General features: G+C 67.2%; 214 protein-coding genes (2 of these 214 running past the window's edge). 126 read left to right on the top strand and 88 right to left on the bottom strand.

All coding sequences use genetic code 11. From position 1 onward, the window contains the following. Positions 1-2,684: the 3' portion of a PKD domain-containing protein gene (locus ABY42_RS18240; RefSeq protein ID WP_050460389.1), read on the top strand. 1,474 nt of this gene lie to the left of the window's left edge; the window shows 2,684 of its 4,158 coding nt (coding positions 1,475-4,158); its start codon lies off the left edge, out of view; the stop codon is at positions 2,682-2,684. Between the two features lie 104 nt (positions 2,685-2,788). Here ABY42_RS18240 and ABY42_RS18235 read toward each other — a convergent pair whose 3' ends face one another. The 7 genes from ABY42_RS18235 to acs (ABY42_RS18205) form a co-directional block, all read right to left on the bottom strand. Further along, positions 2,789-3,004: a hypothetical protein gene (locus ABY42_RS18235; protein ID WP_004977969.1), complete on the bottom strand. Its 216-nt coding sequence runs from the start codon at positions 3,002-3,004 to the stop codon at positions 2,789-2,791. A gap of 68 nt (positions 3,005-3,072) precedes the next feature. After that, complete coding sequence (locus ABY42_RS18230) at positions 3,073-3,555, bottom strand: universal stress protein (RefSeq protein WP_004977972.1); 483 nt, start codon at positions 3,553-3,555, stop codon at positions 3,073-3,075. 3 nt (positions 3,556-3,558) lie between these two features. After that, positions 3,559-5,208, bottom strand: a complete 1,650-nt coding sequence (locus ABY42_RS18225; RefSeq protein WP_004977974.1) for a VC_2705 family sodium/solute symporter — start codon at positions 5,206-5,208, stop codon at positions 3,559-3,561. Beyond that, positions 5,205-5,642 (bottom strand): DUF4212 domain-containing protein, encoded by a 438-nt coding sequence (locus tag ABY42_RS18220; protein ID WP_004977976.1) that lies wholly within the window; start codon positions 5,640-5,642, stop codon positions 5,205-5,207. The genes ABY42_RS18225 and ABY42_RS18220 overlap by 4 nt, the downstream gene beginning before the upstream one ends. Before the next feature lie 54 nt (positions 5,643-5,696). Next, entirely contained in the window at positions 5,697-7,691 is a 1,995-nt protein-coding gene (gene acs / locus ABY42_RS18215) for an acetate--CoA ligase (protein WP_050460388.1), read from the bottom strand. Positions 7,692-7,889: 198 nt separating this feature from the next. Continuing rightward, positions 7,890-9,656: a bacterio-opsin activator domain-containing protein gene (locus ABY42_RS18210; protein ID WP_050460387.1), complete on the bottom strand. Its 1,767-nt coding sequence runs from the start codon at positions 9,654-9,656 to the stop codon at positions 7,890-7,892. A gap of 143 nt (positions 9,657-9,799) precedes the next feature. Beyond that, positions 9,800-11,716: an acetate--CoA ligase gene (acs, locus tag ABY42_RS18205; RefSeq protein ID WP_082220730.1), complete on the bottom strand. Its 1,917-nt coding sequence runs from the start codon at positions 11,714-11,716 to the stop codon at positions 9,800-9,802. Between the two features lie 144 nt (positions 11,717-11,860). Between acs (ABY42_RS18205) and ABY42_RS18200 the strand changes: the two genes are divergently transcribed. Then, entirely contained in the window at positions 11,861-13,024 is a 1,164-nt protein-coding gene (locus ABY42_RS18200; RefSeq protein WP_050460385.1) for a pyridoxal phosphate-dependent aminotransferase, read from the top strand. Between the two features lie 37 nt (positions 13,025-13,061). On the opposite strand, the gene ABY42_RS18195 is transcribed toward ABY42_RS18200, so the two are convergent. Beyond that, a complete protein-coding gene (locus ABY42_RS18195; protein WP_050460423.1) occupies positions 13,062-15,074 on the bottom strand; it encodes a sensor histidine kinase in 2,013 nt (670 codons plus the stop codon). 148 nt (positions 15,075-15,222) lie between these two features. Here ABY42_RS18195 and ABY42_RS18190 point away from each other — a divergent pair, with 148 nt between their 5' ends. Both ABY42_RS18190 and ABY42_RS18185 read left to right on the top strand, forming a co-directional pair. Beyond that, positions 15,223-15,813 (top strand): TetR/AcrR family transcriptional regulator, encoded by a 591-nt coding sequence (locus ABY42_RS18190; protein WP_004977987.1) that lies wholly within the window; start codon positions 15,223-15,225, stop codon positions 15,811-15,813. Then, the gene (locus ABY42_RS18185; protein WP_050460384.1) at positions 15,810-17,276 is read left to right on the top strand and encodes an MATE family efflux transporter; all 1,467 of its coding nucleotides are present in this window, start codon (positions 15,810-15,812) and stop codon (positions 17,274-17,276) included. The genes ABY42_RS18190 and ABY42_RS18185 overlap by 4 nt, the downstream gene beginning before the upstream one ends. Positions 17,277-17,304: 28 nt before the next feature. Here the strand turns inward: ABY42_RS18185 and ABY42_RS18180 are convergent, their stop codons facing one another. From ABY42_RS18180 to ABY42_RS18170, 3 genes are read right to left on the bottom strand one after another with little or no spacing between them, the layout of a single operon-like run. Continuing rightward, positions 17,305-18,363, bottom strand: coding sequence for a proline racemase family protein (locus ABY42_RS18180; RefSeq protein ID WP_050460383.1), 1,059 nt, complete (start codon positions 18,361-18,363; stop codon positions 17,305-17,307). Continuing rightward, positions 18,360-18,683 (bottom strand): hypothetical protein, encoded by a 324-nt coding sequence (locus tag ABY42_RS18175; RefSeq protein ID WP_004977992.1) that lies wholly within the window; start codon positions 18,681-18,683, stop codon positions 18,360-18,362. Before ABY42_RS18175 ends, ABY42_RS18180 begins: the two co-directional genes overlap by 4 nt. Before the next feature lies 1 nt (position 18,684). Next, entirely contained in the window at positions 18,685-20,091 is a 1,407-nt protein-coding gene (locus ABY42_RS18170) for a sodium-dependent transporter (RefSeq protein ID WP_050460422.1), read from the bottom strand. A gap of 420 nt (positions 20,092-20,511) precedes the next feature. Between ABY42_RS18170 and ABY42_RS19190 the strand changes: the two genes are divergently transcribed. Continuing rightward, entirely contained in the window at positions 20,512-20,736 is a 225-nt protein-coding gene (locus ABY42_RS19190) for a hypothetical protein (RefSeq protein WP_231608389.1), read from the top strand. Between the two features lie 271 nt (positions 20,737-21,007). On the opposite strand, the gene ABY42_RS18165 is transcribed toward ABY42_RS19190, so the two are convergent. The 3 genes from ABY42_RS18165 to ABY42_RS18155 form a co-directional block, all read right to left on the bottom strand. After that, a complete protein-coding gene (locus tag ABY42_RS18165) occupies positions 21,008-21,748 on the bottom strand; it encodes a helix-turn-helix domain-containing protein (protein WP_004977998.1) in 741 nt (246 codons plus the stop codon). Positions 21,749-22,099: 351 nt separating this feature from the next. Continuing rightward, positions 22,100-22,792 (bottom strand): hypothetical protein, encoded by a 693-nt coding sequence (locus ABY42_RS18160; RefSeq protein WP_050460382.1) that lies wholly within the window; start codon positions 22,790-22,792, stop codon positions 22,100-22,102. A gap of 58 nt (positions 22,793-22,850) precedes the next feature. After that, the gene (locus tag ABY42_RS18155) at positions 22,851-23,462 is read right to left on the bottom strand and encodes a hypothetical protein (RefSeq protein WP_050460381.1); all 612 of its coding nucleotides are present in this window, start codon (positions 23,460-23,462) and stop codon (positions 22,851-22,853) included. A gap of 191 nt (positions 23,463-23,653) precedes the next feature. Between ABY42_RS18155 and ABY42_RS18150 the strand changes: the two genes are divergently transcribed. Then, positions 23,654-23,893 (top strand): DUF7120 family protein, encoded by a 240-nt coding sequence (locus tag ABY42_RS18150; RefSeq protein WP_004978002.1) that lies wholly within the window; start codon positions 23,654-23,656, stop codon positions 23,891-23,893. A gap of 377 nt (positions 23,894-24,270) precedes the next feature. Beyond that, complete coding sequence (locus ABY42_RS18145) at positions 24,271-25,569, top strand: carboxylate--amine ligase (protein WP_050460380.1); 1,299 nt, start codon at positions 24,271-24,273, stop codon at positions 25,567-25,569. 207 nt (positions 25,570-25,776) lie between these two features. On the opposite strand, the gene ABY42_RS18140 is transcribed toward ABY42_RS18145, so the two are convergent. The 3 genes from ABY42_RS18140 to ABY42_RS18130 form a co-directional block, all read right to left on the bottom strand. Next, positions 25,777-26,205 (bottom strand): type II toxin-antitoxin system VapC family toxin, encoded by a 429-nt coding sequence (locus tag ABY42_RS18140; protein ID WP_004978004.1) that lies wholly within the window; start codon positions 26,203-26,205, stop codon positions 25,777-25,779. After that, positions 26,202-26,477, bottom strand: coding sequence for a hypothetical protein (locus tag ABY42_RS18135; protein WP_050460379.1), 276 nt, complete (start codon positions 26,475-26,477; stop codon positions 26,202-26,204). The genes ABY42_RS18140 and ABY42_RS18135 overlap by 4 nt, the downstream gene beginning before the upstream one ends. A 144-nt stretch (positions 26,478-26,621) precedes the next feature. Beyond that, entirely contained in the window at positions 26,622-28,052 is a 1,431-nt protein-coding gene (locus tag ABY42_RS18130; RefSeq protein WP_050460378.1) for a twin-arginine translocation signal domain-containing protein, read from the bottom strand. 393 nt (positions 28,053-28,445) lie between these two features. Here ABY42_RS18130 and ABY42_RS18125 point away from each other — a divergent pair, with 393 nt between their 5' ends. From ABY42_RS18125 to ABY42_RS18115, 3 genes are all read left to right on the top strand, one after another. Continuing rightward, positions 28,446-29,702 (top strand): polysaccharide deacetylase family protein, encoded by a 1,257-nt coding sequence (locus ABY42_RS18125; protein WP_004978008.1) that lies wholly within the window; start codon positions 28,446-28,448, stop codon positions 29,700-29,702. Between the two features lie 322 nt (positions 29,703-30,024). After that, positions 30,025-31,140 carry a glycosyltransferase family 2 protein gene (locus tag ABY42_RS18120; protein ID WP_004978010.1) on the top strand — a complete coding sequence of 372 codons (1,116 nt, stop codon included), beginning with the start codon at positions 30,025-30,027 and terminating at the stop codon, positions 31,138-31,140. A 73-nt stretch (positions 31,141-31,213) separates the two neighbouring features. Then, positions 31,214-32,260 carry a DUF1616 domain-containing protein gene (locus tag ABY42_RS18115; protein ID WP_050460377.1) on the top strand — a complete coding sequence of 349 codons (1,047 nt, stop codon included), beginning with the start codon at positions 31,214-31,216 and terminating at the stop codon, positions 32,258-32,260. Between the two features lie 189 nt (positions 32,261-32,449). Here ABY42_RS18115 and ABY42_RS18110 read toward each other — a convergent pair whose 3' ends face one another. Continuing rightward, on the bottom strand, positions 32,450-35,209 hold the full coding sequence (locus ABY42_RS18110) for a hypothetical protein (RefSeq protein WP_050460376.1): 2,760 nt from the start codon (positions 35,207-35,209) through the stop codon (positions 32,450-32,452). A gap of 456 nt (positions 35,210-35,665) precedes the next feature. Then, positions 35,666-37,186 carry a lipopolysaccharide biosynthesis protein gene (locus ABY42_RS18105; RefSeq protein ID WP_004978016.1) on the bottom strand — a complete coding sequence of 507 codons (1,521 nt, stop codon included), beginning with the start codon at positions 37,184-37,186 and terminating at the stop codon, positions 35,666-35,668. Positions 37,187-37,636: 450 nt separating this feature from the next. Between ABY42_RS18105 and ABY42_RS18100 the strand changes: the two genes are divergently transcribed. Continuing rightward, positions 37,637-37,963 carry a NifU family protein gene (locus ABY42_RS18100; RefSeq protein ID WP_004978017.1) on the top strand — a complete coding sequence of 109 codons (327 nt, stop codon included), beginning with the start codon at positions 37,637-37,639 and terminating at the stop codon, positions 37,961-37,963. Positions 37,964-38,167: 204 nt separating this feature from the next. Here the strand turns inward: ABY42_RS18100 and ABY42_RS18095 are convergent, their stop codons facing one another. Further along, on the bottom strand, positions 38,168-39,970 hold the full coding sequence (locus tag ABY42_RS18095) for a hypothetical protein (protein WP_050460375.1): 1,803 nt from the start codon (positions 39,968-39,970) through the stop codon (positions 38,168-38,170). Positions 39,971-40,272: 302 nt separating this feature from the next. Between ABY42_RS18095 and ABY42_RS18090 the strand changes: the two genes are divergently transcribed. Next, positions 40,273-42,123: an asparagine synthase-related protein gene (locus ABY42_RS18090; protein WP_050460374.1), complete on the top strand. Its 1,851-nt coding sequence runs from the start codon at positions 40,273-40,275 to the stop codon at positions 42,121-42,123. A 127-nt stretch (positions 42,124-42,250) separates the two neighbouring features. On the opposite strand, the gene ABY42_RS18085 is transcribed toward ABY42_RS18090, so the two are convergent. The 3 genes from ABY42_RS18085 to ABY42_RS18075 form a co-directional block, all read right to left on the bottom strand. Then, positions 42,251-43,153, bottom strand: coding sequence for a DUF106 domain-containing protein (locus tag ABY42_RS18085; RefSeq protein WP_050460373.1), 903 nt, complete (start codon positions 43,151-43,153; stop codon positions 42,251-42,253). A gap of 123 nt (positions 43,154-43,276) precedes the next feature. After that, positions 43,277-44,335, bottom strand: coding sequence for a glycosyltransferase family 4 protein (locus ABY42_RS18080; protein ID WP_004978020.1), 1,059 nt, complete (start codon positions 44,333-44,335; stop codon positions 43,277-43,279). Positions 44,336-44,561: 226 nt separating this feature from the next. Beyond that, a complete protein-coding gene (locus ABY42_RS18075; protein ID WP_050460372.1) occupies positions 44,562-45,641 on the bottom strand; it encodes a DUF354 domain-containing protein in 1,080 nt (359 codons plus the stop codon). Positions 45,642-46,006: 365 nt separating this feature from the next. Between ABY42_RS18075 and ABY42_RS18070 the strand changes: the two genes are divergently transcribed. From ABY42_RS18070 to ABY42_RS18025, 10 genes are all read left to right on the top strand, one after another. After that, positions 46,007-46,594 (top strand): metal-dependent hydrolase, encoded by a 588-nt coding sequence (locus tag ABY42_RS18070; protein WP_050460371.1) that lies wholly within the window; start codon positions 46,007-46,009, stop codon positions 46,592-46,594. A gap of 182 nt (positions 46,595-46,776) precedes the next feature. Next, on the top strand, positions 46,777-47,352 hold the full coding sequence (locus ABY42_RS18065) for an N-acetyltransferase (RefSeq protein WP_004978023.1): 576 nt from the start codon (positions 46,777-46,779) through the stop codon (positions 47,350-47,352). Beyond that, positions 47,349-48,452 carry a DegT/DnrJ/EryC1/StrS family aminotransferase gene (locus ABY42_RS18060; RefSeq protein WP_050460370.1) on the top strand — a complete coding sequence of 368 codons (1,104 nt, stop codon included), beginning with the start codon at positions 47,349-47,351 and terminating at the stop codon, positions 48,450-48,452. Before ABY42_RS18065 ends, ABY42_RS18060 begins: the two co-directional genes overlap by 4 nt. Continuing rightward, positions 48,449-49,489: a Gfo/Idh/MocA family protein gene (locus ABY42_RS18055; protein WP_231608387.1), complete on the top strand. Its 1,041-nt coding sequence runs from the start codon at positions 48,449-48,451 to the stop codon at positions 49,487-49,489. Before ABY42_RS18060 ends, ABY42_RS18055 begins: the two co-directional genes overlap by 4 nt. Further along, positions 49,486-50,919, top strand: a complete 1,434-nt coding sequence (locus ABY42_RS18050; RefSeq protein ID WP_050460369.1) for a nucleotide sugar dehydrogenase — start codon at positions 49,486-49,488, stop codon at positions 50,917-50,919. Before ABY42_RS18055 ends, ABY42_RS18050 begins: the two co-directional genes overlap by 4 nt. Further along, entirely contained in the window at positions 50,916-52,001 is a 1,086-nt protein-coding gene (wecB, locus tag ABY42_RS18045; protein ID WP_004978045.1) for a non-hydrolyzing UDP-N-acetylglucosamine 2-epimerase, read from the top strand. The genes ABY42_RS18050 and wecB overlap by 4 nt, the downstream gene beginning before the upstream one ends. Further along, on the top strand, positions 51,994-52,989 hold the full coding sequence (locus ABY42_RS18040; RefSeq protein ID WP_049905299.1) for a polysaccharide deacetylase family protein: 996 nt from the start codon (positions 51,994-51,996) through the stop codon (positions 52,987-52,989). The genes wecB and ABY42_RS18040 overlap by 8 nt, the downstream gene beginning before the upstream one ends. Before the next feature lie 96 nt (positions 52,990-53,085). Then, positions 53,086-54,408 carry a hypothetical protein gene (locus tag ABY42_RS18035; protein ID WP_004978049.1) on the top strand — a complete coding sequence of 441 codons (1,323 nt, stop codon included), beginning with the start codon at positions 53,086-53,088 and terminating at the stop codon, positions 54,406-54,408. A 267-nt stretch (positions 54,409-54,675) separates the two neighbouring features. Beyond that, entirely contained in the window at positions 54,676-55,764 is a 1,089-nt protein-coding gene (locus ABY42_RS18030) for a lipid II:glycine glycyltransferase FemX (RefSeq protein ID WP_004978054.1), read from the top strand. 52 nt (positions 55,765-55,816) lie between these two features. Next, the gene (locus ABY42_RS18025; RefSeq protein WP_004978056.1) at positions 55,817-56,854 is read left to right on the top strand and encodes a lipid II:glycine glycyltransferase FemX; all 1,038 of its coding nucleotides are present in this window, start codon (positions 55,817-55,819) and stop codon (positions 56,852-56,854) included. 57 nt (positions 56,855-56,911) lie between these two features. On the opposite strand, the gene ABY42_RS18020 is transcribed toward ABY42_RS18025, so the two are convergent. Continuing rightward, positions 56,912-57,208, bottom strand: a complete 297-nt coding sequence (locus ABY42_RS18020) for a winged helix-turn-helix domain-containing protein (RefSeq protein ID WP_049905314.1) — start codon at positions 57,206-57,208, stop codon at positions 56,912-56,914. Between the two features lie 469 nt (positions 57,209-57,677). Between ABY42_RS18020 and ABY42_RS18015 the strand changes: the two genes are divergently transcribed. Further along, the gene (locus ABY42_RS18015; protein WP_050460368.1) at positions 57,678-58,610 is read left to right on the top strand and encodes a DUF6544 family protein; all 933 of its coding nucleotides are present in this window, start codon (positions 57,678-57,680) and stop codon (positions 58,608-58,610) included. A gap of 30 nt (positions 58,611-58,640) precedes the next feature. Next, positions 58,641-59,516, top strand: coding sequence for a 5'/3'-nucleotidase SurE (gene surE, locus ABY42_RS18010; RefSeq protein ID WP_008094112.1), 876 nt, complete (start codon positions 58,641-58,643; stop codon positions 59,514-59,516). A 30-nt stretch (positions 59,517-59,546) separates the two neighbouring features. On the opposite strand, the gene ABY42_RS18005 is transcribed toward surE, so the two are convergent. Further along, positions 59,547-59,951, bottom strand: a complete 405-nt coding sequence (locus ABY42_RS18005) for a CBS domain-containing protein (protein WP_042665409.1) — start codon at positions 59,949-59,951, stop codon at positions 59,547-59,549. A 189-nt stretch (positions 59,952-60,140) separates the two neighbouring features. Here ABY42_RS18005 and msrA point away from each other — a divergent pair, with 189 nt between their 5' ends. The 3 genes from msrA (at position 60,141) to ABY42_RS17990 (ending at position 62,837) form a co-directional block, all read left to right on the top strand. Further along, the gene (gene msrA, locus ABY42_RS18000) at positions 60,141-60,674 is read left to right on the top strand and encodes a peptide-methionine (S)-S-oxide reductase MsrA (protein WP_050460367.1); all 534 of its coding nucleotides are present in this window, start codon (positions 60,141-60,143) and stop codon (positions 60,672-60,674) included. Positions 60,675-61,411: 737 nt separating this feature from the next. Then, positions 61,412-62,236 (top strand): ParA family protein, encoded by an 825-nt coding sequence (locus ABY42_RS17995; RefSeq protein WP_050460366.1) that lies wholly within the window; start codon positions 61,412-61,414, stop codon positions 62,234-62,236. Next, on the top strand, positions 62,229-62,837 hold the full coding sequence (locus ABY42_RS17990; protein WP_050460365.1) for a hypothetical protein: 609 nt from the start codon (positions 62,229-62,231) through the stop codon (positions 62,835-62,837). The genes ABY42_RS17995 and ABY42_RS17990 overlap by 8 nt, the downstream gene beginning before the upstream one ends. Positions 62,838-63,369: 532 nt before the next feature. Here the strand turns inward: ABY42_RS17990 and ABY42_RS17985 are convergent. Further along, positions 63,370-64,620: an orc1/cdc6 family replication initiation protein gene (locus ABY42_RS17985; RefSeq protein ID WP_004978076.1), complete on the bottom strand. Its 1,251-nt coding sequence runs from the start codon at positions 64,618-64,620 to the stop codon at positions 63,370-63,372. 1,147 nt (positions 64,621-65,767) lie between these two features. Between ABY42_RS17985 and eif1A the strand changes: the two genes are divergently transcribed. Further along, entirely contained in the window at positions 65,768-66,052 is a 285-nt protein-coding gene (gene eif1A, locus ABY42_RS17980; RefSeq protein ID WP_013035036.1) for a translation initiation factor eIF-1A, read from the top strand. Positions 66,053-66,270: 218 nt separating this feature from the next. Here the strand turns inward: eif1A and ABY42_RS17975 are convergent, their stop codons facing one another. The 6 genes from ABY42_RS17975 to ABY42_RS17950 form a co-directional block, all read right to left on the bottom strand. Then, positions 66,271-66,747 carry a YbaK/EbsC family protein gene (locus ABY42_RS17975; protein WP_004978079.1) on the bottom strand — a complete coding sequence of 159 codons (477 nt, stop codon included), beginning with the start codon at positions 66,745-66,747 and terminating at the stop codon, positions 66,271-66,273. Positions 66,748-66,859: 112 nt separating this feature from the next. After that, positions 66,860-67,975 (bottom strand): aminotransferase class V-fold PLP-dependent enzyme, encoded by a 1,116-nt coding sequence (locus ABY42_RS17970; RefSeq protein ID WP_050460364.1) that lies wholly within the window; start codon positions 67,973-67,975, stop codon positions 66,860-66,862. 16 nt (positions 67,976-67,991) lie between these two features. Then, the gene (locus tag ABY42_RS17965; RefSeq protein WP_050460363.1) at positions 67,992-69,329 is read right to left on the bottom strand and encodes a M20 family metallopeptidase; all 1,338 of its coding nucleotides are present in this window, start codon (positions 69,327-69,329) and stop codon (positions 67,992-67,994) included. Positions 69,330-69,483: 154 nt separating this feature from the next. Then, positions 69,484-69,906 carry a type IV pilin gene (locus ABY42_RS17960; RefSeq protein ID WP_050460362.1) on the bottom strand — a complete coding sequence of 141 codons (423 nt, stop codon included), beginning with the start codon at positions 69,904-69,906 and terminating at the stop codon, positions 69,484-69,486. A gap of 237 nt (positions 69,907-70,143) precedes the next feature. Continuing rightward, positions 70,144-70,581 (bottom strand): type IV pilin, encoded by a 438-nt coding sequence (locus tag ABY42_RS17955; protein WP_004978088.1) that lies wholly within the window; start codon positions 70,579-70,581, stop codon positions 70,144-70,146. Positions 70,582-71,002: 421 nt separating this feature from the next. Further along, positions 71,003-71,371: a hypothetical protein gene (locus tag ABY42_RS17950; RefSeq protein WP_049905315.1), complete on the bottom strand. Its 369-nt coding sequence runs from the start codon at positions 71,369-71,371 to the stop codon at positions 71,003-71,005. Between the two features lie 305 nt (positions 71,372-71,676). Between ABY42_RS17950 and ABY42_RS17945 the strand changes: the two genes are divergently transcribed. Next, a complete protein-coding gene (locus ABY42_RS17945) occupies positions 71,677-72,093 on the top strand; it encodes a VOC family protein (protein ID WP_004978093.1) in 417 nt (138 codons plus the stop codon). A 76-nt stretch (positions 72,094-72,169) separates the two neighbouring features. On the opposite strand, the gene ABY42_RS17940 is transcribed toward ABY42_RS17945, so the two are convergent. Next, positions 72,170-73,825, bottom strand: a complete 1,656-nt coding sequence (locus ABY42_RS17940; protein WP_050460361.1) for a PAS domain-containing protein — start codon at positions 73,823-73,825, stop codon at positions 72,170-72,172. A gap of 198 nt (positions 73,826-74,023) precedes the next feature. Between ABY42_RS17940 and ABY42_RS17935 the strand changes: the two genes are divergently transcribed. The 5 genes from ABY42_RS17935 to ABY42_RS17915 all read left to right on the top strand — a co-directional run bounded on the left by ABY42_RS17935 (position 74,024) and on the right by ABY42_RS17915 (position 80,270). Further along, entirely contained in the window at positions 74,024-75,088 is a 1,065-nt protein-coding gene (locus ABY42_RS17935; protein WP_050460360.1) for a DUF7350 domain-containing protein, read from the top strand. 144 nt (positions 75,089-75,232) lie between these two features. After that, positions 75,233-75,490 carry a hypothetical protein gene (locus tag ABY42_RS17930; protein WP_004978098.1) on the top strand — a complete coding sequence of 86 codons (258 nt, stop codon included), beginning with the start codon at positions 75,233-75,235 and terminating at the stop codon, positions 75,488-75,490. Continuing rightward, positions 75,487-76,896: a hypothetical protein gene (locus ABY42_RS17925; RefSeq protein WP_050460359.1), complete on the top strand. Its 1,410-nt coding sequence runs from the start codon at positions 75,487-75,489 to the stop codon at positions 76,894-76,896. Before ABY42_RS17930 ends, ABY42_RS17925 begins: the two co-directional genes overlap by 4 nt. Positions 76,897-76,991: 95 nt before the next feature. Beyond that, positions 76,992-79,649 (top strand): heavy metal translocating P-type ATPase, encoded by a 2,658-nt coding sequence (locus tag ABY42_RS17920; RefSeq protein WP_050460358.1) that lies wholly within the window; start codon positions 76,992-76,994, stop codon positions 79,647-79,649. A gap of 165 nt (positions 79,650-79,814) precedes the next feature. Continuing rightward, positions 79,815-80,270 (top strand): high-potential iron-sulfur protein, encoded by a 456-nt coding sequence (locus tag ABY42_RS17915; RefSeq protein ID WP_004978103.1) that lies wholly within the window; start codon positions 79,815-79,817, stop codon positions 80,268-80,270. Positions 80,271-80,291: 21 nt separating this feature from the next. Here ABY42_RS17915 and ABY42_RS17910 read toward each other — a convergent pair whose 3' ends face one another. Then, a complete protein-coding gene (locus ABY42_RS17910; RefSeq protein ID WP_004978105.1) occupies positions 80,292-80,750 on the bottom strand; it encodes a hypothetical protein in 459 nt (152 codons plus the stop codon). Between the two features lie 38 nt (positions 80,751-80,788). Further along, complete coding sequence (locus ABY42_RS17905; RefSeq protein ID WP_004978107.1) at positions 80,789-81,361, bottom strand: hypothetical protein; 573 nt, start codon at positions 81,359-81,361, stop codon at positions 80,789-80,791. A gap of 109 nt (positions 81,362-81,470) precedes the next feature. Here ABY42_RS17905 and ABY42_RS17900 point away from each other — a divergent pair, with 109 nt between their 5' ends. From ABY42_RS17900 to ABY42_RS17860, 10 genes are all read left to right on the top strand, one after another. Further along, positions 81,471-82,082 (top strand): hypothetical protein, encoded by a 612-nt coding sequence (locus ABY42_RS17900; protein ID WP_004978110.1) that lies wholly within the window; start codon positions 81,471-81,473, stop codon positions 82,080-82,082. 1 nt (position 82,083) lies between these two features. Further along, the gene (locus tag ABY42_RS17895; protein ID WP_050460357.1) at positions 82,084-83,442 is read left to right on the top strand and encodes a hypothetical protein; all 1,359 of its coding nucleotides are present in this window, start codon (positions 82,084-82,086) and stop codon (positions 83,440-83,442) included. 352 nt (positions 83,443-83,794) lie between these two features. Next, a complete protein-coding gene (locus ABY42_RS17890; protein ID WP_004978112.1) occupies positions 83,795-84,223 on the top strand; it encodes a CopG family ribbon-helix-helix protein in 429 nt (142 codons plus the stop codon). Between the two features lie 253 nt (positions 84,224-84,476). Next, the gene (locus tag ABY42_RS17885; RefSeq protein ID WP_197092948.1) at positions 84,477-85,508 is read left to right on the top strand and encodes an ABC transporter substrate-binding protein; all 1,032 of its coding nucleotides are present in this window, start codon (positions 84,477-84,479) and stop codon (positions 85,506-85,508) included. Then, positions 85,505-86,344, top strand: a complete 840-nt coding sequence (locus ABY42_RS17880; protein WP_050460356.1) for an ABC transporter permease — start codon at positions 85,505-85,507, stop codon at positions 86,342-86,344. The genes ABY42_RS17885 and ABY42_RS17880 overlap by 4 nt, the downstream gene beginning before the upstream one ends. Continuing rightward, a complete protein-coding gene (locus tag ABY42_RS17875; protein ID WP_156224451.1) occupies positions 86,341-87,126 on the top strand; it encodes an ABC transporter ATP-binding protein in 786 nt (261 codons plus the stop codon). Before ABY42_RS17880 ends, ABY42_RS17875 begins: the two co-directional genes overlap by 4 nt. Before the next feature lie 189 nt (positions 87,127-87,315). Beyond that, positions 87,316-87,735 carry a CopG family ribbon-helix-helix protein gene (locus tag ABY42_RS17870; RefSeq protein ID WP_050460354.1) on the top strand — a complete coding sequence of 140 codons (420 nt, stop codon included), beginning with the start codon at positions 87,316-87,318 and terminating at the stop codon, positions 87,733-87,735. A gap of 406 nt (positions 87,736-88,141) precedes the next feature. Then, positions 88,142-88,363, top strand: coding sequence for a DUF7511 domain-containing protein (locus ABY42_RS20180; RefSeq protein ID WP_082220723.1), 222 nt, complete (start codon positions 88,142-88,144; stop codon positions 88,361-88,363). A 37-nt stretch (positions 88,364-88,400) separates the two neighbouring features. Further along, positions 88,401-89,690, top strand: a complete 1,290-nt coding sequence (locus tag ABY42_RS17865; protein ID WP_050460353.1) for an FAD/NAD(P)-binding protein — start codon at positions 88,401-88,403, stop codon at positions 89,688-89,690. Position 89,691: 1 nt separating this feature from the next. Then, positions 89,692-90,099 carry a DUF7124 domain-containing protein gene (locus tag ABY42_RS17860; RefSeq protein ID WP_050460352.1) on the top strand — a complete coding sequence of 136 codons (408 nt, stop codon included), beginning with the start codon at positions 89,692-89,694 and terminating at the stop codon, positions 90,097-90,099. A 25-nt stretch (positions 90,100-90,124) separates the two neighbouring features. Here ABY42_RS17860 and ABY42_RS17855 read toward each other — a convergent pair whose 3' ends face one another. Together ABY42_RS17855 and ABY42_RS17850 are read right to left on the bottom strand one after the other, a co-directional pair. Next, a complete protein-coding gene (locus ABY42_RS17855; protein ID WP_050460351.1) occupies positions 90,125-90,391 on the bottom strand; it encodes a hypothetical protein in 267 nt (88 codons plus the stop codon). 2 nt (positions 90,392-90,393) lie between these two features. After that, a complete protein-coding gene (locus tag ABY42_RS17850) occupies positions 90,394-91,671 on the bottom strand; it encodes a GTP-binding protein (RefSeq protein WP_050460350.1) in 1,278 nt (425 codons plus the stop codon). Positions 91,672-91,732: 61 nt separating this feature from the next. Here ABY42_RS17850 and ABY42_RS17845 point away from each other — a divergent pair, with 61 nt between their 5' ends. The 16 genes from ABY42_RS17845 to ABY42_RS17770 all read left to right on the top strand — a co-directional run bounded on the left by ABY42_RS17845 (position 91,733) and on the right by ABY42_RS17770 (position 106,727). After that, positions 91,733-92,884, top strand: a complete 1,152-nt coding sequence (locus ABY42_RS17845; RefSeq protein ID WP_050460349.1) for an NAD(P)/FAD-dependent oxidoreductase — start codon at positions 91,733-91,735, stop codon at positions 92,882-92,884. 35 nt (positions 92,885-92,919) lie between these two features. Next, on the top strand, positions 92,920-93,072 hold the full coding sequence (locus ABY42_RS17840; RefSeq protein ID WP_394325158.1) for a 30S ribosomal protein S14: 153 nt from the start codon (positions 92,920-92,922) through the stop codon (positions 93,070-93,072). After that, positions 93,065-94,789, top strand: coding sequence for a nucleoside recognition domain-containing protein (locus tag ABY42_RS17835; protein ID WP_050460347.1), 1,725 nt, complete (start codon positions 93,065-93,067; stop codon positions 94,787-94,789). The genes ABY42_RS17840 and ABY42_RS17835 overlap by 8 nt, the downstream gene beginning before the upstream one ends. A gap of 3 nt (positions 94,790-94,792) precedes the next feature. Further along, positions 94,793-95,203 carry a DUF7124 domain-containing protein gene (locus ABY42_RS17830; protein ID WP_050460346.1) on the top strand — a complete coding sequence of 137 codons (411 nt, stop codon included), beginning with the start codon at positions 94,793-94,795 and terminating at the stop codon, positions 95,201-95,203. A gap of 34 nt (positions 95,204-95,237) precedes the next feature. Then, positions 95,238-95,615 (top strand): phosphoribosyl-AMP cyclohydrolase, encoded by a 378-nt coding sequence (gene hisI / locus ABY42_RS17825; protein ID WP_050460345.1) that lies wholly within the window; start codon positions 95,238-95,240, stop codon positions 95,613-95,615. 433 nt (positions 95,616-96,048) lie between these two features. Next, positions 96,049-97,476 carry an FAD-dependent oxidoreductase gene (locus ABY42_RS17820; RefSeq protein ID WP_050460344.1) on the top strand — a complete coding sequence of 476 codons (1,428 nt, stop codon included), beginning with the start codon at positions 96,049-96,051 and terminating at the stop codon, positions 97,474-97,476. Positions 97,477-97,653: 177 nt separating this feature from the next. Continuing rightward, positions 97,654-98,571: a DMT family transporter gene (locus tag ABY42_RS17815; RefSeq protein ID WP_050460419.1), complete on the top strand. Its 918-nt coding sequence runs from the start codon at positions 97,654-97,656 to the stop codon at positions 98,569-98,571. 73 nt (positions 98,572-98,644) lie between these two features. Next, the gene (locus tag ABY42_RS17810; RefSeq protein WP_004978118.1) at positions 98,645-99,238 is read left to right on the top strand and encodes a TetR/AcrR family transcriptional regulator; all 594 of its coding nucleotides are present in this window, start codon (positions 98,645-98,647) and stop codon (positions 99,236-99,238) included. 149 nt (positions 99,239-99,387) lie between these two features. Further along, positions 99,388-99,594, top strand: a complete 207-nt coding sequence (locus tag ABY42_RS17805; protein ID WP_004978121.1) for a cold-shock protein — start codon at positions 99,388-99,390, stop codon at positions 99,592-99,594. A gap of 258 nt (positions 99,595-99,852) precedes the next feature. Further along, a complete protein-coding gene (locus ABY42_RS17800; protein ID WP_050460343.1) occupies positions 99,853-100,527 on the top strand; it encodes a DUF2306 domain-containing protein in 675 nt (224 codons plus the stop codon). Positions 100,528-100,693: 166 nt separating this feature from the next. Beyond that, a complete protein-coding gene (locus ABY42_RS17795) occupies positions 100,694-101,800 on the top strand; it encodes a metal ABC transporter substrate-binding protein (protein ID WP_050460342.1) in 1,107 nt (368 codons plus the stop codon). Next, a complete protein-coding gene (locus ABY42_RS17790; protein WP_004978126.1) occupies positions 101,797-102,615 on the top strand; it encodes a metal ABC transporter ATP-binding protein in 819 nt (272 codons plus the stop codon). Before ABY42_RS17795 ends, ABY42_RS17790 begins: the two co-directional genes overlap by 4 nt. Next, the gene (locus tag ABY42_RS17785; RefSeq protein WP_004978128.1) at positions 102,612-103,598 is read left to right on the top strand and encodes a metal ABC transporter permease; all 987 of its coding nucleotides are present in this window, start codon (positions 102,612-102,614) and stop codon (positions 103,596-103,598) included. The genes ABY42_RS17790 and ABY42_RS17785 overlap by 4 nt, the downstream gene beginning before the upstream one ends. Positions 103,599-103,865: 267 nt before the next feature. After that, positions 103,866-104,930: a methyl-accepting chemotaxis protein gene (locus ABY42_RS17780; protein WP_050460341.1), complete on the top strand. Its 1,065-nt coding sequence runs from the start codon at positions 103,866-103,868 to the stop codon at positions 104,928-104,930. After that, positions 104,931-105,368, top strand: a complete 438-nt coding sequence (locus tag ABY42_RS17775; RefSeq protein ID WP_004978132.1) for a chemotaxis protein CheW — start codon at positions 104,931-104,933, stop codon at positions 105,366-105,368. It abuts the gene before it with no gap. Between the two features lie 48 nt (positions 105,369-105,416). Continuing rightward, positions 105,417-106,727, top strand: coding sequence for an MFS transporter (locus tag ABY42_RS17770; RefSeq protein WP_050460340.1), 1,311 nt, complete (start codon positions 105,417-105,419; stop codon positions 106,725-106,727). Between the two features lie 3 nt (positions 106,728-106,730). On the opposite strand, the gene ABY42_RS17765 is transcribed toward ABY42_RS17770, so the two are convergent. After that, entirely contained in the window at positions 106,731-107,336 is a 606-nt protein-coding gene (locus ABY42_RS17765; RefSeq protein ID WP_050460339.1) for a hypothetical protein, read from the bottom strand. Between the two features lie 184 nt (positions 107,337-107,520). On the opposite strand from ABY42_RS17765, the gene ABY42_RS17760 reads away from it, so the two are divergent. From ABY42_RS17760 to ABY42_RS17745, 4 genes are all read left to right on the top strand, one after another. Continuing rightward, entirely contained in the window at positions 107,521-108,162 is a 642-nt protein-coding gene (locus tag ABY42_RS17760; RefSeq protein ID WP_050460338.1) for an NADPH-dependent F420 reductase, read from the top strand. A gap of 176 nt (positions 108,163-108,338) precedes the next feature. Beyond that, positions 108,339-108,653, top strand: coding sequence for a HalOD1 output domain-containing protein (locus tag ABY42_RS17755; RefSeq protein ID WP_004978141.1), 315 nt, complete (start codon positions 108,339-108,341; stop codon positions 108,651-108,653). Between the two features lie 223 nt (positions 108,654-108,876). Continuing rightward, on the top strand, positions 108,877-110,160 hold the full coding sequence (gene glmM, locus ABY42_RS17750) for a phosphoglucosamine mutase (RefSeq protein ID WP_004978144.1): 1,284 nt from the start codon (positions 108,877-108,879) through the stop codon (positions 110,158-110,160). 116 nt (positions 110,161-110,276) lie between these two features. Next, the gene (locus ABY42_RS17745) at positions 110,277-110,888 is read left to right on the top strand and encodes a nitrous oxide reductase accessory protein NosL (protein ID WP_050460337.1); all 612 of its coding nucleotides are present in this window, start codon (positions 110,277-110,279) and stop codon (positions 110,886-110,888) included. Positions 110,889-110,935: 47 nt separating this feature from the next. Here the strand turns inward: ABY42_RS17745 and ABY42_RS17740 are convergent, their stop codons facing one another. Together ABY42_RS17740 and ABY42_RS17735 are read right to left on the bottom strand one after the other, a co-directional pair. Continuing rightward, on the bottom strand, positions 110,936-111,358 hold the full coding sequence (locus tag ABY42_RS17740) for a hypothetical protein (protein WP_004978146.1): 423 nt from the start codon (positions 111,356-111,358) through the stop codon (positions 110,936-110,938). 593 nt (positions 111,359-111,951) lie between these two features. Continuing rightward, positions 111,952-112,230, bottom strand: coding sequence for a PadR family transcriptional regulator (locus tag ABY42_RS17735; protein WP_004978148.1), 279 nt, complete (start codon positions 112,228-112,230; stop codon positions 111,952-111,954). A 349-nt stretch (positions 112,231-112,579) separates the two neighbouring features. Here ABY42_RS17735 and ABY42_RS17730 point away from each other — a divergent pair, with 349 nt between their 5' ends. From ABY42_RS17730 to ABY42_RS17710, 5 genes are all read left to right on the top strand, one after another. Then, entirely contained in the window at positions 112,580-113,113 is a 534-nt protein-coding gene (locus tag ABY42_RS17730; RefSeq protein ID WP_050460336.1) for a DUF7344 domain-containing protein, read from the top strand. A 472-nt stretch (positions 113,114-113,585) separates the two neighbouring features. Further along, on the top strand, positions 113,586-114,236 hold the full coding sequence (locus ABY42_RS17725; protein WP_050460335.1) for a DUF7344 domain-containing protein: 651 nt from the start codon (positions 113,586-113,588) through the stop codon (positions 114,234-114,236). A gap of 464 nt (positions 114,237-114,700) precedes the next feature. After that, positions 114,701-115,870, top strand: coding sequence for a sugar phosphate nucleotidyltransferase (locus tag ABY42_RS17720; RefSeq protein ID WP_050460334.1), 1,170 nt, complete (start codon positions 114,701-114,703; stop codon positions 115,868-115,870). Continuing rightward, entirely contained in the window at positions 115,870-117,687 is a 1,818-nt protein-coding gene (glmS, locus tag ABY42_RS17715; RefSeq protein WP_050460333.1) for a glutamine--fructose-6-phosphate transaminase (isomerizing), read from the top strand. The genes ABY42_RS17720 and glmS overlap by 1 nt, the downstream gene beginning before the upstream one ends. Positions 117,688-117,881: 194 nt before the next feature. Beyond that, positions 117,882-118,442 (top strand): helix-turn-helix domain-containing protein, encoded by a 561-nt coding sequence (locus ABY42_RS17710; protein WP_050460332.1) that lies wholly within the window; start codon positions 117,882-117,884, stop codon positions 118,440-118,442. 60 nt (positions 118,443-118,502) lie between these two features. Here the strand turns inward: ABY42_RS17710 and ABY42_RS17705 are convergent, their stop codons facing one another. Next, positions 118,503-118,736 (bottom strand): hypothetical protein, encoded by a 234-nt coding sequence (locus ABY42_RS17705; RefSeq protein ID WP_004978156.1) that lies wholly within the window; start codon positions 118,734-118,736, stop codon positions 118,503-118,505. A 161-nt stretch (positions 118,737-118,897) separates the two neighbouring features. On the opposite strand from ABY42_RS17705, the gene ABY42_RS17700 reads away from it, so the two are divergent. From ABY42_RS17700 to ABY42_RS17690, 3 genes are all read left to right on the top strand, one after another. Next, a complete protein-coding gene (locus ABY42_RS17700; RefSeq protein WP_050460331.1) occupies positions 118,898-119,674 on the top strand; it encodes a DICT sensory domain-containing protein in 777 nt (258 codons plus the stop codon). Between the two features lie 89 nt (positions 119,675-119,763). Further along, positions 119,764-120,120 carry a hypothetical protein gene (locus ABY42_RS17695; RefSeq protein WP_004978160.1) on the top strand — a complete coding sequence of 119 codons (357 nt, stop codon included), beginning with the start codon at positions 119,764-119,766 and terminating at the stop codon, positions 120,118-120,120. Between the two features lie 129 nt (positions 120,121-120,249). Continuing rightward, complete coding sequence (locus ABY42_RS17690; protein ID WP_008094018.1) at positions 120,250-120,618, top strand: winged helix-turn-helix transcriptional regulator; 369 nt, start codon at positions 120,250-120,252, stop codon at positions 120,616-120,618. Positions 120,619-120,629: 11 nt separating this feature from the next. Here ABY42_RS17690 and ABY42_RS17685 read toward each other — a convergent pair whose 3' ends face one another. The 3 genes from ABY42_RS17685 to glmU form a co-directional block, all read right to left on the bottom strand. After that, a complete protein-coding gene (locus ABY42_RS17685) occupies positions 120,630-121,073 on the bottom strand; it encodes an Rrf2 family transcriptional regulator (protein ID WP_004978164.1) in 444 nt (147 codons plus the stop codon). Positions 121,074-121,288: 215 nt separating this feature from the next. After that, positions 121,289-122,686, bottom strand: a complete 1,398-nt coding sequence (locus tag ABY42_RS17680) for a response regulator (RefSeq protein ID WP_004978166.1) — start codon at positions 122,684-122,686, stop codon at positions 121,289-121,291. A gap of 104 nt (positions 122,687-122,790) precedes the next feature. Next, positions 122,791-124,047 carry a bifunctional sugar-1-phosphate nucleotidylyltransferase/acetyltransferase gene (gene glmU, locus ABY42_RS17675; protein ID WP_004978167.1) on the bottom strand — a complete coding sequence of 419 codons (1,257 nt, stop codon included), beginning with the start codon at positions 124,045-124,047 and terminating at the stop codon, positions 122,791-122,793. Positions 124,048-124,464: 417 nt separating this feature from the next. Between glmU and ABY42_RS17670 the strand changes: the two genes are divergently transcribed. Beyond that, a complete protein-coding gene (locus ABY42_RS17670; RefSeq protein ID WP_082220722.1) occupies positions 124,465-125,553 on the top strand; it encodes a guanosine monophosphate reductase in 1,089 nt (362 codons plus the stop codon). Positions 125,554-126,235: 682 nt separating this feature from the next. On the opposite strand, the gene ABY42_RS17665 is transcribed toward ABY42_RS17670, so the two are convergent. The 9 genes from ABY42_RS17665 to ABY42_RS17625 form a co-directional block, all read right to left on the bottom strand. Further along, positions 126,236-127,006 (bottom strand): IclR family transcriptional regulator, encoded by a 771-nt coding sequence (locus tag ABY42_RS17665; RefSeq protein WP_004978172.1) that lies wholly within the window; start codon positions 127,004-127,006, stop codon positions 126,236-126,238. A gap of 69 nt (positions 127,007-127,075) precedes the next feature. Continuing rightward, positions 127,076-128,449: an MmgE/PrpD family protein gene (locus ABY42_RS17660; RefSeq protein ID WP_050460330.1), complete on the bottom strand. Its 1,374-nt coding sequence runs from the start codon at positions 128,447-128,449 to the stop codon at positions 127,076-127,078. A gap of 27 nt (positions 128,450-128,476) precedes the next feature. Then, entirely contained in the window at positions 128,477-129,805 is a 1,329-nt protein-coding gene (locus tag ABY42_RS17655; RefSeq protein ID WP_050460329.1) for an MmgE/PrpD family protein, read from the bottom strand. A gap of 1 nt (position 129,806) precedes the next feature. Then, entirely contained in the window at positions 129,807-130,511 is a 705-nt protein-coding gene (locus ABY42_RS17650) for an ABC transporter ATP-binding protein (protein ID WP_004978179.1), read from the bottom strand. Beyond that, positions 130,504-131,295 (bottom strand): ABC transporter ATP-binding protein, encoded by a 792-nt coding sequence (locus tag ABY42_RS17645; protein WP_004978182.1) that lies wholly within the window; start codon positions 131,293-131,295, stop codon positions 130,504-130,506. Before ABY42_RS17645 ends, ABY42_RS17650 begins: the two co-directional genes overlap by 8 nt. Continuing rightward, on the bottom strand, positions 131,295-132,371 hold the full coding sequence (locus ABY42_RS17640) for a branched-chain amino acid ABC transporter permease (RefSeq protein ID WP_050460328.1): 1,077 nt from the start codon (positions 132,369-132,371) through the stop codon (positions 131,295-131,297). Before ABY42_RS17640 ends, ABY42_RS17645 begins: the two co-directional genes overlap by 1 nt. Beyond that, complete coding sequence (locus tag ABY42_RS17635; RefSeq protein ID WP_004978186.1) at positions 132,368-133,333, bottom strand: branched-chain amino acid ABC transporter permease; 966 nt, start codon at positions 133,331-133,333, stop codon at positions 132,368-132,370. The genes ABY42_RS17640 and ABY42_RS17635 overlap by 4 nt, the downstream gene beginning before the upstream one ends. 93 nt (positions 133,334-133,426) lie before the next feature. Further along, positions 133,427-134,749 carry an ABC transporter substrate-binding protein gene (locus tag ABY42_RS17630; RefSeq protein WP_049905301.1) on the bottom strand — a complete coding sequence of 441 codons (1,323 nt, stop codon included), beginning with the start codon at positions 134,747-134,749 and terminating at the stop codon, positions 133,427-133,429. A gap of 120 nt (positions 134,750-134,869) precedes the next feature. Next, entirely contained in the window at positions 134,870-136,303 is a 1,434-nt protein-coding gene (locus tag ABY42_RS17625; protein ID WP_004978189.1) for an FAD-dependent oxidoreductase, read from the bottom strand. A 234-nt stretch (positions 136,304-136,537) separates the two neighbouring features. Between ABY42_RS17625 and ABY42_RS17620 the strand changes: the two genes are divergently transcribed. The 8 genes from ABY42_RS17620 to ABY42_RS17585 all read left to right on the top strand — a co-directional run bounded on the left by ABY42_RS17620 (position 136,538) and on the right by ABY42_RS17585 (position 144,213). Continuing rightward, entirely contained in the window at positions 136,538-136,939 is a 402-nt protein-coding gene (locus ABY42_RS17620; RefSeq protein ID WP_050460327.1) for a nuclear transport factor 2 family protein, read from the top strand. After that, positions 136,936-137,913 carry an LLM class flavin-dependent oxidoreductase gene (locus tag ABY42_RS17615; protein ID WP_004978194.1) on the top strand — a complete coding sequence of 326 codons (978 nt, stop codon included), beginning with the start codon at positions 136,936-136,938 and terminating at the stop codon, positions 137,911-137,913. Before ABY42_RS17620 ends, ABY42_RS17615 begins: the two co-directional genes overlap by 4 nt. 66 nt (positions 137,914-137,979) lie before the next feature. Further along, positions 137,980-138,639 (top strand): isochorismatase family protein, encoded by a 660-nt coding sequence (locus ABY42_RS17610; protein WP_050460326.1) that lies wholly within the window; start codon positions 137,980-137,982, stop codon positions 138,637-138,639. Next, positions 138,636-140,036, top strand: coding sequence for a dihydroorotase (locus ABY42_RS17605; RefSeq protein ID WP_050460325.1), 1,401 nt, complete (start codon positions 138,636-138,638; stop codon positions 140,034-140,036). The genes ABY42_RS17610 and ABY42_RS17605 overlap by 4 nt, the downstream gene beginning before the upstream one ends. A 173-nt stretch (positions 140,037-140,209) precedes the next feature. Next, entirely contained in the window at positions 140,210-141,415 is a 1,206-nt protein-coding gene (locus ABY42_RS17600; protein WP_050460324.1) for a CaiB/BaiF CoA transferase family protein, read from the top strand. Then, positions 141,412-142,371 (top strand): hydroxymethylglutaryl-CoA lyase, encoded by a 960-nt coding sequence (locus ABY42_RS17595; protein WP_050460323.1) that lies wholly within the window; start codon positions 141,412-141,414, stop codon positions 142,369-142,371. The genes ABY42_RS17600 and ABY42_RS17595 overlap by 4 nt, the downstream gene beginning before the upstream one ends. A 1-nt stretch (position 142,372) precedes the next feature. Continuing rightward, positions 142,373-143,686, top strand: a complete 1,314-nt coding sequence (locus ABY42_RS17590; RefSeq protein WP_050460322.1) for a 3-isopropylmalate dehydratase large subunit — start codon at positions 142,373-142,375, stop codon at positions 143,684-143,686. After that, complete coding sequence (locus ABY42_RS17585) at positions 143,683-144,213, top strand: 3-isopropylmalate dehydratase small subunit (protein WP_004978212.1); 531 nt, start codon at positions 143,683-143,685, stop codon at positions 144,211-144,213. Before ABY42_RS17590 ends, ABY42_RS17585 begins: the two co-directional genes overlap by 4 nt. Positions 144,214-144,312: 99 nt before the next feature. Here ABY42_RS17585 and ABY42_RS17580 read toward each other — a convergent pair whose 3' ends face one another. Beyond that, positions 144,313-145,446, bottom strand: a complete 1,134-nt coding sequence (locus tag ABY42_RS17580; RefSeq protein WP_050460321.1) for an MFS transporter — start codon at positions 145,444-145,446, stop codon at positions 144,313-144,315. A 370-nt stretch (positions 145,447-145,816) separates the two neighbouring features. On the opposite strand from ABY42_RS17580, the gene ABY42_RS17575 reads away from it, so the two are divergent. Beyond that, positions 145,817-146,218: a VOC family protein gene (locus tag ABY42_RS17575; RefSeq protein WP_050460320.1), complete on the top strand. Its 402-nt coding sequence runs from the start codon at positions 145,817-145,819 to the stop codon at positions 146,216-146,218. A gap of 7 nt (positions 146,219-146,225) precedes the next feature. Here ABY42_RS17575 and ABY42_RS17570 read toward each other — a convergent pair whose 3' ends face one another. Continuing rightward, positions 146,226-146,876: a helix-turn-helix domain-containing protein gene (locus ABY42_RS17570; protein ID WP_004978217.1), complete on the bottom strand. Its 651-nt coding sequence runs from the start codon at positions 146,874-146,876 to the stop codon at positions 146,226-146,228. Between the two features lie 87 nt (positions 146,877-146,963). On the opposite strand from ABY42_RS17570, the gene hutU reads away from it, so the two are divergent. The 4 genes from hutU to hutH are packed head-to-tail and all read left to right on the top strand — an operon-like array spanning position 146,964 to position 152,529. Beyond that, positions 146,964-148,772 (top strand): urocanate hydratase, encoded by a 1,809-nt coding sequence (gene hutU / locus ABY42_RS17565; RefSeq protein ID WP_050460319.1) that lies wholly within the window; start codon positions 146,964-146,966, stop codon positions 148,770-148,772. Next, a complete protein-coding gene (hutG, locus tag ABY42_RS17560; RefSeq protein ID WP_050460318.1) occupies positions 148,769-149,719 on the top strand; it encodes a formimidoylglutamase in 951 nt (316 codons plus the stop codon). The genes hutU and hutG overlap by 4 nt, the downstream gene beginning before the upstream one ends. Beyond that, a complete protein-coding gene (gene hutI / locus ABY42_RS17555; RefSeq protein ID WP_050460317.1) occupies positions 149,712-150,950 on the top strand; it encodes an imidazolonepropionase in 1,239 nt (412 codons plus the stop codon). Before hutG ends, hutI begins: the two co-directional genes overlap by 8 nt. Further along, complete coding sequence (hutH, locus tag ABY42_RS17550) at positions 150,943-152,529, top strand: histidine ammonia-lyase (protein ID WP_004978227.1); 1,587 nt, start codon at positions 150,943-150,945, stop codon at positions 152,527-152,529. Before hutI ends, hutH begins: the two co-directional genes overlap by 8 nt. Positions 152,530-152,637: 108 nt before the next feature. Here hutH and ABY42_RS17545 read toward each other — a convergent pair whose 3' ends face one another. Next, positions 152,638-153,867, bottom strand: coding sequence for an ABC transporter substrate-binding protein (locus tag ABY42_RS17545; RefSeq protein WP_082220721.1), 1,230 nt, complete (start codon positions 153,865-153,867; stop codon positions 152,638-152,640). Between the two features lie 94 nt (positions 153,868-153,961). Here ABY42_RS17545 and ABY42_RS17540 point away from each other — a divergent pair, with 94 nt between their 5' ends. Next, entirely contained in the window at positions 153,962-155,218 is a 1,257-nt protein-coding gene (locus tag ABY42_RS17540; protein ID WP_050460316.1) for an ABC transporter substrate-binding protein, read from the top strand. A gap of 99 nt (positions 155,219-155,317) precedes the next feature. On the opposite strand, the gene ABY42_RS19925 is transcribed toward ABY42_RS17540, so the two are convergent. The 3 genes from ABY42_RS19925 to ABY42_RS17530 form a co-directional block, all read right to left on the bottom strand. After that, a complete protein-coding gene (locus tag ABY42_RS19925; protein WP_007276288.1) occupies positions 155,318-155,461 on the bottom strand; it encodes an HVO_A0556 family zinc finger protein in 144 nt (47 codons plus the stop codon). A gap of 259 nt (positions 155,462-155,720) precedes the next feature. Continuing rightward, complete coding sequence (locus ABY42_RS17535; protein ID WP_004978235.1) at positions 155,721-156,377, bottom strand: lactate utilization protein; 657 nt, start codon at positions 156,375-156,377, stop codon at positions 155,721-155,723. A 145-nt stretch (positions 156,378-156,522) separates the two neighbouring features. Then, positions 156,523-158,088 (bottom strand): cobyric acid synthase, encoded by a 1,566-nt coding sequence (locus tag ABY42_RS17530; protein WP_050460315.1) that lies wholly within the window; start codon positions 158,086-158,088, stop codon positions 156,523-156,525. Between the two features lie 192 nt (positions 158,089-158,280). On the opposite strand from ABY42_RS17530, the gene ABY42_RS17525 reads away from it, so the two are divergent. From ABY42_RS17525 to ABY42_RS17500, 6 genes are all read left to right on the top strand, one after another. Further along, positions 158,281-159,897 (top strand): long-chain-fatty-acid--CoA ligase, encoded by a 1,617-nt coding sequence (locus ABY42_RS17525; protein ID WP_004978241.1) that lies wholly within the window; start codon positions 158,281-158,283, stop codon positions 159,895-159,897. A 129-nt stretch (positions 159,898-160,026) separates the two neighbouring features. Next, positions 160,027-162,639 carry a PAS domain-containing protein gene (locus tag ABY42_RS17520; protein ID WP_050460314.1) on the top strand — a complete coding sequence of 871 codons (2,613 nt, stop codon included), beginning with the start codon at positions 160,027-160,029 and terminating at the stop codon, positions 162,637-162,639. 298 nt (positions 162,640-162,937) lie between these two features. Then, positions 162,938-163,420, top strand: coding sequence for a DoxX family protein (locus ABY42_RS17515; RefSeq protein WP_050460313.1), 483 nt, complete (start codon positions 162,938-162,940; stop codon positions 163,418-163,420). A 525-nt stretch (positions 163,421-163,945) separates the two neighbouring features. After that, entirely contained in the window at positions 163,946-164,932 is a 987-nt protein-coding gene (locus tag ABY42_RS17510) for a hypothetical protein (RefSeq protein ID WP_231608416.1), read from the top strand. A gap of 196 nt (positions 164,933-165,128) precedes the next feature. After that, positions 165,129-165,470 (top strand): helix-turn-helix domain-containing protein, encoded by a 342-nt coding sequence (locus tag ABY42_RS17505; protein WP_156224449.1) that lies wholly within the window; start codon positions 165,129-165,131, stop codon positions 165,468-165,470. Next, positions 165,470-165,793 carry a DUF7521 family protein gene (locus tag ABY42_RS17500; RefSeq protein ID WP_050460310.1) on the top strand — a complete coding sequence of 108 codons (324 nt, stop codon included), beginning with the start codon at positions 165,470-165,472 and terminating at the stop codon, positions 165,791-165,793. Before ABY42_RS17505 ends, ABY42_RS17500 begins: the two co-directional genes overlap by 1 nt. A gap of 13 nt (positions 165,794-165,806) precedes the next feature. On the opposite strand, the gene ABY42_RS17495 is transcribed toward ABY42_RS17500, so the two are convergent. The 6 genes from ABY42_RS17495 to ABY42_RS17470 all read right to left on the bottom strand — a co-directional run bounded on the left by ABY42_RS17495 (position 165,807) and on the right by ABY42_RS17470 (position 171,204). Beyond that, a complete protein-coding gene (locus ABY42_RS17495; protein WP_050460309.1) occupies positions 165,807-166,790 on the bottom strand; it encodes a DUF1028 domain-containing protein in 984 nt (327 codons plus the stop codon). 119 nt (positions 166,791-166,909) lie between these two features. Continuing rightward, the gene (locus ABY42_RS17490; protein WP_050460308.1) at positions 166,910-167,509 is read right to left on the bottom strand and encodes a TetR/AcrR family transcriptional regulator; all 600 of its coding nucleotides are present in this window, start codon (positions 167,507-167,509) and stop codon (positions 166,910-166,912) included. A 71-nt stretch (positions 167,510-167,580) separates the two neighbouring features. Then, positions 167,581-168,006 carry a DUF7519 family protein gene (locus ABY42_RS17485; protein WP_049905317.1) on the bottom strand — a complete coding sequence of 142 codons (426 nt, stop codon included), beginning with the start codon at positions 168,004-168,006 and terminating at the stop codon, positions 167,581-167,583. Between the two features lie 58 nt (positions 168,007-168,064). Further along, positions 168,065-170,059 carry a DUF58 domain-containing protein gene (locus ABY42_RS17480; RefSeq protein WP_082220728.1) on the bottom strand — a complete coding sequence of 665 codons (1,995 nt, stop codon included), beginning with the start codon at positions 170,057-170,059 and terminating at the stop codon, positions 168,065-168,067. Between the two features lie 20 nt (positions 170,060-170,079). Further along, positions 170,080-170,778, bottom strand: coding sequence for a DUF4129 domain-containing protein (locus ABY42_RS17475; protein ID WP_004978258.1), 699 nt, complete (start codon positions 170,776-170,778; stop codon positions 170,080-170,082). Positions 170,779-170,802: 24 nt separating this feature from the next. Next, on the bottom strand, positions 170,803-171,204 hold the full coding sequence (locus tag ABY42_RS17470; RefSeq protein ID WP_004978261.1) for a hypothetical protein: 402 nt from the start codon (positions 171,202-171,204) through the stop codon (positions 170,803-170,805). 113 nt (positions 171,205-171,317) lie between these two features. Between ABY42_RS17470 and ABY42_RS17465 the strand changes: the two genes are divergently transcribed. From ABY42_RS17465 to ABY42_RS17435, 7 genes are all read left to right on the top strand, one after another. Beyond that, positions 171,318-172,601 carry an ABC transporter substrate-binding protein gene (locus ABY42_RS17465; RefSeq protein ID WP_050460305.1) on the top strand — a complete coding sequence of 428 codons (1,284 nt, stop codon included), beginning with the start codon at positions 171,318-171,320 and terminating at the stop codon, positions 172,599-172,601. 155 nt (positions 172,602-172,756) lie between these two features. Next, on the top strand, positions 172,757-174,955 hold the full coding sequence (locus ABY42_RS17460; RefSeq protein ID WP_004978264.1) for a PAS domain S-box protein: 2,199 nt from the start codon (positions 172,757-172,759) through the stop codon (positions 174,953-174,955). A 146-nt stretch (positions 174,956-175,101) separates the two neighbouring features. Next, entirely contained in the window at positions 175,102-175,647 is a 546-nt protein-coding gene (locus ABY42_RS17455) for a ribbon-helix-helix protein, CopG family (protein WP_004978266.1), read from the top strand. A 131-nt stretch (positions 175,648-175,778) separates the two neighbouring features. After that, positions 175,779-176,996: an Nramp family divalent metal transporter gene (locus ABY42_RS17450; protein WP_004978267.1), complete on the top strand. Its 1,218-nt coding sequence runs from the start codon at positions 175,779-175,781 to the stop codon at positions 176,994-176,996. Beyond that, the gene (locus ABY42_RS17445) at positions 176,996-179,011 is read left to right on the top strand and encodes a hydantoinase/oxoprolinase family protein (protein WP_050460304.1); all 2,016 of its coding nucleotides are present in this window, start codon (positions 176,996-176,998) and stop codon (positions 179,009-179,011) included. Before ABY42_RS17450 ends, ABY42_RS17445 begins: the two co-directional genes overlap by 1 nt. Beyond that, positions 179,008-180,615: a hydantoinase B/oxoprolinase family protein gene (locus tag ABY42_RS17440; protein WP_050460303.1), complete on the top strand. Its 1,608-nt coding sequence runs from the start codon at positions 179,008-179,010 to the stop codon at positions 180,613-180,615. Before ABY42_RS17445 ends, ABY42_RS17440 begins: the two co-directional genes overlap by 4 nt. A 187-nt stretch (positions 180,616-180,802) precedes the next feature. Next, a complete protein-coding gene (locus ABY42_RS17435) occupies positions 180,803-181,012 on the top strand; it encodes a hypothetical protein (RefSeq protein WP_050460302.1) in 210 nt (69 codons plus the stop codon). Between the two features lie 300 nt (positions 181,013-181,312). On the opposite strand, the gene ABY42_RS17430 is transcribed toward ABY42_RS17435, so the two are convergent. After that, on the bottom strand, positions 181,313-182,563 hold the full coding sequence (locus ABY42_RS17430) for a M24 family metallopeptidase (RefSeq protein ID WP_050460416.1): 1,251 nt from the start codon (positions 182,561-182,563) through the stop codon (positions 181,313-181,315). A gap of 163 nt (positions 182,564-182,726) precedes the next feature. Here ABY42_RS17430 and ABY42_RS17425 point away from each other — a divergent pair, with 163 nt between their 5' ends. The 4 genes from ABY42_RS17425 to ABY42_RS17410 all read left to right on the top strand — a co-directional run bounded on the left by ABY42_RS17425 (position 182,727) and on the right by ABY42_RS17410 (position 184,732). Then, the gene (locus ABY42_RS17425; protein WP_231608418.1) at positions 182,727-183,413 is read left to right on the top strand and encodes an EthD family reductase; all 687 of its coding nucleotides are present in this window, start codon (positions 182,727-182,729) and stop codon (positions 183,411-183,413) included. A gap of 3 nt (positions 183,414-183,416) precedes the next feature. Then, complete coding sequence (locus ABY42_RS17420) at positions 183,417-184,007, top strand: HD domain-containing protein (RefSeq protein WP_050460300.1); 591 nt, start codon at positions 183,417-183,419, stop codon at positions 184,005-184,007. 65 nt (positions 184,008-184,072) lie between these two features. Continuing rightward, positions 184,073-184,444 carry a cupin domain-containing protein gene (locus tag ABY42_RS17415; RefSeq protein ID WP_050460298.1) on the top strand — a complete coding sequence of 124 codons (372 nt, stop codon included), beginning with the start codon at positions 184,073-184,075 and terminating at the stop codon, positions 184,442-184,444. Between the two features lie 78 nt (positions 184,445-184,522). Further along, the gene (locus tag ABY42_RS17410; RefSeq protein ID WP_004040881.1) at positions 184,523-184,732 is read left to right on the top strand and encodes a hypothetical protein; all 210 of its coding nucleotides are present in this window, start codon (positions 184,523-184,525) and stop codon (positions 184,730-184,732) included. A 54-nt stretch (positions 184,733-184,786) separates the two neighbouring features. Here ABY42_RS17410 and ABY42_RS17405 read toward each other — a convergent pair whose 3' ends face one another. From ABY42_RS17405 to ABY42_RS17395, 3 genes are all read right to left on the bottom strand, one after another. Continuing rightward, a complete protein-coding gene (locus ABY42_RS17405; protein ID WP_082220720.1) occupies positions 184,787-185,731 on the bottom strand; it encodes an NAD-dependent epimerase/dehydratase family protein in 945 nt (314 codons plus the stop codon). A gap of 109 nt (positions 185,732-185,840) precedes the next feature. After that, entirely contained in the window at positions 185,841-187,535 is a 1,695-nt protein-coding gene (locus ABY42_RS17400; protein WP_050460296.1) for a thiamine pyrophosphate-binding protein, read from the bottom strand. A 4-nt stretch (positions 187,536-187,539) separates the two neighbouring features. After that, positions 187,540-187,842, bottom strand: a complete 303-nt coding sequence (locus tag ABY42_RS17395) for an EthD family reductase (RefSeq protein ID WP_004978286.1) — start codon at positions 187,840-187,842, stop codon at positions 187,540-187,542. 161 nt (positions 187,843-188,003) lie between these two features. Between ABY42_RS17395 and ABY42_RS17390 the strand changes: the two genes are divergently transcribed. After that, complete coding sequence (locus ABY42_RS17390; protein WP_050460295.1) at positions 188,004-188,771, top strand: IclR family transcriptional regulator; 768 nt, start codon at positions 188,004-188,006, stop codon at positions 188,769-188,771. Positions 188,772-189,384: 613 nt separating this feature from the next. On the opposite strand, the gene ABY42_RS17385 is transcribed toward ABY42_RS17390, so the two are convergent. The 4 genes from ABY42_RS17385 to ABY42_RS17370 all read right to left on the bottom strand — a co-directional run bounded on the left by ABY42_RS17385 (position 189,385) and on the right by ABY42_RS17370 (position 193,983). Next, complete coding sequence (locus ABY42_RS17385; protein WP_050460294.1) at positions 189,385-190,266, bottom strand: enoyl-CoA hydratase/isomerase family protein; 882 nt, start codon at positions 190,264-190,266, stop codon at positions 189,385-189,387. Beyond that, on the bottom strand, positions 190,263-191,147 hold the full coding sequence (locus ABY42_RS17380) for a 3-hydroxyacyl-CoA dehydrogenase family protein (protein ID WP_004978291.1): 885 nt from the start codon (positions 191,145-191,147) through the stop codon (positions 190,263-190,265). The genes ABY42_RS17385 and ABY42_RS17380 overlap by 4 nt, the downstream gene beginning before the upstream one ends. Before the next feature lie 86 nt (positions 191,148-191,233). Continuing rightward, entirely contained in the window at positions 191,234-192,823 is a 1,590-nt protein-coding gene (locus ABY42_RS17375; protein WP_050460293.1) for a zinc ribbon domain-containing protein, read from the bottom strand. Continuing rightward, complete coding sequence (locus tag ABY42_RS17370) at positions 192,820-193,983, bottom strand: thiolase domain-containing protein (protein WP_050460291.1); 1,164 nt, start codon at positions 193,981-193,983, stop codon at positions 192,820-192,822. The genes ABY42_RS17375 and ABY42_RS17370 overlap by 4 nt, the downstream gene beginning before the upstream one ends. A gap of 100 nt (positions 193,984-194,083) precedes the next feature. On the opposite strand from ABY42_RS17370, the gene paaK reads away from it, so the two are divergent. Beyond that, positions 194,084-195,373: a phenylacetate--CoA ligase PaaK gene (gene paaK / locus ABY42_RS17365; protein ID WP_004978300.1), complete on the top strand. Its 1,290-nt coding sequence runs from the start codon at positions 194,084-194,086 to the stop codon at positions 195,371-195,373. Positions 195,374-195,382: 9 nt separating this feature from the next. On the opposite strand, the gene paaI is transcribed toward paaK, so the two are convergent. Continuing rightward, complete coding sequence (paaI, locus tag ABY42_RS17360) at positions 195,383-195,793, bottom strand: hydroxyphenylacetyl-CoA thioesterase PaaI (protein WP_050460290.1); 411 nt, start codon at positions 195,791-195,793, stop codon at positions 195,383-195,385. A 96-nt stretch (positions 195,794-195,889) separates the two neighbouring features. Between paaI and ABY42_RS17355 the strand changes: the two genes are divergently transcribed. Further along, positions 195,890-196,360, top strand: coding sequence for a MaoC/PaaZ C-terminal domain-containing protein (locus ABY42_RS17355; RefSeq protein ID WP_004978303.1), 471 nt, complete (start codon positions 195,890-195,892; stop codon positions 196,358-196,360). A gap of 21 nt (positions 196,361-196,381) precedes the next feature. Here the strand turns inward: ABY42_RS17355 and ABY42_RS17350 are convergent, their stop codons facing one another. Then, positions 196,382-196,900, bottom strand: a complete 519-nt coding sequence (locus tag ABY42_RS17350; protein ID WP_050460289.1) for a VOC family protein — start codon at positions 196,898-196,900, stop codon at positions 196,382-196,384. A 55-nt stretch (positions 196,901-196,955) separates the two neighbouring features. Here ABY42_RS17350 and ABY42_RS17345 point away from each other — a divergent pair, with 55 nt between their 5' ends. The 7 genes from ABY42_RS17345 to ABY42_RS17315 all read left to right on the top strand — a co-directional run bounded on the left by ABY42_RS17345 (position 196,956) and on the right by ABY42_RS17315 (position 204,792). Next, the gene (locus ABY42_RS17345) at positions 196,956-197,960 is read left to right on the top strand and encodes an LLM class flavin-dependent oxidoreductase (RefSeq protein WP_050460288.1); all 1,005 of its coding nucleotides are present in this window, start codon (positions 196,956-196,958) and stop codon (positions 197,958-197,960) included. A gap of 180 nt (positions 197,961-198,140) precedes the next feature. Then, on the top strand, positions 198,141-199,325 hold the full coding sequence (locus ABY42_RS17340) for an ABC transporter substrate-binding protein (RefSeq protein ID WP_004978309.1): 1,185 nt from the start codon (positions 198,141-198,143) through the stop codon (positions 199,323-199,325). 1 nt (position 199,326) lies between these two features. Continuing rightward, positions 199,327-201,327: an ABC transporter permease gene (locus ABY42_RS17335; protein WP_050460287.1), complete on the top strand. Its 2,001-nt coding sequence runs from the start codon at positions 199,327-199,329 to the stop codon at positions 201,325-201,327. After that, positions 201,320-202,084, top strand: a complete 765-nt coding sequence (locus ABY42_RS17330) for an ABC transporter ATP-binding protein (protein WP_004978312.1) — start codon at positions 201,320-201,322, stop codon at positions 202,082-202,084. Before ABY42_RS17335 ends, ABY42_RS17330 begins: the two co-directional genes overlap by 8 nt. Then, a complete protein-coding gene (locus ABY42_RS17325) occupies positions 202,081-202,809 on the top strand; it encodes an ABC transporter ATP-binding protein (protein ID WP_050460286.1) in 729 nt (242 codons plus the stop codon). Before ABY42_RS17330 ends, ABY42_RS17325 begins: the two co-directional genes overlap by 4 nt. 79 nt (positions 202,810-202,888) lie before the next feature. Then, positions 202,889-203,272, top strand: coding sequence for a PaaI family thioesterase (locus tag ABY42_RS17320; RefSeq protein ID WP_050460285.1), 384 nt, complete (start codon positions 202,889-202,891; stop codon positions 203,270-203,272). 68 nt (positions 203,273-203,340) lie between these two features. Beyond that, positions 203,341-204,792 carry an aldehyde dehydrogenase family protein gene (locus ABY42_RS17315; protein WP_050460284.1) on the top strand — a complete coding sequence of 484 codons (1,452 nt, stop codon included), beginning with the start codon at positions 203,341-203,343 and terminating at the stop codon, positions 204,790-204,792. 162 nt (positions 204,793-204,954) lie between these two features. Here the strand turns inward: ABY42_RS17315 and paaE are convergent, their stop codons facing one another. Genes paaE through paaA form a run of 5 tightly spaced genes read right to left on the bottom strand, consistent with a single transcriptional unit; the run spans position 204,955 to position 207,653 of the window. Continuing rightward, positions 204,955-205,122, bottom strand: coding sequence for a 1,2-phenylacetyl-CoA epoxidase subunit PaaE (paaE, locus tag ABY42_RS19920; protein WP_004978321.1), 168 nt, complete (start codon positions 205,120-205,122; stop codon positions 204,955-204,957). Between the two features lie 3 nt (positions 205,123-205,125). Next, on the bottom strand, positions 205,126-205,569 hold the full coding sequence (gene paaD, locus ABY42_RS17310) for a 1,2-phenylacetyl-CoA epoxidase subunit PaaD (RefSeq protein WP_082220719.1): 444 nt from the start codon (positions 205,567-205,569) through the stop codon (positions 205,126-205,128). Further along, entirely contained in the window at positions 205,562-206,380 is an 819-nt protein-coding gene (gene paaC, locus ABY42_RS17305; protein WP_050460282.1) for a 1,2-phenylacetyl-CoA epoxidase subunit PaaC, read from the bottom strand. The genes paaD and paaC overlap by 8 nt, the downstream gene beginning before the upstream one ends. Positions 206,381-206,382: 2 nt before the next feature. Beyond that, positions 206,383-206,703, bottom strand: a complete 321-nt coding sequence (gene paaB / locus ABY42_RS17300) for a 1,2-phenylacetyl-CoA epoxidase subunit PaaB (RefSeq protein WP_004040859.1) — start codon at positions 206,701-206,703, stop codon at positions 206,383-206,385. Between the two features lie 5 nt (positions 206,704-206,708). Beyond that, entirely contained in the window at positions 206,709-207,653 is a 945-nt protein-coding gene (paaA, locus tag ABY42_RS17295) for a 1,2-phenylacetyl-CoA epoxidase subunit PaaA (RefSeq protein ID WP_050460280.1), read from the bottom strand. Between the two features lie 91 nt (positions 207,654-207,744). Here paaA and ABY42_RS17290 point away from each other — a divergent pair, with 91 nt between their 5' ends. Continuing rightward, on the top strand, positions 207,745-208,383 hold the full coding sequence (locus ABY42_RS17290) for a helix-turn-helix domain-containing protein (RefSeq protein ID WP_049905307.1): 639 nt from the start codon (positions 207,745-207,747) through the stop codon (positions 208,381-208,383). 81 nt (positions 208,384-208,464) lie between these two features. Further along, complete coding sequence (locus tag ABY42_RS17285) at positions 208,465-209,229, top strand: enoyl-CoA hydratase/isomerase family protein (protein WP_004978333.1); 765 nt, start codon at positions 208,465-208,467, stop codon at positions 209,227-209,229. Between the two features lie 55 nt (positions 209,230-209,284). On the opposite strand, the gene ABY42_RS17280 is transcribed toward ABY42_RS17285, so the two are convergent. The 3 genes from ABY42_RS17280 to ABY42_RS17270 all read right to left on the bottom strand — a co-directional run bounded on the left by ABY42_RS17280 (position 209,285) and on the right by ABY42_RS17270 (position 212,884). Beyond that, positions 209,285-210,160 (bottom strand): amidohydrolase family protein, encoded by an 876-nt coding sequence (locus ABY42_RS17280; protein ID WP_004978335.1) that lies wholly within the window; start codon positions 210,158-210,160, stop codon positions 209,285-209,287. A gap of 143 nt (positions 210,161-210,303) precedes the next feature. Further along, entirely contained in the window at positions 210,304-210,831 is a 528-nt protein-coding gene (locus ABY42_RS20000; RefSeq protein ID WP_231608408.1) for a hypothetical protein, read from the bottom strand. A gap of 1,447 nt (positions 210,832-212,278) precedes the next feature. Next, complete coding sequence (locus tag ABY42_RS17270) at positions 212,279-212,884, bottom strand: class I SAM-dependent methyltransferase (protein ID WP_050460278.1); 606 nt, start codon at positions 212,882-212,884, stop codon at positions 212,279-212,281. A 162-nt stretch (positions 212,885-213,046) separates the two neighbouring features. On the opposite strand from ABY42_RS17270, the gene ABY42_RS17265 reads away from it, so the two are divergent. Continuing rightward, complete coding sequence (locus ABY42_RS17265; RefSeq protein ID WP_050460277.1) at positions 213,047-213,415, top strand: rhodanese-like domain-containing protein; 369 nt, start codon at positions 213,047-213,049, stop codon at positions 213,413-213,415. On the opposite strand, the gene ABY42_RS17260 is transcribed toward ABY42_RS17265, so the two are convergent. After that, complete coding sequence (locus tag ABY42_RS17260) at positions 213,396-214,226, bottom strand: alpha/beta fold hydrolase (protein WP_050460276.1); 831 nt, start codon at positions 214,224-214,226, stop codon at positions 213,396-213,398. The two genes, ABY42_RS17265 and ABY42_RS17260, sit on opposite strands and share 20 nt — an antisense overlap. A 110-nt stretch (positions 214,227-214,336) precedes the next feature. Here ABY42_RS17260 and ABY42_RS17255 point away from each other — a divergent pair, with 110 nt between their 5' ends. Then, positions 214,337-214,804, top strand: coding sequence for an FKBP-type peptidyl-prolyl cis-trans isomerase (locus ABY42_RS17255; protein WP_004978347.1), 468 nt, complete (start codon positions 214,337-214,339; stop codon positions 214,802-214,804). Positions 214,805-214,853: 49 nt separating this feature from the next. Here ABY42_RS17255 and ABY42_RS17250 read toward each other — a convergent pair whose 3' ends face one another. The 3 genes from ABY42_RS17250 to ABY42_RS17240 all read right to left on the bottom strand — a co-directional run bounded on the left by ABY42_RS17250 (position 214,854) and on the right by ABY42_RS17240 (position 217,654). After that, entirely contained in the window at positions 214,854-215,630 is a 777-nt protein-coding gene (locus ABY42_RS17250) for a hypothetical protein (protein ID WP_050460275.1), read from the bottom strand. 88 nt (positions 215,631-215,718) lie between these two features. Continuing rightward, positions 215,719-216,858, bottom strand: a complete 1,140-nt coding sequence (locus ABY42_RS17245) for a DUF7118 family protein (protein ID WP_050460274.1) — start codon at positions 216,856-216,858, stop codon at positions 215,719-215,721. A 124-nt stretch (positions 216,859-216,982) separates the two neighbouring features. Further along, positions 216,983-217,654: a hypothetical protein gene (locus ABY42_RS17240; RefSeq protein ID WP_050460273.1), complete on the bottom strand. Its 672-nt coding sequence runs from the start codon at positions 217,652-217,654 to the stop codon at positions 216,983-216,985. A 127-nt stretch (positions 217,655-217,781) separates the two neighbouring features. Between ABY42_RS17240 and ABY42_RS17235 the strand changes: the two genes are divergently transcribed. The 8 genes from ABY42_RS17235 to ABY42_RS17200 all read left to right on the top strand — a co-directional run bounded on the left by ABY42_RS17235 (position 217,782) and on the right by ABY42_RS17200 (position 226,257). Further along, positions 217,782-218,654, top strand: coding sequence for a universal stress protein (locus ABY42_RS17235; RefSeq protein WP_050460272.1), 873 nt, complete (start codon positions 217,782-217,784; stop codon positions 218,652-218,654). 174 nt (positions 218,655-218,828) lie between these two features. Next, positions 218,829-219,467, top strand: a complete 639-nt coding sequence (locus ABY42_RS17230; RefSeq protein WP_004978354.1) for a helix-turn-helix domain-containing protein — start codon at positions 218,829-218,831, stop codon at positions 219,465-219,467. Positions 219,468-219,632: 165 nt separating this feature from the next. Next, the gene (locus tag ABY42_RS17225; RefSeq protein WP_231608406.1) at positions 219,633-220,967 is read left to right on the top strand and encodes an ABC transporter substrate-binding protein; all 1,335 of its coding nucleotides are present in this window, start codon (positions 219,633-219,635) and stop codon (positions 220,965-220,967) included. Continuing rightward, positions 220,964-221,893, top strand: coding sequence for a carbohydrate ABC transporter permease (locus ABY42_RS17220; protein ID WP_050460270.1), 930 nt, complete (start codon positions 220,964-220,966; stop codon positions 221,891-221,893). Before ABY42_RS17225 ends, ABY42_RS17220 begins: the two co-directional genes overlap by 4 nt. Position 221,894: 1 nt before the next feature. Then, positions 221,895-222,761, top strand: a complete 867-nt coding sequence (locus ABY42_RS17215) for a carbohydrate ABC transporter permease (protein WP_004978359.1) — start codon at positions 221,895-221,897, stop codon at positions 222,759-222,761. Beyond that, on the top strand, positions 222,761-223,912 hold the full coding sequence (locus ABY42_RS17210) for an ABC transporter ATP-binding protein (protein WP_004978361.1): 1,152 nt from the start codon (positions 222,761-222,763) through the stop codon (positions 223,910-223,912). The genes ABY42_RS17215 and ABY42_RS17210 overlap by 1 nt, the downstream gene beginning before the upstream one ends. Further along, on the top strand, positions 223,909-225,168 hold the full coding sequence (locus ABY42_RS17205) for a CaiB/BaiF CoA transferase family protein (RefSeq protein WP_004978363.1): 1,260 nt from the start codon (positions 223,909-223,911) through the stop codon (positions 225,166-225,168). The genes ABY42_RS17210 and ABY42_RS17205 overlap by 4 nt, the downstream gene beginning before the upstream one ends. Further along, positions 225,169-226,257: a LeuA family protein gene (locus ABY42_RS17200; RefSeq protein ID WP_050460269.1), complete on the top strand. Its 1,089-nt coding sequence runs from the start codon at positions 225,169-225,171 to the stop codon at positions 226,255-226,257. It abuts the gene before it with no gap. A 62-nt stretch (positions 226,258-226,319) separates the two neighbouring features. On the opposite strand, the gene ABY42_RS17195 is transcribed toward ABY42_RS17200, so the two are convergent. Beyond that, positions 226,320-226,911 carry the 3' portion of a cob(I)yrinic acid a,c-diamide adenosyltransferase gene (locus tag ABY42_RS17195; protein ID WP_050460268.1) on the bottom strand. Its footprint extends 128 nt past the window's final position, so 592 of the gene's 720 nt are visible here — the last part of the coding sequence; its start codon lies beyond the right edge, outside the window — the gene reads right to left on this strand; the stop codon is at positions 226,320-226,322.

The following is a 226,911-nucleotide window of genomic DNA, read 5'->3' as shown; positions in this document are numbered from 1 at the left end:
CGGCGGTCAACGCGACGAATCCCTCGGGACAGAACCTCTCGGTGTCGTTCGACTCGTCGCAGGAGCTGGTGAACATCTCGGTCTCTGTGTCGGGACCGGGTTCGACGACGTTCACCGAGGGCGACTTCGCGGAGTCGGGAACCGGCCCGTACACGTACGCGCTCGCGTCGCCGTACGAGACCGGAACCGACGGCACGTACACCGTCACGGTCCGGACCGCCGAGAACGCCGACGGGAAAGACGGGGCCGGAAACGAGTCCGACAGCGTCACAATCGATACGGCCGCACCCGCCGTCGATGCGGGCGAGGACGCGACCGTCGACGAGGACGTCGCGCTCGACTTCAACGCGACGGCGACCGACGCCGTCGGCGTCACGAGCACGTCGTGGGACTTCGGCGACGGCTCCGCGAACGAGACGGGCGAGAACGCGACCCACACCTTCGCCGACCCCGGAACGTACACGGCGACGTTCACCGCCGCCGACGCCGCGGGGAACGAGGAGACCGACTCGCGGGTCGTCACCGTCAACGACACGACCGCACCCGCCGCCGACGCCGGGGTGAATCGGACGGTCGACGAGGACACCGCCGTCAGTTTCGACGGCTCGGCCTCCACCGACAACGGAGCAATCGCCGCCTACGAGTGGGACTTCGGCGACGGCTCCGCGAACGTCACGGGCGAGGACGTGACCCACGCGTTCGCCGACCCCGGAACGTACACCGTCAGCCTGACCGTGACCGACGGCGGCGACAACGCCGATTCCGACTCGCTCGTCGTGACGGTCAACGACACGACCGCACCCGCCGCCGACGCCGGGGTGAACCAAACGGTCGACGAGGACACCGCAGTCGAGTTCAACGCGAGCGGGTCGGTCGACGCTTCGGCAATCGACTCGTACGAGTGGGAGTTCGGCGACGGCTCCGCGAACGCCACGGGCGAGAACGCGACCCACGCCTTCGCCGACCCCGGGACCTACACCGTCGTCCTGAACGTGACCGACACCGTCGGGAACACCGCGTTCGACACGCTCACCGTGACGGTCGACGACACGACCTCGCCGACGGCCTCCGTCGGAACGAACCAGACGGTCGACGAGGACACCGCCGTCAGTTTCGACGGCTCGGCCTCCACGGATAACGGGGCAATCGCCGCCTACGAGTGGGACTTCGGCGACGGCTCCGCGAACGAGACGGGGGCGACTCCGAACCACACGTTCGCCGACCCCGGAACGTACGACGTGGTGCTGACCGTGACCGACGGCGGCGACAACGCCGATTCCGATTCGCTGGTCGTCACCGTCAACGACACGACCGCACCCGCCGCCGACGCCGGCGACAACAGGTCGGTCACGCGGGGCGACGCGGTCGAGTTCGACGCCAGCGGCTCCGCCGACAACGGAGCAATCGACGCCTACGAGTGGGACTTCGGCGACGGGTCGAGCTCGACGAACGCCTCCGAGACGCACAGCTACGACTCGACCGGGACCTACACCGTCACGCTGACCGTGACCGACGCCGCCGGCAACGTCGGGTCGGACACGGCGACCGTGACCGTGAACGCCGACTCGTCGTCCTCGTCCTCGTCCTCGTCATCGTCGTCGTCTTCGTCCTCGTCATCGTCGTCGACATCGTCCCCCGAGGCGACCGGCGGTGACTCAGAGGTCGTCGTCGACACGAAGGGCGAAGGCACGAGTAAGCGGTCGAACGTGTCGGTCAGAAACGTCGACACGAGCCGCGCCGTCGTCATCGCGCTGGAACCGGTCGCGAACGATACCGAGACCGGGGCGGTCGAGAACGGAACGACCGGGACCGACGCGACCAACGACTCCGCCGAAGCGGCGGACGGGTCGGCCTCGCCCGCCCCGGAGAACATCTCGGTCGCACAGCTCTCGATGAACGTGAACAGCGGCGAGGACTTCACGCTGAACGTCACGACGTACGAGGCGGCCGACGACGAGGCCACGGGCGAGCGCTTCCAGCGCGAGACGGGCGCGACGTCGGCGGGCTACGTCGTGGTCAACCACTCGATACACGACGACGACATCGAGGACGTGACGTTCACCTTCAGCGTGCGAAAGCGCTACTTCGAGACGACGGGCATCAGCCCGGAGTCGGTCGCGCTCTACCGCGACGAGCACACGCAGTGGCGCAAGCTCGACGCAAGCCTCGTCGAGGAGTCCGAGACGCACTACGTCTTCGAGGCGACCTCGCCGGGCCTGTCGCTGTTTACCATCGGCTCGACCGTCCCCGTCTTCGAGACGACCGCCGCCGAAGTCACCGAGACGAGCGTGTCGGTCGGTCAAGCGGTCGAAATCGCGGTCGACGTGTCGAACCTCGGTGGCGCGGGCGGAGTCCACGCGCTCGACTTACTGGCCGACGGCGAGCGCGTCGCCGGCGGGACCGTCGAACTCGGCGCGTTCCAGAACGGGACGGCCACGCTCAGCTACGCCTTCGACGAGCCCGGGACGTACGAACTCGCGGTCGGCGAACAGGTCGTCGGCAGCATCACCGTCGAAGCGCCGCAAGCGGCTCAGACGGCGGCGTCGGTCGACGGGGCGGACCCCGACGCTGACGACAGTTCCGGAGACGGCGACAGCGCAGGGTGGACGATTGCCGTCGTCGTCGCCGTCCTGTTGGCCGCCGGACTGGGCGTCGCCTACCGGCGGCGGGAGCGCGACGAGTAGCCGCAGAGCGGTCCACTCTTTTCGGCGGGTCGTGTACAGAACAATTAGACAATTTACACTATTGGACGTATAGAAAACCACAGCCGTCCCGGTCGAGTCCGTCGTCAGCGCTGCTCGCGGACGGCTTCGACCGAGGCGAAAAAGCCGAAGTACGCGACGACGCCGGCACCCAGACAGAGGTAGAAGGCCCACTGCGGTCCGTCGAGCACGTCGAACAGGACCGAGACGACCGTCACCCACGCCAGGGCGAACAGCAGGTCGGTCAGCATCCCCGAGCGGTGTTCGCGCACGTGGGTTCGAATCGTCTCCGCGAGGCTCATCGGCGGGTCACCCCGTCCGGAGCCGCGGGTGGCGTGGTCGTCCTCGCGTGGGTCGTGTTGTACATGGCTTACGCTTCCGCTTCTGTTTCCGCTTCCTTTTCGTGGACGTCGACGACGAGCACCGGGAGCCGAGTCCGCCGCAGGACGCGTTCGGTCACGCTCCCGAGGACGACACGGGAGAGACCGGAGCGGCCGTGAGAGCCCATCACGACGAGGTCGATGTCGTTGTCCTCGACGAACTTCCTGATGGCTCGCGCCGGTTCGCCCGCAACGACGTGTTCGCGGACGGCCAGACCGTGCTCGGTTGCGGCGTCGGCGACGTACCCCGTCGCCTTGTCGGCCGCCTCCTTCACTTCGGGCATGTCGTCGAGGCGGCCCTGTCGGATGCGGTCGACCTGTTCCGTCCCCAGCGAGTAGCTGGTGGCGTCCACGTCGACGACGTACAGCGCGTGAACCGTCGCCCCGTACTTCGACGCGATGTCGACTGCCTGTTCGACGGCGTACTCCGCCGCGTCGCTTCCGTCAGTCGGAATGAGGATGTGTTCGTACATTGGTTAGTCGTCCGCGGGGGACTGCCCTCCGTCTGCGCTCATGACCACGTCTTCTGCGGACTGTTGCTGACCCATCGGTTCGGGGCTGTGACACTGCCGAACCATCTTCTTGATTCGCTCCGGCGGTTCGTCCGTCGCCATCGAGACGGCGATGGTGATGACGAACACCAGCGGCGTGCCGACGAGCGCCGCGCCGATGGCCGGCACGAACTCGGCGAAGGCGTCGCTGAAGTGGAAGATGAGGTCGTTGACCACCGCGGCGACCCAGAGCGCGAGGCCGACACTCATACCGGCGAGCGCGCCCTGACGGTTGGTGTTCTCCCACCAGAGGCCGAGGAAGAACATCGGAAACAGCACGATGGCCGCGAGCGAGAACGCGAGCGCGACCAGTTCGCCGACGAGCGCGGGCGGGTCGAACGCGGTTATCGTCACGATGATACCGAGCGCGACGATGGTCGCGCGACCGACGAACACCTGCTGGCGCTGGGTCGCGTCGGGGTTGATGATGTTCGTGTAGATGTCGTGGGAGACGGCGGACGAAGCGGTGATGAACAGCCCCGCCGTCGTCGCGATGGCGGCGGCGATGCCGCCGGCCGCCACGAGGCCGACGAACCACGTCGGCAGGTTCGAAAGCTGCGCCGCGAGCACCACGATGAGGTCGCCCTCACCGCCGCTCATGCCGCCGTTGGCCGCGAACGTCGGGCCGTACTGGGAGGCGTCGTAGAGGTCGACGCCGAACGTCGCCAGCGCCGGGGCGCTCCAGTACAAAAGCAGGATGAAAAACAGCCCCCAGACGGTCGACTGACGCGCCGTCTTTTCGTTTTCGACGGTGTAGAACCGAACCAGCACGTGCGGGAGCCCGCAGGTCCCGAAGATGAGCGAGAACGCCGTGGCGATCCAGAGGTAGAACCCCGCGTTGGCGAACGGTTCGGAGAACTCGGCCGATAGCTCGCCGATGAGTCGGCCGTATTCGATTTGCGGGAGGACGGTCGAGTAGCCGCCGGTGAACCCGACGACGTAGACGGCCGTCAGGAACGCCACGATGAGGATGACGTACTGGACGGCCATGTTCTTGGTCGCGCCCATCATGCCGGAGATGGTCAGGTAGCCGACCGTAATCGCCATCATGATGATGACCATCGTGACGTAGTCGGTCCCGAAGACGTACAGTCCGACGAGGCCCATCCCGCGGGCCTGTCCGACCGAGTAGACGAACCCGATGAGAATGGTCGTCAGCGCGCCGATCGCCCGCGCCGTATCGGAGTTGAATCGGTCGCCGACGAAGTCGGGCGCCGTGTACTTCCCGAACCGACGCATCTGCGCGGCCAGGAAGATGAGGAGGACGAAGTACCCGGCCGTCCAGCCGATGATGAACGCGAGCCCGTAGAAGCCCGCGAGGGCGACCAGTCCCGCTAACCCGAGGTACGACGCCGCCGACATCCAGTTCGCGCCGATTGCCATCCCGTTTTCGACGTTTCCAATCGACCGACCGGCGACCCACATCCCTTCCGTGTCGGCGACTTTGAACACATAGCCGATGGCGAGGAACAGAGCCAACATCCCGACGACCATGATGGCCGGCACGAGTTTGAACGAGATGTTGAGCGCCTCGGGGAGCAGGTCGCCCGACTGGAGGAACACGCTCGCAGTCATTCGACGCTCCCTCCGTCGGTGACGGCGGCCTCGCCCTCACTCTTCGAGCGCGACTTCGAAGCCGCGTGGTCGATGCCGTACCGCCTGTCGAGTTGGTCGCGCTTGCGGGAGTATACGAACGCGAGGACGAGCGAACTGGTCGGCGACAACACGGCGACGAGGAAGTAGTGCGCCGGGAAGCCGATGACCGGGAGCTGTGCGGTCATCGTCGCCGGTGCGAAGTAGGTGAGAACCGGCGGTCCGAACGTGAGAAGCGCCCACGCGATGAACCCGGCCCAGATTATTTTCAGGTGGTCTCGCATGAACGGGGTGCTCGGTTTCAGCAGGTTCACCTCCCTCGACAGGTAGTCTACCTCGTCGTGGTCGGGAGCTGTGCTCCGGTCGGTGTTCGCGGCGTGTGAGTCAATTTCTGACTCGGTTGATTCGCGTGACATAGATTGTTGGTCGTCTCGTAGTTACACTCGATACGGGCGGCCGAAGGCGGCCGCTCAGTCGCTCTGCGCGCGGACCTTCGCTTCTATCTCCCCGACGATTTCGGGGTTCCGGAGCGTCGAGGTGTTACCCAGTTCCGCGCCGTTCGCCACGTCTTCGAGCAGGCGACGCATGATTTTGCCCGAGCGCGTCTTCGGCAGTTCCGGCGTGAACACGACCTGTTCGGGTCTGGCGATGGGCCCGATGGCGTCCTCGACGCCCTCGATGATGCGCGCGCGGAGGTCGTCTCCCTCCTCGTACCCGTCTTCGGTGATGACGTAGGCGTAGACCGCCTCGCCTTTCACCTCGTGGTTGCCGCCGACGACGGCGGCCTCGGCGACGCCCTCGACGCCGACGATGGCCGACTCGATTTCCATCGTCCCGAGGCGGTGCCCCGAGACGTTGATAACGTCGTCAACGCGCCCGAGTACGGTGATATAGTCGTCTTCGTCCACTTTCGCGCCGTCCTCCGGGAAGTAGACCCAGTCGTCGGGGTCGTCGCTGTCGGTGTCGGAGTACTCCTCCCAGTATTCGGAGATGTAGCGCTCGTCGTTGTTGTAGAGCGTCCGAAGCATCCCCGGCCACGGCTTGTTCACCGTGAGATAGCCCGCTCGGCCGGGTTTCACTTCGTCGCCGTTGGTGTCGACGATTTGGGCGTCGATGCCCGGCAGCGGCGGGCCGGCCGACCCGGGTTTCATGTTCTTGACGCCCGGGAGGGTCGTTATCATCATGCCGCCGGTCTCGGTCTGCCACCACGTGTCTACCACCGGGCAGTTTTCGTTGCCGATGTGCTCGTAGTACCACTTCCACGCGCGCGGGTTGATAGGTTCGCCGACCGTGCCGAGCAAGCGGAGACTCGACAGGTCCCGCGATGCCGGGTACTTGCTGCCCCACTTCATGAACGCGCGAATCGCCGTCGGCGCGGTGTAGAAGATGTCGACGGCGTACTTCTCGACGATGTCCCACATCCGGTCGCGGTTGGGGAAATCGGGCGTCCCCTCGTACATCACCGTCGTCGAACCGAGCGCGAGCGGCCCGTAGACGATGTAGGAGTGACCCGTAATCCAGCCGATGTCCGCCGAACACCAGTACGTGTCCTCCTGCTCGATGTCGAGGACGGCGTGGGAGGTCCACGTCGCGTAGGAGAGATACCCGCCGGTGGTGTGTTTGACACCCTTCGGCTGGCCGGTGGTCCCCGAGGTGTACATCAGGAACAGCATGTCCTCGGCGTCGCGTTCGACGGGCTCGACGCGCTCGCCGCCCTGTTCGTCGAGGAGGTCGTCCCAGTCGTGCTGGTTGCCCTTCAGGTCGTGGCCGAAGCCGTCGTCGCCGAGGCGGTCGACGACGACCGTGGCGTCCACACCGTGGTCGACACTGTCGAGTCCCTCGTTGGTTTTGTCGAGGTGGTCGAGCGGGTCGCCGCGGCGGTAGTAGCCGTCGCAGGTGACGAGGAACCGGGAGTCCGCGGCGTTCATCCGCGTCGCCAGCGCCTCGGCGGAGAAACCGGCGAAGACGACGTTGTGGGGCGCGCCGATGCGGGCGCAGGCCAGCATGGCGATGGGCAGTTCGGGAACCATCGGCATGTAGAGCGTGACCACGTCGTCTTCCTCGACGCCGAGGTCGCGCAGCGCCGCCGCGAACTCGTTCACCTCGCGGTAGAGGTCCTGATACGTGTACGTTCGCGTCTCGCCGTGTTCGCCCTCCCACTTGATGGCGACCCGGTTCTTGTCCCCGTTTTCGACGTGCCGGTCGACGCAGTTGTAACAGGCGTTCAGTTCGCCGCCGGTGAACCACTCGTAGAACGGCGGGTTCGAGTCGTCCAGCACCTCGTCGTACTCTTCGTCCCAATCGAGCAAGTCGGCGGCCCGCTCCCAGCACTCGGGCCAGTTCTCCTCGAACTCGTCGTAGATGTCGGAGTCCGAGACGTTCGCTTGCGCGACGAACTCCTCGGAGGGTTCGAACTCGTCTTGTTCTTCCAGCCGTGCCTCCAGTTCGGTGTCACCCTGTGCCATATGTCGTGTTAACGAGTCTCCACAAGGGGCATAAGTAGGGTAACTAATTATCGAAAATTAACATCACGATTATGAATAACAGTCTAAACGCGGTTCGATAGGCTCCAGAGAGGGATACAGAAGATATAAACAACTATCGAGATGTATTGATAAAATTTCAGTCAATAATGAACGTTCGTGTGCTAACCGGTCGCACGCCTAAGGGTTTAGGGTCGAAGCGTGTTCGTCGCTGTCATCGTCGAAGAACGCGGTCATGAGTTTCTGCTGTGCGGTTCGGAGGTGCTGGTGGAGCGTCGGCGACGAGATGTCTATCGAATCGGCGAGGTCTTCGGCGGTACTACCGCGGGGCCACTCGAAGTACCCGGCGAGATAGGCCGCTCGCAGGACGGACTGTTGCTTGTCAGTGAGTCGCGCCACGAGCGACTCCCGAAAGTCGGCGGTGTTTCGCGTGGGCCGTTCGACCTCCTGTTTCGCGACGAGTTCGGTGGCGGGATACGCGTCGGTCAGGTCGGACATCACGTCTCGGAGCGGCGCTTCGTTCGAAAATTCGCCGACGAAACGGGCCACGCCGTCCTCCGCGACGAACCGCGAGACGGTTCCGTCGTAGGACGTGAGCGTCGTAATCGTCGACCCCGCGGAGAGCGCGACTTCGAGGAGCGACTCCGTTCCCCGGTCGCGGATCAGGCGGATGTGTTCGACGGCGTCCGTGGCTTGCAACTCGTCGAACACCGCGTCCGTCGTCGCCCCCCGAACGGTGAGAAAGCACAGCAGCGACCGCTCCTCGATAGGAACGACGCCGCGGAGCCGAACCGAACAACCGAGGTCCGCGGAGAGTCCGACGAGCACGTCCTGTTCGTCCGATGATTCGAACTCCAGTTGAACGACCGTGTCGGCGAGGAGTAGCTTCCGACGCTCCGCGGCGGCGATAGCCTGTCCGACGTGGCGGCCCAGCGTCACCAGTACGTCCGTCTCGGCGTCGGAGGCCGCTTCCTCAGCGAGCGCGACGTAGAGCGCGCCGTAGGCGGTTTCGCCGTGTACCAGCGGAACGACAGCGAGGTGGCCGCTCTCGGAGTTCGGCGGCAGGTCGATACGCACGGTCTGCACGGCACCGGTATCGCACGCGCGTCGAGCGAAGTCCGCGTCTCGACCGCCGAGCGAGCGACGAACCGCTTCGAGCGATTCCTCGTCGAGTCCGGCGACGGTGAGTTCCGCTCGCGCATCGGTTTCGTCCGACGCTATCCAAGCGAAACGGTAGTGGCTCGAATCGGCGAGTCCGTCACAGACGGCCTGTTCGACCTCGCCTCGCGTGTTCACCCCCGAGAGTGCCGACCCGACGCTTCGGGCGGTCTCGACGACCTGACGCACTCGGTCGGCATCGCCGCCCGCGGGACGCCCGCCGCTGTCGACGGCGTCCGGCGAGAGCGCATCGAGCACCTCGTCTTCGCTCGGTTCGTCGAGGAGCGGCGCGAGACTCTCGATGCGGTCCCAGCCGCCGATTCGCATGACGACGCTCGGCGGGACGCCGTCACCGAGCATCGTTCGGGCGAAGTGCCGACGCAGGTCGCGGGTCGAAACGTCCGCCAACCCCTCGCGGCCGGTTCGTTCGGCGGCCCGCGTTCCGACCGACGCCACGAGCATCTGCAGACGCCGCGGCGTGACCGGAAGCACCCGTTCAGTCTCGTCGATGTCCGTCGTCGTGACGTACTTGCGAACGTCGTGTTCGACCTCGTTCGGCAGGTACGCCTCCCGGCCGTCGGTCGGAACGGCGAGGAAGTGGAGCTCCGTTCCCCGGTGTCGCCGCTGGGTCACGTGTGCGGGTTCGAACTGACTCATCTCGGCCGGCGTGAGCCCGACTTCCGCGCCGAGTCGAAGCACGAGGTCCTCGCGGTACGTCTCGGTCGACCGTCGCAGTTGCTCGTACCCACCCGCGGACAACGGCGTCGGCTCGGAGTCTCCGCCCGGCATTCGTTTCGGAATAATATCGAAGAGCGAACTAAATCTTCCGGTAAAAGGAGAACGGAGACACAGAGAAGCCAGCGAGCGGGGAAGAACACCGCTCATCAGGGTAGAAACAAAATTTCGTAGAGAGAGTATTATCCGAAACGTTGTCAGCTGTCTCGGACGATGGATTCGAGTTCGCCGACGATTTCCGGGTTCTGAAGCGCGGACGTGTCGCCGAACTCCTCGCCGTTGGTGATATTCTCGAGAAACCGGCGCATGATCTTCCCGGACCGCGTCTTCGGGAGGTCGGGCGTGAAGACGACGGCGTCCGGAGTGGCAATCGGACCGATGCGCTCGCGGACGTGCGAGCCGATTCGCTCGCGGAGGTCGTCGCTCCCGGAGACGCCCGTCTCCAGCGTGACGTACGCGTGGATACCGCCCGTGTCGGCGTCGTCGACGCTGACGACCGCGGCCTCGACGACGCCCTCGACGTCGACGATGGCCGACTCGATTTCCATCGTCCCGAGGCGGTGCCCCGAGACGTTGATGACGTCGTCCACGCGCCCGAGCACGGTGACGTAGCCGTCGTCGTCCACTTTCGCGCCGTCGCCGGTGAAGTAGTGCCAGCCGTCCACGTCGAGCTTCGCCGACTCCTCACCCCACCGCTGGCCGTGTCGCAGCGCGAGCGGCATGCCGGGCCACGGGCGAGTGAGAACGAGATACCCCGCCTCGTTCGCAGGGACTTCCTCGCCGCGGCCGTCGACGACCCGAGCGCCGACGCCCGGCAGCGGCGGCCCGGCGGTGCCGGGCTTCATGTTCTTGACGCCCGGGAGGGTCGTTATCATCATGCCGCCGGTCTCGGTCTGCCACCACGTATCGACGATGGGGCAGTTCTCGTTGCCGATGTGCTCGTAGTACCACTTCCACGCCCGCGGGTTGATTGGCTCGCCGACCGTGCCGAGCAAGCGGAGACTCGACAGGTCCCGCGACCGGGGGAGCGACGCGTCCCACTTCATGAACGACCGAATCGCCGTCGGGGCCGTGTAGAACACGTCGACGGCGTTCTCCTCGATGAGGTCCCAGATGCGGTCCTTCTCCGGGTAGTTCGGCGTTCCCTCGTACATGACCGTCGTCGTTCCGAGCGCCAGCGGCCCGTAGACGACGTACGAGTGGCCGCTAATCCAGCCGATGTTCGCCGTACAGAGATAGGTGTCCTCCGGCTTGAGGTCCAACACCGCCTGCGACGTCCACGCGACGTGGGCGAGGTAGCCGCCGGTGACGTGTTCGACCCGCTTCGGTTCGCCCGTGGTCCCCGACGTGTGGATGAGAAACAGCACGTCGTCGGCCGCCCGCTCGACCGGTTCGACCTCCGCGCCGGCGTGGGCGTCGACCAGTTCGTCGTAGGTGTGCTGTCCCGCTCCGAGGTGTGCGGTCTCGCCGAGGTGCTCGACGACGACCATCTCTTCGAGGTCGTGGGCGGCCTTGAGACGGGCGTCGTCGGCCTTGCTCTTCAGGAAGATGGCGCTCCCTCTCCGGTAGTAGCCGTCGCAGGTGACGAGGAACGCCGAGTCCGCGCTCTCCAGTCGCGTCGCCAACGCGTCCGCCGACAGTCCTGCGAAGACGACGTTGTGAGGCGCGCCGATACGGGCACAGGCCAGCATGGCGATGGGGAGTTCCGGAATCATCGGCATGTAGAGCGTGACCACGTCGTCCTCCTCGACGCCTTGCGCTCGCAGCGCCGCCGCGAACTCGTTCACCTCGCGGTAGAGGTCCTGATACGTGTACGTTCGCGTCTCGCCGAGGTGGCTCTCCCACTTGATGGCGACCCGGTTCTTCGCCCCGGCTTCGACGTGGCGGTCGAGGCAGTTGTAGCAGGCGTTCAGCGTCCCCCCGGCGAACCACTCGAACGGCGGGTCGGCGGCGGGGAGAACCGACTCGTACGGGTCGAACCAGTCGAGCAGGTCGGCCGCGCGCTCCCAGCAGTCGGGCCAGTTCTCCTCGAACTCGCCGTAGACGGAGTCGTCGGTAACGGTGGCCTGTTCGACGAACGACGCCGGAGGCGGTATCTCCTCGTCTTCGGCCATCCTCGTTTCGAAGTCCGGCCCACGACGGTTCGACATACAGGAGGTACGTCGGCCTCATCGCATTAAAACGTTCGTCGGGGTGTGCGACTCGGGCTCCCGATGGCGTCCGCCAAGCTTCTTGTGTCAGCCAGTCCCAGCCCACGTATGCCACATCCGACCGCGTTCTCCCGGCCCATCGGGAGCGAGCGCGTCGCGGGAACCCGCGAGTCCGTCATCCGGGAGATGACCCGCGAGGCGCACGAACACGACGCCATCAACCTCTCGCAGGGCATTCCCGACGAGGACGAGACGCCGGCGAGCGTGAAGGAGGCCGCCAAGGAGGCAATCGACACGTCGAGCCAGTACACCATCACGTGGGGGCTCCCGGAACTCCGCGAGGCGGTCTCGGAGCGCTACGCCGAGTGGAAGGGCGTCCGCTACGACCCCGAAACAGAGGTCACCGTCACCACCGGGACGAGCGAGGCCGTCGTCTCGACGCTCCTCGCGCTCTGCGACCCCGGCGACGGCGTCATCTACTTCGAGCCGACCTACGAGAGCTACATCCCGGCCGTCCAGTTCGCCGGGGGAGAGCCGATGCCGCTCGACATCACAGACGGCCTCGAACTCGACGCCGACGCGCTGTGGGACGCCGCCGAAGAGGCGTCCATGCTGATTCTCAACCACCCGCACAACCCGACGGGAAACGTCTTTTCGCCCGCCGAACTCGAACTCGTCGCGGAGGTCGCCGCCGAGGAGGACCTCGTCGTCGTCACCGACGAGATATACGAGCACATCGTCTACGCCGACGACTACGTCAGCCCGGTCGAAATCGACGGGCTCGCCGAGCGGACCGTCGTCTGCACGGGGCTATCGAAGACGTACTCCGTGACGGGGTGGCGCGTCGGGTTCGCGCTCGCGCCCGAACCGCTGTCGGCCGAACTCCGGAAGGTCCACGACTACACGAGCATCTGCGCGCCGACGCCGTTCCAGCGGGCGGGGGTGGAGGCGCTGTCGCTCCCGGCGGACTACTACGACGACCTCTCGGACTCGTACGAACGCCGCGGCGAACTGCTGTACGACGGGCTCCGGGATGTGGGCCTCGACCCCGTGAAACCGGACGGCGCGTACTACATGCTGACGCGGTATCCGGACGACGCCGGCGACGCCGAGTTCGCGCACCGACTCGTCCGCGAGGCCGGCGTCGCGGTCGTCCCCGGGAGCAGTTTCTACACCGAGGGGTCCGCGGACTGGGTCCGGTTTACCTTCTCCCGCAACGAGGCGACCATCGAGGAGGCGCTGCGACGGCTCGACGAGAACCGCTTCTGGTAGGTCCGGTCGTCCCGGCTCGGCGGTCCGCAGGCGGCGGTTAAGCGTCGTCGGACGACGCCGAGCTCGACGCCTGAACCGGGTCCTCGGCGCGTTCGACGCCCCGAATCACGAACCGAGCGCCGGCGTCCGCGGCGTCCTCGTAGCCGACCGACCAGTCGTGGGCGTCGGCGATAGTGCGGACGATTGCGAGGCCGAAACCGGTGCCGTCGACCGCGGTCGTGAACCCCGACTCGAAGAGCTTCGGGCGGTCTTCCGACGGGACGCCGGTACCGTCGTCTTCGACGTAGAAGCCGTCCCGAGTCGCGCCGACGGTGACGGTCACGCCGTCGCCGGCGTGCTCGACGGAGTTCCGAAACAGGTTCTCGAAAAGCTGGAGGAGCCGAGTCCGGTCCGCCATGAACGACGCGCTTTCGGCCACCTCGAGCGCGGCCGATTTGGTGTCGACGTTCGCCCACGCCTCGGTCGCGACGGCGTCGAGCGAGACCGTCTCGCGCTCGTCGACCGTGCCGCCGCGGGCGAGCGCGAGCACGTCGGTGATGATCTCGCCCATGCGGTCGTGGGCCGCCTCGATTCGCTCGACGTGGTCCGGGTCGGGGCGCTCCGCCTCCTTCACCAGTTCGAGGTAGCCCTCCGCCACGTTCAGCGGGTTGCGCAGGTCGTGCGAGACGACGTTCGCGAACGTTTCGAGCTGCTGTTCGTGCTTGCGCCGGTCGGACACGTCGTGGGCGTTGACGACGACGCCGCCGACGACGGGGTCGTCGAGGAGATTCCGACACCGGACGCTGAAGACGCGCCACCCGCGGGTCGAACTGCGGAACCGGAGTTCGGCGGTGGCGTCCTCGTCGGGGCGCGCCAGCGCCTCCCGGAACGTCTCGACGGCGGCGTCCTCGTCGTCGGGGTGGAGGAACCGCGCCAGCGACCGAACCTCGCTCGGGTCCGCGTCGGCGCCGAGCGTCTGCGCGGCCGAGTCGCTCAGGTAGCTGACCGAGCCGTCGGCGTCGAGGACGAAGATGAGGTCGGAGGCGTTCTCCGTGAGCGCGCGGAACCACCGCTCGCGGACGCGGCGCTCGGTGATGTCGTGGAGGATGTGCAGGTGGCCGCGAACCGCGTCACGGCCGTCGGTCACGGCCGACCTGTCGACCTCGAAGTAGCGCGCCTCGCCGTTGTCGTCGACGACCCGGAGCTCCCCGTCGGTTTCGAGGGCCTCGGCGACCTCCGCGTCGAACACGTCGGCGACGGGCGTCCCCAGCGACGAGGGCTCCACGTCGAAAAGCGCCCTCGCCGACGGGTTGGTGTCGGCCAGCCGGTCCTTTCGGTCGACGACGATGACGGGGTCGGCCATCCGCTCGATGACGAGGTCCCGCGCGATGGGGCTGATGTCGAGGATTCGGTACCGCGAGAGCCCGATGGCGAGCAGCGACGACGTGGCGGCGAACGAGATGGCGATGGGGTTCGCGGGCGAAAACGGCGTCCAGAGATACACCGCGCCGACGATGGGGGGAACGAGAACCGCGACGAACAGGAGGAGCGCTTGCTTTCGGTATATCTGTCGGCTCCGCAGGCAGTGGATGCCGAGGACGACGAGCGCGGCCCCGACCGCGACGTAGCTGTAGACAATATCCACCCAGAACAGCGGTCCGTAGACGACATCGGCCGTCGTGATTCCACCGGTGGTCGAAAACGACAGCGACTCCCACAGCAGCGTGTGGAGTCCGAGCGCGTTCGTTACCGCCCCCACGACGGTCAACGTGGGCCACACGGCGAACAGCGCGGCGGTGCGGCGAGAGACCAACCGCTCGTAGCCCGCGATTTCGAGGGCGAAAAGCAGGGTGAAAAAGACCGCCGCCTCCGCGGGTATCAAGACGAGAACGTACCACAGGAGGCGGGCGGACGCCGAGTCGGCGAGGAGGTAAAACGCCTCGAACAGCGCCCAGCCGCTGGCGCTCAAAGCGAGGGCGATGAACCACCGCCCGGTCGGTTCGTCGCGGTACTGCCAGCCGTAGCTCGCGACCCCGGCGGAAATCGCGGTCGCGAGGAGAAGCGCACCCACGTACGGTGACAGCGAGAGAGGCACTACACTCGGGTACCCGGCTCGGCCACTTAGAAACTCTGGCAGACGGCCGGCCGTGAGTCGCCCTGACGAAGGGGTTCGCGGTCCAAAGTCTCTTAACTGACCGGTCAGTAAGCCGGGACAGAAGATGGACGCAGAGACCAGGGCCGAGATACTCGGGGCGACCAACCGGGCGCTCTGCGAACACGGGTACGCCGGCCTCACGGTACAGCGAATCGCGGACGAGTCGTCGGTGACGAGCGCCGCGATTCACTACCACTTCGACACGAAAGAGGAGCTCCTCAACGCCTTCCTCGACGACCGAATCGAGCGATTCGAGTCGAAGTTGTCGTGCGGCGCGTCCGACCCCGGAAAGCGGCTCGACGCGGTTCTCGACGCGGTGTTCAACCCCGAGGACCCCGACGTCGACGGCTTCCCCGTGGCGCTCATGGAACTGAAGGCGCAAGCGCCCTACCACGAACTGTTCCGCGAGCGCTTCCTCGACCTCGACGACGTGATGCGCGGAACCGTCGCCGACATCGTCCGCGACGGCGTCGAAACGGGAGTGTTCGACGAGACCGACCCGGCGGAAATCGCGCGGCTCGTCACGACCATGAGCAACGGCGCGCACGCCCGCGCCGTCGCGCTCGGCGAACACCCCGCTGAGACCCGGCGGGTCGTCGAAGACGCCCTCGAACTCCACCTCGGCTGGACGCCGGGGTCGGAGGTGGACGAATGAGCCTGTTCAAGGGACAAGAGGAACTCAACCTCACCGAGGGCGGCATCGTCAAGCCGCTTCTCTACCTGTCGCTCCCCATCGTCGTCACGAACCTGCTCCAGACGGCGTACAACCTCGCGGACACGTTCTGGCTCGGCCAGTACTCGACGGAGGCGCTCGCGGCCATCTCGTTCGCCTTCCCCATGGTGTTTCTCCTCATCTCGCTCGGGATGGGGCTGTCCGTCGCCGGGAGCGTCCTCGTCGCCCAGCACACCGGGGCCGAGGAGACGGACAAAGCCGAGTACGCGGCCTCCCAGACCGTCACGTTCGCGTTCCTCGGGTCCGCGATGCTCGGCGCGCTCGGCTACCCGCTCGTCCGCCCGTTCCTCGATTTCCTCGGGGCCTCGCCGGACGTGCTGCCGGGCGCGACGGCCTACATGCAGGTCATCGCGCTCGGTCTGCCGTTCATGTTCGGCTTCTTCGTGTTCATCTCGCTGATGCGCGGGGCGGGCGACACCATCACGCCGATGCTCGTGATGTTCGGGACCGTCGTCCTCAACGTCGTCCTCGACCCGTTTTTCATCAACGGGTGGGCGCTGGGCCCGATTCAGTTCCCCGAACTCGGGATTCAGGGCGCGGCCATCGCCACCGTCATCTCGCGGGTCCTCGCGATGGTCGTCGGCATCGCCATCATGGTATCGGGCACCAGAGGCATCCAGATTCACCTCACGGACATGCGACCGGACTTCCGGTACCTGCGGAAGATTCTCCGCATCGGCATCCCCGCCAGCATCGAGGGGACGGGCCGCGCGCTCTCCATCAACGCGCTTCTCATCGTCGTCGGCCTGTTTTCGACCTCCGTCGTCGCGGCGTTCGGCATCGGGACCCGCGTGTTCTCGGTCATCTTCCTCCCGGCTATCGCCGTCGCCCGCGGCGTCGAGACGATGTCCGGCCAGAACATCGGCGCGGGGAAGTACGACCGCGCGGAGCAGGCGAACTACGTCGCGGCCAAGGGCCTGTTCTTCGTCCTCGGCCTGCTCGGACTCGCCATCTTCCTCGTTCCTGAGCCCATCGTCTCGGTTTTCACCACCGACGCGGCGGTCCTCGACGTGGGGGCGCAGTTCCTGCGGTACGTCTCGCTGTCGTTCGGCTTCATCGGCATCATGCGGGCCTTCACCGGCGGCTTCCGTGGCGCGGGAAAGACGCTCATCGCCGCGGTGATATCGGTCGTCACGCTCGCCGGCATCCGGCTTCCGGTCGCCTTCGTCGCGTCGCAGGGACTCCTGCCGACGGACTTCTGGTTCCTCGGAAGCACCGACGTTCGGGGCATCTGGATCGCGTTCTTCGTCTCGAACGTCGCGGGCGCGTTCATCGCGTGGCTCTGGTTCCGCCGGGGGACGTGGCGCGAGGGCGACGTGCGCGGGACGCCGGCCGGCGGCGAACTGGAGGCCGACGACGTGGAGCTATCGAGCGGGATGGACTGATTCGGAAAAAGGAGGTGGTCCGAACCCGCTACTCCGCCGAGATGCTGAACCCGGAAAGCGAGTCCTTCGCGTCTTTGACGAACGTGTGTTTTCCCGTGATGCGGGCTGACCCGGTGATGCGCGGCGTCGTCAGCGTCACGCCGTCCCGCTCTTCGGCCGCGACGAGTCTGCCTTCGAAGCGCGTGCCGACGATGCTCTCGTGGAGGTACGACTCGCCGATGTCGAGCGCGCCGGCGTCGTGGAGGAGCGCCATCTTCGCGCACGTTCCGGTCCCACAGGGCGAGCGGTCGACCTGTCCCTCGCCGAAGACGACGATGCTCCGGTCCACCTCGTCAGGCGTGCCGTATATCTCGGTAATCGAGACCGAGCCCGCCTCGCCGGTGAGCGGGTGGACGATATCGAGGTGCTCGTTGACGGCGTCGCGGATTTCGAGGCCCCAATCGACGAAGGTCGATGCGTATCGCGGTTCGACGGGCAGGTCGAGCTGGTCGCTGTCGACCAGCGCGAAGAAGTTGCCCGCGTAGACGACGTCGACGCGGAGCGGCGAGTCGAGAAACGAGACCGGGACGGTCGCCTCGTCGTAGACGAACGACCGGACGTTCTCTATCGTGACGCGCTCGACGCCGCCGTCAGGCGCGTATTCGGGCGTCGCCTCGACGAGTCCGGCCGGCGTCTCGACGCGGACGGTCTCGCGTCGGTCGAGTCGCCCCAGTTCGAGGAGCGCGGAGACGACGCCGATGGTCCCGTGGCCGCACATGTCGAGATAGCCCCGACTGTCCATGAAGAAGACGCCCAGGTCCGCGTCGGGACGGGTGGAGGCGACGACGACCGCTCCGAACATGTCGTCGTGGCCGCGGGGCTCCCGCATCAACAGGTCGCGTACCCAGTCGTGGGTCTCGGCGAACGAGTCGCGGCGCTCCCGGACCGAGTCGCCCGCGAGCGCGGCGCGGTCGATGCCGTCGACGACGATGCGGGTCGGTTCGCCCTCGGTGTGCGTGTCGATGGTCGTGAACGACGCGTCCGTGGTGAGGTCGTCGAACTCGAACTCACTCTCGTCCGCGAGTTCGTCGGCGTCGTTTCCGTTCATTCGTCCACCAGTTCGAGCCGGGCGATTTGCTCGTCTGACCAGTCGTAATGCGGCTCGTCAATCGCTCGGAGCGACCGCACGCACTCGTTGTAGCGGCGACGGGCAATCGGCGCGTAGGGGTCGTCGGGGTTCGCGCGAATCCACTCGCGGAGGTCGGATAGCGCCCGCGGCGAGTAGCTATCGACGTCGTCCTGTTCCCGTAAGAGCGCGAGTTTGCGCTCCTCGGTTCGGAGCGACCTGACGAGGACCGCGGCCGCGACGCCGGGCAACAGGAGGAGCGAGACGAGCATCGAGACCCACGTGAGCGTCGAGAGGGCCATCTCAGTCGTCACCCCCCGGGACGGCCGCGGAACCGGACGGCGGCTCGTCGCCGACGACGCTCATCACGACCGTGCTCACGACGACGAGCGCGGCCATGAACGCGACGCCGAGCAGCATCAGCCGCTGGTTCGACGTACCGATGCTGGAGTAGACGCCGTAGCCGAGGATGAACACCATCACGACGGGGATGACGTACTTCACGACCGGATTCCACCACGAGCCGACGTAGATGCCGGCGTTACGGTTGAGGTCGAGAACGCGGGCGCGCTCGGGACCGAACTTCCACGCGACGAGCGCGATGATGGAAAGCGTCGCGAGCGGGAGGCCGAAGCTCCCGAACATGAAGTCCATCCGCCCGAGGAACGCCGACGAGTAGGCGCTCGGGAGGCCGAACAGCCAGATAGCGCCGCAGGACGCGAGCACGGCACCCGTCCGAGAGAGCCGCGTCTCCTCCGAGACGGTGGTGACGGCGACCTCGGTGATGCCGAGGCCGGAGGTGAACGTCGCGAAGAAGAAGGAGACGAAGAACACGATGGCCCACAGACTCCCGCCGGGGAGTTCGGGGAACACCTGCGCCATCGAGATGAAAAGCAGGTTCGACCCGGCGCTCGGTTCGAGTCCGAACGCGAAGACGACGGGGAACGTGGCGAACACCGCGAGCAGGCCGATGCTCGTGTTCCCGATGGCGGTGAACAGGCCGCCGCCGAGCGGCACGTCGTCGTACCGGCTGAGGTAGCTCCCGTAGGTCAGCGCGATACCCCACCCGAGACCCGTCGAGAACAGCGCCTGACTGAGCGCCGCGACCCACGTACTGCCGCGGGTGAGGTAGCCCCAATCTGGCGTGAAGACGAACGCGACGCCCTCCATGCCGCCGGGGAGCGTGATGCCGCGAATCGAGACCGCCACGAGCGCGACGACGAGCAGCGGAATCATCCACTTCACGACGCGCTCGATGCCGCGGCGGATACCGAACACGAGGACGCCGGCCAAACCGGCCATCGTCACCGTGTGCATCCCGACGACGAGCGCCGGGTTGTTGATGAAGCCATCCCAGAACGCCTGCGGCTGGAACCCCGGCTGGGTGAACGTCATGAGCACCGAGTGGCCGGCGTAGTAGAGCGCCCAGCCGATGATGGGCGCGTAGTACGACATCAGCGCCACGTTGACGATGAGGACCACGAGGCCGAGACCCTGCGCCCGCTTGCTCCCGAGGACCTGCTTGAACGCCCCGATGACCCCGTTGTTCGTGTAGCGGCCGATCATCGTCTCAGCCATCAGTCCGGGAACCGCGATGAGGTACAACAGGAGGATGTAGGCCACGAGGAAGGCGCCGCCGCCGTTTTCGCCCGTCGTGAACGGCATGCGCCAGATGTTGCCCGCGCCCACCATCGCGCCGAGCATCGCCATGAGGAAGCCGAACCGGCTTCCCCACTCCTCTCTCGCCGTTCTCGCCTCTGAGTCTGACATGATAATCCTACCCAGAGCCTTGAACAGGAGGTAGTTATACGGATGTGCTACTATGGTCGGGGTCGTCAATGGAAAATATATATGAACGCTGTTGTAATGGGTTTGATAGTCCCACGATATTCCGAAATTAACCCTCTTCAGGAGTTCTCTAAGGGTTTTGAGGATTAGGCACCAAACATCAACAGCTGGGAAGTTTCGACCCGAATCGTCGGCCGGACCGTATCATAGTCGGGGATGGGTATATAACCGCGAAGCGAACACCACCGGTATGGTCACGACCAGCGACGAGCGAGTCGAAGACGACCGGACGCCGAGAGACGAACGCCGGACGAAACGCGACTCGGAAGCGCGTCGGTGTGCGTGAGAGAGCGGGCGGACGAGGTCGAGCGGGCGGTGCTCGCGCTTCTCGACCGCCGCGGACCGACGCCGATAGACGAGATACTCGCCGGAGTGGACGGACATCCGATCGAGATAGAACACGCCTGTAGCCGACTCCAGCGGGCGGGCGAACTCCGAAGCCGGAGTTGCGGCGTGTACGCTCGCCCGACCTCTCACGAGGGCCACCCTCCCATGGACAGACACTAGTATAACTCGCCCTCCGCCGAGGACTCAGCCATGACGAACTCAGTCACGGAGCGACTGTCGGCCCAACGATGCCCGGAGTGCGGTTCGGAGACGCAGACGCGACACGGAATCGAACGCTGTACGGACTGTACGTGGCGCGCGCCACAGGGGGCCGACTGAACGGAAAGACGCTGTCGGTACCGCGGGCGCGACCCGTCGAACCGACACCACCGTGTCCGGAGTAAACCGGGGAGAAAGTTATCGAATCGAATAACGAGCGGGGTCGACGGCGTTACGGAGTTGACTCCGCGTACTGGTTGAGGAGTTTCGCCTCGGCCTTCCGGAGATGTTCGAGCAGCGTGGTCTTCGAGATGTCGAGTTCGTCGGCCAGTTCCCGCGTCGTCGTCGCCCGCGGCCACGTGTAGTAGTCGCGCCGGCAGGCGAGTTCGAACACCTCGCGCTGGCGGTTCGAGAGCTTGTCCAGTTGGTGCGAGACGTGGTTCTTCGCGCCGGCGACGGAGGTGACCTTGGTGACGATGATTTCGGCCTGATTCGCCGCCTCCAGCGAGTCGAGGCGCTCGCGGAGGTCGGCCCGGTCGTCGGTGTCGATGACCGGCCAGTACTCCCATCCGTCGTCGACGCGGACGGGCGCGTCGTGGACGAAGCCGTGCGACAGAAGCGAGTCGGTCATGCTGTTTTCGGGGTCGTACTCGACCATCATCTCCCGCGTCGTGTTACCGACGTTCGACGCGCCGTTGTCGAACTCGTGGCGGGGGCTCAACTCGGAGACGGAGTCGGTCAACCGCGACCGCTCGGTCGCGCGGACGAAATCGTCGATGTCCTCGACCCGGTCGGCGTAGACCGTGAAGTGTCCCTTGACCGTGTCTTCGGGCGTGTTGTACACGGTGTGAGCGGTGACCCCGGCGTCGACGTTCTCCGTCACTTCCAGCGTCCAGCAGTCCGGGTGCCAGACCTTGAGCGTGAGTCTGGTCGGGCCCGTGAGTTCGGAATTCGGTGCGCTAGCGTTCGACATACGACGACGGTTTCGTCCCCGCGTCGTATATATTCAACCGACCATGGGAGGGCGGTATAGCCAACGCTCCCACCCGTGTTCGCCGACGGCTTCGAACCGAAGCCACGCATCAAACCCGAGAACAGACCGCTCGAATAGGGGCGAGTGAATTCCCGCAGACTCCCTAGAGACGGTACTGGACAACCCGGCATGCGGGAGGCGCTCTCGGTCGTCGTGGAACGGTCGAAGGACACGACATCGACCCTTCGGGGTGGTCGGTCGTCTCGGACTCGACCGCCGCAAAGGAAGCCGAGTAGCCCCCGAGTCGACGGCGTTGGCGGCGTCGACGGTCGCGTTCGGTACCCGCGGCCCTCACTCCAGCGTGAGCGAGAAGCCCCACGTCGCCTCCCGTCTGTCGTCGTCAGCGGACCCCGAGAGCCCGCCAGTGGCGAAGTCAGCCTCGAAGCGGAACTCGCCGACCGGGAGACAGCTCGCTTCCTCGTCCTCGGACTGGGCGACACCGTAGAGGTTCAGCAGCTCCGACCGCGACTCGCCGGGTTCGAGCGAGAGAATCCGGTACTCCTCGGTCACGGCGATATGGTCTTCGAGCCGCCAACAGCCCGCCTCGGCGGGATACTCGCCGTCCGCGGGGAGGAAGATGAGGTCGTTCGTCGTGTCCGAGACGTACTGGAAGAAGACCGTTCTCCCCTCGCCGACCTCGACGACCTCGTCGCCGGTGTTCGTCAGCGTGATGCGGACCTGCGGCGGGTGGTCCTCGGTCGCGAGGTCCTCCGTTATCTCGATTTCGTGTTCGACGGGCACGTCGGGGTCGTCGTCGACGCCGACGAGCGAGATGCCGGGACCGCCGGACGGGCGGGTGCCGCCGGTGCCGTCGTCGGTGCCGTTTCCGTCCGGGAGGTCGTCCGTCGTGTCCGTCGGCTCGTCGGTCGTCTCGTCGTCAGTCGTCGCGCCGTCGTCCGACCCGCCGTCGCCGACGCAGCCGGCGAGGAGACCGAACGAGAGGAGGGCGGTCGAACCGAGGAAGGTGCGTCGTGTCAGGGACATACCCGTTAATCGTCGCGGACGGGAATAACCCTACGCGAGAGTCAAATCGCGATTTGAGTCACGGGGCGGCGTCGCGGTGGCTGCGGTAGTGCTCCCACTCCGCGTCGGTGCCGTAGTGGACGAGCAAGTCGGTCGCGGTCTGCTCTGCGACCCCCGACGCGCGCCTGAGCGCGGCGGTGTTCCGTTCGAGCACCGCGGCCGCGACGGCGTCCGCGCCCCCGAAGTGCTCGAAGAGCGCCCGCGAGACGCGGTCGCCGGCGTTGGGAACCGGCGCGCAGGCCGCCCGGATGCGCGCCCGTTCGGCCCGGTCGTCCACGCGGTCGACCCACGTCCGAACCCACGCGGCGACCGCCTCGCGGTCCTCGTCCGACGCCGGCGGCTCGAACTCGCGGACCGAGTCGTCGACGACGCCGCCGAACCGCGCCGAGACGGAGAGGCCACCGGGATGCGGGAGGACGTGGACGCCCAGCGAGTCGCCGGGGTCGATACCGACGAGCACCGCGGGGACGGCCTTCTCGAAGCGGAGCGCGAAGTTCGCCGGCCGCGGCTCGCCGGGGGGATAGATGACCCACTCGTCGCTCGGCAGTTCGACGCGCTCCGGAAGCCAGCCGAGCTCGTCGCTCTCGGCGGGGGCGGCGTCCTCGGTCGCCGGGTCTGTGTCGCGTGTCACGTCGGTCCCTCGCTCGGGGGCGTCGGAAATCGACGCCGTTCGTCGCGTGGACGGACTGACCGGGCGCTGATAAGACACGCGGTTACGACTGCCGGGCGACGCGGACTGTCACGCGGAGCGACCGATTACCACGCTCGGCACGAACTACTCACACCCGGCCGCTCAAGTACATCGAGCACGAACGCGTCTCTATGCCCGTCGTAGAAGTCAATCTCCCGGACGAACTGCTCGTCGAGTTCGAACAGCTCGTCGACGAAGAGTTCATCAGCGAAGAACAGGCCGTCGAGGAGCTCCTCTCGATGGGAATGGACGCCTACGGTGCCCCCGTCGACGACGAGGACGGCGTCCAGTCCGACTTCGTCCAGAGCGCCCAGAACAACCTCTTCGACACCGCCGGCGACCCCGGCGGACTCGACGACGACGTGCTCTGAGGCGGCGACGCTCCGCCTGAACCGTCGGCACCGCGGCACCGCGCCGAACCGAACCGTTCTCGGACGAGAGCGTCTGCCTCCCCGACTCGGCAGGTCCGCTGACCGTGGAGACCATCTCTCTCGCCCCGGTATGCTGTGGATAACCGAGGCGAAACCGTCGGTTTTCTCGACTCTCACGAATCGAATCCGGTCGGGCGCGTTCGAATCCGCAGTTCGGTCGGCGACGCGACGAACCCCCGACGGCGCAGTCTGACCCCGTCGCGGACGGCCGCCCACGCTCTGACCCCCGAGTCGAGCGGTCAGAACCGACTCCCGGCACCGACCCCGAACCCGTTAGCGGACCCATACTAATTCCGTCACCGCGCGACGGTTCAGGCATGTCCAAACGCGCGCACGCCCGGAACTCGGTGCTCGTTCCATCGGGCAACTACACTTGCATCCGGTCGCTCGGCGAGCGGGGAATCCACACGGTGATGGCCTCCGAACACGACGACACGCCGGCGGCCTCGTCCCGATTCTGCGACGAACTCGTCCGCATTCCCGCCCCGAAAGACGACCTCGTTGCCTACAAGGACGCCCTCGTCGGCATCGCCGCCCGACCGGACGTGAAGACCATCATCCCGACGCGGCCGGAAGACGGCTACATCTTCTCGAAGTACCTCGACGAGTTCGAGCAGTACGTCGACCTCGTCGTCCCCGACTTCGAGACGCTCCGCCGGGTCCACGACCGAAAACTCCTCTACGAGGCCGCCGTCGAGGCCGGCGTCCCCATGCCGCGGACCCGCCTGTTCAGCGAGGTCGAGGCGTTCGACGAGCCCTCGATTATCAAGCCGCGGTACAACGTCGTCGCCGGCGAGTACGTCGACAGCTACGACCCCCACGAGTACGACATCGTCAAGAGCGTCCGCCACGTCCGCCCCGGCGACCGCCCGGACCCCGACGAGATATACGCCGAGATGAAACACGACCCCATCGTGCAGGACTACGTCCCGACCGAGGACAAGTACATGTTCGCGGCGCTGTACGACCACGGCGAGCCCCTCGCGACGTTCCAGCACCTCCAGATTCGCGGGAACTCCTACACCGGCGGCGGCGGCGTCTACCGGACTTCGGTGTACGACCCCGAACTCGAATCCGTCGCGCGGAAGCTCCTCGGCCACATCAACTGGCACGGCCTCGCGTGCATCGAGTACCTCAAGGACGCCGAGACGGGCGAGTTCAAACTCATCGAAATCAACCCCCGGATGTGGCAGTCGCTCCCCTCGACCGTCCGCGCGGGCGCCGACTTCCCGTACTACTACTGGCTGCAGGCGACCGGGCAGAAACACCGCATCGAACCGGGGTACGAACTCGGCGTCGGCACCCACTACCTCTGGGGCGAACTCGGCTACGTGATGAGCGTCCGCCGCGACGACTCGCCGCTCGTCGAGCGCCCGTCGCTCGCCAAGACCGTCTGGGAGGTCGCCGCCTCCATCTACCACGAGCCGAGATTCGACCTCGCGCGACTCGACGACCCGGTTCCCTTCGCCCGCTACGTGCACCACGCGCTGTTCAACCGGGGCGGCGACGAGACCGAAGAGGAACCGACCGCCGACCGCGACGGAGACGGAGACGAGTCGGACGAACCGAGGACCGGCATCACGCTGACGCCGGGGCTCAACTTCAGGGGTCGCTGAGCAGACTGGGTGTCGCCGCGTCACCACTCGCCGCGAGGCTGTTTGAATTCCGAGCGCGTGCCGAAGTGGCGTGCTGGGCGGAGAGGATGTCGTCAGACAGTAGTGATTTTATTCCGCGTAGAATTTTATGGAAATCCAGTTGATAGGTATGTCAAAGAGTAGGTGAGCCGCCAACGACTCGGCTCGAACAGGTCGGAGAAGACACCCCTAGTATCTCGGTTCGATGCGGTCGACGAGCCCATCGAAATCCGTGTCGAAACTCAACACGGCGTCGATGCCACGCGACTCGCACAGCGACACGATGGTCGCATCGGTGAAGCTGAGGTCGTGGTCCTCGTATCGACGGAGCGTCTCCAGCGACGCCCGGACGTCGTCCGGTTCGACGTGAATCAGCTCGAACACGTTCGGAAACGGTTCCTCGCCGAGAATGCGACTGGCGACGGTATCCGCAGCCTCGAACGAACCCGTTCGAGCGCGCGTGAGCGTTACCGTCTCGTCGAGGACGTAGTCGTTCGTGTACGGCTGTCCGAACTCCCCGTCGAACAGTTCGTCGAACGCGCTGACGGCTTGGTCGTGCCGGTCGGCATCCGTATCGTGGTGCGCGAAGAACACGCCGGTATCGACGAGGACGCTCATCCGTACAGCACGTCGTCGATGTCCTCTTCCGTCGTCGTGACGCCGGACGAGACCATCCCGTCGTGGAACTGCTCGCGCTCGGACTCCGAAAGCGGGACGCGTTTCTCGCGGAACGAGTCGATGAGGTCCGCCTTGGACTCGACGGCGTTCTCGACGAGTCGCGCCAAGACTTCCTGCTGCGTCACTCGCGTCCCGGTCTGCAGCCGAATCTCGGCCTGTAACCGTTCGAGACGGGATTTCGTGTCGTCGTCCATCTTCACCGACGTGGCCATGTTCGCCGGTAGAACATACTACTGGGTAAGGTTTGCTACTGTTCTGACCGGCGGAACGCGGTCCGGCCCCCATGCCATATTCCGGTCGGTCACGACAGGTTGGCGGCGACTGAGGACGCCGGCAGTGCCTTCGCCGACGCCCGCTCACTCGTCGCGGAACGCGCAGGTCGCGGTGTAGGACACGTCGTCGAGCAGGAGTTCGACGCCGCGGGTCCGGGTCGGCGGGCCGCTGACGTTGATGCTGGTGGACTCGACGGCGCAGTTCGACGCGCGGTTGACGAGCACGCCGCCGACCCGGCCGTTCGGCAGGTGGATACAGCTATCGACGATGCGGGAGCCGTTTCGGTTCTCGTCGACGACGACCGCCGAGCCGTAGGGTTGGCTCTCGCACGCCCCCGAGATGGTGACGTTGTCGAGGACCATCCCCCACGGCTCTCGCGCGATGTCGGTGTCGACCGGTCCCGCGTAGATGGTCTGGACGCCGGTGTCGTTGACGATGCGGCAGTTACGCAGGGTGAAGCCGCCGTGGCTCCCGTACGTCGGGGCGGTGATGATGCCCGGAGAGGAGGGACTCGACCGGAAGATGAAGTCGCAGTCCTCGATGAGAACCCCCGTGTAGCCGTGGCCCGTCGAGTCGATGCGGAGGCCCTCGGGGCTGTCGAGTCTGTCGCCCTCCCGCGCGTGTTCGTTGAGATTGTCGGCGTCGACGATGACCGTCGCGCCCTTGATCCACGAGGTCTTCGTGGGGTGGTCGCCCGCGGAGATGCGCATGTTAGTGTTGTCGTTGTTCTTGAACAGGCCGCCCTCGACGCGGAGGACGCCGCGGGTGTGGGTCGCGCGGAACGACGACGACCCGCGCTGTTCGATGTGGCAGTCTATCATCCTGACCTCGCCGACCGACCGCTCGGTGATGCGAATCCCGGCGACGCCGTTCGGGTAGCCGGGGAGCGCCGCGCCCTCGCGCATGTAGACGCGACGGATGACGTTGACGCCCTCCACCGAAGTGCAGTCGAAGAGGAGCAGTTGGTCGCGCGCGTGGCTGTCCGTGGGGGTTCGACCGAGCCACTCGACGTCCTCGATGAGCGCGCCGTCGTCGTTGGCGAGCCAGATGTCGGCGCTCGTGGTGTCGTCGTCGGTCTGCTGGACGGAGAAGTTCTTCAGGACGTGGTGGTCCCCGCTCGTGATTCGGAGCATCCGGAACCGCTCGCCGGGGTCCGCCGGCGGGAAGACGAACTGCACGTCCTTGTGGGAGTCGCCGAGGCCGACGAGTCGGAAGTTCGAGACGCCGCGGTCCCAGTCGTGCTCGCGGGTGATGAGGTAGTCGCCCGGCGGGAACTCGACGGCCGTGTCGTCGCCGTACACCCCGTCGAGGATGTCGTCGACCGGCTCTTGGCCCGTCGGGTCCATCCCGAGGTCGTCGACCGCGTCGAAGACGGTGAGGTCCGGTTCGGGCGTCGGCGTCTCCTCGGTCGTCGGCGTCTCGGTCGGCGTCTCCTCGTCCGGCGTGTTACAGCCGGCGAGCGCGGCACCGATGCCGACCGCGCCGAGCGTCTTCAGGTAGGTTCTGCGATTCACCGGCGACCACCCGCGTGCTCGGGGCGTTCCCGGTGACTGTCGGGCGTCCGTCGAGCGTCGGGGCCGGGTCGCCTCGAAGGGCGAGACGAGAGTTGGAGAGAGAGGGACCGACGTCGGTTACACATGTTTCCCGTCAGTTGGACCGGGGAGGTGATTGGTAAACGGTGTGTAACCGCGGGTGGCGGGGAGAAAGCCCCTGAATTCGGGCGGGTCGACGGCGGCGAAACGGGCGAGAGACTGTGCGAAAGGACGGGTCAAAATCGGCGACAGTCGCGGTTTCCGACGCCGTCAGTCCGTGGCTACGGAAATTACGAGTGGCATTACTATCGACTCGTGACGACAGTTATCCGTATGAAACTATCACGGCGTTCGTATCTTGGACTGAGCGCCGCCGTGCTCAGCGGCTGCGTCGCGAGGGGCGGTGAATCGGCCGGTACTCCCGAGGCGACCGCGACGAGCGAGCCACCGGTCCCGACGCCGCGGTTCAGCTACGACGACCCGAGCGTCGACGCGGCGGGAGACCCGCTGGCGGTCGCGTTCAACAGCCGAGAGCGGTTCAGAGACGTTGGATGGCTCGTCGACGACTTCGAAGACGAACGGCTCTGGGGGACGTTCGCGGGGCGGTACGCCGTCGAAGAGGACGTCGTCTACTGCGGGACGCAGTCGCTCCGGCTCGAAGCGACGCCGGACGACGAGCGGGTGTGGATTTACCGGACGTTCGAGGACGGTATCGACCTCTCGGAGGCCGACCTCTCGCTGGCCGTCAACCTCGAAACGCCCGACACCGAGGGCATCACGGTTCGCCTCGCCGCGCCCGACTACGACAACACGCTGCTTCTCGGTCGGCACATCTGGAAGGCAGGCTGGCAGCGCCTCGACCTCGGTCCGCAGCGCGTCACCGGGTCGCCGGACCTGACGAACGTCACCGAGATAAGCATCCAGCTGTACACCGGCGGCGGCACCGCGGCGCGGTTCTACGTCGACTCGCTCCGGGCCAAACCGCGGGCCGGCGCGGGGTCGGTGATGATAACGTTCGACGACAACACCCTGAGTCAGTACGACACGGCGTATCCGATACTGGAGTCCCACGGCTTCCCCGGCGTGGTCGGCGTCATCCCGTGGACCGTCGGGTCGAGCCACCGCATCCCGCGGTCGGGGATGGACGAGATGGTCGAGTCGGGGTGGGACATGGTGAGCCACCCCCAGCAGTCGGACTCGTTCCGCGTCCTCTCGCCGGCCGACCAGCGCGCGAGCATCAGGGAGTCGAAGGCGTGGCTCGTGGAAAACGGGTTCGAACGCGGGGCCGACTTCATCATCTGGCCGTACGGCCGGTACAACGAGTCGGCGCTCGACGTCGCGAGCGACTACCACTACCTCGGGTTCGTGACCGTCGGGGGGCCGACCGGCGCGATATCCGACCCGCAAATCGTCGGCCGGACCGACGGCGACGACGTGCAGAAGGCGAAGAAGGCCCTCGACTTCGCCGCCCAGTACAACCAGCTCGCAGTGCTCATGTACCACGACGTGACCGGAGAGGGACGCTCCGTCAGCCCGGCGGCGTTCGCCGAGACGATGGACTACATCGACGAACTCGGGCTGGACGTGGTCACCGCGTCGAGCTACTGGGACTCGATCCGAGACACCATCTGACGCCGCGGTTCGCCCGGTACGCCGGCCCGAGTACGGCGACATGCTGCTTTTCAAGACAGTCTCGACGGACGTGATACGGATTCGATTAGTCGCGGTTTCGTGAACGTTAGACAGCCGTTCTAACCGTCCTAAACGCCTGAAATTCGGCTTTACATACGTGTTGCTGACGACTAACAAAGACCCGAACGGCCCAATCACCGGATCGAAGTATCGATGTTCCTACGCACTCTCCAACTCGATTCGCGGCCGCGGGACGACACGCCCGGCGGCGGCGGACCGGTCGACACGCCGCGTTCAACACAGGGGTCGCACGCGAGGGGCGATGTACCGCGGTAACGCCGTCGGCGTCGTCGTGCCCGCGTACAACGAGGCGCGGTTCGTCGGCGGCGTCGTCGACACGCTCCCCGCGTTCGTCGACCGCGCGTACGTCGTCGACGACCGCTCGACCGACGGGACGTGGGAGGAGATTCGGCGGCACGCGGCGCGCGCGAACGAGCGAGCGGCCGAACCGGTCGTCGCCGCGGCCGACGGCGGCGCGTCGCTCGACGGGCGCGTCGTCCCGATTCGACACCCGGTCAACCGCGGGCGCGGCGCGGCCGTCAAGACCGGCTACGAGCGCGCTCTCGCCGACGGGATGGACATCGTCGTCGTGATGGACGGCGACGGACAGATGGACCCGGATATCATGCCCGCCATCATCGACCCCGTCGTCGACGGAGACGCCGACTACGCCGTCGGCGACCGACTCGCCGCGCGGGACACCCGCCGGGGAATGCCGCCGTGGCGACTGTTCGGCAACCTCCTGTTGTCCGGGCTGACGCGCATCGCCAGCGGCTACTGGCACATCCGCGACCCGCAGAACGGCTACACGGCCATCTCGGCGGAGGCGCTCTCGGAGCTGGATTTCGACCGGCTGTACGACCAGTACGGCTTCCTGAACGACCTGCTCGTGAACCTGAACGTCGCCGAAAAGCGCGTCGCCACCGTGCCGATGCGCGCGCGCTACGGGGACGAAGAAAGCGGTATCAGGTACTCGACGTTCGTTCCCGGGCTGTCGTTCCTCCTGCTCAGGGACTTCCTCTGGCGGCTCCGCGTTCGATACCTCGACGGCGGCGTTCACCCGGTGGCCGTCCTCTACGCGCTCGGCGTCGTGAGCGTCCTCGCCGGCGCGCTCCGACTGGTCGGCGGGGTCGCGTCGAAGGACCGACCGGGTCGGCAGTCTCTCACCGGACTCCTCGTCGGCCTCGGGTCACTCGGCGGCGCGATGGTCCTCGACAGCCGCGAGAACGAACGGTTGCGAGTCGCGGCGGAGCCGTCCGCGTCGTTCGAGCGGAGCGCGTCGAACGGGGCACAGCCGTCGTCCCGCGTCGACGGTGCCGACGAGACCGACGAGAGAACTGAGAAGGGGCCAGACGGCCGCGAGATAGTCGGGAGTTAGTCACCTCGTACCGCCGAAATCAGGGGTGTGAGGCGCTCAATAACAACAGCCTAGTCGCGTCATCTAGCCGGTAATGGGGTCTACATCACACAGCAAAGGACGGTTGAACCAGGCACTCGACGAACTCTCGTTGGACGTGCCCACTGCGCTCCTCGTCGTCGTCTCGAGTAGCCTCGTCGCGGTTCTCGACGTCGTTCCGACCGTCCAAGCCCTCGTCGGACTCCCCGTGCTGCTGTTTCTTCCCGGTTACGCGCTGTTGCTCGCGCTGTTTCCCGCCGGGTCGTCGGGCAATTCGGGCGAGGGACCGTCGTTCGGCCGGTTCGAGTGGCAGCCGGACCTCGGCCTCACGGAGCGATTTGCGCTCGCTTTCGGGATGAGCGTCGCGCTCTTGCCGGTGGTCGGGCTGGCGCTCCTCTGGGCTGGCGTCGGACTGAACGCCGCGCCCGTCCTGCTCGCGCTGTCGGCGATCATCGTCGGCGGCCTCGCCGTCGGCGAGGTGCGGCGGCGACGACTCCCCGAGGGAGAGCGCTTCCACGTCCCGATTCGGCGCTGGTACGCCGACGTGGTCCGGTCGTTCGACCAGTCCTCGCGGGTCGATTCGCTCCTGAACGTCGCGCTCGCGTTCGCCGTCCTCCTGGCCGTCGCGAGCCTGAGCTACGCGCTCGTCGCACCGGGGACGGGCGAGTCGTATTCGAGCCTGTCGCTTCTCACGCAGGACGCCGGCGGCGAGTTCGTCGCCGCCGACTACCCCGAGGAGCTGACGGTAGGCGAGCAGACCGAACTGTTCGTCTCCGTCGCGAACGCCGAGGGGGAGGCGACGAGCTACACGCTCGTGGCCGAACTCCAGCGCGTCGAGCGGACGAACGGCGAGACGACGGTCGTCGAGCGACAGGTGCTCGGGTCGCGGACGGAGACCGTCGCGGACGGCGAGACGTGGCGGACCCGCCACACGTTCGCCCCGGCGCTGACCGGCGAAGACCTCCGGCTCACCTACTTCCTGTACGAGGGCGACGCGCCGGCGGAACCGAGCACCGACACGGCGTACCGCTCGGCGTACGTCTGGCTCACCGTGACCGAGGAACCGACCGAAGACGCGGCCGCCGGCGACGACGCGGCATAACCGCGTCGTACTGGCGTCCGAACTCGGTCCTCGACGTACTGCGTCGCCGAACGCGGCGGTCGCTCGGACGCGCGGGGAGAACGGAGAAAACCGCGTCGAAGCGCGAAAATTGGGTGCCTCTGTCGCCTGCGGCGTCACCGCGCGAGCGACGCGCCGTCTACTGTTCTGCTATTCTGCCGTGCTGTCGTCTCAGCCGTCGTTGTCTTCGAAGGTCAGCGCCGCGTCGCCGGTCAGGTTCATCTTCCTGATATCACCCGAGAACCGGAAGGCGTCGACGCCGTCCGTGACAGAGCCCTTCACCTTGCCGCTGGTGACGCTGTCGTCGCTCTCGATCGCCCCGACGAGCGGGTCGTTCAGGATGTCGCCGGAGACCATGAAGTCGTACGTCGTCTCCGTGCCGTCGCCCTCGACCACGAGGGTGTTCGGCAGCGAGAACACGCTGGGGTCGACCCGCGTGCCGTTGACGTAGACCTCGGCCTCGCCCTGGAGGAACGACAGCGACGTAATCGTGCCCGTGAAGGTGTACGTGTCGTCGACGCCCTCGGTGGTCACCCACCCCGTCGCGGAGCTTTCGGACACGTCGTCCCACTCCTCGATGGTGTCGCCCGAGGCTTCGAGCGTGCCGCTGACACTGACTTCGTACTGCGTCTCGACGCCGGTGCCGACGAGGCGCAGTTCGTTCTGGCTGTCGGTGGAGTCGTCGGTCGAATCCGTCGAGTCGTCCGTGCTCGAATCCGTCGAGCCATCGGTCGAGGAATCGGTCGTGGCGTCGGTGACCGTGCTCTCGGTCACCTGCTCGCCGTCGACGTAAATCTCGGCCTCGCCTTCGACGAAGCCGAAGGAGGTGACGCTTCCCGCGAAGTTGAACGTGTCCTCGACGCCCTCGGTCGTAATCCAGCCGCTGGCGGAGGTGCCGTCGATGGTGTCCCACGTCTCGACGGTGTCGCCCGAGGCTTCGAGCGCGTCGCTGACGGTGAACTCGTAGTTGGTCTGCGTGCCCGTGCCGACGAGTCGAAGCTCGTGCGAGAGGTCGGTCGTCGAGTCCGTCGTCGAATCGTCCGTCGAATCCGTCGAGCCGTCCGTGCTCGAATCGGTCGAGGAATCGGTCGTGGCGTCGGTGACCGTGCTCTCGGTTACCTGCTCGCCGTTGACGTAAATCTCGGACTCGCCTTCGAGGAAGGAGAACGAGTCGACGTCGCCGGAGAACGTGTAGGCGTCCTCGACGCCCTCGGTCGTAATCCAGCCGGTCGCGGTGCCGCTGGAGATGTCGTCCCACTCCTCGATGGTGTCGCCCGACGCCTGCAGCGAGTCCGTCACGGTGAACTCGTACTGGGTCGTCGTGCCCGTGCCGACGAGGCGAATCTCGTTCGGGAGGGGTTCGGTCGTCGAGTCGTCCGTCGAGTCCGTCGTCGAATCGTCGGTCGTCGAATCCGTCGAGTCGTCCGTGCTCGACGAGTCGCCGCCCGTGCTGTCGTCGGCGCTCGGGAGCGGACAGGAGTCGCTGCTCGTGATGTTGCTCGTGTCGACGTCGGAGCCGCTGAACACCGTCGCCTGCCCGGAGACGTTGATGTTCGAGTCCAGAATCTCGCAGTTCGTGGCGTCGTTGACGAGGACGCCGTCCACGTCGCCGTTCGGGAAGTGGATACAGCTGTTCTGGACGGTCGAGCCGTTTCGGTCGTTGTCGATGCAGACCGCCGCGCCGGCGGGCTGGGACCGCGTACTCCCCGTGATGGAGACGTTCTCGAGGTTCACGCCCCACGGCTTGTCCGCGGTGTCGGTGTCGACGGAGTCGGCGTGAATCGTCTGGACCGACGTGTCGTTCTGGATGCGGCAGTTACGCAGGGTGAAGCCGCCGTGGCCGGCCCACGTCGGCGACGAGACGATACCGCGCGAGGTGGGACAGGACTTGAAGATGAAGTCACAGTCCTCGATGAGGACGCCGGCGTAGCCGTTGCCGGTGGAGTCGATGCGGAGGCCCTCGGGGCTGTCGAGGCTGTCGCCGTCGCGGGCGTGCTCGTTGAGGTTGTCCGCGTCCATGATGACCGTCGCGCCCTTGATCCACGAGGTCTTCTCGGGGTGGTCGCCCGCGGAGATGCGCATGTTGGTGTTGTCGTTGTTCTTGAACAGGCCGCCCTCGACGCGGAGGACGCCGCGGGTGTGGGTCGCGCGGAACGACGACGACCCGCGCTGTTCGATGTGGCAGTCGACGAGGCGAATCTCGCCGACGGAACCGCCCTGCACGCGGATACCCGCGACGCCGTCGGGGTAACCGGGGAGTTCGGCACCCTCGCGCATGTAGACGCGGCGGGCGACGTTGACGCCGTCGACGGAGGAACAGTCGTACGCGAGGAGCTGGCGGCGAGCGTCGTTGTCGGTGGGGGTGCGGCCGAGCCACTCGACGTCCTCGATGAGGCCGCCGTCGTCGTTTATCATCCAGATGTCAGCCGTGGTGGTGTCGTCGTCGGTCTGCTGGATGGAGAAGTTCTTCAGGACGTGGTGGTCCCCGCTCGTGATTTCGAGGAACCGGTACTTCTCGCCGTTGTTGCCCGACGGGAAGACGAACTGCACGTCCTTGTGGGAACTGCCGGTGCCGACCATCCCGAAGCGGGAGACGTCGTCGTTCCAGTACTGCGTCTCGGTGGCGAGATACTCACCCGGAGGGAATTCGATGAGCGTCCCGCTCCCGTACGCGGCGTCGAGTTGGTCGTCTATCGGTTCGTTTCCGTTGGGGTCCATTCCAAGGTCGTCCACCGCGTTGACGACGCGGTCCCATTGGATACCGAAGCGCTCCTCTGGTCCAGACGCAGCCGACGCGACGCCGGCAGAGAGGGCAGTCGATGCGGCCATCGCACCGAGTTTGAGGTAGTTCCGCCTGTTGAGTTGCGATTCGAGGATGGAGTCTGAATCCGCCGCAGATTCGTCGTCATCTCCATCGGTTAGTCGTACCATACCCGAGGAAAGCCCTCGTTAAGGTGATAATCATTATTGCGAGGTATAATCGGGTTGGCTACGATTACTTGCGAGATTGATTCGGATGGAGGCCAGTTAGTTACCAGTTGCATTCCAAAGACACACCTTATATTCTTGCGAAAAAACATCAACTAGATATGTATATTCGACCAAATCGGCAGTCAAAAACGACCACTTAATCGGTACTATACGGGTCAAATCGGCATCCGGTGTCGAATCAGAATCGGACCGTGAAACGTCTCTCCTCGTCAGATAATCAATCTATGAACTGGTAATTACGCTCCCACCGAATCTTGCGAGGGCGTTCGTTTCACCGCACCCACATATTCTGACGGGGTTCTGATAGTTTTGATTCACGGTCGAGGTTCAGCTAGCAATGAGAGTCAGTCGAGTCGACCACTCGCCGGGTTCCGGTGGGGCGGCCGAACGCCCGCCTCACTTCGACATCACCGAGACGAGTTCGCGGAGGTTCTGTTTGACCCGCCAGTCGAAGAGCGTCATGAGCGACGCCGCGCTGACGGCGTAGGCGACGACGCCGATGGCGACGAGGAGCGCGAACTCGACGAGGGGCGACCCGACGCGGTTCTGCGCCGCGAGGACCGCCAGCGCCATCGCGCCGCTGGCAGCGACGGGGTACGAGAGTTCCCGGAGGAACCGTCGATACGTCGTGCCGAGCGTTCGTTTCATCTCGCGCGCGTAGAGCGGGACCATCGGGAACGCGAGGATGCCCGTGACCGCGAGGGCGGTCCCTTCGATGCCGTAGGCGCTCGTCGCGGGGACGATGGCTATCGCGAGCAGGGCGACGCGGAGGAAGCCGAGTTTGGTCTGGACGTCGGGGCGGCCGACGGCGCGCCAGACGGGGTTGAACGTCGCGAAGAGCGTCCGAAAGAGCCCGTAGGCGACGAGAATCTGCATGGCGAGCACCATCGGGAGCCAGTCCTCGCCGAGGAACGCCCCGACGAAGGCGGGCGCGACGAGGTAGATGCCGACCGACATCGGCAGCGCGACGAAGGCGGTGAGCCGGAAGGTGCTGAAGAACGCCTCGCGGAGGGCGCGTTGGTCCTCCTGAAGCTTCGAGTAGGTCGAGAACATCACGCTGGAGACGACGACGGCGATTTCGGTCGCCGGCGCGTTGGAGATGCGGTAGGCGAGCTGGTAGTAGCCGAGCGAGGTCGCCGTCAGGAGCCAGCCGACGACCGCGTCGTCGCCCTGTCCGTAGAGGAACTCGACGATGGACGACCCCGTGACCCACTTCCCGTAGCCGATGAGTTCGGCGGCGTACGCGCGGTTCAGCGCGGGGCGCGGGCGGTACGGGTGCAGGAAGTAGGTCGCGACCGACCGGACGCTGGCGTCGGCGAGGTAGCCGAAGATGAGCGCCCAGACCGTCGGGCTGACCGCGGCGTAGCCGAGCGCGACAACGACGTAGGCCGTCGTGCCGCTGACCCGGTAGGCGAACTCCTTGTGGAACGCGAGGTCCTTCTTGAAGTAGACCATCGCGGGGTTCCGCAGCGCGAGGAAAATCGGGACCAGGGCGATGGCGCGGATGAGGTCCCGCGCGGCGGGCTCGCCGAACAGCGAGGCGAGCGACGGGGCGGCGAGGTAGAGAATCGAACTCATCAGCAGGCCGCGGAGGAGTTCGAGCGTGAACGTCGTGTTCAGGTACTCGTCCACGTCGTCGTCGACGCGCTGGATGAGCGCGGCGTCGATGCCGAGGTTCGTCAGACTCAGAAGCGCCGAGATGGTGAGAAGCGCGATTCCCATCAGCCCGATCGCCTCCGGGCCGAGCAGTCGCGCGAGGACGATGAACATGACGACCTTCAGCACCCGGTCGAGGACGTTCATCGCCGAGACCCACATCCCGCTTTTCACCGTCCGCTCCGTGAGGTCGCTGTCGTCGTCGCCGGGGACGAACCGGCGGCGAATCGTCCGGACGACCGAGCGAATCTTATCTCTCATCGAACGCACCTCGCGGGTCGCCGCTTCGGCGAGGACCCGGCGTATTCACGAACGGTAACACTCGGCTACACATCGGCTCAGGAGCCGATTAATTATTGACTCGCTACTGGATTCCGGCGGGGTCGCGGTTCCCGCGGCCGCGAGAATTAGGCGCCGTTTGACGGGGGAGGAAACGAGCGGTCGGGCGGTGGGGGGCGACGAGCGGCGAGACCGAGTCGGCGGCTCGAAGCCGTGCGGTGACATTCAGCACACACCGATGAGCGCGAGGAATATGCGTGCCGGCTCGGAAGTTGAAAATCGCGGTGTTTTAGGGTGCTCGAAAAGTGATAAGAATCCGAGTTCAGAAAGTTCGCGTGGCCTAAAACTACCACACAAGCCCTGAATCCCTCGTATTTAGGCACCCCTAATAGCCCAGATTTATTACAAATGGGGCCGTATCGACGAACGCCTATGAGCGCGCAATCACTCGAACGGCAGACACGGAACTACCTGAGCAACAACGTCCCGCAGATTCAGGAACACGGCGGGCACTTCGAAATCGAGGACGTGAACGACGAGACCGGGGAGGTCACCATCGCCATCGGCGGCGCGTGCTCCGGATGCGGCATCGCGCCGATGACGATGAAGGCCATCAAGAGACGCATCGCCGACGAGGTCGACGACGTGTCCTCGGTGACCGTGCGGCGGGCGGGCGGCCCGCGGGCCGCCGTGATGCCGTCGAAGACGGACGAGATGGACCAGATGGAAGAGTACGAGGACTACAGCCCGCCGTTCTGAGCCGGTGGGCCGTCGACTTCCCTCACCGTTTTTCTGACCCGCCGCTCGGCGGTGGCCGCGACGCGACCGCGACGCACTCGAATCCGAGAGATGCGTCTCCGGTTCGAAGCGGAGGAACCGAGGGAGAGAAATAGCGGCAGCACCGGCAAATCGACGGTCTCGGCACCGGTGTCGGCGTGAAACGAAAAATCGGACTCCGTGCCGCTACCCGGACACGTAGTAGAGGTCGGCCGAGCCGTTCGACATGACGCGGTTCACGTTGGGCTGATTCTGAACGGCTGTGAGATTCGCCGCGGAGTACCGGAGTTCGCGGTACGCGACCACCTCGCGGTCGTAGTCGGTCTTCGAGACCATCAGATACCGCGGGCCGTCGTAGTAGCTCGGCAGGTCGGTGAGCGCCTCGTCCGGCGTCGTGAAGCCGAGCGCCGGCGTGGTTCGCTCGGGAAGCGCCTCGGCGAAGCGGTCGGGGTTCCCGCGGATGCCCACGTACCGGATGTCCTCGTCGGACATCTCGAAGGCGGTGTCGTACGCCCCCATCTGCTGGGCGGGGACGTGGTTCGAGGGGAGGTAGATGTACGGCGACGGGAACATCACCATGAGCGTGAGCCCGATGACGAGCGCCGTCGCGACGGGCGCACCCGCCTTGATCGCCGTCCCGTACTTCGACCAGTAGCTCGTCCGTGCGAGCCACTCGAACCCGTAGAACAGCCCGACGCTCCCGACGATGGTCGCGAGAATCATCGCGAAGCCGACGTGGCGGAAGAAGAAATTCGTCTCCGAGATGACGCCGAGGAGGTGCGCGAAGAAGTACGGCACCAACACGACGAGGCTGAACGTCAGCGTCCGCAGGACCGACCGGCCCTGACCCGACAGCTTCGGGAGCCGCCCGAACAGGACGCCGAGGAAGACGCCGAAGGTAATCAGGGCGTACACCGCGTTCACGAGGAACAGCTTCACGAACACGTCGAAGATGCCGCCGCCGACGGCGGTCACAGAGCCGGTGCGCTGGGAGATTGCCGTTCCGGCCTCGGAGCTTCCCGAGAGAATCCCGAGCACGCCCTCGACGAACAGGCCGCCCGTCGAGAAGCCGACCGTGTACTGGGTCAGCCAGTAGACGAACGCCGCGGCGAAGACGAGCGTCAGACCGTAGACCGGTCGCTGCTCGGCCACGGCGTCCGGGGTCCGCCAGCGCTGGACGAGTTGGATGGCCGCGGCGACGGCGAACAACACGAGGTAGTTGACGGCGACCTGCAGGTGGTACGACACCAGCGCGACCGTCCCGATGGCGAACAGGACGGAGACGGGCGTGACGTGGCCGCGCCACCGGCCCTCGACGGCGTCGGTGCCGGAGAACTGGTGTTTGAAGAAGAGGTACAGAAGCACCAGTCCGAGGAACGACGCCAGCGAGTAGGGGAAGAACATGAGCTTGAACCCGTTGAGGTTCACCGGCAGGAACAACAGCGCCGAGAACACCGCGATGAGGACCGCCCGGCGGTCGGGGACGACGAGCGAGACGATGAGCGGGACGAACACGAGGTAGACGACCGAGACGAAAAACACCACGAGCATCATCGCGGTGGTGATTTCGACGCCGAGGGCGGCGCTGAACATCCCAGCGGAGACGTGACCGCTCGGGTAGACGATTTCGAGCGGCGTCAGCGTCTCCGAGACGAGCGACTTCGCCCAGCCGAGGTGCGTCAACGAGTCGTTGAACCCGTAGAAGTAGTACTCCCGGACGAGCGGAAGCGCTGAGACCGCGGCTATCGCGAGGGCCGCCAGCCCCACCCCACCGACCGCGAACCGACTGTTCGGGGCGCGAACGACCACGACCAACGCGGTCAGCACCGCCACCGCCACGCCGACCCAGAAGACCACCGGAGTCGACTGATAAATCGAGACCTCGTACGCGCGCGCCGGCGACGCGCGAGCGACGAGGATACCGACGGCTATCGCGAGAAATCCGACGAGGAGGAGTGTTCTCGTGAGCCGCGAATCACGTTGCTTCATCCCGTGAGAGAAGGCGAGTAGCGTAGTTTGTTATTGAGAATGTAATCGGTGTCTGCGGACGGTATGGGCGTTCTTCCCCGCGTCTCGCGCGGTCAGCAACCGAAGCGTCGGGCGTCGAGGGGGCCGTCCGAGACAGAGACCCGTTCGAGCCTCGGTTCCGGTCGGTTCGACGCCGCTCGACGCCGCCGCACGACGTATAGGCGCGTGATAACAAAACCCGACGCACGCGGATATCGGGCAACGATGTCACTCACAGTAGTCACGCCACAGACCGCCGAGCGAACCGGACGCGAGGGTCTTCGATGACCGGCTTCGTCGGCGGCGCGCTCGACGCGGCGACGCTCGACGCCTGCGCGGCCGAACTCCACCACGAAGACTGGTACGAGTCGGCGACGCGGTCGACCGGCCGCTTCGGCGTCTCGGTCCTCCACCACGGCGCGAGAGACCCCAAGGGCTGTACCGTCTGGGAGGACGGCTCGCGTGTGGGAGCCATATACGGCGCGGTGACGAACCTCGACGAACTCGCCCTCGACGCCGACGGGCTGTTCGACCGACTGTTCGAGGACCCGCACGCGCTCCTCCCCGAGCTCGACGGCTCGTTCCTCGTCGTCGGCGTCGACGGCGACGACGAGCGCGTCGTGCTCGCCAGCGACAAACTCGGGACGCGACAGTGCTTCTACGTCGCGGGCGAGCCGTTCGCCTTCGGGACGGAAGTCGGGGCGCTGACGACCCTCTTGGACGACCCGCAGGTCGACGAGCGCGCCATCAGCGACCTCCTCATGATCGGGCACGTCTGGGGCGACAAGACGCTCGTGCAGGGCGTGAAGTTCCTCCCGTCGGGGTCCGTCCTCGACTACCGGGCCGACACGGGCCCCGAAATCGAGTCGTACTGGCACCACACGTTCGAACAGAGCCCCGACGACTCCTACCTCGACGACCTCACCGCGGCCTATCAGGACGTCATCGCCGACATGGCCGACACGATAGACGGCGACATCGGCCTGTGGCTCTCCGGCGGCCTCGACAGCCGCTCGATGGCGGGCGAACTCAGCCGCTACCACGAACTCACGACCTACACCTACGACTCGAACCCCGCGAACGGGAGCAACCTCGAACTCGCCGCGAAGGTCTCCGAGGTGCTCGGCCTCGAAAACAGGCGCGTGCCCGTCGAGTCGAACGCGCTCGTCGACTCGCTCGACAAGTCGGTCCAGCTGACGAGCGGGATGGTCGGCCTCTCGACGTTCGTCAACCTCGCGAACGTGTTCAACATCGAGGACATGCCCGACGTGCTCATCGAGGGCTGCGGACAGGGCGGGATGATGGGCGACGGCATCGGCCGGGCCGCCGTCGAGGGAAGCAAATCCCCCGAGGCGGCGCTCTACCGCGCGAAACACCGCATCGACGTGGACGACGCCCGCCGACTCCTGCGGACCGAGTTCGACCCGATGACGACCTACCGAGAAGAGGTGCGCAAGAGCGACCAGCCGGACCTCTACAGCACCGCGATGGACTGCTACTACCGCAACTACTTCCCGCGGTGCGACTTCGCCAGCAACCCCATCGCCGAGAGCCAGGCCGGCACGCGGGTCCCGTTCAGCGACACCGAGTTCCTCCGCGCCGTGACGCGGATGCCCCTCTCGCACCGCGTCGGCTCGATTCCGTTCACCAACGGGAAGATCCCCGCCGGGACGGCCTACCCGAAGGTCGAACTGGTCCGCCGCCTCGACAGTCGACTCGCGGACATTCCCTACGAGCGGACGAAGGTCCCGCCGGCGCGCCCGATGTGGCAACACGCCGCCGGCTTCGTCGTCGGCACCTCCGTCGACCGCATCCGTGAGCGCCTCGTCGGCGACGTGCACACCTACGGCGGCCGTTCGACCATCGGCGACTGGTACCGGACGAACCGCGCGCTCCGCGAGCGCATCGACGACCTGCTCGACTCCGCCTGCGAGCGCCCGTACTTCGACGCCGACGAGATTCGACGCCTCCAGCGCGAGGAACTCACGGGCGAGGCCGAACACATGAGCGCCATCTCCGGCATCATCACCGGCGAACTCTGGGTTCGCAAGTACATCGACCGCGAGGGCCGCGGCGTCGGAGAAGGTGCCGCGAGCGCGACGGAAGCCGAAGACGCGCCGCAGCCGGCCGACTGAGGTCGGGAGAGACACTCAAAACGCTTTGCACGCTTTCTTTTTTCGGTCGGACTATCGGTTACACGGAGCGCGTCAGAACGCTAGGAGACGGACGACGGCGCGTCCCGGGGACCACCGACTGCGTTCCTCAGGCGGGGGTCTGGTCGAACAGCCGGCTAGCTGTTCGCTTGACGAACAGGTTGGAGGCGAGTGAGCTCACGAAGTACCACACCATCCAAACTTGCATCGGTCCGACTAACCGCGCGCTCCAGATGATGCGGTCGGCTATCGGAATCACCGGCGCGGCCGTGACGATGGCACCAGCGGGGTTCATCACGAACCACGACAGCCAGAGGAAGACGGGCACCGTGATGAGCATCGACCACACGATCGGCCGGAGGTTGTTTTTCATCGTCCCGAGTTGGTCTCGCATCAGCTCCTGCTGGCGCTCGGTGAGGCGCTCCACGGCGGCATCGTCCCCGCGCTGTTTCGCGGTGCTGAGTTTCTCTCGAATCCGTTGCATCTGCTCTCTCTGGGCGTCCATTCCGTCCTCGTCGAGGAACCGGCGACGGAAGCCCGTCGAGACGAGTGCGACCGCCGTCGCGAGAACGACGACGAGCAGCGGGAACGGGAGCACCCCAGCGAGCGGTCCGAGGACGACGTCCATCGGACCGACAATCGCCGCTTTGATGGCCGGGACCTGATAGCCGGCGACGAGGGTGAGTGCGCCCGCTCCGGCGAGTTTATCCACCGGTCTCCACGCCGATTCGTCGGTCGTCGGAGCGGGCTGAGCGGTCGCGGTGCCGACCTCGATACCCGCGTCGGCGAGTGCGTCCCGAACGGCCGGCGGGTCGTCAACGACGAACACGTCGTCGGCGGGCACGAGCACGCCGGTTCTGAGCAGCCGACCCCACGTCTCAGCGTCGACAGCGTCGCTCACAGCGTCGTACGTGACAGTCCCATCGCCGCGCTCCGCGTGCGCGAGGACGCTCGCGAGCGCCCGACCACCGATGTCGTCCCGCACCAGCGATTCGAGTGCAGTGTCGTCCATCCAGTAATTGTAGACTAGTTAACATTAAAAAGCTGACTCCATTGACGACCTCCGAAACGAATATCGAGAAGAGCACCGTCTCCGCGGGGGTTTCGGGGAGTAAAAGAGAAACAGACCCCGACGCTACGCCGCCTCGGCGTACATCGCCACCAACTCGTCCGCGTTCGACTGCCACGAGTAGCGCTCTTCGATGACCGCCCGATTCGTCCGGCCCATTCGGACGGCCTCCTCGGGGTTGGAGACGAGTCGCGCGAGCGCCCGCGCCAGCTCTTCGGCGTCGCCGGGTGCGACGAGAATCCCGCGGTCGTCGGTGATGACCTCGGGGATGCTACCGACGGGCGTGGTCACGATGGCGTTGCCGCCGGCCATCCCTTCGAGCATGGCGATGGGGAGCCCCTCCGCGTAGGTCGGGAGGACGAACACCGTCCCGCGGCTGATGAGGTCGCGCTTGTCTTCCTCGGAGAGGAAGCCGAGGTACGAGACGTTGTCGTGGGCGGCGGCGACCGCCTCGGCGCGGTCGGCGTGGGGGCCGCGACCGCCGATGCTCACCTCGAAGTCGAGGCCGGGCGTCGATTCGAGTATCTCGATGGCGTCGAGGAACTCGCGGATACCCTTGCGCTCGATGAGGTTCGAGACGAAGACGAGGTGGACGGGGTCGGTCGGGTAGGTCGGGTCGTACTCCGCGGGCTCGACCGCGTTGGCCATGACGTGGACTTTCTCCTCGCCGGCGAGCCGGGAGACGAGGCCGCGCCAGTACTCCGAGAGGACGACCACGTCGTCGACGGCGTCGAAGACGAGCGATTGGAGTCGGCGGACGGCCCGCGAATCGGTCGCGAGGAAGTCGTCGAACGACGAGCCGTGGATGTGGAGGACGACCGGAACCCGCCAGACGTACTTCGAAAACAGCGTGAAGAACGCCGCGCGGTAGAACGAGTAGGTGTGCGACGAGTGGACGTGGACGATGTCCGGGCGTCGCTGGAAGGGAAAGAGAACGACGGCGATGAGCGACGAGAGGAGCATCCGTGCCGCGAGTTCGAGTCCCTCGCCCTTCGGCGCGGTGTAGCGCGTGTAGACGCGAACGTCCATCCGGTCTTCGAGGTAGCGACGCTGTTCGGTGATGTATCGGTCGATGCCGCCGGTTCCTTTCGGGCCGACGATGAGGAGTGTTTGCTTGGGCTTCATGGATTGGTTCTGGTTGGTTCCGCGGGTCGTGGTCGGGGTATCCCGAGTCCGAGTCACGAGACGCGTCGAGGCGGGCACGGGCGCGCGCCGGCCGATGCGCGAAAATTGGGCGGTTCGGCGGTTAGTTATGGGTCGATTGACCGCCTCCGAGGGCGCAGGGGAGTCAGAGGCGGCTTCGATTACGCCGGACGCCGGCGGCGTGAAGTCGGCGATGGCGCGACGGCGACTACGCCGGGACGGTGTGTCGCGTCAGCGAGTCGACCGTCTCGACGGAGCCGTAGTTCAGCGCCACCTGGACGATGACGTCGGTGAGGTTGACCTTGTCCGCGAGGAACGCGTCGCGCTTTTCGGCCCAGCGGGCCTTCGCGCCGTCGTCGTCGAGGAGTGCTTCGGCGCGGGCCATCACGTCGTCGAACGACTTGAGGTTGGAGATGAGCCCCTGTCGTTCGAGTTCGACGAAGTTGCCCATGTCGTCGTCGCCGACGAAGGAGTTCGACCGGATGGCGGGCGTCCCGAGCAGCGCCGCCTCGGTGACCATGGTCTGAGTGTCGGCGACGAGCAAGTTCGCCTCGGCGAGCACGTCGTGGACGAGCGCGGGGTGGAAGTCGAACGGCCGGGTGTCGAGGTCGCCGTCGCGGCGCTCCTCGCTCTCGTCGAGGACGAAGACGGTCGCGCGCTCCCCCAGCATCTCGATGAGTTCGCGGCGGCGCTCGGGGGTAAAGCCGCCGTGGCCCACGTCGTGGTGCGAGCCGAACGCGTTGAACCGGACGACGACGAACTTCTCGTCGGGGTCGAGACCGAGTTCGGCGCGGATGTCCACCGAGGGCTCGTACACGTCGGGGTGGAGGTAGGCCGTCTCTTTGAACCCGCGGAACTGGTAGTGGTTGTCCGCGAGGTCCTTCCCGAAGGTGTGGGGCGTCAGAATCGCCTTGGCGAACGGCCGGGAGACGACGTGGTCCAGCGAGGTCGGCTCGGAGTCGAGGACGAGGACCACGGGCGTCCGCGAGACGGCCCCGGCGTGGGCCGCGTAGCCGCCCATCCCGAAGATGAGGTCGGGCTTGAACCGCCGCACGGCGCGGAAGATGTTGACGTAGTGGAACGGGAGCGACTTGAAAAGCGAGTACTTCGTCGTCCCGCAGGAGCCGTACATCTCGTGCGGGAGGTCGTAGTACTCGAGCAAGTCCTTGGTACAGCCGTAGTCGCGGCCGAGGACGAGCACGTCGTGACCCATCGCCTGAAGCTCTCTGACGGCGTACTTGTAGAGGTGAACGTGCGCGGGCGTGTTGGTGAAGAACAGGTATCGCATACTCTCTGGAGATGCCACGCGCCCCGCGGGAGTAGTTATACGGCGTCTACCCGCCGCCGCCGCTCGAATCGACGCCGACTTCCGGCGGCGAAAACCGCCCCGAGGCGGTTACAGTCGCCATAACAAAACCCGGACGAGCACACGGGTTCCCTGACCGGGCGCTCGCGCGCCGTTTCGCCCAACACCGCGTCCGACGCGGACGGAAACCACGTCCTCCACAGCCGACCCGACGCGCCCGACACACACCAGATGTTTCAGACACGTACCCCCACTATCACCCCGCGACGACGAACCGCCGACAGAGAACCGCCGACGCGGACGCAATCGACCGAGACCACGGGCCAACCGACCGGGAGCGACCGCTGATGTTCCCGTGGGAGCACGCCGCCGTCGGCTACATCCTCGTCTCGCTGTGGGCTCGGGGGACCGGCCGAAAGCTCGACGGCTGGGCCGCGCTGGCGGTGCTCGTCGGGACGCAGTTCCCCGACCTCGTCGACAAGCCGCTGGCGTGGTCGTTCGGCATCCTGCCGAGCGGTATCTCGGTGGCGCACTCGATTCTCGTCTCGGTGCCGGTCTCGATACTCGTCGTGGCCGTCGCGCGGCGCTACGGGGCGGCCACGGTCGGCGTCGCTTTCGCCCTCGGCTACCTCTCGCACATCCCCGCGGACCTGCTGTACAACGGCTTTTTCTTCGGGAACTACGACGTGATTCGGGCGTTCCTGTGGCCGCTGTCCCACGGGAGCGAGTCGTCGATGGGCGGCTTCTTCGCCCAGACGTGGTTCTACCTGCGCCGCTTCGTCGTCTTCCTCGGCCGACCCGAGGCGTGGGTGCTGGTCGCGTTCGAGCTCGCGTTGCTCGGGAGCGCCGTCTGGCTCTGGCTCGGCGACGGCGCGCCCGGCGTGGAGCTTCTCAAGCGCTCCGTGACCGGAATCCGCCGCGGCGTTACGAAGTGACTGCGACCGGATTTCGGGCGGCAATCACTCCATAACAAAGCCCTCACCGAGACTGAATTTCGCTAAGGCAGGCAGACTCCCCGCCGACATGATATGAAATTCCAGATTTTCCAGTCGATTCGGCCGTTCGCCGAGTCGACACAGACAGTCGATGGAGCGCGACCGACGCGAGGTGGACGACGATGAGCGCCGAGATGGGCGTCGAATCCCACGTCGACGACGGCGTCACCATCGGCTACGGCGACGGCGACGACCCGGTCATCGGCGACCGGGCGCGAATCCGCGCCGGCACCATCGTCTACCACGACGTGAGCATCGGCGACGACTTCGTCACCGGCCACAACGTCCTCGTCCGCGAGCACACGACCATCGGCGACCAGGTGCTTCTCGGGACCGAGACGGTCGTCGACGGCACCACGACCATCGGGTCGCGCGTGAGCATCCAGACGAACGTCTACATCCCCACCAACACCCGCATCGGCGACGACGTGTTCGTCGGCCCGGGCGTGGTGATGACGAACGACCCCTACCCGGTCCGCGCCGACGCGGAACTGGTCGGCCCGACAATCGAGAACCACGCCTCTATCGGCGCGAACGCGACGCTCCTCCCCGGCGTGACCGTCGGCGAGGGCGCGTTCGTCGCCGCCGGCGCGCTCGTCGTGAACGACGTGCCGCCGCGAACCCTCGCCGTGGGCGTCCCCGCCGTCCACCGCGAACTGCCGGAGCAACTGCGGGGAGAAAACAGGATACGACGATGAGTTCAGACCACATTGCCATCGCCGCGCCCCAGCTCGGCGCGGCGGAACGGGACCGAATCGCGGCCGTCCTCGAAAGCGGCATGATAGCCGACGGCCCCGAGGTTCGGGGCTTCGAGCGGGAGTTCGCCGACTACTGCGGCGCCGACCACGGCGTCGCCACCTCGAACGGGACGACGGCGCTCCACGCCGCGCTCCACGCGCTCGGCGTCGGCCCCGGCGACCGCGTCCTGACGACGCCCTTCACGTTCATCGCGACGGCCAACGCCGTCGCGTTCACGGGGGCCGAGGTGGGTTTCGTCGACATCGACCCGCGGACGTACAACATCGACCCCGACGCGCTCGAAGCGCGGCTCAGGGCCGGCGAACAGGTGGACGCGGTCATCGCGGTCCACCTCTACGGTCTCCCGGCGGACATGACGCGCCTCACGGAACTCGCCGAGGAGTACGACTTCCTGCTCGTCGAGGACGCCGCGCAGGCCCACGGCGCGGAAGTCGAGGGACGGCGCGTCGGCTCCTTCGGCGACGCCGCGTGCTTCTCGTTCTACCCGACGAAGAACATGACCACGAGCGAGGGCGGGATGATCACCACCAACCACGCGGACGTCGCCGAGCGCGCCGCCCGGTTCGTGGACCACGGCCGCGTCTCCGGCTACGAACACGCCGAGGTCGGCCACAACTTCCGCATGACGAGTATCGCCGCGGCCATCGGCCGGGTCCAGCTCGAACGGCTCCCCGAGTTCACCCGCGCGCGACAGGCCAACGCCGCCGCGCTCACGGAGTACCTCGAGGACTCGCCGGTCACGACGCCACACACGCCGTCGGACCGAACCCACGTCTTCCACCAGTACACCGTCGCCTGCGACGGCATCGAGCGCGACGCCCTCAAGTCGTACCTCGACGCGAAGGGCATCGCCACGGGCGTCTACTACCCGAAACCCGTCCACAAGCAACCCGCGTACGAGCACCTCTCGGTGTCGGCCCCCGTCGCGGAGGAAGCCGCGGAACGGGTCCTCTCGCTGCCGGTCCACCCCGGACTCAGCGAGGCCGACGTGGAGCGCGTCGGGACTGCGGTCGCAAACTACGCGGAGGTGGCGAGGTGAGCCGAGAAACCACCGGATTGCGAACAGACGGCGGCCGGGAACGCCCGGTCCGCGCGGGCGTCGTCGGCGTCGGGTCGATGGGAACCAACCACGCGCGGGTCTACGCGGAGCTTCGCGGCGTCGAACTGGTCGGCGTCGCCGACGCGGACGCGGACCGCGCCGCCGAGGTCGCCGCCGACTTCGGCACCGACGCGTACGGAATCGAGGAACTCCTCGACCGCGTCGACGTGGTGACGGTCGCGGTGCCGACGCCCTACCACGAGTCGGTCGCCCGGCAGTGCATCGACGCCGGCGTCCACGCGCTCGTCGAGAAACCCTTCGTCGACGACCTCGACGCAGGCGCGGAGTTAGCCGCGCTCGCCGAGGAACGCGGCGTCGTGCTACAGGTCGGCCACATCGAGCGGTTCAACCCGGCCGTCCGCGCCCTCCCCGACCTCCTCGACGGCGTCGAACCCATCGCCATCACCGCGAACCGGCTCGGCCCGCCGCTGAACCGCGAGATGGGCGACGGCGTCGTCATGGACCTCATGATTCACGACATCGACGTGGTGCTCTCGCTCGTCGACGCCGCGGTCGACCGCGTGGCCGCGACCGCCACGCCCGACGAGCAGTACGCGACGGCGCAGGTGACCTTCGAGAACGGCGTCATCGCCTCGCTCACCGCGAGTCGTCTCACCCAGCAGAAGACGCGGACCCTCGACATCACCGCGCGCGACCGGCTCATCCGGGTCGACTACCTGAACCAGTCGGTCCAGATATTCCGCCAGTCGCGGCCGGACTACCTCCGTGACAACGGGGGCGTGCGCTACCGCCACGAGGTGGTCATGGAACAGCCGATGATTAACACCGGCGAGCCGCTGAAACGCGAGCTACAGGCGTTCGTGGACGCCGCGACCGACGGCGGCCCGGTCCTCGTCACCCCGGCCGACGGCCTGCGCGCAATCGAACTCGCCCGGCGCATCGAGGCCGACGCCGAGTCGGCGATTCGGAGCGTCGAGACCGCGGAGACCACGGAAACCCCGGAGGGCCGGCAATGAGCCGCGAACGACCCGGACTGTACGGCTCCGACCGCTCGCCCGAAGAACAGACGCGGGCCCTGCGCGCCGGCGAGGTCCCCGTCGCGGTGTACGGCCTCGGGAAGATGGGCCTCCCGCTGGCGGCCGTCTACGCCCGCGCGACGGGCAACGTCACCGGCGTCGACATCAGCGAGGACGTGGTCCGCGGCGTCAACGACGGCGAGTGCCACGTAGCGAAGGAGCCGGGACTCCCCGAGTTAGTCGCCGAGCAGGCCGAACGCGGCGCGCTTCGGGCGACCACCGACGGCGTCGCCGCGGCCGAGGGAGCCGCGATTCACGTCATCATCGTCCCGACCCCGCTGACCGACGACCGCGAACCCGACCTCGCGGCGTTCGAGGCCGTCCTCGACAGCATCGCGCGGGGCCTCGCGCCCGGCGACCTCGTCGTCGTCGAGTGCACCGTCCCGCCGGGGACGAGCAAGGACCTCGTCGTGCCGTACCTCGCGGAGCGAAGCGGCCTCTCGGCCGGCGAGTTCGGCGTGGCGTTCTGCCCCGAGCGGACCTCGTCGGGCCGGGCGCTCCGCGACATCACCGAGTCGCACCCGAAAATCGTCGGCGGCGTCGACGCCGAGAGCACCCGCGTCGCGGCGCTCGTCTACGGCGAACTGACCTCGAACGAGGTGATTCCCGTGCGCGACGCGACGACCGCGGAGGCCGTGAAGCTGTTCGAGGGCGTCTACCGCGACGTGAACATCGCGCTCGCGAACGAACTCGCGCGGCTCCGCGACGACCTCGGCATCGACGTGACCGAGGCCATCGACGCGGCCAACACCCAGCCGTACTGCGACATCCACGCGCCCGGCCCTGGCGTCGGCGGCCACTGCATCCCGTGGTACCCGTACTTCATCACGAGCCGAGTCGAGGCCGAGACGCCGCTGCTCCTGACCGCCCGCGAGGTCAACGACAGCATGCCGGCGTTCACCGCCGACAAGCTCCGCGACGAGTTGGCCGCGACGGGACGCGACGTCGAAGGCGCGACCGTCGCCGTCCTCGGCGTCACCTACCGCCCCGGCGTCGCCGAGACCCGCGCGACGCCCGCCGCGGGCGTCATCGACCGACTGAACGAACTCGGCGCGACCGTCCTCGCGGTCGACCCGATGCTCTCCGACGAGGTCGTCGCGTCCTTCGGCGCGACCCCCGTCTCGCTCGCCGACCTACCGGCTCGCGCGCTCGACGCGGCCGTGGTCGTCACGCCGCACGAGGAGTTCGACGAAATCGACTGGGCCGCCTTCGACGACCTCGTCGTCGTCGACGGCCGCGGCACCCTCGGCGACATCGGCCACCGCGTGTACGAAATCGGCGGCGGACCGCGAGGCGAGTCGTCCGAGGCCGACGCCGACACCGACCCCGAGATTGCGGCCGACGCGCCGCACGGAGGACCGGGCCGATGAGCCGTCTCAAGGTGCTCTCGGTCGTCGGCGCGCGCCCGCAGTTCATCAAGGCGTTCCCCGTCTCCGACGCGCTCAGACGCGACCACGACGAGGTGCTCGTTCACACCGGCCAGCACTACGACGAGTCGATGTCGGGCGTGTTCTTCGACGAACTCGACATCCCGGAACCCGACTACAACCTCGGCGTCGGCTCGGGCGGCCACGCCGCCCAGACCGCCGAGATGATGACCCGGCTCGACGCCGTCGTCGCCGACGAGGAGCCCGACGTGGTGCTCGTCTACGGCGACACCAACTCCACGCTCGCGGCGGCGCTCGTGGCTTCGAAGCGCGAGCCCGCGCTGGCGCACGTCGAGGCCGGCCTGCGGAGCCACAACTGGGAGATGCCCGAGGAGGTCAACCGCGTGCTCACCGACCACTGTTCGGACCTGCTGTTCGCGCCCTCCGAGTCGGCCGCCGAGACGCTGGCGGCCGAGGGCATCCGCGACGGCGTCTCCGTGACCGGCGACGTGCAGTACGACGCGGTCCTCCGGGTCCGCGAGGCCGCCCGCGAGCGGTCGTCGATACTCGCCGACCTCGACCTCCGAGACGGCGAGTACGTCCTCGCGACGGTCCACCGCGCCGCCAACACCGACGACTACGACCGCCTCGAAGGTATCGTGGAGGGGCTCGCGTCGTCGGAACTCCCGGTCGTGTTCCCCGTCCACCCGCGGACCGAGGGGGCGCTCGAAGCCAGCGGCCTCTGGTCGCGGCTCGCCGACGCCGAGAACGTCGTCCTCGTGGAACCGGTAGGCTACCTCGACTTCGTCCGCCTGCTCGACGGCGCGGAGCGCGTCGCCACCGACTCCGGCGGCGTCCAGAAGGAGGCGTTCTACCTCGACACCCGGTGTCTCACGCTCCGCGACGAGACCGAGTGGACCGAAACCGTCGACGCCGGCTGGAACGCCCTCGTCGGCGCGGACGCGACCGCGATTCGGGCGGCGCTGGCCGACGACGACCCGCTTCCGGAAAAGCCCTCGCTGTACGGCGACGGGAGCGCCGCCGAGCGAATCGTCGCCGCGCTCTCGGAGTACGAGTATGCGTGAGACGAAGGGAGATTCAGATGCGCGAGCTGACCACCGCGTGACCGCCACGGAACCGAGCGAACCGGGGTTCGCCGTCTGTCTGACCCACGACGTGGACCGCCCGTACAAGACGTATCAGGGGCTGTACTACGCGGCGAAGTCGAACCCCGGCTACCACCTCCGGACGCTCCTCCGGCGGGAGAACCCCTACTGGCAGTTCGAGGAGGTCATGGCGCTCGAACGCGACCTCGGCGTCCGCTCGTCGTTCTACTTCCTCAACGAGCCGAGCCTCCTCGAGACGGGGTCGCTTTCGGACTGGCTCGAGCCGAAGAACTGGGTCGAACACCTCGGCCGGTACGACCTCGACTCGGCGTCGGTCGCCGCCGCCGTCCGCGCCCTCGACGACGGCGGCTGGGAGGTCGGCATCCACGGCTCGTTCCGGTCGTGCGACGACTTCGACCGCCTCCGGACCGAAAAGCGCGAACTCGAAGCGGTCCTCGGCCACGAAATCGTCGGCGGCCGCCAGCACCACCTCAAACTCGGGCCGAACACGTGGCGCTACCACCGCGAACTCGGCTTGAAGTACGACGCCAGCCCCGGGTCGAGTTCGGAAAACGGCTTCCAGCACGGCTACCAGCCGTTCCGCCCCTTCGACGACGACTTCGTCGTCTTCCCGCTGACGCTGATGGAGGTGTCGCTTCCCGACCCCGGGTCGGCGTTCGACGAGGCGTGGGCCGAGTGCGAGCGCCTCCTCGACGAGGCCGAGGCGAACGACGCCGTGATGACGGTGCTGTGGCACCCGCGGTACTTCAACGAGGACGAGTTCCCCGGCTACCGCCGGCTCTACCGCCGCATCATCGAACGGGCGCTCGACCGCGGCGCGTGGGTCGGCCCCCTCGGCGACTACTATCGCGAGTTCCTCGCCGAGCGCGATTCCGGCGACGATTCGGAACAGCGGGCGACCGACAGCGCGACCACCGCCGGCGCGAATCACTCGTTCTCCCGGTAGAATACGGCGGCGTCGGCCGGTATCGGCCCCATAACAAAGCCGCCAGCGGGCTACCTCTCGGACAGCCAATACCCCTCAGAGAGGCTATTCTATATCATGAATCCACCATCGAAGACACAGTATCGCCGCGACGGCGACACCGACGCCGACACGGAGCGACTCCAGCGGTACGTCGACGTGCTCGACGACGTGCTCGACTACGCCCGCGAACGCGACTACAAGGGCTGGGACTACGGCGACGGCATGAGCAGCAGGCTCCTGCTGTCGGTCCCCATCGACAACCGCTGGTTCAACCTCGCGGTCCAGGAGTTCATCAAGCGCTCGCCCGTCAACGTCCGCCCGCTGTTCCTCGTCGAACAGCGACGGAACTTCAAGGGCATCACGCTGTTCGCCATGGCGAACCGGACCCGCGCCCAGTTGGCCGAGTGGTTCGACGGCGACCGCCCGGCGGAGACGTACCGCGACGACGCGGAATCGCTGACCGAGTGGCTCGTCGAAAACCAGGCCAAGGGCTACAGCGGTTTCGCCGGCAGCCACCGCCACGTCATCCAGCACATCTCCGGTCGCAACGGCCCGCGGTCGGGGATTCCCCACTCGCCGAACATCGTCTCCACGTCCTACGGCGTCAAGGCGCTCCTCGCGGGACGGGAGTTCGACCCGGACTACCCGGACATCGCTAAGACCGCCGTCGACGTGATGCTCGACGACCTCAACTACCGGCCGAAGGACGACGGTGCGGTCATGGACTACTACCTCTCGCACCCGAAGGACAGCTACACCCTCAACGCGCTTGCCATCGGGGCGCGGCTGTTCGTCGAGCTGTACGACCACTTCGGCGACGAGGAACTGCTCGAACGCGCCGAGAAGGTGTACGACTTCGTCGCGTCGAAGCAGACCGACCGCGGCGGGTGGTACTACCGCGAGCCCGCGAGCGCCTCGCACCTCTCGATGGACAACCACCACAACGGCTTCATCGTCGAGTGCTTCCAGCGCTACGAGCAGCTCGTCGGCAGCGGCCGGTACGACGAGACGCTCGAACGCGGCCTCGACTTCTACGCCCGCGAGCTGTTCGACGAGGACGGCGCGCCCAACTTCGACGAGGAGCACCCCTACCCGCGGGACATCCACGCGACGGCGCAGGGCATCCTCGTGTTCACCTACGCCGGGCAGTACGACCGCGCCGAGCGCGCCATCGACTGGGCGCTCGCGAACATGTACGTCCCGTCGGAAGGTCGGTTCTACTTCCGCAAACACCGCTTTTACACCAAGCGCATGACGCTCATGCGGTGGTGCCAAGCGTGGATGGCCTACGCCATCGCCGAGTACGTCGCCACCAGAATCACCGGCGAACCGACGCACGGCTACGGCATCGACGCCGACGGTATCGAGCGCCTACGAGCGGCGGCAGAGCGCCCCTGACGGGGAGCAGGCCGGCGCGAACGCCGGCTAGTCGCTTCATAACAAATCCCCATCCTCCCGTCACAGTAGTTCGAGAATGTCTTTTCGAATGATACACGCCGACGCGGCCCGACCGAATCGCGGGTCGATTTACGGGGCTGCCGCGTCGGCCGGCGATTCGGCTGATTTCGGTCGGTACGGTCGGGCCGAGCGGACCGGATGCGTCGACCGCAGCCGGCGTTGTCGGTGGCAACGGGCGCAGTACGAACTCCCTTCACCCCTCAGCCCATGACCATCGAGATTACCGAGTTCGACCACCGCGACCGCGACGAGTGGGACACGTACGTCGAGCGGTCGAGTCAAGCGAGCCTCTTTCACCAGTACGAGGCGCTGCGGCTCCAGGCGAAGTACTCGAACTCGAAGCTCCACCTGCTCGTCGGCTTCAAAACCGAGGAGCCGGTCGGCCTGTTCCCCGTCTTCGAGATTCGGAAGGGACTGGTCAAGACGGCGTTCTCGCCGCCGCCGCACATCGGCGTCCCCTATCTCGGGCCCGTGATGCTCGACGCCGGCAACATCAAGAGCCGGAAGTTCGAGCGCCGCCGCAACCAGTTCATCGACGGCTGCACCGAGTGGATAGGTGAACACATCGGCCCGAACTACACGCACGTCCGCGTCGGCGACTACTACACCGACATGCGGACGTTCCTGTGGGGCGGCTGCGACGTGTCGCCGAAGTACACCTACAACGTCGACCTGACCCGGGGCGAAGAGGACCTCCTCATGTCGTTCAGCCGGAGCGCCCGACGGAACATCCGCGACGGTCGAAAGCTCGTCTCGGGTATCGAGGAGGGCGACCGCGACGACATCTGTTCGATTCTCAGGCTGGTCAAAGACCGCTACGAGGAACAGGACCTGTCGTTCGACGTGCCGCCGCAGTTCGTCATGGACCTGTACGACTCGCTCCCGGCGGGGCAGGTCCGGCCCTACGTCTTCCGGTACGACGGGACGTTCGTGAGCGGGATTCTCGTCCTCCAGTACGGGGACACGCTCTACCGCTGGCTCGGCGGCGTCCGGCCCCAGCGGGACTTCGGCATCGACGTGAACGACCTGCTGGACTGGCGCATCATGCGCGACGGCATGGCCGCCGGGATGCGCCGATACGACCTCGTCGGCGCGAACAACCGCCGGCTCAACCGCTACAAGAGCAAGTACAACCCCGAGCTCGTCACGTTCTACCAAATCGAGCACGGCGCGCTCCCGGTCAGAACCATCGCGCACCTGTACAAGAGCCGCCTCGGACCCGGCATCGAGATGCTGTCCCGGGGAAACGGGACGAGCCTCCCGTCGCGACTCGTCTCGGGGTTCCTCCACCGGTGACGACCCGCCCGACGTACCGCCCGACGACCATCCAATCACACGACCACGACACATGTCACAACTCCGTATCGAAACCCTGAGCCTCGACGAGTGGGGCGACGCGCTCCCCTCGTCCGGCACCGAAGTCTTCCACACCCCCGCGGTGCTCGCCGCCATCGACGAGCACTTCGACGGCGAAATGCACCTGTTCGGCGTCTTCAAGGGCCAAGAACCGGTCGCGCTGTTCCCGACGTTCGTCCGCCGAAACCCCCTCGGACGGGTCGTCGTCTCGCCGCCGCCGTCGATGGCGATTCCCTACATCGGCCCGGTGATGATGCCGAACAGCCCGAAACAGAGCGCCTACGAGTCGGTGAACCGCGAGTTCGCCGACCTCGTGGTCGAGGAGCTCGGCATCCGCTCGAACCGGACGTTCGTCCGCCTGCTCTGCTCGCCGGCGTACCTCGACCCCCGCCCGTTCGAATGGACCGGCTTCGCGGTCAAGCCCTCCTTTACCTACCGGCTCGACCTCGGCGGGCGCTCGCTCGACGAGATACAGGCCCAGTTCAGCAGCAGCCTCCGCCGGGAGATTCGGCAGGCGCGCGAACTCGACATCACCATCGCGGACGAGGGGCTCGACGGCGCTCGCGTCGTCTACGACGACGTGGTCTCTCGGTACGACGAACAGGACGAACCGTTCGGAATGCCGTGGGAGTTCGTCGAGTCGCTGGTCGAGAACCTCGGCGACCGGTGTCGCGTGTACGTCGCCCGCGGCCCCGACGGCGAGTACCTCAGCGGGATGATCGTCCCCTTCTCGGACGAGGTGGGCTACTTCTGGCTCGGCGGCGCGCGCGGCGAGTACGACGGCGTCAGCATCAACAGCCTGCTCCACTGGACCATCATCGAGGACATCGTCGAGGACGAGGCGCTCGCGTCGGTCACGAAGTACGACCTCGTCGGCGCGAACACGGAGCGGCTCTGCAACTACAAATCGAAGTTCGGCGGCGAACTCGTCCCGTACTACGTCGTCGAGTCGACCGGCGTCGGGATGAACCTCGCCAAGCGGACCTACCAGCTCCTGAACAAGGGGACGGAGCGAATCGCGACGAAGTAGTTACCGGGTCGCACGACGCGCCGCACCGTCCGTGAGAAAACCGCGAGACGGCCGCGCTCACGTCATCTGCTGTGTCTGGATGACGTCCCAGATGTTCTCGGCGTCGTCGGTGATGCCGTACACACGCCCTTTTCGACGCTGTTCCGGGACGAGCAGTTCCACGAGCGAGCGGTCTCTGAGTTCCTGCAGCGCCCGCGAGACGTGAGCGACCGCGCTCTCGGAGTCGGTGGCGATTTGCGTCGGCGTCGCCGGCCCCTCGGAGAGCCGATCGAGGACCGAGACCCGGTAGCGAGAGCTGATGACGAAGCCCACGTCGTCCCACGGCACGTCGTCGGTCTCACCGACGTGGCTCACGCAACGCCCACCTCGCTTGGGGAGACGGGTCGGTCGGCGTGACAGTCGGGGCGCGCTCTCGAGGACGTACGACGGCGAGTAGAGAAGGCGGACCGGCGGAGGCGACAACCCGAATCGCTCGCGGCCGTCGTGGCGGTCGAAGACCGAGGAGCCGTCGACCACGACGGAGTCGAATCTGCCGAAAACAGACGAATTAACGGGAGATTAACCGCGATGTCGGCGGGTGCCCGGCGTGCCGGCCGCATCGGTTCGGTGCGCATTCGTTCGTTAGTACGAACTTAATTACATAAAGTCATCGTTTGAATTATATTCACGCGTTCGTGAGTATCTCGATTTTGTGGACGAACCGTTGACAGAAGTCCGGTGGGAGGCGCCGTTAGCGACGGTTCGCCCGCGGCCCGAAGGTGGTCAGTGTCAGTCCGTGAGAGTCACGACGAGACTCATATCCGTCTCTCGCGTATCGTCCGGTATGTCACGGACGCGACCCCTCGGACAACTCGGCATCGCGCTTGTCGTCGGTGTTCTTGCCGTCGGCGCTCTCCTCGCCGCGGTTCGGGCGCGAGCCGACGATACGGCCGCGCGACTGCTCGACGTACTCCAGCGAGAACACGCCGAAACGACCACGGACGACAGCGGGAACGGCGAGGCGCTCGACGAGGCCGACCTCAGCGACCTGCCCGCCCCAGTTCGCCGGTATCTCGAACGCGTGCTATCGGACGAGTCCCGCCGGGTTCAGTCGGTCCGGATCCGCCAGACGGGGGCGTTCAGGCTCGGCGACGCGGACTCGCCGTGGAAATCGATGACCGCGACCCAACACTACACGGTCGACCCGCCGGGGTTCGTCTGGGACGCCCGAATCGACCTCGCGCCGTTCCTTCCGATTCGAGTCGTCGACGCCTTCGTCAGCGGTTCGGGGTCGCTGGAGGCGAAACTACTTTCGGTGGTCACCGTCGCGGACGCCCCGCGGTCGCCGGAGTTGGACGAGGGCGAACTCGCCCGCTACCTCTCCGAGATGGTCTGGTTCCCGACCGCGTTCCTCCCCGGCCACGGCGTCAGGTGGGAGCCGAGAAACGACCGCTCGGCTCGGGCGACGCTCGCCCACCGCGGCTCGACCACGACCGTCGTGTTCCACTTCGACGAGAACGACGAAGTAGCGCGCGTCACCGCGGACCGGTGGCGCGACACGGGAGACGGCGAGTACGAACGGTGCCCGTGGACGGGACAGTTCAGCGACTACCGCGAAGTGAACGGGGTTCGCGTGCCCGCGGCGGCCGAGGTTGCGTGGAACCTCCCGTGGGTCGACCTGCCGTACTGGCGGGTGACTATCGACGACGTGGAGTACGACCCGCTGCCGACGGCGACGCGGCGGTCGAATACGCCTCCGGGTCCGAATCCGGAATAGCTACGGCGACCGACAGAAATTCCCGAGTAGATGACCGATTCCTCGTCTCCGCTCCGAATCCTCCTCACCAACGACGACGGCATCGACGCGCCCGGCATCGCCGCCATGCGCGAGGAACTCACCGCCGTCGGCGACGTGACCGTCGTCGCGCCCGCCGAGAATCAAAGCGGCGTCGGCCGCGCCCGCAACGAACACGCGGTCCGCCGCGACCACCCGTGGGGGTACGCCCTCGAAGGGACCCCCGCGGACTGCGTCGCCTACGGGCTCCGCGGCCTCGACGCCGACTTCGATATCGTCGTCTCCGGTATCAACGACGGTCCGAACGCGGGCAACTACGTCGTCGGCCGGTCGGGGACCGTCGGCGCGGGCGTCGAGGCCGCGTTCCTCGGGACGCCCGCCATCGCCGTCTCCAGCTACCACGCGCGGGACTTCTTCTGCCACCCGCCCGAGGAGTACGACTTCTCCCGCCCCGCCCGGGTCGCCCGCGCGCTGACCGAGCGCGTCTTCGGAACCGACGTGTTCGACGAGGTCGACCTCCTGAACGTCAACGCTCCCGCCGACGTGCCGAGTCCACGGATGCGCGTGACCCGCCCCTTCGCGGACTACGACCAGCAGGTCGACCACCACGCCGACGCCGGCGCGCTCCCGGACGGCGACCGCGAAGGCGGCCTCGACGACGACGAGGTCTACGTCCGGCTCCAAGACGTTTCGTGGCCCGACGCCGTCGGCTTCGAGAACCCGTTCCCGCTCGGCGACGAACACCGCGACCGCTATCCGGTCGGGAGCGACCGCCGCGCGATGGTCGACGGCGAGGTGAGCGTCTCGCCCCTGGCGGTCCACCACGGCCACGCGACGGACCCGCGGCTGGCGAGTGTCGTCGAGAGCCTCTCCGAACAGGTGGAGTAACGCGGAGTTACCGGCAGGGAAAAGACCGCGTTACGACCGCGCCAGCTGTCCGGTCTGCGAGAGGTAGGCCGCGAGGTCCGAGGTGGTAATCATCCCGATGACGCCCTCCTCGTCGTCGACGACGGGCATGTGGTGAAAGCCGTGTTCGGTCATCGACTCCGCGACGGTGACGATGGAGTCCTGCGCTCCCGCGGTAATCACGTCGGTGGTCATGTAGCGCTCGACGGTCGTCTGCGCTTTCGGCTGGCTCTTCGCGACGATGTCGACGAAGTCGGTCGTCGTCAGGATGCCTTCGAGTCGGTTGTCCTCGTCGACGACGATGACCGAGCTGATGTTGTTGTCCAGTATCAACTGCGCCGCGTCTTCGACGAGCGTGTCTGGGGTGACCGTGTGGAGGGTCGTGGACATGAGCCTCGCGACGAATACATCTTCCATAGTAATTGCTGACAGACGGGGCGGTTAAATGTTGGCTTCGGGTACACTCCGGCCGGGAAAACCAACGGACGCGTCCGGGGCTCGCTCGCCGGAGCGCCGGCGTGGGTCGGCGGTCGTCGGCGAGCGCCAGCCCTCGGCCGCGACTGCCCCCGCCGCGGGGCTTAATTCCTCGGCGACGTAACCGGGCCTATGGGAAGCACACAGACTGCGACGTTCGGCGGCGGCTGTTTCTGGTGCGTCGAAGCCGCGTTCAAGGAACTCGACGGAATCAGCGAAGTCACGTCGGGTTACGCCGGCGGGAAGACGGAGAATCCGAGCTACGAGCAGGTCTGTTCGGGGAACACCGGCCACGCCGAGGTCGTGCAGGTGGAGTACGACCCCGCGGCCGTCGGCTACGACGAACTGCTCGAGGTGTTCTTCGCGGTCCACGACCCGACACAGCTCAACCGACAGGGCCCCGACGTGGGAACGCAGTACCGCTCTATCGTCCTCTATCACGACGACGAACAGGAGCGACAGGCGTCGGCCTACGTCGAAGCCCTCGACGAGGAGTACGACGACAAGGTCGTCACGGAGCTAGTCCCGCTGGAGACGTTCTACGAGGCCGAGGAGTACCACCAGGACTACTTCGAAAAGAACCCCAACGACGCGTACTGCCAGTTCCACGCGAGCCCGAAAATCGAGAAGGTCCGCGAGAAGTTCGCCGACAAACTCGCCAACTGAACCGAGACGGCGGACAACACCACTGTGTCCGCAGTATCTGCGGACGAGAGACGCTGAATATCGCTTTCTTCGGTTCGGTTCGAATCGCGCGACGGTCGGAACGGAGTTCGCACAGTCGACACCGGGTGGACTGCGAGGAGGGTGTAAACCGCGGTGACAGTGCGGACTGCGAGGAGAGCGTGAACTTCGAGCGCAGTGGAGACAGCGAAGAGAGTGCGAACTTCCGAAGCAGTCCAAACGGTTCGAACGGCGGACGAATCTGAAACCGTCTGGGAAGTCTGCACCGCTTACGAGTCTCGAACCGTGCAGAAATTGTACAAATTGTGAAATTTGTACGGATTGTAACGGTTGTAGAGTGTTGAGGGAGTCTACACCGCGAAAGATTCGCACAGTGAGAAAGCTTCGCAGAACGCGAGCGATGTTCGGAAATCGAACGCCTCGGACGAAGTTGAAACCGTTCACAAACCGAGAGCGCGGACGAATCACCGGTCACCGACAGGCGACAGTTCACAATTTTTAAAATTTGTAGACATTGTGGAAATTATAGAATGTAGAAGCAGTCCCAACGGTTCAAAAGTCGTGGATAAAATTATGTGGTACGCCGCGGAAGGTCCGGTCAAGTCCCTCAAATGTCCGCACAGTCCACAGTTCAAACGGAGTTTGCACCGCTCAAACAGCAGACACAGCGTAGACTGTGTACAATTTGTGAACATCGCGCTCCGCAGGAGGTCCGATAGATGTCGCGAGCCGTGAGCGTCTCCCTCCAGAAAGGCGGCGTCGGAAAAACGACGATTGCCATCAACCTCGCCGACGCGCTCGCCGCGCGGGGGAACGACGTGCTCTTAGTCGACCTCGACCAGCAGGGGAACGCGACCGAGGGCGTCGGGATGAAAGACGCCTACGAGTCGTCGGAGCCGAACGTCGGCGACGTGCTGACCGACGACGAGCCCGTGGACGTGCGCGAAGTGATACGCGGCCGCGAGGGCTTCGACGTGCTTCCCGCCCACGTCGACCTCGACGACATCGAAGACCGAGTCCGGAACTCGACGTTCGGCGTGCTCTGGGTCCGCCGCCGAATCGTCGACCCGCTTTTAGACGACGACTACGACTACATCGTCATCGACTCGCCGCCGAGCCTCGGCCCGCTGTCCGACGCGGCGCTCATCGGAACCGGGAACGTCGTCGTTCCGCTCCTCATGAGCGAGCCGAGCGTGAGCGGCTTCGAGCGGATGTTCGAACAACAGATCGGGCCGATTCGCCGCGAGGTCGACCTCGACATTCTCGCTATCGTCCCCAACGACCTCACCGGAAACAACGAGGAAAAGCGCATCATCCGCGACCTCGAAGACTCCCCCTTCGAGCAGTTCATCCCCCCGTTCGCCCGCTCGGCCCTGTTCGACGACCCCGACTCCAAGGGGCCGGGAATCAGACACCGAATCGCGTTCAGTCGCGCCTGGCGCGACGGGAAAACCCTCCGGGAGTACGACCCGTCGAACGACATGCTCGACCGACTCGACCAACTCGCGGAAATCGTCGAGCGCGGAGGGACCGACGATGCCTAAGGAAAACCGGTTCGCCGGCCTCGGCGAAGCGATGGAATCGGAATCAGACGCAGAACCCGACGACGAGCAGCTCCCGGACGAAGACGCTCCCGACGGGTCCGGGAAGTCGGAATCCGAACCGCCGGTCGAATCCGAGACCGCGGACGAGTCCGGGTCGGGAGACGCGAGCGAGAAATCGGACGGCGACGACGAGAAGCAGAGAGGTGACGGCGAAAGTAACGAAGGCGAGGAACCAGACGAGAGCGACGAACTAGACGAGAGCGACGAACTAGACGAGAGCGACGAACCCGACGAGGCCGAGGAAGCGGCCGAGTCGGCCGCGGAAGAAGACGGCGCGGAAAGCACCGACGAGACGGAGCAGACAGAGACAGCGGGCGGTCCGGCGTTCGAGTTCGAGGCGACGACCGCGAAAAGCATCTACGTCCGAACCGCGACGCTCGACCGACTGGACGACGCCGAGTTCGAAGTCGAATCGCACCTCCGCCGAGAATACGACGTGCGCGACCTGACCGGCCGCGAGTTCCACGACGCTCTCGTCCGCGTCGCCGCCGAGTACCCCGAGGAAATCGCCGACGCCGTCCTCGAAATTCGCGAGGAGTGAGAAGCCGAAGAGTCGAACAAAACCGGTTCGAACGTCCGGAGAACAGCGGACAGTGTGGTGTTCGAGACCGACAGTCCGCGGCCCGGTTATCGAAACGCACGGTGACAATCGACAGCGAGCGGAGAAAACGACGGCTGAGCACCGCGGCGTCCGCTGTTGTCGCAGACGCGGAGTGAACGTCGCGTTCGAACGTGGAAAGACGCGACACCGAACACCGGTATGTCCGCTGTTGTACCGCTGGCGAGCCACGGAGATGGCCGCTACCTGGTGAATAGCCGGTCGCGTAAGTTGGGAACACCACACTGTCCGCTGTTCGAACAAGCGGCGAAAATAGCCGATTTACTGCGGACATCGTGGTGTTCCGAACGGCCGGAAACCGGTAACGAAATCGGTCGGCGAATCCGAACGAACGCATGCTTTTGAGGAACGAGTCGAAGTCACAACCGCCTCCAAAACACGGCAGAGAGCCGTTCTGACGGGGGTTAGTTCGAAACTAACACCATCATGTCCGCAGTAATTTCAGTCGGGTCACCTACTGCTGGATGAAATCGTCGAGCGTGCTCGTCTTCTCGCCGTCGAGGAAGGGTTCGACCGTCTCGTGGACGCCCACGAGTTCGATGGTGTCGCGCATGGCCGAGACGATGAGCCCGACGTCCATATCGAGGGCGTACTCGCGGTACGTCCCGCCGCGTCGACCCTCGTTTCGCTCGGTGACGGAGACGATTCCGAGCATCGCGAGCTCGCTGAGGTGGTCGCGCATCCGTCGCGGGACGAGCGGGTCGCGGTTGGCGAGTTCGGTAAAGCGGGTGTAGCGGGGGCGGACGTCCCGGGAGCGAATCGGCGTCTCGTCTTCCAGTTCGAGCGTCAGAAGCGAGTAGAGGACGAGGTGACCGTGTTCGGTCAGCCCGTTGATTCCCTCTTTGATGCGGCCGCGCTCGAGGGCGCGCCGACCGCGTTTCACGTGCTCTTCCTCGATGCGGTCGGTGTCGTCGTCGCGGGCTAAGTCGCCGGCTTTCATCAACAGGTCGATCGACTGGCGGGCGTCGCCGGCGTCTTTCGCGCCGTAGGCGGCACAGAGCGGAATCACCTCGTCGGCGAGGACGCCCTCGCGGAACGCAACCTTGGCGCGCTGTTCGAGGATGGCGCGGAGGTTCTTCGCGTTGTACGCGGGGAAGTGAATCTCCTGTTCGCACAGGGAGCTTTTGACCTTCGGCGAGAGGTCGTCGCGGAACGAGAAGTCGTTGGAGATGCCGATGAGCCCGACTTTGGCCGCGTCGAGGTTCCCGTTGGCCCGCGCTCGCGGGAGTTGATAGAGGATGCTGTCGTCGTTGACGTGGTCGATCTCGTCGAGAACGATGATTATCGTCCCACCGCAGTCGTCGAGCTCCTGCCAGAGCATCTCGTAGACGGACCCGAGCGGGTAGCCCGTCGTGCTAATCTGGTTCGACTCCGACCGGAACTCGTTGACGAGTCGGGTCGCGATCTGATACGAACTCGTGAGTCCGTCGCAGTTCAGGAAGACGACCCTGAGGTCGATGTCGTCGTAGTGGCTCGCGTCCTCGCGGAGGTGCCCGAGTAAGTACCGCGACGCGGCGGTCTTGCCGACGCCGGTCTTCCCGTAGAGGAAGATATTGTTGGGCTGTTCGCCGTTGATAACCGGTTGCAGCGCAGCCTGAAAGGTACGGAGTTCCTCGTCGCGCCCCACGAGTTCCTCGGGTTGGTAATCCTCGCGGAGGGCGTCCCGGTCCCGATAAATCTCGGTGTCCCGCTCGAATAGGGGCATACTACCACGGTTCGACCACTTCGTTGATAAAACCACCGCGTCCGGAGTGTCCGCTGTTCTCGTGTTTTATATACTCGGGCGGGGACACACCCCCTCCACTTTGTCCGCTGTTCTGGGAAACGAAGGTAACCGGTGGAACAACTGGACGGAGCCGCGTGTTCTGATATAGAGAAAGATTTAATATACAATAGTTTAAACTAAGTCCGTAATACAGTCAATTATAATGGTTGAATGAGTGCTGTATGAGTACTAGATGAATGCTGTACGAGGACACCTATTTTATTCGTCCTCCTACACTACTAAACTAAATCGGTCGGCACGGAACCGACAGTAAAGGACCGGTTCACGACGACGGGGGGTTCCGTCTCACACCGAGAACAGCGGACAAAGTGGTGTGAGTGTTCCCCGTTTCGCACCGCCTCGTCCCTACCGTTCACACGCACCGAGAACAGCGGACAAAGTGGTGTCCGTGTCAACCACTAACCATCGAACGTCAATCCAATTCCGATCAACCACTCCCAGGTAATACCCACGGAACGCGTACTGAAGCGATTACCACACGCGTCGTCGGTTCTCACACGACCGGGTCGACCCGACTGCTTCGCTCGCCTGCTCACTCGAACACCCGTACTCTCGACTCTCGTTTCCCGCTCCGCTTGACTATGAACGCTCTGAGAGAGGACACGTGACCGAGAAGGACGTGGGCAACCGCGGCGGTGATAGCAGTGATACTGTGGCGGTGACTCAGTCTCCCGACACCTCGTCTCCCAACGCCTCGTCCCCCGACGATATCTGTCCTCCGTGGCTCGGTGGAACCTCACGACTCGAAGAAAGCGTCTTTGCAGGGGCTGAGGCGGCGAACAACTGCGGACATAGTGGTGTTCCCGGGGAATCCTCGAACCCTCGCGACGCGTCCGGCCGCTTCAGCGACGACTCGGTGATGACCGACTGCGACCGGTATCCAAGAATGAAGCCTCGGGCGAATCTATGTGGCGTGTGACCGTGAACCAATCCATAATGGCGGTCAGTCTGTCAAAAACAGCGGACAACGTGGTGTTCGAACCCGTCGCCACCGCGATTTCAACGTCATGACATTTGGTATCACGAGTATCCGATAAGTTATCCGTCTCCGTCCCCGAGCAAGAATGTGAGTGAAAATCAAGGGCGTCGAAACCTTCGAATGCCCAACGACAACGAGCTGTTCGCAGTCGTCACAGAGCACAACGGTGGCAATCACGTCCGAATCCGCTGTGAAGACGGAAAGAACCGCATGGGCCGCATCCCCGGCCGCATGAAGTACCGCACGTGGATCAACGAGGGCGACGTCGTGCTCGTCGAACCGTGGGACTGGCAGGACGAGAAAGCCAACATCGAATGGCGATACACCGGCGAGGACGCGGACCAGCTCCGGCGCGAAGGCCACATCCAGTAATCATTTTCTCCGAAAGGAGAGTTTATCTCGCCTGACGAACCAGCCGCGGCTCTCCGATAGCCCCGCGTTTTCTCTCCAGCGATTCCCGGTTAGTACCGACGGAACGGAACAGAACAGAACAGCGGACATAGTGGTGTTGCTCTCGTCGCGCCCGGCAAAATAGAACGAGGGCGCGAGCGCGAACCGCCTCCCGGAGGTCCGCTCGTTTCGCCCCCGTCTCACTCGAACACGTCGACGAATCGCGGCGCCGACAGTGTCTGCAGGTCCTCCGGCGTGAGTCGGAACACCGCCTCGGGCGTTCCCGCGGCGGCCCAAATCCGGTCGAACGACTCGAACGTCGGGTCCGCGAGGACGGGACAGTCGGTCGCGTGGCAGGTCGGCGGCACGCCGCCGATGCTCCAGCCGGTCGCCTCCTTCACCTCGCCGGGGTTGGCGCTTCGAACCGAGCCTCGCTCGACGTCGAACTCGGAGGCGAGCGTGGCTTCGTCGACGCGGTTCGCGCCGCTCGTGAGGACGACAACCGTCTCGTCGCCGACGCGCATCACGATGCTCTTGACGATTTGGGCGACGTCGCAGCCGACGGCCGCGGCCGCGTCGTCGGCCGTCTTGGTTCCCTCCGGAAACTCCTCGATAGTCACTTCGAACCCGTGAGAATCGCGTACTTGGTCGGCGAAGTTGCGTGCCGTGGGATGCATACTCAGGGGTACCCCCTCGCCGGATATGAACGTTCGCTGACGAGGCAGATTCTGCGAGGGAGTCAACGACCGCACGCGAATCGCGTTCTCGACACCCCCGCGAGCTACGGAGCTACCACTCCCCGTCGAGTCCGTCGCGAAGCGCCGCCACGTCCGACTCGTCGTTGAAGTTGTGGAACGACGCGCGGACCGCTTTCGGCTCGGGGAGCGTCCGGACGACGACGCCCGCCGACTTGAGACGCTCGACCGTCCCCTCCGGGTCGGAGACTTCGAACGAGACGAGTCCCGATTCCGGGTCGTGGGGGCTCAACAGCCGCCCCTCTGGGACGGTCTCGATGAACCGGCTCGCGAGATTGCGAATATGCGCTTCGGTCCGGTCGAGGCCGACGCGCTCGGCGATGTCGATAGCCTCTCGGAGCGCGACGTGCGGGGCGGGATTGGTCGTTCCGACCTCGAAGCGCTTGGCTCCCGGCGCGAAGTCGAGCCCGTCGGCGTTCGGCTCCGTGACGCCGCGGTAGCCGGCGGCGTGTGGCTCGATTTCCTCCGCGATTTCGCGCCGGACGTAGAGGAACCCCGCGCCCCACGGCCCGAGCAGCCACTTGTGGCCCGCGCCGGCGACGATATCTGCTCCCCAGTCTTCCACGTCGACGGGATACTGGCCGAACGACTGGACCGCGTCGACGACCGACAGCGCGCCGGCGTCGCGGGCGATATCGGCGAGTTCGCGCACGGGGAGCCGCGTCCCGTAGTTCCACGTCAGGGCGCTGAAACAGACGAGGTCGGCGTCGCGGACGGCTTCGGCGTACTGGTCCATATCGAGTCGCCCCGCGTCGCTCTCGACGACGCGGACCTCGACGCCCTCGCGTTCGAGCCGCCGCCACGGGAGGATGCCCGCCGGGTGCTCGAGATCGGTTCGGACGACCACGTCGCCCGGTTCCCAGTCGAGTGCGGTGGCGATTCGGTTGATACCGTCGGTGGTGCTCTGGGTCAGCGCCACCTCCTCGGTCTCGGCACCGATAAACGCGGCCACGTCCTCGCGGACGGCCTCGTAGGCGTCGAACGCAGTCGGATAGGGGCCGTCGTCGCCCGGCGAGTCGTACTCGTAGTATTCGAGGAACTCGGTCGCCCGCTCCACGATGGGTCGCGGGCTCGGGCCGTGCGCGCCGGTGTTGAGATACGTGACGTCGTCGAGGGCCGGAATCGTCGTTCGGAGTTCGTCTGGTGTCATAGTTCGTTATCGGGTGTCATCGTGAGTTGTTCTCTCGCCGTCCGCGTCGCGAAGGAGTCGTGCCTGCTGGTGACACGTCCGTCGAATCAAACGTTCTGGTACCACTATCGAATTGCCGCAACAGCTCGTCGGGGAGTCGGGCGTACACCTCGGCGTTGCCGGCGAGCGCCCCGACTGTAGTGAACTCGTCGGCCGCGTGAGCGGTCTCGGTCCCCAGACCGAACTCGACGGTCGGGACGCCCGCGTTCCGCATCCGTTTCGCGTCGCCGCCGCCGGTCGCGCTCCGGCGGTACACGCGCCCGCCGGTGACGCCCTCGGCGACCGAGCCCACGGCGTCCGCCAGCGGGCCGTCGGGGTCCTCGAACGTCCCGACCGACCAGTCCGCGTCGACAATCTCGACCCCTTCGTGACCGGCGACCACCTCCCGAACACCGTCGAGTATCGTTTCCGTGTCGACGCCAGCGGTCACGCGAATATCGAGTTTCGCCCGCGCCGCGGCGGGGACGACGTTCACTCGGTCGCCGCCCGACAGGACGCCCAGATTGACCGACGGCCGCTCGAACAGCTCTCGCGCCGCGTCCTCGCCGAACCGCGGCGCGTAGTACTCCGTGGACTCCTCGACGAGCGCCCGGACCGCGGGGTCGAACTCGAACCGGCAGTCGTCGAGCGTCGATTCGATGTCCTCGACGGCGCGGTAGAGGCGGTGAATCGCGTTTTCGCCCAGCATCGGCCGGGATCCGTGGGCGGCGGTCCCTGTCGCTTCGAGTTCCAGCCAGATGCTCCCGCGGTCGGCGACGGTCACCGAGTGCCGGTGGCCCTCGCAGGTCGTCTCGCCGATGACGCAGGCGTCGGCCGAGAGCCCGCGCCGGTCGAGAAGCGTCGGCAACCCCGCCTCGCCGGCGACTTCCTCGTCGCTGACGAACGCGAACACGAGGTTCGTCGCCGGCACCGTCCCGGTTTCGACGTACGCCTTCGCCACCGCGAGCATCGCGGCGATTTCCCCCTTCATGTCGGTCGCGCCGCGCCCGTAGAGCCGGTTTCCCTCCCGCTCGCCGAGCGGGTCGCGCGTCCACTCGCCGGGCTCGAACGGGACCGTATCGAGGTGCCCCAACAGGACGAGCGTCCGGTCTGTCGCACCCGGGAGCGTCGCCACGATGTTCGGCTTCGTCGGGTTCGAGGCGACGCGCTCGGTATCGATACCGAGTTCGGAAAAGAACGATTCGACCCACGACGCGAGCTCCCGCGTGTTTCCCGGCGGGTTCTGCGTGTCGTGGCCGACGAGCGCCGCCGCGAGGTCGACGATATCCTCGCGGTGCTCGCGGAGGTAGACGACGGCGGGCGGGTCGCTGGGCATGGGGTCTCTGTCCGAGCGTACGCTCCGCGGACGGATAAGTTTGTGCTAAAAGTACAATACTATAGGTGCGAGGTGGATGTCTCTCCGTGGGATGGTTCCGAAAGAAATCGTTATTCCGAATCAGAGGAGGTGGGGCCCGTTGCCAATCCGACCATCAGGCGTTGTAGGTCCACTTCTGGAGGGTCGCGGAGTTGGAGCCGGATTCCGAGGTCCAGACGATACGGTAGGTTTCTCCACCAGTAAGGGGCGAGCCCGTAAGGTCAATGACTAAGTCATCACCCGCTTGGATCTTGTCGTCAGCTTCGTCCCAGCTCGTATCCGTCGTCCCGTCAGTTACGACGATACGCGCTTCGTCAATTGCAGCTCCACTTTCGTGCGTAACGGTAAGGTCATCAGTCGACGTATCGTAACTGAAGCTGAAACTCGCCTGCGGGGCGGTATCGCCGACCTGGTCGCCGAGGCCGAGAACGAACGTCCCGATGACGGCCGCGAGGATGACGGTAATCGCGACCATGAGGATGACGCCGATGACCGGCGAGACTGCGCGGGACTCTGTGAAGATTCTCTTGATTTGCATAGTTGTTTCTCCTAGGTGTGCCGGACGAGAGGCGACCGTTGAGAAAAATTCGAATCGGTCCTCGAACGCTTGCCTGCTAACCTAACAGATAGTCTGACGTTCTCCGAGGATATAAACTAGTACTGAGAAGACGTTTCACGTATCATGCGTGTTCCGTACCAGAACCGGAGCGCACCGTCGCTCTCGGGGTAACATCCGAAAAAATTGAGGTTCGTTGGCTGTGACGCTGCGGACCGTTCAGGCGTTGTAGGTGTACTTCTGCAGGGTCGCAGAGTTGGAGCCCGATTCGGAGGTCCAGACGAGGCGCACTTCGTCGCCGCCACTGAGATCAGCGTCGAACTCGATGACGATAGTGTCTCCAGCGTTCATGTTACCGTCACTGTTGGCATCGCCGAGTGTTTCATCGCTCACGCCAGCAGCTGAAGTTTCGGACACGCTCAGGTCATCGAAGCTGATTGCGTCACCGCTTTCGTGCGTGATGGTCAGTTCGTCTGCAGAGTCATCGTATTCGAAGCTGAAGCTCGCCTGCGGGGCGGTGTCGCCGACCTGGTCGCCGAGACCGAGGACGAACGTCCCGATGACGGCCGCGAGGATGACTGTAATCGCGACCATGAGGATGACGCCGATGACCGGCGAGACTGCGCGTGATTCGCTAAGGAATTTCTTGATATCCATTGTTCTACCCAGGACCGGCCTCAGACCCACCTCGTGCCCACCTGCACGGGACCTCGAGCGGCCACATGTTCCGGTTCCTGTTGGCCTTTCGTATGTTCCGGATATATTTAATTTCGCAGCGACTTACCGGTCTATTCGAGGCGTTAGGGCGCTCCTAACGTCCGAATTCGGGATTTAAGCCGTTCAATCCCACCTGCATACCACCGGCGGGTATCTCCGGTGGTAAACCGCCGCGCTGACGCTCTACCCCTCGGATTCGCTCCGCGACCCGCACGGCGCGTCCGTCCCAACCGTGTCGCACCCGAATTTCTGCGGACACGGTGGTGTGGGTTCGGCCGGGTCGTCGCCGCGGCGCGCGCGTTCGCACGCGCCGCTGACGGTCGTGAGAGCGCTGAAACGCAGAAAAACGTCGCTGAACGACCTACTGCGGGGCGTTCCAGAATCGCGGCGTCGACTCGAAGTCTATCTCAGCGTCGGAAGGCGCGCGCTCGTAGAGCGCGTCGTGGACGGCCTCGTAAGCCGCGCGCGGGCCCTCCTGTGCGAGTTTCGGGTGGTCGCGAGTGTCGAAGACGACGCGCCACGTCCCGTTCGTGAGGTGAAGCCCGAGGATGTACTTTCCGCGGACGTTCACGACCAGTTGGTAGGCGTGCTGAATCGTCTCGCCGTCGCGTTCGAGGTTGTAGCCGCGGACGGCGACGGCCTGCTGAATCGCCTCTTTCGTCTCGAGTTCGGCGACGAACGACTTGGGGACGGCCCGTCCGGGGAGCGATTCGACGAACGGTTCGCTCACGGCCGCACCACCTCGCATCGCGTGCCTGTCGGTTCCATCGTACCCTATCTGGGCGGCCCAGCGGGTATATGCGACACGGTCTCTGCTGGGCGACGGGGCCCCGCCCGCGTCGCGCCTCGCGGGCGCGCACGAGAAGCACTAACCCAGCGAACCGAGAGGGAGGCTCATCCAACGAACCGAGAGGGAGCGCACCCAGCGAACCGAGACGGAGGCGCGGCGAACGCGGGTCGGAATCGGTCGGCCGCCGTCTGCCGACCCGCGTTTCGAACGAAGCACCTTTGACGCTCTGCGCGCGCAGACGAACCGTGAACACCAACGCGCACCACGTCGGTATCACCGTTCGCGACCTCGATTCGACGCTCGAATTCTATCGCGATGCGCTCGACCTTCCGGTCGTCTCCCGTTTCGAAGTCGCGGGCGACGAGTTCGCCACCGCCGTCTCCGTCGACGGCGCCTCGGCGCGGTTCGCCCACCTCGACGGCGGCGACGTACGCATCGAACTCGTCGAGTACGACCCGGTCGGAGCCGACACCGACGAACCGACGCTCAACCGCCCCGGCGCGACCCACCTCGGACTCTCTGTCGACGACGTCGACGCCGCGGTGGCGGAACTCCCGCGCGATACCGAGACGCTCAGCGAGCCGCAGACGACCGAAAGCGGTACGCGAATCGCGTTCGTCCGCGACCCGGAGGGGAACCTCGTCGAACTCCTCGAGGCCTGAATCGGACGCTCGACTCGACAGGCGTCACCTCTCGGCTGGTCGGACTTGTGGTGTGTGAACAATCACGGGTGCGCGGTCACTCCCCGCTCGGGAACCACGTTCGCGGTCGCTCCGCTCCGACCGGGAGTTTCAGCGTCACGGCCGTCCCCCCGAGGGGAGACGGTTCCAACTCCATGCTTCCGCCCGCCTTCTTGACGACCCAGTGGACCAGCCACAGCCCCATCCCGGTCCCGTGTTCGAGCGGCGTCTCCTCGCCGCGCTTGATGACTCGCCACTCCTCGTCGGGGATGCCGGGCCCGTCGTCGGCGACCCGGACGACGAGCTTCGAGTCGTCGTCTTCCGTTCGGTACACGTCGACGTGGACCGTCTCGCCGCCGTGTTTGAGCGCGTTCGCGATCAACTCGTCGAGCGCCGCGCCGACGCGGCTGTCGACCCGTGCGAAGACCCCCGTCTCGATGTCCGTTCGTATCGTCGCCTCGGGATACGTCGATTCGGCTCGCGACACGGCGGACTCGACGAGCGCCGAGACGCGCCGCGGGGTCGCCTCGGATTCGAGGGCGTCCGAGACGGTCTGGGCCTTCTCCGAGAGCGCCACGAGTTCGCTCGCCGCTTCGACGATGGTCTCGGCGGCGTCGGTGAGGTCCTCGTCGGCGACGCCGGCCGCGCCGGTCGCGTCCTGGCGAATCATCTCCGCGTAGCCCTCGATGACGTTCATCCGGTTTCGGAGGTTGTGCCTGAACATCCGGTTGAGGACGCCGAGACGCTGTCTGGTCAGCTCCGACTCGGTGATGTCCGACTGGATGGCGACGTAGCCGTGGATGTCGCCGTCGCTCGCGATGGGTGCGATAGTCTGTATCGCGGTGTAGAGCTCGCCGCCCTTCCGCCGGTCGATGATTCGCTCCTGCCACGTCTCGCCGGACTGGACGGCCCGCCACAGTCGCTCGTAGTACGCCTCCGGCATCTCGCCGGAACTGAGCAGCGCGGCCGACTCACCGACCGCCTCCGCGGCGTCGTAGCCGGTAATCTCTTCGAACGCCGGATTGACGTACGTGATCTCACCCTCCGGCGTAGTGAGGTAAATTGCGTGCCCCGCCTGTTCGACGGCCAGTTCGAACTCGCGGAGGCGACGCTCCCGGCGCTGTTGTTCGGTCACGTCGACGAACACGCCGACGATTTCGGCGGGTTCGTCGTCGGCGTCGCGGACGACCGCTGTCGAAAGTCGGAACTCACGGAGGTCGCCGTCCGCCCGTCGTCGCTCGACCGAAACGTCCGAGAGGCCGTCTTCGTCGATGGTCCGCCGGATAATCTCCTCGCTGTTTTCGCTGTTCTCGCCCGCGCTGTAGGGGAGCGGCTCGCCGAGCACCTCGTCGCGCTTCCAGCCGAACGCCTCCGTGGCGGCGTCGTTCCACCTCGTTACGCGCCCCTCGGGCGTGACCGCGATAATCGGAACCGGGGAGGCGGCGACCACGGTTCGAAGTTGGTCCAGCGACGACCGAATCGACGTCTGTTGGCGCTCGATTCGCCGGTCTTTCCGGGAGGCGAGCGCCCAGACGAACGCGGTAGAGACGGCGACGAAGGAGAACCCCTTGATAAGCTCGGCCTCCGGGGCCGGGGGCGCACCCAGCGCGGCCGACAGGAGCAACTCGCCGCCGAGGATGCCTGCGGTCCCGAAGCCGAGGTACGCCAGCGCCATCGTGCGGGCGTCGAGACCGTCGAGCGGCGAGTCGTTCATCGTCCGAACGGAGCGCGAGCGGAGATATAAACGTGGTGCGGGAAACCGGCAGTTGATAACGAAATCACCACCCCTCGAAACCCGACGCGGAAGCGCAACCGACATTGGCACCGGGCCGCTAGCTGCGGTAACTCGACCGCTTCGCGGAGATGCGCGGCGGTCTCTCACCATGAGCCGACGAGACGCTATCGAGACACCATGAAACGACGCGACGCCATCAAGACGCTCGGAATCGGTGCTATCGCCGCCACCGCGGGGTGTCTCGGCGGGTTCGAACGGCAGTCGGCGTGGCGCGACCCGCCGCTCGTCGAGGACCGTCCGGCCGCGGTCTACCTGCCCGCCATCACCGAGGGGATGAAGATGTACGGGAAGACGACGGCCGGCCCGTACGGCGTCGCGCTCACCTACTCGTACCCCCACCGATTCTGGACCGCCGCCGGTTCGGAACTCGGGAAGACCGTCGTCGAGGCCGACGACTCGATTCACCTCATGGCGTCGCTGTGGGACGCCGAGACGGGGACCGTCCTCCCGCTGGACGCCGGCGTCTCCATCGAAATTCTCCGCGACGGCGACCTCGTGAGCGAGGAGGTCGCCTACCCGATGCTCTCCCAGCAGATGGGGATGCACTACGGCTCGAACTACGTCCTCGACGGCGAGGGCGACTACGAGGCCCGCGTGCACGTCGGCGGCACCTCGCTTTCCCGAACCGGCTCGTTCGCCGGGCGGTTCGACGCGGCCGAGACGGCGACGTTCGAGTTCGCCTTCGAGACGGACGACCTCTACGACGTGGAACTGCGTCGGCTCGGCGACGAGGCCGGGTCGCGCGGCGCGGTCCCCGCGATGGAGATGATGGGCGTCCCGACCGGGAAAGCGCCCGCCGTCGACGACCTCCCCGGTCGCCACCTCGGCCGACGGACGAGCGCCGACGCCCTGTTCGACGCCCTCGTCGTCGACGACGGTTCCCGGTTCGGCGTCGACGGCTCGTACCTCTGCGTCTCGGCGCGGACCCCGTACAACGAGTTCGTCCTGCCGATGATGGGCGTCAGAGCCACGCTCGAACGCGGCGGAACCGCGGTGCTCGACGGGGCGCGACTCGACCGGACGCTCGACCCCGACCTCAGTTACCACTACGGCGCGGGCGTCGAGGGCGTCGAATCCGGCGACGCGCTGACGCTCTCGGTGGACGTGCCGCCGCAGGTCGCTCGCCACGACGGCTACGAGACGGCGTTCATGGAGTTCGAATCGATGCGGTTCGACGTCTGAGGCGTCGCCCCGCCGCCGTCGTGCGTCTCGCGCCTCGCACTCGCGACCCGCCGCCGGCTCCGCCCCCGTTCGATGCCAACGGCGCGAACACCCGCGATAGAAACGTTCAGAAGCCACCCTCCCCGAACTTCGAGTGACTATCGGATGACCACGGACACCGACGCGACGCGCGACCGCCACACCTGCACAGCGTGCGGCGAGGCGTATCCGACCGAGCGACTGCTGGTCCTCCACCGGGGCGCGAGACACCCCGACGACCTCGACGCCGAGGAGGTCGAGGCGTACCGCGAGGCGTACTACGAGGAGGAAGACGAACTCAAGTCGTTCCGCATCCGCGCGCTCGGCGTCCTCGTCCTGCTGTACTTCGGCTTCCTCATGCTGTTTATCGTCTTCGCATCATGACCCGACTCCGACACCTCTCCCTCAGACGATTCGGTCTCGGTCTCCTACTGGCGAGCCTCCTGTCGCTTCTCTCCGACCCGGCGGTCGCGAGCAACGCCGCGGTCGGCCTCGCGGGCGCGTCGGAGGACAACCTCGCGGTCCCGCAGTGGCTCTATCTCGCCACCGGCGGCGCGACCGTCGGGGCCTCCGCGCTCCTCGCCAGCTTCGTCACCGACCGCCGGTTCATCGAGCGCGTCCACCTGTGGCAGACCGGGTCCGAAGCGGGCGTCTCAGACAGCGTCCTGCGCGCCCTCCGGGTCGCGGGTGGCGTCCTCGGCCTCGCGCTCCTCGCGCTCGTGGTCTATCTCGGCTACACCGGCCCGCAGGTTCCGACCGTCAGCTTCGCCGTTATCGTCGTCTTCGCGGGGCTCCGGGCCGGATACACGATGTTCTCGTACCTCGTGACAGACACGTGGCGCGCGCTGAACCCGTGGCGAACCGTCGTCTCGGCGGTTCCGAACGGGTTCGTCTCGTATCCCGAGCGACTCGGTCGCTGGCCGGCGGTGGCTGGGATTCTCGCGCTCGTCTGGGTCGAGACCGCGACCGACGTCACGACCCGTCCGTCGGTTCTCGCGACCGCGCTCGTCGCCTACTCGGTCGTCACGCTCGCCGGCGCGGTCGCCGTCGGCGCGGACGCGTGGTTCGACAAGGTCGACCCCGTCTCCGTCTTCCTGCACTTCTACGGCCGCGTCGCACCGATTCGCCTCGACGACGACGGACTCTCTTTCCGCCTCCCGGGGATGCGACTCGTCACCGACGACGACCTGACGGACCTCGGCGACGTGGCCGTCGCGGTCGTCCTCGTCTGGGAACTCACGTTCAGCGGCTTCGTCACGACCGAGCAGGGCGCGGCGGCCGTTCGGGCGCTCGCGGGCGTCGGGCTTCCGCCGCTTGTCGTCTACGGACTGCTCTACCTCGGCGGCTTCGCGGTCTTCCTCGGCCTTTACGTCCTCGCGGCGCGGGTGACCGCCCGCCGCATCGACACCTTCGAGACGCCGCTCGACCTCGCGGTCAAATTCGCGCCCTCGCTGCTCGCTATCGCCGCCGGCTATCACCTCGCGCACTACGTCGGCTTCTTCGTCTCGCTGTCGCCGATGTTGGTGGCGGCGTTGTCGTCGCCGCTGTCGTCGCCGGCGAACCCGGTCGTCCTCACGCTCCCCGCGTGGTTCGGCGGGCTGAACGTCGCGTTCGTCCTCGTCGGCCACCTGCTCGCGGTGTGGGTGGCGCACTCGCAGGCCTACCGGACGTTTCCCAGCCGACTGCAGGCCGTCCGGAGCCAGTTTCCCTTCGTCGCCGTGATGATTCTCTACACGGTTCTCAGCCTGTGGCTCATCTCGCTGCCGACCGCGAGCCCGCCGTTCCTCTAATTATTAACTCAAATCGATTGAGTTATGAAATCACAACAGTAGAACCCCGATTTCTAACAGGTGAATTATTAACCTGTCCCTGACTACTGCCGAGTATGAGCGAACACGACGGACGCGAGCCCGCCCCCGACGAGGCGGACGCGTCCACTACCCCGCCAGACGGCGACGGATGCGGGTGCGACGACGCCTGCGGGGTCGAGGGTGCGTCGGAGTCGAGCGCGGCCGGCGAGACCGGGGGCGGCGACTCCGCCGGTGGGCCCGCCGATTCGACCCGTGCGGAGTTCGGCGTCCCGGACATGGACTGCGCCTCCTGTGCGAACAAGGTCGAATCGAGCGTCCGGAAACTCGACGGCGTCGGCGACATCGACCCGCGGGTGACGACCGGCCGACTCGTCGTCGAGTACGACCCCGACCGGACCACGCCCGACGACATCCGGGGCAACATCGAGGGCGCGGGGTACGCCGTCGAGGACGCCCCGTCGACCCGCGAGGTCTCGTTCACCGTTCCGGACATGGACTGCGCCTCCTGCGCCGGAAAGGTCGAAAACGCCCTCCGCGGCGCGCCGGGCGTGCTGTCGTACGAGACGCGCCCGACGACCGGGACCGCCGTCGTCACGCTCGCGGCCGACGCGGACCTCGATTCGGTCGTCTCGGCCATCGAAGCCGCCGGCTACGAGGTCACCGGAACCGACGCCGACGGGGCGGACACCGACGCCGACGCTGACGCCGGCGGGGACCGCGAGAGCGTCTGGCGTAGCACGCGCGCGGTGAAAACGTGGATAAGCGGCGGCTTCCTCGCGGCGGGCATCGCCGCCGAGTACCTGCTCGGGCTGGAACTCGTCGTCGCGAGCGTCCTCGGCGTCTCGTTCACGGTCGCCGAACTGCTCTACATTCTCGGGGCCGCGCTCGGCGGGCAGGCCATTCTCCGCAACGGCTACTACTCGGCGAAGAACCGCAGTCTCGACATCGACTTCCTGATGTCGGCGGCGATTCTCAGCGCCGTGACCGCGAGTCTCATCTCCGGGCCGACGAGCCTCTACTTCGAGGCCGCGACGCTCGCGTTCCTCTTCAGCGTCTCCGAACTGCTCGAACGCTACTCGATGGACCGCACGCGCGACTCCCTCCGAGAGCTGATGGACCTCTCGCCCGACGAGGCGACGGTCCTCCGAGACGGCGTGGAGACGGTCGTTCCCGTCGAAGAACTCGACATCGGCGACGTGGTCGCCGTCAAGCCCGGCGAGAAGATTCCCGTCGACGGGACGGTCGTCGCGGGCGACAGCGCGGTCAATCAGGCTCCCATCACCGGCGAGTCCGTCCCGGTCGACAAGGCCGAGGGCGACGAGGTGTTCGCGGGCACTGTCAACGAGGCGGGCTACCTCGAAGTCCGCGTCGAGTCCGCCGCGGGCGACGACACCCTCTCGCGCATCGTCTCGATGGTCGAGGACGCGCAGGCCAACAAGACCGAACGCGAGCAGTTCGTCGAGCGCTTCTCGTCGTACTACACTCCCGTCATGGTCGTCGTCGCGGTCGCGGTCGCGGCGATACCGCCCCTCGCGTTCGGCCTCGACTGGGTGACGTGGTTCGTCTACGGCATCACGATGCTCGTGCTCGCCTGTCCCTGCGCGTTCGTCATCTCGACGCCCGTCTCGGTCGTCTCGGGCATCACGTCGGCCGCGAAAAACGGCGTGCTCATCAAGGGCGGCACGCACCTCGAAGCGATGGGCTCGGTCGAGGCCATTGCCGTGGACAAGACGGGCACGCTCACGAAGGGCGAACTCACCGTCACCGACGTGGTCCCGCTCGACGGGAACTCCGAAGAGGACGTGCTGCGGTGCGCGCGCGGCCTCGAATCCCGGAGCGAACACCCCATCGGCGAGGCCATCGTCTCCCACGCCGAGGGCACGGGCGTCGCCGCCCGCGAGGTCGACGACTTCGAGAGCGTCACCGGCAAGGGCGTCCGCGCCGACCTCGACGGTGTCCCGCACTTCGCCGGCAAGCCCGGCTTCTTCGAGGAGCTCGGATTCGACCTCGAACACGTCCACGTCACCGGCCCCGGCGAGGAGCTTTCGGCGGAGGTCCGACAGCTCTGTGACCGCCACGGCTGTCTCAACCTCGTCGAGGACACGATTCCGCGACTCCAGTCGGAGGGCAAGACGGTCGTCCTCGTCGGGACCGAAGACGCCCTCGAAGGCGTCGTCGCCGTCGCCGACGAGGTCCGCCCGGACGCCCGCGAGACGGTCGCGAAGCTCCGCGAGGCCGGCCTCTCGGTCGTCATGCTCACCGGCGACAACGAGGGGACCGCCCGCGCCATCGCCGAGCAGGTCGGCGTCGACGACTTCCGCGCGGGTCTCCTCCCCGAGGACAAGGTCGCCGCCGTCGAGGGCCTCCTCGACGAGTACGGCTCGGTCGCCATGGTCGGCGACGGCATCAACGACGCCCCGGCGCTCGCCACGGCCACCGTCGGCGTCGCCATGGGCGCGGCCGGCACCGACACCGCCCTCGAAACGGCCGACATCGCCCTCATGGCCGACGACCTCTCGAAGCTCCCGTACCTCTACGAACTCTCCCACCGCGCGAACGGCGTCATCCGGCAGAACATCTGGGCGTCGCTCGCCATCAAGGCCGTCCTCGCGGTCGGCGTGCCCTTCGGCTACGTCTCGGTCGCGCTCGCGGTCCTCGCGGGCGACGCCGGGATGACCATGGGCGTGACGGGCAACGCGATGCGGCTCGCCCGGATTCGCCCGGACGAGTGAGGTTCACGGGGCTCGTCACCTCTCACTTCCAGATTTTCGCTCTCTCGCGGCCCGATTCGCGTATCCGTGTTACTTAGTGGCGTGACACCATCAACGCGTCCGCAATTCTTGCCGCATGGGAACCGGCTGGCTCGGTTTTACCGACGCCGCGCGTCATAAGTTGGCATGGGAGACGACGAGCGGACGCCACGCCGAGACGCGACCGACCGACCGACGCGGAGTCGGGATACCCGCGACACCGGACGCACACGGAGACGGTTCATCTGGCTCACCGGGACCGCCGCGATGGCCGGATTGGCCGGCTGTTCCGGCGGCGGTGGCGGCGCGACCGAGACGACGACGGCGACCGCGACCACGACGCAGTCGTCGGGGTCGACCGGGGGCGTTCCCGAGGCGTACGCGACCGCCACGTCCCTCGACGGCACCCAGCGCAACCCCGACAGCCTCTCGTCGCAGGAGGCCGTCTCGTACCAAGACGAGCCGAAAGACGGCAAGCAGTGTTCGACCTGCCGGTACTACATCGAGGACAAAAACGGGGACGGCGTGGGCGCGTGCGCCATCGTCGCGGGCGAAGTCGCTCCCGAGGGGTACTGCGTCTCTTACGTCGAATACGAGGGGTAACGCTCCGAACCGCGGTCGCGGTCAGGAGTCGTCGCCCGTCGGCCCGACGGCGCTCTGAATCCGACAGCGGATGGACTCCTCGACGCCGTCGCGCTCGACCGGAATCACCCACTTCTCGCCGCAGCCGAGGACGGTCACCATCTCGCCGTCCTGTCGGTGTTTCACCGAGACGAACACCTCGCCGCGCTCGGGGTCGTAGTCGACGAGTTCGACGAGCACGTCCTCGCCGGCGATGAGGAGGTTCTTCGCGCCGTCCAACTCGGTGACGTAGGACTCGGTGTTCCCGGCCGGGTCGGTGACGAACAGTTCGACGACCGGCACGTCCTCCCCGTCGGGGTAGCTCGCGTCGACTTCGAGCGCCCCGTCTTCGAGCCGGATGCCGTGTATCTCGACGAGCGACGCCGCGACGCCGAAGGTGTCAGCGACCTGCTGACGGAGGTCCCCCAACGGGATTCGAACCGACTCTCGAATCGTTCCCATGCCCGCCCCTACGAACGGGGGGTGTATGAGCGTGTCCGCTAGTCGTCGCCCCAGAGGGCGTCCGCGAGGCGCGACCCCGACGGAACGGCCTCGCGGAAGGGGACCGAGTCGAACGCGAGCGGCCCGTTGAGCGAGAGAAAGCCGAGTTCGCCCTCGGACGCGCGGTCGAGGTTGGTCAGGAAGGCCACCTTTCGGACCGCCTCGACGCCCTCGACGGTCGCGTCGGGGTCGACCGACTCGTACAGGGCGGCGTGTTCCCGGACGTGTTCGACGCAGCGTCTCGTCGGCGCGAACAGCAACAGCGCGTGGACGCCCGGCCCCTCGCGGCCGAGTTTCGTCCGGATGGCGTGCTCGTCGTCCTTGTAGAAGTAGCGCTCCATGCGGCGGTACTGGCGGAGTATCTCGTTCGCGCCGGTGGCGTGGCGGACGGCGGCGTCGGCCTTGAGTTCGATGAGGTAGTCGACCGGTTCGGGCGTCCGAACCCGGACGTACACGTCGGCGACGCCGCGGTTCCCGTAGTGGTCGTACGGCTCTTCGAGGTGAATCTCCACGTCGTCGAAGGCCGCCCGGAAGTGCTCGACCACCCGCGTCGCCAACTCGTCCTCGCGCATCTGTCGGTCGAGACGAGGCGGCCGTCGGGGAAATGTCCCGCGGTTCGCCCGGCGCGACTCGGCACATCGGAAAACACATACTCTCGGCGTTCGGTTGGAGAATCGACATATGTCCCTGCCGACCCGCAGACAGGTCCTCCAGGCTGGCGGCGCGTCCCTTGTCGCCGCGCTCGCCGGGTGTTCCGGCGAGGGGTCCAGTTCCAGTTTAGACGAGCCACGCGGTCCCTCCCCGGACGCGCTCGTCACCGACTACGACGCCCTGACAGTTCGCAACGACGCCGAGACCGGCATCTTCCGGGACGCCGCCCGGGAAGACGAGGACACGGGGTCGTCGTATCTCGACGATTTCCTCGTCACCACCGACGAGGAGCGCGAGAACGTCGCCGTCGCAGCCGAACCCGACGGCATCGACGAGGCCCGCGCGTTCATCGACGAGACGGAGTTCGACGCGCAGACGCTCGTCATCACCCAGCACCGGACGGACGCCTGCCACCGCGTGAAACTGCTGTACGTCACGCACCCCCCGGACAGCGCCGTCCACCTCGACTTCTGTCACCCGCTCCGCCCGGCCTCGGTCGAGTGTTCCGTCGACGACCGTCACGTCGTCGCCTCGCTGGTGCGACTGCCCTACTCGTCGAAGGGCGAGTCGAGTTGGGGACACGGCGGCGGAAGCAGTTGTCGCCTCCCGCCGTCGCTCCGAACCGAGACGGAGGACGCCTGAGATGCCCCGGACGCGACGCGACGTGCTCGCCTCGCTCGCCGGGGTCGGCGTCGCCGGGCTCGCGGGGTGTACCGCGCTCGACGCTGGCGGCTCCGAAACCGAGGACCCGTCTCTCGACGCGGCGACCCTCCGCGAGGTCAGAGAACTCGGGTCGCCGGCGTTCCCGGCCCGCGTTCCGGCCCCGATTGCCGATTCGTTCCTCGAACGGGGCCGCGCTCGCGCCCGCGAACTCCTCGATTCCTGTCCCGAGACGATGTCCCCGGAAGAAGTCCCGAACGAGGCGGTCCGGGAAATCTACGCCGAGGCGTACGCGGACGCCGCCGAGGACCTCGAACGGACGGCGGCTGACGAGTCGCCCTTCGAGGCGCTTCGGGGACTGCGCTACGCCCGCGGGGCCGCGGCGATGGCGAAGGGGACCTACGAGGCCGCAGTCGGCGGCTTCACCGAGTCTGACGTGCGTGACGAGGCCGAGGCGGTCCGCGCCGACATCGAGTCGTTCCGGCTCGGCACGCGCTACCTCGGCGACGAACCCGACCGGGCGCTCGTGGTGTACGAGGCCGTCGAGAACCTCGTCGCGGCCGCGGTCCGGTATCTCGACAACGCCGGCGAGTACGGGCGCTACGCCGACAGCGCCCCGCGGGTCGGCGAACTCTTCGACGCGGTCGAGTCGGCGCGGGCGTCGCTCGACGGCGCGCGCCACGTCCGCGACCGCTATCTCGCGACGATTCCAGACCCGGTGGACTTCACCGGCCCGTTCGAGGCGACGGCCTCCTCGCTCGCCGAGATTATCGCGGACCGCCTGTCCGAGTATCCCGAGGAGGAAGGGCTCGAACCCGTCGTCGAGGCCGAGGGATTCGACACGGAGGAACTCGAATCCATGCCGGCCAAAGACCTGCTGGTGGAGACGTTCGTCGAAGTCGAACGCGGGCTTCAGGACGCCCGTGACGGCCTCCGAAGCGGTCGATTCGCCACCGCGCTCGTGGGCGCACACACCGCCGAGACGCACCGCCGCGCGTTCCAGGACGCAGTCACGGCGGTCAAGCGAGGCCGCTACGAGTCCGTCGAGTCCGCAACCGCGGTCAGAGACGCGAAACTCGGCGCGCTCGAAGCCCTCGAAGCCGCCCGGTCGGACGGGTCGAACCCGCACCTGACGCGGCGCGCGCTGGTCGATATCGCCCACATGGTCGGCCGCGGGGACCGTTCTCTCGGCGACGACTACTATTCGGACGACGACCCTCGGGCCGCGCGAAACGCACTCGCGCAGTACGCGACCACCGAGTTCGCCGCGCGCGAGACGCCTGATGTGAGCGCGTGGGTGCTCGGGACGCTCGCGGCCGAGCGCGGCGGCGTCCGCCGCTGACGGGCCGTTTCCTTCGTTTTGGGCGCGTTCCCGCGAACTGTTTGGACGGTATCTACCGGTCCGACTGCCGCGTCTCTGCATCGACTCTCGGAAACTCTCGAGACGACCGCTTCGATAACTCGCGGGCGGCGAGTCATGGGGGCGCCCACAGGTGGTTCATGCAATCCACGCACCACCATCGCGCTCGACCGAGTCGAACGCTCGATGGACGAACTCCGGGTGAGGTGCTCCTTAGATAGCACCACCTCGCCTCGGTGAAACGCGGGAGATTGGCAACGTTTGGGTGTCCTCCGTCGCAACGCTACCCAACCCGATAATAAGGTTTAATATTTGATGGCGGTTTGATTGTTATATGGCCGTCGTTAGCGTCTCGATGCCGGAGGAACTACTCGAGCGAATCGACCAGTTTTCCGAGGACCACGGATATACTGGTCGGAGCGAAGTGCTCCGAGAGGCGAGTCGGAACCTCCTCGGTGAGTTCGAGGACAAGAAACTCGAAGACCGCGAGCTGATGGGCGTCGTAACTGTCGTCTTCGATTACGAGACGACGAGCGTCGAAGAGAAGATGATGCGACTCCGCCACGAGTACGAGGACATCGTTGCGTCGAACTTCCACAGCCACGTCGGCGGGCACCACTGTATGGAACTGTTCGTTCTCGAGGGGTCGCTCGAAGACATCTCGACGTTCGTCGGAAAAATCAGAGCGACGAAAGACACGCTCACGATCGATTATTCGGTGCTTCCGGTCGACGACTTCGGTCCGCTCGCGGATATGAGCTGAACTCGCTGTCCCACGTTCGGACCCCACGCTGTCGACTCACCCGGACAGATTGGTCGTAGCGCTTGGGTAGTCTGTTATCGGAACTCTCTCTATCAGTGGACCGCTGTAGCGGACGCTGAACGAGTAGATGCTCTGTTCGACCGGCGAGAGGCGTCGTCGCCGGTGTATCGTTCGGCCGTGTCACCCTCACTTAATAATAACTAATATCAAAATCACAGAAGTTATTATATCATGGCTCAGAGTTAGCAACACAATGGTCGAACTCACGCGACGAAGACTGCTACAGGGGGCGGGCGCAAGCGCGGTCGCTGGGACGGGAGTCGCCGGCTGTCTCGGTCGGGGTGGTGGCGACTCACTCGGCTCTCTGACTGTCGCGTACGTCCCGATTTACCCGAACATGCAACACTACGTGATGGAACAGGAGAGCTACTACGATGAAATCCCGGCGGACGTCACCATCGAGCGGTTCAGCTCCGGGCCGAGCGTCGTCAAGGCGTTCGCCAGCGGGGACGTCGACGTTGCGCTCTTCGGAATCACGCCGGCGATGGTCCTCGCCGACAAGGGAACCGACGCCGGGGTTCTCGCCGCGAATTCGCGAAACGGGTTCAAGATCCTCGGAACGTCCGACCTCGTCGACCGCTACGAACGGGAGGGGAACGCCGCGTTCGAGAGCTTCGAACAGGAACGCGGCCGCAAGGTGAGATTCGGGGCTCCGCCGGACGGGAGCGTTCCGGACATCGTGCTTCGGTACTGGATTCAGGAGGACCTCGACCTCGGCGAGATGGACGCCGTCATCAACAAGTCGAAAGTCCCGCCGGCGAAGGCGGTCCAGACCATCCAGTCGGGGGACATCGACGCGACGATTATCCAAGAGCCGTTCGCGACGATTATCGGCCGCGAAGACGGCTTCGGCGAACTTGCCTGGTCCGGAGACATCTTGCAGGACCACCCGGTCACGGTGCTGTTCGCCAGCCAGCGCGTCATCGACGACAGCGACGTCTCGCAGGCGCTGGTCGAACAGCACGTCGCAGCGACCGAGTTCACGGCCGGGTCGCCCGACGCCGCCGCCGTCGATGCCGCGTCGGTCATCGGGTCCGGTGTGAGCGAGGACCTCGCGAAGGCCGCGATGGATTCGCGGGCGTCTGATTTCCTCTCGGACCCGCACGCGGTTACCGAGCAAGCCGCCACGATGGGCGAGTTCGTCGCCGATGTCGGCAACATCGAGGAGCCGGTCGCGACCGATGACCTGTTCGCAGTCGACGCCTACGACGCTATCCAGCAATGAGCACCCGCACGACCGGTACTAAGCTGGTGACCGCCGCTGTTGGCGAGGGTGACCTCAAGCGGTATCTACGTGGCTTCGGCGGGTTGCTCGCGTTTCTCCTCGTCTGGTGGGTCGGCGCGGTAACGACCCAGCCGTCGTATCTCGTCCCGGGGCCGCTCGAATCGGTCCGCGCCTTCGTCACCCTGTTCACGACCTCGACCGCAATCGCGGTTCCCCTGGTCGGCTCGGAGCTGGTGTTACCGACGGGGCTCGCGCACCTCGCCGAGACGCTGTTCCACTACGTTCCCGGCCTGCTTCTCGGTGCCGGCTGCGGAATCGGGCTCGGACTGACGATGGGTTGGAACGGCGCGCTCGACGACTGGCTGCGGCCGCTCGTTCGAGTGCTGCGGCCTATCCCCCCTCTGGCGTGGGTCGTCTTCGCCATCGTCTGGTTCGGCATCCACCACACCGGGGCGGCGTTCATCGTCTTCGTCGGCGCGTTCTGGATTAACTTCTACGGGGCGTACGGTGGCGTCGAGGGCGTTTCGACCGAACTGACCGATGCCGCGTCGACGCTCGGCGTGGAACGGGACCTCTCGATGCTGAAACTCGTTGCACTCCCGAGTGCGGCTCCCCAGGTGTTGACGGGGTTCCGGACGAGCATCGGACGCTGTTGGATGATCGTCGTGGGCGCTGAGTTGTTCGGCGCGCCCGGTGTCGGCTACGAGATTATCAACGCCTCGAACAACCTCGCGATGGCGACCAGCGTCGCCTACATGTTTCTGATCAGTCTGGCGTTCCTCTGTATGGACGTCGGATTTCGCCTCGTCGAACGGAGGGTGCTCGCGTGGCGATGAGCAAGCTCCCAGCCGCCGACCGAGAGCCCGAGGAAAAGATCAGTATCCGGGGCGTTAGCAAGACGTACGAGTCGACGAACGCGCTCGATGACGTCTCGTTCTCGGTATCGGAAGGCGAGTTCTGCTGTGTCGTCGGGCCGTCCGGCTGTGGAAAGACGACCCTGCTGCGGGCTATCGCCGGCCTCGACGACGTGGATCGCGGCTCGATTCTGGTCGACGGTGACCCGGTTACCGACCCGAGTCTCGACCGGGGCATGGTGTTTCAGGAGTACGCCCTGTTCCCGTGGCGAACCGTCCGCGGGAACATCCGATTCGGCCTCGACCGCCCCGCCTGCGAATGCGCGGACTGCGAAGCGCGGGTCCGCGAACTGGTTGATCTCGTCGGCCTCGAGGGCTTCGAGGACGCCTACCCCAAGGAACTGTCCGGCGGGATGAAACAGCGCGTCGGCATCGCTCGTGCCCTCGCTGTCGACCCGGAGATACTGCTGATGGACGAACCGTTCGGGAGCGTCGACGCGCGGACGCGCGACCGCCTACACGCTGAACTGCTCGGTATCTGGGCGCAGACCGAACAGACCGTCGTGTTCGTCACCCACGACATCGACGAGGCGGTGACGCTGGCCGACCGCGTCGTCGTGATGGACGCCGACCCGGGGACCGTCCAATCGACCATCCCTATCGATTTAGAACGCCCGCGTCAACGGACGGCCCACGAGTTCGTCGAGTACGTCGCGGAAATCAGAGACGAACTCGGCAGTCCGGTAGACAGCAGCCACGAATAGCTCGGTGGTTGCTGCTGCGTCGTTAAACGTCGGTGGGTGTCCCGTCGCGTTCCGTCGGCGTGTGCCTCTCGCTATTCGACGACTCTGACAACACCTGAAACGGACACGATATTAAAATACCAGACCAACAACCGCCATGTATATTATTCATAGGGGGTGATTTAATATATGCCAATTGTAAGCACCTCGATGGCCGAGCAACTCCGTGACGAACTCGATGCGTTTGCGGTGGAACACGGCTATAGTGGGCGAAGCGAGGTTATTCGCGAAGCGTGCCAGTCGCTACTCGCGGAGTACCAAGAGACTGACTACGAGGGTCAACAGGTCTTAGCGACGGTGACTGCCGTCTTCGGGTACGATAAACCGAAGACAGAGCGTCGGATGATGGACATCCGCCACGAATTCGAAGCGTCGATTCGGTCGAACTCGCACAACTGCCTCGACGGCAACACGGGCTGTGTTGAGACGTTCGTCGTCGAAGCCGCCTACGACGATGTCTTGCGGTTCATTGGGACTGTCCGGGGGGCGGACGAGCCAGTCTCCGTCGAATACACCGTCGTCCCTGTCGACGTAGTGAGTACCGGGGTTAGTGAGTCTGACACGTTTTGATCCGGGGGGCTCGGTGTCTTCTTCGAACTCGCGTAATCGTGTCGTTCTGACGGAAGCCGACGACGTGGAAGTCGTACAGACATCTTCGTCTGATGGTCGCAGACGTGACTGAGCGTCTTCCGCGAGAGGTTATTAAAACAACAATATCTAATCACAACATTTATTATCTGAAAGAAGGATTTTAACATAACGTGACTCAGCACACGCGACCACGATTCGACGCCGCTGGATCCGACGGCGCTCCGGTCGATTCTCTCGTCAGGTGTCCGTCGGATGATTCCGACTCTCGTACTGGGCGTGTGGACGGTCTGAAGACGTGGACTCCGTCCTCCGTAACCGGGAACGTCGTGAGCGGGGTTGCAGACGAGACTGCAATCGCCGAGTCGCGACAGAAGGCCCCCGAACCATGACTGACCGAAGTTCGAGCGACTCCGAACCCGCGTGGGCCGGGGATGCTGAACCCGGACCGTCTGTGCAGCCCCGTACGGGGTTGATGTCACTCGTCGTCGGTTCAACCGAGCAGCCGGTCTGTACGCTCTATCCTCCAGACGTGGCAGTCCCGTACCGGACGACGACGTGGATAACGGCGTACGGCGATTCGTTCGTCGATCTCGGTGACTTCCGATGATGGCATCGTCCATCGGCGCAGGTGGAGGCAAACGGGAATGAGCGACGGCGAGCCTGACGGTGACTACATCTCTCCCGCCAACCAGTCGTACGAGTACGTAATCGTCGGCGGCGGCGTTCACGGGACCTGCGTGGCGAACTACCTCCTCGACGAGGGCGGGTACGACCACGAGGAACTGTGCCTGGTCGACCCTCACGAGCGGTTACTGGGGTCGTTCGAGACGAAAGCCCGCAAGTGCGGGATGCGGACCCTTCGGTCGACGTTCGTCCACCACATCGACACCGAGCCGTTCTCGCTCGACTCGTTCGCGGAGGGTGCACACCGGGAGCACGAACTCGTCCCGACCGAGGACTACCCGAACCGACCGACGCTCGACCTGTTCCTCGACCACGCCAGGTACGTCATCGACCGGCGTGACATCGACGCTTGTCACCACCAGTCGACGGTAACGGATGTCACGAGGACCCGGCATGGATTGCTTCGTGTGGATACGCCCGTTGGCTCACTTGTCGCTCGCCGTGTGGTTTTGGCTGTTGGCCTCGGCGGTCAGCTGACGGTCCCCTCGTGGGCGACATCGCTCTCCGACAACGCGCGACTCGCGCACGTCTGGGACGACGATTTCGACCCCACGACGGCCGCGGCGTTCGACGGCCGAACGTTCGTCGTCGGGGGCGGTATCACGGCGGCGCAACTCGCCTGTCGGCTGTCGGAAGACGCGGACGTGACGCTCCTCTCGCGTCACGACTTCGAAGTCGAACTGACCGAAGCCGACTCCCGCTGGATCAACTGGCGGCACATCGAACAGGAGATTCACTCGCTTCCGCCGGGGTCCGCGGCCCGCTGCGACCGGATTCGCGCCGCGCGTCACGACGCGACAATCCCGCCGTACATCGAACACCGACTGGTAGACGCCCGCGACTGCGGCGACCTCGACGTTCGACACGGCGAAATCGAGTGCGCACGCGCGTCGGGCGACGGGTTGCACCTCCGGTTCGACGACGGTACGACCGCGACGGACGCGCAGGTCGTGCTCGCGACGGGGCACGACTCCGCCCCGAAACACCCGCTCGTCGGAGCGCTCGCCGAGTCGCTGTCGCTCGAACGCGGTGCGAACGGCTTTCCCGTCCTCGACGACCGGACGCTCGCGTGGCAGCGGAGCGACGGCACCGATTCGGCGCTGTACGTCTCGGGCGCGCTCGCGGAGATGAGCGTCGGCCCGTTCGCCCGAAACGTCGTCGGCGCTCGCCGAGCCGCGGAGCGCCTGCTCGACTCGCGCGACAGTGTGGATTCGAAGGCCGTCGCACCGCCGTCACGGGGGAGGTCCTGAGATGCCGTCGAACGACCTCACGCTCGCGGTTTCGTTGCGGGCGCTCGACGAACTCGCGCGACCGAGCCGCGCGCTCGAAGACGCCGCGCGGTGGACGAGCCACCTCGGTATCGTCTCCTCGGAACCGTCGTTCATCGAACGGCGGCGCGTCCGGGAAGCCGGGTACGAACAGGAGTTTCTGTCGGGGCCGCGCACGATAGAGGAGGCGCTGACGAGCGTGCGAGCGCATTTCGACACGGCGCGGTACGTCTTCGTCGGCACGGACGAAACCAGCGAGGTCGTCACGCGGGTTCCGGACTGGACCTACCAGTCGGTGACGGACGCCGCAGCAGCCGCGGATTGGCGGCTTACGTCGACTATCGACGCCGACGAGGAGTGGCCCTATCGCGAAAAAACCCGCTTCGAGTGAGCTGCGGTCGGCTCCCCTCCCGGACCTAGAGCGCTTCTTGGGCCCGTTCCCGAAGCGGGGGTCCGAGGCTCGTGTCGTTCGCGAGTTCGTCGAGCGCGTCCGTCGCTCGACACCGACTCAGGGCGTTCAGGGCTTGGCGACGGTACCGCCCGTCGAGCCCGCTCGTGACCACGACGAGTCGAAGCTGCGTGGTCGCCCGTTCATCGGCGAGCTCATCGATGGCGTCTTCGCGCGTTCCGCGCGGCGCGTTCTTGTCGACGACCGTTCGAAAGAGCGAGCGTGGCGAAGACATCGTCAATCGGCGAGGCCGACCTCCTCGGCGCTCTCGGCGGACTGTGCGTCCCCGTCCGCAGCCTCTTCGGCGTCTTCGGGACGGTCGAACGTCGGGAAGCGGTCCTCGAAGGCGCTCCAGTCGGCGTCCATCTCTTCGTCGGTCAGCGTGGCCGTCTCGAGGTCCGCGCGGAGGTCGTCGTGGTCGATGTCGGTGCCGATGAGGACGAGTTGGGAGCCTCGGTCGCCGTACTCGGGATGCCAAGTCTCCTCCAGTTCGGGGTACGCCTCGAAGTACTGTGCCTGCTCGTCCGCCGGGAGCGTCGCAAGCCACCTGCCCGCGGGCGTGAGTCGAATCGACTGGCCCGCGACGTCGATACCCAGCGCGATGTCCTCGCGGCCCGCCAGCCAGAAGTGTCCCTTCGAGCGGACCACGCTCGTCGGCAGTTCGTTCAGCAGGTCGGCGAACCGCTCCGGGTGGAACGGCCGACTGGACTCGAAGACGAACGAGGTGACCCCGTGTTCTTCCTCCGCGGAGGCGTGGGGCTCTTCGAGTTCCTGCATCCACCCGGCGGACTGACTCGCCGCCTCGAAGTCGAACCGACCAGTGTCGAGGATTGCGTCCGGGTCGACCGCGCCGTGTTCGGTCCGGACGATTTCGGCGCGGGGCTGCAGCACTTCGAGCATCGCTTCGATCTCGTCGAGCGTCGCCTCGTCGACGAGGTCGCACTTGTTCAACAGCAGGACGTCGCAGAACTCGATCTGTTCGACCAGGAGGCTTCCGAGGTCCTTCTCCGTGTCGCCGTCCATGAGCGACTCCGTCGAGTCGAACGTCGTCCAGAACTGGTGGGCGTCGACGACGGTGACCGTCGTGTCGAGTTCGTAGTAGTCCATCGGCTCGATGCCGGTCTCCTCGTAGAACTCGGTGGGGTCGAGGTCCGACTGGTCGAACCCCATGGTGAGCGTCTGGGCGACGGGGAGCGGTTCGGCGACGCCGGTCGATTCGATGACGAGGTAATCGAACTCGCGAGCCCGCGCGAGCTTCGCGAGCGCGTCGAGCAGGTCGCCCCGGAGCTCACAACAGATACAGCCGTTCGACAGCTCGATTAACTCCTCGTCGTCCTCCGAGATGTCGGAGTGCTCGGCGACGCGGTCGGCGTCGACGTTCACCTCGCCCATATCGTTGACGAGGACCGCGATATCGAGGTCCGTCCGCGTGTTCAGGAGGTTGTTCAGCACGGTCGTTTTCCCCGCGCCGAGGTTGCCGCTCAGCACGGTAACGGGAATCGTCTCTCGACTCATGTGTTATTAACTCTAGACCACATCTTATTTATAATTAGCTAAATAGACTGTTCTATTGTTAATGGAGGCCCCAACTACCCCACGAACTGACGAGTCGCTCGACGCGGTTATCGTCGGCGCAGGAGCCGCTGGCGTCGGTATCGGCGTCGTTCTCGAGGCCCTCGACCTCGACGCCTACGCGATTCTGGAGCGAGACGACGTCGGCGCGTCGTTTCGACAGTGGCCCGAGGAGATGCGGTTCATCACTCCCTCGTTTCCCGGAAACAGCTTCGGCTGTCGGGACCTGAACGCCGTCACGACGGACACGTCGCCCGCGTTCGCGCTCGACTGCGAACACCCGACCGGCGAGCAGTACGCGCAGTACCTCCGCGGAGTCGTCGAATTTCACGACCTCCCCGTCCGGACCGGCGTGGATGTCGAATCCCTCCAACGCCACGACGACGGGTTCGTTCTGGACACGTCCGCCGGCGTCGTCCGGAGCCGGTTCGTCATCTGGGCGGCCGGACAGTTCGACCGACCGAACGACGAGCCGTTCCCCGGCGCGGCTCACTGCGTCCACAACTCCCGAGTCGACTCGTGGCACGCGTTCGCCGACGAGTGCGTGGACGACCCGGTCGCGGTCGTCGGCGGATACGAAAGCGGAATCGACGCGGCGCTCACGCTCACCGAACTGGGCCGCGAGGTAGTCGTCCTCGACGAGGAGGGCCCGTGGCAGTATCGCGGGCCAGACCCGAGCGAAGTCCTGTCCCCGTACACCAGCCAGCGCCTCCGAGAGGCGCTCGAACGGGACCGACCGATCACCCTCAACGACGGTGCCCGCGTCGAACGCGTCGACAGAGACGGTGGCTCGTTCGACGTCGTCTGTACGAACGGCGAGACGCTCGCGACGCGGAACCGGCCCGTGCTCGCGACGGGGTTTCAGTCGGGTCTCGGCCCGGCGGACGACTACTTCGAGTCGGAAGACGGCCACCCCCGACTGACCGACCGAGACGAATCGACGGACACGCCGGGCCTGTTCCTCGTCGGCCCCCAGGTCGCGCACAACGGTCAACAGTTCTGCTTCATCTATAAGTTCAGACAGCGGTTCGCGGTCGTCGCCGACGAAATTGCCGCGAGACTCGGTATCGACCGCGCTCCCCTCGACGAGTACCGCGAGAAGAACATGTTCCTCGAGGACGCGTCCTGCTGCGAACCCGACATGTGCGACTGCTAATCGTGACACGACAATCATCACAGCCCGACAGCGGAATCGAGCGCTCGAACGACGCGCGAGACGACGACCGACACGTGTGTCGGATGACCGGCCGAGAACAGGGCCTCGTCAGTAAGTACGACATCTGGCTCTGTCGGCAGTCGTTCCGTGAACTCGCGCCGAAGATAGGGTTCAAAAAGTATGACTGACACGCAGCCTCGGTCGAACAGTCGCCCCGCGGCGGGGCGCGACGGGACGGGAAGGGACCGGAGAGAAACCGTCGTCGTCGTCGGCAAAGAGAGCGTCGGCAAGTCGGAACTCGTCGCCGGCCTGACCGGAACGACGCCGACGACCGGCAACTTCCGCGGAACGACCGTCGACGTCGAGCGATACGAGTCGGACGAGTTCGTCTTCGTCGACACGCCCGGAATCCTGCTCGGGACCGACACCCAAACGACTCGAACGGCGATCAGCGCGGTCGAAGACACCGAGACGGTGCTCCTCGTCGTTCGCGCGACGAACATCGACGACGACCTCGAGGACCTGCTGCCGCTGGTGCAGGGAAAAGTCGGCGCGATTGCCGTGACGTTCTGGGACAAAGTCGAGAACCAGGCCGAGGCCCGCGACGAACTGGACGCGCTCGCCGACGACCTCGGGGTGCCGCTCGTTCCGGTGGACGCGCGAAACGTCTCCCGCGTCGCGACCGACGGCGGCGGGTCGGCGGTCGACGGACGCGAGCGGACGCACCTCGTCAGCGCGCTCCTCGATGCCGACGAGTTCCCCGGGCAGGTCACCCGGCGGACGGGCATTCATCTCGACCCGCCGGCGACGATTCTCGAACGCCCGCTCGCCGGGCCACTCGTCGGCATCGCGTTGCTCCTGTTGCCGGCCGCGGCCGCGGTCCACTTCGCGAACGCCGTCGCCTCGGAACTCTCCCCTGAGGTACGCTCACTGCTGGCCCCCGCGGTCCGGTGGACGAGCGACCTCCCGGGTCCACTCGCGGCGGTGTTGGGCGGCGACTACGGCCTGCTGTCGATGGGACCGTTCCTGTTCGTCTGGGCCGGCCCGACGATTCTCCTCTTCGCGCTGTTCATGGCGGTCTACAAGAACAGCGGACTCGTCACGCGGATTACCACGTCGCTCCACCCCTCCCTTCGACACGTCGGCCTCACCGGTCGCGACCTCGTTCGCGTGGTCATGGGATTCGGATGCAACGTTCCGGCGGTCACCAGCACCCGAGGGTGTTCAGACTGCACGCGCCGGACGACCGTTTCGGCCATCGGATTCGGGTCGGCCTGTTCCTACCAGTTCCCGGCGACGCTCGCCGTGTTCGCGGCGGTCGACATGCCGTGGCTCGTCCTCCCCTACGTCGGCGTTCTCGCCACTACGACGCTCGTTTACGCTCGTTTGATTGCGCCCGAACGGGCGCGGACGGCGTCTCTCGCCGCCGAAGACCGCACGTTCCTCCAGTGGCCGACTCCGCGTTCGGTGTGGCGAGAGGCCAGCACCGTGGTTCGAAGCTTCTTCCTGAAGGCGCTTCCCGTCTTCGTCGGAATCGTCTTTCTCGCATCGCTCCTCGACTACCTCGGCGTCTTGGACGTGATGGGCACGACTCTCTCGCCGGTGATGGCGCTGTTCAACCTCCCCGGTGAGACGGCACTCGTCGTCGTGCTGGGGTCGATTCGCAAGGACGGTCTGCTGTTGCTGCAGTCGGACGGACTCGGCGCGACGCTCTCCGCGATGACTCCCGTGCAGGTGTTAACGGCCGTCTACCTCGCGGGGGTGTTGCTCCCCTGTCTGGTCACGGCGATTACGGTTGCGAGGGAGCTCTCACCGAGATACGCCGGTCGAATGCTGCTCCGTCAGGCCGCCGCTGCTGCGGGCTTCTCGCTCCTCATCGGGTGGGGTGGTGCGGCCCTCTTCTAGCCGATGGCCGACGAACACATGACGCTCGCGTTCGAACTGGCCGCGCTTCGGCGGACTCGCGACCCGCAGGCGGTGGTCGCCGACGCTCGTCGATGGGCGCAATACGTCGGGCTTCTCTCGACGAATCTCGAGGCCGCTCACGCGTTCAGCGCGACGCACCTCGTCCGCCGAGATTTCCAACTGCGGCCGACCACATCGAGCTTTCGAGAGCTCTCTTCACGGGTCGAAACGGAGAGACACGTGCTGGTCGGCACCGCTTCGAATCGGCCGGCGTACCTCCCTTCCCAGCATTGGGAGTATCTCAGCCTCGAAGCCGCCGCCACTGCCGCTGGCTGGGAGCTTGAGCCCCCGAAGACGACACGACGGGAGCGATGGTCGGCCTGGCTGTCGGGTCTCCTGAGAGTACAAGAATGAAAATTGGTATCTTTCGGCACTCGTACAGTCCGGTATGGCTGACGAATCGGTAGACATCGAACTCGATTTCGGGGACGACGGACTGGTTCCAGCAGTTGCACAGGACGCGGAAACTGACGAGGTTCTGATGCTCGCGTACGCCTCGCCGGATGCGGTGGCTGCGACGCGGGAGACGGGATTGGCCCACTACTACTCTCGGAGTCGAGATGAGCTTTGGAAGAAGGGCGGGACGAGCGGGCACACCCAAGAGGTACGGGAGATTCGGGTCGATTGCGACAGAGATGCGCTCCTCTACCGCGTCGAGCAGGAGGGCGGTGCCTGTCACACTGGCTATCGTTCGTGCTTTTCGCGAACGATTGATGGCGAGGAAGTTGGTGAAAAGGTCTACGACCCCGATGAGGTCTACGACTAGGCGGAATACAGTCGCGTTGGGTTGTCGTAGCACGCGAATACGGACGACTTGAGCCAGTCGCTGTCGCTTCTGCCTTGGCGTTCTGAAGATTGTGTCCCCGTTGTGAACGACGAAACGAGTCCGTTTGCGAAGCCCTCGAGAGCGCACCGCCTCGGGGCTTACCCCCGAGGCACTCGCTTGCTTATCCGGAGAAACGGTGTCTGAACGCGATAACCCAGCGAGACGGAGCTGAAAACCGAAGCCTCACCAACAACTTCGGTGCCGCTTTTCGTTCCACAACCCCCAATTCCGTCTGGCCGAGAATACCGTCGAGACTAGCGTTTTCGGGCAGATGTTCGGAAAATGCTACACTTCTCCGTTCCTCCCTATCTGAACACCGCCGTCTCGTTCGGCCGAGGAAGTTAGGTGTCGGCGGGCGTACCACTCTCACATAATGTCTGACGAACCATTCGTCGTCGTCGGCGGCGACGCCGCCGGACTTTCCGCCGCGAGCAAGTTCGCCCGCGCCGACGCCGACCGCGAGGTCGTCGTCTTCGAGAAGGGCCGCTGGGTCTCCTACGCCCACTGCGGCACGCCCTATTTCGTCAAAGGCGAGGTCGACAAGCTCACCGACATGCTCTCGCTGTCGCCCGAGGCGGCCGCCGACCGCGGCATCGACCTCCGGCGCGAACACGAGGTCGTCGCCGTCGACACCGACGAGCGGGTCGTCACGGTCGACGGCCCCGACGGGGCGTTCGAACAGCCCTACGGCGACCTCCTCGTCGCCACCGGCGCGCGGGCGCTCCGCGACCCGATAGACGGCATCGACCTCGACGGCGCGTTCACGCTCCACGGGCTGGACGACGCGGCGGCGATTCGGTCGTTCCTCACCGACCCGGACGAGGCCTCGGTCGCCGACCTCGGCGGCGGCGGCTTCGTCGACGAGGCGCGAGCGGCCCGTTTCGGCGCGATGGAACCGCCCGAGTCGGTCGCCATCGTCGGCGGCGGGTTCGTCGGCGTCGAGATGGCTGAGGCCTTCACCGCCCACGACCTCGACGTCCACCTGTTCCAGCGCTCCGGGCACGTCCTCAGCTCCTTCGGCGACGCCGTCGGCGAGCGAGTCGAAGAACACCTCGAAGATAACGGCGTCACGCTCCACCTCGGCGCGTCGGTGGAGCGACTCCGCGGCGACGACGCGGGCCGGGTCGAGGCCGTCGTCTGCGAGGGCGACGAACTCGCGGTCGATGCGGCGATGGTCGGTATCGGCCTCCGCCCCAACTCGGACCTCGTCGCCGACGCGGTCGACCTCGGCGAGACGGGCGCTATCGCGGTCGACGACTACGGGCGGACGAGCGCGGAGCGCGTCTACGCCGCGGGCGACTGCGCCGAAATCGACCACGTCGTCACCGGCGAGCCGACGTGGAACACGCTCGGCCTGCCCGCGAACCGCGCCGGGCGAGCCATCGGCCAGACCGTCGCCGGCGACCCCGAACCCATTGGGACCGTCGCGAACACCTCGGTCGTGAAGGCGTTCGACCTCGAGTGCGGCCGCGCCGGCGTGACCGACCTCGACGAGGCGCGCGACGCCGGCTTCGACCCCGTCTCGGAGACCATCACCGCCGGCTCGCGGTCGGGCTACTACCCCGGGTCCGCCGAGACGACCGTCACGCTCGTCGCCGACCGCGACACGGGGCGACTGCTCGGCGGCACCATCGTCGGAGCCGACCGCGCCGCCGTCAGAATCGACACCGTGGCGACCGCGCTCGCCTCCGAGTTGACCGTCGCCGAGGTGGAGCGTCTCGACCTCGGCTACGCGCCGCCCTTTAGCCCCGTCTGGGACCCGATTTTGACCGCGGCGAAGGTGCTCCGCGGCTCGCTGTAAGCCGCGAGCGGTTCGAAATTCGAACCGAACAAAACGACTATTATCGATTGTGTGGTAACGATACGCTCACGTGCTGGATATAACTCCAACAGAGCGCGGGTGTGTCGAAACGAAACCGACGCGGCCGACGAGTCCGGCGGAGTCGCATCGGCGTCCGCCGAGCGGAGCGTGGTGTCGGTGAACGGCCGGGTCGCCGCCGGACTGTTCGTCCTTCTGGGACTCCTCTGGGGGAGTTCGTTCGTCGCCATCGAAGTCGGTCTCGCGTACTTCCCGCCGCTGCACTTCGCGGCGCTTCGGTTCTTCCTCGCGGGGCTCATCGTCCTCGGCTACGCCGCCGTCTCGACCGACTACTGGCGGCCGCACAGCCGGACCGACTGGACGCTCGTCGGCGTCTCCGGCGGCCTCCTCATCGGCGCGCACCACGCGTTTCTCTACCTCGGACAGGAGCACGTCCCCGGCGCGGTGGCGGCCATCGTCATCAGTCTCGGCCCGGTCCTGACCGCGCTGTTCGCGACGGGCATCCTCGGCGACCGCATCTCGCCGCTCGGGGTCATCGGGTTCGGTTTCGGCTTTCTCGGCGTCGGCCTCGTCGCCCAACCGGACCCGAACGCGCTCCTCTCCAGCGACGTGGTCGGCGTCGCCATCGTCTTCGTCGCCTCGGCGTGCTTCGCCCTCGGTGCCGTCCTGACGCGCCCCTTCTCGTCGGACATCCCGGCGCGGACGCTCCAGGCGTGGGCGATGCTGTTCGGGGCCGCGCTCCTGTCCGTCGCGGGCGTCGCCACCGGCGAGTCGCTCGCGGCTATCGAGTGGTCCGGCGTCGCCGTCGGCTCGCTGCTCTATCTCGCCGTCGTCAGCGGTGCGGGCGCGTTCCTCATCTACTTCGAACTGCTCGGCCGGTTCGGCCCGACGCAGATAAACCTCATCGGCTACGTCGAACCGGTCTCCGCGACGCTCCTCAGTTGGGCCTTCCTCGGTCAACTCATCGACTCCGTGACCGCGCTCGGCTTCCTCTCCATCTTCGCCGGCTTCGCGCTCATCAAGCGCCGGGCGCTCGGCGAGTTGGTCGTGGGAGCGCGCGGTCGGTCTGCGGAGTGACCGTCGTCGAGTCCCGCGTTTCGCCCGCGGAGCAACGGACACAAGTAGTCGAGCGAGCGAACACTCACTCACCATGCCCGCCGACTCCGTGCCGCCCGAGCAGAAAGCACAGATTGCGAACGCGGTCCGCGCGGCGCTCGCCACGCACGGCTACGCTCGGCTGACGACGAAGAAGGTGGCCGCGGAGAGCGAAAAGAGCGAGGCGGGGCTGTACTACTACTACGACTCGAAAGACGAGATGATCGTCGCGTTCCTCGAAACGTCGGAGGACTACCTCGCGCGGAGCCTCGACGAGATCGACGCCGAGGGCCCCGAAGAACGGCTTCGGGCGGTCTGCGACATCCTCATCGTCGACGAGGACGACGCGGCCGCCGCTGGCGTCAACATCGCCGTCATGGAACTCCTCTCGCACGCGCCGCACAACGAGACGCTCCGCGAACCGCTGCTCCGGATGGAGCGCCACACCCTCGACGTTATCGCCGACATCGTCCGCGACGGCGTCGAGCGGGGCGTCTTCCGCGAGGTCGACCCCGAGGGAACGGCCGCGTTCGTCCTCTCGGCGACCGACGGCTACACCGGCTTTGCCCTCGCGCTCGGGATGGAGGGCGTCGGCGACGACCTCCGGGAGTCGCTGTCGGCGTACATCGACTCGTTGTTGGTCGAGTGAGGCCCGCCCGTCTGTTTCCGTCGTCCCCGCTCGGTCCGGCACTTATCTACCGAAACGGCCGTAAGCGGGTGGACGAATGTCTTTCGAAGGGTCGTGGTACCTTGACCCTCGGAAGGGTTATCCGTCGCCCGACCTTCGATTTGTTCGTAATGGCACACGGCAAAGTTGATTTCTTCAACGACACTGGCGGCTACGGTTTCATCTCTACTGACGACGGCGACCTCGACGACGACGAAGACGTGTTCTTCCACATGGAAGACGTCGGCGGCGAAGACCTCACGGAAGGTACCGAAGTCGAGTTCGACATCGAGTCCTCGCCCAAGGGCCCCCGCGCGGCGAACGTCGTTCGGCAGTAACACCGAGACGCGACTGCTGTTTGTAGCGGCAGACGACACCTCGACTTTTCAGACGATTACACGGCGAGCCGAGGCTCTCGACGGAACCGAGCCTCTCGGCCGTGGTTCGCTCCTCCCGTTTCTAAGTAAGTACTCACTCAGTAGATTTATATCGCTCCTCGAACGACTCGATTCCATGCCGAGCCTACACAGCGTCCACGCCCCGCCGAATCACGCCGAGCGTCCACGCCTGCCAACCGCCTCAATCGAGGTCTCGCGATGACACTCGTCGAGGACGCGACGCTCGGCGTCCACATCCTCGCCGGGTTCGCGGCGCTGTTCGCCGGCTTCGGCGCGATAGCCACGAAGAAAGGCGGCCGTCGCCACCGTCGGGCGGGCCGGGTCTACGTCGCGGGGATGACCGTCGTCGCGGTCACGTCGCTCGTGCTGTTCGCCCTCGCGCCGACCCGCGGGCGGACGTTCCTCGCGCTCGTCGCGGTGTTCAGCTACTACTTCGTCTTCTCGGGCGACCGCGTCCTCTCGCGGAAGCGCCCGACCGACAGGCCGGAACTCGTCGACTGGGTCGCGGTCGGTCTGCTCGCCACCGCCGGGGTCGGTCTCCTCGCCATGGGCGCGCTCCGGTTCCTCGCCGGCGACAGTTTCGCCACCGTGATGCTCGTCTTCGGCGCTGCCGGCGCCGGCCTCGGCGTCCGCGACCTCGCCGCCTTCCGTCGGGAGCGCGCGGAGTCTCGGGAGTGGTTCTTCGAACACATCGGCCGCATGGGCGGCGGCTACATCGCCACCGTCACCGCCTTCTCGTCTGTCAACTTCGACTTCCTCCCGACCGTCGCCGCGTGGCTCTGGCCCACCGTCGTCGGCACGCCGCTCATCTTCCTCGCCATCCGGAAGTACAAACGCGGGTCGCCCGGCGCGGCCGCCTCGACCGCCGACTGATTAGGAACCGCGGGCGACCGCTCTTTTCCCCACCTTCCGACCGCTATCTCGACGGCCTCTCGCCGCGGAGTGTGACGGCGCTCGACGAATTCCGGGCCGACATTGAATAACAACGGTGAACGATAGAATAACAGCACTTATTATATCGAATGAGTTTTCTAATAACATGCGAACGAAAACCCGACGCAGGTTCCTCGCGACAGTCGCCGGAAGCGCCGCCGTCGGCCTCGCGGGCTGTCTCGGTGACGGCTCGTCCGATTCGACCGACTCGTCAGCCGAATCGGAGACGACGGCCGCGGCCTCGTTCTTCGTCTTCGGCGACGTGGCCCGACGCGTCGCTGGCGACGTCGCGTCCGTCGACACGCTCGTCCCCATCGGTCAGCACGGCCACGGCTGGGAGCCCGGCCCGGACGTGCAGGGCCGGGTACTCGAGTCCGACCTGTTCGTCCACGGAATGCCCGGCTTTCAGCCGTGGGCCGACGACATTCGGTCGTCGCTCGAAGCCGACGGGTCGGATGTCACCGCGGTCGACGCCTCCGCCGACGTGGAACTCCACGAAATCGGACCCGACGGCCACGTCCACGACGACGAGTCCCACGACGAGGCGGAACAGCACGACGAAGAGGCGCACGCGAACGAGACGCACGAGGAGACGCACGCAAACGAGACACACAGCGAAGAGACCGAACACCACGACGACGAGCACGCCGAGGAGTCGGAGAGCCACGACCACGGCGAGCTCGACCCGCACTTCTGGCTGGACCCGACGCGGGTCGCCACCGCGACCGAGACGCTCCGCGACGCCTTCCAGTCGGTCGATTCCGCGAACGCCGACGCCTACGCCGCGAACGCCGAGTCCTACCGCGAGACGCTCTCGGAACTCGACGCGGCGTTCGAGGACGGCCTCGCCGCCCGCGACCGCGACGTGATTCTCGTCGCCGGCCACGACGCCTACGGCTATCTCGCCGACCGCTACGACCTCGAAATCGTCGCGCTCACCGGTATCTCGCCGGACGAGGAGCCGTCGCCGCGGGACATCGAGCGGGCGCAGGCGACCATCGAGGAACACGGCATCCGACACGTCCTCGCCGACCCGCTGGAGTCCGACCGCGCCGCACAGCAACTCGTCTCCGAGACGGACGCCGAGGACGTGCTCCCGCTCACGCCGCTTCCCGGCGTAATGACTGAGTGGGAGGAAAACGACTGGGGGTACGTGGATATCATGCGAGAGGTGAACCTCCCGTCGCTTCGGACGGCGCTCGGCGCGCAATGACGGCCGTCTCGCTCAGCGACGTGTCCTTTTCGTACGGCGACGTCCCGGTCGTCGACGGGGTTTCGCTCGACGTGGCCGAAGGCGAGTTCCTCGGCCTCGTCGGCCCGAACGGCTCGGGCAAGAGCACGCTCCTGACGCTGATGCTCGGGCTCCGCCGTCCGACCCGCGGCGAGGTGCGACTGTTCGACCGCCCCGCCCACGACTTCGCCGACGGCGAGCGCGTCGCCTACGTCGCACAGGACGCGACGGACGCGGCCCGGGACATGCCGGTCACCGTCCGCGAGGTCGTCCGGATGGGTCGTTACCCGCGGAACCTGTTCGGCCGCTTCTCGGCCGACGACCGCGAGGCGGTGGCCTCGGCGCTCGACCGCGTCGGTATCGCGGACCTCGCCGACCGCCGGGTCGGGGCGCTCTCCGGCGGCCAGCGCCAGCGAGTGTTCGTCGCCCGCGCGCTCGCCGCGGAGGCCGACCTGCTCGCCCTCGACGAGCCGACGGTCGCCCTCGACGCCGAGTCCCGCGAGGCGTTCTACGACCTCCTCGGCGAACTGAACCAACAGGGGATGACGGTCGTCCTCGTCGAACACGACATCGGCGTCGTCACGGCCCGCGCGTCCCGAATCGCCTGTCTCAACAAGCGGCTGTACTTCCACGGCGACACCGACGACTTCGCCGAGAGCGACGCGCTCGCCGCGGCCTACGGCGCGAACCAGCGCGTGCTCGACCACGACCACGGCCATCACCACGGCAACTCTCACGACCACCAGCGGGGTCACTCCCACGGCGACGCCCGCGCCGAACCGGAGGACGAGCAGTGAGCGGCCTCGTCGCACTCGCGGCGACCGACCTCCTCGCGGTCGATTTCTTCGCGGCCGACTCCCTCGCGCCGCTCCTCGTGGCCGACGCGTTCACGGGCGTTTTCGACTGGTTCTTGACGGCGGTCGTCGGCGGGGCGTTCTCGTGGCTCGCCGGCGTCACCGGTCTCGACTTCCTCGGCTACCCCTACATGCAGCGGGCGTACCTCTCGGTGCTCTGCATCGGCGTCGTCGGCCCGCTGGTCGGGTCGTTCCTCGTCTACCGCGACCTCTCGATGGTCGGGGACACGCTCGCCCACACCGCCTTCGCGGGGGTCGCGCTCGCGCTCTTCCTCGACGCGACGCTCGGCCTCGCGGTCCCGCCGCTCCTCGGCGCGCTCGTCGTCGCGGTCGTCGCGGCGCTCGTCGTGCAGGCGCTCATCGAGTACACCGACGCCCGGAGCGACGCCGCGCTGGCGATGGTCCTGACCGGCGGCTTCGCCCTCGGGAGCGTGCTCATCTCGCTCACCGGCGGCGGCATCTCGGTCGGTATCAACCAGTACCTGTTCGGCTCGCTTGCGACCGTCTCGCGGGCCGACGTGGGACTTCTCGTCTCGATGGGACTCGTCGTCGTCGGCTCGGTCGCGGTCGCCTACCGGCCGCTCGTGTACGTCACGTTCGACGAGACCGCCGCCCGCGCGTCGCGGCTCCACGTCCGCGCCGTCAACACGCTCCTGTCGATTCTCACCGCGTTCGTCGTCGTCAGCGCGATGCGAATCATGGGCGTCATCCTCGTCGCGGCGCTGCTCGTCATCCCCGTCGTCACCGCCTCGCGACTCGGGCGGAGCTTCAAGCAGTCGCTCCTCTACGGCGTTCTCGCGGGCGAACTCGCGGGCGTCGCCGGCGTCACGGTCGCGTACCTCTACGGGCTCGCCGCCGGCGGCTCCATCGTCCTCGTCGCGCTCGCGGGCTTCGTCGCCGTCGCCGCCGGACACCGACTGTCCTGAGCGGTTCGCGTTTCCGCCCGGCTTCCCCGCTTCGGCCGTAGTGGTTCGGCACCCCCGCGCCTGTCTCCGACCTTGTCCGGACAAGTGATTTTTAAACCGGCCGACGATTTCTGGTTCTATCAGCCGCTGGTAGTGTGGTATCTATCCTGCAATATACTTCCCGAATCTGTTATTTTTGGCAGTTTCGAGCCGGTTAGCGGCAATGTGGGGTTATCCGATTTGATACTGTTCGCGAATACTTATCACATCACTCCCACACGTTTTCGTATGGCAATCGAGCGAAACAAACGCGAACCGGCCGCCGGTGACGGGGCCGCCTCCCGACAGCACGACGCGTATTCCGGTCGCGGTGCCGCCGGCGCGGCGACCGACGAGGTTCTCGACGACGTGGACGACGTGGACGACGCGACCGACGAAATCGGCACAGCCGTCGCCGAACTCTCCCGCGCCTCCGAGAGCGTGGCCGTCAGCGCACAGGAGATAAGCGACCTCGCGGGCGACCAGTCGACCAACATGCACGAGGTCGCCGGCGAGGTGTCGAACCTGAGCGCCAGCGTCGAGCAGATCGCCTCCAGCGCCGACCAGACGAAGGCGATGAGCGACCAGGCGCGCGACCTCGCCGCCGAGGGACGAAGCTCCGCGGACAACGCCGCGGACGCGATGGAAACCGTCGACGACGTGACCACCGACGTGTACGACGAAATCACCGACCTCCGCGCGAAAGTCGACCAGATAGACAGCGTCGTCGAAGTCATCAACGACATCGCCGACCAGACGAACCTGCTCGCGCTCAACGCCTCCATCGAGGCCGCCCGCGCCGGCGAGGCGGGGGCCGGGTTCGCCGTCGTCGCCGACGAGGTCAAGAGCCTCGCGGAGCAGTCCCGCGACAGCGTCTCCGAAATCGAGGCGGTCGTCGGCGACATCCAGGAGACGACCGAGACGACCGTCGGCAACATCGAGGAGGCGAACGAGGAGGTCAACGACGGCATCTCGGAGGTCGACGCGGCCGTCTCCGCGCTCCGGAACATCGACGCCGCGGTCGGCGAGGCCGCCGCCGGCGCGGAGGAGGTCGCCCGCGCGACCGACCAGCAGGCCGCGAGCACCGAGGAGGTGGCGAGCCTCGTCGACCAGACCGCCCGGGGCGCAGAAGAGGTCGCCGGCGAGATAGACCAGGTCGCCGCGGCCACCGAAGAGCAGACGGCGAATATTTCCGAGGTCGCGCTCCTCGTCGGCCACATCGACGACGAGGTGGACGAGCTTGAGGACGAGGTGGACGACCTCGAAGACGAACTCGACGCGGCCGAAGACGGGCTCTCCGCCCGGAGCGCGTAGATGTCGCTCACGGACGCGCCCGACGCGGCGCTCGACGAGCCGACGCAGGTTCTCGAATTCGACATCGGCGCGGAGCGCTACTGCGTGGCCCTCGACGTCGTCACCGAGATTATCGACCGCAAGCCGGCCCGCTCGCTCCCGGACTCGCCGCCGCACGTCGTCGGCGCGATGGACTACCGGGGCGCGACGACGATGCTCGTCGACACGGCCTCGCTCCTCGGCGTGGGTTCGAACCCCGACGCCTCCCGCGTCGTCGTCTTCGACGCCGCCACCGAGGACGCGACCGTGTTCGGCTGGCTGGTCGACGAGGTCGACCGCGTGACGACGGTCGACCCCGAGACCGTCGACGACGCGCCGTTCGGCGACGACCTGACCCGCGGCGTCGTCAGGGGCGACGACGGCCTCGTCGTCTGGGTCGACCCGCCGGTCGACGAATAGGCCGACCGCACCGTACTTTCTTGAACGCTCCCGCGAACCACTCGGACGATGAAAACACGTCGGGACGCCGTCGATAGCTTCGATTCCTTCCGGCAGTTCGTCGGGCTCGAACGCGACGTGTTCGTCCTCTCGGTGGCGATGTTCGCGTTCAGCCTCTCGTTTCAGATGACCGGCCGGTACGTCCCGGAGTACCTCCGGGTGCTCGGGGCCGGCGCGACCGTCGTCGGCCTCTACGGGAGCGTCGGCAACCTCATCGGGGCGCTGTACCCGTATCCGGGCGGCGCGCTCTCCGACCGCCTCGGGTCGCGCCTCTCGCTCACGCTGTTCGGGACCGTCTCGTCGGCGGGCTTTCTCTTCTGGTTCGTCGCCCCGCAGGTCCCCGAAGTGACCCTCGCGGGCGTCTCGCTCGAACCGTGGCTCTGGATTTTCGTCGGGCTCTTTCTCACGCAGGCGTGGAAGTCGTTCGGCCTCGGCGCGACGTTCGCCATCGTCAAACAGAGCGTCCCGCCGGAGCGACTGGCGATGGGCTTCGCCAGCACCGAGATTTTCCGCCGCGTCGGCTTCCTCCTCGGGCCGCTCATCGCGGCCGCGCTGCTGGCGGCGACGGCGACGTTCGTCGAGGGCTTCCGGTACGTCCTCATCGTGGCCGCGGTCTTCGGCGTCGTCGCCACCGTCGCTCAGCACGTTCTCTACGACGCGGGCGAAGACTCGCTGGGCAAGTCGTTCGAGGGGCTCGCACAGCTCCGCGACGACCTCCGGTCGCTCCCGGAGACGCTCCGCCCGCTCCTCGTCGCGGACACGCTCATCCGGTTCGCCAACGGGATGGTGTACGTCTTTTTCGTCATCGTCGTCACGGAGTTCCTCGAAGTCGGCTTCACCGGGTTCGGCGTCTCGCTTCGGCCGGCCGCCTTCTTCGGCGTCCTCCTCGGCGTCGAGATGGTCGTCGCGCTCCTGACGAAACTCCCCGTCTCGAAGCTCGCCGAGCGGACCGGGCTCAAGCCGGTCGTCGGGCTCGGGTTCGCGGTGTACGCCGTCTTTCCGGTCCTCCTCATCTTCGCGCCGGCGGACCAGTGGGTCGTCGTCGCCCTCTTTGCCTTCTCGGGGCTCCGGTTCGCCGGTCTCCCCGCGCACAAGGCGCTCATCGTCGGCCCGGCGGAGCGAAACGCCGGCGGGCGAGTGACGGGCGCGTACTACCTCGTGCGGAACACCATCGTCATCCCGAGCGCGGCGCTCGGCGGCTGGCTCTACGCGCGGGACCCGACGCTCGCGTTCTCGGCCGCGTCGCTCGTCGGCGTGGTCGGCGTGGTTTACTTCGCACTGCGCGGAAAAGAGTTCGAGGCGTACGCCGGCGGGGCCTGACGCTCAGTTCGGGACGACGAGGTCGACCTCGAAGTAGTACATCGCCTCGAGGTCGCCCTCGAAGACGAGGTGGATGAGCGCGTTCTTGTCCGCCGGGACGTTGTTGCTCACGTCGGTGTCCTCGGCCACGAGGTCGCCCTCGGCGTCGTACACCCGACCGACGACGCTCAGTCGCCCGATGCGCGAGGAGGTGTCCACGGAGAGACCGACGCGGTAGGTTCCAGCCTCCTCGTCGGTCTCGGCGTAGTTCTGCCACGCCTTCGCGTACGGGAGGTCCGAGGAGACGACGACGCCCGGCACGGGTCCCTTCGTCAGGAGCGTGCCCACGACGTCCGGGTCGTCGTCCTCGCGCTCGAAGTCGATGCGGTCCTCGGGAGCGTCGGTCGTCGGCTCCGGCGTGGGTTCGGGTGTCGGTTCGGCGGGCTGTTCGGTCGTCGGTTCGGGAGTCGACTCGGGCGAGTCGGTCGCCGGTTTCGCGGGCTGTTCGTCGCCCGCGGGGTCGTCGTTCTGGTCGGCCGCCGGGTCGAGCGCGTTACCCTCCGCACCGAGGCAGCCGGAGAGGAGCACCACGCCCGCTCCGACGCCGCCGAGGAATGTTCGTCTGTTCATGTCGCTTCCAACGACACATATATACTAAATTATGATTGTACTGAATGGCTGAAGATTCCGGGATAGAGAAGGTCTGTGGCGGTTATAGGGGTCATTACGATTAGTGACCCACGAGTGAAAGGGGGGTCCGTCCCACGTCGCCGACCACGCAAAGATTCAACTTTGTTAACATACATCTTTGTTCATGGACATCGGAATACTCGGCGCTGGCCGACTCGGCGGGACGTTGGCCCAGCTCCTCGTGGAGTCGGACCACGAGGTTGCGATAGCCAACGAAAGCGGGGTCGAGTCGCTCGCGGACCTCTCCGAGACGCTCGGCCCGCAACTTCGCGCGGTTGAACCGACGCGGGCGATTCGGTTCGGCGACGTGGTCTTCCTCGCCGTTCCGTTCCGAGAGCGCGAGTCGCTGCCCGACGCGGACCACTTCGCGGAGAAGATAGTCGTCGACGCGATGAACCCCTACACCGAGAACTTCCACGTCATCGACCTCGGCGACGACACCTCCTCGGAACTCGTCGCGGCTCAGCTCCCGGACGCGAAACTAGTCAAGTCGTTCAACACCATCCACTGGGAGACGCTCCGCGACTTCGGGCATCCCGACCTCCCCGAATCGGAACGCCTCGCGGTCTTCCTCGCCGGCGACGACTCGGACGCCAAGGCGCACGTCGCCGACCTCATCCGCGACATCGGCTTCGGCCCGGTCGACGTCGGCGACCTCGTTCCGGGCGGCGAACTACTGGAACCCGGTTCAGCGCTCTACAAGCGCGAAATCACGGTCGAAGAGGCGCGTGAGACCGTCCGAACGCTTCGTGCTCGGCAGGGCTGACCGTCGTACCCGCGGAACTATCACGATTTTTGATTGTGTATGGTGAGCACCAGATTGCGCTCGCGGAGTACCACGGCCGTACCCGTCCGTTTCCGTGACGTTCACGAATTACAACTGTTCACAAATAGCATGGATTTAAGGGCCATCATCTCACACAGACGCCTGTTAAGGCACCCATGATGGCACAGACGAACGACTGGAAGGACTCGCGCGTGACGTACGACGAGGCGACCGGGTCGTACCGCGTCGATCGCGATTCTTCCGAGCTACTAAGTACGAACGTTGTATTGAGTATTGCGGCAATCGAGGGCGTCCGACCGACGCAGCTCCCGCCGCTCGCACAGACTATCGACCCCGACGCCCTCGAAACGGTCTTCGGCCGTTCTGAGGACGCGCTCCTCTCGTTTTCCTACGCGGGCTACCGCGTGACGCTCGACGCGCTCGGTTCTATCGAAGTGGTCCCCATCGGCGACGCCCAGCCCCTCCAGTGAGGCGACTCACCGCCTAATCGCCGACCACTTACCGCTCATCTCCCCCGGCGAGTGGCGACACGGTCCCGCGATTCGTTACGCCGGCCTCGCGGTTCGCCGCGGTCCAGTAGGTGCCGCCTGACCGCCCGCTCGTGACAGTAGGCGAAACATACCAAAACGTCCTGTCACCGTCTCCCACGGTATGTTCGGAACGAGTGGAATCAGAGGTCCGGTTGGCCGAACCGTGACCGCCGAACTCGCCCTTCGAATCGGCCGCGCGGTCGGCTGCGACGCCTGTACCGTCGTCGTCGGGCAGGACGCCCGCCTCAGCGGAGACGTCCTCGCCGACGCCGTGAGCGCAGGCGTCCGCGAGTGCGGCGCGAACGTGGTCCGACTCGGCGTCGCCTCGACCCCGACGGTCGCCCGCGCGGTCGGCTGGGCCGGCGCTGACGCCGGTATCGGTATCACGGCGTCTCACAACCCCGCGTCGGACAACGGGCTGAAGCTCTGGACGCCGAGCGGCCGCGCCTTCGACAAGGCCCAGACGCGCGACATCGTCCACCGACTCAACCGCGACGAGGTGTCGCTCGCCCCGTGGGACGAACTCGGTGAGGAGCGCGAGTGGCCCGACGCCGCGGCCCGCCACGTGAACCACCTCGTCTCGTCGTTCGACGACCTCGACGACGTGTCCGTCGCGTTCGACCTCGGCAACGGTACGGGTCGCGTCTCCGTCGACGCGCTCTACGAACTCGGCGCGACGGTCAACACCATCGACGGCCAGCAGGACGGCCGGTTCCCCGCCCGAAAGAGCGAGCCGAACGCGGAGACGCTCACGGCGCTCCGGCGGACCGTCCCCGCGCTCGACGTGGACGTGGGGCTCGCCCACGACGGCGACGCGGACCGACTCGTAGCGGTCGACGAGACCGGCGCGTACGTCGCCGGCGACGCGCTCCTCGCGCTGTTCGCGCGGGACGCCGTCTCCCCGGGCGACGCTGTCGCCGTCCCCGTGGACACGAGCCTCCTCGTACAGGACGTGGTCGAATCCGCCGGCGGGCGCGTCACCTACACGCCGGTCGGCGACGTCCACGTCGCCGAGGCGGTCGCCGAACCCGGCTACGTCTTCGGCGGCGAGCCCTCCGGCGCGTGGATTTGGCCCGACGAGACGCTCGCGCCCGACGGCCACTACGCGGCGCTCAAACTCGCCGACCTCGTGGCCCGCGGCGAACCGCTGTCCGAACAGGTCGCCGACCTCGGCGGGGCGGCGTACGCCACCCGCCGCGCGAGCCTCTCGTTCGACGACAAACACCAGGCGATGGACCGAATCGCCCGCGACATCCACGCGACGTACGACGAGGTCGACACCATCGACGGCATCCGCGTCGACACCGACGACGGCTGGTTCCTCGTCCGCGCCAGCGGGACCGAACCGCTGGTCCGCATCACCGCCGAGGCCCGCGACGAGGCCGACGCCGACCGCCTGTTCGAGGACGTTCGCTCGCTCGTCGAGGGCGCGCGCGTCGTCGCCTGAAGCACTCCCTTTTGTGACCCGCCCGCCTCCTCCGCCGGGGTAGTTCAGTTCGCGCACGCGAGCGACCGTTCTCACGGTTTATGTACCATGGCGCCCGACCTCCGCACAGAGCGACGATGCACGACGACTCTCCGCCGCGCGACCGCTCGAACGGTTCGCTCACGCGCCGAGCCGCGACGAAAGCCGTTTCACTCGGCGCGCTCGCGGCCCTCGCGGGCTGTCTCGGCGGCGGTTCGAACGCGGAACAGCGGCCCGACCCCGTCGATCTCTCGGGCGGGAAGGAAGACGACCAAGGCGGGATGGTCATCGGCCTCCACGCCGGCCCGAACGGACAGATTTTCTACCGCGAGAACGCGCCGGAGGGCCACGACAACCCGGCGTGGTTCCACACCCTCAGCATGGGGCTGTTCCCGTACTACTTCGAACACCGAGAGCAGGGCTGGGAGGCGACGGCGGTGTACGTCACGGACTACTCGACGGTCGACTACGAGCTCTCGACCGAGGGTGGCGACACGTTCATCTCGACCCACACCGACGCCGAGACCTTCGGCGACGCCACCGAGATGACGTACGTCGTCGAAAGCGACGTGCTCGGAGGCATGGGTAAAGACCTGATTCCCTTTTCGTCGGACTCCGACGCCGACGGGTTCGTCGCCGAACACGGCGGAGAAACCGTATCGTTCGACGACGTGACACCCGAGTGGCTCAGCGGCTACATGCGCTCGTAGCGCCGCCGCTGTCGGTCGCTTCGAAAACAACGGAGTTTCCGACGGCCTCAGAACGAGTCGTTGGGGATGCGGACGCCGTCGACGTAGACCGACACCGCGTCGGTCGACTGGAAGTTGGTGATGTCGCCCGCGAACTGGTAGCGCCGCGAGTCGTCGTCGACGGTTCCCTCGGCGGCGGGACCGACCGTCCCGGTCGTGCTGAGCGCGCCGTTCGATTGGAGCGGTGAGATCGAGCCGCTGACCGTCACTTCGAACGAAGAGACGGGACCGGTGCCCGCGACGACGAGCGTGTGCCCGTCATCGTCGACCGGTTCGTCGGCCTGTTCCGTCGCCGAGCCGAGCCCAGAGAATCCCGCGAGTGCACCGGCGGCCGATACCGACCCGCACAGCGCGAGGTACTTGCGTCTACCGACGTCGTCGTCAGTCGTCGTCGTTTCTGGGTCCTGCCCGGTGGACCGTTCACTTACCATGTCTCAGGGGTTGCGGATTACACCCATAAATGTTGCGATAATTACATTAGTTGGAATACATGAATATCTATCGACGATACTATTGAGATCGTTACTGTTCGAATCGACGACGAGTTCCGACGATTCACTTCGACCGAAAAAACGACCGACAGCGACCACTTATTCTCGAATTAATCCGTTTCTTATGGCTGCATTAATGGCTGATTTGCGGTGTCGATTTGATTGTCTTTTTTGTGATATTTTTGACGGCGACCGAATGTACTAACTTCTGATAAATATCTCAGTGGCGTGCGCAGCGACCGCTCTCTCGGTCGTCCGAGCGTCTATGAACCTCGAAACCGCGGCGGACGAGTCGGGAGTCGCGTCGGGCGTCGCGCTCGGCCTCGTCGAACGCGGTCGGCCCAGCGCCGCTGCGGTCGCTCGACTCGAATCGGCGTCAAAAAGGGGAGAGGACCGGACGAGACCGCGGGGACCGATGCGGCCACCAGCGACGAGCTGTTCTCGTCTTCGTTTCTTCCGGGGCGAGCGTCCCACTCGCGCCCTCGGGTGTTCGAACGGACGGTTCGTCGCTCCGCTGTGGGGACGGCGGCGTGCTATCCGAGGAACCCGACGTGGCGGTCTTCCCAGTCTCGGCGCTCGACGATGGACTCGCGACCTTTCTCGGACATCTCGTAGAAGTTCGTTCGGCGGTCGTGCTGTCCCTTGTTCACGTACCCCTGTTCGACGAGGGCGTCGAGGTTCGGGTAGAGCCGACCGTGGTTCACCTCCCCGACGTCCTTGCTGATCATCTCTTTAATCTCCTGCCCGGACGGGCGCTCTGCGCCGGCAATCACGTACAGCAGGTCTCGCTGGAAGCCAGTCAATTCGAACATTGTAGTCTCGAATCTAAGTATCGCCGCCATCGGGTATTGTTAGCCACCTCTATACTGGACAATTGGGTTCCTTACCGCCGCTGTCGCGAGTTTGCTCCCATTCCGGCGCGAGGACTTTTCTCGAAATCGACGAGATACGTAATCATCTCCGAGACCGAGATAACTCCCTCCCGCTGACGGTCCGTCTCCGAGTAAATATCGCGTGAAGATGAGCTTAATCCCCGTTAGAAACCGGTCCGGTGCCTCCCGGAAACGTCACGATAACAAAGGTCGGTTGTGGTGTACTACGACTCAACCGGGTCGGCTCCCCCTTTCGCATCGCGTGCGAGGACCGCCCCCGAACACGACGATGACAACCCTATCAAAAGACGAGCTCTTTCGCATCCTCAGTAACTCGCGCCGGAGGCAGATTCTCTACTTCCTCCACCGCGCGGGCGAAGCAATCTCGTTGAAGCAACTCGCGGCGATGGTCGCGGCTCGAGAGAACGGCACGGCGGTCGACGACGTGACCGACGAAGAGCGACAGCGCGTGTATATCTCGCTGTACCAGACGCACCTCCCGAAACTCGAGAGCGCCGGGCTGGTCGATTACGACGACGAGGAGCGCTCCGTCGAACTCGTCCCGAACGTCGCCAAGCGGGGGTTCTTCTGGATGCAACCCGACGCACGCGAGTCGTGGAGCCGGTACTACGCGCTTCTCGGCGCGCTCAGTTGGGTGCTCATCCTCGGGGTGTGGGCGGGGCTCCCGGGATTCGCGCTCGTCTCGTGGAGCGCAATCGCGGTGTTCGTCTCCGCGGCGCTCCTCGCGCTGGTGTTCGCGCAGTACCTCTCCGAGCGACGCGAGGGCACCTCGGCCGACGCCTTCGAAGCGCTCGTGGAATAACCGCCCGATAAACCGTCATCTCGCGACCGCCGTGGGCACCCGCTCCGGCGCGCTCGCGTATTCTCAGTCGGTGCTACTGCCGAATCGTCGAATCCGTGAGTTTAACTGCCAGTCGAGTTTGATGTCCCTCTCGATAACGGCTTCCTTAGACGGAAAACCGGGACACCCTGCCACTTCGCGGTAGGACTACGCTACTATCGGATACATTGAAAGTCTGAGTTAGTATAGATTGTTACAACCAGTTTACTCGCAGATTTTGCGTCCCTAACAGTCGGACAAATCAGAGTGTGGGATTCTCAGACAAGTATATATCCTCGTTTAACCTATTAGTTGATTGACCCTCTGAATCTGGGGCGCGCTTGGTGGGGCGCATCCAAAGGTTGTGGTCTGTGCTAAACGTCACGTGGTCTCCCCTCTCGACTGACCACGTCACTCGGTAGCACCCGACTACACAGTGGGGGAGGAAGGAACAATGGTTACCGATTCATTACAAGCTGACACCGATGTTGTTGACCAGACGACGAACGAACAACTCGCGGAGACGACTGGTGGGTCTCACGCGGTTTCCGAACAGCAACAACAACCCGAAATCGAAGCGCTCTCGAAGGACGTCGTCTTCGAGATTCTGAAGAACCAACGCCGGCGCGACGCGCTCCGGTACCTCAAGGAGAACGACGGCGAGGCGAAGCTCGGCGACATGGCCGAGTTCATCGCCGCGAAGGAAAACGGCATCGAGATAAAGGCGCTGTCGTCGAGTCAGCGAAAGCGGGTGTACATCGGTCTGTACCAGTGTCACCTCCCGAAGATGGACTCGGCGGGCATCGTCGACTTCGAGAAGAACCGCGGTGACATCACGCTTCTCGACACCGCGAAGCAGCTCGACCAGTACCTCGACGGCGACGTCGTCAGCACCGAGACCGACGACGAGCAGGCGGCGCCGCTCGCCGCGTCGCCGAAACGGAACCTCGCCATCGCCGCCGGCGTGGCCGCGACCGTCTCCGGCGGCCTGCTCGGCGTCCCCGGTCTCGAACAGATTCCGGCCGCCGGCTGGGCCGTGCTGAGCACCGCGACGCTCATGGCCATCACCGCGATGGAGTCGTACAAGGGCCGCCTCAACCTCTGAGCCGGTCTCGCGCGCCCGCGTCGCGAACGATACAACGGACAACTCGGATCAACGAACAACTCGGATTTTACTTCGACCTGCGTTCGAACAGCGGCGGCCTTGGTCGCCGCTCGCACGTCGACGTCCGTTCTCTCAGACTCTCTCGTTCCCACTCCGCTTCTGGCTCTCGCGCTCCCGTTCTCGACTCGCGGGTGTGATTCGCAGACCGCGCAACCGACGTGGCGGCTTCGGCCGCTCGGCGACACCATCGGATGAATGCCCACCGATTAGGAGCGGCCGAACCCGCCTGCCTCCCGATTTAGGCCGGCTTTCGCCGCTTGCAACAGTCTCACACGCGACCCTAACGCGCGACCGGTTCGGGGAACCCTCTGTATAACAATCCCCGTCGCCGTCCCTGTTCCCTCTATGACTCACTCACCGTCACGGCCACGTTCCGAACGTCCGTCGCTCGCGGGAGGGCGCGAATGAACGACCGCATCACCGAGGCGGTCGTCCTCGCGGCCGGCGAGGGGCGACGGCTCCGCCCGCTCACCACCTTCCAACCGAAGCCGATGCTCCCCGTCGCCAACCGGCCGGTCGTCGAGTACGTCCTCGACGCGCTGTTCGAATCGGGTATCGAGCGCGTCGTCGTCGTCGTCGGCCACCGGGCCGACCGCATCCAGTCGCACCTCTCTGCGACCTACTCCGACGCGGACATCGAGTTCGTCCACCAGGACTCGCGTCTCGGCAGCGGCCACGCGCTCCTCCTCGCCGAGGGGCTCGTCTCCGGCCCCTTCGTCGTCTGCAACGGCGACAACGTCGTCGACGCCGACATCGTCTCGTCGGTGCTCGAACGCTTCTCGACGACCGACTCGGTGGCGACGGTCGCGGTCGCCGAGTCCGACACGCCCGAGGAGTACGGCGTCGTCGTCGAGGACAACGGCCGCATCGCCGACATCGACGAACACGCCGTCGACAGCGAGGGCTACCTCGTCAACGCGGGCGTCTACGTCTTCGACGACGCCGTCTTCGAGGCGCTCCGGCGCATCCCGCCGCACGACGGCGAGACGCGACTCCCCGACGTGATTCACTACCTCGACGGGCACGTCACGTCCGTCCTCGTCAACGGCGGCTGGCTCGACCCCTCGCACCCGTGGGGGCTCCTCTCCGTGACGGAGACGCTCCTCGCGCGCAGACACGACTCCGCAGTCGCCGAGTCGGCGCGGATTCACGAGCGCGCGCTCGTCGGCGACCACGTCGTCGTCGGCGAGGACTGCGACGTGGGGCCGGGCGCGGTCATCAGCGCCGGCTCGTGCCTCCAAGACAACGTCTCGGTCGGCGCGAACAGCGTCATCGAGCGCTCCATCCTCTCGACCGACGCGCGGATCGGCGCGGGCGTCGTCCTCCGCGACTCCGTCGTCGGCCCCGGCGCGACCGTCGGCGACGGCGTCGTCTCGCCCGGCGGCCGGGCGGACGTCATCCTCGAAGGCCGGCTCTACACCGACCGCCGGCTCGGCAGCATCATCGGCGACCGCGCCGAGGTCGGCGCGAACGTGACGCTCACGGCGGGTAGTCGCGTCGGCGCGGAGGCCGTCGTCGGCCCTGGCACGGTCTTACACGGCGACGTTCGCGAGCGCGTGGAGGTGACTCACTGATGTGCGGAATCACCGCCTGCATCGGCGCGGACAACTCCGTGGACTCGCTCGTCGACGGACTCCAGCGGCTGGAGTACCGCGGCTACGACTCGGCCGGCATCGCCGTGAAGAACGGCTCGGGCATCTCGCTGACGAAGCGCGTCGGCGAGGTCTCCGAGCTCGTCGCGGCCGTCGAGCAGAACCCCATCGCCGGCGACTACGGCATCGGCCACACCCGCTGGGCGACCCACGGCGGCGTCACCGACGGTAACGCTCACCCGCACACGGACGAGTCGGGCCGCATCGCCGTCGTCCACAACGGTATCATCTCGAACTTCCAGTCGCTCCGCAGCGACCTCGAGTCCCGCGGCCACGTCTTCAGCAGCGAGACCGACACCGAAGTCGTCCCGCACCTCATCGAGGAGAACCTCCGCGACGGCGCGACCCCCGAGGAGGCGTTCCGCGCCGCGGTCGGCAGCCTCTCGGGGAGCTACGCCATCGCGGCCATCATCGGCGACGAGGAGGCCATCTTCGCGACCCGCTCCGGGTCGCCGCTGGTCCTCGGCGTCGGCGACGGCGAGTACTTCCTCGCCAGCGACGTGCCCGCGTTCATCCAGCACACGGCGCGCGTCGTCTACCTCCACGACGGCGACTTCGTCGTCACCCGTTCGGACGGCTACGAAATCACCGACTCGGCCGGCCGCGCGGTCGACCGCCCCGTCGAACACGTCGAGTGGGACCCCGAGACGGCGACGAAGGGCGGCTACGAGCACTACATGTACAAGGAGATTCACGAGCAGCCCGGCGCGCTCCGGCGGACCACGCAGGGCCGCCTGAACACCCACGCCGGCGGCGTCGAACTCGAGGAGTTCCCGCCGGAGTCGTTCGCCGACGTGAAGCAGGTCCACCTCCTCGCGATGGGCACCTCGCACCACGCCGGAATGTACGCGGCGTCGCTGCTCAACTCCCGGGGCATCCCCGCCTACGCGTTCATGGCGGGCGAGTACTCGGTCATCAAGCCGCCGGTGACGCCCGACACGCTCGTCGTCGCGGTCAGCCAGTCCGGTGAGACCGCCGACACCCTCGACGCCGTGCGCCGCGCCCGCGCCGCCGGCGCGCGGACCCTCGCGGTCACGAACGTCGTCGGCTCGTCGATAACCCGCGAGTGCGACGACGAACTGCTCATCCGCGCGGGTCCCGAAATCGGCGTCGCGGCCACCAAGACGTTCTCGTCGCAGGTGACGGCGCTGACGCTCCTCACGGAGCGCATCGTCGAGGACGTGACCGGTGCGAAGTCGCCCGCCGCGCGCGACCTGATGGAGGCCCTGTCGCGGCTCCCGGGCGACGTGCAGGAGGTGCTCGACACCTCGATGGCCCGCGAGATTGCCATCGAGTACGAGGGCAGCGACGCGTACTTCTTCATCGGCCGCGGGGTCGCCCACCCCGTCGCCCTCGAAGGCGCGCTGAAGTTCAAGGAGATATCCTACGAACACGCCGAGGGGTTCGCCGCCTCGGAACTCAAACACGGGCCGCTGGCGCTCGTCACGCCGCTGTCGCCGGTGTTCGCCATCTTCACCGGCCACGACGACGAGGCGACGCTGAGCAACGTCAAGGAGGTCCAGGCTCGCGGCGCGCCCGTCATCGCCATCACGAGCGACCGCTCGGGCGAGGTGACCGAGTTCGCCGACCACGTGCTCCGGATTCCGGACACGCACCCCGACATCGCCGGCGTCCTCGCCAACGTCCAGCTCCAGCTCGTCGCGTACCACGCGGCGGACCTGCTCGAACGGCCCATCGACAAGCCGCGTAACCTCGCCAAGTGCGTCACCGTCGAGTGAGAAGCGCGGCGACGTGACGCGGCGGGTAACCCCGCCTGCCCTCCGTATTTTGCGCCCATTAATCCGCCGTCGACGCTCGATTCCGGCGTCCGACCCGCCATTTTCAGGTGTTCGCGAACGTTCGGCGATAAGTGAATATTATCTCGACTGTAGGCACCGATTACATATTACCTGCCCGCGTCAGGTAACACGCGATGACCCGACGCGACCTCGTGGACGACGTTCTTTCGGCCGCAGACGACCCTCCGGGCCCGCTGACCGACGAGAGCGACGCTCACCCGGCGACGGACGAGACCGACATTCCTCCCGAGTCGTCGGACGACGACCTCCTCGACGCGCTCGGTGACGAGGTCTCGCGGGACGTGCTGTTGGCGTGCAACCGCGCGCCGATGACCGCGGAGGAGCTCGCGGAGAACTGCGACGTCTCCGAATCGACCATCTACCGCCGCCTCGAGACGCTTTCGAGCCTCGGGCTCGTCGAGCGAACGCAGCGAATCGACGCGCCGAGCAAGACGTGTTACGAGACGGTCGTCGACGGCCTCTCGATTCACCTCGGCGACAGCCTCCGCGTCGAGGCGGGGTCGAGCAACTACGTCGTCGACGCGATGCGCACGCTTCTGGCCGCGATAGACGTCCAACAGCTCGCGTACGACCGCGAGCAGAACAGCGTGGACGTTCGGTTCCGACTGGCGCCGCACCTGCTCGATTCGCTGGTGGAACTGTACGTCAGAGACACGAATTCGCGTGAGGAGTAGTCCGCCGACCGCCGATGTCGGTTCGTTCGCCGCGTCGCTTTCTCGCGGGCTCTCGCCGTCCTACCGCCGCCACGACCCGTCGACTTCGCCGAGGACGAGCGCGAGCGCGTCTCTCGCGCGTCCGACCGCGATGAGTTCGCGGGCGGCCGCGGCGGTGAGCGGTCCGATGGACTGCGAGGATTCGAGCCCGGCGACGATATCGGGCACCTCGGCGGTGAACCACGAACTGGCGTCCGTCCCGGGTTCGTCGTCGACTTCCGCGGACGGGCGGGTGTGAGGGGCGTCGGAAATCATACCGAATATACACCCCGAAACTGGTTAGTTAGGAATCCGCGGGCCCCCGGTAGCGACTCCTTACTCACCGGGGTGCCGGCCGCGTTCGGCTCCGGAATCGCTCCGATTCGCATACCACATTATTGCAAAGAATAATAACCCGGTGTAGCGTTTCCCCGATAATGTCTCTCAGCGAACTCATCTCCGGCGTCGCCGCCTCGGAGCGAACACTGACGGTGTTCAATCCGACCCCCGGCGTCGTCGAGCGACTCGCCGAGCACTTTGCGGATCGAAACGTCTCGGTGGAGTCTGCGAGTTCCGACGAGGGCCCTTCGAACTACGCGGTGCTGGGTACCGGCGACAAGTTCCACACGGCGGTCTCGGTCGACGACCTCCTCACGCGCCCCGAGGACGTCGAACCGGGGTTCGAACGCGACTCGTACGCGCCGATTCTCGACCACCTCGACGAGACGCTGTTTACCTCCTACGACCGTCGGAAGATGCTCAACGCCACCCGCGAAATCGAGGACCGCGCGTGGCGCGTCGGCGCGGGCGAACTCCACTCGGGCTTCCAGTCCGGCGGAAACCTCCGGCCGCAACTCGAAACGTACCGCCGTCTCGGCGACCGCGACGACCTCTCGGTCCACGCGTACATCTACCCGAACGGCGAGGTCCCGCAGGCCGACCAGTTCCAACTCCACCTCGCGCGCTCCGACGAGATTCGGCGCTCCTGGTTCGTCGCCTACGACGGCAACGGCGTCGGCGACTACAAGTGCGCGCTCGTCGCCGAGGAGCCCGAACCGGGGTTCGGCTTCACCGGCTTCTGGACGTACGACCCCTCGACGGTCGACTACATCGTCAACCACCTCGTCTCGTCGTACTCGATTATCGAATCCGATGGCTCGGGCGACGTCGGTCCCCGTCGTCAGATGACCGTTCGACCGAATTTTAGCCACTGACTCGGGTTCGATTCTTTGTACTTGCCCACAGAATCAATTCGGAGAACTGGGCGCGAATACTTACCAACGCCCGCCCGGAACCGGGCGGTATGGTTGACGGAATCCTCCTCGACGCCTCGAACCTGAAAGGCAAGGTCAAAGGCGGCCGCGCCGGGGCCGAAATCGCCGGGATGAGCTACATCGGCTACGAACTCGCGGTCACGGAGCGGAGCATCCACGTCTACGGCGACCACTGTAACGCCGACATCCAAGACGAAGAGTACCGCTACCTCATCGTCCCGCTCGACTCGGTCCGAGGAATCGAACTCAAAGACCTGTCCGACCGAGGTCGGTGCCTGCAGATTCACGCGTTGGACGATGAGGTGATACTCTTCTCGGAGAACCAGTCGAGCCTCTCGAAGAATCTCAAGCGCGTATTTCTCCTTCTCTCGCGGTTGCTCGCCTGAGCGGACCGGTCGGCTAGTCGGCCGGTCGACCGGCCAACTGGTCAACCGGCCCGGTGGCGAATCAGGTAACGTTTCGAAAGCAGGTAAACTAACCGAACCGCTAAAGAGGGTCGGAACCGAGGTGAGTGTATGGCCACGGATATGAACCTCGACGACGCCCCCTGTCCCATCATCGACTCGCTGAAGCAGATCGGGTCGCAGTGGCGTCTCATCGTCCTCCACGACCTCCAAGACGGTGAAAAGCGGTTCAACGAACTGAAGCGCTCGACCGGCGCGAGTTCGCGGACGCTCTCTCGCGTCCTCGACGACCTGCAGGAACACGGCTTCGTCGACCGCCGGATGGAAGAGGACGCGCCGGTCGCGACGTACTACTCGCTGACCGACAAGGGCGTCTCGCTGTGCCCGGTGTTCGACGAGATACAGGAGTGGGCCACCGAGTGGCTCGACGCCGAGCACGAAGAGTCGGCCGAAGCCGAGACGGTCCAGTCGACGGTCTGAGCGGCGCTACACTACACTTCGAGCGGGTCGCCGTCCGCCGTCTCGAAAATCGCCTCGTGGACCTCCGCGACGGTGACCGAGTCGAGTTCGTCGAGCATCGCCTGAATCGCCGGCTCGAGCAGTTCGCCGAGGACCGGCTGGATGTGTTCGCCGACGGTGCACTCGTCGTTCGGTTCGTTCGTGTGGAAACAGAACGGCTCGGCGTCCTCCACCGCCTCGTAGATGTCGCGAAGCGTGATGGCGTCCGGCTCGCGGGCCAGCGTGAAACCGCCGGTCGGACCGCGCTTGGAATCGACGAGGTCCGCCTCCCGGAGCGAACACAGAAGCTGACGGATGACCACCGGGTTCGTGTTGACGCTCCACGCGAGACGGTCGGAAGACAGCCGCTCGTCGCTCCGCACCGCCAAGTTAGTCAGCACGTGCGTCGCGACGACGAATCGGCTGCTGTTCGACATACACGTTCTTTGGAGCTACGGGCATTTTAGATTTCACGGTGATGCGCCGATTTCGCCGGATTCTCCGCGGAATCGACGTTTTTCAACCCCCGAACCGAATCGGGGGTTCGATATTCGAATTCGGTCACGAGAACTGACCGGATGGGGTTCCGAACGGACGAAAAGTAGACCCGGAGTCGGCCGACTCGGGCGGGTCGACCCGTGCGGCGGTCGGTTCACTCTCCGTTTTCGTCAGCGCTCTCGTCTGCGTTCGCCTCCCCCGCCCCGTCCCCCTCGTCGTTCGGCGGGAGCGCGTCGACGTCGGTCGCCCGCATGAGCGCGATGACCACGTTGTCGGCGACCTCCGCGGCGAACCGCAGTTCGTCGGTCCGCCACTGCCGCGGCTCGCCGACGTGTTCGTGACAGACGACGCCGACGACCTCGCCGCCCGACCTGACTGTCGCGTCGAGCATCGACGTGATGCCCTTCGGTTCGAGGTAGCCGTTCCGTAGTTCGGCGGTCGCGGGGTCGGTCTGAACGTCGTCGACGCCGAGCGACCGATTCGCCTCCAGCGCCTCGAAGTACGACGGGTAGTTTGACGCAGTTAGCGTCCCCCCGGCCGTGTGCTCGCCCGACACCTGGTCGTACTGGTCGACACAGCGGAGCGTCTCGGCGTCGTCGAACAGCCAGACGCTCGCCCGCTCGACGCTCAGCACCGTCGCCATCGTCTCGGTGATGCGCGGGAGGGCGTCTTCGAACGACCCCGCGATGACCGTCTCGTCGGTCGCGAGGTCGATGAGCGCCCGCCGTTGGCGCTCTCTTCGTTCCCGCTCGCGGTACGCCTCGGTCACGTCGCGGAACACGACGACGACCCCTTCGACTTCCCCGTCGTCGGTCCTGATGGGCGACATGCTGTCTTCGATGTACCGCTCGTCGCCGTCGCTCGTGACGAGTTTCGTTCCCGCGCCGAGTTCGACCGGCCCGCCCGCCTCGGCGACGCGCTGCATCGGGTCGATGCGTTCGCCGGTCTCCGCGTTGACGAGGTGGAACGCGTCAGAAAGCGGCTTGCCGACGGCGGCGTCGGCGTCGTAGCCGGTTATCTCCTCGGCCGTTCGGTTCAGCTGGGTGACCGTCCCGCCGGCGTCGGTGGCGACGACGCCCTCGGCGATGGAGTCGAGGGTGACGCGGAGATGCGCCTCGCGCTCCCGGAGGCGCTGCTCCGCGCGCCTGTGTTCCGTGATTCTGACGAGCGTCTGCCGGAGGACGCCGTACTGCGCCGTCGGGTCGCCGCCCTTCTGGAGGTAGCTGTCCGCGCCGAGATTCAGCGCCTCGATGGCGACCTCCTCGCGGCTCCGCCCGGTGAAGATGACGAAGGGAATGTCGGAGCCGCGCTCGTCGCGGAGCACCGACAGGAGTTCGAGACCCGACATCTCGGGCATCTGGTAGTCGGAGACGACCGCGTCGAACGACTCCCTTTCGAGGAGCGCCAGCGCCCGCTGCGGCGAGTCGGTCGTCTCGACCTCGATACCGTCGTCCGTCGATTCGAGAAACCGCTTCGTCAGCGCCAACAGCCCCTCGTCGTCGTCGACGTAGAGCACGCGTATCGTCGGTGACTCCCCCTCGGTCCCGTCCATGTACTGTCGTGATTCTTCGCTATTGTGTCTGATAACTGTTTGGTGGATTAAATGTTTTCATAGTGTCACGAACCGGCGAGACGGGCGCTCTCGCGGCGTCTCGGTCAGTCGTCGTCGGCGGTCGGCGAGTCGCCGTCCGTCTCGACGCTCGCGCCGTCGCCGTCGCCGTCGATGCGGTCGTAGAGCACGGACTCACCGGGTTTGACCGTCCCGCCGGTCGGGATTCTGACACCCGCGTTCAGCGAGGCGTTGATGCCGGTTTTCACCCCGTCGCCGAGGACGACGCCGTACTTCCGGCGGCCCGAGGAGACGAGTTCGCCCTTGAGCATCTGTCGGACGGGCTCGCCGTCGTGGCGGAGGTTCGCGACCTTGGTCCCCGCGCCGAAGTTCACGTCGCGGCCGAGGAGGCTGTCGCCGACGTACGAGAGGTGACCGACCGTCGCGCCCTCCATCAGGACGCTGTTTTTCACCTCGACCGCGTGGCCGACCTTGGCGTTCTCGCCGACGAGCGTGTGCCCGCGGACGTAGGCGTTCGGTCCGACGGTGGCCCCGCTGCGGACGAGCACCGGCCCCTCGATGACCACGCCGGAGCGAACCGTCGCGCCCTCCTCGACGACGACCGGCCCGTCGAGCTCGGCGCGCTCGGACACGTCGCCGTCGATTCGCGGCTCGAGTTCGCCGAGCTTCCACTCGTTGGCTTCGAGAAGCTCCCACGGTCGCCCCACGTCGAGCCAGCGGTCGAAGGCGACGCCGCGCACGTCGTAGGCCTCGCAGGTCGCCGCGAGTACGTCGGTCAGTTCGAGTTCGCCGCGGTCGCTCTCGTCCACGTCGAGCCAGCCGTGGGCCTCGGCCGGGAAGACGTACGCGCCGGCGTTAACGAGGTCAGACGGCGGGTGTTCGGGTTTTTCCACGACGCCGGTGACGAAGCCCTCGTCGTCGGTGTCGAGGACGCCGTAGGAACTCGGGTCGTCGACGCGGAACGACCCGACCGCGGGCGTCCCCTCGTACAGCGTCGAAAGCGACGGCACGTCGTACAGCGCGTCGCCGTTGAGGACGACGAACGGTTCGTCGGGGTCGAGATGGGGGGCCGCGGCGCGGACCGCGTCGGCCGTCCCGCGCTGTTCCGACTGCACGGCGAACTCGACCGGGACGCCGGCGCGCTCGTCGCCGAAGTAGTCGCGCACGTCATCGGCCTCGTAACCGACGACGAGCGTGATGTCCGTCGCGCCCGCCTCGACGGCGGCGTCGGCGGTGTGTGCGACGAGCGGCCGGTCGGCCACGGGGAGCATCGGCTTGGGTCGGCGGTCCGTGAGCGGACGCATCCGGGTGCCGCGGCCGGCGGCGAGAATGACAGTCTGCATACCTGCGTAAGGAACTCCCCGGAAGAAATTCCTTCGGTCCGGGAAGTACGAGACAGGGACCAATCGCGACGCTGTGGGTTGCCTCTGGTCCACCTACCGTGACCGACTCGAGGTGGTACGGTCGGTACGGCACGTCTCTGTCAATATCAGTCTAACAAAACGCTTGCGAACCCTGCCCCGGATTCGAGTTCGATACTTCGCTCCCGCGCGACGCCGTCGCTCGCGAACGGTTCGAACCACACGGCCCGCGAACGGCGAACGTCTTGGGGTTACGATGGGTTGGAGATTCGCACGACACGCGGCGCCGTGTGTTAGTTAACAGACGAGCGCCAGCGCGTAATAGTTTCGTTCCGCGGCGACGCGAACCGCGTTCGTGGGCGTTATTACCGTCCCACCCTTCGGCTGTGGAGGGTTACGATGGAGATTCGCACAGGACTCTCTTACGGAGACGTATTGCTGGTCCCACAGCGCTCCCCGGTCGACAGCCGGAGCGACGTGGACCTCTCGACCAACGTGACGCCGGACTTGCGCCTCGACACGCCGCTCGTCAGCGCGGCCATGGACACCGTGACCGAAGCGGACCTCGCGGCGGCGCTCTCCGGCCTCGGCGGCCTCGGCGTCGTCCACCGCTTCCTCGACGTGGACGAGCAGGCCGAACAGGTCCGCCGCGTCGCCGAGGCGGGCGGGACCGTCTCGGGCGCGGTCGGCATCAACGAGGACTACCTCGACCGGACCGAGGCGCTCCTCGACGCCGGCGCCGACGCCGTCGTCATGGACATCGCTCACGGGCACATGGAGCGGTGTCTGGACGCCGTCGAACGGATTCGCGACGAGTTCGACCCCGAAATCGTCGCGGGTAACGTCGTCACGCCGGCGGCCGTCGAAGACCTCTGGGAGGCCGGCGCGGGCTGTGTGAAAGTCGGTGTCGGGCCGGGTTCGCACTGCACGACCCGCGAGGTCGCGGGCGCGGGCTATCCGCAGCTCACGGCCGTCTCGGAGTGCGCCGAGCGGGCGCACGACCTCGGCATCCACGTCATGGCCGACGGGGGGATTCGGACCTCCGGCGACGCCGCGAAGGCGCTCATGGCCGGCGCGGACACCGTCATGATGGGGAGCTTCTTCGCCGGCACCGACGAGGCACCGGGCCGCGTCGTCGAGGTCGACGGCGAGACGTACAAGCGCTCCCGCGGGATGGCCTCGACAGAGGCCGCCGACGACCGCGACGACAAACAGAGCGACGTCGACGCGGGCGAGGGCGTCGAGGCGCTCACGCCCCACAAGGGGCCGGTCGAACCGCTCGTCGAGGAGTTCCTCGGCGGGGTTCGCTCGGGTGTGAGCTACTGCGGCGGTCACACTATCCCGGACGCCCGCGAGAAGGCGTCGTTCGTCCGCGTCGCGGCGAGCGCCAAGGAGCGAGAGGGTGCCCACGGCGTCGTCTTCGCCGAGGGTCCCGTCGAGGTCGACGACGAGGTCGAACGCGAGTTACAGGCCCCGATGGCCGACTGACTCGCTCCGCGGCCGGCGACCGGGACACGCGCGGTCCCCGCCCAGCCGACCGCTTCGAGCGGCGGCGCTCTCGACTGCCGCCGCTCTCGACCGCCGCCGCATCCCCTCTCGGCAGTCGCCGGAGCCGAACCGGACACAACAGCATTTATCCGATATATTTGCACATGTATCGGTTTAGTTATCTGTCTGTCTATCCATGACTGACCGCGTGACGAAGCGAATCGAACGGACGTTCAGCGTCTAATATACGGGGATGAATCAGTGATGCTGTTGTGGGCTCGATGCCACAATAACGCCGTCAGATGGTGATTTGAGGTGATTAGCTCAGGCTGACGAACGTATTCCCTCGGCCGGTCACAGTCGTGTCGCTACGGTTGACTGGCCACCTTTCTCGCGTTTTGATTCCCGTTTCGAAAAGAACTATCAAATTGTAGGCTGTATCTGATTTTCTTATATATTCGTCAGGAGTGAATCGCCTCGAAGCTACCGACTCGCGAGCCAGTCGCCCCGTGTTACGAATGTCGGGGCCGACTCTCTCGGAGATGCGTTACAAGCATAAGTGTGTAATCTGATTCCGCGCTCGGTCGACTCGGTCTCCGGACACCGGATGTCGCGCACGTCAACCGTCAAATATCGCACGAAATACAGCACAGCCGAACGGACGTTCGTCACTGCGAGGCGATTACGAGTACGTCGCGCGGATGCCGATGACGCGGGCGGCCTGCGTCACCATCTCCGGCACTTCCGTGTGGTACCACTCGCCTTTCATCCGGGTGGTGGGACCGGAGACGCTGATAGAGCCGAGAATGGTCCCGTCGTCGGAGAGAATCGGCGCGCCGACCGCCCGCATGCCGGTGATGCGCTCTTCGTCGTTGAAGGCGTAGCCGCGCTCGCGAATCGTCGCCAACTCGGCTTCGAGGGCGTCGCGGTCGTCTATCGTCTTCGTCGTCAGCCGCGTCAGTTCGCCGTCGAGAATCTCGTTTCGGCGCTCCTCGTCGCAGAAGGCCAGGTAGGACTTGCCGACCGACGTGGTGTGGAGGTCGACCGTCGTGCCGATGTGCGAGTCGGTCTGGAGGCCCTGTTCGGACTTCACCTGATAGATGTAGACGCCGCGGCCGTTCTCCTCGACCATCACCTGTCCGCGCTCGCCGACGGCCTCGACGAGGTCGTCCATCTCGCCGATGGAAGCGTGATACAGCGCGTGTCGCGTCCGTGCGTGGTCGCCGAGGTCGAGGAACTTCAGACCCAGCGCGTACTCGTCGCCCTGCCTGACGACGTAGCCGAGCTCCGCGAGCGTCTTGAGGTGGTTGTGGGCCGTGCTCTTCGAGATGCCGAGGTCGTTCGCTATCTCCGACACCCCGCTCGCGTCGTGGTCTCTGATGTGTTCGACGATGCCGAACGACGTTTTCGTAGCGCCGATTGTCCCGGCCGTCTCGCGCCCGTCCGTGTTCATAGTTATCAATGACTGAGTGCGGTAATAATTGTTGGCGTTTCGTTCGGGGAACCCGAACGAGCGTTCGGACTAGTCCCGCGTCAGCGCGGCGACGGTCTCGCGGACCGGACTCGAATCCACCGCCGAGAGCGCGTCGAGCGCCTCGTCTGCGGCGTCGTCGCCGAGACCGAACGCGAGCAGGTCGCGGTTGCGCGAGGCGAGGTCGGCCCCCGAGAGCGGGTCGCGGTAGTCGCCGCGGGGGTACTCGCGCTCGCCGACGTAGCGGCTCCCGTCGCGGGCGGTCACTTCGACGCGCGCGCCCCAGTCGTCGGGGAACGCCCGCTCGAACGCCTCGTCCGCGTGCAGGTGGACGCGCTCCGAGAGCGCCTGTACGGCCTCGTCGCCGAGCGCGTCTTCGAGGAAGTGGTCGAGTTCGACGCGTCCGTCCGCGACCCAGCGGGCGAGAACGTACGGCGTCGAGAACTTCGCCGCGGTGAGCGTCTCGGGTCGCGCGTGGCTCATATCGACGCCGTTGCGGTAGGTGTACACGTCGATTCGGTCCACGTCGGCGGGCGTGAGGTCGTCCGCACCGGCGTCCCGCAGGGCGTCGAGCGGGGCGTGGGTGTAGCGACACGACGGGTACGGCTTCTGGTAGGCCTCGGTAATCCACCAGTCGTCGCCGAGCGAGTCGAAGAGGGCGGCGAACTCGCCGTCACCGAGGAGCGTCTCGAACGGGTCGTAGACGGCCTCCATCGCTGCGGGCGACCCGCGGAGTCCGGCGGCGGTCAGCGTCGCGGCGCTCACGCCGGCCTGCGCGGAGAAGCCGGCGGTGACGTTCCGCGACGGCGCGCCCTCGGCGAAGGGGTCGTGCATGGAGACGACCGCGAGATTCAGCGCGGTGCGGACCGTCTCGCGCACTTCGTCGGGCGACTGCCCCGCGCAGACGGCGGCGGTCAGCGCCGGTCCGAGCGTCGTCCACGTCGAGTGCGGGTCGCGGACGAGCCACGGAATCGCCTCGTTCATCCGGGCCTTCATCGCGAAGATGGCGTACTCGAAGCGCGCGCACAGCTCGTAGGAGCGGACGCAGGCGTCCACGAACGTCTCGCCGTCGACGTCGCGGGCCTCGGCGACGCCCACCGCGCCCGCGACGATGCTCGCGCCCACGTGGCCGCCCCGGTTGTGGCCCTCCTCTATCTCCTGTGTTATCGCCGCCGTCGCGTTCAACAGCGCCGCCTGCGACGGGTCGACGCGGCGGTCGGTCCCGAGGACGGACGCCGGGCCGTCGGCCAGCGCCGCGTCGCGGAAGACGCCCGCGTGCTGCGGGGCGGCCGCCCCCGCGACGGTCGCCGCGAGCACGTCCGCGACGATTCGCGCCCCGTCGGCGCGCACGCCGTCGGGTATCTCGCCGGTCAGAAAGCGGTACACCTGTCGTTCCCAGTCTCGGACTGGCTCCTGTGAAATCATGGTCTGAATGCGTGGTCGAAAGGGTGCTCAGGCCCGTGTGAGGGCGCAGAGCACGCGGGGGGCGGCGGGTTCGGTCGCCGCGGTCCAGAGGTCGTCGACGCCGCCGTCGCCGATGACGGGCGCGACGAGCCGGTCGAACTTCGCTCGGAGTTCCGATTCGGTGAAGGGGTCACGCTCGCCGCCGCGGGCGGCGCGCACCTCGCGGGCGTACCGCTCGCCGTCGCTCGTCTCGACGGTGACGCGCGCGCCGCGCTCGTCGGGGGCGCGGGCCGCGAACTCCTCGGTGGCGACCACGTCGACGCGGCGGGCGAACCCGAGCGCGGCCTTCGTGAGCGCCTCGTCGGTGAACGCCTCCTTGCCGGTCTCGCCGGCCGTCAGCGCCGAGGCGACGGCGAAGGGGAGAGAGAACTTCGCCTGCAACGCGTTCTCGGGCGCGGGGTCCGACAGCGCCGCCGCCGCGGGGTACGTCTCGACGCTGACCGACTCGATGTCGGACGCGTCGACGCCCGTCTCGTCGACGAGGAGCGCCACGGCGTCGAGGGCGGCGTGGGTGTAGCGGCAGGCCGCGTGGACCTTGAAGTAGCCGCGCTCGAGTTCCCAGCGCTCGCCGAGTCCGTCGGCGAGGGCGCTCCGGTCGGGACCGTCCGCGGCCACGGGTTCGAGGTGTCGCGCCACGCCGTCGTCGAGACCGGTGAACCCCGATTCGGCCTGGTCGACCGCGAGGAGGCCCGAGAGGTTGCTCATCCCGACGTAGCCGTTCCTGACTGTCGCGCCCTCCGTGGCCGCCTCGAACCGGGTGTGCTGGGCGTAGTTCGCCGCCATGCGCATCGCGTCGAGCGTCGTCTCGGCGTCGAGGCCGCGGAGCCGGGAGACGGCCGCGGCGGTGCCGACGCCGCCCCAGACGCCGTGGGGGTGCAGGCCGTCGGCGAGCGGGACGACCGTCTCGGCGGCGCGGACCGCCGCCTCGTAGCCGGCGACGAACGCCGTCAGGAACTCGTCGCCGCTGCGGTAGGCCGACTCGCCGTCCGCGAGGAGCGCGGGGAGGACGTGAATCGCGGGGTGGCCGGCCGCGAAGCGGTGGCCCTCGTCGAGTTCGAGGACGCTCCCGGCGGCCGCGTTGACGAACGCGGCGCGGTACGCCGAGGTCCGCTCGCCCGCGGTCCCCATGATGGTCGATTCGCCGCCGTTCTCGTCGGCCCACCGGCGCGCCAGCGCGGCGACCGCGGGGTCCGACGCGCCGCCCAGCACCGCGCCGATGGTGTCGGCGACGACGAGGGACGCGCGGTCGGCGACCGACGCGGGGAGGTCGCCCCGGTCGAGGTCGGACACGAACGACGCGAGCGCTTCGTCGGTCATCTCACACCCCGAGGTACGCCTCGACGACGCCCTCGTCTTCGAGGAGTTCGTCGCCGTCGGCGGTCATGCTGATGCGGCCGTTCTCCATGACGTAGCCCCGGTCGGCCAGCTTGAGCGTCTGCTGGACGTTCTGTTCGACCATGAGGACCGTCATGCCCTGCGCGTGGATGTCCTCGATGACGTCGAACACCTCCTGAACGAGGTGCGGCGCGAGCCCGATGGAGGGCTCGTCGAGGATGAGTAGGTCGGGTTCGCCCATGAGCGCGCGGGCGAGGGTCAGCATCTGCTGTTCCCCGCCGGACATGGTGCCGGCGCGCTGGTTCTTGCGCTCCGCGAGCCGGGGGAACAGCTCCAGCATCTCGTCGAGGTTCTCCCTGCGGTCCGCCTTCGCCTCCTCGGTCTGCGCGCCGAGAAGCAGGTTGTCGATGACGGTCATGTTGGTGAACAGGTCGCGGTTCTCGGGGACCTGCACGATGCCGCGCTCGACGATTTCGTGGGACGCCTTCGAGTGAATCGCCTCGCCGCGGTAGGTTATCTCGCCGCGGCTCGGCGAGAGGATGCCGCAGATGGTGCGCATCGTCGTCGTCTTGCCCGCGCCGTTCGAGCCGATGAGCGCGACGATTTCGCCCTCGTCGACGTGCATGTCGACGCCGTGGAGCACCTCGATGTCGTCGTAGCCGGCGCGGACGCCGCTCAGTTCAAGCATCGACGTCGAACCCCCCGATGTAGGCCTCGATGACGCGGTCGTCTTCGACCACCGTCTCGGGCGCGCCGAAGGCGATGCCCTTCCCTTGGTCCAGCACTTTCACGTAGTCCGAGATGTTCATGATGGCTTTCATGTCGTGTTCGATGATGAGGAGGCTCGTCCCGCGCTCGCGGAGTTGGCGGAACAGGTCGAGCATCTGGTTCGACTCCGACGGGGTGAGCCCCGCCATAATCTCGTCGAGGAGCAGGATTTCCGGCCGCGTCGAGACGGCGCGGGCGAGTTCGAGGCGCTTCTGTGCGCCCACGGTGAGTTCGCCCGCCTCCTCTTCGGCCTTGTCCGCGAGCCCGACGAATTCGAGGGTCTCCATGGCGATTTCGCGCGCCTCGCCCCGGCGGCGGGTGTGGATGTGCGCGCCGACCATCGCGTTCTCGACGACGGTCAGTTCCTCCAGCGGGCGCGTGATTTGGAACGTCCGCGCCAGCCCCGCCCGCGCGATTTTGTGCGCCGGGAGGCCGGAGATGACCTCGCCGTCGAGCCTGACGGTCCCGCTCGTCGGCGGGAACGCCCCGCTGATGCAGTTGAACAGCGTGGTCTTGCCCGCGCCGTTCGGCCCGATGAGGCCGATAATCTCGCCGCGGTTGACGGTCATGTCCACGTCGTCGAGCGCCTGCAGGCCGGAGAAGCGCTTGCCGACGCCCTCGACCGACAGAATCTGCTCGCCGTCGCGGTCGATGTCGGCGTCCGCGTCGTCGACGCTCTGCGCGTTCGTCTCGTCTGCCGACATCACTCGTTCACCTCCTCGTCACCGCGGACGCGCTCCCAGAGCGCGCGCGCCTGGCTCGGCCAACTGACGACGCCGCGCGGCGAGTAGATGACGATGGCCACGAGGAACGCGCCGTAGATGATGCGGTCGAGGCCGTTGATGTCGGAGAACGTCGTCCGCGCGATCTCGCTGACCGGCGTGACGATGAACGAGCCGACGATGGGGCCCAGAAGCGTCCCCGGCCCGCCGACGACGGCGGGGAGGAGCAGTTCGACGTTCTTGAACAGCGCGAACACGGTGTCGGGGCGGATGGTGTTGAAGTACATCGACCAGTAGGCACCGCCGAGGGCGGTGAAGAAGGCGCTGACGGCGACGCCGATGAGCTTGTACCGGAAGCTCGGCACGCCGACGCTGGCGGCGGCCCGCTCGTCCTCGCGGATGGCGAAGAAGTACAGCCCGACCCACGAGTTCTTGATGAGCCACGAGACGAGCGTCACGACGAGCAGGAAGCCGACGATGAGGTAGTAGTACGGCAGGTCGTTCTGGAACTGGAAGGCGACGAGGCCGTACTCCGCGCCGTAGTCCCGCGGGAACGCCTTGAAGTAGCCGTTGGCCCCGCGGAGCTCCGACATGTTGGTGACGACGAAGCGGAGCAGTTCCGCGAACGCGAGCGTCGCCAGCGCGAAGTAGTGGCCCTGCAGTTTGAAGCGGAACGAGAGCGCGCCGATGATGAGCCCGTACCCCCCGGCCAGCACGCCGCCGACGAGCATTCCGATCCAGGGGTTCACCGCGGCGTCGACGACGAGCGCCTGCGTGGCGTACGCGCCGATGCCGAAGAACGCCGCGTGCCCGAAGGAGAACTGCCCGGTGTAGCCGGACATGATGTTCCACGCCTGGGCCGTGTAGGCGTAGATGACCGTGAGGATGAGCACTTTCAGGCTCAACAGCGCCGCGAGTTCCATCCCGGCGACGTCGATTTCGATAATCGTCGGGAGCGCCGCGAGCAGGCCGAACAGCGCGACGCCCTTCACCAGCGGGGCGTACCGCTGGTCGTCGAACGTCCGGTAGCGGTCGCGGACGGACTCGATTGCGCTCACGCCTCAGCACCTCCGAAGAGGCCCTCGGGCTTGACGAGGAGCGTCCCGATGAAAAGCAGGAAGATGAGCACCTGCGCGGTGGTCCCGGGGAGGTAGTAGCCGCCGAACACCTGAATCATCCCGACGATGAGGCCGCCGACGAACGCGCCGGGGAACGAGCCGAGGCCGCCGAGGATGACGATGACGAAGGCGTTGATGAGGTACGTCTCGCCCGTGAAGGGGTCGAACCGCTGGAACAGCGCGATGGAGCCGCCGGCCACGCCGGCCAGCGCCGCGCCGATGCCGAAGGTGAGGTAGTTGATGCGGCGGACGTTGATGCCGACGTAGCGCGCGCCGTCGCGGTTGTCGGCCGTGCCGCGAATCTTCCGGCCGAGGTCGGTCCGGTTCAGGAACGCCCGCACGGCGAGCATCGTCCCGAGCGCGATGACGAGCGCGTAGAACTGCCCGAGCGGGATGAAGACGCCGCCGACCTGTATCGACCCGAGCGAGAGTTCGACCTGCTGGGGGTCGGGCGTGAACACGATTTCGATGGCCGACTGGATGATAAAGAGGACGCCCAGCGTGGCGATGAGCTGGTTCTGCTGGGGGGCCTCGATGATGGGTTCGACCGTGAGTACGTGGACGACCACCCCGAGGACGAACAGCACTGCGGCGGCGATGGGGATGCCGAGGAACGGGCTGATACCCGCCATCTCGGAGACCAACCACACCGAGTACATCCCGACGACGAGGAAGACGCCGTGGGCGAAGTTGATGACGTCCATCACGCCGAATATCATGGTCAGCCCGAGCGCCGTCAGCGCGTAGACGCCCCCGAGCAGGAGGCCGAACGCGAGCAACTGCAGGAGGACGGGCTCCAGGTTGGTGATGTCGGTCAGGAACTGTACGAACGGGTCGATGAATCGGCCGAGGCCACCGCCCTGCAGCGGCAGCGGCGCGACCGATGTGACTAGGTGTCCCATGCGGTTTCTACGCTCGGGAATTGTTGGCAACCCCCATAAAAGGTGGCTATCTTTCGGGACGGTTCGTTGACGTGACGGGCGCGAGGGCCGCGGTCAGACCTGCGGGTCGGCCTCCGCGTACTCCTCGGGGTAGACGACCTTGACCGAGAGGTCCTGAACCTGGTTCACCGGGCCGAGCGCGTTGACGTTCTCGCCCTGGTCGTCGAACTCGATAGCGCCCATCGCGGAGATGTGGTCCTCGTAGCTGAGGCCCTTGAGCGCCTCGTTGATGTCGTCGGGTTCGACGCTGCCGGCCTCCTCGACCGCCTGGATGATGACCTCGGCCGCGGTGTAGGCCATCCCGACCGACGCCGAGAACTCCTGGTCGTAGTTGTCGAGGAACTGCGAGCGGACCTCGGCGGTCTTGTCGACCGTCGGGTTCAGCGCGTAGTTGTTGTCCAGCACGCCGTTTGCGAACTCGCCGATGTCGCTGACGGCGTCGTCGTCGGTGAACGTCGCGGACGCGGACGCGGTCAGGTACGGCGGCCGGTAGTCCTGGTCCTGCAGCGCCTGCGCGAGCAGGACGCCGCCGGCGACGTAGGTCGTTGCGATGATGGTGTCGGGGTCGGCGCTCCGGAGCCGCGACACCTGCGTGTTGGCGTTCGACGCGCCGAACTCGATGGCCGTCTCCTCGACGATTTCGACGTTCTGCTCGGGGAGGAACTCGCGGAGGCTGTCGCGAATCGCCTGTCCGTAGCTGTTGTTGATGTAGAACAGCCCCGCCGTGTCGATGGTGCCGCCGCCGTCGCGGATGACCGACGGCACGAGGTCCGCGTAGTCGCTCGCCAGCCGGCGCGCCGGGGGCTGGGGCCGGTAGACGTAGTTGAAGTCGCGGCCCTGCAGGATGTTGTCCGCCGCCGCGATGGAGATGACGAACGGGACGCCCTGCCGTTCTGCGACCTGCGTCGCCGCCGTCGTCACCGGCGAGGAGTAACAGCCGGTGAGGACGTGCGCGCCCTCGCTGAGCAGTTCCTCGCTGACCTGTCCGCCGAGTTCCTGTGCGCCCTGGTTGTCGCCCTCGATGACGGTCACTTCCGCGCCGTCGAGCGACTCGATGCCGCCCTCCTCGTTTTTCCGCATCGCGGCGAGTTTGATGGCGTTGCTCATCCCGACGCCCGTCGCGGCGAGACTGCCCGAAAGCGGGTGGTTCGAGCCGATGATGACCTCGTCGACGGACTGCTCGGGCGTCCCCGTCGTGGTGCCCGTGTCGCCGCCGGACCCGCCCGAGTCGCCGCCGGAGTCGCCGCCCGAATCGCCGCCGCCGTTTCCGGCGTCGTCGCTCGCACAGCCGGCTAATGTCAATGCCGCGACGCTCGCGCCCGTTGCTTTGAGGAAGCGCCGCCTGTTGCTCGTCGAAGACTTGAGAGTCTTACCCATGGCAATCAATCACGAGGTTGGTGCCAATTGTAATAAATGCTATCGTACTCGTGTTGTCACGTTCCGAAGATATTCCCGCGTCGAGTCGGTTGAGCCGGTCGAGTCGGCCGAGTCCGCGCGTCAGTCGAGCGACTCGCGTGCGTGGATGCCGGCGAGGCGGCCGTAGCCGAGCGCGGTCGTCAGCCCGTTACCGGAGAGGTAGCCGCCCGCGCCGTGGCCGCTGATACCGCAGGCCGTGCCGCCGCCGGCGTAGAGGTTCTCGACGATGCTCCCGTCGGTCCGGAGGACGCGCCCGTCTCCGTCGACGACGAGGCCGCCCTGCGTGTGGAAGAGCGCGCCGGTGACTTTGGTCCCGTAGAAGGGCGCTTCCAGCGGGTTCGCGCCGTCGACGCGGCCCACCTCGTCCGGTTCGCCCGCCGCGGCGGCCTCGTTGTAGTCGGCGACCGTCTCCGCGGCGCGCTCGCCGTCGGCACCGAGCCGCTCGGCGAGGTCGGCGACCGAGTCGTCGCTGTGGTAGGTCCCCTGTTCGATGGCCTCGTCGAAGTCCTCGAACTGCCCGCGGAGTCGTTCGAAGATGCGCTCGTCGAACAGTTGAATCGCCTGCCCGCCGGGCTGTTTGAGCACCGAGATGGCGAACTCGCTGTACCCCGCGGACTCGTCGCCGAACCGCTCGCCGTCCTGATTCACGAGGATGCCCCCGTTCATCGTGACCGCGTAGGTCGAGAGCATGCCCGTCTGGCTCGCCACCGTCGCGTGGCCCTGATAGGCGTCCATGCAGGCGAGTTCGCCGCCGAGTTCCGCGCCGAAGCGGACGCCGTCGCCGGTGTTGCCGTCAGCGCCGAAGTACAGCGCCCGTTCGATGTCCTCCTCGCAGTAGTCGGTGACCATCTCGCGGTTGCCGGCGAAGCCGTCGGTGGCGAGGATGACCTTCTCGGCCTCGATGGCCTCGTCGTGGCCGAGGCCGGCGACGACGCCCCGGACCGCGCCGTCGTCGGCGACGAGTTGCTTCACGGGCGCGTTCGTCAGGAGTTCGATGTTCGGCGTCGACTCGACGCGCTCGACCAGTTCGGCGACGAGGTTCTCGCCGTTTCGACCCTCCGGCGCGTGCATCCGGTACTCGGAGTGCTTGGGATACTTGAAGTCGTCCACGATGTGGAGCGTGACGTCCCAGTCGTCGACGAGCCAGTGGATGAGGTTCGTGCTCTCCTCGCAGAGGTACCGCACGCGCTCCTCGTCGGCCTCGTAGTCGTTTTTCTCCAAGATGTCGCGGGCCATGTCGGCGGGCGTCTCCTCGATGCCGGCCTCGCGCTGGAGTCGCGTCCCCGCCGCGGGAATCATCCCCGTCGAAAGCGAGGTGTTCCCGCCGCATTCGGGCGCTTTCTCCAGCACCGTCACGCGAACGTCGGGGTTCTCGCTGGCCGCGAGCGCGGCGACGAGGCCGGTCCCCCCGCCGCCCGCGACGAGCACGTCCGTGTCGATGTCCCACTCGATGTCGTCGACCGAGACGACTTCGGCGACGCCGTCGCTCGGCGTCCGCCGGGCTAGTTCGTCCATGCACTCTGCTAGGTAGACTCTATCGTAAAACTACCGCCTCCGGCGGTGACGGTTCCCCACGAACCTCTCGATTCCGCCGGTCTCGGCGGTGCGTGCGTGTGTAGACTCGTTCGCTGTTGCATCATCGTTCGCCGTTGCGTCGTCCGCTGTCGCTCCGTCTCGGACGTTCAGGAATAACAGATAGTCAGGAATACCGGAGTGAAAAATTATGTGGGTTGAGAACACGCATAGCGCATGGACTCGCCACGAGACATCGTCGAGGAGTTCTTCGACCGGATGGAAGACGACCGCAGGGACACCGTCGGAGACCTGTTCGCCGAGGACGCCGTCATCTCCCTGCCGGGTGCGACCTTCGAGGGACCGACCGCGGCCTACGACTTCCTCGCGCATCTCGAACCGCGGTACGAGTGGGCGGCCAAGGAGTTCGACCGCTGGATAGAGGCGGGCGACACCGTCGTGAGCACGGGGTCGCTCTACGGCGTCGACAACGACGGCGCGGAGTTTTCGGACGTTCGCTACGTCGATATCTACGTCGTCCGCCGGGGCCTCATCGAGCGCCTCGACATCTGGAACGACCTCGCCGTCGACGGCGTCGTCCCGGTCGAGGACGCGGCCGCAGTCCCGGCGGAGGAATGAGCGACCGAACCGCGGTTCTGTTCGCGCTCCGCGACGACCCCTCGCTCGTCGTCCGCGCCGAGGAACTCGGCTACGAGTCGGCGTGGGCCGCCGAGGGGCAGGGAAAGACCGCCTTCGGAAAGCTCGAACGCTGGGCCGTCCACACCGACGAAATCGGCCTCGCGACGGGCATCGTCAACGTGTTCTCGCGGACGCCGGCGGCGCTCGCGGCGGCCGCGGCGACCCTCGACGACCACTCGGACGGCCGCGCGATTCTCGGCCTCGGCGTCGCCCACCCCGGCGTCGTCGAGACGTTCCACGGCGTCCCCTTCGACCGCCCGCTGTCGCGCCTCCACGAGTACGTCGAACTCGTGCGGCGCTACCTCCGCGGCGACGCCGACTCCTTCGACGGGGAGTTCTTCTCGCCCGAGCGCACGAGTTTCTGGGACGCCTTCGAACCCGTCCGGGAAGAGATACCAATCTATAACGGCGCGCTCGGGCCGGCGAACGTCCGACTCACCGGGCAGGTCGCCGACGGCTGGCTCCCGAACCTCTACCCCCGCCCGCAGTTCGAGGAGGCGCTGGAGTGGCTCGACACCGGGGCCGCCCGAACCGGCCGCGACCGGAGCGACGTGGACGTGGCGATGTACGTCCTCACGGCCGTCCACGACGACCCCGACGAGGCGCGCCGGGCGGCGGCCGAACACGTCGCGTACTACCTGCGGGACGTGCCGGGCTACTACGACCGCGCGGCCGAGCAGGCCGGCTTCGGCGACGAGGTCGAGGCGGTCCGCGCCGCGCCGACGACCGAGGCGGGGGCGCGCGAACTCTCGGCCGACTTCCTCGACCTCGTGGCGCTCGTCGGCACGCCCGACGACGTGCGGGGGCGACTCGCCGAACTCCGCGAGATGGGCGTCGACCTCCCGGTCGTCCGCGCGCCCGCCGGCGTCGACCGCGAGTGGGTGGCGCGGACGCTGGAGGTGTTCGCCCCGTAACATGACCCCGGCGAACCGTGCCGTACTTTTATGCTGGATGCCACCGCATCTCAGGCGAAGCGAGTCATGACAGACCGTATCTGGGAGGACCTGCTATCTGAACAGGATAAACAGGTCATCACGAAGGCTGGTTACGACAAGGAGGGCGCCTCGTCGTGGGAGTCCCGCGGCATGGGCGAGAACCCGATGGTTCTCGTCATCGACATGCAGCGGCTCATCGTCGGCGAGAACGTCCCCATCCTCGACGCTATCGAGGAGTATCGCACCGCGATGGGCGACATCGCGTGGGACGCCATCGAGCACATCGACCCGTTCCTCGATTTCGCGCGTGAGCAGGGGCTTCCGGTGACGTACACCCGGGTCGTCCCGTCGAGCTACGACGACGCCGACCACCCCGACCTCGACATCGTCGACCCGGTCGCGCCCGAGGAGGGCGACACCGTCGTCGACAAGTCCTACGCGTCGGCGTTCTACGGGACCGACCTGCTCTCGCGGCTCGTCCGCGGCGGCCACGACTCGGTCATCATCGTCGGCAACTCCACGAGCGGGTGCGTCCGGGCCACCGCGGTCGACGCCAAGCAGAACGGCCTCAGCGTCGTCCTGCCGCAGGAGTGCATCTTCGACCGCATCGAGGCGTCGCACAAGATCGGCCTCCTCGACCTGTGGATGAAGTACGCCGAGGTGCTCGAGACCGAGGCGGTCGAGGAGTGGGTCGAGACGCTATGACCCACGACCTCGTCATCTCGAACGGCACCGTCGTCACCCCCGAACACGGCACCTTCGAGGCCGACGTCGCGGCCGACGGCGAGACCATCTCCGCCATCGCCGCGCCCGGCACGCTCTCGGGCGAGACGGAAATCGACGCGACGGGCAAGCACGTGCTCCCGGGCGCGATCGACCCGCACACCCACCACGGCATCTACCGCGGGCTGGAGGCGGACGCCGAGTCCGAGTCCAAGTCCGACCTCGTCGGCGGCGTGACCACCATCGGGAACTACTTCCGCCGGGCCGGGGCCTACGAGGACATCATGCCGGGCTACTTCGACGAGGCGGAGCCGAACTACTACCACGATTACTTCTTCTCGCTCGGCCTGCTCTCGATGGAGCACGTCGAGGAGATACCAACCATCATCGAGGAGTTCGGCATCACGACGTTCAAGTGGTACATGAACTACAAGGACGCCGCCCGCGAGAAGTTCGGCGTCGACTGCGACATGCACGACGACTTCGGCGACGCGTTCGTCCAGAAACTCGCCGAACAGGACGTGCCGACGACGCTCGGCTACCACTCCGAGAACGTCGAAATCACGAACGCGCTCGCCGGCGGCAACGTCTACGTCACCTCCGAGTCCGACGACACCGACGCCGACGCCGACGAGGGCTACGAGGTGATGGTCGAGGAGTTCCCCGGCTATGCCGAGACTCAGAGCATGGTCGCCGGGGCCGCGCTCGCCAAGGTCCACGGCTACGACGACCGCTTTTACGCGGTCCACATCTCCGCCGGGGGGACGGCCGACGAACTCGCCGCGCTCCACGACGCGGGCTACCGGGCGTGGGGCGAGACGTGTATCCACTACCTCGCGCTCACCACCGAGGAGTGCGACGAGCGCATGAAAGTCAACCCGCCGGTTCGGTCGAAAGCCGACCAAGAGACGCTCTGGAAGCGCCTCGCCGACGGCACTATCTCCACTATCGGGACCGACCACTGCGCCAACCTCGCGGAGAACAAGTTCGGTGAGGGCATCCGCGACAGCCTGCTCGGCTTCCCCTCGACGCCGGTGATGCTCCCCCTCATCCTCTCGGAGGGCGTCAACGAGGGCCGCATCTCGCTCGAACGCGCCGTCGAGGTCACGAGCACCAACGCGGCGAAGGCGTTCAATCTCTACCCCAAGAAGGGGACGGTCAGAGTCGGCAGCGACGCCGACCTCGCCGTCGTCGACCTCGACGAGACGAAGACGGTCACGCCGGAACTGTTACACAGCGTCAGCGGCTACTCCCCCTACGAGGGTCGAGACGTCACCGGCTGGCCGACCCAGACCGTCGTGAAGGGCGAACTCGCCTACGACGACGGCGAGATTGTCGGCACGAAGGGCCACGGCACGCACATCGACCGGCCGGTGTGAACCGGCCACCCGCCGCGGCGACCGAAAAGGGAGTCGACGACGCTGACTGACCGGCCACGCGGGAGCCCGGGGGCGCGGCCCGACCCGCCGCACAGACGACCGGGCGCGCGGACACGCACACGCACCACCTGACGACCACCACACGCGACACAGAACGAGAAGACACACACGACATGACGAACGACACGAACGGACCACTCGACGGCCTCGTCGTCCTCGAAGCCGGGTCGATGATATCCGGCCCGACCGTCGGCCGCTTCCTGGCCGACTTCGGGGCGACGGTCATCAAAATCGAACACCCGGCGTTCGGCGACCACATCCGCCGGTTCGGTCCACAGAAAGACGGCGTCGGCCTCTGGCACAAGTACCTCTCGCGGAACAAGCAGTCTATCACCCTGAACATCTCCACCGAGGAGGGCGCGGCGGTGTTCGAGGACCTCGTGAGCGAGGCCGACCTCCTCATCGAGAACTTCCGACCCGGCACGCTCGAACGCTGGGGCGTCGGCTGGGAGCGACTCTCAGATGTCAACGACGACCTCGTGATGCTCCGGATGTCCGGCTTCGGCCAGACCGGCCCGTATTCCGAGCGCCCCGGCTTCGGGACGCTCGCGGAGGCCATGTCCGGCTTCGCCTACCTCAACGGCTTCCCCGACTCGCCCCCGCTGCTCCCGCCGACCGGTCTCGCCGACAACATCGCGGCGCTGTTTTCGACGTTCGCGGTGATGTTCGCGCTCTACCACCGCGACGTCCACGGCGGCGGCGGCCAGTACATCGACACGAGCCTCATCGAACCCATCTTCGGCCTGCTCGGCCCGCAACCGCTCCGCTACGACCAACTCGGCGAAATCGAGTCGCGGTCGGGCAACCGCTCGACCTCGTCGGCCCCGCGGAACGTCTACCGGACGGGCGACGACCGCTGGGTCGCCATCTCCGCGAGCGCGCAACCGCTCGCGGAACGGACCTTCGACGCCATCGACCGGCCCGACCTGAAGGACGACCCGCGGTTCGAGACCAACGAGGACCGACTGGAACACGTCGACGAACTCGACGCCATCATCCAAGGCTGGATGGACGACCACAGCCGCGAGGAGGTGCTCGCGGCGTTCGAGGAGGCCGACGCGACGCTCGCGCCGGTGTACAACGTCGAGGACATTCTCAACGACGAGCACTACGCGGCGCGCGAGGCGTTCCTGACGGTCGACGACCCGGACCTCGGCGAGGCGGTCGTGCAGAACGCCTTCCCGAAGTTCTCGGAGACGCCGGGGCGGGTCGACCACCTCGGCCCGTCGCTCGGCGAACACAACGACGCGGTCTACCGCGACCGACTCGGCTACGACGAGTCGGTGCTTTCGGACCTCGAAGCGGAGGACGTGATATGAGCCTCCTCGACTCGCTTCCCGAGCGCGTCCACGTCGTCGAGATGCTGCCCCGCGACGGGTTCCAGCGCCTCGACGAGTTCGTCCCGACCGACGAGAAAGTCGAGATAATCGACGCCCTCTCGGAGACGGGCGTGGACGAAATCGAGATTTCGTCGTTCACCCACCCGAAGGCCGTCCCGACCTTGCGGGACGCCGACGAGGTGGCCAAGAGAATTACCCGCCGCGACGGCGTGACCTACCGGGCGCTCGTCCCCAACCTCCGGGGCATGGAACGCGCCGTCGAGGCCGAGGTTGACAAGGTGAACGCGCTCGTCACGGTGAGCGAGACCTACACGAGGAAAAACCAGAACCGTACCCGCGAGGAGGTGCTCGCGGAGATGGACGACATCGTCGACCTCGCCCACGACCACGGCATCGAGGTCGAAGCCGGGATGGGGACGAGCTTTTATTGCCCCTACGAGGGCGCAATCGACCCGGCGGAGACGCTCGCGGTCGTCGACAGCGTCGTCGACTCCGGCGTCGACGAGGTGACGCTGGCGACGACGATGGGCCTCGCCAACCCGGTCGAAATCACGGAGCGCTTCACCGCCGCGTTCGAGGCGCACCCCGGCCTCGACATGGGCCTGCACCTCCACGACACGAACGGGATGAGCCTCGCCAACACGCTGGCCGCGATGGCCGTCGGCGTCGACCGCTTCGACGCCTCGGTCTGCGGCCTCGGCGGCGGCGTCGTCCTCCCCGGCGACATGTCCGGCGTCGGCAACACGCCGACCGAGGACCTCGTCCAGATGCTCGAACGAATGGGCGTCGGCCACGGCGTCGACTTCGGCCGCATCGAGGCGGCCGCCCACGACGTGTCCGACCGACTGGGCCTCGGTCTGACGAGTCACGTCCTCGCCGGCGGCACGGTCGAGGGCGTCCTCGACACCGTCGCGGCCGACCAGGAGGTGGACTGAGATGTCCGGCAAGACCCTCGCGGAGAAACTGCTCTCGGCGAAGTCCGGCACCGACGCCCGCGCCGGCGACTACGTCGAAGCCGACGTGGACGTGGCGATGGCCCACGACATCACCGGGCCGCTCGCGTTCCGGACGTTCGACGAGGTGACGGGCGACGACGGCGAGCTGTTCGCGCCCGACCGGACCGTCTTCACCATCGACCACCACGCCCCCGCGGACGGGGTGCAGGCCGCGAACAACCACAACGCGGTCCGCGAGTTCGCGGCGAAACACGGCGCGCACCAGTTCGACGTGGGCGACGGCATCTGCCACGCCGTCCTCGTCGAGGAGGGCTTCGTCGGTCCCGGTGACCTCGTCATCGGCGCGGACTCCCACTCGACGACCTACGGCGGCATCGGCGCGTTCGGGACCGGCGTCGGCTCGACCGACCTCGGGACCGCGCTCGCGACGGGCGAACTCTGGTTCCGCGTCCCGAAGACGCTGCGCTTCGAGGTCGAGGGCGACCTCCAAGACGGCGTCTACGCGAAGGACCTCATCCTGCGTTTCATCGGCGACGTGGGCTTCGACGGCTGTACCTACATGGCCGCCGAGTACGCCGGGAGCACCATCGAGTCGCTCCCGATTCACGAGCGCCTCGTCCTGTCGAACATGGCAATCGAGATGGGCGGCAAGACGGGCCTCGTCGCGCCCGACGAGCGGACCGAGTCGTACCTCGAACGCCAGACCGGCAACGAAGTCGACCTCGACGACGCGTTCGTCTCCGACGACGACGCCGACTACCAGGCGGTCCACAGCTACGACGCGGCCGCCCTCGCCCCGCAGGTCTCGAAGCCGTCGAACCCCGAGAACGCGGTCGACGTGACCGAGGTCGCGGGCACCGAAATCGACCAGCTGTTCGTCGGCACCTGCACGAACGGCCGGTACGAGGACATCAAAATCGTCGCGGACATCCTCGCGGGCGAGACCATCGCCCCGAACGTCCGGATGGTCGTCGTCCCCGCCTCGAAGTCCGTCTACCAGCACATGCTCGGGACGGGCGTCTTCCAGACGCTCACCGACGCCGGCGCGGTCATCCAGAGCGCTGGGTGCGGCCCCTGTGCGGGCTACCACCAGGGCGTCCTCGGTGACGGCGACGTCTGTCTCGCCACCGCGAACCGGAACTTCCCCGGCCGCGAGGGGTCGATGGAGTCGTCGGTCTACCTGTCGAGTCCGGCGACCGTCGGCGCGAGCGCGCTGTACGGCGAAATCACGGACCCCCGCGAGGTCGAGACGAAACGCTACGACGACACGGTGTTCGCGGAGGTGCTGCCATGACGGACGCGTTCGCCGGCGACGGCGGCCGCCCGGACCCCGCTGAACCCGGTCGCGCGTGGGTCTTCGGCGACAACATCGACACCGACCAGATAACCCCGTCGCGCTTCATCGTCTCGTCGGACCCCGACGAACTCGCCACCCACGCCTTCGAGGACCTCAGACCCGAGTTCTCCGAGTCGGTCGAACCCGGTGACTTCGTCGTCGCCGGCGAGAACTTCGGCAGCGGGTCGTCGCGGGAGCACTCGCCGCTGTCGCTCGTCGGCGCGGGCGTCTCGGCGGTCGTCGCGCAGTCGTTCGCGCGCATCTTCTTCCGCAACGCCATCAACCTCGGCCTGCCGGTGCTCATCTGCCCCGGCGCGGACGCCATCGAGGACGGCGACGAGATTCACGTCGACCTCGACGCGGGCGTCGTGACGAACCACACGCGAGACGAAACGTACGAGGCGGAGGCGCTCCCCGAGTTCCTCCAGTCGCTCGTCGAACAGGGAGGGCTGAAAGCCTACACGAAGGCGAAACTCGACGGCTGAGCGGGCACTCGGCTCACGTCACACCGCCGCCGCACCGTCCGCCGACCGAACAGAGGCACCCGCGAACGCCGCTCCGATGCGGTTATCGCTTTCTGCGTTTCACCGCTTCCGCGCGTCCCAGTAGAGGAGTCCGGCGGCGACGACGAGACAGACCGCGAGCCCCGCGAACGCGGCGACGTAGCTCGCGTAGGTAGCGACGATGCCGACGTAGGCCGGTCCAATCGCGTTCGCGCCGAGGAACAGCGCCCGCGCGGCCCCGAGGTCGGCCCCGCGGTCGGCGTCGGGCGCGTTGTCCATGATGATGGCGTCCGCGAGGGGGAACTCCGTCTTGTAGCCGGCCGCGAGCGCGACGACGGAGACGTAGATGAGCGGGCGCGCCTCCACGGCCGAGAGGACGGCGAGCGCCCCCGCGGCGACGAGCATCCCGACGACGGCGATTGACTCGCGGCGGAACCGGTCGCTCAGGCCGCCGGCGACGGGCTTGATGGTGATGCCGACGGCGAAGACGATGGCGAACGTCGCGCTCGCCAACTGCTGGTCGAAGCCTTTCGCCTCGATGAGATAGGTCGGAAAGAAGTTGATGAAGCCGCCGACCATGAAGTAAAACAGCCCGAACGCGAGGAGCGTCCGGCGCTGTTCCGCGCTGGCGAAGAGTCGTCGGAGCGTGCCCGAGACGTGGAGTTCGGGCGACCCCACGGCGTACCCGTCTCTGGACCAGAGCGCGTAGAGGAGGGTGAGCCCCGCGAGGGCGACGGCGACCGGGAGGAACGGCGTCCGCCACGTGGCGTAGGTCAGCGCGAGGATGGCGAGCCCCGACGAGACGAGGCCGCCGAGGTCGGTCCCGGCGGCGTAGAGACCGAGCGCCCGGCCGCGGCGTTCGACGAACAGGTCCGACAGGAGCGCCCGCGAGGGGATGGCGAACAGCCCCTTCCCGAGTCCCGTGACGACCGCGGCGGCGACGAAGCCCGCGAGACCGCCGGCGAGGCCGAACGTGGCGAACCCGAGGACGAGGATGCCGAGTCCGGGGACGATGAGCGTCGTCCGGGTCCAGCGGTCCGAGTACTCGCCGCCGGGGTACTGGGTGATGGCGTAGACGCCCTGAAACAGCGCCAGCGCGATGCCGGCGGTCGCCTCCGTTATCTGTAGCTCCTCGATGATAGTCGGCAGCAGCGGCGACAACAGAAACCGACCCGTCTGGAGGACCGCCCACGCCAGCGACACGGTGACTAACATCCGACCCGGGTAGCCCGCAAGCAAGCGCTCGTCGGATGTCGGCTGTTGGTTCACACCCTCCGTACACCGACCTGCTACCAATGGGTTACGATTGCGGAACGCCGGTTCCGCTTGTCGGCGGCGCGGTTCCCCGCGGCGCTGAGCGACTAGTAAACAAATATAAGTTTATATTGACTAGTCTAAAGAAGATACATCGAAAGTAGAAGCACTATATTCGCTTCTCGAACGACACAATTTTTACAAATTCTACAATTTTTAGAAATTGCACAGTTTTAAACTCTACTGAGTTTATCTCTATCCGGTTCAGCGCCCCCCGTCCCCGATGGCCGCCGCACAAATTTTTACCACCCGCGGCCGCGACGGGTCGGGCATGGACGCGACGGCAATCGACCACGTGAATCTCCGCATCCCCGCCGACGGCCTCGACGCCGCGGTCGAGTTCTACCGCGACGCGCTCGGCTTCGAAATCGAGAACCGCGAGTTGTTCGAATCGGGCGAAAAACCCTTCTTCTCCGTGCGACTCACCCCGGAGAGCGTCATCCACCTCCGACCGGCCGAGAACTTCGAACCGCCGACGGAGACCGCCTTCGACCACGTCGCCATCGAGTTCGCCCACGACATCGACGAACTCCGCGGCCACCTCGACGCCGCGGGCGTCGAAATCGACCGGCAACTCGAACCCCTCGGGGCGACGGGCGTCGCGCCCGCGGTGTACGTCACCGACCCGTTCGGCTACACGCTGGAACTGAAAGCCGCGCCCGACGACGACTGAGCCGACTCTACAGCACGTACTGCGCGACCGAGTCCATCACTTTCCGCTCCGCCCGGCGCAGGTGCTCCTCGGCGGTGCGCCGCGAGACGCCCATCTCGTCGGCGATGGTCGCGGTCTCGATGCCGCGCGGGAGGTCGTAGTAGCCGCCGGCGTGGGCCAGTCGCAGCGCCTCGCGCTGGCGGCCGGTGAGCGCGGGCATCGCGTCGGCGGGTGCCAAAAGCGGCCCGCTCCCGCTGGCGAACGACACCGCGCGCTTGGACTCGACGCTCACGTCGAAGCCGCTGTCCACGAGGTCGCGGAAGCACGCCGTCAGGTCGTCGGCCGAGACGGCGAGCAGGCGACAGACCTTCGCGCCGTCGCGGTATCGAAGCGGCGGGACGAGCAGTAGCCCGTGTTTCCGAACGTAGCCCTCGATGTGGTCTATCTCGTGGTCCCGGAGGCAGTCGGCGGTGACGACGACGAGTTCGTCGCCGCGCTCGACCGACGCCGCCACGCCGACGGTGTCGTCGACGCGGTCGAGCACGTCGCTTCCGACCCCGCCGCTCACGTGGAGCATGTCGCAGTGCTCGTTGCACCACAGTTCGACGCTCGCGGCGTTGCCCGCCGTCGCCGCCGCGTAGGCGCTGTCGTCCCTGATTCGGAGGCTCGCCTCGTACATGCGCGGACTGTGGTTCGGCGCGTACATATAAACTACGCACCGCATGGTGGGGGAATCGCTACCCGTCTCGCGCCCGAAGTCTGTGGTATGCACGACCAGCAATCGTCGGCACGGCGGGACCGGCTCGGCGACCCGAGCGACGAGTGGCGCGCGTATCGGGGCGCGCCCACCGGGACGGACATCGAGTGCAAGGGGTGGCGACAGGAGGCGGCGCTCCGGATGCTCAACAACAACCTCGACCCCGAGGTGGCCGAGCGCCCCGAGGACCTCGTCGTCTACGGCGGGACCGGCCGCGCCGCCCGCTCGTGGGACGCCTACGACGCCATCCTCGCCGAACTCCGCGACCTCGACGACGACGAGACGCTCCTCGTCCAGTCGGGCAAGCCGGTCGGACGGTTCCCGACCCACGAGCGCGCCCCGCGCGTCCTCATCGCCAACTCCAACCTCGTCGGCCGCTGGGACGACTGGGAGCACTTCCACGAACTGGAGGCCGAGGGGAAAATCATGTACGGCCAGATGACCGCCGGGTCGTGGGCGTACATCGGCACGCAGGGCATCATCCAGGGCACCTACGAGACGCTGGCCGAGCTCGCCCGCCAGCACTACGACGCCGACCTGCGGGGCAAACTCGTCGTCACCGGCGGTCTCGGCGGCATGAGCGGCGCACAGCCCCTCGCGGTGACGATGAACCACGGGGTCTGCATCGCCGCCGAGGTGCAGGCCGACCGCATCGAGCGCCGGGTCGAGACGGACTACCTGATGGAGTCCGCCGACTCGCTGGACGAGGCGCTCGAAAACGCCAAGGACGCGATTGAGGCGGGCGAGCCCTACAGCGTGGGCGTCGAGATGAACGCCGCCGACATGCTCGAAGAACTGCTCGCGCGCGACGAGATTCCGGACGTGGTCACGGACCAGACGAGCGCCCACGACGAACTCGAAGGCTACTACCCGAGCGGCTACACCGCAGCGGAGGCCGACCGACTCCGCGAGGACGACCCCGAGAAGTACGTCGAAGAGAGCCTCGACACGATGGAGCGCCACGTGCAGGCGATCCTCGATTTACAGGACGCGGGCGCAATCGCCTTCGAGTACGGCAACAACATCCGCGGGCAGGTCCAGAACCACCGCGGGATGGAACACGCGTTCGACTTCCCGGGCTTCGTCCCGGCGTACATCCGCCCGATGTTCTGCCGCGGGCGCGGGCCGTTCCGGTGGGCCGCGCTCTCCGGCGACCCCGCCGACATCCACCGCACCGACGAGGCGATTCGAGAGCTGTTCCCCGAACACGAGTCGCTCATGCGCTGGATAGACCTCGCACAGGAGCAGGTGTCGTTCCAGGGGCTCCCCTCGCGCGTCTGCTGGCTCGGTTACACCACCGACGACGAGGGGCTCACGGAGCGCGCCCGCTTCGCCCTGAAAATCAACGACCTCGTCGCCTCGGGCGAGGTTTCCGCGCCAGTCGTCGTCACCCGAGACCACCTCGACGCCGGGTCGGTCGCCAGCCCGTACCGCGAGACCGAGGCGATGCGCGACGGCACCGACGCGGTCGCCGACTGGCCCATCCTGAACGCGCTTCTCAACACCGCCGCGGGCGCGGACATCGTGAGCGTCCACGACGGCGGCGGCGTCGGCATCGGCAACTCGCTGCACACGAACAACCACGTCGTCCTCGACGGCTCGGACCTCGCGGCGAAGAAGGCCCGCGCCGTCTTCACGACCGACCCCGGCATGGGCGTCATCCGCCACGCCGACGCCGGCTACGAGGACGCGCTGGACGAGGCGACCCGGTCGAACGTCCGAATCCCGATGCGGGACCACGACGCAGCCGACCGCGCGGCCGAAGACGGCGGCCACGTGACCGAGACCGGCGAATCCACCGACCGAGGTGACGAATGAGCCGAACCGACCCACCCGCGTGGGAGGGGACGTCGTCGGACCCGAACGACGAGCAGTTCGGCCACGTCGTCCGTCCGACCGAAATCGAGGACGTGGGCGACTTCCGCGCCGTCCTCGTGGGCGAACCCTACGACGGGGCCGTCATCGGCCGGCGCGGTGCCCGCGAGGGCCCCGCCGCGATTCGGCGCGCCCTCGCCGGCGTCAAGACCCACCACTTCGACGAGGGGCCGGTCGCCGGCGTCGCCGACCTCGGCGACCTCCCGGTCGAGGCGTACAACGACGCGGACGACCCCGAGAACCACGTCGCGGACGTGCAGGCCGTCGTCGCCGACGAGGCCGCGGCCGTCTACGAGCGCGGCGCGCTCCCGGTCTTCCTCGGCGGCGACAACTCCCTGACGGTCGGGAACGTCACGCCGCTTCTCGGCGGCGACGACTCGGTCGGGGTCGTGAGCTTCGACGCCCACCTCGACTGCCGCGACCCCGCCGACGGCCCGACGAGCGGGACGCCCTACCGCCAGCTGTTCGACGCCGGTCTCGACCGCCTCGCCGTGGTCGGCGCGCGCCACTTCGAGACTTCGACCGCCTACGCCGACTTTCTGCGCGACTCGGGCGGCACCATCCTCACCGCCGACGAGGTCGGTCGCGGCCCCGTCGAGACGGCCGACTTCGCCCTCGACGCCGTCGCCGCTTGCGACCGCGTCTTCGTCAGCCTCGACGTGGACGTGCTGGACCAGACGGCCGCGCCGGGCGCGAGCGCGCCGACCCCCGGCGGCGTCACCACCCGCGAACTGTTCTCGATGCTCCGCCGCGTCGCGGCCGACCCCCGCGTCGTCGGCTTCGAGGTCGTGGAGTGCGCGCCGCCGCTGGACGACGAGGACGGTCGAACCGTCGGCGCGGCCGCCCGTGCGGTCGCCCACTTCCTCGCGGGGGTGACGTCGCGTGACTGACGCGGGTTCCACGGCCGGCCTCACGGTCGTCCACGACGCGGCCGAACTGGTCGTCGGCCCCGACGAGGGAACCGGCGTCGTCGTCCTCGAAGACGCCGCGTTCGCCGCGCTCGACGGCGAGGTAGTCGCCGTCGGGGCGACAGACGAAGTGCTCGCGGACTACCCGCTCGCCGACGCCGACACCGCCGTCGACGCGACCGGCAAGACGGTCCTGCCGGGCTTCGTCGACCCCCACACCCACGCGCTGTTCGCCGGCGACCGCTCCGACGAGTTCGTGGCGAAGCTACGCGGCGCGACCTACGAGGAGATTCTCGCCGACGGCGGCGGCATCCTCCGCACCGTCGACGCGGTCCGAGAAGCCTCCGACGAGGAGTTGGCGGCGAACCTCACGGAACACCTCGACGCGATGCTCGCCCACGGGACGACCACGGTCGAGGTCAAGAGCGGCTACGGCCTCGACACCGAGACCGAACTGCGGATGCTTTCGGCTATCGACGCGGCCGGTTCGGACCACCCGGTGGACGTGGTTCCGACGTTCATGGGCGCGCACGCCGTCCAGCGCGGCGTGGACACCGAGGAGTACACCAAGTCGGTCGTCGCCGACCAACTCCCCGCGGTCGCCGAACAGGGCATCGCGGAGTTCTGCGACGTGTTCTGCGAGCGCGGCGTGTTCACCGCCGAGCAGTCCCGTCGGATTCTGGAGGCGGGCCGCGACCACGGCCTCACGCCGAAGATTCACGCCGACGAGTTCGCCGCCATCGGCGGCACCGACGTGGCGGCCGCGGTCGGCGCGGCCAGCGCGGACCACCTGCTTCACACCGACGGCGGGGGCCGCGAGACGCTGGTCGAAGCCGGCGTCGCGCCCGTGATGCTCCCGGGCACGGCGTTCGGCCTCGGTGCCGACTACGCCGACGCCCGCGCCTTCCTCGACGCGGGCCACGAGGTCGCGCTCGCCACCGATTTCAACCCGAACTGCTTCTCTCGAAGCATGGGATTCGTCGCCACGCTCGCCAGCGTCGGAATGCGAATGACTCCACACGAGGCCATCCGCGGCGTCACGAGCGCCGCCGCGGGCGCGCTCGACCGCGACGACGGCACGGGCACGCTCCGCGCCGGGGCTCCCGCCGACGCCGTCGTGCTCGACGTGCCGACCGCGTCGCACCTCTCGTACCGGTTCGACACGAACCCCGTTTCGACCGTGCTGAAATCGGGGGTGGTCGTCCGTGGGTGACCGCACAGGCCTCCCCGATTCGGTCGTCCTCGACGGCGAGTCGCTGACGCCGGAGGACGTGGCCGCCGTTTCACGCCACGACGCACCCGTCGAACTCGCCGCCGAGTCGCGAGAGCGGATGCGCGAGTCGCGCGAGCGCGTCGAGTCCGTCCTCGACTCCGGCGAACCGGTCTACGGCGTCAACACCGGTTTCGGCCACCTCGTGGAGACCCACATCGACCGCGAGGACATCGAGCGCCTCCAGACGAACCTCGTCCGCAGCCACGCCGCCGGCGCGGGCCGCGAACTCTCCCGCGAGGAGGTCCGGTCGATGATGGTCAGCCGGGCCAACACGCTCGCCAAGGGCTTTTCGGGCATCCGACCCTCGGTCGTCGACCTGCTCGTCTCGATGCTCAACGAGGGCGTCCAGCCGGTCGTCCGCTCCCGCGGGAGCCTCGGCGCGAGCGGCGACCTCGCGCCCCTCGCGCACATGGCGCTCGTCCTCATCGGGGAGGGCGAAGCCCGCGTCGACGGCGAGCGACTCCCGGGCGACGAAGCCCTGCAAGCGGTCGGTCTGGAGCCGGTGACGCTCGCCTCGAAGGAGGGCCTCGCGCTCATCAACGGGACGCAACTGACGGTCGGCCTCGCCGCGCTGTTCGTGGTCGACGCCGAGCGAACCGTCGAGGCCGCCGACGCCGCGGGCGCGCTCGCGACCGAGGTGACGATGGGGACGACGGCGAACTGCGACCCCGCCATCCACGACGTTCGTCCCCATCCCGGTCAGCAGGAGAGCGCGGCGGCGATTCGCCGCCTCACCGCCGGTTCGACCGTCCTCGAATCGCACAAGGACTGCGAGCGCGTGCAGGACGCCTACTCGATTCGCTGTCTCCCGCAGGTCCACGGCGCGGTCAGAGACGCCGTCTCGCACCTCCGCGAGGCCGTCGAAGTCGAACTCAACAGCGTCACCGACAACCCGCTCGTCTTCCCGGCGGGCGCGGTGGACGAGCGCGCGCCCGGCACCGACGTGGCCGCCGTCGTCTCCGCCGGCAACTTCCACGGCGAACCGCTGGCGCTCCGCCTCGACTACGCCGCCGGCGCGCTGACGGAACTCGCGGCCATCTCCGAGCGCCGGACCGACCGGATGCTCAACCCGGACGTACAGGAGTCGTACCTCCCGCCGTTCCTGACCGAGCGCAGCGGGCTCCGGTCGGGTTACATGATTGCGCAGTACACCGCCGCGGCGCTGCTCAACGAGTGTCGGTCGCTCGGTCGCCCCTCCATCGACTCGACGCCCGTCAGCGGCGGGCAGGAAGACCACGTGAGCATGAGCGGCCAGAGCGCCCTCAACGCCCGCACGGTCGCCGAGAACGTCGCGACCATCGTCGGCGTCGAACTCCTCTGTGGCTCCCAGGCCGCGGAGTTCCTCGACGAGGGCCTCGAACTCGGGACCGGAACGGGGGCCGTCCGCGACGCGATTCGGTCCGTGGTTCCGCCGCTCGACGAGGACCGCCGACTCGACGGCGAACTGGAGACGGCGGCCGACCTCGTCCGGTTCGGCGCGATTCGCGCGGCCATCGAGGACGCCGGGCTCTCCGGCTGATTCGTCCGAACCCACCATCGGGAGGCGGTGAGTGACCGTCGCCCCCGACTGCAAAAAACAGCCATCGCGTCGCCGGTGACACGCCCGGCGCTCGCCGCGGTTGCCGACTCAGAGGTTCCCGTTGACGATGTCGGCGACGCGCTGCCGGTCGAACAGCTGTTCCTCCTCGGGAATCTCGGGGTACGGCCCCTCGCTGTACTGGGGCCACGCGCCGAACTGGTCGGGGTAGAGCTGTTTCGCGGTCATCTCCAACTGGAACAGATTGAGTATCGGTCCCTGGTAGCGGCCGCCCTGCGCGTAGATGCGGTCGTTCTTCACGGCCGAAATCTCGGCTCCGACGGGGTCGTCCTGGAAGCCCGTCCGGATGTCGGGCATGCTCGTGTTCGGGTGCATCCCGCCGAGCGTGAGAATCACGTCGGGGTCGGCTTCGAGGAGCGTCTCGAAGTCGACGGTCGAGCCGGATTCAACGTCGTCGCCGAACGCGCTGACCGGCCTCAGCGGGCGGGTGTGGGCGGTCAGGAAGCCCGGCGTGCTCAGGTTGTAGGCGTAGATGGACTCCAGGTCGCTCGGGCCGAGGAGCACGGCGGTCGGGCGGTCCTCTTCCGCGGGGAGGTCCGCCGCAATCCCCGCGAGCAGTTCCTCGCGGACCGTAGTGAGCGCCTCGTACTTCGCTTCCTCCTGCAGCACCTGCGCGACCTTGGCGAATATCTCCCAGAGGCCGTAGTACTCGTAGGCGTCGGTCCACTCGGTCGGCGGCGCTTGATGCCGCGCGCTGAAGCTGTTGCCGAACCACGGACTGACGTTCTCCTCGATTTCGTCGAGGTCGTCTTGGCTCCAACTGCCGAGCGCCGAGACGCTGGCGGGGTCCGCGAGGTGCACGTCGCTGTCGAGTTCGTAGAGCCGCTCTTTCGACGGCTCCCACGACGAGTACAGGCCGGTCCAGTCGAGTTCGACGCCGGGGAGCCGCGGCGTGAACTGGTTCCACAGCGCGTCGTAGTAGTCCGGGGCGTGCATCGAGTTGACGGCGTCGCCGTGGCCGAGGGCGAACGCCATCCCCGCGTGGTGGGTCAGCCGCGTGAAGATGCTCTCGGGGACCGATTCGAACGTCACCTCGCCCATCGGGGCCATCGACACCGTGTACGAGTCCGCCTCGGCCGTCGATTCCGCGGTCGACTCGGTCGCCGTCGATTCGGTCGCGGCGGTCTCCGTCGCGGTCGCGCCGGTCGTGGTCGCGTCCGACTCGGACGAACCGGTACAGCCGGCGAGCAGTCCGCCGGCGGCGACCGAACCGCCGTAGGTCAAGAACTTCCTGCGCGTTGGTCCGTCGCTGTCTGCCATCGTACTTTTAGGCCTGCCTAATACATATAGGCGTACCGATTTAGGCCGGCCGAAATTCCGAAACGGATTTATCCGTTTGGGAGTGGCTAAAACCATGGACCAAGACCTCGTCGACCGGGCGGCGCGCACGCGCCGAGCGTACCTCAAGGGCGGCGGCGCGCTTCTCGCGGGCGGCTTGCTGGCCGGCTGTGCCGGGCAGAACGACGCGGAATCAGCGACGGACGCGACCGAGACGGCCGCGGCGACGGAGGCCACGACCGAAGCGTCTCCCGAGGCAGAGACCGAGGCCGAACAGGCCGGGTACACGGTGTCGATGTCGCCGGCGGGCGACGTGACGTTCGAGTCGGTTCCGGCGGACGTGATGGTGTACAACCTCGTTTACGCCGACGCGGCGGTCGCCTTCGGCCACGGCGACGCGGTGAACTCTCTCGGCTTCGACAGCGACGCCGGCGGCCGGACGCTCGACGCCTACTACGAGCGCCTCGACGGCGTCTCGTTCGACCGGAGCGAGCTCGCGCAACTCAACTCCGGGTCCGGGAGCGTCAACATCGACAAGGAACTCGTCTACGAACTGGACTCCGACCTCCACCTCGTCGACCCGGCGCTCGTGGCCAGCTTCGACGGCTGGGACCAGTCGGACGTCGAGGAGATTCGCGAGCAGGTCGGCCCGTGGTTCGGCAACGCCTACAGCCGCACGCACGCCCAACCGCCCGAGCCGTACGCCGCCGACTACCAGTACTACACGCTCTGGGAAATCGTGGAGAACGTCGGGCAGGTGTTCCGAGAGGAAGACCGCTACGCGGCGCTCGAGTCGGTCCACAGCGACCTCCTCGACACGATTCAATCGGACCTCCCGCCCGAGTCGGAGCGCCCGACGGTCGGCGTCGTCATCTACATGGACGAGACGTTCTACCCCTCGAAAATCAACGTTCCCGGCTTCGCCACCTCGCACATCCGTCCGCTCGGCGTCACCGACGCCTTCGCGGCCGGAGACGTGACGTTCGAGACCTCCTACGACTTCGAGACGATGCTGGAAATCGACCCCGACGTGTTGCTCCACAGCTACGGTATCGACTCGTACTACGACGTGGCGTCGACTCGCGAGACTCTCGAAGACCACCCCGTCGGGAGCGAACTCAGCGCGGTCCGGAACGACCGCGTCTTCCCCTCGGGCACGCCGGTACAGGGGCCGATTATGAACTTGTTCCAGTTGGAGATGACCGCGAAACAGCTCTATCCCGACCGCTTCGGCGCGTGGCCGGAGTACACCGGCGGTGCGTACCCCGAGATTCCCGAAGAAGAGCGGCTATTCGACAGGCAGCGCGTCGCCGACATCGTCACCGGTAACTGAGCCGGCCGGTTTTCCCCGGCCGTTTCTCTCGCCACTCGGCGCTGGCGGGTGGCTCGTTCGACCCGCTCGGCCCGCTCGCCTCCACGGTGGCTCGTCCGCCTACCAGAGCTGGACGGCCGGCGTCCCGCAGTCGTCGCAGACGATGGCGTCGTTGTCTTTGTAGCTCCCAGTCACGAGGTCGCCGTCGCAGTAGGTGCAGTCCTCTTCGTCGAACGAATCGAGCAGGTACGCGGATTCGGGCATATCCGACGATTCGGCTCCAGTCGTAAGAACATTTCTCCGGTTCGATATATCGCGGTCCGTGACACTCCCGAGAACTGTTCGGTTCGAACCGTCGTTTTGTCGGCGACAGTCGCGACTCGGGGCGTGGGACCGCAAAACGTGGGTTCCGGGGGAACGGTGGTGGGATGCCCGGTGAGGTGGTGGTGGTGATGGATTGTCCGGGCGCAGGAAGCTCCCCGGAGGAGCGTGGGAACGCGTCGAGGGGGGAGGCGAGTCGGACTTAGTAGCCCAGTTGCTCGCGGATGAGGACGACGGTGGTGCGGCCCTCTTCGACTTCCTGTCGGAAGATGAGCTGCTTCGCAATCATCGACTCGACGCCGTAGGCCTCCTTCGCGCGCTCGTTTTCGAGGGGGTACGCGACGGATTCGAGGCGGTCGAGCGCGTCGTCGAGCGTCGGCACGATTTTGTTGACGCCGCTGACGATGACGACGTTGCTGGCGGCGAAGGGGTACGCGCCGATGCGACTGCCCGAGAGGTCCGCGGCGACGAGTTCGCCCGTCTGGGCGATGGCGTTGATGCCGCCGAGGAAGTAGTCGGCGGTCTGGGAGTCGCGGCGGGCGGCCTGTCGCTCCGCGTCGTCGTCGATGCTCCAAATCTGGTCCGGCAGGCTCTCCCACTCGTGGTCGCCCTCGCTCAGGTAGTCGTCGAACCCGATCTCTTCGAGAGTGGTCGAGTGACCGTTCATCACGGAGACGCCCGCGGGGATGTGCGACTGCAGGGTTTCGAGCGCCTCGTCGGCCGTGTCGACGACGACGACGTCGAACCCGCTCGCTTCGAGGTTCTCGACGGTCGCTTCGACGACCTCGTCGTCGGGGAGCTGGTCGAGTTCGGCGTCGATATCGGCGTCGTCTGCGTAGTCGGATTTCTGCTGAGACATGTGTGAGTGTGGTGGTGGAGCCGGTGGGTACTCCGACGCCCGAGTGTAGCGGCTAACGGGTGTTAAACGCTCGCTGACGGCGGTGTCAGGTGGTTACGGTCGTGTTACCGCCCCCGCCGCGACGGGTCGCGGTTTGGTCACTCCGCTACTCCAGTCCGAGCGCGTCGCAGAGCGCCGCCACGTCCAGGTTGTCGGCGACGAGCGCGGCGGCGCGGTCGTAGGGGTCGCCCGACGCGCCGGCGTCCGCGTCGGCCTCGGGCGTTCCCGCTGTCTCCGCTCGTTTTCCCCCTGTCGCGCCCGCCGCTCGCGTCGCCGGACGGTCGCGCCCGGCGGACTCGTACACGGCGTCCACGAACGCGTTCCGCGGCGAGTCGTTGGCGAACAGGTCGTGAATGTACGTCCCCGCGACCCGTCCGAGCGCCGCGCCGTCGCCCGAAACCGGGGTCGCGTCGCCGACGATTCGGCTGTCGCCCATGTGTATCTCGTAGCCGTCGATAGCTCCCGTCGCGCCGGCCAAGGGTCCCGCGCCGTCGAACTCGACGGAGACGGGTTCGACCCGCTTGTCGCGGGAAAAGCGCGTGACTATCGGCAGCAGGCCGAACCCTTCGACCGTCTCGTCGGCCGCCGCCCCCTCGATGTCGGCGTTCTCGATGGTCTCGCCGAGCAGTTGGTAGCCGCCGCAGATGCCGACGACCGGGCCGTCGAAGGCGGCGAGTTCGTCGCCGAAGCCGGCGTCGCGGAGCGCGAGCAGGTCGTCGACCGTGTTCTTGCTGCCGGGGAGGACTACCCCGTCGATGCCGTCGAGCGTCGCGTCGAGCGGGAGGTAGGCGACCCGGACGCCCGGCGTCTCGGCCAGCGGGCCGAAGTCCGTGGCGTTCGAGATGCGCGGGAGTCGCGGCACGCCGATTGTGACGGCGCGCTCGGCCGCGACGCCGTCGTCGTCGCCGACGGTGGCGCGCTCGCCTTCCGCGGGGAGCGCGAGGCTGTCTTCTTCCGGGAGACCGGGGTCGTCGTAGGGAAGCACGCCGAGGACGGGCACGCCGGTCCGCTCCTCGATTTCGTCGAGCCCCGGTTCGAGGAGGCTCGGGTCGCCGCGGAACTTCGTGATGACCGCGCCGACGACCCGCTCGCGCACGTCTTCGGGCAGGAGTTCGAGCGTCCCCAGCAGGCTGGCGAAGACCCCGCCGCGCTCGATGTCAGCCGCGATGAGGATGTCGGCGTCGGCGAAGCGGGCGGTCTCGATGTTCGCCAAGTCGCGGTCGTGGAGGTTTATCTCGGCGATGGAGCCGGCCCCCTCGGCGACGACCACGTCCGCCTCGGCCGCCAGCCGACGGTGCGATTCGACCGCCGCGTTGCGGGCGTCCTCCCAGTGGGTCGCGTAGTAGTCGCCCGCGGAGTTGAGGCCGACCGCCCGACCGTGGACGACCAGTTGCGACGTGCCGTCGCCGTGGGGCTTGAGCAGGACCGGATTGTGGTCGGTCGTCGGCGCGACCCGCGCGGCGCGGGCCTGCACGTACTGCGAGACGCCGATTTCGCCGAAGTCGTCGCCGTCGGCGGTGGCGACCGCCCGGGCGTTGTTGCTCATGTTCTGCGCCTTGAACGGCGCGACAGAGAGGCCGCGGTCGGCGAACAGGCGACAGAGCCCGGCCGCGACGGTGCTCTTGCCCACGTGGCTCGCGGTCCCCGCGACGAGGAGGGTCGGCGTCGTCATCTGCCGGGAGTCAGGGCCGCGCGGTTCAAAGGTGTTCGTTTCGGGCGCGGGAGGGCGGCCCCATACCGCGACCGACGGCGTCTTCGAACGCCCCGACGACGTTCCCCGCCATACTGTGGTGGTCACGTCGATTCTGTGAAATGTTGCCGGAAGTGGTGCGTTTAGTTCGCTCGCCCGCTCGGTCTATCATGAATGAAGAAACAGTTACTCGTGACGGACTTCCTCGACCGGGCCCGGACGTACTACGGCGATTACGAGGCTGTCGTCGGCGTCGACGGGGAGCGCTTCACCTACGCGGAGTTCGGCGAGCGGGTGGACAGGTTTTCGGCGGCGCTCCAATCCCGCGGCGTCGAGAAGGGCGACCGGGTCGCGGTGCTCGACCCCAACACGCACTGCCACCTCGAAGCGGCCTTCGGCGCGATGCAGTGCGGCGCGCTCCACGTCCCGCTGAACTACCGGCTCACGACCGAGGACTACGAGTACCTGCTTTCGGACTCCGGCGCGAGCGTGGTCTACGCCGACTACCAGTACGCGGGCAAAATCGAGGCCGTCCGCGACGACGTGCCCGCCGAGGTGTTCGTGACGAACGACCCCGCCGCCGTCGACGGCGACTGGCTCGACTTCGAGGCGTTCCTCGACGAGGCCGACGCCGACGACTACGAGCGCCCCGAGATGTCCGAGGACGAACTCATCACCATCAACTACACCTCGGGGACGACCGGCGACCCGAAGGGCGTCTGCCGCACCCACCGCACCGAGTCGCTCCACGCCCAACTGGTGACGATTCACCACCACATCGCCGACGACGACGTCTACCTCTGGACGCTCCCGATGTTCCACGTCAACGGCTGGGGCCACATCTACGCCGTCACCGGCCGCGGCGCGAAACACGTCTGCACCCGCGGGGTCGACGCCGAGCAGGTGTTCGACGCCATCGCCACCGAGGACGTGTCCTTTTTCTGTTGTGCGCCGACGGTGCTGTCGATTCTGCGGGAGTACGCCGAGGAACACGACCCCGCGTACGCCGGCGACAACCCGGTTCGCGTGACCGCCGCCGGCAGCGCCGCGCCGAGCGCGACGATTCGCCACACCGAATCCGAGTTCGGCTGGGAGTTCACCCAGCTCTACGGCGCGACCGAGACCGGCCCGCTCATCGCCACCTCGGACGCGAACCGACTCATCCCCGACGAGGGGGGGCTTCGGTTCTCGCTCAAACAGCGGCAGGGCGTCGCCCCGCTCGGGACCGACCTGCGCGTCGTCGACGAGGACGGCGAACGGGTCCCGCGCGACGACGCCACCATCGGCGAGGTGGTCGTCCGCGGCAATCAGGTGATGGAGAAGTACTGGAACAAGCCCGACGAGACCCACGACGCCTTCAACGACCGCCTCGAAGGCTGGTATCACACCGGCGACCTCGCGGTCGTCAACGAGGACGGCATGATAGCGATTCAGGACCGCAAGAAGGACATCATCATCTCCGGCGGCGAGAACATCTCCTCGGTCGAACTGGAGGACACGCTGTTCGACCACGACGCCGTCGGCGACGTGGCGGTCATCCCCGCGCCGTCCGAGAAGTGGGGTGAGACGCCGAAGGCGTTCGTCGTCCCCGCGAACGGCGACGTGGAGAACCCCGGCGTCACCGCCGAGGAACTGAGCGAGTACACCCGCGACCGCCTCGCCGGCTACAAGGCCATCCGCGAGTTCGAGTTCGTCGAGGAGATTCCCAAGACGGCGACCGGTAAGATTCAGAAGTACGAACTCCGCAAGCGCGAGTGGGACGACGAGGAGCGGATGGTCGGACAGGGGTAGGCGGCGACCCGACCCCCCGGCGACCCCTGACTCAGCGGCTCCCCCGACCCGTTTCGACGCTCGTCTCCCGGTGAGTCGGCCGCTTCGCCCGCAAGATATTATTGGCTCACCGAGTATCTCGTATCTAACATGTTTTCTCCGAGTTCAGGAGGCACCTCCGCCGGCGCGATTCTCTACGTCGCGGCCGACGGCGCTGCCTCCGATGCGGTCGTCTCGGCGCTTCGGGACGCCTTCGAGCGCCCGGTCACGCGCGCCGAGAGCGTCGACGCCGTGCGGTCGGCGCTCGACGACCGCACCGTCTCCTGTCTCGTCGCCGCCGCCGACCTCCCCGACGGACTCGAACTGGACGCGCTCGTCTCCCGCGACGGCTCCCGCGCCGAGTTTCCGGTCGTCGTCTACGCCGCCGCGGGCGACGAGGCGTTCGCCGCTCGCGCCGTCTCGCTCGGCGTCGACGACTACCTGATCCGCGACGACGCCGACGACTCCCACGCGGCACTCGTCGCGTCGGTTCGGTCGCTCGTGGACCCGGACACCGGCGACTCCCGCCCCGTCACTCGGAGTCACCGCGTCATCGTCGAGGCGATGGAAGACGGCGCGTTCGTCCTCGACGACCGAAGTCGCGTCGAGTACGTGAACCCCAGAATCGAGGAGATAACCGGGCGCGCCTCCGAGACGCTCCGCGGCGAGCAGTTCGAGTCGCTCGTCGACGCCGGCCTGTTCCCCGCGGGCGAGTACGAGCGGTACCGCGACGCCGTCTCGCGGGTTCTCTCGGAGGGCGTCACCGAACGCCTCGACGTTCGGTTCGTCGACGCCGAGGGCGACCCGCGGCTGTTCGAACTCCAGCTCTCTCCGGCCGTCGACGGCGAGAAGGCCATCGGCGTCGTCGGCATCCCGCGGGACGTGACCGACCGCGAGGTCGCCACCAACCAGCGCGGCGAACTCCTCGAACGCATGACGGACGCCTTCTTCGCCCTCGACACCGACTGGCGCTTCGTCTACTTCAACGACCGCGCGAAGACCATCTTCAGCGAGGTTCGCGAGCCCGAACTCGGCGAGCGCATCTGGGACCTGTACCCGTCGGTCGTCGACACCGAACTGTTCGACAACTACCACGAGGCGATGCGGACCCAAGAGCCGGTGACGTTCGAGACCTTCTCCGAGGTCTACGACGGCTGGTTCGAGGTCCGGGCGTATCCCTCGCCGTCGGGCCTGTCGGTCTACTTCCGCGACGTGACGACGCGGAAGCGCTACCTCCACGCCCTCGAATCGACCAACCAGCGCCTCGAAACCGTGTTGCAGAACCTGCCGATCATCCTCTCGGCGTTCGACTCAGAGGGCGTGTTCACCATGTCCGAAGGGGCCGGTCTGGAGTCGCTCGGCCGCGACCCCGGCGAGGTGGTCGGCCGGTCCGCCTTCGAACTGTACGACGACACGCCCGCGGCCACCGACGCCATCGCTCGCGGGCTGTCTGGCGAGGCGGTCGACACCCGAGTCGAGTACCACGGCGCGGTCTACGACGTGTGGTACCGCCCTGTCTTCGACGACGACGGCGAGGTGTCGAAGCTCCTCGGCGTCGCCATCGACGTCACCGACCGCGCGCGGTTGGAGGACGGTCTCCGGTCGCTACAGGCGGTCACGAGGGACCTCATTCTCACCGAGAGCGTCGAGGAGGTCGCGGCGCTGGCGGTCGAGGCCGTCCCCGAACTCGTCCCCGGCGCCGAGGCAGCCATCTGGCTCGCCGACGACGGCGGGGGACTGTCGCCGGCCGCCTCGACAGGCGACGGGTTCGAGTCGACGGTTCGAATCGAGACCGTCCCGGGCGGCCCCGAGTCGGACGCGGTCACCCGAGTCGACTCCGCGGCCGTGGATGACCGGCTCCTTCCCCCCGAGTCGGACGCGGCGTCTGTCCTCCGCGTCCCGCTCGGGAGCCACGGTCTCCTCGTCGTCGCGACCGACGCCGACGCGTTCCTCGACGTGGACGTTGACCTGTTCGAGCTCTTCGGCTCGACGGTCGCCACCGCGCTCTCGGGAACCGTCCGCGAACAGGAACTCCGCAACCGCGAGGCGGACCTCGCCGCCGCCAACGAGCGACTCGACGATTTCGTCTCTATCGTCGCCCACGACCTCCGAAACCCGCTCGCGGTCGCCACCGGCTACCTCGACCTCGGGATTGAGTCGGGCGAGCGGGCGCACCTCGAACGCGCCGCCAACGCGGTCGAGCGGATGTCCGAACTGGTCGAGGAGGTGCTCGACCTCGCTCGCCAGCGGACGCCCGTGGTCGACGCCAAATCCGTCGACCTCGCCCGCGTCGTCGACCACGCGTGGCGCTTCGTCGACACCGGCGACGCGACGCTCGTCCGCGGGGAACTGTTCGTCGTCGAGGGCGACGACGGCCGCCTGCTCAGGCTCTTCGAGAACCTGTTTCGGAATTCCGTCGAACACGCCCGTCCCCCCGACGACCCGCTCGCCGTCCGCGTCGGCGCGCTCGACGACCGGTCCGGGTTCTACGTCGCCGACAACGGCGTCGGCATTCCCGAGGAGATACGCGAACGCGTTTTCGACCACGGCTACACCACGACGCCGCGGGGCACCGGCTACGGCCTCGCCATCGTCCGCGACATCGCCGACGCCCACGGCTGGTCCGTCTCGCTCGCCGAGTCGGCCGAGGGTGGTGCGCGGTTCGAGTTCGTGACGCCGTCGGAGCGATCGACGGCGACTGATTCGGGAGCCCTCGACGAATGACGCACACGATTCTCGTCGCCGAGGACGGGAACCACCTCGATGGAGCTCTCGCCGAGAGGACGGCCCCCGTGTCGGCCTCGCGCCCCGCTGTGCTCGACCCGGTCCTCGACTGAGCTTCGACCTCTCACCGAGCGACCGAATCGCACGGTATCGCGTCGTACACCCCGCTTTTCGGTCGTTCTCGATTCCTTAGATTCGGAAATCACGCTCTCTTTATATGCTATGGGGGGTCGTTCGTTCACTTGTTAGGTGAAAGACAATGGCCGCTAACTCACAAATCGAGATGCTGGGGAACAGGATGGACTTCGACTACTCGCAGGGCGTCACGGGCTACGTGCTCGTGCTGACCCGCCTCATCACCGGTTACTGGTTCTTCCACGCCGGTGTGACGAAGCTCGGCGGCTTCAGCGCCGCGGGCTACCTCGCGAACGCCCCCGCCGCCTCGCCGCTGCAGGGCTTCTTCGCGTGGGCCGCCGCGACTCCGTGGCTCCTCGAGTTCACGAACTTCATGATTCCCGTCGGTGAGACGCTCATCGGCCTCGGACTCATCGTGGGTGCACTCGTCCGGCTCGCCGCCTTCTTCGGCGGCGTCCTGATGGTGTTCTTCTACCTCGGGAACGCCGACTGGGCCCACGGCGTGGTCAACGGTGACCTGTTCGGGCTGATGATGTTCGCCATCGTCGGGACCCTCGCGGCGGGCCGCATCCTCGGCCTCGACGCCATCATCGAGAAGACGGAGTTCGTCCAACAGCGCCCCGCGCTCAAGTACCTCCTCGGCTGAGCGGGATATCCTTCCCCCCGCGCGGCCCTGTCGGTGCGCCGCGGTGACCAACCAACGCCACCGCACCCGGCGCGCTTCGGCGAACGAAAGAACACGGTGAACGACGAGACTGATTTTCGTGGCGTTACTGCTTTCCTCTGAGCCGACGGCGCGTACCGGAACGAGCGCCCGAACTCCCACTTATAACTGTCGCCGAGTTGCGCCCGTCCGCACTCGATAGTTCGGTTATATGCTCCCGTCGGGTGACCGCCACGTTGCCGCATGTCCCCTGACGACTCTCGGCCCTCCACAGGCTCGACGCGACGACAGTTCCTCGCCACGGGAACCGCCGCGGCGGCCGCGTCGCTCTCCGCGCTGACTGCCGGTTGCCTCTCGGACCTTCCCCCGCTCGGCGGTGCCCAGCGTTACGGTCGCCTTGAGATCCCCTCGACGCCCGCCCCGGCGTATCGGCGCTGGCTCCCAGCCCCGTCGAGCGTCGAGCGCCCGCCAGACCGGTACTACTTCAGTTCGTCTCGGAAGCCGAGGATGCGGCCCGAAGCTCCGCCACTCTTCGCCGCCCGGCAGGCGTACGACAAGGCGGCGCTGGACTACTTCGGCATCGGCTTCGAGCGATACGACCATTTCGTGGACTCGGTCTTCGGGAGCGTAATCGAGGCGTCGTTCGAGCGCTCGTCCGTCGGTCGGACGCTCACGGAAAGCGGGTACGCTCGGTCCGGCGCGTACCGCGGCTACGACGTGTTCGTCCGCAACGACGGTCCCCGTCGGGTCGCCGTCGGCGACGATGCCATCGTGTTCACGAGCGCGAACCACCACGACGAACCGAATCTGGAAGCGCTCGTCGATACCGGCGCGGGCGAGCGACCCCGGTACCACGAGGTCGACTCCGACTTCGAGCAGTTGACCGCGGCGGCCGGCGGGCCATCTCACGTCGGCGTCAACACGACGATTCACGACCCTACGGGACGGCCGGCGATGCTCGCCGACGGCTTCCGGTTCGACCGCAACAACGCCTATCAGGTCGTCAACTACCAGTACACGACCGACCGCGTTCCCACGAAAGAGGCGATCGAATCGGCGTTCAGGCGAGAGCACTATCGCTTCGCCGACGCCGCCGAGACCTTCGACGTGTACGTCGACGGCCGACTCGCCACGGTCGAGACGCGCGTGCCGCTCCGGCCCGACGGCGAAATCGACCCGCGGTACCGGCTTCCGCAGGTGACGTGGGGGTTGGCCTACGACGAGGCGTCCGACCGCGTTACGGTACGCCACGAGGCAGGCGAGACCGTCCCCGCAGACCGGCTCTTCTACGACCTCTCCCTTCCCGAAGCCCCCGGCCGCGTCGAGAAAAAACCGCTCTGGCCGGGAGCCGAGACGGTCGCGCCCGGCGCGGAGGCGACCATCGACCTCGGCGACTCTCCCGGTGCCGACCGAGCGAGCGTCGTGTACTCGATAGGCGGCACGCACTTCGCCGTCCTCTTCGGCCGCGAACTCGGCGGTGAGACCGATGCGTGACGCTGGCTCGTGCGCCCGAGTCGGCCGCTTTCGACACCGCTGTTCTCCCCCGTGCCAGCCTTCCGTTCCCTCGCACCGGCCTCACCTCCCGCCGCGACCACCGTTCTCACCGGGCGGCAGTACGACTAGCTTCGATTCCCACACGGACGATGAGACACAGCACCTATGGACGAGTCGGATGACCCGTAGAGACGAGATGGCAGACGTCGACCTGGCGACCGTCGTCGCGCTCCTCGACGACGAGCACGTGCGGTCGATTCTGACGGCGACGAGCGAATCGCCGCGGTCGGCGAAGGAGCTCAGCGAGCACTGCGGTCTCTCCACGTCGTCTATCTACCGCCGTCTCGACCGGCTCGTCGACGCGGACCTCGTCGCCGAGCGGACGCGACCTCGGGCCGACGGTCACCACGAGACGGCGTACGTCTCCCGAATCGACCGGTTCGAGGTGACAGTCCGCGACGGCAACCTCTCGTGGGAACTCGACCGCCGGAGCGACGACGTGGCCGACCAACTGACGCGCATGTGGGGGCAGTTCTGATGGCGCTCCCCGGCTTCGGCACTCCTATCGGACTCCTCGCCGGCGGCGCGGCGACGCTCTCCGCGCTCGTCGGCCTCTACATCGGCTATCAGGCCTACCGCGGCCTCCGACGGAACGACGAGCGGTCGATGCGGTGGCTCTCGGTCGGCATGATTCTCCTGTTCGGCGTCACCTACACGCTCGCGGTCGCGGGGCAGGGCCTCGTCGCGTTCCGCCTCGTTCCCATCCACTTCCAAGGGGTCTTCCGGCTGCTCGTCAGACTGACGCAACTCGCCGGATTGGGCTGTATCGCCTACTCGCTCCGTATCGCAACAGGGCGGTAGGCGTCGGTTTCCACTACTTCCTGTCGAGCCTGCTGAGGCCCTGCCAAATCGCCTCGATGAGCCGCGCTTCTCCGTCGAACTCGCCCGCCTCGCCGTCCCCATTCGCAGAACTGTCCTGTTTTGCCGCTTCCGCACCGTCGACGTCGTCCCAGCCGCGGGCGATGGCGTCTTCGAGGACGGAAAGCGAGTGGTTCTCGAAGTTGTTCATGCCCCGGAACGATTCGAGCGCCGCGACGGCCTCGTCGTCGAACTCGCCGCTCGGCGTCCCGTCGTAGAAGCCGAGGTCGGCTAACGTTTCGAGCACCGATTCGGCCGTCTCGCCGGATAGCGACCGGGTCTCCTCGGGCGCTTCGCGCTCCAAGAGCGTGATGTCGTACAGCTTGAACACGCGTTCGAGCTCGTCTATCGGGTGGTCGTGGTCGTCGACGCGAACGTCGACCCAGCGGTCGTTGCCGCCGTCGTAGCCGCCCTCGGGCTTGGCGATGTACATCGCCGCCGACTGTTCGCCGCGCTTGTCGCCGCCGGCGTCGTTGCCGGCGTGGAGCGCCGCGAGCAGGCGCTCGGGGAGGCCGCCGTCGGTCGTCTCGAACGCCTCGGCCATCGCGTCGAGCGTCGCCTCGTTTTCGAGGATGTTCCCCTGGACGGTGTAGTGCTCTCCTTGGATGTCGCCGGCCACGTCGAAGCACTCCTCGCCGGTGAAGGCCGCGATGCTCCCGTCCGCCCCCACGACGCCGACCTGCCTGCTCGGGGCCTCGCCGTCGGCGTCGGTCAGTTCGGCGACGACCTCCTCGGCCGAATGCCCCTCGCGCAGGAGGTCCAATCCGTCGGGACCGTAAGCGACGTTCGCGAAGCTCTGGGTGGCGATTGCGCCGGCGTCCGCGCTGACGAACGGGACGACGGAACCGACGCTCACGAACTTCGACTGGACGGCCACGCCGACGGCGTCCTGTTCCGGGTCGCGGGCGACGATTGAGAAGGTCGACGGTCGCGGTGTCATGGTCGGAACCGACGGACGCCGGGCGAATAAGGGTTCACGTCCCGGCGGAACCGTTGGGGGAGGTCGGGTCGCCCCGCGGCCGGCGCGGCCGGCTCGGTGGCCGCACGCCTCGGCGGCGACTACGCCGAGATGCGGTCGATGTGCGACTCGATAGCCGCCCGGAGCGACTCGATGGACTCGTCGGGCTCGAACACCGTCAGCCGGCGGGCGCGCGTCCCGGTCAGAATCGAGAGAAACAGATCGGCCTCGGCCTCGGGGTCGATTGCCTCGAACTCGCCGGCCTCGATTCCGCGGACGAGGATGTCCCGCAGCAGCTCCGTGAGTTCGTCGTCGATGTGGCGATACTCCTCGCGGTAGTCCTCGTCGTGCCGAGCGTTCATCCGCAGTTCGAACATGGACAGTTGGAGCCGGTAGGCCTCCTCGGAGAGCGTCTCCGGGAGGAGCGTCTCGACTACCGTTTCGAGTTCCTCTCTGGGCGTGCGGTCCCCTCGGGGGAGGCCGTCCAGGAACTCCGCGAGGACGTAGTCGAGGAAGTCGACCAGTAGCTCGTCTTTCCCGTCGTAGTGGTAGTACAGGAGTGCCTTGCTGTTCTCGAACTCGTCGGCGATGTCCTGCATCGTCAGGTTGCCGTAGCCGTGTCTCTGTAGCGCCCTGTACGTCGCCTCCATGATGCGCCGCTTCGCCGGCTCCAACTCCTCGGCACGCCCGTCCCGCGTCATGTTCCGGGAGTTCGCGTTCGACGGACGTGTCGCTTTCGGGTCGTCGCGGGCGGGCGCTTGGGTCCCACATCTCACTTCCGTGCCTGCAACGCGAACAGGAGCGCCACCGACCCGACGAGAAGCGCGAGGAGCGCGACGACCGACCGTCCGCCGGTGACGCCGGCGTATATTCCGTAGCCGAGCGTCGCCCCGGCCGCATACACGAGGGTGCTGCTCAGCCCGTGGACGGCCTCGATTCGGAACGTCGAGGGCTCCCGCCCGACCTCGCGCGCGATGCTGAACCCGTGTTTCCCCACGTCCCACGCGAGGAGTACGAGGAACGCGGCCGCGAGCAGGAACGGCGGTGTCAGACCCAAGACGCCGGCGAGCACGACTGACCCCGCGAGGAGCGCGATGCCCGGCGCGTAGGCCGACTCGACGCCGAACGTGAGTGCACCAGCGAGCGAGAGCACTCCCAGCGCGCCCATCGCGAGCGCGGGGACCGAGACCGCGGTAATGACGGCCGCACCGGTCGCGGCCGCGAGCGCACCGCCGCTGCTCCGGAGCGGCGGGGCGCTATCTGGACGTCGTGGCACGGCTTTGACCACCGCGCGTCACCTCCCGTAGCGGTTCGGTCGGGTCCCAATCGCTCGCGGGGATACCGGCCGCTCGAAGCCGCCGCAGCCGTCGCTCCCTCGCGAGCGACGCGTATCCGGACTCGTAGCCGCGAGCGTGCGTCCGAGCCGTCGGGTCCGGACTGAGAACCGAAACGGGGTGCCCGTGCGCGTCGAACCGCCGCGCGGCGGTCACGCTCGCGTCGTCGGAGAGCGGCGAGACGAAGACGACCCGCGTGTCCGCCCGAACTCGCCGGTGAATCTCGTGAACTGCCGCGGACGCGTCCACCTCGCCGTCCGGAGGCTCCCATCCGAACGCGGGGTTGGCCACCAGCGCCTCCCGAAGCCGGCGGTGGTGGTCGCCTCCGCGGCCGGGCGGGAGCCGACAGGACCGCGGTGAGAGCGCCGCGAGACCGACCGGCACGCCCGCGGAGCGGAAGCGAGAGGCGAGGGCGTCAGCGGCGGCGACGCCCTGCTGGACGACCGGCTCACCGTTGCCGTCGCCGTCGCCGTCGCCATCGCCCCCGCCACCCCATGCGACGTAGGCCTCGGTCCGCGCGTCGACGACGACGAGCACTCGCTGGCGTCGGTGTTCGTGAAACGCCACCGTCGAGAACTCCCCCGTCTTGGCCTTCCGTCTCCAGTCGATTCGCGATGGGGGGTCACCCGGTCGATACTCTCTGACGGAGTGGAACTCGACGCCCGGCCCCGGGGCGTCCGACCGCGACCGACCCGCTCGCGTCGTCGTTCTCGCGGGGGCGCGACCGGAAAGCGGTTTTGCCGGCGGGCGGCACGAAACCGTCGTCTCGGTGTCGACGAGCGTTTCCCGCTTGCGTACCCCGAGGGCGTCGCGCGTGACGACGAGCGCAGGGTCGAACGCGTGGTCGCCGCGGACGGCTTCGACCGTGTACGTGACGCTCGCACGCTTCCCCGGTCGGAGCGCGGTCGCGAACTTCGGCGACCCGTCGACCACGGCGAGCCCCGGCGGAACCCCGTCGACGAGTCGGAGGTCCGCGAGCGTCGCGTCGCCGACGTTCCGAACCGAGAGGGTCACCTCGACCTCGTCGCCGACCGCGGGTTCGGCGTCGCTGACCGCTCTTTCGACCGCCACCGCCTGCGATGGGGTCGGAACCGCGCGGGCGTACCCCGAGACGGTGATTCCGAACAGCGCGAGGAGGAGCAGTCCCGGTCGCAGCGTGACGATTCCGAGCCCGCCGACTGCGAGCGCTGCGGCGGTCACGCCGTGGACCCGGTCAGTCGCCGACTCGCGTTCGAGGCTCTCTTCGCCGTCCGGGAGATATCGGCTCGTCCGCACGGCGGGTTCGTCCCCGAACGCCGCCCGAACGTCGGCCGACGGGGCCGGTGTCACGTCGCCCGCGCCGGACCGCTTCGACAGCGCGGCAGCGGCGCGACGCGCCCGACGAGCGAACGGCGGCTCGCCGCGGACCAGCGCGCGGGCGTATCCCGAGGGCGACAGCGACGGGACGAGGTCGCCGGCGAAGAACGCCGATGCGAGCGGGTCGTCCGTCCAACTCCCGTCGCGGAGCCGCGTTTCGACCTCACTCGGGCTCGGCCCGTCACCCCGAGAGAGCACGCTCGTCGCCGCGCCCCGGAGGTCGTCGCGGAGCTCCCGGCGGTTCGCCGGCTCCGCGTCGCGCCGGTCGGTCCACTCGATTGCGTTCACTCGCCGGGCGAACTCCGCCCCCGACGGGTCGTACTGCGGACGACGCTCCGGCGAGGGGAACGCGTCTGCGGTGGCCGCCTTTCCCCCACTGTCGCTCGCGGCGTCCCCGCTGAGAGCGTTCAACAGCGAGCGGGCGGCGAGGGCGGCGGCGGCGACGCCGACGACGGCGACGGGTGCCGTTCGGGCGGCCCCTGTAAGTGAGACGCCGCGGGCGACGCCCGGAGAAGCGACGAGCAGTACGCCGACGAGGCCCGACGCGAGGCCGACGAGCAACAACCCGCGGCGAGCGCGGCTCACGGTTCGCGCCCGTCCGGCCAGTTCTCGTCTCGCCGCAGCGCGTCGAGCGCGTCTTCGGCCCGTCGCTCGCGCTCGTCGGTCGGCCGTTTCCCGCCGTACCGAACTGCGCGGAACAGCTCGGTGAGTGACTCGACTGTGCCCGCGGGCAAGCCGGCGTCGGCGGCCGTGCGGGCGAGTTCGGCCGGCGTCTGTCGCGGGGTGGCCGCCGCGCCGAGCGCGGACACCATCGCGAACCAAGCGCGGGAGATGCCGTTCGCCGGCGGGCCGCCCCAGTCGGACGGCGCCGGCGCGTTCCGTTCCGACGGTTTGTGGTCCGCGCCTCCCCGCTCCTCCGTCGTCTCGGCCGCCCGCGCGTCGTCGTCGGTGAGTCGGCGGAAGACGAGCACCACCGCACCGACGACGAGTGCGCCCCCGACGGCGAGGCGCGAGCGCAGTCCGCCGGCCGGCGACGACTGCTCCCCGAGACTGCCGAGTACGCCGTCGTCCGGAAGCACCAGCCGACCGACTGAGGGTCGGTCCGGACGGTCGGGTTGCCTGCTCGGCCCCGACTGCTCGCGGGGCGCTACCGACCCATCGGCCGACTCCGCGACGGCCGGTCCGTCCGGTCTCGCGGCGTCGAGCGACCCCGCGGCGAGGCCGAGGGTGATGAGCGCGAACGCGGTGATGGCGAGGGCGGCGACGTGGGTGGTTCGCATGGGTGTGCGGACTGTGTCGGGTCGTCACCGCCTCGCGACGAGGCCGATGAGGGCGACCAGCGCGACCAGCGCGCCCCCGAGCAGTACGCCCGAGAGGTCCGACGACGCGTCCATGCTGAGCCAGAGCCCGCTGACGAGACAGGCCAGCGCACCGGCGGCAGCAGCTGTTTCGAGGGGTCTGACGGCCGCCGGGCCGTCGCCGAGTCGTCCGACCACAGAGCGTCCGAGCACGACGAGCGGGAAGACGCCCGCGACGACGACGCCGAGGTGAATCGCCACGACGCCGGCGATTTCGAGTGGTGGGACGATGCCACTAGTGGCCGCCCCGAGGGCATACGTTCCGAGGAGCCCGGCGAGGAAGGCCGCGAGGAATCGTTCGACGCTGTCCGTCGAGACGCGGGGGAGGGTGTCCGTAACGGGAGCCATGCGCAAACATTTCAATTCATTGCTAAAAATACCCGAGGTTCCCCGACCGCGGGCGAGCGGTTCCGGTCGGCTGCGACCGAAGGTACTTTATGATTTTAGGTTGGCCTAAAAATATGGGAGAAGACGACGCCTCTCGAATCGGGCTGACGCGGCGACGGTGCCTCAAACGTGGCGGTGCGGCCGCCGCGGGCGGATTGCTCGCCGGGTGTACGAGCGACCCGTCGGGGTCGACAGACTCGACGGCGACCGAAACCGCGGACGCGACCGCGACCACGACGACGTCCCCCACCGAGACGGAGACGACGACCGACGGTGAGGGGGACAGCGGTTCGTACTCGGTGTCGATGGCACCGGTCGGCGAGGTCGAGTTCGACGCCGTGCCGACGAGCGCCCTGACCTACTACCCGGTGTCGGCCGACGCGGCGGTCGCCTTCGGCCACGGCGACGCCATCACCGGCATCGGCTACGACAAGGAACTGTTCGGCAACACGGTCGACTACTACTACGACGCGCTCGACGGCGTGGAGTTCGAGTGGGAAGAGCTCGGCCGCGTCACGCCGGCGTCGAACCCGAACGCCCTCGACAGAGAGCTGTTCTACGAACTGGACAGCGACGTTCACTTCCTCGACCCGGCTCTCCTCCGGAGTAGCTCGTTCGATTGGTCCGAAGACGAGGTCGCGTCGATCGCGTCCGACGTGGGTCCGTGGTTCGGCAACTACTACAGCCGGACGAACGCCGAACCGCCGGAGCCCTACCGCGACCGCTACGAGTACTACACGCTGTGGGAGTACCTCGGCCACATCGCGGCGGTGTTCCGGGAAGAAGAGCGCTACCGAGCGTTCAAGTCGCTTCGCGACGAGCTCGTCGCCCGGATACAGGCCGACCTCCCGCCGGCGTCCGAGCGGCCGTCGCTCGCGGTCGTCGCCTACACCGGCGGGACGTTCTGGCCGTACGACTTCACGCAGGACGGCTTCCTCTGGGCGCACCTTCGACCGTTCGGGATGCCGAACGCCTTCGCGGCCACCGACGCCGAGACCGGGTCGGGCGGGTCGTACGACTACGAAGCGATGGTCGAAACCGCGCCCGACGTGGTCTTCCGGTACTGGGGGACCGCGCTCGGCGACTCGTTCAGTTCGAACCGCGAGGCGGTGCTTTCTGACCCCCTCGCGGACGAGGTGCCCGCGTTCCGCGACGGGCGGTACTTCCCGTCCGGAAACGGGATGCAGGGGCCGATTATGAACCTGTTCCAGCTGGAGATGACTGCGAAACAGCTGTTCCCCGACCGGTTCGGGGAGTGGCCCGGCTACGGCGATGGCGAAGCGTACCCCGAGATACCCGAGGACGGGCGGCTGTTCGACCGCGACCGCGTCACCGATATCGTCACCGGCGAGTTCTGACCGTCGGCCGAGCGACGGCCGGGAAATCTCGGTCGGCGACGCCGCACCTCGAACCGCAATTATTAGATTCGAAACCGAGCGCCGTCTCGCTCGGTCCCTAACTATAGAGGTCGAACCTATGTGTCGCCTCGGGAGTTATCATTTGATAACTACCGATGACGACCTCGAAATCTCCGCACATCGTCTACGTTGACGACGATTCGGCGCTCTTGGACCTCGGCGAGACGTACCTCCGAAAGCTCTCTTCGTTCGAGGTGACGACCTGTGCGGACCCCGAAGTCGCGCTCGATATCGTTCGTGATTCTGATATCGACTGCGTGGTCAGCGACTACGACATGCCGGCGATGACCGGCGTCGAACTCCTCGAAACGGTCCGCGAGGAACACGGCTCGCTCCCTTTCATCCTCTTTACCGGCAAGGGGAGCGAGGAGGTCGCGAGCGACGCCATCTCCGCGGGCGTCACCGACTACCTGCAGAAACAGCCCTCCTCCGAGCAGTACGAACTGCTCGTCAACCGCATCGAAAACAGCGTCTCGGAACACCGGGCGACCCGCCGCGCGGAGCGCTACGAGACCGTCCTCGAAGCCCTCGGCTACCCCGTCTACGTCGTCGACGAGCGCGGCCGCTTCACCTACGTCAACGACGCCTTCGCCGACCTCTCGGGCCACGCCGTCGACGAGATTCTCGGGCGCGGCCCGGAACTCGTGAAAGACGACGGAGACGTGCGGAAGGCCGCCGACGAACTCGGGGGGATTCTCTCGTCGCGCGGCCCCGACACGACCCAGTTCGAAATCGAGATACGGACGGCCGACGGCGAGGTAGTCCCGTGCCGCGACCACATGGGGTATCTCCCCTACGAGGGCGAGGCGTTTCGTGGCTCGGTCGGTATCCTCCGGGACATCTCCGGTGAGCGGGCGCGCCGGGACGAACTCGCCCGCGACGAGCACATCATCCGCGCCGCGGGCGACCCGGTTTACTCGCTCGACTCCGACGACCGCTTCGAGTACGTCAACGACGCCTTCGTCGACCTCGTCGGCCACGACCGCGAACGCGTCCTCGGCTCGCACCTCTCGTCGTACCTCCCCGACGCGGACTACGAGACCTACGAGTCGCTCCGGGCGTCGCTCGGCGACGGCGCGGAGACCGACCGGCTCACCTTCGAGACGCAACTCCTCGCGGCCGACGGCGACGGCCGCGACCGCGTGCCCATGGAGTGTCACCTCACGCTCTTACACGACGACGGCTGCGAGGTCGTCGGCACGACGGGCATCCTCCGGGACATCTCCGAGCGACTGGCCCAGGAGGCCGAACTGTCGCTGATGCGCCGCGCCATCGACGAGGCCTCGGTCGGCATCACCATCACGGGCCCGAGCGAGGACGACTGTCCCATCGTCTACGCCAACGGCGCCTTCGAGGACCTCACCGGCTACGACGCCGAGGAGGTTCTCGGCGAGAACCACCGCGTCCTGCAGGGACCGGACACCGCCGAAGAGGACTGCGAGCGGTTCCGCGAGGCCATCGCCGACGAAGAGCCGTGCAGCGTCGAACTCCTCAACTACCGCCGCGACGGGACGCCGTTTTGGAATCAGTCCGAGATAACGCCGGTCCACGGCGACGACGGGAGCGTCACGAACTACATCGGCTTCCAGCGCGAGGTGACAGAGCGCAACGCCCGCCAGCGCCTGCTCGAACGCCAGAACGAGCGCTTCAGCGAGTTCACGCGCGTCGTCTCCCACGACCTCCGGACCCCGCTGACGACCGCGCGGGGGTACTTCGACATCGTCGCCGAGTCGCCCGGCGACGCGGACGCCGAGGACCTTCGAAAGCTCGGACAGAGCCTCGACCGGGTCGAAGAGTTGCTCTCGGACCTGACTGCGCTCGCTGCGCAGGGTGATGCGGTCGCCGAGCCGGAGCCCCTCGACTTCCGGCGCGTGGCCGAACGCGCGTGGGAGACGGTCCCGACCGCCGACGCCGAACTGCGGTTCGACCGGACCGACGGCGGCGCGTCGCGGACGATAGCGGCCGACGAGAGCAGGCTCCGACAGCTCCTCGAAAACCTGTTCGAGAACGCCGTCGTCCACGGCGGCGAGGACGTGGTCGTGACGGCCGGCCGGACCCGAAGCGGGTTCTTCGTCGAGGACGACGGCGAGGGCTTCCCCGACGGCACGCCCCCTCACGAGTGCTTCGAAGCCGGGGTGAGCGAGCGCCGCAGCGGCGGTCTCGGCCTCGCCATCGTCAAGCAAATCGCGGCCGCCCACGACTGGACGCCCGCCGCCGAGTACGGTTCGAACGGGGGCGCGCGGTTCGTCTTCACCGAGTCGACGACGGTCGCGAGACCGCCCGCCCAGCGATAGCGGGGCGACGGCTGACGCCCGCGCCGCCGATTACAATTTCTAAAATTTTCACACTTTTTGGCCGACTAGTCCCGGTTCGTCACTCGTTCGGGGCTCGCGGCGGCCGTCCGCACATCCTTAAGAACCCCTCGGAGAGTTAGACACCCATGGTCACGAATCGCATCACGGTGTCGCTCGACGAGGACGCCCAGTCGGCGCTCGACGGCCTCGCCGGCCGGACCGACAAGGCGCAGAGCGAACTCGTCCGGGAGGCGCTCGTCTTCTACGCGGCCAACTTCGAGGCGGCGACGACCGACGCCGGGCCGAACCTCGAAGCCTACCACCAGATGCTGTCGAGCGGCGAGCACGTCCTCCTCGACGTGGATTTCCTGCACACGTTTCTCGACTACGTCGAGGACGACGACGGCGACCCCGACCCCGCGTTCCTCGACGCCGTCGACCGGGTGGCGTCGTTCCACGCCCACGAGTACCGCGACCGGTTCGAATCGCTGGGCGAACTCCTCGACTGGCTGTCGTTCTGCGGCTTTCTCACGGTCCGCGCCTCCGAGGGCGACACCTTCCACGTCGTCTTCCCCACCGAGTCGGTCAAGTGGTTCATGTCGCGGTTCATCGCGCTCAGCACCGAGCAGTCCCCGTTCGACATCGAGGTCGAAGAGGGCGTCTCGAAGGTGCTTCTCACCGAGGTTCGGTGAGGTCCACACTCGCCGCCGATTTCACACTCGTTCATACTCCTTCATACGCGCTATCTCGGCGGTACACGGCCTTCTCAACGGGGATTTATCAATCAGAGTTTGATACGTCAATCCACCCCACAGGTAGAACCATGAACATCATCGAACGCTTGAAATCTATCGGCCCGGGCGCGATGGTCGCCGCCGCGTTCATCGGTCCCGGCACGGTCACGACCGCGAGCGTGACGGGCGCGCGATTCGGCTACGCGCTCGTCTGGACGATCGCCTTCTCCATCGTCGCCACCATCGTCCTTCAGGAGATGAGCGCCCGACTCGGCCTCGTCTCCCGCGAGGGGCTCGGCGAGGCGCTCCGCAGCCAGTTCGACAACCCCGTGCTGTCCGGGGTGAGTATCGTGCTCGTCGTCAGCGCTATCGGCATCGGCACGGCCGCCTACGAGACCGGGAACATCCTCGGCGGCGCGGCCGGACTGGAGGGCCTGACCGGTATCAGCGCCAATCTCTGGGGGCCCGCGATGGGCCTCGTCGCCGGAGCCCTCCTGTGGTCCGGCAAGTACAAACTCATCGAGAAGGCCCTCGTCGGTCTCGTCTCCATCATGGCCGTCTCCTTCCTCATCGACGCCATTCTCATCGGTCCCGACCTCGGCGCGCTCGCCCGCGGGTTCGTCCCGAGCGTCCCGGAGGGGTCGGCGTTCCTCATCACCGGCCTCATCGGGACGACCGTCGTCGGCTACAACCTCTTTCTCCACGCCGGGAGCGTCCAAGAGCGGTGGGCCGGCCCCGAGGAGCTAAACGAGTCGCGGGCCGACACGATTCTCTCTATCGTCCTCGGCGGCTTCATCACTATCTCGATTCTCGTCACCGCCGCGGCGGCGTTCCCCGTCGGAACGAACATCCAGAACGTCAGCACGATGGCCGAACAGCTCGAACCGCTCGTCGGCACGCAGGCCAAGGTGTTCTTCGGCATCGGGCTGTTCGCCGCGGGCTTCACCAGCGCGACGACCGCCCCGCTGGCCGGTGCCTACGCGACGGCGGGGGCGCTCGGCTGGGACACGGACCTCAAGTCCACGAAGTTCCGCGCCGTCTGGGGCTCCATCCTGCTCGTCGGTATCGTCTTCTCCGCGGTCGGCTACAGCCCCGTGCAGGCTATCGTCTTCGCGCAGGTCGCGAACGGCGTCCTCCTGCCCATCGTCGCCGTCTTCCTCATCTACGTGATGAACGACCGCGACATCCTCGGGTCGTACGCCAACACCACGCTCCAGAACGTCGTCGGCGGGCTGGTGACGCTCGTCGTCGTCTGGCTCGGCCTCCGAACCCTCTATACGGTCGCCGCCGATATGGGGGTGTTCTGATGGACGCAGAAACCCGAATCGGCGTCGACGTCGGCGGCACCTTCACCGACGTGGCGCTTTTGACCCCAGAGGGCCGCCTCGTCACCGCGAAGGTTCCGAGCACGGACGACCAGAGCGTGGGCGTCGTCCGCGGCATCGAGAAGGCCTGCGACGACGCCGGCGTCGACCCGGCCGAGGTCGACGCGTTCACCCACGCGATGACCGTCTCCGTGAACGCGCTCCTCGAAGACGACGGCGCGAAGACCGCGCTCGTCACCACCGAGGGCTTCCGCGACGTGCTCGAAATCGGCCGACAGGCCCGTCCCGACCTCTACGACGTGACCGCCGACAAGCCCGACCCGCTCGTCCCGCGCCGCCGCCGGTTCGAGGTGACGGAGCGCGCGACGGTCGAGGGCGTTCAGACCGAAGTCGACGAGCGCGAGGTCCGCGCGCTGGCCGACGACATTCGCGACTGCGGCGCTGAGAGCGTCGCCGTCTCGCTCTTACACGCCTACCAGCACCCCGAAAACGAGCGCGTCGTCGCCGACGTGCTCCGCGAGGAACTCGACGCGCCGGTCTCCGCGTCCCACGAGGTGCTCGCCGAGTTCCGCGAGTTCGAGCGTACCTCGACCACCGCGGTCGACGCCTACGTGACGCCCGCCATCGACAGCTACCTCGGCCGCCTCGAATCGCGGGCCGCGGACCTCGGCGTCCCGGTTCCCAAAATCATGCAGGCCAACGGCGGCATCGCCCCGGCCTCGACCGTGCGCGAGCACGCCGTGACGACCACGATGTCCGGCCCGGCCGCGGGCGTCGTCGGCGCGGCGGAGACCGCGACCGACTCCGGCGACGACCTCGCGGGGCTCGTCACCTTCGACATGGGCGGCACCTCCAGCGACGTGAGCCTCGTCCGCGACGGTGAAGTCGAGCGGACCACCGACGCCGAAATCAACGGCCGGCCAATCAAGACGCCGATGGTGGACGTGAACACCGTCGGCGCGGGCGGCGGTTCCATCGCGTGGGTCGACTCGGGCAACGCGCTCCGGGTCGGGCCGCGGTCGTCGGGCGCGAACCCCGGCCCGGCCTGCTACGGTCGCGGCGGCACCGAGCCGACCGTGACGGACGCGAACGTCGTCCTCGGCTACATCGGCGGCAGTTCCGCCCTCGGCGGCGAACTCTCCCTGGACGTGGACGCCGCCCGCGACGCGCTCGCGGGACTCGCCGACGAGGCCGGACTGGACGACGCGCTCGCGGCCGCCCGCGGCGTCTACCGCGTCGCCAACGCCAACATGACGCGGGCGATTCGCGCCGTGACGGTCGAGCGCGGCCGCGACCCGCGGCAGTTCGGCCTCGTCGCTTTCGGCGGTGCCGGCCCGATGCACGCCGCCGCCCTCGCCGAGAGCCTCGACATCGAGACCGTGGTGGTCCCGCGGGCCTGCGGCGTCCTCTCGGCGTACGGCCTGCTCGCGGCTGACCAGAAACACGACTCGGTGCGGACGCTCCGCCGACCCCTGTCCGGCCTCGACGCGGAGGCGGTCGACGCCGCCTACGCCGACCTCGAAGCCGACACCCTCGAAGACGTGGCCGACCCCGCCGACGCGGCGGTCCGGCGCGCCGCCGACCTCCGGTACGTCGGCCAGAGCTTCGAACTGACCGTCCCCGTCGGCGAGACGTTCGACGCCGAGGCGGTCGAAGCGCGGTTCCACGAGGCCCACGAGAGCGCCTACGGCTACCGCCTCGACGACCCGGTCGAACTCGTCAACGTCCGGGCGACCGCCGTGGTCGAGCGCGACCCGCTCGACGTGACCTACCGCGGCGGCGGCGACGCCCGCAAGGACACCCGCGAGGCCTTCTTCGACGGCGAGTTCCGCGAGACGCCCGTCTACGACCGCGACGGCCTCGGCGCGGGGACGACCGTCGAGGGGCCGGCCATCCTCGAACAGCACGAGAGCACCGTCGTCGTACCTCCGGCGTGGGGTGGGACGGTCGGGGCCGACGGGACGCTCGTCCTGACGAGCGGGGGTGACGGCGAATGAGCGACCGCGAGGTCGACCCCGTGACGCTCGAAATCATGCGCAACCAGTTCGAGAGCGTCGCCGAGGAGATGGGACAGGTGCTCATCACCTCGTCGTACTCGCCGAACATCAAGGAGCGCCGCGACTGCTCGACGGCGCTGTTCGACGCCGACGGCCGCCTCGTCGCGCAGGCCGAACACATCCCGGTCCACCTCGGCGCGATGCCCGAGGCCGTCGACACGGTCCTCGACTACGACCCGGAACCCGGCGACGTGTTCGTCCTCAACGACCCCTTCGAGGGCGGGACGCACCTCCCCGACGTGACGATGGTGTCGCCGCTTTCGGTCGACGGCGAGGTGCTCGGCTACGCCGTCTCGCGGGCGCACCACGCCGACGTGGGCGGGATGACGCCCGGCAGCATGCCCGCCGGCGCGCGCGAAATCTATCAGGAGGGGCTTCGACTCCCGCCGGTCAGACTCGTCGCCGGCGGCGAGACCAACGACGACGTGCTGTCGCTGCTCCTCGCCAACGTCCGCAACCCCGGCGAGCGCCGCGCCGACATCCGCGCCCAAATCGCGGCGAACGAGCGCGCCGAGGAGCGACTGGCCGACCTCGTCGGGGAACACGGCCGGTCCCGCGTTCTCGCGGCGTTCGACGCCGTGATGGACTACTCCCGGAACCGCGTCACCGCGGAACTGCGCGACCTGCCCGACGGCGAGTACCGCGCCCGCGACGTGCTCGAAGGCGACGGCGTGACCGACGACGACATCCCCATCGAGGTGACCGCGACGGTCGACGGCGACACCGTCGAGTTCGACTTCGCGGGGACGGCCGACCAGGTCGCCGGCAACGTCAACGCCCCGCTGGCGGTCGCGAAAAGCGCGGTGTACTTCGTCGTTCGCTGCGTCACCGACCCGGAGATTCCGCCGAACCAGGGCTGTTACGACCCCATCTCGGTCGAGGTCCCCGACGGCTCGCTCCTCAACCCCGACGCCCCGGCGGCGGTCGTCGGCGGCAACGTCGAGACCAGCCAGCGCGTGACCGACGTGGTCTTCTCGGCGCTCGCCGACGCGGCCCCCGAGCGCGTCCCCGCGCAGGGACAGGGGACGATGAACAACCTGACCATCGGCAGTCGCGCCGGCGGTTCGGACGGCTTCACCTACTACGAGACTATCGGCGGCGGCTTCGGCGGCCGCGCGGGCGGAGACGGCATGGACGGCGTGCAGGTCGGGATGACGAACACGCTCAACACGCCGGTCGAGGCGCTGGAAGCCGAGTACCCGCTTTTCGTCGAGGCGTACGGCCTCCGCGAGGGAAGCGGCGGCCGCGGCGAGTTCCGCGGCGGCCTCGGCATCGTCCGGTCGGTCACCGTCGAGGCCGACGCGACCGTCTCGCTTCTCACCGAGCGCCGGCGGGTCGCGCCTCGGGGTATCGCAGGCGGCGAGGACGGGGCGACGGGACAGAACCTCGTCGACGGCGAGGCGGTCCCGTCGAAGACGACCCGCGACGTGCCCGCCGGCACGACCGTTACAGTTCGGACGCCGGGCGGCGGCGGCTACGGCGACCCCGACGACCGCGATGCCGACGCACGCCGCCGGGACCGCGAGGACGGCAAGGCGGAGTAGCAACCGAAGGTGGCTGTGACGGTCTCTGACCGCCTTTACACGCGGGAATTAGTTATTCTGGCACTGTTGACGCCTGCAGTCGCTGAGTGTTTGTCGAGTTCATGCTGAATAGAGCGCGCAGCATCCAGCGTACGAGATGAAACGTGAAAAGGACAATTTCTAAACACGTCCGCCCCTCTTTTTGAGTATGCCCTCCGAAACGGCCGAAAAACTCCAGTCAATCCGTACCCAGACGGACCTCCAGACGTTGATTCATGCCCTCGCACTGATTGTACTTGCTGATATTGGGTACTTCGTTTCCGATGGTAACGAACACTTCTTCCTGTTTGCCACAGTTGGAATTGTTGGTGGTATCATCGCCGTTAGTGCCGCCATCTCTGTCATACGCCGATTCTGATTTCGCCGGCCGTCGTTTGCAATGCTACGCGGACGCGTCCGTCGGGTTGGATTGACGTCCTTTGGTGATGCTGAACGCGTCCTCTCTGTGTCACCCGTATTCTGTTAGATTCTGGTGTGGTTAACAGAGCCAGATAATATTATAGACAACTGATTGGTCTGGTGTTTAATGTTGTCGAAACGCTGATTTTGGAGTGCTTTTGGGTACTATCTGAATACAGCACGAGAAGATGAGGGCAACTATGAGACGAATTTCACAATTTGTAAAATTTGCAGAAATTTCACGAACTCATATCAGAGTTCAGTACTCGATAACCGTTATCTCCTCGACGGGCCACTGGCTGAGCAGTTCGACGCCGTCGTCGCGGACGACGACCATCTCCTCGACGCGGACGCCCTGTCTCCCCGCCGGCTCTTGGGTCTCGACGGCCATCGTCATTCCCGCCTCGATTTCGATGGGATGGTCCGGCGAGAGGCCGCGCCAGATGAGCGGTACCTCGTACAGTTGAAGGCCGAGGCCGTGGGCCCAGTGATTGGTCGTCAACTGCCAGTGGTCGTCCGCGCCGTACCAGTCGGCGTGTTCGCCCGCCATGTCCGGGAACGCCGCCGCGATTTCGTCGGTGGTCTTCCCCGGCTCGATTTCGTCGAGGACGGCGTAGAGGTTGTCGCGGGCCGTCTCGTAGGCGTCGCGCTGTTCGTCGGTCGGTTCGCCCATCGAGAAGGTCCGGTAGTAACACGACCGGTAGCCGAGGTAGCCGACGTTGTAGAAGTCGGCGTAGACGAGGTCGCCGGGGCGAATCAGTCGGTCCGTGGTGTTCGCCTGATGCTTCGGCCACGTGTTCGGCCCCGACGTGAGGTAGCCGCCCTGCGCCATCGCGCCGTGTCGCCAGAGTTCGCGGACGGCGTCGCCCCACACCTCCGACTCCCGCGCGCCCGGCTTCGCGTTCTCCGCGATGGCCTGAAAGCCCGCCTCGCAGACGGCCGCGACCTGCCGCAGACACTCGATTTCGTCTTCGGTCTTGGTCTTTCGGGCGTCCTCCATCACCGCCGCGCACTCGGCCGGTCGGGCGTCGATGCCCTTCGATTCGAAGGCGTCGAGCAGTCCCGCGTGGCCGGTGTCGATGCCCATCGCCTCGTTCGCGAGGCCGTACTCGTCGAGGGCGTCGACGACGGTCTGGGCCATCTTGTCGAGGAGGAACGACCGGGCCGAGTCGCGGCCGGAGGCCCGCGGGACGTTCCCCAGTCCGGGACAGGCGTAGCGAACGTCGGTCAGCCACGGACAGTTGTATCGCTGGTTGCTCGCGTGGTCGGCGGTGTCCCAGTGGACGACCGTGCCGTCTTCCAGAAGCAGCGAGTAGTGGTCCGCACCCGACCCGCCGGTCATCGCCAACCCGGTCACGTACCGGATGTTCGGGTCGTCGATGAGGAGCATGCTCCCGAGGCCCGCCTCGCGCATCCGCGAGAGGGCGCGGTCCTTCCGCTCCTCGCGCATCCGCTTCACGTCGATGCGCTGTTCCCAGTCGACGGCCATCGTCCCGCGGGTCCCGCTCATGAACCCCCGCTCGTGGAAAGGCATACGCCCACCACTCGTGACTGTCACATTAATTTGTTGTAGACGAGCGTTGCGAACATGCCTCATGATTTATTGTCTCATACGTGAATCGGCAGGTGTACGCATGTACAAGCACGTAGCCCTGCTTGTCCGCAAGGCGGGGATGAGTCACGACGAGTTCGTCACGTACTGGCAGGACAATCACACGCCCATCGCCCGCGACATCGAGGGCGTCGTCCGCTACCAGACGGTGGTTCCGGTCGACCCCGAGGCCTCCGAGTTCGACGGTCTCGCGGAGTTGTACTTCGACGACCTCGGCGCGCTCCACGACGCGCTCGGCGGCGAGGGCTCGCGCGACTACGACCCCGCGAAGGGGACGGCGAAAGCGGCGAGAGCCGACGTGGACAACTTCCTCGACGTCGAGCGACGCCCCCGAATCATCGGCGAGGAGGTCGTCGAGAAAGACGAGACCGGCGGCGACACGACGGGCCTCTACAAGCACTCGGCGTTTCTCGTCCGCAAAGACGGAATGAGCCACGACGAGTTCCTCGACCACTGGGCGAACACCCACGTCCCCCTCGCCCGCGAGATTCCCGGCGTGGTCCGGTACGCCCGCGTCGTCCCGACCGACCCCGAACGCGCCGAGTTCGACGGCGTCGCCGAACTCTACTTCGAGAGCCTCGACGCGCTCCGGGCGGGCCTCGGCCACGAGTCCTCGCGCGACTACGACCCCGACCACCCGAAGGCGAAAGCGCCCCGCGAAGACGTTGATAACTTCCTCTCCATCGGCGACCGCCCGCGGTTCGTCGGCCGCGAGACGGTCCAGAAAGACGTGACCGGAGGCCGCTGAGCGATGTCGCGCGACTACCGCGCGCAGGTCGAGGCCGCCTTCCCCGAACTCGCCGACATCGAGGACGCCGACCTCCGCGAGCGAGTCGTCGAGGCGTGGTGTCTCGGTCTCGCCCGCGGCGGCTGGCGCGACATCGACGACATCCCCTACGCGTGGAACATCCACGAGGTGACGAACGTCGAGCACGTCCGCGGCGTGACGCGAATCGCCGTCCGCGCCGCCGAGGAACAGCGGGATTTCCACGGCGCGGACCCGGAGTTCGACGTGGTCCGCGCGGCCTGCCTCCTCCACGACGTGGGCAAGTGCTACGAGTACGTCGATTTCGTCGACGACGACGTGCTCGACGCCCCCGACCCGGAGTACGCCAGCGGGGAGATTCCGCACTCGCTTTCGGGCTACGCCCTCGCCCACGAGGTCGGCTGCCCGCTCGCGGTCCAGCGCGCCATCCCCCACTTCATCGGCGAGATTCCGACCCGGACGCTCGAAGCCGAACTCGTCAAGAGCGCGAACTCGGCGTCCTCGAACGCCATCACGCAGGCCGCGATGGGAATCAGCCTCCAGGAGTGGGTCGAACGGTACTCCCAGACCCAGTAGTCCGACGCGAACCGCCGCGACACTCGTCAGCATACCTATTACCCCGCGCTTCGTAGCTCGCGCCGATGTACGAGCGCGTCAACCTCGCCGACCTCGAACCGCACGACGTGGAGAACGCCGACGCCCGAGTCAAGGCCGTCGGCTACGAGCTTCGCCCGCGGAAGATGCGCCCGTCGGTCTGGTCGTTCGACGCGGGCGGGTCGGGACCGATGCACTACCAGCGCGAACAGGAGGAACTGTACCACGTGCTCTCCGGCGCGTTCGAACTCGCCTTCGCCGCCGACGACGGCGAGGAGACCGACGCGCTCGACCTCGAACCGGGCGACTTCGTGGTCGTCTCGCCCGACGAGGTTCGGCAACTGCGCTGCGTCGAGGACGGCGAGGTGTTCGTCGTCGGCGCGCCGAACGCGAAGGACGACGGCGTCGTCGTGGAGTGAGCGGGCGGCTCACCCTCCGCACTCGTCGCGTTTCCGACGAGTGCCGGATTATAAGGGCGCTCGCGACGATTCGGTGATATGGTCATCCCCGGTTACGACCCGGACGACCTCGACGACAGACTCGAGGAACTGCTCACAGAACGCGACCTCGCGGACTATCTCACGCCCGACGAGCGCGAGCGCTACGACTCGGGCGAGAGCCTCGTCGACCTGCTGTCGCCCGACGATATCCGCGACCTGCTGGACGGTCCCGAGACCGAGGGTGCCGACGACGCTCGGCGGCCGTGACCGACTCCGCGGCGGCGTTTCGGCCGGTCGGACCTTGGCCCGTCGGGTCTCGGCTCAGACCGGCTCCAGTCCGTGTTCCTTCCGAAGCACGTTGAGGTAGTCGCGGAACCCCGTTTCGAGGTCGTACTCGGGGTCGTAGCCGAGGTCGGCTCGCGCCTTCGTCATGTCGAGTTCCTGGGTCCACGGGAGTTCGCCCTCGTCGGAGACCGTGAGGTCGGCGTCGGGGAGGAGTCGCCGCACCGTCTCCGCGGCCTCGCGAATCGTCGCCAACTCCCCGCGGACGTTGTAGACGCGTTGGGTGAGGTCGTCTTCGGGGGCGAACGTCGCCTTGCGGAACGCCTGCGCGATGTCGCGGACGTGTTGCCAGTCGATAACTTGGTCGCCGTAGTCGACGCTGAAGGGCTCGCCGAGCGCCGGTTTCTCGACGATGTTCGCGAGGAACGCGGACCCGCCGGTCTCACGGTACGGACCGTAGGCGACCGTCGGCCGGAGCGCGACGTGCGAGACGCCGAAGTCCTCGTAATAGACCCGGGCCTGGTGCTCGTTGTACTCCTTGGTCGCCCCGTAGAGCGTGTCGGGGTAGACGAGGTCGGACTCGGTCACGAAGTCGCCGCCGTAGTTCGCGGGCGGGGCGTACACCGCCGCCGACGACGCCCACGCGACGCGCTCGACCTGCTCGGGGAGGGCGCGTGCGGCCTCGAAGACGTTGTTCGTCCCCTGGACGTTCACGTCGAGCGCGGCCCGCGGGTTCTCCCGCGCCGTCGTCGTCAGGAGCGCCGCGAGGTGGACGATGTGCGTCGCGCCGGTCTCTCGAACCGCCCGGAACACGTCGGTCGGGTCGGTCACGTCGCCGCGGCGTATCGTCACGTCGTCGGCGACGCCGAGTCTGTCGAGGATGCGCGGGTCGGTCGAGCGGTCGTAGGCGACCACGTCGTGGCCGGCCGCGACGAGGTCCGACGCGACGTACGAGCCGATGAACCCGGTCCCGCCCGTGACCATCACGGTCGATGATGACATGCTATCGTAGTTCTCCCTGCGTGCGAGAAAAGTGTTTCCCGGGGAGCGGACCACCGGGAGGGCCGGCGACGGCCACTCACCGCGGCCGGCGCTACTCGTGGAGTCCGCCGACCGACGCGTAGAACGACGACTGGAGCGTCGCGGCCATGTCCTGACTACGGTCGATGCGGGCGTCGATGACCGTCGGGAGGCCGTGCGTCTTCGCGTCGGCGAGTGCATCGCCGAGTTCGCCCGGCGTCTCGACGCGGACGCCCGTCGCGCCGAACGCCTCCGCGACCCGCGCGAAGTCCGTGTCGTGGAACTCGACGCCCGCGATGTCGTCGGGCGCGTGCTGCATCTGTCTGACCATCCCGAGGCTGGTGTCGTTGAGGACGACGAACGTCGGCGCGACGCCGTGTTCGACCGCCGTCTCGACGCTCGTCATCGTCATGGCGAAGCCGCCGTCGCCCGCGACGCCGACGACGCGCTTGTCTGTCGCCAGCGCGGCCGACACCGCGGCGGGCGTCGCCCAGCCCATGCCGCCGACGCCGCCGGAGCCGAAGTAGGTCCGAACCGCCGGCGTCTGGAGGTAGTTGAGCAGCCAAAAGCGGTTGTTGCCGGAGTCGGCGGTGACGATGGTGTCCTCGTCGACGACGCGCTCGATTTCCTTGACGGCCCGCTGGGGGAGGATGGGGGCGGCGTCCGACTCGCACTCGGGCGCGTGGAACGACTCGCGGGCCTCCCGAGCTCGGTCCTCGGCCCAGTCGTTTTCGGAGCCGCCGGCGGCCGCGAGTTCGCGCAGCGATTCGGACGCGTCGCCGATGAGCCCCACGTCGGCGGGGTAGACCCACCCGGCGTTCCGCGGGTCGATATCGGCGTGGATAATCGTCTGCTCGTCGGGGCGGATGAAGTCGGGGGCCTGCCAGTTGGTGTCCATCGGGTTCATGCGACAGCCGACGACGAGGAGCGCGTCGGCCTCGCTGACGAGCCGGTTCGCGCCCTCGTGACCGAACGAGCCGATGACGCCGCCGGCGAGGCGGTGCGTCTCGGGGACCGTCGATTTCCCGAGGTAGGAGGTGACGACGGCCGCCTCGTAGGTCTCGGCGACCGCGGCCAACTCCTCGTACGCGCCCGACGCGTGGACGCCGTTGCCCGAGACGATGACCGGTCGCTCGGCCGCTTCGAGCGCTTCGGCGGCGGCCGCGACGTCGCGGGCCGTCGGCGCGGCGGTCCACGTTCTGGTCTGCGTCTCGTCGTCCCAGACCGGCGGCACGGACTCGGCGGGGAACTCCTCGGTGACGGCGTCGCCGTCGAGCACGACCGCCGTCGGACCGGGTCGCCCGGCGACGGCGTGTTTGAACGCGAGTTGGAGGCTCCGAACCGTCTCGGTCGGGGTCCGCGGGAACCAGTGTTCCTTCGTCACGGCGTCGAGAAGCTTCGGGAGTTCGAGGCCGCCGTAGTCGCCGCGGGACTGCTGGTAGGGCGCGAGCGTCGAGTAGTTCCCGCGCTCGGAGGCCTCGGTGATGGCGACCATCGGCGACGAGGCGAGGCGCGCTTCCATCTGTCCGATGAGGCCGAGGCTCCCTATCCACGGCCCCTGTCCGGCGAGGACGCCCGGTTCGCCCGTCAGCCGGCCGTGCATCTCGGCCATGACGCTCGCCTCGCGCTCGTCGCGGGGGCGCACGAGGTCGATGTCCGACTCGGGCAGCAGGTCGAACAGCTCGATGACGCGGCCGCCGGGATAGCCGAAGATTCGCTCGACGCCGAGCCGTTCGAGGCTCTCGACGAGTCGTTCGCTCGTGTTCATGGATTCAGGACCTGTCGAGGTGGACCGTCTCCTCGACGTAGAGCGTCGGCCCCTGCTCCATGTCGCTGAACTCGGCCGCGTCGGCGTTCACGCGCTGGCCGACCTCGGAGTCGAACGCCGCCTTCAGAGCGGCCATGTCCTCGAAGTAGAGTTCGACGATGCCGTCGTACTCGGACCGCTCGGGGTCGGTCGGGACGCTCGTCGCGTACTTCACGAGCCCCGGTAGCTCCGCGGCGAGTTCCGCGTGGCTCCCCCGCCACCGCTCGACGAACTCCTCGTGCGTGTGGTCGTCGTCCCGGACGAGCATATTCACCAATTTAATCATGCACGTCTGCTATCCAATCGGACGCTACTTTGCTCTATCGCCGACTCGCGGTTCGAGCGTCCGCCGCGGTCGTTCGAGCGAGTGGAACCTCCGTTCGAACTGTTCGAACAAGATTTATCACGAACGAACACCGAAGTTAGGTGATGACAGACGACGAACAGCGCCGACCGGTGACGACGGCCGCCACGTCGCTCGGCATCCTCGAACGGCTCAAGTCGGGGGGCCCGATGGGGCCGACGGGACTCGCCTCGGAACTCGGGTTGGCCAAGAGCACGGTCCACCGGCACCTGAAGACGCTCGAACGCGAGGGGTTCGTCGTCCCCGACGACGACGGTTATCGGGTCGGGCTTCGGCTCCTCGACTTCGGTATCTACGCGCGAGACCAGCACCAGCTCTACGAGGTGGCGAAGCCGAAACTAGACGAACTCGCCGAGCAGACCGGCGAGAAGGTGTGGTGCGTCACGGAAGAGCAGGGCCGCGGGTTCCACCTCTACGGCGCGGCCGGCGCGCACTCGGTTCGGACGCCGGCCCGGGAGGGGACGCGCTCGTACCTCCACCAACTCGCCGCCGGCAAGGCCATCCTGTCGGCGTTCCCGGACGAACGCGTCCGCGACATCGTCGACCGACACGGCCTCCCGGCGAAGACGCCGCAGACGATAACCGATCCCGACGCGCTCTTCGAGGAACTGGCGACGATTCGCGAGCGCGGGTTCGCGCTCAACCGCGAGGAAATCGTCCCGAAACTCCACGCCGTCGGCGTCGCGGTCACCGACAACGAGGGCCACCCCGTCGGGGCGATAAGCATCTCGGGGCCCTCGAACCGGCTTCGGGGCGACCGACTGACCGGCGACCTCGCCGACCTCCTCCTCGGCGCGGCCAACGAGGTCGAAATTAACCTCAACTTCTCCTGACCCGGTCGCTCGCCCCGCCGGCGAGCCGAGTATGCGGGCCGTTCGTTCGAATGATTCGAACCCGCTCAGCGGACGTTCTCTCGCACGAAGTCCGGTAGTTCCGCTTTCGAGGGGTCGAGACGACGACTCGACTTCGACAATCGCTGTTCGAATCCCTCGAACAGATTGTGATTATATACTTATTATACTATCGTAGACTGACGCGGCGGGAACGCAAACAATTACAGAATTAAACCTGTCACGGACCGCGGCCAGCGGACGAACCGCCCGTCTGCCGTCCTGTGGACCGGACGCGTCGTCGCTGGGTCTCGTTCGCCCCGAAACCGCCGTATCCCCGTCATTCGAGACTCGGTGTTCGGTTCGCGCGCGAGACGGTCATCGATAGCGACTGCCGATACGGCGGCGTCGCTCGATCACGGACTCGCGTTCGAAAGGACGGAACGCTCGGTCCTCCACCGGCGCGCCCCCGATTCGGCCTCGCTCGCGGGCGGGTCGCTCTCGAAGACGTGTTCGCGTCGTGAAACTAGTGCTCGCACCTGCGCTGTGAGTTCTCGCCGGGCGGCGACGGCGGTTTCGAAGCCGTTCGAGCAGTTCGAACGGTTCGAGCGGGGGTCTATCGTTCGCGCTCGTGCCACTCGGGCTCTCGGTCCTCGAAGAACGCGTCGATACCCTCGTCCTTGTCGGGCGAGCCGAACAGTTGGGCGAACAGTTCCGCCTCGTACTCGATGCCCTGTTCGAGGTCCGTCCGCGAGGCGGCCTTGACGGCCTTCTTGGCGAACTCCAGGGCCACGGGGCTCTTCGTCGCCATCATCTCGGCGAGTTCGTACACCCGGTCGTCGAAGGTTTCGTCGCCGTGGACCTCCTCTACGAGGCCGATGTCCGCGGCCTCCTCGGCGGAGATGAGCTCGCCCGTCAGGATGAGCCGCATGGCGTGTCCCTCGCCGACGAGTCGCGCGAGTCGCTGGGTGCCGCCCCCGCCGGGCATGATGCCGAGGTTGATCTCGGGTTGGCCGAGCTTCGCCCGCTCGTGGGCGATGCGCACGTCGCAGGCCTGCATCAGCTCGCAGCCGCCGCCGAGCGCGTGGCCGTTGACCCGGGCGATGACCGGCTGTCTGAGGTCGTCGACGCGCTCGTACACCCGCGGTCGTTTGCTCGCCTCGCGCTGTTCGAGCATGTCGCGCTCGCGGAGCTCCTTCACGTCCGCGCCGGCGACAAACGCCTTCGCCTCGTCGGACCCGGTGAGGACGACGACGCGCGCGCTGCTCTCTTCGATGGCGTCGAGGACGCGCTTGAGTTCTGCCCGGAGCGTCGCGTTGAGCGCGTTCCGCGCGTCGGGGCGGTTCAGCGTCACGGTGACGACGCCCTCGACGCGGTCGCCGACGACGGCGTCGACCGTCTCGCACTCGGCGGCGACGGACTCGACGGCCGACGTTCCGCCGTCGGCTCGGGGACCGCCCGTCTCTCGGTCGTCGGCGCTCGGGTCGTCACCGCTCATCGGTCCATCACGTCCTCGCTCGCGCCGACGATTTCGCCGTCCTCCCAGACGTAGAACCCCTCGCCGGTCTTCTTGCCGAGCTTGCCGGCGCGGACCTTTCGCTTGAGAATCTGCGGCGGGCGGAAGCGCTCGCCGAGTTCCTCGCGCAGGTACTCGAGGATATCGAGTCGAACGTCGAGGCCGACCACGTCGCCGAGTTCGAGCGGGCCCATCGGGTGGTTGTAGCCGAGTTCCATCGCGGTGTCGATGTCCGCGGGCGAGGCGACGCCCTCCTGCACCATGCGCATGGCCTCGACGCCGAGGGCGACGCCGAGCCGCGAGGAGGCGAAGCCGGGCGAATCACCGACCTCGACGGCCGTCTTGTCGATGCCCTCGACGAACTCGGTGGCGAACGCCAGCGTCGACTCGCTGGTCTGTTCCGCGACGACGACCTCCACGAGCCCCATGATGTGGACCGGGTTGAAGAAGTGGAGCCCGAGGCCGCGCTCGGGACGCTCGAGGGCGCTCAGTATCTCGGTCACGGAGAGCGACGACGTGTTCGACGCGATGACGGCGTCGTCGTCGACGAGGGATTCGACCTCTGCGACCGTCTCGCGCTTGAGCCCCATGTCCTCGGGAACCGCCTCGACGACGAGGTCGGCGTCGGCGACCGCCGCCTCCAGCGAGGTCGTCCCCGAGAGCCGGTCGAGCGTCGCCGCCATCTCGTCGGGCGTCACCTTGTCGCGGTCGACGCCGCCCCGGAGGTTTGACTCGATGGCGTCAAGCCCGTCTTCGACGTACGCCGCTTCGATGTCGCGCATCGTCACCTCGTGACCGGCCATCGCGGCCACCTGCGCGATGCCGTGGCCCATGGTTCCCGCGCCGAGTACACTCACTTGCATCACCGGAAGGGGTTCGGGAACCATCATAATCGTTTGCCCTCGTTTCGGCATCGGTGACCCCGTCCTGCTCCCGCGCCCCCGGACGGTTACTCCCGCCGCGCCTCGGTCGGGACGACCTTGAAGCCGTATCTCACGACGCCCTCCTGCTCGTAGATGCGGCGCGGGACGGCCTCGACGCGGTCGCCGATTGCGGGCGTTCCGGCGGGCGAGTGGACGACCTGCGCGGGCGCGCTCACGGCTCGGTCGTCGGCCTCGCCGTCCGGGCCGTCGAAGGCGACGACGGCGACCGGGAACGACCCGGCGCGCTGCTGCTGCTCGACGAACTCCGGCGGCGCGCCACCCTGTCCAATGGCAGTTGCGGCCTCGACGGTCCCCGTCCCGGGGAGCGTCGCGTCGTCGTAGCCCGCGAGCGACCCGCAGTCGGGACACGCGCCCTCCGGCGGGAACGAGAGCGCACCGCACTCGGTACACTCGCCGGCGACGAGGCGGTGGCGCTGCGGAATCGTCCGCTTCCACGTCGGCACGCTGACGTACGCGCCCCCGCCGGCCGGCTCCCCGCCGGTGATGGTCCCGCGCCGCCGGAGCGCCTCCGCGTAGGTGAGTTCCACGTCGCCGTCGAGGGCGGCCTCGACCGGGACGGCAGAGGTGGCGGAGGTGGCGGAGGCGTCGGAGGCGGCATCTGACGCCCTCGTACTGAGCGCGAGCGCGGTCGCCCCCGCGCCGCCGCCGTAGCCGACGAGGAGCACCGAGGTCGCGGGGGACCGGCCGTTCGACTCGTCGCCTGCCGCGTCGTCCTCCGAGTCGGCGAGCGCCGACGCGAGTCCGAGAAACGGCCCGGCGGCCCCGGTGTCGCCGGTTCGCGAGACGACGGTCCCGGCCGCGATTCGCGCCGGTTCGACGCCGAGCGCGGCGGCCGCGCGGTACGGGAGTTTCCCGTCCGGCGCGGTGAGCGCCACGGCGTCGGGGTCCAGTTCGGCGACGTCGATACCGAGGGCCTCGACCGCCCCGCCGACCGCCCGCGTGTAGGCGTCGCGCTCGTACTGCGTGACGCCGATGGACTCCGTATCGGCGCTCCCGAACCCTCGGAACCGGGTGCCGGGCACGGGGTCGCCGAACTCGCCGACGGCGTCGACGGCGAGCGGAGCGTCGTCGGTGAGGACGAGCGCGGCCGCCCCCGCCCCGGCACCGGCCGCCTCGTCGCTTTCGGGCGCTCCGCGCGGGCTGTCGGCGACGACGACGAGCGCCGGACCGCCGCTCCCCGTCCCCGCACCTGCGTCCGAGCCTCGGGTCGCCTCGACCGTCGCCGCCAGCGCCACCGCGCCGGCGCGGGTGCTTCCGCCGAACTGCCGGGTCGGAACCGACGGGTCGACGCCGAGGAGCGAGACCAGTCGGACCGCGCTTTCCTCCTCGTCGTTCGGCGGCGTCGTGGTGGCGAACGCGAGGTGTCCGATATCGCTCGCGTCCACGCCGGCCGCGTCGAGCGCGCGCCGGCCCGCTTCGGTCGCCATCGTCAGCGTGTCTTCGTCCGCGTCGGCGACGGCGACCCGCTCGACGCCCGGCGCGCCGCCTTTGCCCCACGCCTCGCGGTAGGCCGACGCGGGGAGGGAGAGTCTGGGGACGTACGCGCCGACGCCGGCGATTCCGGGGGTCGCTCGCGCCGAGTCGTCGGCGCTCATAGCGCCCCCCCTTCGAGAACGTGGACGACGGCGGCACCGCCCGACCCGCCGACGTTGTGGGTGAGGCCGACGTTCGCGCCAGAGACCTGTCGGTTCCCCGCCCGGCCGCCGAGCTGTTTGAACGCTTCGACGACCTGTCCGGCGCCCGTCGCGCCGATGGGATGGCCCTTAGATTTCAGGCCGCCGGAGGGGTTGACGGGCAGGTCGCCGCCGAGTTCTGTCGCGCCCGAATCGACCAGTTCGGGCGCGTGTCCGCGCTCGCAGAAGCCGAGGTCCTCGTACGCCAGCAGTTCGGCGATGGCGAAGCAGTCGTGGACCTCCGCGAAGTCCACGTCGTCGGGGCCGAGACCGGCCATCTCGTAGGCGGCCGCGGCGGCCCGCTCGGACGATTCGACGGCGGTGTAGCTGTCGCGCTGGAAGAGGCCGACGCGCTCGGAGGCGGCACCCACGCCCGCGACGCGGACGGCGTCGTCGCACGCGCTGGCGACGTCCTCGCTGGCGACGAGGACCGCGGCCGCGCCGTCGGAGGTCGGACAGCAGTGATAGAGGTTCAGCGGGTCGGCCACGACGGGCGCGCTCCGGGCGTCGTCGAGCGAGCACTCGAAGCCGAGGTGCGCCTTCGGGTTCTTCGCGCCGTTCGCGTGGTTCTTGACGGCGACCTTCGAGAAGTGGTCCGGCGAGGCGTCGTAGGCGTCGAGGTACGCCGAGGCCATCTGGGCGTAGACGCCCGCGAACGTCGTCCCGGTGAGCCGCTCCCACTCCGTCTCGCCGCTGACGCCGAGCCAGTACTTCGCCACGTCGCCGCTCATGTCGGTCATGACCTCGTAGCCGCCCGCGAGGGCCACGTCCGCCATCCCGCTTTTGACCGCCTGCACCGCCTGTCTGACCGCGTAGCCGCTCGCTGCGCAGGCGTTTTCGATTCGGGAACAGGGGACGCCGTGGAGGCCGACGTGCTCCGTCACGGCCGGCCCCGATAAGCCGAGTTGCCGCCCGCCGACGCCGAGCGACCCGACGACGGCCTCGTCGATATCGGCCGCCTCGACGCCGCCGGCGCTCCCCAGCGCCTCCTCGAACGCGGTCGCGAACAGCGACCGATAGCTCTCGTCCGGAAACGCGCCGTACTTCGATTGGCCCGCTCCGACGATGTATGCGTCTCGCATGGTAGTCGATTGCGTATCCCCCGCGAAATAGGTTCGCCCCGCGGCGCGGTCGGCCGACCGCATCATTTTTATCATATTCTATCATCGACTTCAAACGTACATGGTATTCGATAGCACGGAGACCGCCTCGCGGGAGGAACTCCGCGAGGTCCAGGACGGTCGCCTGCGGGAGACGGTTCGGAACGCGTACGAGAACGTCGAGTTCTACCGCGAGACGTTCGACGAGGCCGGACTCTCGCCCGCGGACATCGAGAGCGTCGAAGACCTGTCGAAACTGCCGTTCACGACGAAAGAGGACTTCCGCGACCACTACCCCACGGGGATGTTCGCGGTCGACATGGACGACGTGATTCGCGTCCACGCGTCGTCGGGCACGACCGGCAAGCCCAAAATCGTCGGCTACACCCGCGAGGACCTCGACGTGTGGAGCAAGGCCGTCGCGCGGTGTCTCGTGGCGGCCGGCGTCGGTCCCGACGACGTGGTTCAGAACGCCTACGGATACGGCCTGTTCACCGGCGGTCTCGGCCTCCACCAGGGCGTCGAGGAGCTCGGCGCGACGGTCATTCCCATCGGCGGCGGCAACACCCAGCGACAGGTGGAACTGCTCTCCGACCTCGGAAGCGACGTCATCGCGTGCACCCCGTCGTACGCGCTCTACCTCGCCGAGGTCGCAGACGACATGGGAATCGACATCCGCGACCTGCCGCTTCGGACCGTCATCTTCGGCGCGGAGCCCTGCACCGAGCCGATGCGGAACGAAATCGAAGCGCGACTCGGCGTGACCGGCATCGACATCTACGGCCTCTCGGAAATCGTCGGCCCAGGCGTCTCTGTCGAGTGCGAGGCGCAGGACGGCCTGCACGTCTGGGAGGATTACTTCTACCCCGAGGTGGTCGACCCGAACACCGGCGACCCCGTCGAGGAGGGCGAGGAGGGCGAACTCGTGTTGACGACCCTCGCGAAGGACGCGCTGCCGGTCCTCCGGTATCGGACGGGCGACCTGACCACGCTGGACTACGGCACCTGCGAGTGCGGCCGAACCTGCGTCCGCATGGACAACATCACGGGCCGGTCGGACGACCTGATAATCGTCCGCGGCGTGAACTTCTATCCGAGCGAGGTCGAGTCGGTCGTCCTCGAGTTCGACCAAATCGCGCCGCACTACCGCATCGACCTCCGCCGCGAGGGGAACCTCGACCGGGTGGAAATCACGGTCGAACTGGTCGAGGAGTTCGGCGGGTCGCTGTCGGACCTCGAAGGTCGGATTCAAAAGCGGCTCTCGAACGTGCTCTCGTTCACGCCCGACGAACTGAACCTCGTCGAGTACGGCGACATCGCGCGCACCGAGGTCGGAAAGGTCCAGCGCGTCTACGACCACCGCGGCCAGTAACGCGCGCCGTCAGCGACCGCCGGGTTTGTAGACGCGGCCTCGAAACGTCGCGATTCGCTCGCCATCCCCGTCGGAGACGACGACCTCGTACTCAGCGGTTCGCCCCCCGAGATGCGTCTCCTCGGCGACCGCGCGGAGCGTCTCGCCCACCTCGGCGGCCGCGAGGTACGAGATGTTCGTCTCCAGCGCGAACGCGGCGTCGCCGTGGCTGTTCGAGGCGGCCGCGAAGGCCGCGTCGGCGAGGCTGTACACCGCGCCCCCGTGGGGCGTCCCGTGGAAGTTCAGGTGGTCTTCGGCCACGGTCAGCGTCGTCTCCGCGTACCCGTCGCCGACCTCGGCGAGGTCGATACCGACGTGCCCGCAGTAGGGGTCGTTCGAGGCGCGCTCCCGTATCTCCGCGTAGTCGTCTTGCTCCGACATGCGACCACACGTCGTCCTGCGCTCCCCAAGTAGGCATCGACTGTCAGGAAAGATAGGTATGTAAACTACTTTATCTGATGACGGTGACGGTGAGGTATGGCATACAGCTACGAACCGCACTACTTCGAGGACTTCGAGGAGGGCAAAGAGTTCCAGAGCGTCGGCCGCACCGTCACCGAGGCGGACTTCATGATGCACTCCGCGCTCTCGGGCGACTGGACCGAACTCCACACGAACAGCGAGTACGCGGAAGACACCCAGTTCGGCCAGCGAATCGCCCACGGGCCGATGACGTTCGTCCAGTCGACCGGCTTCGTGTATCGCTCGGGCATCGTCGAGCGCACCGCCATCGCCTTCCTCGGGATGAACTACATGGACCTGCCGAACCCGGTGTTCATCGGCGACACGCTCTCGCAGACGATGGTCGTCTCGGAGCGAAAGGACCTCGGGAGCCGCGACGACGCCGGACTGGTCGTCCTCGAAATCGAGATGACGAAGCAGGACGGCACCGTCGTCCTCGAAGGCGACATGAAGTTCCTCATCAAGACGAAGTCGGCCGAGGAGTAAGCCGGCTCCCCGACAGGAGACTCACGAATCCACCCGCTCGCCGCGGACGAACAACGCGTCGTCGGCTCCCTTCTCGCCGTAGTCGTCGTGGTACTCCATCAACTGAAAGAGCGCGCCGGTCGGGTTTCGCGGCGAGACGAACGCCTCGGTCCAGCCGTCTTCCACCGCGCGCCCCACGACGCGCTCGCCCGCGGCTTCGAGGGCGGCGACCATCGCGTCGACGTCCGACACCTCCAGCGTGACGTGGTGGAGGCCGGGGCCGTGCTCGTCGAGGAAGGTCGTCAGAAACGACTCCCCTTCGACGGGCGCGACGAGTTCGATTCTGGAGGCGTCGCCGAGGACGTAGGTCGCCCACTCGAACGAGCCGTCCGCGACCGTCTCGCGGTGGACGCGCTCGCAGCCGAGCGCGAGCAGCGTCGGCTCGGCGGCCTCGACGTCTTCGACGGCGATGCCCACGTGGTCGACGCGCGCGGCCGGCGGCGCCGGCTCCGTCGCGGTCGCGGTCGTCGAATCCGGGGGTACCGAGTCGTCGGGAACCATCTCCGACGAACTCGGTGTTCCTAACTATTAATAGCTAAGGTGCGAACTCCGAGTCATGAAACTCGGGACGGGACTGTTCACCTGCCAGCGGCGGCCGGACGACGACCGGCCGATGGCCGACCTGTACGACGAGATGCTGACGCTCGGGCGCGCGATAGACGACGCGGGCCTCGACAGCGCGTGGGTGTCCGAACACCACTTCATGGCGGACGGCTACCTCTCGGGGACGATGCCCTCCCTCGGGGCGCTCGCGGCGGCGACCGAGTCGGTCGAACTCGGCACGTGTATCGCGCTCGCGCCGCTGTACGACCCGATTCGGCTCGCCGAGGACGCGGCGACGGTCGACCTCCTCTCGGGCGGCCGAACGACGCTCGGCCTCGCGATCGGCTCCAACCCCCGCGAGTTCGACGCCTTCGGCGTCCCGCGAGACGAGCGCGTCGACCGCCTCGCCGACACGGTCTCCCTCCTCCGCGACGCGTGGTCGGACGGTCCGATAGCGCACGAGTCGCCGTTTCACGAGGGTTCGACCGGCGTCGACGTGACGCCCAAACCGGCACACGACGTGCCCCTCATGCTCGGCGGCGCGGCCAAGCCCGCGGTTCGCCGGGCGGCCCGGACGGCGGACGCGTGGTGTGCACCGTCGTCGCTCTCCCTCGGGGGCCTGCGCAAGCGCGTCGAGGACATCCGGAGCGTCCGGGAGGCCGAAGGACTCGACGGTGAGTTCACGATATACGTCCTCCAACACGGTTTCGTCGGCGACTCGAAGGCCGAGGCGTGGGACGCGATGAGAGACGGTTACCTCTACCTCCAGCGCCGGTACGCCGAGATATTCTCCGGCGACGAGGTCCCCGAACTGTCCGACGAGCGCCGGGCGGAACTCAAAGCACAGGCCGTCTTCGGCACGCCCGACGACGTGGTCGCGGAACTCGACCGCTACCGCGACGCCCTCGGCGACGATATCCACTTCATCTTCCGCACCTACCACCCCGGAATCGGCACCGACCGGATGGTCGAGTGCGTCCGCCGACTCGGCGACGAGGTCCGTCCGCGACTCGTCTGAAGGGGCCGAATCGGCGGTTCAAGGCCGAACGCGACGTTCTTGTCGCCAGCGAAACGCAAACATTTAAACGTGAAGTTTTTCATGTTACATGTGAACATACATACCATGAGAGACGATTGTTCAGCGGACAGCGGCGCACAGCCGCGTCCGTCGCGGCGACGGTTCGTACAGGCGGCTGGGTTGGCGGGCGTGACCGGGCTGACGGGCGTCGCCGGCTGTCTCGGCGGCGGTGGGGGCGGCGGGTCGAACGCCATCACCTATGGAGTGATTAGCCCGATGACCGGCCCGTACGGCGGTCTCGCGGTCGGCCAGCGAAACGGGGCCGAGTTGGCGATACGACACGTCAACGAGAACGAGGACATCGACGTGGAGATAACGGGCGTCTACGAGGACACCGAGGCGGACCCCTCGACCGGCCGGCGGAAGGCGCAGTCCGTCGTCGAGCAGGACGGCGCGTCGTATCTCATGGGCGCGATATCGTCCAGCGTCGCGCTCGCGCTCAACGAGTTCGCGGCCGAAGAGGAGCTCATCTACAACCCCGGCGGGGCCGCGGTTCCCATCACGGGGTCGAACTGCAACGAGTGGGTGTTCCGCGCCGAGACGAACACGGCGCAGATGGCCGAGGCCGTCTCCGACTACACCGCCGAGAACCTCGGGACCAAGGTGTGGTTCCACATCGCCGACTACGCCTACGGCGAGTCGGTGATGCAGCGCGTCGAGCGCCGCATGCGCGACGGCCACGACATCGAAGTCGTCGGCCGGAGCCGCTCGCAGCTCGGCTCGACCAACTACAACTCCTACGTCAGCCAAATCGCCAACTCCGACGCCGAGGTGGCGGTTCTCGGCATGACCGGCGGCGACCTCATCAACTTCGTCAAGCAGGCGGCGAGCCAGGGGCTCAAAGAGAGCGTGAACCTCATGTCGCCGACGATGACGTTCTCGGTCGTCCGCGGCGCGCTCGGCGAGGCCGCCTACGGAACCTACGGCGGGGTCCGCTACCTGCCGACGCTCGAAACGGGCGACAACCAGTCGTTCGTCGAGGCCTACCAAAGCGAGTACGACTCCCTGCCGGACAACTTCGCGCGGGCCGCGTACATGTCCATTCGGATGACGGCGCGGGGCATCGCGGAGGCCGGCTCGACCGACCCCGCGGAGGTCAAGGAGGTGCTTCCGGGCCTCGAAATGGACACGATTCTCGGGCCGAACCAGTTCCGCGACTGCGACCACCAGGCGATGAACCCGGTGTGGCCGGGCGAACTCGTCGCGCCGGACGGCGGGAGCGGTCCCGCGACCGTGGAACTCGGCGAGATGATAGCCGGGGCGGACGCGCTCCCCGACTGCGGCGAACTCGGCTGCTCGCTCTAGCATGTCGGTCGCTAGTGCCGTCGCCGAGCAGGTCCTCAACGGGCTCGTCGTCGGGATGGTGTACGTCCTGCTCGCGGCCGGGCTCTCCATCATCTTCGGCGTCATGGACGTCATCAACTTCGCCCACGGAGAGCTGTTCGCCCTCGGCGCGTACTTCGCGTTCGCCATCGCCGGCCCCCTCGGCGGCGCGGGCTTCTGGGTCGCGCTCGTCGTCGCGCCCCTCCTCGTCGGCGTCGTCGGGATGGGAATCGAGCGGCTCACCGTCAAGCGGCTGTACGGCCGCGACCCGCTGTACCACATCCTCCTGACGTTCGGACTCGTCCTCATCATCAACGACCTCATCACGTCGGTGTGGGGCAAGTCCGCCCAGCCGTTTCCGGTTCCCTCGGTCCTCGACCAGCCGGTCGCGCTGTTCGGGTTCAACTACTCGCTGTACAACTACGGCATCATCGTCTTCGGGTCGGCGCTGGCGCTCGGCACGTGGCTCCTGTTGAACCGCACCCGCTTCGGGATGATAATCCGCGCCGGCTCCGAGGACCGCGAGATGGTCCGCACCCTCGGCATCGACATCGACCGCTACTACACCCTGACGTTCGGATTCGGCGCGGCGCTGGCCGGCGTCGCCGGCATCGTCCTCGGCGCGTACCAGAACGTCAGCCCGACGATGGGGAGTTCGGTCATCATCCCGGCGTTCGTCATCGTCGTTCTCGGCGGCCTCGGGTCGTTCCGCGGGGCCGTGGTCGGCGGGCTGTTCGTCGGCCTCGTCCAGACGTTCGCCCGGACGTACGCGCCGTTCCTGGAGGGACTCATCGTCTTCCTGCTCATGATCGCCGTGCTCGTCGTCAAGCCGACGGGGCTGTTCGGCACGAGCGTCGGCGCGGGCGACCACCACGACGGCGCGCTCCTCCACGGCTCCGGCGGCGGCGTGCTGTCCGCGGAGACGCGCGCGAAACTCGGCTACGCCGGCGTCGGCGCGCTCCTCGTCGTCCCGCTTCTCGCGGAGGTGACCGGCGTCACCTACTCCGTGACGCTCCTCGAAGACATCCTCATCTGGGCGCTGTTCGCGCTCAGCCTCGACCTCGTGCTCGGCTACGCGGGTCTCGTCTCGCTCGGTCACACGCTGTTTTACGGGGTCGGCGCGTACGCCTCGGTCCTCACGCTCATGCACGTCTCGCCGTCGGTGTTCGTCGCGCTCGTCGTCGCCGTCGCCGTCTGCGCGGCCATCGCGTGGGGCGTCGGCTACCTCTCGATACGCGTGTCCGGGGTGTTCTTCGCCATGATAACTCTCGGGTTCGCGGAGCTGTTCTACAACGCCGTGTTCAAGTTCGACTTCACCGGCGGCTCCGACGGCCTGTTCGGCGTCGACGCGTTCTACGGCCTCGCCGGCCTCGGCATCGACCCCGGCGAGTTCGCGGTCTCGCTGGGACCGGTCGTCCTCGACGGCGGCGTCGTCCAGTACTACTTCCTCCTCGCCGTCGTGGTCGGGTCGTACCTGCTGGCCCGCCGCCTCATCCGCGCGCCGTTCGGCTCGGTGCTGCAGTCCATCCGCGAGAGCGAAGAGCGCGCCTCCTTTATCGGCTACGACGTGACCGCCTACAAGCGCCGCGCCTTCGTCGTCTCCGGCGGCCTCGCGGGGCTCGCCGGCGGACTGTTCGCCGCCAACAACGGCTACGTCGCGCCGTCGTTCCTCCACTGGATAAACTCGGGCGAGGTCATCGTGATGACCGTCCTCGGCGGCATGGGGACGCTCTACGGACCGATGCTCGGCGCGGGCGTCTTCGTCGCCGCGGAGGACGTGCTCTCGTCGTACATCGACCAGTGGCAGCTCGTCATCGGCGTGCTGTTCGTCCTGTTCGTCATCTTCGTGCCGCGGGGGCTCGTGTCGCTCCCGCGGACGGTGGCCGACCACCCGCTTTTCGAATCGGCCGTCGGCGACCGGTTCCGCGACCGCGTCGGCGAACAGGCCGGTGTCACCGACCCGGAGGTAGACCGCCATGAGTGACCCCATACTGCGGACGGAGAACCTGACGAAGGAGTTCGGAAAGCTCGTCGCCGTCGACGACGTGACCCTCGACGTGGAACGCGGCGAGTTCCGGAGTCTCATCGGCCCCAACGGGGCCGGCAAGACGACGACGTTCAACCTCCTGACCGGCGCGCTCCGGCCGACCCGCGGCACCGTGACGTTCAACGGCGAGAACGTGACCGCGCTCCCGCCGCACGAGCGCGTGCGCCGCGGCCTCGGCCGGTCGTTCCAAATCACGAACGTCTTCTCGGGGCTCACGGTCCGCGAGAACGTCCGCCTCGCCGCGCAGGCGGCCCGCGAGGGCGGTTTCACGCCGGTCGAAGAGTACCTTCGGCGAAGCGACGCTTTCGACGACGTGAACGAGCACACCGACCGCGTGCTCGACCGGTCCGGCCTCCTGGGCCGCGGCGACGAACCCGCGGACGTGCTCGCCTACGGCGACAAGCGCCGGCTCGAAATCGCCATCGTGCTCGCCACCGACCCGGACATGGTGCTTCTGGACGAACCGACCGCCGGCATGAGCGCCGAGGAGACGCGGGCCACGATGGACCTCATCGACGAGGTGCTGTCGGACCGGACGCTCCTGCTCATCGAACACGACATCGACCTCGTGATGCGGGTGTCCGACCGCATCACGGTCCTCCACCGCGGCGAGGTGCTGGCCGAGGGGACGCCCGAGGCCGTCTCGGAGGACCCGGAGGTCCGCGAGGCCTACTTCGGGGGTGTCGAGGCGTGAGCGACGAACCGCTCTTGTCCGTCCGCGGACTCGTCTCGGGGTACGGGTCGACCCGCGTTCTGCAGGGCATCGACCTCGACGTGCCGCGGGGGTCTGTCGTCACGCTCATCGGGCGCAACGGCGTCGGCAAGACGACGACGCTCCGGAGCATCCTCGGGAACGTCCCGCCGTCAGCGGGGACCATCACCTTCGACGGGACGGACATCACGACGCTGTCGCCGGAGAAGACCGCCCGCGAGGGCATCGCGCTCGTCCCCGAGGAGCGCCGCGTCTTCCCCGGCCTGACCGTCACCGAGAACGTCGAAATCGGCCGCATCGGCGGTCGGCGAGACGTCGAGAAGCCGAGCGTCGACGCCGTCATCGACGAGTTCGAGAACCTCGCGCGCCACCGGAACAGCCGGGGGGCGAACCTCTCGGGCGGCGAACAGCAGATGCTCGCTATCGCCCGCGCGCTCGTCTCCGCGCCGGACCTCCTGTTGCTCGACGAACCGACCGAAGGGCTCGCGCCCGCTATCGTTAAACAGGTCCAGCGAAAAATCGAGGAACTGAACGACGACGGCGCGACCATCCTTCTGGTCGAACAGAACGTACAGGTCGCCCTCGACGCCGCGGACTACGTCTACATCCTCGACAAGGGCCGGGTCGTCCACGAGGGCCCCGCCGACGAGGTCGCGGCCGCCGACGAGGTCCTCGACCGGTACCTCGGCGTCTCGATGGCCGACTGACTGCGACCGGCGTCTCGCCGGTCGCTCGGTCGGGGCCGACCGACGAAACGAACTTAACGCACCTGTGCGAACTGGTGGCATGGACATCGAGGAGTTCTTCGAGAGCATGCCGTTCGCGCGGCTCTTGGGCGTCGAAGTCACCGAGGCCGCAGACGGGCACGCGGAGGGCCGCATCGAGATGCGCGAGGAACTGTCGTGGAACGCCGACCGGGTGATGGCCCACGGCGGCGTGACGTTCACTCTCGCGGACACGGTCGGCGGCGCGGCGCTCGTCAGCGAGGTCAACCAGCCCGTCCCGACTATCGACATGCGAATCGACTATCTCAACGCGGGGACCGGTGACCTCCGCGCCGAGGCCGACGTGGTCCGACTCGGCGGCGACGTGGGAACCGTGGACGTGGACGTGTACGCGACGGACGGGAATCACGTGGCGACTGCGAGGGGAGTCTACAAGACCGGTTGAGTTCCCCGCCCGTCGCACAGTTAGTAATCAACAATAGTTAATATTATGCGCGAAAAGGGTATTTCGTAATGGAATACAGTGGCCCGACCAGTCTCTACATCGACGGGGACTGGGTAGCCGCGGCATCGGACGAGACCATCGAGACGCGCGACCCGGCGACCGAAGCGCCGTACGCCGAGGTTGCCCGCGCGGGCGAGGCGGACGTCGACGCCGCGGTGCGGGCGGCGAACTCGGCGGGCGCTCGCGGCGGCGAGTGGGAGACCACGAGCGCGGCCGAGCGCGGCGAGAAACTGCGCGCGATGGCCGACTTCATCGAGGCGCGGAAAGACGAGATAGCGCTCGTCGAGTCCCACGATAACGGCAAGACGCCGTTCGAGGCCGGTATGGAGGTCCAGATGGTCGTCGACACCTTCCGCTACTACGCCGGGTGGACCGACAAGGTGACCGGCGAGTACAACCCCGTCCCCGGCGGGCGCGTCAACTACACGACCCGCGAACCGCTCGGCGTCACCGGACACATCGTCCCGTGGAACTACCCCTTCCAACTCGCGGGGCGCAGCCTCGCGCCGGCGCTCGCCTGCGGCAACACGGCGGTGGTAAAGCCCTCCAGCCAGACGCCGCTTTCGGCGCTCTACTACGGCCTCGCGGCCGAGGAAGCCGGCCTCCCCGACGGCGTGGTGAACGTGGTTCCCGGGAGCGGGTCCGAGGCGGGGTCGGCGCTCGCCTCGCACCCCGACGTGGCGCACGTCACCTTCACCGGCAGCACCGAAGTCGGTAAGGGCGTCATGGCCGATGCCGCGGCCACCGTGACCGGCGTCACGCTCGAACTCGGCGGGAAGGGCCCCAACGTCGTCTTCCCCGACGCCGACCTCGACGCCGCCGCCAAGGGCGTCCACTACGGCATCTTCATGAACGCCGGCCAGATGTGCTGGGCCGGGTCGCGCCTGCTCGTCCACGAGGACGTGGCCGACGACCTCGTCGAGCGAATCGTCGCGCGCGCCGAGTCGACCCCGCTCGGCTCCGGCATCGACGACGACGGTCGGATGGGGCCGGTCGTCAGCGAGTCCCACCGCGAGGACGTGTTGGAGTACATCTCCCTCGGCGTCGAGGAGGGCGCGACCGTCGCCTGCGGCGGGGGCGTCCCCGAGGACAAGGAGACCGGCTACTTCGTGGAGCCGACGGTCCTCACCGACGTGACGAACGACATGACCGTGGCCCGCGAGGAGATATTCGGCCCGGTCCTCGTCGTCACCGAGTTCTCGGACCGAACGGAGGCGATCGAACTCGCTAACGATTCGCCGTACGGGCTTCTCGCCGGCGTCTGGACCGAGGGGCTCTCTCGCGCCCACCACGTCGCCGACGCGCTCGACTACGGAATGGTCAGCGTCAACGAGTACCCGGTGACGTTCCCGCAGACGCCCTTCGGCGGCACGAAACAGAGCGGCCACGGCCGCGAGCAGGGCGCGGAGGCTGTCCGCGAGTTCACGCAGGCGAAGAACGTGAATCTCAACATCGGCTGACTCGGCCGCCAATTCGGCCCGTAATCCGCTGGACGCTTCGGCCCTCAACTCGCTTCCCACTGAACGCTCCGGACCGCGACCCGTCGTCCCCGGACCGACCGCCTCGGCTCTCCGCGGTGGTCGTTCCCGAAAAACCGCTCTTCTCCAGTCTCTCCGCCGACGCTATTCGAACCGCTGGAACGGCTCTTGACAGTCGTTACAGAAGTGCATCGACCGGCACAGTCCCGGCCCCTTCGGATGCTCGCGGACGGTGTTCGTGCCGTCGCAGTACGGGCACTCCGCGCCCGACGTTTCGCCCGTCGTCTCGGTGCTGGGGTCGAAGCGGCGCATCGCTCACACCCCCAGTCCGAACTCGCGGAGGGCCTCGCGGCCCGCCTCGGTCACCATGTCGACGGTCCACTCCGGCGTGAACCGGAGTCGCACGGACGCCTCGTCGACGCCGGCCGACAGAATCGCGCACTGCACGTCGTTTTCGAGGTAGTCGCGCGCCGGACAGCCGGTGTAGGTCAGCGTCATCTCGACGATGCCGAGCGTCTTCGCCTCGCCGTCTTCGCCCTCCCGCTCGACGACGCGAACGTCGTAGATGAGGCCGAGGTCGACGATGCTCACCGGCATCTCTGGGTCCTCGATTTCGTAGAGGGCGTCCCAGATGTCGGCTTCGATGCCCGCGGCTCCGACGCCCGTCTTCGGGAAGCCCTCGGGGACCTCGCCGTCGGCGTACTCCGTGTAGCCGCAGGCGGTCGCCTCGGGCGCGTCGTCGGCGCTCACGTCAGACACGCTCCCTGCCGATTCTCGCCGGCTCGGGCGCTTCGAGCTCATCGTACGTCCGCCGGAACTCCGCGGCCAGTTCGTCCCAGTGGTCGGTGTGGGTGCCGTCGCGGCCGCGGGCGCTCGGGCGCTCGACCTCGTCGGGTTCGGGCACGTCGAGCCCGAGCGATTCGAGGTACGGGATGACCGTCTCCAGCCACTCGATGCGGAGGTCGGCGGTAGACATCGTCCGGAAGCCGTTGTCGACGATTGCCGCCTCGTGTTCGGGCTCGGCGAAAAGCGAGAGCGCGTGGGGGAACAGCCGGTCGAGCGCGTCCTGCACCCGGTCGCGGCTGTCGCCCTCGGCGAGGCGGTCGAGCCAGCTCTGGGCGTTTTCGAGGTGGTAGCGCTCCTCGCTCAGCACCTTGCCGACGCGGTCGGCGAGCGGCGCGTAGCTGGTGTCGACGAGCGCGTCGAGGCGCAGGCGCTCGGCGGCGTCGTAGAGATAGCTCCGCAGGACGACGTCGGCCCAGTCGCCCTCCGCGAACGGGAGTTCGACCAGCGTGGCGTGCCTGAACTCGTCGGCGGGGCGCTCCCAGATGAGTTCCACCTCGGTGTGACCGAGCTCTTCGAGCAGGTCGTACCACAGCCGAGCGTGGCCGAACTCGTCCTGTGCGACGTTCGCCAACGCGAGGTCGGATTCCAGCGTCGGCGCGTAAATCTGCCACTCGATGAGGCGCTCGCCGTGGACGTACTCGTCGTCCGCGAGGCGGAACAGCAGCTCTTCGAGCGCGGCGCGCTGTTCGGCGTCGAGGTCTTCGGGGTTGAGTGCGTCGGTCATGGTTAGCTGTCCGCCTCGAGCGATTTCTCCACGTCGGCCTGCTCGGCCTCGCTTTCGGCGACTTCCGGCGCGGCCGGTTCGATGTCCGTGTACGAGGTGGCCCAGCGGTAGGTCTTGTCGGTCGTCCCGCCGAAGCTCGTCTCGTCGGCGTCGATTTCGCCGATTTCGTCGTGCGGGACGACCCACAGGCTGTGGGTCTTCATCCGCCGGCCGTGCTGGACGGCCGCGAACTGGAGCGCCAGCTCGCGGTCCGGCGCGTGGACGTTGCCGCAGTGTTTGTGGTACGCTCCCGGTTTGTCCTGTCTGAACACTTCCCAAATCATGGTTCTCAGTCCGCCGCCTGCGGGGTTCCGGCCCCCGACGCGCCCTCCCAGCCGTGCATCGATTCGCGCACCCACTCGACCGCCTCCTGTGCCTGTGCCCGGGAGTTGATCTGCTCGTGGCTCCCCTCGGAGGCGTTCTTGGCGATGGTCCAGAACTCGTCCCAGTTCAGGTCGTCCTCGTTGACGTGGTAGGTGTCGAGTTCCTCGTCGTACTCGATGCGCGGGTACTCGGGGACGACGAGGCCGTACTTCTCGGCCTTCGGGACGTACGTGTCGAGGAAGGTGTCGCGCAGTTCGTCGTTGGACTTCGTCTTCAGGCCGACCTCCTGGGCGAAGTCGTTGTGGACGGACTTGTCGTTGGTCGGGCCGAAGAACTGGATGATTCGCGGCCACCACGTCTCGAAGGCGGCCTGCGTCTTCTCTTGGGTCGCCTTCGACCCGTTCATCAACTCGGAGAGGATGGACTCGCCGTGTTTGACGTGGAAGCCCTCCTCGAAGCACACTTTGTCCATCGCGTGGGCGTACGGCGTCCACGACGTGTTCTTGAGCGTCGCCTGCCGGTGCATGGCCGCACCGTCGACGAAGAAGGCTATCATCGGCACCTCGTGCCACGACTCCATCGGGTAGTGGAAGCAGTTGAGGAACTTGCCGTCGCCGCGGGCGAGTTCGTCCAGCATCTCGTCGCGCGTCTTGACGCCGAGGGACTCGGCCGCGCGGTAGAGCAGTTGCGCGTGGCCGATTTCGTCCTGTACCTTCGCCGAGAACGCCAGCTTTCGGTCGATGCTCGGCGCTTGCCGGATGAACGGCTTTTCGAGGTAGCCGCCCATCACCTCGCTGTTCGCGTGGAACTGAATCATCCGCGTCGCGGCCTTGCGGTACTCCTCGGGCATGTCGTCTTTCGGAGCGAACTGCCGCGGGCCCGCTCGTTCTTTGACGGTTTCGAGGTCCATTGGTCTATCAGGAACTATCATCTATAACTACTTACGAATTGACCCGCCCATGGCCTGCCTTTTTATATCCGTGCCGCGTACGCACACGCCGATGATAGCGGAGTGCCTGGTGGCCGAGTTCCGAATCGACGGCGACGACTGCCCCCTGGCGCGGGCGACCGACGCGGTTCCAGTCGCGGTCGACGCGAACGCGCCGCAACTCCGCGCCGACGGCAACGTCCTGCTTCACTTTTCGGCCCCCGCGGACGACCGACTCCCCGAGGCCCTCGACGCCGACGACGCCATCCGCTACCTCCACGTCACCCGCGGCGACGACACGTACACCTTCCGCTGTCTCTCGAAACACCCCTGCGTCGTTCACGAGCTCGTCGACGCCGGCTTCCTCGTCGAGTCGATGCGGTACGACGACGGCGGCGCGACGATGCGCGGGGCGGTCGTCGGCTACGACGTGCTCCGCGGCGTGATGGAGACGGCCGGCGGCACCGTCGGTATCCAACTCCAGCGCGTCTACCCCCTCCGGGCGGACGAGGAATCGCCCATCGGTCGGGCGTGGGACCTCACGCCCGCGCAGGAAGCCGCCCTCCGGGCGGCCGTCGAGATGGGGTACTTCGACCTCCCCCGGAGTATCACGGCTCGGGACGTGGCGGACGAACTCGGAATCAGCAAGTCGGCGTTCCTCGAACGGCTCCGCCGGGCGCAACAGTCGGTGTTCGGGGCGCTGCTCGCATGAGCCGGGACCGCGGCCGACTCGCTCGGCTCGCCCGGCGGTCCGCCGGCGAGGCTATTTACCCCGCGTCCCCGTAGCGCGGGTATGCGAGTCGACGACGCCGACGGCGTCCGGACCGTGACGTTCGACAGACCCGAGGCGAAAAACGCGTTCACTGCCGACGTGGCCCGAGAGCTCTCGGCGGCGCTCGAAGAACTGACGCCCGAGGCGTTCGACGCCGCGGTGATAACCGGCGACGGCGACGCCTTCAGCGCCGGCGGCGACATTCGGGCGATGGCCGAGCGCGACGAGACCGCCCGCGAGGCCTACGAGCGCGTCCGCGGCACCCTCGGCCGCGTCGCCGAGGCGATTCTCACCGCTCCGGTGCCGGTCGTCGCCCGCGTCAACGGCGACGCCGTGGGTGCGGGGACCTCCGTCGTCGCCGCCTGCGACTTCGCCTACGCCGCCCGCGACGCTCGGTTCGGCGCGTCGTTCGTCAACGTCGGTCTCGTCCCCGACGCGGGCGCGACGGTGACGCTCCCCCGGTTGGTCGGCCTCCGGGCCGCGAAGGAACTCGCCTTCACCGGGAAACTCATCTCGGCCGAGCGCGCCGCCGAACTCGACCTCGTGAACGAGGCGGTCGCCGCCGCCGCCCTCGACGCCACCGTGGACGAGACGGTAGAGACGCTCGCCGCACAGCCGACGGAGACGCTCGCGCTGGCGAAGGAAGCGATACACGCGAATCTCGGCCGGTCGTGGACCGACGGCCTCGAACGCGAGGCGCACGCGCAGACCCTCGCCTACGACACCGACGCCCACGAGGAGGGCGTTTCCGCGTTCTTGGAAAAGCGGCGGCCGGAGTTCGACTGAGGACGCCGGTCCCGGCCTGTTTCGTCTCGTCTCGGCCGTCCCGTTCTGTCCCACCTCAGTCGAGGCCGAGGAACCGTTCCGCGTTCTCCCAGAGGAGCTTTCGCTTCACCTCCTCGGAGGCGTCGAAGTGCTCCTCGAACGACTCGAACCACCGGCCCGGCCGAATCATCGGGTAGTCGGTGCCGAACATCACCTTGTCCTGCAGGACGGTCTTGGCGTAGTGGAGCACCTGCTCGTCGATGTACTTCGGGAGCCACCCCGAGAGGTCCATGTAGACGTTGCCCTTCTGCTGGCAGATGGCGAGTTGCTCTCTCTCCCACGGGTACGCCGGGTGGGCGATGAGAATCTGGAGGTCCGGATGCTCGGCGGCCACGTCGTCGATGAGCATCGGGTTTCCGTACTTGATTTTCAGGCCGCGACCGCCGGGCGAGCACGCGCCGAGGGTGGAGTTCCCGCCGTGGAAGACGACCGGCACGCCGAGGTCCTCGATAGTGTCGAACAACTCCGCGTGCTCGTCGTCGCTCGGGTCGAACCCCTGTGCGATTTGCTGGAACTTGAACCCCGAGAGACCGAGGTCTTCGACGCACCGAACCGCCTCCTCGACGCAGTCGTCTTTCAGGGGGTCAACGCTCCCGAAGCCGACGAAGAAGTCGGGATGGTCGTCTCTCACTTCGGCCACGTAGTCGTTCGGAACCGGCGGATTTCCGGTGTTCGTCTCGGCGTCCCACCCGAGGAGCACCGCCCGCCCGATGTTGTGCTCGCGGTACTCGGCTATCATCTCCTCGTAGCTCCACGTCTCCATCTCCGCGCCGAACCTGTTCGCCGCGTCCCGCATCATCTCGCCGCCGGCGTCTTCGAGGAACTCCGCGGTCGGCTGGTGGGCGTGCGTGTCGATGATGCGCGGCTCGTCGAGCCAATCCAACACGGTCATTCGTGTATGACCGTCGCGGAGCGATAAAAATCGAACGGACGGAGCCAACCGAATGATGGCGCGGCGGCGTTGGCGTACCGCCACGGGAGGCGATTCGACGCGCAGCCCAATCAGTCACCGGCCAATCCGGTTAGGCTCGCCGCTCAGTCGTCGTCTCGGTTCGAACCCTCCCTTTCGTCCTCGGCGAGGGCGCGCGCTCGCGGGTCGATGGCGGGGTCGCGCTGCTGTTTTCGAGCGCGACGCTTCGCCGCCCCGACGAGCGAGTCGTCGCCCGATTGCGTCTCGACGAACGTCTCGTCGCCGATGGCGCTCTCTGCGATGTCTCGAAGACTTCCGAGTTTCTCGCGGTCGCCCGGTGACCGACTTCGGGCCCGCCCGTCGCCGCGTCCCGACCCGTGGACGCCTTCATCCGACGACGCGAGCTGAGTGAACTGCGTCGCGTCCGTTATCAGCAGCTGTACTTGGTCTTTCGCGCGGTAGTGGTGGTCCTTCGCACCGGCGAACTCGAACCGCGCGCCCTCGCCGAGGTACGGGTGGCTCACGCCCTCGGGGACGACGAACACGACGCCTTCGGGTGCGCTCTCGTCGGTGAGGTAGCCGAGGATGTCCGGCGTCTCGGGGTCGTTCTTGTTGACCCACGAAACCTCGTCGACGGTCGCCTCCACCGTCACGTACGCCCCGCTCCCGATGAGTTCCGAGAGCGTTCGGGTCGGATTCCGAGTCTCGGTGTCGCCTGAATCTGTGTTCGAGGCCGCAACTCCGTCCCGATTCGCCGACGGTTCCGTGGCCTTGGAACTCGAGCTCGATGGGTCGTCTCCGATTGAGGCGAAAAGGTAGTTCACCTCGTTGCCGCGCCCTCTCATGTAATTCGAGACGATGATACTGACTCGTTGGGGGCCCGACGAAGCCGAGAGCGAGCTGTCGTCCTCAAAGATACATTTCACGTCAGATTCGGACTCGGCTGATTGTAGAAACCACGCACCGTCGCGCTCTTCGACGGTCACCTCTCCCGTCGAACCCGATTCAGCGAACCAGTCCGTTGACATACCATCGGTTCGAACCCGAAAGAACATATGTGTTTCTCAGATTAGAGAACCGAATCCGGGCGGGCCGGTAGTCCGACTTCGTGTCCGGGACATCGATCGGACCCTATCTTCTCGCCGACCGACTGGTCCGGGGGAGCGTTGAAAAACAGTATTATTCGAACACTATCTCAAAAGAAGACAGCGCGTCGCCGGGCAGTCTCGCAACAGATATTTAGATAAACTACCTTTCAAACCCATCTTATGTTTCTGACTCTACTGTCGGTGCCCTGAAAAATGGTCTAACATCGGGTGTGAGCGCAATTCAACTTGGAAGGCTCTGTTGAAATCCTCAGCAAGTGATATATTCTCACCCAGTCGCGGTCAGTACAGGGGACTCACGAACCGCTCAGTACAGAGTAGGGAAGTTCCGAGAGGTGTTCGTGTACTTAGCTGGTGGCGGGCGCTCGGTAACGGTGATAGAGTAGAGATATTACGGGCATTGTCCACATAAACGCCAATGTGAACTGAAGCATTGTCCCGAGATGTTGGTGAGGCACGATCAGCCAGACAACGACAGTTGCAACACAGATACAAACGAGTGTAATGATTACTGCCGTCACGTCGTTTACTTCTCTGGGATCAACGTCAGCCAGTCCTACCGCTGCCACAACACCGAGAACCATCCCCAGACCGACTGCCGCTATTGTCGCCTCTGGCGAGACGATCTGACGGGTTGGCTCAATAAACAGTAGCCATGGGGTTCCAATAAGCGCAGTAAAGAACAAGCGGAGCGTCCGCGCTTGTCCGTCAGTCCCGAGCAACGGGTGTGCTCCGGAAGAGGGCAAATTCACAAGGTGAATTGAAACCGTGCGATCATATTTGTTTCCCATTCTCACTAAACGCACTGTAACATTCGCAGTTTTCATCGACTGGCTGTTTCAGGCGAGAATATATCTGAAGAATAGGATTTCAACAGAGCCACTTGGAATAAAAAGACGAGTGTTTCAGAAACTCTCTATGATTTATTTCACTTCGGTCGTTATAACGCGCATCAGGAATCCTATGCCACTCCCGATTTGGTGTGTCGGTTTTGTTATTGCTCTATTCCTCTCCGCGGATACGACTGCGCGCCACCCCTCGTGTTCCGCGCGATAATTGTCGCTGTCGCGGAGCGTCGGTCGTCGCGGAGTTCGGTCGACTCGTCGTAGTAGAGTACGGTGAGGTCGAGACAGGCCCGGAGCAGTTCGTTGGAGTCGAAACGGTATCTGTCGGTGCTCGGCCCGACCGTCGCCGGCGGGTCGGCCCGCAGGTGGTGCTGGTAGAACAGGACGCCGCCGGGTTTCAGCGCCGCTTTGATGTCCGCGAGGCGGTCCAGCGTCCGGAAGTAGCTGATGGTGACGAGGTCGTACGTCGACTCGGAGAAGTCGTAGGCCGTCGCATCGGCCTGAATCGTCTCCACGCGGTCGGCGAATCCGCGGGACCGAGCGCGCTCGTCGATGATACTCAGTCCCTCGCTCGACTGGTCGAGCGCGTCCACCCGGTAGCCGTTTGCGGCGAGAAAAAGCGCGTTGCGGCCGTTTCCGGCCGCCACGTCGAGGGCGCGACCCTTGGGCAGTTCGTCGAGGTACGACCGTAACACCGGCGACGGCTCGGGGTCGGTCGGGTACGTTCCGGTCCGGTAGCGCTCGTCCCACTCCATAGGGGCGCTACGCGGACCGCCGTGTTCAAGCTACGGCGTCGTTCCCGGCGGACGGGACGGCGTCGAACGCCCGTGCGACCGACGACGGTCGGCGGGCCGTCGGTAGAGCACCGGGCCGCCGGAAGCACCAGCGCTTTCCGCGCCAGCGACGTGGGGAGAGCCGTGACCACGATTCGCCCCGACGAACTCGACGCCCGCCTCGCCGACGGCGACGACCCTTTCGTCCTCGACATCCGCCCCGAGTCGAACTATCAGCGCGGCGCAATCGAGGGGAGCCGCAACGTCCCCGTCTACGACGACCTCCGGTCGGGCGACGACGCCTCGCTTCGAGGTCGGCTGGACGAGATTCCGCGGGACCGCGACGTGGTCGTCGTCTGTAAGATGGGCATCGTCGCGAAGCGGGCGACGGGGCTCCTCCGCGAGGAGGGATACGACGCGTCGACCCTCGCGGGCGGCATGAGCGGGTGGAACGGCTACCAGCGGGGGTCGCTGGGCTACAAACTCCGGTCGCTCATCTGGCGACTGTTCTGAGGCCGTCGAGGAACTCCCGAAGAGCGTCCTCGAAGAACGCGGGGTTGTCGAGGTTCGACGCGTGACCTGCCCCGGGAACCGAGCGGACCGTGACGGTCGGAATCCCGTCGCCGAACGCCGCGGCGTGCCTGCGCACGAACGGGAGTTCGTTCTCGCCGTACAGGACCAGCGTCGGGACGTCGATGTCGCCGAGGACGACCGACGAGTCGGTGAACCGACTGACCGCCCGAATCACCTTTGCGAACTCGTCGGTCGCCATCGGCGGGCCGCGCTCCCGAAGACGCTCGACGTTTCCGTAGTCGCCGCCCGCGGGCGTTCCCGACAGCCGTTCTTGGAACCAGACCATGACCTTCTCGACGCGCTCGTAGCCGACGAGTCGAACGAACGGAATCGTCAATCGGGGGACGACGAGTCGCTGGAACCGTTCGAGACGGTCGAAGACGACCGGGGAGAACGTGTCCGCGAGGACGAGCCCCGAGAGCCTATCTGGGTATCGCATCGCGTACGCCTGCGCGACACAGCTGCCGGTCGAGAGTCCGCAGACCACGGGCCGGTCGAGGTCCAACTCCGAGACGAGCGCCGCGAGGTCGTCGGCGAACAGCTCCATCGAGTACGTCGCCGGCTCCGAGCCGCCGGTCCGGCCGTGTCCCCGAACGTCGTACGAGACCGTGGTGTAGTCGTCACGCAGCGCCTCAGTCTGGCGGTCCCACTGGCCGTGGTCGAGAACCGCGCCGTGAACGAAGACCACCGGCGGTCCCTCGCCCCGCCGTTCGTAGTAGGTGTCGATACCGTTTGTTCGAGCGAACGCCATGCTATCTAGTGGCGTGCTGAGAGCATGAGCGCGCGCCTCGATGTAACAGATAAATTATACTCTCGCCGGCAGTACGGTCACTTATCCGTCTCCGGCAGAGAGTAGGCGGTATGACGATAGAAACCGGCGACTCCGTTTCGCTCGAATACGTTGGAAAGCTCCCCGACGGCACGGTCTTCGACACGTCGCGTCAGGACGTGGCCGACGCCGAAGGACTCTCCGAGGCGCAGGGCGACCGCGACTACGAGCCGCTCGTGGTCGAAGTCGGCGCGGGAACCGTCATCGAGGGCCTCGACGAGGCGCTCGTCGGCATGTCCGTCGGCGACGAAGAGAGCATCGAGATTCCGCCGGAGAAGGCCTACGGCGAGCACGACGAAGACCTCGTCCGCGAGCACGAGACCGAACAGCTCCGCGAGGTGCTCGGCGACGAGCCCGAGGAGGGACTGTACGTCCAGACCCAGCAGGGCGGCCTCGGCGAAATCGTCCACGCCGACGACGACGTGGTCCGCATCGACTTCAACCACGAGCTCGCCGGCGAGACGCTCGTCTTCGACGTCGAAATCGTCGACGCCAACTGAACTGAACTGAACTGAGCCGCGGTCTCGCGGTTCGACCGTTCTTCTCCCGCTACTCGCGCCACCACGCGACGGCGTACAGCACTCCACCGACGAGAATCAAGACCGCGCCGACGCCGGCGACGCCGAGTCCGACGACGAGCGAGACTCCGAAGCCGAAGTCGTCGACGTGGCCGTAGACGGTGATGCTGTGGAGCGTTCCATCCTTCTCGACGAGCGCCGGGAGGCGGTCCACGAAGGCGTCGTTCACCCGCGGTCGGTAGCCGAAGTCCTCATCTGAGGAGTTCCGAAGGATTCTATCGACCGTCTCTCTCGCCCCCGGCGAGAGGTTCTCGTAGCGATACGCCCCTCGCTCGACGGTGGCGTTTGCGACGCGCTGGAGCGTGGCGTTTCGCGCGGTGACGACCGAGCCGTTTTCTTCCACGCTGAACCGGTAGTACTGCTGGCGCTCGCCGTAGGCGTCGTGGACGTACGTGTTGTTCCGCGCTATGGCTTGGAGGTCGGCTCTCGCGCCCGCCGCCGCGGTCCGGGCGGTGCCGTTCCGCATCGCCGCCGCCAGCGTCTCGCGGGTCTCGTTCGGCGCGCGGTACTCGCCGGCCGAGTACCGGTGGCTGACCTGGTGCACCGAAATCGAGACCGTCCGCCCGTGGCGACTCACGATAGTCTCGATGTCCGATTCGTTCGCGAGCGACACGGTCTCGGCTCGGTACGACTGCGAGGTTTGCGGCGGCGGCGACGTCGCCCCCGCGAGCGCGGGCAGGTACACCGGCGCGGGGAGACAGACGAGGCCGACCACCGCGAGGAGGAGGGCGAGTTTCCGGAGACGCATCGTCGGCAGTTCCGCCGAGCGCGGTAAGTGTTTTTTGTCGCCGTCTCGCTCGCCTCACGGTTTCATCGCCGCGGTCGCCGGGCGACGCTCAGTCGTCCAGTCGCGGGTGCGCGTCGAGGCAGTCGGCGACCCTCTCGCGCTCCTCGCGGGCCGAAGCCAACTCGTCGGCCACGACGCCCCGCCGGAGGCGGTCGCGCTGGTCGTCGGTGAGTTCGGCCCGGGCGACCGCGGCGTCGCGGAGGCGGTCGTAGGACTCCTCGTACGTCAGTTCGTGGACCTCGCGGGCCCGCGAGACCGTCTCGTCGCCGGCGAACCGACTCACCACGGAGACGAGTTCCTTCGTCCGCCAGCGGAGTTCCGAGGCGGGCTCCGGCGGCCACGACACGGTCAGCGGGTCGGCGTCGAGCGTCTCCAGAAACCGCTTGTTCGTCCCGACGGCCGCGGAGAACCGCTTGGGGTCGTCCACGTAGTGGTCGAGTTTCGACCGCGAGTAGCCGGCGTACTCGACGAGCGTTGGAATCGGCTCGTCGCCGATGGCGGCGGTTTCGAGGTACTCGCGCAGTCGCTCGGGGGGACTGGGCGTCTCGACGAGCGGGTACGACTCGGCGGCCGCCAACCACGCGAGCACCCCGCGAGCGGGCGACTCGGCGCGGAACCGGCCGAACGCCTCGGCCACGGCGTCGTCGTACCGCTCGATGGGGTCGCGGAGTTCGTCCACCGGCGCGTCGATGTCGACCTCCCCGAGTCGCTCTACGCGTTCGAGGCGCTCGATTCGGGCGTCGAGTTCGTCCGCGCGCTCGCGCAGTCGTCGTCGGGCGCTCCGGTAGTCGTCTCTCGCCTCGTCCAGTTCGTCGAGCAGCGCCGCCTCCTCGCGGGCGGGTTCCAACTCGCGTCTGGCCTGCTCGAAGTCCGACGCCGACAGCGACGAGGTGATGCCGGTCGTGAGCGAGTCGTTGGCGGCGATGAAGGCGTCGCTGTGGCGCACGTCGGCGGGGACCTCCTCCAGCCGGTTCGACAGCGTCTCGCGGAACGCGACGTAGCCTTCGAGGTCGTCGGTCGCCCGCTCTTCGAACCGGTCGAGAATCCCCGTCACGTCGCTGACGGCCGACGCGAGCGTCCGAAGCTCCTCGCGGCCGATTTCGTCGACCGTCTCGCGCCGGTCGCTGAGGGTGTCGGCCGCCGTGCGGAGCGCCGCTACGGGGTCGTCGGCGAGCGCGGCGTCAGTCACGCCGCGGCACCTCGGGAGGGCGGCCCGTGCGCGGAATCGGTGTCATGCCCGACGAGTCGGTGCGCGAGGGTTGAAAACTTGGTGACCGAGGAAGACGGGACGGCGGTGGGTCGAGGAAGCCGAGTCAGCGCCGGTCTCGGCCGGTCGCCACGTCGAACGCGGCGGCGAGCGCGACCGCGAGCACGCACAGCGCGACCGACGGCGACAGTGAGAACAGGTCGACCATCCCGGGGAACGTGGCGACGACGAGGAGCGAAACGGCGTAGTAGACGCCGGCCACCGCGGCCGACGTGCGGGCCGGCGCGGCGCGCAGCCGAGGGAGCGCGAGCATCGCACAGAGCGCGACGCCGCCGGCGACGACGACCGAACCGGGGAGCCCCGCTCCGGCGAGGTCGGCGCGCGCGCCGAGGAACGTCCCGAGGCCGAGCGTCGCGTTCAGATAGGCCGCCCGCCGGACGAGAAAGCCGTAGCCCGCGTCGGGGCCGAGACCGATTTCGTTGTCCTCGATTCGGTGCCACGGCACGCCGACGGAGACGGCGTTCATGCGGAGCGCGCCGATGGCGAGGCAGGCGACCGCCAGCGAGACGACGGCCGCGGTCGTGACCGCCACGGGCGTCGAAACGGTCATGAAGGCGACCCAGAGCATCGGAAGCGCGAGGAGTAGGTGCTGTCCGAGCCCGAAGTAAACCGTCGCGTCGAGCCACGCGTCGACGCCGGTTTCGTCGTCGTCGCCGCCCTGTCGGCGGTGGCGCCGCGTCCGCGCGCCGCCGTGCGGAGACTCGTCTGTCGGTGCCATGACCGTCCGATTGTGACTGTCGAGTGATAACTGTGTGGTGCGGGTGGAGCTAGCGCCCCCGACGATGGCCGGTCCGCGGTCGCCGTCCGGCGAAAGGACTTACCGGCGACCGGGTGTATGACAGGCTATGTACGAGCGCATCCTCCTGCCCGTCGACGAGAGCACGTCGTCGAGCGCGGTTCTCCACCACGCCAGCGAACTCGCCCACTGGGACGACGCGGAGATACGACTGCTCTTCGTCGCCGACACGACCCGCGACAGCGTCACCGTGGTCGGGAACGACGTGGTCGACGCGCTCGAACGCGAGGGCGTGAGCGTCGTCGAGGAGGCGGCGGAGACGCTCCAGAACCTCGGCGTCGATTACTCGACGGACGTGGTGCAGGGCAACCCCGCGCCCACCATCGTCGAGTACGCCGAGGAGTACGACTACGACCTCGTCGTGATGCCGACCCGCGGGCGCAAAGGCATCTCCCGACAGCTCCGCGGGAGCGTCACGGAGAAGGTCGTCCGCCTGTCGGACCGACCGGTGCTCACCGCCCGCATGAAGCCCGACGAGGAGCTGACGTTCCCCTACGAGCGCATCCTCATCCCGACCGACGGAAGCCGCTCCGCGAAACGAGCGACGAGCCACGGCCTCGCACTCGCAGCCGAACTCGACGCGACGGTCCACGTGCTGTCGGTCGTGGACGACTCCGCGCTCGGCTTCGACGTTCGGTCGATGCTCTCCGGCGAAGAGAGCGAGCGCGGCGCGAACGAGGCGATTTCGAAGGTCGTCGAGGAGGCGAACGAGCGCGGCGTCACGAAGCTCGCCGAAACCATCGAACACGGCTCGCCGAGCGAGTCGATTCGGGAGTACGTCGAAGGCAACGACATCCACGCCGTCGTCATGGGGACCACCGGGCGGAGCGGCGTGGACCGAATCCTCCTCGGGAGCGTCGCCGAGCAGACGGTTCGGAGCGCCCCCGTCCCCGTCATCACGGTGTCGCCCGACGAGGAGTAACTTGGTCGAACTGGCGGCCGCGAACCGCCCAACGCGAGCGGGTGGCCCGCCGCCAGCCACCCGACTCGGGATACAGCTATTACCCGCGGGCGACGTATCGGCGCAGTAGCCGTGGTCGAACAGGACCGTCTCGGACGCCCGCCCAGCCCCGACAGCCGGAGGGTCCGGTAGCCGATGCTTCGCGCGACCATCCTCCTCGAACTGAACGAGGACTACGTGCTGTCGCACGTGAGCGACCTCGTCGACGGACCGGTCGTCGTGACGAACTGCGAGGTGCTCGGCGAGACGGACATCCGCTTCGTCGTCGACGCCGGGGAGCACCGCGACGAGATGGCCGAACGGCTCGCCGCCAGCGAGGTCGTCCGCGACCTCGAACTCGTCGGCGACGACCAACTGCTCATCACGAAGCGGTCGTCCGGGGCGCTCCCCGTCATCCGCGAGAACCACGGGATGCTCCAGCGGATGAGCCAGTTCTACGGGCGCTCGCGCGTCTTCGACGTGGTCGTGTTCCGGCGGGCCGACCTCAAGGCCATCATCTCGGGGCTCCGGTCGCTCGGGACCGTCGAACTCCGCCGGCTGAAGCCCTTCGTCGGGCCCTCCACGCGGCTCTCGAAGCGGCAGGCAGAGGTCGTCGGCTACGCGCTCGAACGCGGCTACTACGACTGGCCGCGGGGCGTCACGGTCGAGGAAATCGCGGCGGCGTTCGAGGTGAGCCGACCGACCGTGTTGGAACACCTCCGGCGGGCGGAAAAGAAACTCCTCAGCGACGCGCTCGCCGACGCGACGACGCCCGCGAACCCCGACAGCACCTGACCACGACCGGACCGGTTCGGCCCCGGCGCACGTTGCATCCCGAATTTCAAGCACCTAGTACACCTGAAACGCGTCATCATATCCGCGGATTCCGATATAAAGAGCCAACAGGGGTAGGCGGTACTCCCGTGCCCTCTAGCGGTGTACGTATTGTTTGCAATTACCATGATAAATGGGAATCACTCTCGTGGTGGTGACGGGCGGAAAACGCGCGGGTCGTCGCGCCGGACGTTCCTCGCGGCGGTCGGGAGCGCGGCGGCGGTAACGACGGCTGGCTGTCTGGGCGGCGGCGGTGGCGGCGGCTCCAACGAGCCGATTCGATACCTCTCGGACCGGGGCGACTCGAAGGACGTGATGGACGAAATCATCGCCGAGTTCGAGGAGGAGACAGACCACACGGTCGAGATGATTTACACGGCGAAGGGGACCTCCTCGGACGCCGAGATGCAGAAGATGGTCGCCGCGGGCAACCCGCCGGACCTGCTTTTCGACACCTCGACGGACGCGTACCGGCTCCAGCGCGACGGCGTCCTCGCGCCCGTCACGGGGGCGGTTCAGGACAACGACCTGCCCGACCCGGTCAGCGTCGGCGGCGAGTCGTACTTCGCGGCCGCGATGGTCGAACCGCTCATGGGCTGGTACCGAAACGACGTGTACTCGGAGATGCCCGCGTCGTGGAGCGAGTGGGTCGAGGCGGCCGGCGAGGTGTCGGCCAACGAGTCGATGGAGGGCTACGTCATCCAGTCGGGCCAGACGAACAACGCCGACACCCAGATGACGCAGTACCTCTGGCAGAACGACGTGGAGATTTACGGCGGCCCCTCCGACGGCATCGAGGTCAGACTCGACAACGACGACAACCGACAGGCGGCCGTCGAGACGTTCGAGTGGGTCCAGTCGATGGCCGAACACTCGCCGAACGGCTCGGGGTGGGCGTGGGGCGACGCCATCGGCGCGCTCCAACAGGAGAACGCCGCGGCCATCGCCAGCGTCGGCGGCCTCCCCATTCTCACGATTCAGGCCAACCGCCCCGACCTCGTCGAGAATCTCAGCCCGATGCCCTTCCCCGTGCCGAGCGGGGCCGCACAGGACAGGTGGTGGGCGTACATGGAGGGTCACCTCGTCCGCAACGACGGCCAGAACACCGAGGGCGCGCAGGCGTTCGTCGACTTCTTCACGAGTTCGTCGCGCTTCTTCGACTTCGTGCTCTCCGCGCCGCTGTTCCAGTTCCCGCCGACGCGGGAGCAACTCGACGCGCCCGAGGTGGCCGAAAACGAGGTCATCCAGCAGCACCCCGACGTGATGAATCTCGTCCGCGACAACTGGGACGCCTTCACGAGCGTCCTCGCGACGGGCGACGGCGGCGCGCCGAACATCGTCGCGGCCGACGCCTACAGCGAACAGCTCTTCGGACAGGCGGCTGACCAGCTTCTCGTCGGCGGGCTCACACCCGACGAGACGGTCGACTGGTTGGCCGAAGAGCTCCGCGGGTTGCAATGAGTACGGCCCTCAAATCGCGGTTGGCGGCCGCCGGGGCGGCCCTCCGAGAGCGCGACGTGGACGGCACGACGCTCCTGTTGGCGGCGTGTTTCGTCCCGATGCTCGCGTTCTTCGTCGTGGTCTGGGTCATCCCCATCGTCTACGCGCTCGGGATGAGCCTGTTCGCGTCGCCGGTGCGGAACCCCGAGTTCGTCGGCCTCGGCAACTACGCGGAACTCCTCGGAAACGGTGCGTTCTGGGGCTTCCTCTGGAACAGCGTCGTCTACGCGGTGGCGACGACGGGGCTGAGCCTCGTCATCGGGCTGGGGCTCGCGCTCGTCATCAACCAGCGTATCCGCGGCGGCGACGCCCTGCGGACGCTGATGATTTTCCCGTACCTCCTGCCGACGCTCGTTGTCATCTTCATGTGGAAGTTCATCCTCGACCCCAACATCGGGATTCTGAACCAGTTCCTCGTCGATGCCGGGCTCATCGACAAGCCGATAGCGTTCTTCTCGACCCTGGAGTTCGCCATGCCGGCGGTCGTCGTCACGAGCGTCTGGAAGTTCGCCAGCTTCGCCTTCTTCATCCTGCTCGCGCGCCTGCAGGCCATCGACCCCGACCTCTACGAGCGGGCGCGGGTCGAGGGTGCGACGACGTGGCAGGCGTTCCGCGACATCACCTTCCCGCACCTCCGCGGGGCGATTCTCATCATCCTCCTCGTCAGGGGTATCTGGATGTTCAACAAGTTCGACATCATCTACCTCTCGACCCGGGGCGGCCCGCTCCAGCAGACGACGACGCTCCCGATTCGCGTCTACCAACTCGCGTTCAGCGAGGTGAACTTCGGTATGGCGACGGCGCTCGCCGGCGTCATGTTCTTCCTCCTCGCCGGCGTCGCGGTGGTCTACTTCCGGGCGTTCGCCCCCGAAAAGGAGGTGGCGTGAGATGGCGACGTCCGCCGGTCGCGGCCTCGTCTCCCACGACACCCAGAAACGCCTCCAGCGAATCGCCGTCTACCTGACGGCGCTTCTCATCTCGGTGTTCACCATCATCCCGGTGTACGTGATGGTGGTCATCGCCATCCAGTCGCCGGCGACGACGTTCGCCGGCGGGCGGGTGAACCTGCTGCCCACCGAGCCGTCGCTCCGGAACTTCCTCGTCCTCCTCGGGTCGACCGACACGGTTCGGTACTTCATCAACAGCCTCGTGGTCACTCTCGGGTCGACCGTCCTCTCGACGACCATCGCGGTCGCGGCGGGCTACGGCCTGACGCGCTTCGACTTCACCGGGAAGTCGCTGGCGGCGCGGGCGGTGCTGTTCTCGTACATGTTCAGCCCCATCGTCCTCGCAATCCCGCTGTACGTCGTCTTCTCGACGCTCGGCCTGCTCAACAGCCACTTCGCGCTCACCCTCGCGCTGACGGCCATCTCCGCGCCGTTCTGCATCTGGCTGATGTGGCAGTACTTCCAGACCGTCCCCATCGCGCTCGAAGAGTCCGCGTGGGTCCGGGGCGCGAGCCGCTGGCGCACCGTCAGAGACGTGGTCCTGCCGGTCGCCCGGCCCGGCTACATCTCCGCGGCCATCTTCGCGTTCGCCGTCGCGTGGAACGACTTCACCATGGCGCGCGTCGTGATGAGCCGCGACGAGATGTACACCATCACCGTCGGCGCGTCGCTGTTCTTGGACCGCGTCAGCATCGGCTGGGGCGAGACGATGGCCGTCTCGCTTCTCATCTCGATTCCGCCGTTCCTCATCGCACTGTTCCTGCAACGATACCTCCTCCAGGGCTTCAGCGTTGGAGGCCTCGAATAATGGCAACCAGCATCCACCTCGACACCGTCAGAAAGGAGTTTCGCACCCTCGGAAACACGCACGTCGCCGTCGACGACCTCAGCCTCGACATCCCCGAAGGCTCGTTTACGACCTTCGTCGGCCCCTCGGGCTGCGGGAAGACGACGACCCTGCGCATGTTGGCCGGGCTGGAGACGCCCACCTCGGGTACCGTCTCGTTCGGCGACGAGGACGTGACCGACCTCCCGCCGCAGGAGCGCAACGTCTCGATGGTGTTCCAGTCCATCGCGCTCTACCCGCACATGTCCGTCCGCGAGAACATCGGCTACGGGCTGAAGATTCACGGCGTTCCGAAGGCAGAACGCGACGAGCGCATCGACGAGGCCGCCGAAGTCCTCCAAATCGAGGCGCAGTTGGAGAAGATGCCCGCCGAGCTCTCCGGCGGCCAACAACAGCGCGTCGCCCTCGGCGGCGCGTTCGTGCAGGACCCCGACGTGCTGCTGTTGGACGAGCCGATGTCCGACCTCGACGCGAAGCTCAAATCCGACCTCCGCGTCGAGATCCAGCGGCTCCACCAGGAGCTCGACACGACCGTCGTCTACGTCACCCACGACCAGACCGAGGCGATGACGATGAGCGACCAGGTGGTCCTCCTGCGCGACGGCGAACTCGCGCAGGTCGACCCGCCGAAACAGCTGTTCGACTACCCGAACTCGGAGTACGTCGCGCAGTTCATCGGCATGCCCTCGACCAACGTCGTCGACTGCGCGGTCGAGCACCGCGACGGCGAGACCGTGCTCGTCGGCCCCGGGCTCACGCTCTCGCTTCCGGCGGGCGTCGACGTGCCAACTGACGGCCGCGTCAGACTCGGCATCAGGCCGCAGTACCTCGACGTGGGCTCCGCCGGGGCGTGTCGGCTCTCGGTCGACGTGGAGGTCGTCGAGACGCTCGGGACCGAGTCCGTGGTCCACGGCCGCCTCGAAGACGGCACCCCCTTCGACGTGGTCAGCGACGCCGTCGACGACGCGGTCGCTGGCGACCGACTCGACGTGTCGTTCGACCTCGCCGACGCGTTCGTCTTCGGCGAGGACGGCGAGACGATACTCTTCGGGTCTGAACGCGCCAGCGAGCGCTCGTCGTCGCCCGCGGGGGCGGGGGGCGTCACTCCATGAGCGGCGACAGCGCCGAGCGCGCCGAGAGTAGCGAGGCCGCCGCGGACGCGACCGGCTCTGCGACCGCGTCGGCGACGCGCGGGCTCCCGCTCGACGGCGTGCGCGTGCTCGAACTCGGCCACATCATCGCCGGACCGTTCTGTTCGATGCTCCTCGCCGACCTCGGTGCGGACGTCATCAAGGTCGAACACCCGAAGGGCGGCGACCTCATCCGCGGGTCGTCGCCGGTCGGAAACAGCTCGTTCAACTACGTCAACCGGGACAAGCGGAGCCTCACGCTCGACCTCAAGTCCGACGCGGCGCTCGACGCGTTCTTCGACCTGCTCGACGAGACCGACGTCGTCGTCGAGAACTACGCGCCGGGAACCGCCGAACGGCTCGGCATCGGCTACGAGCAGTTGAAAGAGACGCATCCGGGCCTCGTCTACTGCTCCATCAAGGGGTTCAACCCCGGTCCCTACGAGTCGTACCCCGCGCTCGACCCCATCGCCGAGGCGCTGTCGGGGCTGATGAGCGTCACCGGTCACGAGGGGATGCCCCCGGTCCGGTCGGGAACGAGCATCGCCGACATGGCCGCGTCGTTCTACGGCGCGATAGCGGTCCTCGGGGCGCTCTACCGCCGCGACCGGACCGGCGAGGGGTCGAAGGTGACCGCGCCGCTGTTCGAGTCCACCGTCTCGATGATGGGCTACTGGCTCGCGTACACCGAGGCCTACGACGACGTGCCGGGACCGATGGGCGCGTCGCACCCCAACTGGGCACCCTACGACGTGTTCGAGACGGCCGACGACGAGTGGGTGTTCATCGGTCCTTCGGGCGAGCGCCAGTGGACGGCGCTCTGCGAGGCGCTCGGCCTCGACCTCCACGAGGACGACCGGTTCGACACGCTCCCCGGCCGCCGGGAGAACCTCGACGAACTCATGGACCTGCTCCGCGCCGAGTGCGAGACCCACGACGCGGCCGACCTCGTCGCCGGCCTGCGCGAGGTCGGCGTCCCCGTCGCCAAGGTGAACTCGATGGACGAGGTCGCCGAGGACCCGCACCTGCGGGCGACCGACTTCTTCACCGAGGTCGAGACCGCCGAGGGAACGTCGCGGTCGGTCAGCGTCCCGAGGTTCCCCGTCGTCGCCAGCGGCTTCGACCGCCCCGACTCGACCGACCCGCCGAAGCTCGGCGAGCACACCGAGGCCATCCTCTCGTCGCTCGGCTACGACGCCGCCGACATTGACGCGCTCCGGCGCGCGGGAGGGGTCTGAATGGCCGCCGCGGAGCCGGTCCTCCTCGACGTGACCTGCCGCGAGGGCGAACAGCGACCCGGCGCGTCCTACACGACGGGACAGAAAGTCGCGGCCGTGCGCGCCCTCGACGACCTCGGCGTCGACTACGTGCAGGTCGGGTTCCCGATTGCGGGCGAACAGACCGGCGAGGTCTGCGACGCCGTCGACGTGGAGACGAGGCTCACGGGCATCGCCCGGGCCGTCCCGAAGGACGTCGAGGCCGCGGTCGACGCCGGCGTCGACGTCATCGACGTGTTCGCGCCGACCAGCGAGCGACAGCGGACCGAACTGCTCGGGAAGGACGAGGACGAACTGCGCTCGCTCGTCGGCGAGACGGTCGACGCCGCGACCGAGACCGGGCTGGAGGTCCACTTCACCGCGATGGACGGCTTCCGGACAGACCCCGCGTTCCTCGACGACCTGTTCGACTCGATAGACGCGACGTACCTCACTATCGCGGACACCGTGGGCTCGAAGACGCCGTTCGAAGTCTCGTCGTTCCTCCACGACCTCGACACCGACCCGACCCGCCTCGGCGTCCACTTCCACGACGACCTCGGCGTCGCGACGGCCAACGCGCTCACCGCGGTCGCCCACGACGTGCAGAAAGTGGACGTGTCGGTCGGCGGCATCGGCGAGCGCGCCGGCAACGTCCCCGTCGAGGAGTTCGTCGTCGCGGCCGAGACGAGCCGCGCCGTGAACCGCCCGGCGCTCGACCCCTCGACGCTCATCCCCCGGGCGAACGACGTGCTGACGGCGCTCGGCGAGTCGGTGCCGGCGGAGAAATCGGTGCTCGGGTCGGACGTGTTCTCTCACGAGTCCGGGCTCCACACCGCGGCGATGCTCGACGACCCGGCGACGTTCGAGCCGTTCGACCCGGCCGCGTTCGGCGGGTCGCGGACGCTCTACTTCGGCCCGCAGAGCGGGACCGGCGCGGCCCGGCGGCTCTTGGAGCGGGTCGGCGACGACCCCGACGAGACGAAGGTCGCGGCGCTCGTCGAGACGCTCCGGTCGCTCGACGAACCGGTGCCGACCGACGAGGCGCTGGATATCGCCCGACGGCTCTGAATCGGCGCTGTCTCACCGCTCAGTCGGCGCTCAGTCGGCGCTGAGCCGGCACCGACTCGGCGTCAGTACTCGGTCCCCTTTCTCGCGCGCTGGCCGGCGTCGATGGGGTGTTTCTCCTTTCGAACGTTGGTCACGAGGTCCGCGGCGTCGTAGACGTAGGTCGGCTCCTCGTGGCTCCCGGTCAACACGAGTTCGAGATGCTCGGGCTTTCGCTCCACGAGGTCGAGCACGTCTCCCTCGTCGAGCAGTCCCATCGCGACGGCGTAGAGGAGTTCGTCGATGATGAGGAGGTGGACGCCGTCCTCCGGCGGGCCGTCGAGGGCGAGCGGTTCGGTGAGGTCGGCGTCGGCCGCGGCGTCGACGAGTTCGCGCGCCCGGTCGAGACCGGCGGCGACTTGCGCCTCGTGGTCGGCGTCGTCGCTGCCGTCGGCCATGCCGGCCCAGCCGTAGTGGCCGAGGTTCTCGAAGGAGAAGCCGGGCATCGCCGCGATGGCGTTGTACTCGCCGCGGACGGCCTCGACGGAGTCCGCGCCGCCCTTCAGGAACTGGAGCATGTGGACGCGGTAGCCGTGGCCGGCGGCGCGAAAGCCCATGCCCATCGCGGCCGTGGTCTTGCCCTTGCCGTCGCCCCACCACACCTGCACGAGGCCGAAG

Origin of the sequence: Haloferax gibbonsii (assembly GCF_001190965.1) — an archaeon.
Classification (GTDB): Archaea; Halobacteriota; Halobacteria; order Halobacteriales; family Haloferacaceae; genus Haloferax; species Haloferax gibbonsii.
Note: the sequence above shows the minus strand (reverse complement) of the source record. Positions and strands in the feature narration are given on the sequence as shown.

What these genes read in the sequence shown, in the direction of transcription:
- ABY42_RS17440 (WP_050460303.1), top strand. Translation starts at nt 179,008, where the DNA reads ATGAGCGACCGCGAGGTCGACCCCGTGACGCTCGAAATCATGCGCAAC.
- ABY42_RS17800 (WP_050460343.1), top strand. Translation starts at nt 99,853, where the DNA reads ATGACACTCGTCGAGGACGCGACGCTCGGCGTCCACATCCTCGCCGGG.
- ABY42_RS17990 (WP_050460365.1), top strand. Translation starts at nt 62,229, where the DNA reads ATGCCTAAGGAAAACCGGTTCGCCGGCCTCGGCGAAGCGATGGAATCG.
- ABY42_RS17955 (WP_004978088.1), bottom strand. Translation starts at nt 70,581, where the DNA reads ATGGATATCAAGAAATTCCTTAGCGAATCACGCGCAGTCTCGCCGGTC.
- hisI (WP_050460345.1), top strand. Translation starts at nt 95,238, where the DNA reads ATGGCTGACGAATCGGTAGACATCGAACTCGATTTCGGGGACGACGGA.
- ABY42_RS17920 (WP_050460358.1), top strand. Translation starts at nt 76,992, where the DNA reads ATGAGCGAACACGACGGACGCGAGCCCGCCCCCGACGAGGCGGACGCG.
- ABY42_RS18225 (WP_004977974.1), bottom strand. Translation starts at nt 5,208, where the DNA reads ATGACTGCGAGCGTGTTCCTCCAGTCGGGCGACCTGCTCCCCGAGGCG.
- ABY42_RS18115 (WP_050460377.1), top strand. Translation starts at nt 31,214, where the DNA reads ATGGGGTCTACATCACACAGCAAAGGACGGTTGAACCAGGCACTCGAC.
- ABY42_RS17970 (WP_050460364.1), bottom strand. Translation starts at nt 67,975, where the DNA reads ATGACACCAGACGAACTCCGAACGACGATTCCGGCCCTCGACGACGTC.
- ABY42_RS17540 (WP_050460316.1), top strand. Translation starts at nt 153,962, where the DNA reads ATGGACCAAGACCTCGTCGACCGGGCGGCGCGCACGCGCCGAGCGTAC.
- ABY42_RS17720 (WP_050460334.1), top strand. Translation starts at nt 114,701, where the DNA reads ATGAACGACCGCATCACCGAGGCGGTCGTCCTCGCGGCCGGCGAGGGG.
- ABY42_RS18080 (WP_004978020.1), bottom strand. Translation starts at nt 44,335, where the DNA reads ATGAAGCCCAAGCAAACACTCCTCATCGTCGGCCCGAAAGGAACCGGC.
- ABY42_RS18100 (WP_004978017.1), top strand. Translation starts at nt 37,637, where the DNA reads ATGAGCGCGCAATCACTCGAACGGCAGACACGGAACTACCTGAGCAAC.
- ABY42_RS17890 (WP_004978112.1), top strand. Translation starts at nt 83,795, where the DNA reads ATGGCCGTCGTTAGCGTCTCGATGCCGGAGGAACTACTCGAGCGAATC.
- ABY42_RS17535 (WP_004978235.1), bottom strand. Translation starts at nt 156,377, where the DNA reads ATGTCTCAGCAGAAATCCGACTACGCAGACGACGCCGATATCGACGCC.
- ABY42_RS17790 (WP_004978126.1), top strand. Translation starts at nt 101,797, where the DNA reads ATGACGGCCGTCTCGCTCAGCGACGTGTCCTTTTCGTACGGCGACGTC.
- ABY42_RS17230 (WP_004978354.1), top strand. Translation starts at nt 218,829, where the DNA reads ATGCTTCGCGCGACCATCCTCCTCGAACTGAACGAGGACTACGTGCTG.
- ABY42_RS17375 (WP_050460293.1), bottom strand. Translation starts at nt 192,823, where the DNA reads ATGAGCGCCGACGACTCGGCGCGAGCGACCCCCGGAATCGCCGGCGTC.
- ABY42_RS17655 (WP_050460329.1), bottom strand. Translation starts at nt 129,805, where the DNA reads ATGACCGACGAAGCGCTCGCGTCGTTCGTGTCCGACCTCGACCGGGGC.
- paaA (WP_050460280.1), bottom strand. Translation starts at nt 207,653, where the DNA reads ATGGACCTCGAAACCGTCAAAGAACGAGCGGGCCCGCGGCAGTTCGCT.
- ABY42_RS17975 (WP_004978079.1), bottom strand. Translation starts at nt 66,747, where the DNA reads ATGCATCCCACGGCACGCAACTTCGCCGACCAAGTACGCGATTCTCAC.
- ABY42_RS17875 (WP_156224451.1), top strand. Translation starts at nt 86,341, where the DNA reads ATGAGCAAGCTCCCAGCCGCCGACCGAGAGCCCGAGGAAAAGATCAGT.
- ABY42_RS18140 (WP_004978004.1), bottom strand. Translation starts at nt 26,205, where the DNA reads ATGAGCGTCCTCGTCGATACCGGCGTGTTCTTCGCGCACCACGATACG.
- ABY42_RS17805 (WP_004978121.1), top strand. Translation starts at nt 99,388, where the DNA reads ATGGCACACGGCAAAGTTGATTTCTTCAACGACACTGGCGGCTACGGT.
- ABY42_RS17330 (WP_004978312.1), top strand. Translation starts at nt 201,320, where the DNA reads ATGAGTGACCCCATACTGCGGACGGAGAACCTGACGAAGGAGTTCGGA.
- ABY42_RS17580 (WP_050460321.1), bottom strand. Translation starts at nt 145,446, where the DNA reads ATGTTAGTCACCGTGTCGCTGGCGTGGGCGGTCCTCCAGACGGGTCGG.
- ABY42_RS17355 (WP_004978303.1), top strand. Translation starts at nt 195,890, where the DNA reads ATGGCATACAGCTACGAACCGCACTACTTCGAGGACTTCGAGGAGGGC.
- ABY42_RS17905 (WP_004978107.1), bottom strand. Translation starts at nt 81,361, where the DNA reads ATGCGCGAGGACGAGTTGGCGACGCGGGTGGTCGAGCACTTCCGGGCG.
- ABY42_RS17520 (WP_050460314.1), top strand. Translation starts at nt 160,027, where the DNA reads ATGTTTTCTCCGAGTTCAGGAGGCACCTCCGCCGGCGCGATTCTCTAC.
- ABY42_RS17870 (WP_050460354.1), top strand. Translation starts at nt 87,316, where the DNA reads ATGGCCGAGCAACTCCGTGACGAACTCGATGCGTTTGCGGTGGAACAC.
- ABY42_RS17930 (WP_004978098.1), top strand. Translation starts at nt 75,233, where the DNA reads ATGACCACGGACACCGACGCGACGCGCGACCGCCACACCTGCACAGCG.
- ABY42_RS17525 (WP_004978241.1), top strand. Translation starts at nt 158,281, where the DNA reads ATGAAGAAACAGTTACTCGTGACGGACTTCCTCGACCGGGCCCGGACG.
- ABY42_RS17635 (WP_004978186.1), bottom strand. Translation starts at nt 133,333, where the DNA reads ATGGGACACCTAGTCACATCGGTCGCGCCGCTGCCGCTGCAGGGCGGT.
- ABY42_RS18070 (WP_050460371.1), top strand. Translation starts at nt 46,007, where the DNA reads ATGTTCCCGTGGGAGCACGCCGCCGTCGGCTACATCCTCGTCTCGCTG.
- ABY42_RS18105 (WP_004978016.1), bottom strand. Translation starts at nt 37,186, where the DNA reads ATGAGAGATAAGATTCGCTCGGTCGTCCGGACGATTCGCCGCCGGTTC.
- ABY42_RS17670 (WP_082220722.1), top strand. Translation starts at nt 124,465, where the DNA reads ATGGAGATTCGCACAGGACTCTCTTACGGAGACGTATTGCTGGTCCCA.
- msrA (WP_050460367.1), top strand. Translation starts at nt 60,141, where the DNA reads ATGGGAAGCACACAGACTGCGACGTTCGGCGGCGGCTGTTTCTGGTGC.
- ABY42_RS17850 (WP_050460350.1), bottom strand. Translation starts at nt 91,671, where the DNA reads ATGAGTCGAGAGACGATTCCCGTTACCGTGCTGAGCGGCAACCTCGGC.
- ABY42_RS18030 (WP_004978054.1), top strand. Translation starts at nt 54,676, where the DNA reads ATGACCATCGAGATTACCGAGTTCGACCACCGCGACCGCGACGAGTGG.
- ABY42_RS17425 (WP_231608418.1), top strand. Translation starts at nt 182,727, where the DNA reads ATGAGTCACGACGAGTTCGTCACGTACTGGCAGGACAATCACACGCCC.
- ABY42_RS18005 (WP_042665409.1), bottom strand. Translation starts at nt 59,951, where the DNA reads ATGGAAGATGTATTCGTCGCGAGGCTCATGTCCACGACCCTCCACACG.
- ABY42_RS17685 (WP_004978164.1), bottom strand. Translation starts at nt 121,073, where the DNA reads ATGTCGAACAGCAGCCGATTCGTCGTCGCGACGCACGTGCTGACTAAC.
- ABY42_RS17235 (WP_050460272.1), top strand. Translation starts at nt 217,782, where the DNA reads ATGTACGAGCGCATCCTCCTGCCCGTCGACGAGAGCACGTCGTCGAGC.
- ABY42_RS17595 (WP_050460323.1), top strand. Translation starts at nt 141,412, where the DNA reads ATGAGCCTCCTCGACTCGCTTCCCGAGCGCGTCCACGTCGTCGAGATG.
- ABY42_RS17940 (WP_050460361.1), bottom strand. Translation starts at nt 73,825, where the DNA reads ATGAACGACTCGCCGCTCGACGGTCTCGACGCCCGCACGATGGCGCTG.
- ABY42_RS18040 (WP_049905299.1), top strand. Translation starts at nt 51,994, where the DNA reads ATGCGTGAGACGAAGGGAGATTCAGATGCGCGAGCTGACCACCGCGTG.
- ABY42_RS17810 (WP_004978118.1), top strand. Translation starts at nt 98,645, where the DNA reads ATGCCCGCCGACTCCGTGCCGCCCGAGCAGAAAGCACAGATTGCGAAC.
- ABY42_RS17475 (WP_004978258.1), bottom strand. Translation starts at nt 170,778, where the DNA reads ATGCGAACCACCCACGTCGCCGCCCTCGCCATCACCGCGTTCGCGCTC.
- ABY42_RS17795 (WP_050460342.1), top strand. Translation starts at nt 100,694, where the DNA reads ATGCGAACGAAAACCCGACGCAGGTTCCTCGCGACAGTCGCCGGAAGC.
- ABY42_RS17630 (WP_049905301.1), bottom strand. Translation starts at nt 134,749, where the DNA reads ATGGGTAAGACTCTCAAGTCTTCGACGAGCAACAGGCGGCGCTTCCTC.
- ABY42_RS18085 (WP_050460373.1), bottom strand. Translation starts at nt 43,153, where the DNA reads ATGGACGACACTGCACTCGAATCGCTGGTGCGGGACGACATCGGTGGT.
- ABY42_RS17260 (WP_050460276.1), bottom strand. Translation starts at nt 214,226, where the DNA reads ATGGCGTTCGCTCGAACAAACGGTATCGACACCTACTACGAACGGCGG.
- ABY42_RS17395 (WP_004978286.1), bottom strand. Translation starts at nt 187,842, where the DNA reads ATGCTCGTCCGGGACGACGACCACACGCACGAGGAGTTCGTCGAGCGG.
- ABY42_RS17865 (WP_050460353.1), top strand. Translation starts at nt 88,401, where the DNA reads ATGAGCGACGGCGAGCCTGACGGTGACTACATCTCTCCCGCCAACCAG.
- ABY42_RS17780 (WP_050460341.1), top strand. Translation starts at nt 103,866, where the DNA reads ATGGCAATCGAGCGAAACAAACGCGAACCGGCCGCCGGTGACGGGGCC.
- ABY42_RS17830 (WP_050460346.1), top strand. Translation starts at nt 94,793, where the DNA reads ATGGCCGACGAACACATGACGCTCGCGTTCGAACTGGCCGCGCTTCGG.
- ABY42_RS18190 (WP_004977987.1), top strand. Translation starts at nt 15,223, where the DNA reads ATGGACGCAGAGACCAGGGCCGAGATACTCGGGGCGACCAACCGGGCG.
- ABY42_RS17925 (WP_050460359.1), top strand. Translation starts at nt 75,487, where the DNA reads ATGACCCGACTCCGACACCTCTCCCTCAGACGATTCGGTCTCGGTCTC.
- ABY42_RS17390 (WP_050460295.1), top strand. Translation starts at nt 188,004, where the DNA reads ATGACAGACGACGAACAGCGCCGACCGGTGACGACGGCCGCCACGTCG.
- ABY42_RS17240 (WP_050460273.1), bottom strand. Translation starts at nt 217,654, where the DNA reads ATGGCACCGACAGACGAGTCTCCGCACGGCGGCGCGCGGACGCGGCGC.
- ABY42_RS17820 (WP_050460344.1), top strand. Translation starts at nt 96,049, where the DNA reads ATGTCTGACGAACCATTCGTCGTCGTCGGCGGCGACGCCGCCGGACTT.
- ABY42_RS18110 (WP_050460376.1), bottom strand. Translation starts at nt 35,209, where the DNA reads ATGGTACGACTAACCGATGGAGATGACGACGAATCTGCGGCGGATTCA.
- ABY42_RS17680 (WP_004978166.1), bottom strand. Translation starts at nt 122,686, where the DNA reads ATGGACGGGACCGAGGGGGAGTCACCGACGATACGCGTGCTCTACGTC.
- ABY42_RS17760 (WP_050460338.1), top strand. Translation starts at nt 107,521, where the DNA reads ATGGACATCGGAATACTCGGCGCTGGCCGACTCGGCGGGACGTTGGCC.
- ABY42_RS18235 (WP_004977969.1), bottom strand. Translation starts at nt 3,004, where the DNA reads ATGAGCCTCGCGGAGACGATTCGAACCCACGTGCGCGAACACCGCTCG.
- ABY42_RS17285 (WP_004978333.1), top strand. Translation starts at nt 208,465, where the DNA reads ATGCGAGTCGACGACGCCGACGGCGTCCGGACCGTGACGTTCGACAGA.
- ABY42_RS17995 (WP_050460366.1), top strand. Translation starts at nt 61,412, where the DNA reads ATGTCGCGAGCCGTGAGCGTCTCCCTCCAGAAAGGCGGCGTCGGAAAA.
- ABY42_RS18180 (WP_050460383.1), bottom strand. Translation starts at nt 18,363, where the DNA reads ATGAACGGAAACGACGCCGACGAACTCGCGGACGAGAGTGAGTTCGAG.
- ABY42_RS17205 (WP_004978363.1), top strand. Translation starts at nt 223,909, where the DNA reads ATGAGCGGCGACAGCGCCGAGCGCGCCGAGAGTAGCGAGGCCGCCGCG.
- ABY42_RS18135 (WP_050460379.1), bottom strand. Translation starts at nt 26,477, where the DNA reads ATGGCCACGTCGGTGAAGATGGACGACGACACGAAATCCCGTCTCGAA.
- ABY42_RS17625 (WP_004978189.1), bottom strand. Translation starts at nt 136,303, where the DNA reads ATGGACGAACTAGCCCGGCGGACGCCGAGCGACGGCGTCGCCGAAGTC.
- ABY42_RS17985 (WP_004978076.1), bottom strand. Translation starts at nt 64,620, where the DNA reads ATGCCCCTATTCGAGCGGGACACCGAGATTTATCGGGACCGGGACGCC.
- ABY42_RS17695 (WP_004978160.1), top strand. Translation starts at nt 119,764, where the DNA reads ATGGTTGACGGAATCCTCCTCGACGCCTCGAACCTGAAAGGCAAGGTC.
- paaC (WP_050460282.1), bottom strand. Translation starts at nt 206,380, where the DNA reads ATGACCGACGCACTCAACCCCGAAGACCTCGACGCCGAACAGCGCGCC.
- ABY42_RS18060 (WP_050460370.1), top strand. Translation starts at nt 47,349, where the DNA reads ATGAGTTCAGACCACATTGCCATCGCCGCGCCCCAGCTCGGCGCGGCG.
- ABY42_RS17910 (WP_004978105.1), bottom strand. Translation starts at nt 80,750, where the DNA reads ATGGGAACGATTCGAGAGTCGGTTCGAATCCCGTTGGGGGACCTCCGT.
- ABY42_RS17495 (WP_050460309.1), bottom strand. Translation starts at nt 166,790, where the DNA reads ATGACACCGCGACCGTCGACCTTCTCAATCGTCGCCCGCGACCCGGAA.
- ABY42_RS17280 (WP_004978335.1), bottom strand. Translation starts at nt 210,160, where the DNA reads ATGACCGTGTTGGATTGGCTCGACGAGCCGCGCATCATCGACACGCAC.
- ABY42_RS17745 (WP_050460337.1), top strand. Translation starts at nt 110,277, where the DNA reads ATGCACGACGACTCTCCGCCGCGCGACCGCTCGAACGGTTCGCTCACG.
- ABY42_RS18075 (WP_050460372.1), bottom strand. Translation starts at nt 45,641, where the DNA reads ATGCGATACCTGTTCTTCACCAACACGCCCGCGCACGTTCACCTCTAC.
- ABY42_RS17610 (WP_050460326.1), top strand. Translation starts at nt 137,980, where the DNA reads ATGACAGACCGTATCTGGGAGGACCTGCTATCTGAACAGGATAAACAG.
- ABY42_RS18160 (WP_050460382.1), bottom strand. Translation starts at nt 22,792, where the DNA reads ATGTCCCTGACACGACGCACCTTCCTCGGTTCGACCGCCCTCCTCTCG.
- ABY42_RS17965 (WP_050460363.1), bottom strand. Translation starts at nt 69,329, where the DNA reads ATGCCCAGCGACCCGCCCGCCGTCGTCTACCTCCGCGAGCACCGCGAG.
- ABY42_RS17575 (WP_050460320.1), top strand. Translation starts at nt 145,817, where the DNA reads ATGGACGCGACGGCAATCGACCACGTGAATCTCCGCATCCCCGCCGAC.
- ABY42_RS17515 (WP_050460313.1), top strand. Translation starts at nt 162,938, where the DNA reads ATGGACTTCGACTACTCGCAGGGCGTCACGGGCTACGTGCTCGTGCTG.
- ABY42_RS17315 (WP_050460284.1), top strand. Translation starts at nt 203,341, where the DNA reads ATGGAATACAGTGGCCCGACCAGTCTCTACATCGACGGGGACTGGGTA.
- ABY42_RS17705 (WP_004978156.1), bottom strand. Translation starts at nt 118,736, where the DNA reads ATGATTTCCGACGCCCCTCACACCCGCCCGTCCGCGGAAGTCGACGAC.
- surE (WP_008094112.1), top strand. Translation starts at nt 58,641, where the DNA reads ATGACCGATTCCTCGTCTCCGCTCCGAATCCTCCTCACCAACGACGAC.
- ABY42_RS17335 (WP_050460287.1), top strand. Translation starts at nt 199,327, where the DNA reads ATGTCGGTCGCTAGTGCCGTCGCCGAGCAGGTCCTCAACGGGCTCGTC.
- ABY42_RS17650 (WP_004978179.1), bottom strand. Translation starts at nt 130,511, where the DNA reads ATGCTTGAACTGAGCGGCGTCCGCGCCGGCTACGACGACATCGAGGTG.
- ABY42_RS17350 (WP_050460289.1), bottom strand. Translation starts at nt 196,900, where the DNA reads ATGGTTCCCGACGACTCGGTACCCCCGGATTCGACGACCGCGACCGCG.
- ABY42_RS17600 (WP_050460324.1), top strand. Translation starts at nt 140,210, where the DNA reads ATGACGAACGACACGAACGGACCACTCGACGGCCTCGTCGTCCTCGAA.
- ABY42_RS17435 (WP_050460302.1), top strand. Translation starts at nt 180,803, where the DNA reads ATGCCCTCCGAAACGGCCGAAAAACTCCAGTCAATCCGTACCCAGACG.
- ABY42_RS17660 (WP_050460330.1), bottom strand. Translation starts at nt 128,449, where the DNA reads ATGATTTCACAGGAGCCAGTCCGAGACTGGGAACGACAGGTGTACCGC.
- hutG (WP_050460318.1), top strand. Translation starts at nt 148,769, where the DNA reads ATGAGCCGAACCGACCCACCCGCGTGGGAGGGGACGTCGTCGGACCCG.
- ABY42_RS18090 (WP_050460374.1), top strand. Translation starts at nt 40,273, where the DNA reads ATGACCGGCTTCGTCGGCGGCGCGCTCGACGCGGCGACGCTCGACGCC.
- ABY42_RS17740 (WP_004978146.1), bottom strand. Translation starts at nt 111,358, where the DNA reads ATGGTAAGTGAACGGTCCACCGGGCAGGACCCAGAAACGACGACGACT.
- ABY42_RS17270 (WP_050460278.1), bottom strand. Translation starts at nt 212,884, where the DNA reads ATGGAGTGGGACGAGCGCTACCGGACCGGAACGTACCCGACCGACCCC.
- ABY42_RS18120 (WP_004978010.1), top strand. Translation starts at nt 30,025, where the DNA reads ATGTACCGCGGTAACGCCGTCGGCGTCGTCGTGCCCGCGTACAACGAG.
- ABY42_RS18210 (WP_050460387.1), bottom strand. Translation starts at nt 9,656, where the DNA reads ATGCCGGGCGGAGACTCCGAGCCGACGCCGTTGTCCGCGGGTGGGTAC.
- ABY42_RS17490 (WP_050460308.1), bottom strand. Translation starts at nt 167,509, where the DNA reads ATGACGCGGGACGGGCGTGCCGAGGAGTTGGAGCCGGCGAAGCGGCGC.
- ABY42_RS17500 (WP_050460310.1), top strand. Translation starts at nt 165,470, where the DNA reads ATGGCGCTCCCCGGCTTCGGCACTCCTATCGGACTCCTCGCCGGCGGC.
- ABY42_RS17620 (WP_050460327.1), top strand. Translation starts at nt 136,538, where the DNA reads ATGGACTCGCCACGAGACATCGTCGAGGAGTTCTTCGACCGGATGGAA.
- ABY42_RS18165 (WP_004977998.1), bottom strand. Translation starts at nt 21,748, where the DNA reads ATGTCGAACGCTAGCGCACCGAATTCCGAACTCACGGGCCCGACCAGA.
- ABY42_RS17370 (WP_050460291.1), bottom strand. Translation starts at nt 193,983, where the DNA reads ATGCGAGACGCATACATCGTCGGAGCGGGCCAATCGAAGTACGGCGCG.
- ABY42_RS17385 (WP_050460294.1), bottom strand. Translation starts at nt 190,266, where the DNA reads ATGAGCGGTGACGACCCGAGCGCCGACGACCGAGAGACGGGCGGTCCC.
- ABY42_RS17935 (WP_050460360.1), top strand. Translation starts at nt 74,024, where the DNA reads ATGAAACGACGCGACGCCATCAAGACGCTCGGAATCGGTGCTATCGCC.
- hutU (WP_050460319.1), top strand. Translation starts at nt 146,964, where the DNA reads ATGCACGACCAGCAATCGTCGGCACGGCGGGACCGGCTCGGCGACCCG.
- ABY42_RS17200 (WP_050460269.1), top strand. Translation starts at nt 225,169, where the DNA reads ATGGCCGCCGCGGAGCCGGTCCTCCTCGACGTGACCTGCCGCGAGGGC.
- ABY42_RS18220 (WP_004977976.1), bottom strand. Translation starts at nt 5,642, where the DNA reads ATGTCACGCGAATCAACCGAGTCAGAAATTGACTCACACGCCGCGAAC.
- ABY42_RS17725 (WP_050460335.1), top strand. Translation starts at nt 113,586, where the DNA reads ATGGTTACCGATTCATTACAAGCTGACACCGATGTTGTTGACCAGACG.
- ABY42_RS17465 (WP_050460305.1), top strand. Translation starts at nt 171,318, where the DNA reads ATGGGAGAAGACGACGCCTCTCGAATCGGGCTGACGCGGCGACGGTGC.
- paaE (WP_004978321.1), bottom strand. Translation starts at nt 205,122, where the DNA reads ATGCGCCGCTTCGACCCCAGCACCGAGACGACGGGCGAAACGTCGGGC.
- ABY42_RS17430 (WP_050460416.1), bottom strand. Translation starts at nt 182,563, where the DNA reads ATGAGCGGGACCCGCGGGACGATGGCCGTCGACTGGGAACAGCGCATC.
- acs (WP_082220730.1), bottom strand. Translation starts at nt 11,716, where the DNA reads ATGGCCGAAGACGAGGAGATACCGCCTCCGGCGTCGTTCGTCGAACAG.
- ABY42_RS18170 (WP_050460422.1), bottom strand. Translation starts at nt 20,091, where the DNA reads ATGGCGATGCTCGGCGCGATGGTGGGCGCGGGCAACATCTGGCGCATG.
- ABY42_RS17470 (WP_004978261.1), bottom strand. Translation starts at nt 171,204, where the DNA reads ATGGCTCCCGTTACGGACACCCTCCCCCGCGTCTCGACGGACAGCGTC.
- ABY42_RS18145 (WP_050460380.1), top strand. Translation starts at nt 24,271, where the DNA reads ATGTCCAAACGCGCGCACGCCCGGAACTCGGTGCTCGTTCCATCGGGC.
- ABY42_RS17860 (WP_050460352.1), top strand. Translation starts at nt 89,692, where the DNA reads ATGCCGTCGAACGACCTCACGCTCGCGGTTTCGTTGCGGGCGCTCGAC.
- ABY42_RS17665 (WP_004978172.1), bottom strand. Translation starts at nt 127,006, where the DNA reads ATGAACACGGACGGGCGCGAGACGGCCGGGACAATCGGCGCTACGAAA.
- ABY42_RS17545 (WP_082220721.1), bottom strand. Translation starts at nt 153,867, where the DNA reads ATGGCAGACAGCGACGGACCAACGCGCAGGAAGTTCTTGACCTACGGC.
- ABY42_RS17225 (WP_231608406.1), top strand. Translation starts at nt 219,633, where the DNA reads ATGATAAATGGGAATCACTCTCGTGGTGGTGACGGGCGGAAAACGCGC.
- ABY42_RS18095 (WP_050460375.1), bottom strand. Translation starts at nt 39,970, where the DNA reads ATGAAGCAACGTGATTCGCGGCTCACGAGAACACTCCTCCTCGTCGGA.
- paaK (WP_004978300.1), top strand. Translation starts at nt 194,084, where the DNA reads ATGGTATTCGATAGCACGGAGACCGCCTCGCGGGAGGAACTCCGCGAG.
- ABY42_RS18065 (WP_004978023.1), top strand. Translation starts at nt 46,777, where the DNA reads ATGAGCGCCGAGATGGGCGTCGAATCCCACGTCGACGACGGCGTCACC.
- ABY42_RS18230 (WP_004977972.1), bottom strand. Translation starts at nt 3,555, where the DNA reads ATGTACGAACACATCCTCATTCCGACTGACGGAAGCGACGCGGCGGAG.
- ABY42_RS17420 (WP_050460300.1), top strand. Translation starts at nt 183,417, where the DNA reads ATGTCGCGCGACTACCGCGCGCAGGTCGAGGCCGCCTTCCCCGAACTC.
- ABY42_RS17210 (WP_004978361.1), top strand. Translation starts at nt 222,761, where the DNA reads ATGGCAACCAGCATCCACCTCGACACCGTCAGAAAGGAGTTTCGCACC.
- ABY42_RS17405 (WP_082220720.1), bottom strand. Translation starts at nt 185,731, where the DNA reads ATGGTCACGGGCGGGACCGGGTTCATCGGCTCGTACGTCGCGTCGGAC.
- ABY42_RS17880 (WP_050460356.1), top strand. Translation starts at nt 85,505, where the DNA reads ATGAGCACCCGCACGACCGGTACTAAGCTGGTGACCGCCGCTGTTGGC.
- ABY42_RS17895 (WP_050460357.1), top strand. Translation starts at nt 82,084, where the DNA reads ATGCCCCGGACGCGACGCGACGTGCTCGCCTCGCTCGCCGGGGTCGGC.
- ABY42_RS18185 (WP_050460384.1), top strand. Translation starts at nt 15,810, where the DNA reads ATGAGCCTGTTCAAGGGACAAGAGGAACTCAACCTCACCGAGGGCGGC.
- ABY42_RS17730 (WP_050460336.1), top strand. Translation starts at nt 112,580, where the DNA reads ATGACAACCCTATCAAAAGACGAGCTCTTTCGCATCCTCAGTAACTCG.
- ABY42_RS17960 (WP_050460362.1), bottom strand. Translation starts at nt 69,906, where the DNA reads ATGCAAATCAAGAGAATCTTCACAGAGTCCCGCGCAGTCTCGCCGGTC.
- ABY42_RS18175 (WP_004977992.1), bottom strand. Translation starts at nt 18,683, where the DNA reads ATGGCCCTCTCGACGCTCACGTGGGTCTCGATGCTCGTCTCGCTCCTC.
- ABY42_RS18150 (WP_004978002.1), top strand. Translation starts at nt 23,654, where the DNA reads ATGCCCGTCGTAGAAGTCAATCTCCCGGACGAACTGCTCGTCGAGTTC.
- ABY42_RS17250 (WP_050460275.1), bottom strand. Translation starts at nt 215,630, where the DNA reads ATGCGTCTCCGGAAACTCGCCCTCCTCCTCGCGGTGGTCGGCCTCGTC.
- ABY42_RS17445 (WP_050460304.1), top strand. Translation starts at nt 176,996, where the DNA reads ATGGACGCAGAAACCCGAATCGGCGTCGACGTCGGCGGCACCTTCACC.
- ABY42_RS17885 (WP_197092948.1), top strand. Translation starts at nt 84,477, where the DNA reads ATGGTCGAACTCACGCGACGAAGACTGCTACAGGGGGCGGGCGCAAGC.
- ABY42_RS17915 (WP_004978103.1), top strand. Translation starts at nt 79,815, where the DNA reads ATGGGAGACGACGAGCGGACGCCACGCCGAGACGCGACCGACCGACCG.
- ABY42_RS17855 (WP_050460351.1), bottom strand. Translation starts at nt 90,391, where the DNA reads ATGTCTTCGCCACGCTCGCTCTTTCGAACGGTCGTCGACAAGAACGCG.
- glmU (WP_004978167.1), bottom strand. Translation starts at nt 124,047, where the DNA reads ATGCAGACTGTCATTCTCGCCGCCGGCCGCGGCACCCGGATGCGTCCG.
- wecB (WP_004978045.1), top strand. Translation starts at nt 50,916, where the DNA reads ATGAGCCGTCTCAAGGTGCTCTCGGTCGTCGGCGCGCGCCCGCAGTTC.
- ABY42_RS17845 (WP_050460349.1), top strand. Translation starts at nt 91,733, where the DNA reads ATGGAGGCCCCAACTACCCCACGAACTGACGAGTCGCTCGACGCGGTT.
- ABY42_RS18035 (WP_004978049.1), top strand. Translation starts at nt 53,086, where the DNA reads ATGAATCCACCATCGAAGACACAGTATCGCCGCGACGGCGACACCGAC.
- ABY42_RS18200 (WP_050460385.1), top strand. Translation starts at nt 11,861, where the DNA reads ATGCCACATCCGACCGCGTTCTCCCGGCCCATCGGGAGCGAGCGCGTC.
- ABY42_RS17710 (WP_050460332.1), top strand. Translation starts at nt 117,882, where the DNA reads ATGACCCGACGCGACCTCGTGGACGACGTTCTTTCGGCCGCAGACGAC.
- ABY42_RS17770 (WP_050460340.1), top strand. Translation starts at nt 105,417, where the DNA reads ATGAAAACACGTCGGGACGCCGTCGATAGCTTCGATTCCTTCCGGCAG.
- ABY42_RS17765 (WP_050460339.1), bottom strand. Translation starts at nt 107,336, where the DNA reads ATGAACAGACGAACATTCCTCGGCGGCGTCGGAGCGGGCGTGGTGCTC.
- ABY42_RS17590 (WP_050460322.1), top strand. Translation starts at nt 142,373, where the DNA reads ATGTCCGGCAAGACCCTCGCGGAGAAACTGCTCTCGGCGAAGTCCGGC.
- ABY42_RS17460 (WP_004978264.1), top strand. Translation starts at nt 172,757, where the DNA reads ATGACGACCTCGAAATCTCCGCACATCGTCTACGTTGACGACGATTCG.
- ABY42_RS17605 (WP_050460325.1), top strand. Translation starts at nt 138,636, where the DNA reads ATGACCCACGACCTCGTCATCTCGAACGGCACCGTCGTCACCCCCGAA.
- ABY42_RS17735 (WP_004978148.1), bottom strand. Translation starts at nt 112,230, where the DNA reads ATGTTCGAATTGACTGGCTTCCAGCGAGACCTGCTGTACGTGATTGCC.
- ABY42_RS18015 (WP_050460368.1), top strand. Translation starts at nt 57,678, where the DNA reads ATGTCACGGACGCGACCCCTCGGACAACTCGGCATCGCGCTTGTCGTC.
- ABY42_RS17755 (WP_004978141.1), top strand. Translation starts at nt 108,339, where the DNA reads ATGATGGCACAGACGAACGACTGGAAGGACTCGCGCGTGACGTACGAC.
- ABY42_RS17450 (WP_004978267.1), top strand. Translation starts at nt 175,779, where the DNA reads ATGAACATCATCGAACGCTTGAAATCTATCGGCCCGGGCGCGATGGTC.
- glmS (WP_050460333.1), top strand. Translation starts at nt 115,870, where the DNA reads ATGTGCGGAATCACCGCCTGCATCGGCGCGGACAACTCCGTGGACTCG.
- acs (WP_050460388.1), bottom strand. Translation starts at nt 7,691, where the DNA reads ATGGCACAGGGTGACACCGAACTGGAGGCACGGCTGGAAGAACAAGAC.
- ABY42_RS17530 (WP_050460315.1), bottom strand. Translation starts at nt 158,088, where the DNA reads ATGACGACGCCGACCCTCCTCGTCGCGGGGACCGCGAGCCACGTGGGC.
- ABY42_RS17690 (WP_008094018.1), top strand. Translation starts at nt 120,250, where the DNA reads ATGGCCACGGATATGAACCTCGACGACGCCCCCTGTCCCATCATCGAC.
- ABY42_RS17345 (WP_050460288.1), top strand. Translation starts at nt 196,956, where the DNA reads ATGAAACTCGGGACGGGACTGTTCACCTGCCAGCGGCGGCCGGACGAC.
- paaB (WP_004040859.1), bottom strand. Translation starts at nt 206,703, where the DNA reads ATGATTTGGGAAGTGTTCAGACAGGACAAACCGGGAGCGTACCACAAA.
- ABY42_RS17380 (WP_004978291.1), bottom strand. Translation starts at nt 191,147, where the DNA reads ATGCAAGTGAGTGTACTCGGCGCGGGAACCATGGGCCACGGCATCGCG.
- ABY42_RS18050 (WP_050460369.1), top strand. Translation starts at nt 49,486, where the DNA reads ATGAGCCGCGAACGACCCGGACTGTACGGCTCCGACCGCTCGCCCGAA.
- ABY42_RS17290 (WP_049905307.1), top strand. Translation starts at nt 207,745, where the DNA reads ATGATAGCGGAGTGCCTGGTGGCCGAGTTCCGAATCGACGGCGACGAC.
- ABY42_RS17700 (WP_050460331.1), top strand. Translation starts at nt 118,898, where the DNA reads ATGTCTCTCAGCGAACTCATCTCCGGCGTCGCCGCCTCGGAGCGAACA.
- ABY42_RS17835 (WP_050460347.1), top strand. Translation starts at nt 93,065, where the DNA reads ATGACTGACACGCAGCCTCGGTCGAACAGTCGCCCCGCGGCGGGGCGC.
- paaI (WP_050460290.1), bottom strand. Translation starts at nt 195,793, where the DNA reads ATGTCGGAGCAAGACGACTACGCGGAGATACGGGAGCGCGCCTCGAAC.
- ABY42_RS17220 (WP_050460270.1), top strand. Translation starts at nt 220,964, where the DNA reads ATGAGTACGGCCCTCAAATCGCGGTTGGCGGCCGCCGGGGCGGCCCTC.
- ABY42_RS17415 (WP_050460298.1), top strand. Translation starts at nt 184,073, where the DNA reads ATGTACGAGCGCGTCAACCTCGCCGACCTCGAACCGCACGACGTGGAG.
- ABY42_RS17255 (WP_004978347.1), top strand. Translation starts at nt 214,337, where the DNA reads ATGACGATAGAAACCGGCGACTCCGTTTCGCTCGAATACGTTGGAAAG.
- ABY42_RS17400 (WP_050460296.1), bottom strand. Translation starts at nt 187,535, where the DNA reads ATGAACACGAGCGAACGACTCGTCGAGAGCCTCGAACGGCTCGGCGTC.
- ABY42_RS17645 (WP_004978182.1), bottom strand. Translation starts at nt 131,295, where the DNA reads ATGTCGGCAGACGAGACGAACGCGCAGAGCGTCGACGACGCGGACGCC.
- ABY42_RS17510 (WP_231608416.1), top strand. Translation starts at nt 163,946, where the DNA reads ATGCGGCCCGAAGCTCCGCCACTCTTCGCCGCCCGGCAGGCGTACGAC.
- ABY42_RS17900 (WP_004978110.1), top strand. Translation starts at nt 81,471, where the DNA reads ATGTCCCTGCCGACCCGCAGACAGGTCCTCCAGGCTGGCGGCGCGTCC.
- ABY42_RS17320 (WP_050460285.1), top strand. Translation starts at nt 202,889, where the DNA reads ATGGACATCGAGGAGTTCTTCGAGAGCATGCCGTTCGCGCGGCTCTTG.
- ABY42_RS17775 (WP_004978132.1), top strand. Translation starts at nt 104,931, where the DNA reads ATGTCGCTCACGGACGCGCCCGACGCGGCGCTCGACGAGCCGACGCAG.
- ABY42_RS17215 (WP_004978359.1), top strand. Translation starts at nt 221,895, where the DNA reads ATGGCGACGTCCGCCGGTCGCGGCCTCGTCTCCCACGACACCCAGAAA.
- ABY42_RS17570 (WP_004978217.1), bottom strand. Translation starts at nt 146,876, where the DNA reads ATGTACGAGGCGAGCCTCCGAATCAGGGACGACAGCGCCTACGCGGCG.
- ABY42_RS17455 (WP_004978266.1), top strand. Translation starts at nt 175,102, where the DNA reads ATGGTCACGAATCGCATCACGGTGTCGCTCGACGAGGACGCCCAGTCG.
- ABY42_RS17505 (WP_156224449.1), top strand. Translation starts at nt 165,129, where the DNA reads ATGGCAGACGTCGACCTGGCGACCGTCGTCGCGCTCCTCGACGACGAG.
- ABY42_RS17615 (WP_004978194.1), top strand. Translation starts at nt 136,936, where the DNA reads ATGAGCGACCGAACCGCGGTTCTGTTCGCGCTCCGCGACGACCCCTCG.
- ABY42_RS20180 (WP_082220723.1), top strand. Translation starts at nt 88,142, where the DNA reads ATGACTGACCGAAGTTCGAGCGACTCCGAACCCGCGTGGGCCGGGGAT.
- ABY42_RS19925 (WP_007276288.1), bottom strand. Translation starts at nt 155,461, where the DNA reads ATGCCCGAATCCGCGTACCTGCTCGATTCGTTCGACGAAGAGGACTGC.
- ABY42_RS17585 (WP_004978212.1), top strand. Translation starts at nt 143,683, where the DNA reads ATGACGGACGCGTTCGCCGGCGACGGCGGCCGCCCGGACCCCGCTGAA.
- ABY42_RS18025 (WP_004978056.1), top strand. Translation starts at nt 55,817, where the DNA reads ATGTCACAACTCCGTATCGAAACCCTGAGCCTCGACGAGTGGGGCGAC.
- ABY42_RS17410 (WP_004040881.1), top strand. Translation starts at nt 184,523, where the DNA reads ATGGTCATCCCCGGTTACGACCCGGACGACCTCGACGACAGACTCGAG.